A 190,618-nucleotide genomic window follows, 5' to 3' on the forward strand; every position below is an offset into this window, starting at 1 on the left:
TCTTTTTGTTTTTGAAGAAACCGCTCATGCGCAGTCTATCGGAGGCAAAAGCAGGCTTGATTTCCTACAGTTGCCGACGCAGGCGAAGAGTACCGCATTAGGTACCAACCATCTTACAATTGGCGGTAATGACCCTGCGATTTTTCTGCAAAATCCTGGCCTCCTTGATTCCACCAAATCCAATAATGTATCACTCAATCTGATGCCCTATCTGGCTGATACCAAATTCCTGAACCTGGCTTATGCCAAACGTTTACAGAAATCGTCGGGGACCTGGGCCGTGGGACTTCAGTATCTGAACTATGGCACTATGGTTGAAACCGACGACATTGGCAATGTTATCGGGGAATTCAGGGCGGCAGATTATGGGCTGTCGGCAGGATACGGGCATACGCTCGGTGCATTTACGCTCGGCGGTACAATAAAGGTGGTAGGGGCTTCTGTGGAAGCCTATAACACCTGGGGCCTTGCGCTGGATTGGGGCGGGGTTTTCAAACATCCCCGTGAGGATATGACGATCGGTTTTGTAGTTAAAAACATAGGGTTTTTAAAACAGAACTATACCGGCGCCACCACGCCGCAGCTTCCGCTCGACATACGCGCAGGGATTACTTTCAAGCCGGAATATATGCCTGTCCGGGTTTCGGTGACAGCGCACCATTTGAATAAATTCGATATGGTTTATAATGACCCCGCCTTGTTTTTTACCTATGATATCAATGGGAACAGGATCCCCAAAAAAACCGGGCTGGCAGAAAAACTGACCAGGCATCTTGCATTAGGCGCCGAAGTATTGATCCATCCCAGTTTCAGGATTTTGCTCGGTTATGACCATCTCAGAAGGCAGGAGCTAAGGTTAACCGACAGGGGTGCTCTTGCTGGATTTTCGTTCGGAGCGTGGCTGCGCATCAAAAGATTTGAAGTAGGGTATGGCCGGGCACAATATGTCCCCGGCTTTGGAAGCAGTTCATTGTCCATCGTTATGAACCTGAAAAACGGATTTGTCCGAGAACCGATCACAGTTTCTCGCCCGATAAAATGATTGCTAATCCATCACTTTTCCTTTGGACAGGCGCAATGTTTTTGTGACGCAGCCGGGGATTTCCTCCGGGTAATGGGATACATAAATCAAAGTTCTTTCCGGCGTGTCACAAATGGCATCGACTACCGATTTAAAGTACTCGATAGCCTCGGTGTCCAATCCCTGGCAAGGTTCGTCGAGGATCAGCAGCGGTGGATTTTTCACAAGTGCCCTGGCCAGGAGTACCATTCTTTGCTGGCCTTTTGAGAGTTGGGAGAAATCTTTTTCAATGAGGTCGTGGACGTGTAAAAGCTCGGCAACTTCATGCACCCGTTCAATTTGGGTATCACTGAGTTTCTTGAAAAATACACCGGTAGCATCAAAAAAACCGGAAGCGATTGTTTTGAAGACCGTTGTATTACGGGGGAAATAGAGATGCAACTCCGGTGATACGTGCCCGATCTTCTGTTTGATATCCCATATTGAAGCGCCGACGCCGCCTCTTTTTCGATCAAATAAATCAAAATCGTTCGCGAAGCGCTGCGGATTGTCCGCGGTGATGATGCTCAGTAATGTGGATTTTCCCGAACCGTTAGCTCCCGACAATGCCCATTTCTCCCCCTTCGCAATTTTCCAGTTTATATGATCCAGAATCAGCTGGTCGTGATAGATAACTTTCGTATTGCGGAGATCGATGGCGTATTGAAATGCAGTGAATTCCGGCTGGCCGAAATGCGATAATTTTTCCGGGTCGGGCTTTGGATAGGCTTTTTCATGGGTGATTTTGTGTTGAAAATCGGCCACCGCATATTTTGCCTCAATCCTTCCCGATTTCATTTCTAAAACATGGGTAATACAGGGGGGGATTTCTGTGGCTGTTGTAGCCATGATAATCATTACACCGGATTCGGACAATTGTGTAAGTGCCCCCCGCAATACCGCTCTGGAATGTACATCCAGCCCGCTGAATGCATTGTCCAGCATCAGAACTTTCGGGTTTTTCAATAGTGATTTTGCTAAAAGCATCCGCCGGGTTTCTCCGTTGGAAAGTGTCACAAACGGGTGATCCAGCAAATGTGTGATGGAGAGTAGCTCGCTTACTTGTGCAAGATTTTCGTCAGATACTTTCGACGGAGCCAGCTTAACAGAATTATCATTGACGGTTCCCACAGGTTTAAGCTGATCGGTCAGGATGGCCTTTACCGTCGGTGCTCTTTCCGCTTCATAGGCATGAAACCGCTGCTGGTAATACTCTGCGCCGCCGCTGACGATCCGGTTGAAGGAGTAGTCGTTGGACACAAGTTCAATGGTATCGCGGAGAGGCCCGTTAAATGAATAGCTGATTTTGCCCTTCCATACCGGCCATTTCCCTGCAATGATATCAAGCAAGATAGTTTTTCCTGCGCCATTAGGGCCCACGACGGCCCAGTTTTGAATGGGTTCAATTTCCCAGTTTATATCGGATAATACGGTTGTATCATATTTGCGGACGGAAATATTGTCGAGGGATATTGAGGACATGGTAAGCAATGATCAGTGGAAAGGCAAATATTGAAAGTTTCGGTTAAAAGAGAAAAAATGAAACCGGCTTTCAACTTAAAACTGACCAGACTACGGATTATGATGTGTAAGTCGAAGATATTTGCCCGGCATGGAGAAGGTGTTTCAAGTAATGGCCGGGTCAAAAAAAGGGTTTACGGACGCTATGTATCCGTAAACCCGAAGCGTTTATTGATGAATTTCGAGGTTAAATTCCTTAACCATTGTAGTAGTGAATGCAGAAAGATCATCTGTTGTTCTGCTGGTTACCAGTCCGTTGTTGGTTACCACGTCCTGGTCAATCCAGATAGCACCTGCATTTTCAAGGTCGTGTTTTATTGCGACGTAGGAAGTCAGAGTGCGGCCCAGAACCACATCGGCATCTATTAAAATCTGCGGTCCATGACAAATTGCGGCCACTGGTTTGTGGGCCATAAAAAACGACTTTACGAATTCAATGGCTTTATGACTGATCCTCAATGCATCCATTCCAAGTACTCCTCCGGGGAGCAGCAGTGCATCGTAATACTCGGCGCGAGCGAGATCCAATGGAACGTCCACCTTATGCTTTTCGCCCCAGTCCAGATGATTCCATCCTCTGACAGAATCTTTATTAGGAGAGATTACATGAGTGGTAGCTCCATTCTGATTTAGGACTTTTCTGGGGCAAGTCATTTCAACCTGCTCAAATCCATCGGCAACTAATATTGCAACTTTGAATGAATTTAGTGATTGTTCCACGTTATGATTTGTACAGGTATAGGTTAGATTATTTGATTAAATAATTGTACAAAAAATATGCCAAAAGAAAGAAACCCCTAAACGGCTCTTTTTCAATACCAATCGTAGCAGAGCATCCACAGGTTGGGATTCGTGATTTTCGGGTACTTCTCACCAACAAAAAAAACAGGAGCGATCTATGAGATGCTCCTGTTTTATAACTATTTCCGGATTCTTATATTTCTACTCCTCCTACATTCTCAAATATCAGATCACCTTGGGAATTAAGTTCCATCATGATCACAGAGTCTTTGGCAACCTGTCCGCTGAGGATTCCTTTGGAGAGCTCATTAAGGATTTTCCGTTGTAAAACCCTTTTCAGAGGTCGCGCTCCAAAAGCAGGATCAAAACCATCTTCGCCCAGCTTGGTCAGCGCTTCGTCGGTAGCATCAAGCGTAATACCTTGTTCTTTCAGCATTTTCTGAATTCCTTTGAACTGGATATCCACGATCTTGCGGATGTTGCTCATTGTTAAAGGCTCAAAAAGAACAATTTCATCAATACGGTTTAGGAATTCCGGCCTTACCGACGCTTTGAGGAGGTCGAGCACCGCTTGTTTGGCTTCTTCAACGATCAAAGTATGGTTCCAGCCTTCGTCCTCCGCGAATTTCTCCTGGATGATATGGCTGCCTATATTGGACGTCATGATAATGATCGTGTTCTTGAAGTTGGCTACCCTGCCTTTGTTATCAGTCAGCCTTCCCTCATCCAATACCTGTAAAAGTATGTTCCAGACGTCAGGGTGCCCTTTTTCTATCTCATCAAGCAGGATCACACTATATGGTTTCCGGCGCACGGCTTCTGTAAGCTGGCCGCCTTCATCATATCCGACATACCCCGGAGGCGCTCCCACCAGCCTGCTTACGGCATGACGTTCCTGGTATTCGCTCATATCGATCCTGACCATGGCATTTTCGTCATTGAACAAATATTCGGCAAGTGTTTTTGCCAATTCAGTCTTGCCCACCCCGGTTGGTCCAAGGAACAAGAAGCTTCCTATCGGACGTTTCGCATCCTGCAAACCTGCACGGCTACGGCGTACGGCATCGGAAACTACCTCTATCGCTTCATTCTGGCCTGCTACGCGCTGATGCAAATGAGCTTCAAGTTGCAGCAGTTTCTCACGGTCACTCTGAAGCATTTTGCTTACAGGTATTCCCGTCCATTTGGCTACAACCTCAGCAATGTCCTCGGGCGTGATTTCTTCCTTCATGAGGCTTTGCGGATCTTCTGATTTCTGAAGTTCCTCCAGCTTGCTTTGTACCTCCGGGATCCGTCCGTAGCGTATCTCTGCTACCTTGCCAAAATCACCGGAACGCTCGGCCTGCTCTGCCTCGAGGCGCAGTTGTTCAGTCTGTTCTTTTAAAGTCCTTACCTCGTTTACCTTGCCTTTTTCATTTTCCCACTGGGCCTGAAGCGCGTTTCTTTCATCGTTCAGATCGGCAATTTCTTTGTTAAGAACAGTTTCTTTATCCTTGTTGTTTTCCCGGCGTATCGCCTCCCGCTCAATTTCGAGCTGCATGATCTTACGGTTCAGCTCATCCAGTTCCTCAGGCACGCTGTCCATTTCAAGGCGTAATTTTGAAGCGGCTTCATCCATCAGGTCAATGGCTTTATCCGGCAGGAAACGGTCGCTGATATACCTGTTGGAAAGCTCGACCGCGGCAATTACGGCGTCATCCTGAATGCGGACACCATGGTGAAGTTCATATTTCTCCTTGATACCACGTAAGATGCTGATAGCGTCAGGAATATCCGGTTCATTGACCATAACAGCCTGGAAGCGACGTTCTAAAGCTTTGTCTTTTTCCATGTACTTCTGATATTCCTTCAACGTGGTAGCGCCGATTGCGTGCAGTTCACCACGTGCAAGCGCAGGTTTCAACAAGTTTGCGGCATCCATGGCGCTTTCGCCCCCACCGCCTGCACCGATCAGGGTATGGATTTCATCAATAAAGAGTACGATCTCGCCTTCGGAGTCCGTCACTTCTTTGATTACCGCCTTAAGACGTTCTTCAAACTCACCCTTATATTTGGCACCCGCGATCAGCAACCCCATATCCAGGGAAGCAATGATCTTGGACTTCAGGTTTTCGGGTACGTCGCCTTGAACGATTCTCTGCGCAAGGCCTTCTACAATTGCTGTTTTACCTACTCCAGGTTCACCCAGGAGAATAGGATTGTTTTTGGTCCGGCGGCTCAATATCTGAAGTACCCGCCTGATTTCTTCGTCCCTGCCAATCACCGGGTCGATTTTCCCTGCTTTGGCAAGTTCATTTAAATTTTTGCTGTATCGTTCCAATGAACGGTATTTCGCTTCTGCGTTTTGATCTTTCACGGGGTTGTTTTTTCCTCTAAGTTCTTTGATTGCGTTAATCAGTTCCTTGTCTTTAAATCCTAACTCTTTCATGAGAGAAGCTGTGGAGTCTTTTCCGCCAAGAATCCCCAATAAAAGCAACTCTATGCTAATGAATTCGTCACCGAACTCTTTGAGATAGTTTTGTGCTTTGCCCGTTGCCGCAGCCATATCATTACCCAGATAAGGCTGGCCTCCGCTTACTCTCGGATAACCGTCAAGTATTTTTTGCAAGCGGGTATTTAAAATTTCAGGGCTTATATTCAGTTTGTTGAGAAGAAATAACGAAGTATTCGGATCCTCTTCCAGAATTGATTTGAAAACATGTCCTGTTTCGATGGCCTGTTGCTGGTTACCCTGGGCCATTTGCGCAGCGTGCTGTATAATTTCCTGCGCCTTGATTGTATATTGGTTAAAATTCATGGCGTTAATTGCTAAGTTGGTTCGTATAAGTTTTACAAAAACTACGTACCGGAAGATTAAACCGGAAATTTTGACGGGTTTTTACTGATTTTGCAAACTGAAGTGTCATTTCGTCAGGAAGGGCTATTGGTTATGTACCTTCATGAAGGGCCAAGTATAGTGCTGCCGGATGTGCAAGTACGTAACAACAAAAAGCCGCAAAGAATCTCTTCATGCGGCCTTTTGTTAACATTAAATTGACTTTTTACAGGTCAGTTTGCGTTTTCAATAAGTCTTCCATTGTTTCACGTCTTCTAACCATTCTTGCCTTCCCATTATCAATCAAAACCTCTGCGGGCCGGAAGCGTGTGTTGTAGTTTGAGCTCATGGTAAGGCCGTAGGCACCTGCATTGGCAAAAGCCAGAATATCTCCCTGCTTTACTTCCGGCAGCTGACGGTCGGAAGCGAAGGTATCCGTTTCGCAAATGTAACCTACCACATTATAGGGTTTCAATTCTCCCGAGGGATTCGAAACATTCAGGATATGGTGGTAAGAGCCGTACATCATAGGCCTGATGAGGTGGTTCAGCCCGGAATCTACGTGAACGAAATTCCTTGCGGGATCTTCCTTCACGACAGTAACTGTTACAAAAAGATGGCCGGATTCACTCACCAGAAACTTGCCCGGTTCAAACCAGAGTTGCAGGTCTCTGCCATACTCTTTACAAAATGTATTGAAGCGTTCAGAGATTTTATTTCCCAATAACTCCATATCCGTAACAGCATCGCCGGGCAGATAAGAAACTTTAAATCCACCTCCCAGGTCAATGATTTCCAGATCGGGGAAATGTTTTGCGGTTTCAAAAAGAATATCGGCAACTTTCAAAAACGGCTCCGCGTCTTTGATATCCGAGCCGGTATGCTGATGTAATCCGATGATCCGGATGCTGTATTTTTTTACTACTTCCAGGATTTGGTCCAGCAACAATACTGAAATGCCAAACTTGGAATCGGCATGCGCCGTCATGATTTTGGCGTTTCCGCCGGCTGCAACATTGGGCTTGATCCTTATGAGACAAGGTTTTGTGTTTCCGTACGTCTGCCCGAACCATTCAAGAAGCGGGATGCTGTCCACATTCACAATAGCTCCTGCTTCCACGGCAGCTCTTACTTCTTCGAAAGGCACGCCACTGGGCGTAAATGTGATCTGGTTACCTTCGTACCCGGCCAGTTTGCCCATTTCAAATTCACCGGGAGAAACCACGTCCAGTTCCACCCCGATTTCCCGCATCAGGCGTAAAACGGCAAGATTGGTATTGGCTTTACAGGCATATTTGATCTTCATGTTGATCCCCGCAAAAGCATGCATAAGTTCCGCTGCTTTTCTCCGTATCGTGGCCCCGTCGTAAACGTAAAGCGGGCTGCCGTACTGTTCGGTCAATTGAACAGGGTCGATCCCCTGAATTGTATAAGTATTTTGATCTGTCAGTTGCATTTTGAAATGGTAATGGAAAACGGATAGTTAAGTTGGGATATCAGCGGCAGTATTTATCAAGATAAATTTCCATTTCCTTTTGTAAGCTTTGCGCCTCTGCCTTTGCCTTTTCTGCAAAATCCCGCCCGTTTCCGGCATAAATAATACTCCTGGACGCATTCACCAGCAATCCGCATCTGTCGTTCATTCCGTATTTGGAAACTTCTTCGAGGCTTCCGCCCTGAGCGCCCACACCAGGTACCAGTAAGAAATGCTGTGGTATGATTGTCCTGATTTTTTCAAATTCAGAAGCCTGGGTTGCGCCCACTACATACATCATCCGTTCGTGACCGGCCCAGGTTTGGGAAGTTTTCAAAACCTGTTCGTATAAAGGCATTCCGCCGGTTTCCAGTCGCTGAAAATCACCACTTCCCGGATTGGATGTTAAGGCAAGAAGGATAACCCATTTGTCTTTGAATTCGAGGAAAGGAGTAACGGAATCGCTTCCCATGTAAGGAGCTACCGTCACCGCATCAAAGTCGAGGCCGGACGAATCAGGTTCAAAAAACGTCCTGGCATATAATCCGGATGTATTTCCGATGTCCCCGCGTTTCGCGTCGGCAATCGTAAAGTGGGTTTTCGGGATGTACTCGATGGTTTTCTGCAGGCTCTCCCAACCCTTTAAGCCTGATGCTTCGTAAAAAGCGATATTGGGTTTGTAGGAAACGCAATAGTCTGCCGTAGCATCTATGATCTGCTTGTTAAACTCAAAAACGGGATCTTTTTCAGACAGTAAATGAGCAGGTATTTTTCTTAAATCTGTATCCAGACCGACACATAAATATGATTTCTTTTGTGATATCTGGTCGAAGAGTGCTTCGTATGTCATGATTTTGCAAATAATGCGCCGAAATTACAACCTCTATCAATAGATTCATAAATTTGCGTCAAGATTAAGCTTAGCTTATACCAACCAGAGAAAAAATAATTTTATGCAGATTCGAAAAAGTGCTATTGCCGGTTTAGTAGAAATTTTTCCTCGTGTTTTTGAAGATGAGCGCGGAATGTTTTTTGAATCTTATAATGAACAGCTTTTTAAAACACTCGGCTTACCGACTAATTTTGTTCAGGACAATCAGTCATTTTCCAAAAAAGGAGTTGTTCGCGGGCTGCATTTTCAGAAAGCCCCTTTCGCACAGGGTAAGCTGGTGCGCGTCATTACGGGAAGGGTTTTGGATGTAGCAGTCGATGTCCGTCCTGATTCGCCAACTTTCGGTCAGCATGAAATCTTCGAACTTCGCAGCGATACTAACAATATCGCATATATCCCGGAAGGTTTTGCGCATGGTTTTGTAGCGCTGGAAGACACTGTATTCAGTTACAAGTGCACCAATGTTTATAATAAAGAATCGGAATCCGGTATACTTTGGAATGATCCTGATCTTGGAATTAACTGGGGAGTTGAAAATCCTATCGTTTCGGAAAAGGATGTGATATTACCGACCTTCAGGTCGCTTTTTGATGGTTTGAAAGTCAAAATCTGAGGAGTTCGGAAAGGGAGAAAGAAGCGATTTTTTTCTCCCTTTTTGTGAATGTTTCATTTTTCAAACAGTTCTTCTACTGCCTTGGATGCCACTTTTCTTGCGGATCCGGGGTTTTGGCCGGTAATCAGGCGTTCATCCATTTCAATAAATTCGATAAAGGGGATCATTGATTTCGTAAAATGCGCCCCCCGTTCTTTCAATTTGTCTTCCAGATAAAAAGGTACCTCGCTGACAAAACTCATTAACGTTTCTTCTACGTTGGAAAAACCCGTCAGGTATTTATCCTGGATCAGCCAGGATCCGTCTGACAGCTGCACATTCAGCAATCCGCATACACCGTGGCATACGGCGGTTACCAAACCGTTTCGCTCGTAAATATTCTTTGTAATCTCTTGTAATTCAGTATTTTCAGTGAGGTCCCACATGGCCCCGTGCCCACCTGCAAAGTAGATAAGCCGGTAATCAGCAGTATGGATTTCTGAAGGTTTTAACGAATTTTTCAGCTTCTCCCGGAAAACACTGTCTTCCCAATATGTCGCATTGTATTCATCTTTCAAGTCAAAGCTTCGCTCATCGATCGGGATTTCTCCGCCAAGAGGACTCACGATATCAATCATGATTCGCCTTTTTATCATTACATCATAAAAATGGGTTAATTCACTTAACCATAAACCCGTTTTGGCTGTCTTGGTCGGGTAGGTACTATGATTGGTGCAGACGATAAGGATTTTCATAGCATTGTGCCGGAATATAAGTCTGGAAAGATACTGGAAATGATGTAAATGTAGGCAGACAAATCCCGGTTGAAAGCTATAATAATTGATTTTTGTAGGCAAAAGCTACTGCGGCGGCGGTGGTTTTTGTACCTGTTTTTTCCAGGACACGCAGACGGTGCCCCTCGACAGTACGAATGCTGATAAAAAGTTTTTCGCTGATTTCGGCTGTTGAAAAGCCGTCACATATCAGTTGCAGCACCTCTTTTTCTCTGGCAGATAAGGCTACATTGCATGCATTCGGGAAGAAAGGATGCTTATTGGGCTGGCGGTTCACCATTTTTCGGTGCATTGCCTTGGATACGAAGTCATTGTAGTAAAATCCGTCTTCGGCTACCCGGCGTATTGCCTTTTCAACTTCGTCGGGACTGGTATCTTTTAGCAGATAACCCTGAACACCTTTTTCCAGCATGTGAATAACAAAACGGTCTTCGTTATACATGGAGACGACGATCACCTTAATATTCGGGAAACGTTCGAATGCTGCCTCGGTTGCCTGAATTCCGTCCATAACGGGCATCTGGAGGTCCATAAAAACAATATCCGGCGTGTTAGTCGGCAGGCGGTCAAGGAGTTCCTGGCCGTTTGCAGCTTCCAGAATAAACTCAAAGTCAGGGATTCCGCTCAGCATCGAGATGAATCCTTTTCTGAACAATTCGTGATCGTCCGCAATTCCTAATTTGAGGGTTGTCATAATTGGTTAAATATTCACCCGTTCCCTACGAAAAGGATGCAAAGGTTCTGGTTTACTATCTGATACAGGCATCACGGGAATCTGCACGAAAGCTCTGGATCCTCCTTTTTCAGGCTTTTCGTATTGAACGGTTCCGTTTACGATGGCAAGCCTGCTTTCAATTCCGAGCAATCCCAGGCCTGCAAGGTTGCTTTCTTTAATTTTATCGGGATCAAACCCTACACCGTTGTCTATCACACGGAGATCAATAAGCACATCATTAATTTCCAGGTTGATATCGATTCTCGAGCAACTGGCATGTTTGATGGCGTTGTTGACAAGCTCCTGTATAATGCGGTAGATAGTCAGTTCCAGTTTCTGTCCCTGGCGCGGAAATTCCTCGGGGCTGGCATGGAACGAGATAGCCAGTTTGTTGCCTTCTTCAAGTTTATGAACAAATTCTCCCACCGCCTCCAGAAGTCCGAACCTTTCCAGTGTCGTGGGCACGAGGTCTCTTGTGATACGGCGGACATGCAGGATCGTTTCTTCAACCAGGGACTGTGACTTTCGCATGATCTGGTCGTCTTTTTCATTCCCGTAATTTTCTACCATTTTGCTGAGCTGGTTAAGACTGAGCTTTGTGAGAGAAAGCATGGTGCCGATATCATCGTGCAAATCCTGTGCAATGCGGCGTCTTTCAGTTTCTTCTGAGTTCAGGGCAGTGTCGAGGAGAAGGCGATTGTAGTTTTTTTCAATTTCGTTGATTCTTTTTTCTTCTTCAAATCTCCTTTTCTGATAATACATTACAAAGGAAATCATGCAAAACGCCATCATAAGCATTGCCATGGAAGCAATGAGTAGTGCCCATTTTAATTCTTCACTGTTTTGCATAATCATCTGCGGAAAAGTGATAAACACCAACACTAAAAAACAAAGCGCATATAATTTCAAAAATGTAGGGAACGGTCCGGGCTATTCCCAAATCCTGAATGTTCTTCCAGCTGGCCGCATAATGTAAAATGGGTGCAATAAATATAAAGCTAGAATAATACAATAGCAAGCCGGAACATACCCAGAAAAACGGAAAAGTTAAAAGGTCGGGGATGACCAGGGAATTGATAATTTCGTAGAAATACATAAGGATCAAAACAATGATCAACACACCTTCAACTGTTTTGGCAAATAACACTGCCCTGTGATTTTGAAAGTCGGTTATTTCCAGATTAGAATTTGAAATATCCCAGATGGCGAAAACCAGAAAACCTCCTATTGAATACAGTATGCCTTTTTTATAAATACTCGAACTGAATTTGAAATAGAACATTCCGGCCAGTAAGCTGTAAAAAACCGGAATGCTGATGTTGAAATATACGATGCTGTTTTGTTGCCGGACTGCTGAGTCAAAGATCAGAAGGTCAGTGATAAGTTTGGACAGTGAATAAAACAGGAGAAGTTTAAATGTCGGATCCAGGTAAGCTTTTCTGGTAATAATTAAAACTATTGGTAACAGCGTAATAAAAGTGGAAAAACATGGAATAGGTTTTCTTAAACTATATGCAAAATATGTTTCGAACATAATTTGATATCCATAAGATTGAAGCGAATAAATAAGATATTTTAATATGTAAATGTAGCCAGTCACCTTTTTATCACCAAACTGCGAACCGGATTCTGAAAAGGTATTTAAGTATAAATTACTGATAATCAGTACTTTGATTTTGGATCGATCGGCAAAACACGTAATTTTACCTATCAGAACACGGGTAATTACGACGGGTTGTCAAGATTGTTACCTGATTATTAAAACAGGGATTTTAACGCTAAAAACCAGGGCCAGGCAACGCTACATTTGTATAGGATAAAGAAGACTTTGTAGAGGTTTCTTCATTGAGATTAAAGGGTTAGGTTAGTATGGGAAAGCCGCGATACATTTTGCATCGCGGCTTTTTTGATTTTCGGCAGTATTTGGTCAATTTTAGGTATTCAGATTATAAACAATACCAGATGAAACCCACCATAACAATAGAATATTGCCCCAAATGCGGGTGGCTATTGCGCGCTGCATGGATTGCGCAGGAACTGCTCACTACATTTACAGAGGAGGTTTTCGCTGTTCAGCTGATACCTTCCGAAGTTGGGGGCAGATATACGATCAAAGTGAATGATACATTGATATGGGACAGAAAGCGTGAGGGGCATTTTCCCGAGCCGAAAGAAATCAAACAAAAAGTGAGGGATGAGATAGCTCCCGACCGGAACCTGGGACACAGTGACCGTTAAATTACCGGATTCAGGACAAATTGTCGCGTGTTGGGGAAGGAGGCTGTAAATTTGTCGCTATATTCTCCCTTATCTTTATTTTTCTTAAAAATGTGATCTTTGGCACGTAGTTTTTCGTTTATTAGGAAAAGTTGTGAACCTAAATATGCGATAGCCATGGAAAGCAAACTAAGAATACCCCAGGAGATGTTGATGAATATCGATTTTATCAACACGGTCAATGGTGGAACGAGTGAGCCCGCTATTAAGCTTGAAAGAGGATCGAAAGGTTTAGAAGTAGTTGTGAAAATTCCAGGCATCGAAGTAGAAGATCTGCAATTGGAGGTGGTAAAGGGAAAAAGCAAATCCAGTAATCTTAAATTGTTTCACTTGTTGCCCATATTTTCACAGGAACATCTTTCAGAAGAAGAACAGTGGAGAACAGTACGTTTCATTAATACTTTTGTAATCCCCGACGGTGTGGATATTGAAAATATTTCAGCGAAATATGACGATACACTTCGCCACTTGGTCCTTTTCTTACCCTTTGGAAATGAGAAGGGCGATTACCACAGGAAAGTAGATATAGAGAGATGGTAATATCTTGAATTTGTAGTTTTGTTCATGTAGCCCGGTGGTAACAACCATCGGGCTTTTCTTGTAATAATCCCATTTTAAGGTTCAAAATTTTAATTGCTTTTTAATCTTTTTATGTAGTACAATGATATTTCTATTGTAGATGTAATTTTAAATTGTACCCTTCTAATAGTTTATATTAAGATATAGTAAACCTTTTATTTTTCTCTCTAAATAGCGTTACATATCAGTATATTAGCATTACTAAAAAGATAAATGCCTCCATAAAACATGAAAAAATCTAACATCTTCGCCTACATCGAACTGACAAAGTTGGTAGAAGAACTCAAGACTTCTGCCTCTGAAAAACTGAAGCAAAAACTGAGGTCGCAGTCCGCTTACTTTAACATTATTGAGCCGAGGTATTTTTCCGAGGATCTCATTAATGAGTGGGAGAACATTCTCACAATCCTCAAACAAAAGGGCGCAAAAGTAAATGAAGACGGGAAAGTGATTTCCAATGCCATCAGCAACACAATCGATAACCTGACTGACAAGGAATGCCAGGCTGTGGTGGAACGTGTTTATACGTTATACGATAAAGTGAAAGTGGAATTTAAAATGTAGTATTTCGAAACGACCTGTTTTCAGGCAGGTCGTTCAAAACGGTATTTTTCTAGTTTACTGTCCCTCCATCCCAGATTTCTTTGCCCGGCTGCACAAAAGACAAGCTTCCGTCCCGGTCCTCGGCCATCAGTATCATTCCGTGACTCTCCATCCCCATCATTTTCCGTGGCGCCAGATTGGCCAGGTACAGTACTTTTTTTCCAATTATCTCTTCTGCTTTAAAATGCTCGGATATTCCGCTGAGTACAGTCCGTTGTTCAAGTCCGATATCAACCAGTAGTTTCAGAAGCTTTTTACTCTTCGGTACATTTTCCGCAGCCACGATCGTAGCGATCCGGATGTCCATTTTGGCAAAATCGTCGTATTGGATCTCAGGCTTTACCGGCGTTACTGTTTTGCCTTCTAGTTCATTTATTTTTTTTGAATCCTGCAATTTCTGGATTTGTTTTTCAATGACGTGATCCTCTATCTTTTCAAACAGTAGTTTTCCTTCGGAAATGGATTGTCCGGCAGGTAACAGATCAGCTTTTCCCGCATTTTGCCAGGTTTGGCCCGAAAGTCCAAGCTGTTCCTGAATTTTAGCCGCAGTGAAGGGCAAGACAGGCTCAGAAACAATAGATAGGGTAGCCGAAATCTGAAGGGCAATGTTTAAAATCGTATTTACCCGTGCCGGGTCAGTTTTAATTACGTGCCAGGGCTGCGTTTCTGCCAGATATTTGTTGCCGGTTCTCGCAAGATCCATAATCAACGTCAGTGCTTCCCGGAAACGGTAGTTTTCAATAGCGTCACCGATCCTCTGCGGAAAAGCTGTTAATTCCTGTAAAGCACTCTGATCCAGTTCGGACAATTCTCCGGCAGCAGGTACTTTTCCCTCGCAGAACTTGTGCGTGAGTACCACCGCCCGGTTGATAAAATTTCCGTAAATCCCGACCAGCTCACTATTGTTGCGGGTTTGAAAATCTTTCCAGGTAAACTCGCTGTCCTTTGTTTCCGGTGCATTCGCGGTCAATACGTAACGGAGAACATCCTGTTTTTCGGGGAGTTCCTGCAGGTATTCATGCAGCCACACTGCCCAGTTCCTTGAAGTGGATATTTTGTCTCCTTCCAGGTTCATGAATTCATTTGCGGGAACGTTGTCCGGCAGTATATAATTTCCCTCGGCCATTAATACAGCCGGGAAAATAATGCAATGGAAAACGATGTTGTCTTTTCCTATAAAATGAACGAGTTTCGTTTCTCCATCGGCCTCTTCTTTTGCAGGTTGCCACCATTTTTTCCAGCCTTCATCGGAGCCGCTTTTTTGTATAAGCCAATCTTTCGTAGCAGATATATATCCTATTGGGGCCTCAAACCATACATATAGTACTTTGCCTTCGGTATCTTCCACCGGCACACTGATCCCCCAGTCCAGATCGCGGGTCATAGCACGTGGTTTCAATCCGTCTTTCAGCCACGACTGACATTGTCCGGCCACATTTGTTTTCCACTCAGGGTGCTTGGAAATGTATTTTTCAATATCGGGTTGCATGGTGTCCAGCGGCAGATACCAATTTTTGGTCGCTTTCATGACAGGCTTTGCGCCGGAAAGCATAGACCGCGGATCTTTTAATTCCATCGGGCTCAGCGTCGAACCGCATCTTTCGCACTGGTCTCCGTACGCATTGGGATTGGCACACACAGGACAGGTACCTACAATGTAACGGTCGGCAAGAAACTGCTGGGCTGTTTCGTCGAAATACTGTTCCGTGGTTTCTTCTACAAAAACACCTTTGTCATACAAATCCCTGAAAATCTCACGGGAAGTTTCGTGATGAACCGGCTTGCTGGTTCGGGAATATATATCAAATGAAATGCCTAATGCTTTAAATGAATCGTCGATCTGGGTATAGTATTTGTCCACAACCTGCTGAGGCGTAAGACCCTCTTTTTTAGCACGGATTGTGATCGGGACACCGTGCTCGTCGGTACCACTGATAAACGCGACTTCTTTTCCGCTGGCGCGCAGGTAGCGGACGTATATATCAGCCGGTACGTAGCAGCCGGCCAGGTGACCAATATGGATCGGGCCGTTTGCGTAGATCAGGGCAGCGGTAACAGTATACCTTTTTGGATTGGTAATGGGCATTTGATATGTGGTAATGTAAGTAAAAACCGAAAAAGTCTGAGAGGGGCCAAATTTGCGGCGTTTTTCCCAGAAAGTAAAATTAGTAAAATCGCCAGCAGATCGCTGGTTTTCGTGAAATTTCCTGATAGATGAAATTTTTGGCCTAAAAGAAAATTTTGAATAAAATTGTAAAAATAATTCCCACCACATGCTCAGCATTCCATTGATTACCAGATAAGTTCATGGGCAAGTAGTTAATGAATCCACCTATATAATCTGTATCAATGAAAACAAGTCAAATCACGCACGTTGTGCTCGCCTCCGCTGTACTTTATACTGTTGCAGGATGTACGGAGAAGCAGGAAGAACCTCAAAAAACAAACAAGGTTTTTCACTTCCAAAAAGCAGTAAATGATGAGAGTGAACAATTTCCGACATATTCCGTCGGTCGGAACGGAGTGGTTTCCGAAGAGATTCTCCGGGCTGAGTCTGATACGAAGAATAGGTTAGCTAAACTGGCTTTGATCCCGCAACCTTCACCTAATACCCGTTTAACTGGTAGTGAAAAAGATCAGCTTCTTAAAACGTACAAAACGTCTTTGAAGAAATACGAACAGGATTCTTTGCTGGTCAGGCACTTCCGTAACAGATATGCAAAATTGATACTAAAAGATTACAACCTTCTTGAATCCAAAGATTACAGCCAGATCGTGTTTTTGACGGAAGAGTTGATTGCTTCAAAATGCGGCAGATACGGCCTGATCCTGGAAAGTCTGGGCAAAATAAAAGGTCATGTAGAAGTGTCTAAATTTCAGGCAATGGCGGCTTCAGCCGAAAAACAGATGAAACACAGTCTTACATTACATCAAAAAGCAAGGGAAGCGATGCCCGGCTTGCAAAAGAAAATAAAAGACGATCCAGGCATGGTCAACGGTGGGCTTAAAGCCGAATTTGTTGCGTCACTGAATGAAATAGATGATCTCTCACCAAGAATCGAAAGCCTTGAACGATACCTTCGCGATATAAAAAGTTTGTAAGATTTCTTACCTATTATTAAAGCCCTTATCAAATTTTAAACATTTGATAAGGGCTCTTTTTTAATAAAAATCCACTTTTTCCAACCAACTTTGGGCCTGACATTTTTTTCAGCTATGAAAGTCCTTATTACCGGTGCCACGGGTTTGGTGGGAAGTGCAGTTGCAAGGCAGCTCTTGTCCGAAGGTCATGAAGTCTCAGCTCTTTACCGTAAAAATTCCGACAGAAACCTACTATCGGACATTGTTTCACGGATTCAGTGGATCGAAGGAGACATTCTTGATATCAGTTCTCTTGAGATCGCTACGGAGGGAATTGATTTTATGGTGCATACAGCTGCAGTGGTTTCTTTTGTGCCCCGCGACCGTAAAATGATGTACAAAGTCAATATCGAAGGTACCGCTAATGTGGTCAATATCTGTTTGAAGTCGGGCGTAAGAAAACTTTGTCACGTCAGTAGCATAGCTGCCATCGGACGTCCGGATTCCCGCAAGATCATTCCCGGGCTGGATATTACCCTGGATGAAAATCAGCGTTGGGAAGACTCGCCGGAAAATTCGGAATATGCCAAGACGAAACATCTTGCCGAACTGGAAGTATGGCGCGGAATTGCAGAAGGCCTTAATGCCGTGATCGTAAATCCGACGCTCATATTAGGAGAAGGCGATTGGTCCAAAAGCAGCACCCAGATTTTCCGATATGTATATAAAGAAAAACCTTTTTATACCGAAGGACTTGCCAACTACGTGGATGTGCTCGATGTCGCTAAAATCATCAGCTTACTCCTGAGCTCGGAAATATCAGGCGAAAGATTTTTGCTCAATGCGGGGAGCATTTCCTATCAGAATTTGTTCAATACTATTGCGGACGCTATGCGCAAGAAACGTCCTTCGTTTCGTGTAGGTCCGGGACTGGCTGGATTTATATGGCGTATAGAAGCAGTACGCACTTGGTTGCTGGGAACAAAGCCTTTAATTACCAGAGAAACAGCACAGTCGGCCGCTCGGAAAACAAAATATAATAATGAGAAAATCAAGAATGCATTAGGTTTTAAGTTTCAGTCTATTGAAGAAACGATTGCCCGGGTTAGTGAAAGTTTGCTGGGCAGGATTTGAATAACGGGGAATTATTTTATAACTTTCTTTCATAATTATTTGGTGCGTTAGCCCTCAAAATCTAACCTGACGGTTCGTATGATGGAGAAAAATTTCGGGGAAAGAAAGGACTATATGAAGGAAACATTGCTCAGGTTTGAAAGAATGCTGAAAACCAGCGAGCCGGTTTTTTTTGATTTGGATACGTACGAAAAGGTTACGGTTCATTACATTGAAAAAGGAGATTGGGAGAAAGCCTACAAGGCTTGTGAGCTGGGACTATCCGATTACCCCTATTCGCTTGACCTGCTTTTGAGCATGGTGCAGCTCCACGCCAATCGCGGAGAACATGATCTGGCACAGGAAATACTCGAAAGAGCATCTCTTTTCCATCCAGGCGACATTGAAATTTCCTTCATGCAGGTTGCCATTTCCAATATGATGGGCGAATATGAAGAGGCCATAGAAGTTTTGGAAAACCTCCTGCAGAGGGTGGAGGACCAGGATGAAATTTACTTTCAGATCGGTCAGACTTACCAGAACTGGGGTAAATACGAAGAGGCGATCCGGTATTATAAAAAATCCCTTCATAACAACCTGAATAATGAAAGCGCACTGTACGAACTGGCACATTGCCTGGATTTGGTAGGTCAGCTGGAAAGTCATCTGGACTATTATAACGAGCTTGTCGACAGGGATCCTTTTTCTCACCATGCCTGGTATAATCTCGGGATTGCCTTCAGCAAGCTGGAAAGGTACGAGGATGCCGTGAGAGCCTACGAATATGCGACTTTAGTCAAAGATGATTTTGCTTCCGCGTTTTTTCAGCTCGGTAATTCGTACATGAACCTTGAGAAATTCGAGGATGCCAAAGAACAATATCTGAAGGCCATTGAACTGGAAGGGGAACAACCTGAAACTTGCTGCTGCCTTGGCACTTGTTATGAAAAACTGGGCGAATTCGAAACTGCAATTAAGTATTACCGTCAGACCGTGAAGCTGGATAACCAGTGGGATGATGGCTGGTATGGGCTGGGGATTTGTTTCAGTGAGCTTGGGCGTTGGTATGAAGCGGTAGGATTTTTAAGAAAGGCGATCCAGATCACCGAGCTTAATCCCGATTACTGGCTGGCCCTGGCTGAAACGGAGTTCAAGGTAGGGAATGTGGTTTCGGCTTTTGAAGCTTTTGAAAAAGCTGCTGAAATTGAACCCTCCAATCCCGATATTTGGATGAAATGGTCGCACGTTCTTTTTGAGCAGGGAAATTACGCCCGTGCCTGCGACTTGCTTCAGGCTGCTATGGATGATATGCCGGAAGAGGCAGATTTATATTACCGTATGGCGATTTATCAGATCCATGCGGGTGAGTACCGTGAAGCTTTACTACATCTGGAAACTGGTCTTACGCTTGATTACGATGCGCACATTCAGCTTTTTGATTTCTTTCCTGATCTGGAAAAGCAGAAAGCTTTGTACCGAATAATAGAGCAGTACCGCGAGAAATAGATCGTTAATTAGCGATTTCTTTATATAAGCCGACAAGCTGCCCTGCAATGTGCGCTCCGGTAAACTGGCTGATATGACGCTTTCCGGCTTCAACCAATGATTTTCGCAAGTTGACATCAGTTATTAACTTTTCAAGTTGATGGCTGATGTCTTCTGTTTTATATGGGTCGGCATATAATCCGCCCGGGCCGCCTGCTTCTTCCAGGCACGAACCTTTAGCGGAAAGTACCGGTGTGCCGCTATGCAATGCTTCTAAAATCGGAATCCCAAATCCTTCGTAAATGGACACATAAGCAAATATTTCGGCTGCCTGATACAGTGCCGGCAAATGTAGGGTAGGCACATTTTGCAAAATGAGCACGCGGTTCTGTAGATTGTTTGTTGTAATAAAATCAGTAATCCTGGCGGTATAAGCAGTTGCTTTTCCAATTAAGACTAACTGAAAGTCACTTTGTCCCAACTGATTGAAAGCCTCGACCAGCCTCAATTGGTTTTTCCTCTCTTCCAGCGTGCCGACACAGAGAATATATGGTTTTTGAATGCCATATAAATTCAGGATTTCGCTCCTTTTCTGTTCATCGGCTTTCTCTTTAAAAACAGGATTGCAATCCTGATATACCACCCTGATCTTATCTTCCCGTACCCTGTATAAGTCTATGATATCCCTTTTAGTCTGCTCGCTGATCGCGATCACCACATCGGATCTTTCGCAGGCAGATTTGAATTTATGACGATAGATAAGGCGATCAATTGGCTTGAAATGGGAGGGAAGCTTCTCGAAAATAAGATCGTGGATCGTGACGACGGACCGGATATTTTTCGCTGACAAACCTTGCGGGATTTCATTGCTCAGCCCATGAAAAATGCGGATACCATCATTTTTGAGCTGGCTGGAAATGGTCGAGTAGCGCCAGAAGGCAGACAGTTTTTTGTCCAAAAAAGATTTTGGCTGCTGGATCAGGTTTTCCGGAAATCCGGGAAAAAGATCCTGGTTGTTTTTGGGTGTGTAAGCAAAATATTCATGCTCTTTTTCGTGGGTCAGCAGCGCATTCAGAATAAAGCGGCTGTAATTTCCGAGACCGGTCTTGTTGGCGAAGGCTCTTTTGGCATCAAATCCAATACGCATAAGTGGTGTTTTGCAAGGGTTTCCAAGCAAAAGTCTGTAATTTTGTGGATACCACCGAAAATTATTGGTGTGTATTTCGTGTTAAAAAGGAATGAAGAGAAATAACGTTCGTAAGCGGGGAAACCCAAAATCAACCTCACTATCACTTACAGAAGAATACCAGTTACATACGCTTGCCAACGGAATACGCATTGCCCATAAACAGGTTCCGTATACCCAGATTGCGCACTGCGGCATTATGCTGGATATCGGGAGCCGCGATGAACTTCCGGATCAGCAGGGCCTTGCCCACTTTTGGGAACACATGGCTTTCAAAGGCACCGAGAAACGCAGTTCCTACCACATTATCAACAGGCTTGAAAACGTCGGCGGCGAACTGAATGCTTATACGACCAAAGAAAAAATATGTTTTCACGCATCTGTGCTTGACGACCATTTCGATAAAGCGATGGATCTGCTGGCCGACATTACTTTTCACTCAATTTTCCCGGAAAAGCAGATTGAAAGAGAACGAAATGTGATCCTGGAAGAAATGTCCATGTACGTTGATTCGCCTGAGGATGCGATCCAGGACGATTTTGATCAGCTTGTTTTTGTCAATCATGCTTTGGGAAACAACATCCTCGGTACAGCCGAAACAGTAAACTCTTTTGGGCGGGAGCAGCTTTTTAAGTTTATTAATGACAATATCGACACCGAGCGCATTGTCGTTTCTTCGGTGAGCCGTTTGCCATTTTCAAAAGTTGTAAAAACGGCTGAAAAATACCTGGGCGACGTGCCTGCCAGAAAAACATCACGCGTAAGGATTGCGCCGGAGCTGTATACACCTGTGCATCAGCAGAAAGAACGCTCCATTTCGCAGGCGCAAGTTGCTATGGGACAGCCAGCTTACGGTTTGCTGGATGACCGCCGGCTGTCGTTTTTTATGTTGGTCAATCTGCTTGGCGGACCTGGTATGAACTCCCGTTTTAATCTTTCCCTCCGTGAAAAGTACGGATTTGTGTATTCGATCGAAGGAAATTACACACCTTATCTGGACACAGGTTTTATGGGTATTTTCTTTGGAACAGAAAAGAAACAGCTGGCAAAAAGTATTTCATTGATCAACAAGGAATTAAAAAAGATCAGAGAGGTTCCCTTGTCCGTTTTGCAGCTGCACCAGACAAAAGTACAGCTGATGGGGCAACTGGCGATGTCGGAGGAGAGTAATATGAGCTTTATGCTGATGATGGCGAAAAGCCTGCTCGATACAGGCAGGGTAGATTCGCTGCCGGAAATTTTCGCGGAAATTGAGCTGATCACTTCGGCGCAGTTACAGGAAATTTCGCAGGAAATGTTTGATGAAAGAAATTTCAGTTACCTCACTTTCCTTCCTGAAGAATAGTAAAAATTAAAAAAAACGGGCCGTTGCAGTAAGCAGCGGCTTTTTTGATGCCCGGTCAGTGGTCTTTTTGACTTGTTGAATAGTAATTTATAACAACACCAGACATTCAGCCTTAAACCCATATTTAATATGAAAATCCAACCTTTGATTACGATTGTTTTGCTGGCACTCTTGTTCGGTTGCGGAAAGAAAGAAGCAGCAGAGGGAGAAACGCATGAGTTTCCAAAAGAGCTGGTCGATTTCAAACCATATACAGGTAATCCGGTTTTTAAAGGCACCGGCGATTCTACCAAATGGGATGAGAAGATCAGGGAGCGGGGTTTCATTATCCGGGAGGACAGCACTTTCTATATGTGGTATACAGGTTATACTAAAAAAACCGGCGACGACATAAAATACCTTGGTCTGGCTACCTCCCCGAATGGCATTGACTGGACAAGATATCCAGAAAACCCAATCCACAAGTCGATATGGGTAGAGGATATGTTTGTGCTCAAATCCGACAGTACGTATTATATGTTTGCCGAAAGCCGGGGCGATACTGCTCATTTGCTTACTTCCACGGACCGCGTAAACTGGGAGGACAGAGGAGCTTTGGATGTCCGTCAGAAAAATGGCAGTCCAATTGAAAAAGGTCCTTTCGGAACTCCTACCGTCTGGAAAGAAGGTGATACATGGTATTTATTTTACGAAAGAAACGATGCCGGTGTCTGGCTGGCAACGTCTACGGATATGAAAGTATGGACCAATGTTCAGGATGAAGCTATTCTGAAAACCGGCCCTGAAAAATATGATGCTTTTGCCGTGGCTATGAATTATATCGTGAAACAAGACGGTCTTTATTATGCTTATTATCACGCATCTGCGTATAAGGATTGGCGTGAATGGAGCATGAATGTTGCGGTTTCAAAAGATCTTGTTCACTGGAAGAAGTATAGCGGAAATCCGATAGTCGGAGGTGATAGATCCAGTGGTATCATGGTCAATGACGGTGAAAAATACAGGCTGTATACCATGCACCCTGAGGTCAATTTGTATATACCTGAGAAGTAGCTGTTTTGGGGCAATGTCACACAAGGGGCTCAGTCGAAGTGTGACATTGTAATTGATTGTATTTAACTGACCAGTATAAAGTAAACGCTAGCCACTTTGTGGGGCAGCCACATTATTTCTGTTCCGCGATATAGTAAAGTGTTGATGCGTTTTCGGGACGCAGGATATTTTTGGCGGCTTCGTTGATATCCCGGGTTGTCAGGTTCCTGATGATTTCGGCATCACTGTTTGCCCAATCCACATTACCGGCATTCGCTGCGAAGGCCAGGTTCATACCTCTGTTCAGCAACTCTACCTCGGAAAAAGCCAGAGAGGCCTCGGACTGGTTTTTTACTTTCATCACCTCCTCATCGGAAGCACCTTTCGAAATAATTTCCGCAAGCAACTCTTCCACAGCCTTATCCGCTTCTTCCAGTGAAATACCGGGATTAATATTCCCTTTTACCAATAGCAGCCCGGGATCGAGCGAAGACGTTACACTGGCGCTGACGCTGTTGAAAACGGCCCGTTCTTTCAGTAATTGCTGGTAAAGGCGGGAGGATTTGCCCCGGCCCAGGATATCGCTCAGCAGGTCGCCCGCATAAAAACCTTCCTGATACCTGCCAGGCATGTGAAAAACTTTGATCAGGGAATTCAGAGGTACCGAAGCCGTGGTTTCAAGGTGCCGTGCTGCTGTCTGCACGGGCTCAGCAGGAATGTTCCTGATGTAGGCTGGGCCGGGAGGGATGTTTCCAAACCATTTCTTCGATAATTCCAGGATCTGCTCATATTTTACTGCGCCGGCTACTACCATCACAGCATTATTCGGACGGTAAAATTTGAAAAAGAAGTTCTGGACATCTTCCATGGTCGCGCGTTCAATATGCTCGATATCCTTACCGATCGTCGCCCACCGGTAGGGATGCTCCTGGTATGCGAGTGGCCTTAATTTAAGCCACATATCTCCGTATGGCTGGTTCAGGTAGCGTTGTTTAAATTCCTCGATGACCACTTTTCGCTGCACTTCCAGCACATTCGGATCAAAAGAAAGGCTTAACATCCTGTCCGACTCAAGCCAGAAAGCGGTTTCCACATTGTCCGCAGGCAGGGTTATATAGTAATTGGTAATGTCGGGAGAGGTAAAAGCATTGTTTTCGCCGCCCACGGTTTGAACCGGAATATCGTAATTAGGAATATTTTTAGAACCTCCAAACATCAGGTGCTCAAACAAATGGGCAAATCCTGTCCGCTCTTCGTCTTCATCACGGGAACCCACATTATAAAGTATATTAACCGCAGCCATCGGTGTTGAAAAATCCTCATGAACAAAAACTTTCAGGCCATTATCCAATGTAAACTGCTTGTAACGAATCATAATGAAGGTCGGTAAAAGATTATTAATATAAATCGGCCAAAATAAACGTCGGCTTTAGAAACCCGGTACCCTGTTTTAGGGTTATAAACAAAGCTAATGTTCAGTTGGGATACCACCAAACCATTTTGATTTTATAGCCAAAGCCATGCGAAATAAGGTTGTGTTGATTTGTTTTTTTCTGTTATCCATTATATCCTCTCTTCCTGCCGGTGCCCAGATACTGAATGATCCTGCGGCTCTGAAAAATATTCAGACGAGCATGGACAAGATTTACAATTACGAGTTCGATGAGGCGGAAGTGGCTATCAATCAGATAGAAAAGAGGTACCCTAATCACCCGGTTACACATATCCTGGATTCTTTTATCCTGTTCTGGAAATACCTGCCTATTAAAGACCATCCGGCGAAATCAAAAGAATATATTCAGAAATTGGATCGGTGCCTGGAAGCTGTCAATAAAAAGTACGGTAAAAACAGCCTGGACCCGGAAGCGGTTTTTTATACCATCGTGGCCAGAAGCTATATGGCAATGGTCTATAATTACCGTGGCGAAATGCTGAATGCAGCCGGAGAAGGTAAAAAAGCCTATAATGCTTTTGTGGAGGGATTTAAATTAATCAATAAAAACCCTGAATTCTATTTTACGTCCGGGATGTACAACTATTATGTGGAAGTATATCCGGAAGAACATTCGATTGTAAAGCCTCTGCTGGTATTTTTTAAGAGTGGGGACAAAGCGCTGGGTTTAAAGCAGATTGACAATGCTACCAAAGTCGGAACGATTACCCGGGCCGAGGCGTGCTATTATCTTTCGCATATTTACCTGAAGTATGAGTCACAGCCAGAGAAAGCGGCTTTTTATACCGGAAAGCTGGTCAACTGGTACCCCAAAAATTCTCTTTACCTGATGACCAACATTGAGGCTTTGCTGCTTTCGGAAAAATACGATCTTGCTGTAAAAGAGCTGGGCTTGTTAAAGAAAATCAATACCGGTTTTTTCCCTCTTGCAACACATACTTTCCAGGGTATTCTTGAAGAAAAAGATGCCAAAAATGATGCAAACGCCCAGCGACACTATCTTGCCGCACTAAAAGTTCCGCATGATGACCAATACACCAAAGAGTATCACGCGATGTCCTATGCAGGTCTTGCAAGGATAGCTGCGCGGTCGGGGAACAAAGCGAAGGCTAAGCAGTATTACAAAAAATGCCTGGAAAAAGCCGAGTACCGGTCAATCGTCAAAGAGGCAAAGGCATTTAAATGAAGCAGGGCTACTTAGGAAAAAGGCTTTTATCCAGACCAGGAATAATTTTCAGAGCGTTTTTGTAATAAAGCTTTTTCAATACCTCGTCAGACAAGCCCATACCGTACATCCGCCAGAAAGCATGGTATTTTTTATGGTATGGAAAGTATTCATCTTCGGTTTCCAGTACCCGGAAATAGGTTGCATATTCAGCAGGCACCCAGCTGTCTTTCCCGAAAAGAACACGGTCCTGGTATTTGTCAAAAAACTTTTTAGCCGCTCTCGGCTGCCTGCCCAGTTCTGCTATCACCGCACCGATTTCGACATACATATTAGGAAAAACGGTCATCAGCGAATCAAGCTTTTTCAGGTTGTTGGGGTACCAGCCCATATGCGCATTGATAAAGGTGGTTTTGGGATTGTTCCTGAAAATGGCATGCTGTTCGGCGATCAGTGAATCAAAAGGGACGGGATCGTTTTTTCCCCGACGGCGGCCGGGGTGCGTTTTAAGTTCGAGCCAGCGTTCGTTGTAGCGATCCATCGGGTCCCAGAATGAAGGTACGTCGGCAGTATGGATCAGCACCGGAATACCGAGTTCACCACATTTTTTCCAGACAGGCTGCAGGCGGCTGTCGCTCACGGCCACACGGTTGCCTTTATCATCTTTAATACCGCTGAAACCCAGGCTTTTGTAAATTTTCAATCCTTTTGCGCCCATTTTTACATCCGCTTCGAGCTGGCTTACTGCTTTGGCAGTCCAATCGCTTTCACCGAAACCTTTGAACTGAAGGTTGGTGAAGACTGCAATTCTTTTAGGTTCGTTTTTCGCTACATTTTCCAATGAGCCTTTCAGGGTAGCAGTACCTTCACGCCATTCCTGGGACCATCCGCGTCCGCTCAGATTTACCATAATACCCATATTCAGGCTGTCCATTTGCGCCGTCAGCGCTTTCAGGTTCTGGGTTGGCATCTGGTACTGATGGTTGTGGACATCGATGAAAGGGAATTTTGCCCGTCGGGTGATATGTTCTTCCACTTTCAATGTTGATACGGGATCGTACTCTTCGAAACCAAGTGGCTGGGTGATCTGGGAAGGCTCCTGGGCACAGGAAACGTAAGCAAAGCCCATGACGAGCGAGAGACTGAGTACGACTATCTTCATTTATATTGCAAATTATCTTGATTGTAAATCAATGCCACACAATGGGCGGCTATTCCTTCTTCCCGACCCACAAAACCCAAATGTTCCGACGTGGTCGCTTTGATTGAGATTTCAGTTTCCGGGACTTGCATGACCTCCGAGAGACAAGCTTTCATGTCGGGTATATGCGGGTTCAGCTTTGGGTTTTGCAATACAACAGTGACGTCCACATTCCCTACTTCAAACCCTTTTTCACGGATCATTTCCAACACCTTCGCCAACAGTATTTTACTGTCCACTCCTTTCCACTGGGGATCTTTATCAGAAAAGTGGTAACCTATATTGCGCAAATTGGCGGCACCAAGCAGTGCATCGCAAAGTACATGACAAACAACATCTGCGTCGGAATGACCTTTTGCACCATGGGTGTGCGGGATCAGAATACCGCCCAGCCAAAATGGCCTGCCTTCAACCAATTGATGTACATCGTAGCCTTGTCCGATCCGGAACGGAAACATTTGTTAGAATTTAAATCTGCAGTGCAGTATTGGTAATTGCTTAATAGGGGAGTTCCCTGTGAAGATAAAGTGTGTTCAAAGCAAATATAGTAAACTTTCAACAAGCGCTGACGGATTCCCGCAGGAAGAAATGGTAAAGACGGCTATGATCAGAAACATTTTTAAACATGAGATTTTCTAAGAATAAATGCGGCTTTTCGTAATCTTTTTCAGCAAAAGATTGGTTTAATGAATAGACTGAACAGTTCAATTTCTAATATGTTAACCCTTTTGCATTCATTATGAAAACAAACATTGGGATTTCCGATAGTAACACGCAGGCAGTTGCATTTCAACTCAATAAATTGCTGGCCAATGAATTTGTACTTTATACCAAAACCCGTAATTATCACTGGAATATAGCCGGGATGCATTTTTTTGAGCTGCATAAACTGTTTGAAGGCCAGTATGAACAATTGCAGGAGATCATGGATGAGATTGCGGAGCGTATCCGTGCCATCGGGCATTACTCTGAGGCCCGTCTGGTTGATATCCTGAAACTTACCGACCTTCTGGAACCAGAGTACACCAACGAAGAAAAAGAACAGCTGAGCAATCTCTTAAATGACCATGAAACCATTATCCGGATTCTGCGCACGCTTATCAGCGAATTTGCCGACACTTATAAAGATCTGGGATCAAGCGACTACGTCACCGGGCTGCTGCGTCAGCACGAAAAAATGGCCTGGATGCTGAGGGCGTTTCTAAAATAATTGCGTTAAAAACCGTAAAAGCCGGAATTCATCATTGAATTCCGGCTTTTACGGTTTATCAGCGATACGTGTCTTATCTTACCTGCTCTGACTGCGTTCTCAGTTTTGCATTTTCATTTTCCAGGCTTGCAGACTTGAAAAAATAATACAGGCCGGCGATGAGGAATATTTTGGATAGAATAAAAACAGTGATAAAGGCCGGGCGCCAGTACTTATGAACTTTGATATGGGTATCGTTAACTTCGATATCATGGTAAACACCGGATTGCCTGTTCTGAGAATCTGCAGCTTTACCGAATACATGCTTTTCTTTCCGCGTTTCACTTTTCAATGTGCGCAGTTGTAAAACTTCCCTGAGCTGGGACGGCGGGTTTACGGATTTTTGGTCAAAATACTCCCGGATATTGTTTTCCAGGACCTCAATATACTCCCTGAGGGTATGATCAGCCAGCACAATTTGTTTCGTCTGTTCCTGCTCATGGTCCTTTCCCAATCCCAAAAGGTATGATTCAAGTATCCCGCTTTCGATAATATCCCGGTTATTCAAAGCTTTGCGGCGTTAGTGATGGCGTAAGATTTGAAGAATTCATGAAAAGCGCGTAAAACCTCCGACTTAGACATCTGAAGCTTTTCTGCTACTTCTTCCGGGGTATATCCCTGGCAAAAAGCAAGATCAAAGACCAGCCCTGGTGAACGTTCGCCTTCGTAAATACCAAGATCGCGCTTTTCCGGAGCGATACCCAGCAACTTCCCTTTGGTTTCCATGGCCTTCATACGGGCCAGCTTGATGATGCACACAGCAAACGTAAAAGGGTAGCTGTTACACAACTGTAGCTGGGGTGAAGAAAAAACGTTGACCAGTATTTCCTGTGCCAGGTGAGGCTGGGGCACGATCTGTAATATGATCCCGTAAGCCATTGCACCATATTTATCGTACACCTCAATCGACGTCAGTTTTTCGGTACTTTTTAGTGAAGGGTTTTGATCAACCGTTTTGTTGATTCGTTCCAGTTCGTTCATAGAGTGTATCCTTTAAATGCCTTTCCAGCAAAAAATAATTGCGTGATTGAGGAAGGCAGGGATGAAATATTGGTTTGCACAGTCAATAATTGTATAAATTTAATTGAATCAATAGATAAACCACTAAATCTTCGTAGAATTCTGAATTGAAGGCTCATGTTTTTGTAGAAAAATTAGTTGTGTGCATGAAAGTTATTTCGCGTTGCGTTGGTTACTGATCATAAAATTTCTAGCAAAAAAGGCAGAGGTCTGACATATGAAAGTCTGTAACTCCGGTTATTTGCCAAAAGGGCGTAATGACTATCTTTGTGAAATGAGAAGAAATATTGCAGTAATTTTTGATATGGACGGGGTAATCTGCCACACGAATCCCTATCACTCCAGAGCTTTCCGGGAGTTTTTTTCAAAGCGCAACCTGGCTCCAACGGATGAAGATTTTGCCAAACACATGTATGGGAAGAGCAACAGTTACATCCTCAGCCATTTTTTGGAAAGGGTTATTGAAGGCGAGGAGCTTCTGGCTCTGGAAAATGAGAAAGAAAGTCTTTTTCGGGAGATTTACGAGCCTTACATTGAGCCGATTGAGGGAATTGTAGCGTTTATCAGCGATCTCAGCAACCATGGGGTGCAGCTCGGAGTGGCCACTTCCGCACCCCGAGCCAATCTGGAACTGATATTAAGTAAAGTGCCTATCCGCGAAAGCCTGGGTTCAATTCTGGCCAGCGAAAACGTAAAAAAACATAAGCCGGATCCTGAGGTCTACCTTACTTCCGCTGCGAATCTGGGCGTTGACCCGGCAGATTGCGTCGTTTTTGAAGATTCTTTTTCGGGCGTATCGGCTGCATTAAATGCCGGGATGCGTGTAGTGGGCGTTCTCAGTTCACACACCAAAGAGGAGCTGCCACCTTGTAATCTTTATGTAGAAAATTACAACGAACTGTCTTTTAGTGCAATAGTACAGCTGTTTGACGGGATTTGACTCAGTAAGGGTTACAAAGCAGTAGCATCATTTACCCTGACATCGAATACGCCCGTCAAAACCTGCTCATTCCGTTTAACCTGTAAAAAGATCCGGTACCGGCCTTCTTTCGGGAATGAATAGGGGAAAGAGATCTGGTTGGTATGTTCCATGCCCATCATACCGTCCGTTTTCAGTTCATACATGCCCATTTCGGTCATGAGTTGCTCCTCCCGTTGCGCGACAGACATAGACTTCAGGCTGGCGAGGTATGAATCTACACTATCTCTGAAAATCTGAGGAGACGGTCTTCTGGCAACTTTGGCGGTATCGGATATCCGGGTTTTGAAAGTCTGCTCAGCGGCCATTGAAAACGTACCGGATGGATGTAAATGAATATAAACAGAGCCATCTGAACGGACTACTGCTACATGTCCCGTCATACCCAGATAGGGTTCCGGTAAGCAGGGCGTTCCATCCGGGTTGAATATTTCGAAATTCAGCAGATAAGGTTTGCCTGCTTCCAGAGGTTTATCCGGTTTGCCCTCCCAGATCGCGTAAGACCCGTCTTTGAAAACAGTTTTTGTTCCGGGCTTTCCGCATATCACCACATTTGCATCCAGTGGCACGCGCCCCGGAGCGTCGATGGGGTCGGTAATTACATACGTATCCTCACTGGAAATTTCCGTCTCGGAATTGTTTGTTTTTTCGGGGATTTCAAGGGTATCAACGATTGTTTCTGCAAATCCTGAGTATTGGACGATGTCCGCGTAAACGAGATATTTCCCGGCCGGAAGATTGGGAAGGTCGGCTGTAAAAGTTGCACTGTCTTTTCGTTCCGGATGTATGTGCGCAAAAGCATCGAGCCCCGGGGTTCGTATCAGAAAGGCATGCATGAGCTTACCGTGATCAGGCACTAACATGCTCAGCATACTGCCCTTACGCTGAGATTTCCATTCGGTCGTATCAATTTTTAGCTCAAAAACCCTTTGATCCTTTTCAACGAGTACAGCTGTATTCCCTTTTGTGGGTTTGTAGATCCATTGCTGATAATCCGCGGCCCAGCTGTCCCACCAGCTGCTTCCGCCATAAAGTATGACTGAGCATACCACCGTAGCGATGCCCATATTGATCCATCTTCTGCGTTTTTGAACCTTGGACAATACTTCCCCCGGTTTTAAAATACCATCACTCACACTGGCACCGATCGTGGTGATCATGAGTAAGAAGAGCAATACGCCTAGAATGCTCAGGCCGATACCCAATTGCTTTGGCATATCCCGCTGCGCAGTAGATACGGCGATAATCGGTACGATGATTTCACCCTTGCCTTTATCCCCTTCAATCTGGATCTGGGCGCTGGAAGAGCCCCATTCCATAAGCCATACTACCCCCGTGAACTGAGCTGATTGATTGGGCGCCTTTGTCAGTTCATCCGCGGAAGGGGCACCTTTATCACCCGAATAAAAATAGATGGGCCTTGCGGTAACTTTCTGTGCCTCGCCGTTTTCAACAAAAACAGTGATCTGCGCGGTGCCGGGGATCACATCAGGCGGCTGAATGCTCACCAGTAATTTATAAGGTCCGGCTTGTCCCTGCATTTGGACGTCTGAGCTGCCTACGTGGGCATTGGCAATGGATGTTACTGCCAGGAATAATATGAACAGAAGATTTTTCATCGTTGAATTTTATGCATCCAGTTACCCCAGGCCAGTCCGACACGGGTAGAAATAAGACTTGCTATCACGGCAACACCCAGTCCTTTGAGTAGTTCAGGAGTGCTTTCAAGCATCCAAGGCCCGAATTTGTAACGGTACTGCCAGTCGGGGCTATTGCCGAAATACCAGTAGTGGCTACCGAAAAACCAGTTTCTTGCATAAGGCGATTCCATTAAAAATCCGCCGAAATTCCACTGCACAACAAAGAATGCGATCAAAAATGCGATAGCCAGGATTGGCGTCAATTTCCAGTCATTGAGGTATGCATACCGGTTGCGCAACAGGTCGGTGATAACGGCCGGGATGATCAACAGGAGTGGAAACTGAAAGCCCTGGTAATGATCAATGTGATTGAGTATCGGGCCAAGTTTGGGTTCAGCCGGAAACAATGGGATGATCCATAGCGTAGCGAGCATGAGTAAGGTATAAACGCCTGCTACTGCCGTAGTTGCCCATCTGTGTTTCACGGATTTGCCGACAGCCATTAATAAAATTGGAAATCCGGCCGATGCGAACACATAGTAGCTGGACCTATGTGACTGCATACGTCCAAGCTCTTCAGAAATAAGTGTGTACCAGATCGTCAGAAGAAAGCCCGCAGACAGTGCGAAAAGCCAGAACAAAATCTGGTCCCGTTTTTTGTTTTGGCCGGTATTCGTGCCAACCAGGTATGCCGCCTGGTTTTTAATAGCAATTACACTGATCATAGCACCAAACTGGATACCGATAATGCCAAGGATCAGCACTGTATGAGGAGGGGAAAGAATGGTGACGTCGAGGCCGTAAGTGTTGTGCCACCAGTCGTCGAATGGAGCGGAGGTAAGCATGGACAATGCTCCCCATACGCAGAAAAGCGAGCCCAGTGAACTGTAAAAAAAGCCCCATATTTTCACACTGAATGATTTTTCAATGTTATTTCCCCAGAATGTTTTTCTTAAAATTTCATAACCCGAGAAAAGGCCGGATACTAGTGCCCCGAGATAAATGACCAGGTGAGGAGGGGACAAAAGTCCGTCGCGACCAATGCTCAAGTGCCAGCAGATATCCCATATCAAACCGGTAATGACACAAAATGAAGCAAAAACGGTAGCATAAATGTATACCGGAATGCCGGGGCTGCCCGATGTAGCTGTGACCCGTGCGTTACCAACGGGTGGAGGGGCAATGGTTGTTTGCATGTATTGCGAAAGGATTTAGCGTTTCAATATAAAGCATATTTATTGTAACTGACAATCCAACAGGCTCGTACCCCTATTTTATGTAAATCAGATTTTTTAGAAAGGCCGCATTGCTTTTACAAACCTCCCTTTGAAATAGGTAGAAAACAGATTGTCCTCTCGGACGCCCCGGGAGGTAGAAGCATGGATGAAGAAAATTTCCTGCTGGCCTCTCACATCCGTTACTATTCCCGCATGTGATACATAACCTTCTTTTCCGGCTTCCGGTACAAAAAACACCCAATCGCCTGCTTTGATGTCGCTGATACTCGCTATTTCCTGCCCGTATTCGGATTGCTGCCAGGAAATCCTGGGGACTTTGATGCCGATTTCTGAGTATACGGAACATATCAAACCTGAACAGTCAATGCCGCTTTTATCATTTCCTCCCGAGCGATATGGCGTACCGGAATATGTCCGTGCTACCTGCACAACCTGTGGGATGTCCGATTTGCTGCCTGAACGGGGATAGGTTGGCCGGGAAGTAGCAGCTGGTTTTCGTGCCGGTGCCTTTGCGGGCGGCCTCCTGTAAACGGAAGAATTTTTTTTCCGGGATGCGGCTGGCTTGGCCGGGCTTTTGCGAAGGGTGTCGCAAGCGTATATGAAAAATGTAAAAGCGAAAATCGAGACAAGAAAGGGGAAAGGAATCTTTTTCTTCATGCGTAAGCTTGTATGTTAACGTCCGGATCGTGCCTGAGAAGCCGCCCGATTTTTAAAAATAACGATACTTCCCTCAAATTAGTGAAAAATCAATGAAAAAGTACCTGAACGGATTGAATGGGATAATCCTGAAACGGATGAAACAGCGATATTTTCAGGTGAAAAATTGCCATAAATATTATGTGACTGGCTGCTTTGTAAGTAGTTTTGTCAGAGACCGGAACTGTTTGAAGACAAGTTCTTATTTACATTCATATTGGATTAAACTTTATTGATTTCTGATGAAAATTATTTGTGTAGGCCGGAATTACACTGAGCATATCGCTGAGCTGAACAATGAGAAACCTGATGCACCTGTAATATTTTTAAAACCGGAAACTGCACAGGTCCGTCCTGGCGAACCGTTTTTCTATCCGGATTTTTCCAAAGACGTTCATCATGAAGTTGAGCTGGTCGTGAAGATTAACAGAGTGGGTAAAAACATTGAAGAAAGGTTTGCACATAAATATTATGATGAAATAGGTATTGGGATAGATTTCACGGCCCGCGACCTTCAGTCGGAATTGAAAAGCAAAGGATTGCCCTGGGAGCTGGCGAAGGCCTTCAATGGATCTGCACCGGTTTCGGAATTTGTCCCCGTTTCAGATTATGACGATATCCAGAATATCAATTTCAGTCTGGACATCAATGGTGAAACGCGGCAGAGCGGGAATTCTTCTATGATGCTTTACAGGATCAATTACCTGATCTCTTTTGTCTCCCGGTATTTTATGTTAAAAAAAGGGGATCTGATTTTCACAGGAACACCCAAAGGCGTTTCGGCAGTGCAGATAGGGGATAAGCTTACTGCATCCATAGAGGGCAAGAAGATGCTGGAGTTGTTCGTTAGATAAAACCTGTCCTACATTTTGCCGGTCCCTGCACCGCTCATTTCATACCTTCCTGTTCATGCGATATTCTGTCCGGACGTCAGTCCGCTTTGGCCTACTTTTATATGTTTTTTGGAGTGTTTTGATGCCGGTACAGGCTCAGAAGCAATCATACCCCAGAGGTTATTACCAGTTTCCGATCCGCCCCGGATTACCCAATTCGCTGGCGGGAGGCCTCGGCGACTTGCGGACAAACCATTTTCATGCTGGCATTGACATACGCACCGAGCAGCGGGAAGGGTTGCCGGTGTATGCTGCTGCCGAGGGGTATGTTTATAAGGTGGCGGTTCAGAGAAGTGGTTATGGGAATGTGATTTTTTTGCGCCACCCCAATGGACAAACAACTGTTTACGGGCATTTACTTAGATTCAGTAGCGAGCTAGCCGCTTACGTCCGTGAAGAGCAATATAAAAAGCAGACTTTTGAAATAGAGCTTTTTCCGGAGCCGGGGAAATATGCTTTTACGAAAGGTGAGATCATTGCACTTTCCGGAAATACCGGAGGTTCCGCGGGGCCGCACCTTCACTTCGAGATCCGAGATTCGAAGGACAATTATCTCAATCCGCTGTATTTTGGGTTCAAGGAGATCAGGGATGTTACGCCTCCGAAATTCGTGAATCTGGCGATCCGCCCGCTGGATATCAATGGCCGCGTGAATGGGCAGTTTGACAGAAAAGTGTATGCCCCGGTGCGGCTTAAAGATGGGTCTTACAGGCTTGCTGATCCGATTTTGGCTACGGGAACTATCGGTATAGACCTGGTGGCCTACGACCAGATGACCGGAACGGGGTTTCGGTATGGTCTTCAGTGCATAGAGATAAAAGTGGACGGCAGTGAAATTTTTTCGTATAACATGGAAATATTCCCCAATGCCGCGACCCGCGACTATAACAACCTGATCGATTATGAAACGGAGCAGGAAACCGGACAGCGTTATCTGAAATGCTATGTGCCCGACGGAAATAACTTTGATCTGTACAAAACGGATGCTTACAACGGCAAACTCAATATCAACGATACACTTAGGCATGAAGTAAGGATCAGGATTTCGGATTCGTACGAGAACCACTCAGAACTGGTCTTTTTTATAAAAGGAGAGCCGCAGCACCCGCCGTTGCCGGTTTTTAATGTGGAAGTGAACCCGGAAATCATTCTTACCGATGTACAGGAGAATACACTTGTGGTAAAGGCAAAATATTACCGGAGTTCCATTCCTTTCGCGACTTATTATGCGGCAGGCAGGGAGGTCAAAAAGGAGCCGGACTTCTATAGCAATGAATATGCTGTTTTTTTGAATGACTTGAGAGAATATATGCCGGATTCTGTCAGGATCGGCAATTCAACGGTGAGAACTTACCTGAGAAACCAGACTTTGCCCGGTATCGCTTCGGAATTCAAATCTGAGAAATGGTCGGTTAAATTTGAGCCGACGAGTTTGTTTGATACCTTGTTTTTAACCGGTCAGCGTAATTTTAATGCATTGACGATTAACAACCGGGGCACACCGTTAAAGGATAAAGTTTCGGTTTCCTTCACGCCGGGAAATGTGCCGACGGATAAAAAACACTGGAGAGTTTACCGGTATCTCGACGGCGACTATCGCTTCCTGGGCGGGGAGTGGTCGGGAGACAATATCGGGTTCGACACCAAAGAGCTGGGCACTTTTGTAATACAACAGGATACCATTCCTCCAAAAGTGCGGCTTGTGGAACGAAGCAAAAAAAGTATACGAGCCTATGTATCGGACAATACTTCAGGTATTGATCATTATAAGGCACTTGTAAACGGAGAATGGGTACTGATGAATTTTGATTCGAAGACAGGATATATCTGGTCCGAAAAACGGGACGAAAATCACCTTTTTGAAGGGGGACTGACTTTAGAAGTTACGGATAGGGCGGGAAATAGTACTATCTTGCAGACTGATTTAACTGAGGCTGCTGCTACATCGGCGGCGGCAAAAAAACAAAAAAAATAATATATGGCGCTTCAGGTTGGTGATTCCGCACCGGTATTTTCGGCAAAGGACCAGGAAGTAAAACAAGTAAAACTTTCAGATTTTAAAGGCGAAAAAGTCATCCTTTACTTTTACCCAAAAGATGATACCCCAGGCTGTACAGCACAGGCCTGCAATTTGCGTGATAATTATGATACGCTTCTGAGCCGTGGTTATAAAGTATTGGGCGTCAGCGTGGATGATGAAAAATCGCATGTAAAATTTATCAAAAAATACAATCTGCCATTCCCGCTTCTTGCCGATACGGACCATGCGATCGTGGAAGCTTACGGCGTCTGGGGTGAGAAAAAAATGTTTGGCAAGGAATATATGGGGATTATACGCACAACTTTCGTCATAGATGAAAACGGTGTGATTGAGGAGATTATCCAGAAAGTGGATACCGAAAACCATACTGATCAAATTCTCGGTAAAAATGACTAATAACTAGTCATTTTCTAAGTAAGAATTGTATGAAATTTACAGCCTGAAATAATATACTCAGCGTAAAGAAGGATTTAAGACAACCCAATAGAAAATAGACAGAAATGGAAATTGAACAATTAGAAAAAGTAGCTTCACAAGTTCGCAGGGACATAGTACGTATGGTACATGGTTGCCAGTCGGGGCATCCTGGCGGTTCTTTGGGTTGCACTGAATTACTGGTAGCGTTGTATTTTGAACGCATGAAGCTCAACGAAAAGGATGGAAAGCCTGTGTTCGATATGAACGGAACGGGTGAAGACCTTTTCTTCCTTTCAAACGGCCACATTTCGCCGGTATGGTATAGCACGCTGGCACGTCGCGGATATTTTCCTGTTTCTGAACTGGCTACATTCCGTAAACTGGATTCGCGCCTGCAGGGTCACCCGACCACGCACGAACATCTTGAAGGGATCAGGATTGCGTCCGGTTCCTTGGGACAGGGACTGTCGGTAGCATTAGGTGCGGCGACTGCCAAAAAATTAAACAATGACAAAGGAATTGTTTACGTACTGATGGGCGATGGAGAGCAGCAGGAAGGACAGGTTTGGGAAGCAGCGACTTTTGCGCCGCACCACGAAGTTGATAACCTGATCGCCTTTATTGACCTTAATGGTCAGCAAATCGATGGACCCACGGTGAAAGTAATGAACAACCGCGATCTTGGTAAAAAATATGAAGCCTTCGGATGGGAAGTGATTTCTATTGAAGAAGGAAACGATATGGCGGCAGTACACAAAGGTCTTTACGAAGCAAAAAGCAGACTGGGACACGGCAGGCCGATCATGGTTTTGCTGCATACCGGAATGGGCTTCGGGGTTGACTTTATGATGGGAAGCCACAAATGGCACGGTGTTGCGCCTAATGACGAACAACTGGCGGCTGCGCTTGCCCAGTTGGACGAAACTTTGGGGGATTATTGATTGGCTGCCGGCTATTAGATATTTGTTTACTAAGAAATTGATCTGACAAAATGAAAAAATACACTTTCACAGAGAAGAAAGATACCCGTTCCGGTTTTGGTGCCGGAATGCATGTTCTGGGACAGCAAAACCCTGATGTCGTTGCACTTTGCGCGGACCTTGTCGGTTCACTGAAACTGGAACCGTTTATCAAAGAAAACCCTGAACGTTTTATACAGTGCGGTATTTCCGAAGCTAACATGATCGGACTTTCGGCAGGATTGACAATCGGCGGTAAAATTCCTTTTGCTACTACTTTTGCCAACTTTGCTACGGGCCGGGTATATGACCAGATCCGTCAGAGTGTTGCATATTCCAATAAAAACGTAAAAATCTGTGCTTCACATGCCGGTCTGACGCTGGGAGAAGACGGCGCAACGCACCAGATCCTTGAAGACATTGGTATGATGAAAATGTTGCCAGGCATGACGGTGATCAATCCTTGCGATTATAATCAGACCAAAGCAGCTACAATTGCCATTGCAGAACATGACGGTCCGGTTTATCTCCGTTTTGGCCGTCCGGTGATCCCTATTTTCACAGATCCCGATCAGAAGTTTGAAATTGGCAAGGCATGGATGGTCAATGAAGGTACTGACGTCAGTATTTTCGCAACCGGTCACATGGTTTGGGAAGCGATACAGGCCGGAGAACTGCTGGAAGCGGAAGGCATCAACGCCGAAATTATCAACATCCATACTATCAAGCCACTTGACGAGGAAGCAGTTTTGAAATCTGTTGAAAAAACAGGTTGCGCTGTTTCCGCGGAAGAGCATAACAGGATCGGCGGACTTGGTGACAGTATCGCCCAGGTTCTGATTAAAAATAAACTGGTTCCACAAGAGTATGTTGCTGTGAATGACAGTTTCGGAGAAAGCGGAACGCCTGCTCAGTTGATGGAGAAATATGGTTTGACGGCCAAAGACATCGTTGCAGCGGCAAAGCGTGCGATAGCAAGAAAATAAGGTTCCAAAACCATTCATTTGGGTGCCAAGTCAGGCATGTAGGTATTTGAGTCTTGTAAAAAGCGGAGTGTTAGCCGCTTTTTGCAAGACTCAAATTTTTATTTGTCCTGCATGGAAAAATAAACTATTATTGACTTGTGTTGAGAGTTCCTGTAATTGACCCGGAACTTATGGGATAGTTCACCGGATTGTATCCTGACCAACCATCGGTTAGTATTTATTAAATGTCTGACGAAGAATTATTAGCTCTTTTTGCAAATCCTGAAACGCGTAGAAACGCTTTCAATCAGCTGGTGCGGAAGCATCAGCAAAAGGTATATTGGCTGGTGCGTAAAATGGTTGTGGATCACGACGACGCGAATGATATCACGCAGGATGTGTTTATAAAAGCGTGGACTGCACTGGAAAATTTCCGTGGGGACTCTAAGTTTTATACGTGGTTGTACCGAATAGCCAGCAATGAGGCCATTAATTTTCTCAACAAAAAAAGGAAGAGGTTTTTCCTTCCTATTCATGATATTGAAAATGAGCTGAGTGAAAAACTGGAGGCGGACCCCCTTGTGAGTGGAGATGCAATTCAGCTCAAATTGCAGAAGGCGTTGTTAAAATTACCGGAAAAGCAGAGACTTGTTTTCAATTTGAAGTACTTTGAAGAACTTCCGTACGAAGAGATTTCGGAGATAACCGGAACCTCAGTAGGAGCATTAAAGGCCTCTTACCATTGGGCTACAAAAAAAATTGAGGATTTTTTAAACGAAACCGATTAAACTTTATTGAAGTTGACTGGTCAAAGATTCAGAAGTTTGAAATTTAAATAATCATGGATAAGGAACGCATAAGGCTGGATGATCTGAAAAAGGAAATACCTTTTTCAACACCTGATGGCTATTTTGATAAATTGCCACAAATCATACAGTCCAGAATCACGTCTGAGCCAGCTCGCAGACCTGTAATTGGCTGGTCATGGCAGCGGTCGGCGACCCTAGTGTCTGCTATGGCACTGATCCTGGTTTTGGTATGGATTACTGTTCCTGAAAGGCAGGGTTCGCTGGGACAGGAACCGCTCAGCAACATTAGCAATGCATCAATTATTGATTATCTGGAGGACGAGAATATTAGTTATTATGATCTGAGTGAACACCAGGTTGTACAGAAGGCATTTGACACGGATTCTACAGTTTTGTATTATCTGGACGGTCTTGATGATGATGTTCTTCGCCAGCAATTACTCGAATCTGTCTCCGGTTCGGACAAGATCTGACCCTAACAAAATATGAAAATGGACTTGAAATTTATTGCCAAGCTGCATCTTAAGTTTTACGCGACGCTGTTAATTGTATTTGTTGCATTTTCGTCGGCCCAGGCGCAGCGCCGGTCGGAGGAAGAAATAAAGAGAATTCAGGATGCTAAGGTTGCCATCATTACCAACCGCCTTAATCTGACGCCTGAGCAGTCGACCGGATTCTGGCCTGTTTACAATGAGTATTCCCATAAGCGTAAGGATATTCACAGGGCGCAGCGGAAGCTGATCAACGATAAAAAGGCGGAAGGAACGACGGACGAACAAGTATTGGATAACCTTAAGGAGGTCCAGGAGTTGCGTCAAAAAGAACTGGATCTTGAAAAGGAGTACCAAAACAGGTTTCTCAAAGTCATTACTGCGAGCCAGGTTATTGAGTTGTATAAGGCTGAACGGACGTTCAATGATATGTTGATCCAGCGGCTCAAACAGCGATAAGAGATTAAAGAAAATAGTAAACCTGCTATCGGCTTATTACCAAAAGCAAATCCCACAAATTGAATATTTTCAATTGTGGGATTTTTGCTTTATGCTGGTATCTGGCGCGATCAGTTAATGTCCGCCAACAGTTTCTACACTATTAATTCCCTTGGTTTCAACCGTTATATTTCTCAGCGGCGCGGAGTGTTTTCTGAAATCCTGGATGATTTCCAGAACATCATAGTCAATATTTATAGACTTGGTTCCGTCTATAACCACAGTTGAATTATCCGGAAGGTTATCCAGGGTCGCACCAATGCTGCCTTTGTTAAGAAAAGTTACTTCTTCTGACAAAATCAAAGTAATAATGTCGCCATCCTTGTGGGTTTCTTTCACATAGTGGTAAGAGTGCTTGTAGTTCTTTCTAAGGATAAAATATATCGCCACGACCATTCCGACTGCAATACCTTTTAAAAGATCGGTACTGAGGATGGCAATGATGGTAACGATAAAAGGAATGAACTGCTCTTTGCCGAGGTTGTACATACCTTTATACAATGAGAACTTGGACAGCTTGTAACCAACTGTGAGCAATATGCAGGCCAACGAGGCTAGTGGTATGAAATTCAGATATTTCGGGATGAAAATCGCAGAAAAAACGAAGATAACACCATGGAAAATAGTGCTCATCTGAGATCTTGCACCCGAATCGATGTTCGCGGAACTCCTGACAATTACCTGGGTTACAGGTAGCCCGCCAATAAGTCCGGATGTAATGTTGCCAAACCCCTGCGCAATCAGTTCCCGATTGGTTGGCGTATTGCGTTTGAAAGGATCCAGCTTATCCGTCGCTTCTACTGATAAGAGCGTTTCCAGACTCGCTACAACAGCCAATGTGATCGCTACTGTGAAAACCTCAATTTTGTTAATCGCCGAAAAATCCGGTGTTTTGAAGAAGCCGAAGAATTCGGAAGCGTTAGTTGCTACAGGTAGCTGCACAAGATGCTCGCCTGATAATTTCCATTCAGGATTGATTCCCGGGAGAATAGAATTCAGCAAGATCCCGATCAGTACGACAAAAAGTGCACCAGGAAGGAACCTGAACAGCTGAATTTTTTTCATAAAAGGTTTGTCAAATAGAATGAGCAAACCCAGTGAAACTATCGATATGATGATGGCGCCGGTGCTGCTGTATTTAACGGCATTAAACAACTCGGTAATGGTATTGTTGCCGTCTTTTTGGGCAAATGCCTCATCTCCCATGAAATCAGCATCGTATCCGAAGGCGTGAGGGATCTCTTTTAAAATCAGCGTTATACCTATTGCTGCCAGCATTCCCTTGATAACCGAGGACGGGAAATAATACCCGATGATCCCGGCTTTCATAATACCGGCAATAACCTGCAATATGCCGGCAATAACCACTGCCAGCAGAAACGCCTCAAAGCTTCCCAATGTCTCAAGTGCATTGAACACGATCACAACAAGACCTGCGGCCGCTCCAGCTACGCCCAATGAAGATCCACTAATCGAGCCGACAACTATCCCTCCTACAATTCCCGAAATAATACCCGAGAAAAGCAAGTCCGATCGTCCGGTAGACGCCAGTGCCACACCCAGGGAAAGGGGCAACGCCACCAGATATACGACAAGACCTGATGGTAAGTCATACTTGAGGTTAGAAAACAAATTTCTCTTATTTTTTGACATACGAATGTTCAAATGTATCGTTACTGGATTTACTACTATCGGAGGGTTTTGGGTTAGACATGAACCGGACCTTCAAGACGGTACACATCTTCGACGTCTTCGTTGTCTTCGACAGTAACGTTGAGATCTTTCAGAATTCCGTTTTTGACATCATAAACCAGTCCATGCACCTGAATGGCTTTTCCATTGGCCCAGGCATTCTGGACAATCGATGTTTTAGCCAAATCCCGAACCTGCTCCTGAACATTCAGCTCTACGAGACGGTCGCTCCTTTTAGCAGGATCCTTGATTGCACTTAATTCCTCGCTGTGGAAACGATAAACATCTTTAATATGCCGAAGCCAGTTATCGATCAGCCCGACCTGCTTGTTGCCCAAAGCCGCATTGATACCCCCGCAGCCGTAGTGGCCACAAACAATAATATGTTTCACTTCCAGCACGTTAACGGAATAATCCAAAACGCTTAGCATGCTTATGTCGGTGTGGATCACCATGTTGGCGATGTTCCTGTGCACAAAAATGTCGCCAGGCTGCGTACCTGTGATCTCGTTGGCGGGTACCCGGCTGTCGGAGCAGCCTATCCACAAGAATTTCGGGCTCTGGCCGTTCGCCAGATTACTGAAAAACTCAGGGTTTTCCTGGTTTGTTTGAGCTACCCATTTCTTGTTATTGTCAAAAAGTTCTTGATATGACTTAATCATGATTCAAATTATAGATTACAGAATAGAATAATGGAGGATCGCGTACCTGAGGACAGATTAATCCACGGGTATCAATACTCGTAATTTTGTATAACTAGAAAATAAATCAGATTAACTCTGGAGGAGGGGAGGCGAGATTACGGAAAATCTCATTTTGAAAGCTGACAGCATAGGAGAAGAGCGCTTTCAAAGGGATTGATAAACAGAATTTATCAAAATGTAGTATATGGGAACTCAATAGCTGGTCGTCATTGACCTTTTCAACTTCTTTACTTTCATTGTCGCAAGTACCCGTATCGCAAACAATGGAGCACTGCTCTTTTGCACACAACAGACTGATCAAATCTGTTGTTTTACAGATTAGAAAGGTTGTGAGCAATATGAGACAAAGCTTTCTTAACAAGGTTTTTTGGGATTTTGGCGACGAAATCAGAACATCGGACTCCCCTTAAACGTTCGGAGTGACCTGAATTATTATCGCCTGATTACATATTTTTCAACAATTCGGATACATTACCAAGGTCTTCCAATAGAAAAGGGTTGTGATAATACAACCCTTTTCTATTTAACTTTCCATCCTTTTTCATGGTTCTCCAGCCAGCGCCCGACAACAAAAGCCGAACCAAGAAGAACTATATAAAAAACGATCATAATGATTGTCATTCCCATAAAAATATTCAATTAATTCCTGACTGATATTGAACAAAAATAAGTAAAAAATGCAAACGGGGTATCCTTTGTCGAAAATAATTAAAGCACACCTTTTGTAGATGGCATAAAATCAAGCGCTTTCAAATCTCTCCGAACAGCCATTTTTATCGCTTTGGCAAATGCTTTAAAGATCGATTCGATCTTATGGTGCTCGTTATCACCTTCTACCTTGATATTCAGGTTGGACAGAGATGTATCGGAGAAAGACTTGAAGAAGTGAAAAAACATTTCCGTCGGCATTTCTCCGATTTTCTCTCTTTTGAACTCGGCATCCCAGACGATCCAGGGGCGACCGGAAAAATCGATCGCAACTTGTGCCAGTGCCTCGTCCATCGGCAATAAAAAACCGTATCTGCTGATACCACGCTTATCGCCCAGAGCTTGCCGGTAAGCCTCCCCAAGCGCGAGGGCAGTATCTTCAATTGTATGGTGTTCGTCGATATGCAGATCTCCGTCCACATGAATTTTAAGGTCGGCCCCTGAATGTCTGGCAAGCTGGTCAAGCATGTGGTCGAAGAAGCCAAGGCCGGTATGGATTTCTGAGCGGCCGCTGCCGTCGAGGTTCAGGTCAATTTTAATCTGCGTTTCTTTGGTATCGCGGCTTACCGACGCGGTTCTCGAAGGAAGTTTGAGATGTTCGTAAATTGCATCCCAATCGTTCGAAATAAAGGAAATCGTGGAATTCATCTGATCAGAAATACCTTCTTTAACAGGCTCAGCTGCAATTAAAATCGCTTTCGCGCCAAGATTTACAGCCAGTTGCACATCCGTAAGACGATCGCCAATCACATAGCTATTAGGAAGGTCATAATCTGCCGAAAAATAGGATGTCAGCAGACCAGTTCCCGGTTTGCGGGTCGGAAGGTTATCTTCAGGAAAACTACGGTCAACATGAATGGCTGAGAAGTGGATATTTTCTCCAGCCAAAGTGTTAAGCATCTTGTTCTGGGCCGGCCAGAAAGTGGTCTCGGGAAAAGAATCCGTACCCAGGCCATCCTGGTTAGTAACCATCACCAGTTCGAAATCGGTTTCTTCTGCGATCTTGCGTAGGTTAGAAATAGCCCGGGGCAAAAATTCAAGCTTTTCGAGAGAATCTACCTGAAAATCTATGGGAGGTTCTACGATAATTGTTCCGTCACGATCAATAAACAAGAGTTTTTTCATTAACTGATAATTGGTTGCATTTAATTTGACTTAAAACCGGGTGTTTTGTGTTAATGGTGCAAAGTTCGCAATCTATGCGTAATTGAAAAGTGGTAATGGGCAGTTATGGCATATTTGTTGAACTGAAGAGTAGCGAAGAAATTGTAACTTTGTTTTTTGAATAATCGATATCATTAATGTTTACAGGAGTAGTAGAAGCCATCGGTGAAGTAGTAAATGTACATAAGCAAGGAACAAACCGGACGTTTACGCTTAAATCTTCCATAGCAAATGAATTTAAAATAGACCAGAGCATCAGTCACAATGGCGTTTGTCTCACTGTAACGGCGGTTGATGGAGAGGAGTACACGGTTACCGCCATTGAAGAAACGCTGAACAAGACGAATTTGGGGGGCCTGGAATTAAATAGTAAGGTAAACCTGGAGCGTTGTATGCCTGCGAACGGTCGGTTTGACGGACATATCGTTCAGGGGCATATTGATCAGACCGGGATTTGTACGAGGATTGAGGAAAGGGACGGAAGTTGGTTGTTTGATTTTGAGTATGATACTTCAGCAGGCAATATCACAGTAGAAAAAGGGTCAATCTGTATTAATGGGGTGAGTCTGACTGTTTTCAATTCATTGGAGAACTCATTCAGAGTGGCGATTATTCCATATACTTATTCTTTTACCAATTTCCATTCACTTAATGAAGGAGATACTGTGAACCTGGAATTCGATATTCTTGGGAAGTACATAAAAAGAATTCTGGGTTCATATACAGTCTAGTATATTGGGTTCTTGGAATATTACGTTTATTTTTACCCGTATATATCTATTTCGCGCATTAAATACTTTCATGGCCAAAATAAGTACGCAATCCAGAACTGATCTTTTCATACACATAGGGATAATAGTTTCACTACTTTTGGTCCTTTTCCTGGGGTTCTTTTTTGTCTATCTACCCTTTACAACTAATCACGGAGAAGCCATTACGGTACCCGACCTCAAAAAGATGAGTGTTGAAGGACTGGAGGATTTCCTCGATAGCAAGGACCTTCGTTATGAGGTGGACTGTACTTTTGTTGCCAATGTACCTCCGCTTACCATTATCTCGCAGTATCCGCTGCCTGGTGCAAAAGTGAAAGAAGGCCGTAAAATCTATGTTACTGTTGCGTCGCTGACGGCCCCGCTTATCAAAATGCCTAAGCTCACGGATATGACGCACCGCAGCGCACAAATGTTTCTTAAAAGTGTCGGTCTGGAAGAGGGAAATATCTCATATGTGCCAGATATGGCTCAAAATGCGGTGTTAAGGCAGATGTATAATGGCAAGGAAATTTTGCCGGGACAGCCTATCGCCAAGGGATCGAAAATTGATCTCGAACTTGGAGAGGGATTGGGTACGGCTCAGTTTGAGGCGCCTTCAGTGTTAGGAATGCCTTTGGATGAGGCTAAAATAGCAATTATTGGCGCGGGGCTGAAAGTCGGCCAGCAGATGGAGGTAGCGGCTGAGGAAGGTCAGGCTCCCGGTTCGGTTGTGCGGCAAAATCCGGATGCGGGCAATAATGTTAGAATTGGTGACGTAATAGATTTATGGATCACACCACCGGGCGATGAATCAACAGAGAATGAAGCAAATCAACCAGAGCAATAGGAATTCTTTCATCAGCCATAAAAGTTTTTACGTGACATTGATTCTGGCGCTCTGCCAGTTTCATATTTACGCCCAGCTTAGAATTGTTCCGATTGGCGGCTCACATGCCGGCCAACAATCCGTCCAGGTAAATGGGAAGGTTTTACGTACCCAAGCTTCCTTAATTTTGCCTTTTTTTGATGATTTCTCCACTGCTAAATCCGGATTTCCGGACAGCAGATACTGGTTGCCCGGAAGTGGTACATATGTGAATAACTCACTAGTTACCACTCATCCTTCGCTGAATGTCGCGACTTTCGACGGTTTGAATGCAGGCGGGATTCCTTATAACCTGGCTAATCCCTTAAACCAAGGTTTCACGGATACCTTGACCTCTCAGCCAATGAATCTTGCTGGTAAAACTTCGGCGGATTCGGTTTACATGAGTTTCTATTGGCTTGGAAAAGGTCTTGGAGAGTTACCCGATTCGAGCGATTTTTTCAGTCTTGAATTTTTAAACAGAACGAACGAGTGGGTTCCCGTGTGGAATCAGGTCGGTTACGAGCTGGATACTGTTTTTCAGCGGGAATTTATAGCGATCAAAGATGCGGCTTATTTTCACGAAAATTTTCAATTCCGTTTCCGCTCTTATGGGAGGAATTCCGGGCCGTACGATACCTGGCATCTCGATTATGTATATCTTAATTCTGGCCGTTCAATAAGGCAGCCGTATATTTTCGACGTTGCTATGCGAACGCCTGTTTCTCCGTTCCTGAAAAAATATACGGCCATGCCGCTCCGGCAGTATAATGCAAGTCCGGCAGCTGCCATTGCAGATTCTGTTAGTACCGATATTGTTAATAATTTCAACAATTTCAATATTCTTACAAGCACTTTTACGATCACGAACAAAGCTACTGGAACGGAGTATTTCAGGAATGTTCAAAGATCGATCTATGTGGAGTCGCTGAAATCTAAATCAATAGGAGTAAAGCCGTCAATTGTTACCGCGGGAAATGCAAAGGATAGTCTCGAGCTGATTTTGAAATATTATGTGACGACAACGGATACGATCCCCAACGTAAATCTGAAACATAATGATACTATTTCGTCTAGGGTTGTTTTGGGGGACTATTTTGCGTTTGATGACGGAAGCGCAGAGTACGGAATTCAGGTTAATCAGAAACTGGGACGTGCGGCAGTGCAGTTTGTGCTGTCTAAACCAGATACAATTGGTGGTGTCAGGATGGCGATGATCCCTTTTAATAAAGACGTTTCGGGACAGGGGTTCAGCATCCAGATTTTGAGTAATAAAAATAATAAACCTGATCAGGTCATAGCGCAGCGGCCTGTGTCAGCAAGATATCCTTCATCCCGTAATGGCTTTATTGATTATGCCTTTAGCTTTCCAGTGGCGGTGCCGGATACTTTCTATGTGGGGTGGATTCAGATCAATGAACAACCTCTCACGGTTGGTTTTGACCGGAATTCGAAGTTAGGTGCGAGGTATATTTATTATAATCTGGGTACAGAGTGGGTCAAGGAAAGCAGTCTTGGCGGAAGTATTATGATTCGTCCTTATCTCGGAAAGCAGGCCAGGGAAGTCATAACTGGAAGTGAGCCCGTAAACGCACGGAAATATTCTTTTTTCCCTAATCCCAATAGAGGTATGATAAAATGGGAGAATACTTCTTTGAACAATATTGAAATTTATTCATTAACCGGCGTGCTGGTTCAAACGCTCAGGCCAGGGAAAAATGACAGGTTTGCTGATGTGAATTTTCTGCAGGACGGTTTTTATATTATTCGGGCTTATGATGGTAAAAGGTCATTTGTTCAGAAAATGTTAATTTTGAAATAACTTATTTAGTCACAAAAATTTATTTATTATGGATATTACGGTGGAGGAATTGAAGGAGCGGTTGGATAATGGTGAGGATTTGCATTTTTACGATGTGCGTGAGGAGCACGAATATGAGGAAGATAATCTCGGTGCCGTGCTAATACCACTTGGCGAGCTGCCGGACCACCTGGCAGAACTTGAACCGTTGAAAAACGAGGAGATCATTATACATTGCCGCTCAGGGGCAAGGAGTGGCAAAGCAGCCAAATTTCTTGAAACTCAGGGCTTTTCTAACGTCAGAAATGTATTGGGTGGAATTCTTGCCTACCGGGAGCTGGAAGATTGAAAAAACTAACAGTTCATAGCTACGTTATTCGGCTATGAACTGTCCTGAGTTACTTGCCCGTTACATCCTTAATATAAGCTATAATGTCGCTGACATTTTCTGGATTAAACCAGGTGAAATCTCCCTGATGTTTAAACCAGGTAATCTGTCGTTTCGCATATCTCCTTGAATTCTGCTTCAGCAATCGTATCATTTCCTCTTCATCGTACAGGCCGTCCAGGTGGCCGAATACTTCTTTGTAACCAACTGTTTGAAGAGCATGATGAGAGCGATATTCTTTCAGGCTTGCTACCTCTTCAACCAGCCCATTTTTCAACATATTTTCCATACGTAAGTTAATCCTCTCGTATAGTTCTTCCCTATCCCTGTCCAGCGCCACCATTATTTGCTGGAAAGGACGCTTCTGCGTCTTCTTTTTATGATATTGGCTGAATGGTATACCTGAAGTATGAAATACTTCCAGCGCGCGCAAAACGCGCTGGGAATTTGAAATTTCTTTGGAGGCTGCGAATTCAGGGTCTATTTTGTGAAGTTCAGTCTGTAATTGCGCCAACCCTTCATTGGTTAGCCTTGCTGTGAGGGATTCGCGAAGCCCGGGCAGTGGAGCAGGCAGGTCATCCAGGCCTTCGGAGACTGCCTTGACATAGAGTCCCGACCCGCCGGTCATTACAACATGATCATGCCTGGTAAAAAGCTTATCAAGCAACGTTAACACATCCCGTTCAAAATCTCCTGCACTGTATGATTCTGTAATAGAGTGGGAATTTATAAAATGATGTTTTACCTCATTCAATTCCAAGGAATCGGGTTTTGCAGTTCCGACGTTAAGTTCTCGGAAGAATTGACGGGAGTCTGCTGAAATTATCTCTGTGTGAAAAACTTTGGCAATTTTGATTGATAGGGCTGTTTTTCCTACCGCTGTGGGGCCTGCTACGATAATAAGGTATTTGTTGCGGCTGTTTGACATTGTGCAGATTTTATCTGAATTTTATTAACTGCGAAATTACAATCATGAGCTTCATCAGCCTATTTTTTACCACAACAGTTTCTGGCTAGCCCAATATTCTTAATCTCACTGATGGAGTCGGTTTAGATTCTTGGTTTGTCAACAAGGAAAAATAAGTTTTTTTACATAATTTATGGCCAGGTCTGCCGGGGTTCATCATTTTGTGCTTTTTGTGCGTACTAATTTTAAAATCTCACTATTTAAGTTCACTTTCTAAACGTTAACTATTATGTTCAAAAAATTATTACTTGTTGCCTGGGTAGGTCTGATGGTTTTTCTAGTTAGTTGCGAAGGCCCCAAGGGAGATGTTGGCCCCGCCGGAGCAGATGGAGCGGCCGGACCTGCCGGACCCGCAGGACCTGCTGGGCCTGCCGGAGAAGATGGGACGGGGAGCGGATCTTCGGGTGCTATAATTGCTTTTATGGGGGAATTACAGACTGACACGGCTGGAAATGCTATTGTGGGTGATACAGCCTTTTTTGACGAATTTACAGAAGAAGAAATTGCAAGTGTTGAAAAAGGGTCATTCCAAGTTTTCATCAAAGATGACGGTGCATATTTTCCGCTTCCTGGATTCGTTCTATTTGAAGATGAAGCTATCAGCTATGGTTACTATTATCTAGTAGATGGTTTAGGGTTATATTTCCCTATTTTCAGGACTTCTGCGGCTACTGTAAGACAACGCACCTTTGAAGAAATCAGAGTTCTTGTTATTCCGGCCATTAATGCTAGCAGGAATAATTCTAATGTAAACTGGCAAAATTATGAAGAAGCTGTTGCAGCTCTTGGATTAACAGAGGCGGATGTGAAGACAATAAAAAAGACAAGAAACTTCTCAGGTGTTAAAAGTCTTGCTAATATCAAACGACCATAAAGTTGATGGACTCAAAAGAAAAGAGGGATGATCACTGATCATCCCTCTTTTCTTTTACTAGCTTTTTAATATTCCCATAAGCCGTGTTCCAGTTCCATGAGTTCCTGTTCGTAATTTAAAGACTTGATAAGAGCTTCTTTTTCTCCGTTGTAGATGTCCAAAAATGCTCTGTCATTTGCATTGGAGAACTTTGTAATCCTCCCGTAGAACAATCGAAGATCGAAGGCGTCCGCAAGATTTTTATTCTGAGCGGTGTTGTGAGAATTGTACCAGATATATTTCTTAGGATCGCTACGGAACAATCTTTCAACATCTTTATAACGGAATGAAGCAACTGGCAATTCCAGCCCAGTAGCCGTTTGATCAGATGGCAATATTATTGTAAGCGTTTGAATATCATTGTATAATCGCGATCTTTTCTTGTCGAAAGTCCAGTCTTCTTTTACCTCCAGAATGGTTAGCTGCTCAGGGAAATATTCCTCTTCAGATGCAGCAACCTGAGTTTCGAAGGTATCTACTTTAGGCGGCTCAACAACAGGTGGTTCTTCTTTAACCACTTCATTTTTAGTACCTTTTTTAGCTGTTTTCTTTTTTGGAGGACCCCAGCCATCGTCTTCAACCACTTCCTCTTTTTTTACCTCTTTCTTAGGTGTGTTGTTCCAGCCATCTTCGGCAGCGGCGGTTTTGGAAGGATCTGTTTTCTTAGTGCCCCAGCCATCATCAGCTTTGGCAGGTTCACCGAAACCAGCTGCAATCTCTTCTGCCGACAAACCCGCAGTTTGATTAGGAATAACTATGCGCTTGTGAAGCTCATCCGGCGTGATTTTAGTCATACAGGAGTCATTAGAATAGGCATCTATGAGACCTGCTTTGGCAGCATCCAGAAGATAACGGGTAATCTCGTTGTTTTTAGAGAACATTGAGACGTTTTGTTTTTCTTTGAGGTCAACTCTCCTCCAGAGAGTTCTCTTCATCATTATGTCTCCATCTGCTATGGGACGGGAGGAGAATTGATTAGTAGTGGAATCTTCTTTCTCCTGGGCAAAGGCTGCACCTGTTCCCAAAGACAAGGAAATTAAGGACCAGGCAATCGTTTTTCCGTTCATTCTTCTCATATCATACATAAGTTGTATTGTCCAATCAACGACTAAAACTGAAGATTAATATAGCGTAACTTGTCTGTACTGGTTACCCATTTCAACTTCATTTACTACACCTTTAAAGTTCTGACGTTCTACTTTTAAAATCGTAATTACATAACGGTCACCCGGTTGTGCTTGTTGTGCAAGAGAGGAAATAGATCCCCCTCCTCCGCTCAGCGTAATACCATTAATACGGCGATTTCCGCGGGCAAGAGACACTTCGATCTGTGAAACTCTGAACTTCGCGTCCTCGGGAGAAAAGTTCTTAAAGCTCTCGTCAGGAATCGCCACTACCTGAATGCTTCTGGTACCAGAGGCAGGAGCTCCTTTACGTTCATCAAAAGTGCTTCCGTTAACACGAACTTCAAGTGAAGGTTTTGGGACTTTGTTGACCCGGAAAGGCTCGGAACCTAAAACGTTCCCCGCATTGCTAACCGTGATATTTAGCTGGGCTTTGCTGGGTACGATAGTAAATTTCCCTTTTTGTCCGCTCTGAATAATCTCGCCACCGTCTGTGGAAAAACTTGGAGCCCAAAGAGGACCTAAAGCCGGGCTCTGAATGCTCAACTTATTGGCACAACCCAAATACAAAGGGGGTAAAGTACCTGTTTCAATCTGATAGGAAGGTTTAACCACAAAATACTCCTGGTTCATAGTGTAGGTAGTATCCTTACCTGATGGCGTAGGGATTGTAATTTTACCCTGAAGTTCGCGGCGTGCAAGACCTTCTGCATTGTAATTTCCGCCCTGAGCGGTGAATTCAATTATACCAACGCCATTCTCTACCTTCACAGGTGCGCCATTCAAACTCATTCTTGGAGTAATCCCTGACGCAGATGCAGCAATAAACATTTGACCTTTAAACTTGGTACCGGCTACTACTGTTTTTGCATCAGCACTTACCATAGCCAGTACGCGGTCAAATTTAATATCTGCGGCGCCTACTTTGCTGGCGAGGTAATTGAGCACTTCACCTTCCATTCGGCGAATATCTGTCTGTTTCTGGCTAAGTACAGCCAATGCAGCTGCAACCGGCGTCGATTCAAAGTTCAATTCAGCAAAGTCTTTGTTTCTCTGTTCCTTGTTCCCTTTCACCACAGGGTCTTCCCGGCCGTCAAGTGCCAGCAACTGGAATTTCGTGGGAGATATTTGATTGAGCTGTGCTGTGTAACTGTTCAAGGTTTGCTTCAATTTATATGCTTCACCTTTTTTTGCTACACCAATCATCATCTCGGCTACTTTCGCTTCTTCCTGAGGGTTTTTTATACCACCCTCTTCATTAAATCCGCCGCCTGCCTTATTAATAATTTCCTGCTTCAGCGTGTTGATCTCGTTGGTAATGGCTGCTGAAAATTTTCGAACCTCTTCGGCTTGCTTGATCACAGCAACGTCAGATGCACGATTACCTGATTTCTCAACTGCTGCCTTGATTTTAAGTACAGTTTCCTGGTTGATTTTATTAGCTGCTCCGGAGGATAGTTCCAAAGAATTGTTCAGAAGAATGAATTTTTCTATAATGGCTGAACTTACCTGCAATGCGAGCATGGCAGTAAGTACCAGATACATCATTCCAATCATCTTTTGACGGGGTGTTTCTTTTCCACCTGCCATATTGTTCAGTAATCAGTTATCAGTGATTAAATAATTTAGTGTAACAAACGATAGTAAATGCATTTTAGATTGTCCTACTATCAATTCGTATAGGTATTATGAATTACCACGCATGGCAGTCAACATATTACCATAAATGCCGTTCAGAGACGAAATATTTGTTGTCAGCTTAGACATTTCAGTTTTGAACAACTGTGATTCTTTGGTTGCATCAGCCATGTTCTCCATTGCGGCAGTCAGGTTACCGTAGAATGCATTCATCGCTTTCAAATGTTTGGTTGTATCCTGCAATTCCAGTTCATAAACCGCATTCAAAGCACCCATGTTTTTGGTAATCTGCTGAAATTGTTCACGATACGACTGCGCATCCTTGGTAGCATCAGCCATGGAAGTCATCGCCCCGATTGCAACACCATACGATTTGTTCATGTCGTTAATTGCATTGGAAGCACTCTTCACATTTCTCGCGTAGTCATTGGTAGCGACGGTCGCATCTGTCAGGTCGGAAATCTTACCAACAGTTTCGGAAAGATTTTTAAAACCTTTTCCCAGGCTATCGAAAATCTCAGGTGAAATTTTAGCATTGTCAAGCATGGTATCCAATTTAGCTGTGACGCCGCTATTAGATGTGGCGCTGCGGGTGATAGCCGGTCCGTTGTAATCATCAGCGAGTTCAGGATATACTCGCGTCCAGTCCGGGTCCTTATCAGTGGATTGGGTTAAAGTCTGCAAAGCATAAAGTAAAAATATAAGTACCTCTGTACCAAGACCTGCGGTAAGCAAAGGGCCTCCAAAATCCCAGTGTTGAATTTTTGCCAACGCTCCCAAAATTACAACGGCAGCACCCGCACTATATATTGTTGGTACCAGTTTATCCCAAAAAAAATTAGGTCCGCTATTCTTAGCCATACGAATTAAAATCAGTTACAGTGAAAAAATGGAAATGAATGAAATGTCAATTTGGATTTTATAAGATCGTAAAAAAGAAGCAGAGTAGGAACGCTGCTTCTTTTGATATAGAAGTAATTTTAGCGGCGACGGGCGCGGGCACCGCCTCTGTCGTTAACATTATCCATCACGCAACGGAAACCTATAAAGGCACGGCGTTCGGTTTCATATTCGAAAGTCCGCGTACCTGTCTGAAGGTAGTAAGCGATGTCTTTCCAGGATCCGCCTTTGACAACTTTTCTTGGTTCATCAGGATTATTATATTGTGGGTTCATATCCCACACGATTGCAGTAGCATTGTCTGTATAAGCATCTGATGTCCATTCTGCAACATTACCAGCCATATTGTACAGGCCAAAATCATTAGGGTTATATGCATTAGCCGGCCCGGTGTAAGGGTAGCCATCTGCATCGTAGTTACCACGTTGTGGCTTGAAATTTGCGAGGAAGCATCCTTTTGCATTCATAGTATAAGGATTTCCCCAAGGGTACTTGGCAACAGCACGTCCCCCTCTTGCTGCCCATTCCCATTCCGCTTCTGTCGGAAGGCGAAATCCTGTCGAGTTAAACTGGCCCTCTTTGTTTTGGAAGTCATGCAGCAAATTTGTCCGCCATTTTGCAAAATATTCGGCTCCCTGCCAGCTTACGCCGACAACAGGATAAGTGTCGAAACCAGGATGTTGATAATAGTATTCTACGAAAGGATCTCCGTTGGAATAAGCAAAGTCTTTTTTCCAGACGGTAGTGTCGGGATAATATTTTGACATGATTTCTTCTTCACCCAGAACGGATACAGAGTCGACCAGCAGCGCATTGACAAACTGACGATACTCGTTGTTTGTGATTTCTGTATCATCCATAAAGAAAGAACTGATCGTTACGCGCCGGTTCATGTTATTCATCGAGGAAGCAATATCTTCATCTGCCTGGCCCATAACAAACGATCCGGAAGGTATTACCACCATTCCCGCAGGTGTAGTTTGTTTGTACCCTTTACGTGCAGTCGCCGTAATTTCTCCATTCGAAATTCCGCTTTCTTCTTTTCCTCCCTTCCCAAACTTACTTTTGATAAACCCGCAGCTTTGCATGAGCATAAGAGCGGCTACCAAAAGCAGGCTTTTGAATCCATCCCGATAGAACACTTTCACATTCATAGTGGTTTTGTAAAATTTTGAATAATAAAATGCTAGCCTAAAAACGTCGACCAATGATATATAGTATAAGTGAAATAAAACAAAACCTCAATCCACAACCTAGGTGAAATGGTACTGAATTGCAAGGTTTTCACAGTTGAAATTTTTGTTTCCAATTAGTTTTTACCGACTTAACGCAGGAATGAAGTAATTGGTATGACACTTAATAACTTTACAAATATAAATTAAAGTTTTGCAAACTGATTCACAACAAGTAGCAACTGGCTTACAAAAAGCAATGATTAAATGGTTAATTTTTGCTTTTTTAATAATTTTTAGATTGATTATCAATATAACTCGACGTATAAATGGTAATTAGTTTAAAATCTGAAACGTGGAGTTCTGATAATGGTTTTCTTCCCGAATTTGGGTGAAGGTAGGGCATATGACAACATTACTTCAAAAGATGAGGGGGCTTTGGCTTTATCTCCGCCAATTACCATATCGTAAGCGCCCGATAACCTGAGTGATTGATCTGGTAGCAGATACAAACCTCCCATTATAATAAAGTAGGTATCCTGTTGACGATAAGTACCGCCGATCCAGTAGCGCTTGTTATACGTAACGGTGGCCCCGCCTTCCGCAGAAATAGTGCTGATATCCGATTTTATCAGAACGATTGGCTGAATATCAAGTAAATAGCCAAGTTCAATGTTTACTCCGGCGTTGAAATAAATGGTCCTGGGCAAAGGATTGGTAGCGTTTTCTGAACCAATCTGATATTTTGGTTTTAGAAGATGGTTTAATGAAGCTCCTGCATAAAATGTCTCGTTTTCGAAACGGACCCCAACAGCGAAATCGGGGTTGATCTGTGAAATGACGCCGGTTTGAATCAAGGGATCATCCGGGTCCCGAGCTCTTAGTTTACCATAGTCGAGGGCCTGTCGGAAAAGTCCGGCACTAGCTCCTATCTGAAAATTGCCGCCAAGGGCAGGGATATGATACGAAGCTGAAAGTTTAAAATCCTGATCGGTCCGGGGGCCGCTTTTGTCGTTGAGCGCATAAAAACCAATCCCAAAATTTTTGAGCGGCATGCTGAATGACAAAAGCTGGGTAGAAAGTGCTCCATCCGCATCATTGGTATTTGTCCCCTGATAACCCACGTATTGTGTTCTGTGTGTTAATTGAAACTTTGTCAGTCCATCCGCTCCGGCGGCTGCGGGGTTCAGATAGAGCTGGTTTAAAGAAAATAAGCTGAACTGTGCATCTTTTTGGGCAATAGCACTTTGAGATATTACAAGCAATAAAGCGAACAGCCGGATATATTTAATACTTCGAATAATAAAGGTCAAAGTCATGCCTGTGGGTTGGATTAGAGAACACGCTGCCAGTTTTCAGATATAATTCATAACGCATATTGATGAAAAAAATTGATAAAATCGAAAAAAAGCCCCGGAAAATTTCCAGGGCTTTTTTTGTACAAAAATGAATTAAATATTATTGGCCTTGCGGATGTAAAGATCCAGCGCGCCGGTCATGGACGGAGCGTTGGGCAGCGGCGCCTGGATATCGAGAAACAATCCGGCGTCTTCCACAGCTTTGGCGGTCGTAGGGCCAAATGCCGCAATGCGGGTGTAATTTTGTTTGAAGTCAGGAAAATTTTCGAAAAGAGATTTTATTCCTGACGGGCTGAAAAAAGCGATAATGTCATAATAAACATCTTCCAGGTCTGACAAATCGGAAGGAACTGTTTGGTACATGGTCGCCTCCGTGAAATGAAATTCCTCTGTATCCGCAAATTCCGGAATATCATTTTTGCGGACATCGGAACAGGGATAGAGGAACTTCTCTTTCTTATGCTTGCGCATCAGCTCGATCAGTTCCGCTGCCGTTTTTGTTCCGGTGAATATTTTTCTTTTCCGGATTACAATGTACTTCTGAAGATAATTTGCCGTCTGTTCCGAGATACAGAAATACTTCATGGTAGCGGGCACCTCAATCCTTCCCTCGTTGCAAATTCTGAAAAAGTGATCAATTGCATTACGGCTCGTAAAAATTACTGCCGTATGGTCCAGAATGTTAATCTTTTGCTTCCGAAAGTCTTTATAAGAAACTCCATCTATCTGTATGAATGGCCGAAAATCTACTTTGATATTATACTTTTTGGCTAATTCATAGTAAGGGGAATTTTCGTCTGCTGGTCTGGACTGGCTAACCAGAAGACTGGTAACTTTTTTAAGCCGTTCCTGATCAAAATTGATGGTATCACTCATGTAAAATCCTCATTAGTTTATTTCCCGACCCACGCTCGCATTATAAAGCAAACTTTACGCTTACAATGAGAGGGATGATTTCAATGACGCAAAGGTAAGAAAATAAATAGAGATTAATCAATGAACCCGGGGGCTTGGTTACAACGTATAGGGCAAGAAAACGTATAAGATAGAAAATCAGAAAAGGCAATAATATATATGGCCGCAAGTCCTCAAACCAGTGGATATTATTGAAACTTAGCATAAAAACAAGGATATACACTACTCCGTAAAAGAGGTAGGAGGATTGTACTATTTTTAGAAAAACAGTGTCAACCAATTTGTCAAGATTAAGCATATTTCCGGCCATGACCATAAAAATATACTTCACGTACGTTAGGAGAAAAAAGATAATGGTAAGAATAGAGAAGTCTCCAAGCAGCTGCAAGGTATTTGATTTTTCTGACAGGATCGTGCTGACTGAAAATAAATTAAGCCTGTTATTTGAAAAGAACACAACAACAAACCCCATCAGCATCGCGATCGTTATGTTGAAAAATACGACACTGTTACTGTAAGGCTTATTATTTTTCGAAAGTTGTTCCCTGGGATCATTGTTAAAAAACTCAATTGGATTAATCAAACGTATGAAAGACATCGGATTCACGTTGAAAATCCATACGTTAACAATCAGTATAAGAATCAGCGATAACACCGCAAAATTCCCGAACGGAGAAAAGCTGATCGGCTTTATATTGATGAAATTAGATCCTGCACCTGCCACAATTCCAATTTCATTGCGCTTTTTTTCATTGCATAGTAGCAGACTTTTTCCTTCAATGCCCGGACTGCCATAAATTGTGAGCAGTAATTCATCCTTTTTGTAAAGTCGGTAAAGACTATCAATATTTAACTCCTGCCAGGAATTTTCGCGGATTTTGTTTTGAAGCGCGCCCTCGAGAAACAGATAGCTTTCATCTTCAGTCTTTAGGAGCAGCGAATATCTTCTGTTTTTTAAAAGGTCAATGTGCAGGCTCACAAAACGTGCGCCTTCGTTCACACCCTGGGAGAACGGAACGTAATTCTTATACTGGTTGCTATACACAAGCCAGTCGTTCTGATAATCGTAGATCGGGAAAAACTGTTCAGGCGGGGTTGCTTTAACCGCGCCCCGGGCATCAGTCCCGAAGAACAGTACTGCCAGAAAAAAAGCCCAAAAAGTAGACCGGGTAATGGACTTCATGGTATAAAAAAGGGCGGGGTTTCCCCAGCCCTAACATAAGTTGTATCTATTCAGATTATTTTTTACCAAGTGCTATCAGCATGGTCTCGCCGATCAACGCAGGTGATTCAGCTACAAAAATTCCCGATTCTTTCATGATCCTGATCTTCGCTTCCGCAGTATCATCAGCTCCACCGATAATTGCACCGGCGTGGCCCATGCGGCGGCCTTTTGGGGCTGTTTGTCCCGCAATAAAACCGACAACAGGTTTTCTGTTTCCTGTTGATTTAATATATTCTGCCGCGTCTGCTTCCATGCTGCCGCCGATTTCACCAATCATGACGATGGCTTCGGTTTCAGGGTCGTTCATCAGAAGTTCAACCGCTTCTTTCGTAGTGGTACCGATTATAGGATCTCCGCCAATACCGATAGCAGTAGTTTGTCCTAATCCGGCGCGTGTCAGCTGATCAACAGCTTCGTAAGTAAGCGTTCCTGATTTTGAAACAAGACCGACAGTTCCTTTTTTGAATATAAATCCAGGCATGATACCCACCTTACATTCTTCTGCGGTAATAACACCCGGGCAGTTAGGGCCGATCAGGCGGCAATTCTTGTTTTTGATATATTCTTTTGCCTGCATCATGTCTTTGGTAGGGATACCTTCTGTGATACAGACGATTACTCCGATTCCTGCATCAGCGGATTCCATTATAGCGTCAGCCGCGAAAGCCGGTGGAACAAATATAATGGATACATCTGCGCCGGTAGCACGTACTGCAAGGTCTACTGTATTGAACACCGGACGCTCCAGATGAGAAAGCCCGCCTTTACCAGGAGTGACACCACCTACAACATTGGTACCGTATTCAATCATTTGCTGGGCATGAAAAGAACCCTCAGAACCCGTAAATCCCTGAACTATAATCTTAGAATTTTTATTAACTAAAACGCTCATGTTGGTAAATCAGTTTTTTTGGTAAAAGTAGAACGAAAAGCACGAAGTAGCAAAATGTAACCATAATTTGTAAATTGCTTTTTTGATATTCTAAGACCTGTTTATGCAGATACTCACCAATCCTCATATATTTTCAAACCTCGTCTTAAGTTTTACAAGTCTGTTTGTTTTTTATAGATACTTTAACCGGGAGCCCGCGATCTCAAGATGGCTCTGGGGCGTATTTTTATTTAGTATTTCACTCGCTGCGTTTACCGATTTGCTCATTAACGCAGGTATTCTCGGACTGTCGATGTTTCACCAGATTATTACCGCCGGAGAAATGACGCTTGGTGCCTTCTGCCTGGTATCGGCATCCTGGTGCCTTATTATGCGCTACCGGGGAGGCAGTTTTTTGCTATGGTCCACGCTGGGTCTGGGAATGCTTCTTTTTTATTGCATCACGTGGTTTCGTGTGGAGTATGTCGGCCTAATCATCAAGTCGTTGTGTATATTGGTGACGCTGTTAATCGCCTGCGTAGGCCTGACCAGTCGCCAAAAGAGCGCGCTTTGGGTGGTATTTTCGATGATGCTTCTCGCGCTGTCTACCAAAGCCGGTAAAATCCCGCTGCCGATGGATCCCGTGGATATCAGTCATTATATGATGGTTCTGTCGGTGATTTGCGTCGGTAGGGCAGCCAGGGATCAATATAAAGTCCTGTTCTGAGGTATTGTTTTCCAAACAATTGTTAATGGATTGTTTTTTTAAAATGCCATGTGCTAAATTGCACCAGTTAATTTTAAACAAACAAGTTTTTTAGACTCAGATATGAAAAGGACCAAGTATGGCGTGTTGCTTCTTGCCTCTGTTATGGCTTTTGGAGCTGCTACAATGAACACTGTTGAAGCTAAGTTAATCCCTGCCAAAACAGTTTCAAACGATGTTAAACAAGCAAAAACCATCGTTATAAAAGGAAGTGATGCGATGCAGTTTGACCTGAAAGAAATCAAAGTAAAGGCAGGACAGAAAGTGAAACTTACATTAACACACTCTGGTAAACTGGCCAAAGCTGCTATGGGGCACAACTGGGTTCTTTTACAGCAAGGAGTTGATGTAGCTGCCTTTGGATCAAAAGCTGCTGCGGCAAGAGAAACTGAGTATATTCCTAAATCTGAAGCAGCCGGCATCATTGCACATACCAAATTGGTTGGTGGCGGAGAAAGCGATACAATTGAGTTTACAGCTCCTAAAAAAGGAACTTACACTTATATCTGCAGCTTCCCAGGTCACTATGCATTGATGAAAGGTAGCTTCATCGTCGAATAGTCAGATAAATGATTTCAAAAAATAAGGGCCGGTTCAAACGAACCCGCCCTTATTTTTTGCCTGGCATCATTAAATTTCAGAAAGATGCTTGTCGATAAGTGCTGTGATCTCGGGCCGGTCCCATTGTGAAGCGCCGATTTCCTGCGTCAGGATTTTACCTTTATAAATGATATAGGTTCTTGGAATTGCGTTTCCGTCCAATGCCGGAGGGTAGGCACCGGCATACTGATAAAAAGGAAGCTGGTAACCTTTTCTGGAGATAAAAGGATTTACTGTTTCAGCGTCTTCATCTGAGATAATATAGAAAGCTACTTTTTCATTGGATTTATACTTGTCATAAAGCTTTTGAATACCCGGCATTTCCATATTACAGGGCCCGCACCACGTAGCCCAGACATTAATAAAAACCAGCTTTTCCTGATCCATTGCAACCGGCTTGCCTTCGAGGTCTGTAAGCGATGACAGATATACAGATGATGTTTCCTCCACGCCGGGAATTGCACTTCCAGCTGTTCCAACTCCCTGACCTGCTGGTTTTAAAAATGCGTAGTAAATAGCCCCAGCGGCCATCAGCACTAAAACTAAGACGAAAATTTTCTTTGAAGCGGCAGTCATATCGGTGTGGGATGAATGAGAAAAATATAAATTCAAAAGGGGGATAATCCTGTAAAACTAAGAATATTCTTTCGAAACTGAATTAATGTGCCATTTTGAAAAATGCGGTTTTCGCTATTTGATGGGGAATAGGAAATTGAATACTTTTATAAATCTATTTTTAAACATAACGATCTGAGGAAACGGTTTACATTCATGAAAGTTCTATTTTTTGGTATTACTTCTCTCATTGCGCTTATAGTACCTTTAGCTGCGTTGGCCCAGCGTTCAGCAGCAGAATATTTTGAAGAAGGAAATACAAAAGCAGGGACCGGAGATTTCAGTGGAGCAGTTCAGGCCTATACAACAGTTATTTCAATGAGCCCCGAACATGCCCCTAGTTACTTCAATCGGGGATTGGCGAAGGCGAATCTGAAAGACCACCGGGGCGCAGTAGCGGACTACGACCGTGCCATAGAACTAAATCCCAGGGAACCGATTTATTATCAGAGCCGCGGAGTGAGCAAGAGCTTTCAGGAAGATTACCGGTCGGCTATTGAGGACTATTCGAAGGCAGTGGAGTTAAATCCGGAAGATCCTAAAGGATATTATAATCGTGGGGTAAGTTATGCGAAGCTCAAAAACCACAGAAGCGCACTTGCAGATCTTGATAAGGCATTGTCTCTGAACCCCGACGAACTCGCGGCCCTTTATGCAAGAGGAAACTGCAAACAGGATTTGCAGGAATATGCAGGTAGCCTTGCAGACTTTACAAGGGTGATCGAGTTAAGCCCCAAACGTACTGGAGCTTATGCTGGCAGAGGATTGGCTAAAATAGAGCTGGGAGACTACCAGGGAGCCGCAGCTGACTTTACAAGGGCCATTGAGCTGACTCCCAATGAAAGCGAATATTATAGTAACCGTGGTTTTGCAAAAAATAAAATAGAAGATTTTCAGGGGGCAATAATGGATTTTGATAAAACGATTCAGATCAACCCTGATAATTATAATGCTTATTACGGACGTGGTTTTGCAAAGGGTAAATTGAATGATGCCCGTGGCGCGGTGACGGATCTGACAAAGGCCATTGAGATAAAAAACACCTACGTCGGAGACCCTGATAAAATCACCTATTCAGGGAAAATAAACCGGGAAATATTGGACGGGCTGCGCGACCAGGTGCAGCAGCATATCAAAATTGATAACCTGACCAATGAACGTGCAGAAGCCTATTATATAAGAGGTATCAATAAATCAAAAATGGGCGATACGAAGGCTGCAATTCAAGATCTTACCACTGCAGTTGAGCTGAACCCTACGTATTCTACTGCCTACTTTTCAAGAGCAATGATCAGATCTGCCAGTGGAGACCAGATGGGCGCAGTATTGGACTTTTCGAGCTCAATCAAATTGAGATCCGACTTTCCGGAGGCGTATTATCTGAGAGGCATTTTGAAAAACAGTCTCGGCCAAATTAACGACGGCTGTCTGGATCTCAGCAAAGCGGGCGAACTTGGCTACACCCAGGCTTACAAGGTAATTAGTAGTTATTGTAATTAGGAGGATGGAGGAAAGGGAGAGTGGAAGAAAGGGAGAGAGGGAGAAAGGGAAACAAAGAAAAGGACTAAGCTCATATGAACAGAGCCCAACGGGCTCAAATACCTGAGCCCCACGGCATTGCCCGGGGCAAAGAAGTGGAATTATATGTCAAGAAAAGGAGAAAGCAAGCAAGAAAAGAATAAATAAATCAATTCCCCCAGAGCCCAACGGGCTCAAATACCTGAGCCCCGCGGCAACGCCCGGGGCAAAGAAGTGGAATTATATGTCAAGAAAAGGAGAAAGCAAGCAAGAAAAAAAATAAATAAATCAATTCCCCCAGAGCCCAACGGGCTCAAATACCTGAGCCCCACGGCATCGCCCGGGGCTCACAAGACGAATTAGAAAAAAGGAGAAAAGGGCGGAAGATATAAATCCCTCCTCCCTTTCCTCTCTAGTCCCTTTTCTCCTTCTAAGCCTTCTTCAAATTCTCAGCCACTTTATCCCAATTAACAACATCCCAGAACGCCTTGATATAATCCGGGCGTTTGTTTTGGTAATGGAGGTAATACGCATGTTCCCATACATCCAGCGCCAAAATAGGAGTGCCTTTAAGATCAGACAGATCCATCAGAGGATTATCCTGGTTCGGGGTAGATCCAACCGAAAGTTTTCCGCCGCTGGCAACCAGCCAGGCCCAGCCAGATCCGAAACGGGTTGTAGCAGCTTTCCCGAATTCTTCTTTCAATTTATCAAAAGACCCGAACTGCGCATTGATTGCGTCGGCTACCGCACCTTTTGGCGCGCCGCCCTTTTTAGGACCCATTACTTCCCAGAAAAAAGTGTGGTTCCAATGCCCCCCACCGTTGTTACGGATGGCAGCAGGAGCTTTACTGATTGACTTGATAATATCTTCCAGAGTTTTTTTCTCGAATTCAGTGCCTTTGACAGCGTCATTCAGGTTTTTCACATAAGTTGCGTGGTGCTTGCCGTAGTGAATTTCCATCGTAAGCTTGTCGATACTAGGCTCAAGTGCCCCGAAATCATAAGGAAGTGGAGCTTGTTTGAATGGGGCAACTTCAATCCGTACTTCTGATACGGACTTTGCTAGAACTTGCTCACTTAATGCGCTCATAGCCAGACTGCTGCCAGCAAGGGTTTTCAAAAAATCAGTTCTATTCATAACTAGGTATTATAAAACGTTAACAATCAATCGTAAGCCACCCGGCTTACAATGCTACGGCCAAGGGTGATTTCATCCGCATATTCAAGGTCTCCTCCTATGGGGATTCCCCTGGCAATAGTACTCATTTTAACTCCTGTTGATTTTAATTTTTTCTGCAGATAAAAAGCAGTAGTGTCTCCCTCCATAGTCGGGCTCAAAGCCAGAATAACTTCTTTAACAGGCTCTGCAATTTCAGGGCCAGAAATCCGGCTGAGAAGAGAATCAATTTGTAAATCGGATGGGCCAATACCTTCAAGCGGAGAAATAATGCCTCCCAGTACATGATAAAGGCCTTTATATTGATTAGTTGATTCAATAGCCAATACATCGCGCGTATCCACCACCACACATATCAATGACTGATCACGTTTGGGGTTACTGCAGATATTACAGAGCCTCTCGTCGGCAATGTTGTGGCATTTGGCGCAGTAAGTGGTTTTAGTCCGCATATTCAAAATAGCATCAGACAGAGAGCGTGTTTGTTCTTCGTCTCTTTTAAGCAAATGTAATGCCAGTCGTAAAGCAGTCTTTTTTCCTATTCCCGGGAGGCGGGAAATTTCACTAACAGCGTCTTCAATAAGACGTGAGGGGTAAATCATGTGAAGCGCTTAATAGTATTGATCTCAGCCCGATAATTGCTAAAACCTGATTTGAACGATAATTGGGGCCGGAACTTTATCCGGATTTCTTATTTTGGCCTTGGCTAATGAATTTCGGCTGATATACCCCTTCTGCAGATTTCATTGCGCATGCCTTTCAATTCTTCGAATGCACCCTCCTTTACGGAGCATTTACCTTTGTAATGTATAATGATAGTACATTGCTCGGCCTGTTCGTTACTGTGCCCGCAAACTTCAATCAGCGTCGCAATAACCCAATCAAAAGTATTTATGTCGTCATTGTAGATCACCAGCTTTTGAATGTCCTGATCTACCGTTTTATCCAGAATTTCTACCTCAGTCTCTGTAAGCGCTTGCATAACAACCAAATTTCTGTTTGATTAGCAAATCTAATTAAAAACGCAGATTATCTGAAGTTTTAAGTACCTTTTAATAAGCTTCCAAATTCTTAAATACCCGCTTTTAATGAACCCATACATATCGCTTGTCATCCTCATTGTTTATTTCGGGATGCTTATCACAGTTTCCATATATACGTCCCGGGGAGCTGATACTAATACATTTTTCACTGCTAACAGGCAGTCTCCATGGTATCTGGTAGCGTTTGGTATGATTGGTACTTCATTGTCCGGGGTTACGTTTGTTTCTGTCCCGGGCGCGGTGGCAAATATCCAGTTTTCCTATTTTCAAGTAGTGATTGGTTACATATTGGGGTATCTGGTGATCGGTACGGTGCTCATGCCGCTTTATTACAGGCTTAACCTGATCTCTATTTATTCCTATCTGGAACAACGTTTCGGTTTCTGGTCTTACAAAACCGGTTCGGGTTTCTTTCTATTGTCAAGGACTATCGGGTCGGCTGTGCGGCTGTATGTAGCGGCTCAAGTATTGCAGCTGGCACTTTTCAAGCCTCTGGGCGTACCGTTCGAAGTAGCGGTTGCGATTACGATTTTTCTGATCTGGATATATACTTTTAAAGGCGGTGTCAAAACTATCATTGTTACCGATACGCTGCAGACATTTTTCCTGATCACCGCAGTGATACTAACTATTGTGCTCGTATCAAAAGAATTGCATATCAATGGTATTGGAGAAATTTGGAATACAGTGCAGGAAAGCAGTTATTCCCGGATATTCTATTGGGACGTCAATGACCCCAAGAACTTCTTCAAACAGTTTTTCGCCGGGGTATTCATTGCCATCGTTATGACAGGCCTCGACCAGGACCTGATGCAAAAAAACCTCACTTGCAAGAATATCGGAGAAGCTCAGAAAAACATGTTCTGGTTTACGGTCGTACTCGTGATCGTGAATTTTCTGTTTCTTTCATTGGGTGCATTGCTTTACGTATATGCAGAAGCGCAGGGAATTCCTACGCCGGCCAAAACGGATGATTTTTATCCGATGCTGGCATTGAACCATCTGGGGCTGCTGGTTGGAGTTACGTTTTTGCTTGGGATTACTGCCGCTACTTATGCCAGTTCAGACTCGGCTCTTACAGCGTTGACAACAGCGTTTTGTATCGATTTTATGAACATTGAGAAAAGACCGGAAGAAACGCGTTCAACAATCAAATTCTGGGTACATATCGGGTTTTCAGTGATCTTCTATCTCGTGATACTTGTTTTTAACCGGTTAAACAGCAAGGAAGTGATCACTGCCGTTTTTGACCTTGCCGGCTACACTTACGGTCCCTTACTTGGGCTGTTCTCTTTTGGTGCATTCCTTAAAAGACCTGTGAAAGACCGGTGGGTGCCGCTGGTATGTATTCTGGCACCTGTACTTACGTATATCATCAATGATCATTCAGCAGAATGGTTTAATGGATACAAATTCGGGTTCGAAAGACTGATTATCAACGGGCTGATCACTTTTATCGGGTTGTGGCTGCTCAAAGACACTACACCAAAACCCCTCAATCCCTATACATCTGCCCGGTGATCAGGAAGTGTAAATTTAATAGCCGGTTTCTTCAATATCGGTTACTAAATTTATGTTTAAATACTTGTATTTATCCAAAAAAATATTAACTTTCTGATAAATTATGACGTAAGATAATTTTCGCTTTTACGCCGTAGATGGATGTTTAAATTAAAAGATTGGTTAAACAAACTAAACTTTTTTAATATGAAAACACTGTCATTCATTTTGCTATGGGCTTTGTTTTGTATGGCATGTACCGACAAAGCCAAAGATGAAGAAGCCACCCGCGAAGCTAATCTTGAAAATGAGAAAAAGGCCATTAACGCAACCATCGAAAATGAGACCAAGTCTTTTTTTGCAAGAGATTATAATGCATGGAAAGCAAATTATGCACAGACAGACTACGCTTTCCAGGCCTGGAGTAATAACGATGGTACATTCGACTCTAACGTCGGATGGGATGATATCAACAAACAGATAGGCAAGTATATAGCCGACAATCCGGAGCCGGTATCCAGCCACCCGATCGTCGAGAGGAAGAACATGAAATACAAGTTTTTTGGTGATGACGTGGCATATCTAACCTGGGACCAGTTCAACAGCGATAAAATGGAAAAGAATTTCCATCACAGCAAAGAGGTAAGGCTGATGGAAAAGATCAATGGAGAATGGAAAATTGTTTGCGTTTCCGCGTTTTGGGACTATAAACACCTGATCCCTGCGGACAGACTACCGATGATCAAGAAAATAGCGAATGAAAGCAGAGGTAAAAACAAAATATAGAACAGATCAATGTGTCTGAAATCGTTCGGTTTCAAATTAAAATGTTCGATAGCGAACATCGTGAATTGACAGAGCGAAGTTTTGAAAAATGTTAAAAATAAATCGTAATACCTTCTGATTCAGTATATTGTGAGGTGGATATGTCAGATAGAGTTTTGAAAAAAATGAATCTGGCATATCCTTTTTTATTTAAAGGTCAACTGTGCAGGTGTACAGTATAACCATTAAATAAAAATAGCCATGAAAATTTCAAGCATCCCAACTTTCCTTTGCGCACTTGCGCTAACCTTGTCCATTTCTTCATTTGCAGGCGACAAGAGAAACAAAAAAGCTGAAAAAGACGCGAAACCAGCCACGTTCAATGCAGCATTGTATCAGTTAAAGAATACCAATAAGGTGAAGCTGGCTGTTGACAAAGGGGATGATTCCAGATTGAGAATTGTCCTGAAAGACAAAGTTGGTAAGATATTTCACAGTGAGGTTGTTAATGACAAAGATCTAAAGTACCGTCGTACTTTTGACCTTGACGAACTGCATGACGGAACGTATTATTTTGAACTGTCTTATCAAAAACAAAAACTTACCAAAGAAGTCCAGATCCGCAGCACCAGTGAAAAGCTGATTTCACTTGAATAGTGCTCACAGGATAAGCCGGTAAAACACAAAGTCGCAGTTAAAAACGAACTGCGACTTTATGTTTTATCAATTAACTCAACTCTTTCTCAGGATCCCAGAAACAATCTTTCCAGTTTTGAATTTTATCATTCTTCACAACGATCCCCTCGCTTTCCAGCCTTTCCTGCATGGTGGTCGGCGTTGGAAACTGCATTTTTGCACTCAATATTCCCTGGCTGTTTACAACACGGTGAGCAGGGATCCCATGTTTTTCATAGCTGCTTCCCATCGCCCAGCCAACAATCCTCGCATTCCTTCTGGAACCCAGATAAGCAGCGATTGCACCATAAGAAGTAGCTCTGCCTTTTGGGATAAGCCTCACCACATCATAAACGTCGTCAAAGAATTCGTTACCTTTTTTCTTCATTGGCCCTGGCCTCTCTTCGTTCAAGTATTTCCTGTGTAAGCTGATCATACCATTTGGTTCCATAGGCTCTGATCAGCGGTTCTTTGAGAAACTTGTAAACTGGTACACCCAGCTCTGCCCCAAAACTACATGCAGGGCTACAGATTTCCCATCTGTCATAATTCAACGCGTGATATTGCTCGTACTTCGTAACGCGGATGGGGTACAAATGGCAGGAAATAGGTTTTTTATAATTGATCTTGCCATCATTATAGGCTTCCTCGATACCGCATTTCAAGATGCCCCGCTTGTCATAGATCGCGTATGCACACTCCCGGCCATTGATAACCGGTGTTACATGATCACCCTCCCAGTCGGTCGTATGTGTCCCTTCTTTGGCAATTACCGCCTTCCCTTCCTCTGAAAGATAGGGCTCAACTGCCGGATAAATTGCATCCAGTATGGCAAGCTCATCTTCGTCCAATGGTGCACCCGAATCTCCTTCCACGCAACACGCTCCTTTACATTTGTCAAGGTTACAAACAAAGAGCTGATCTTCTATATCGTCGCTAATGCACGTATTGTCAATGAGTATCATATGAAGTTTCCTACTGCTGAGGAATTTTTAGTTTCTGCCCTACCATAACACTGTTTCCGGACATATTGTTTAATTTCTTCAAATCTTCGACGCTCGTTTGATAGTTTTGTGCGATTCGAAAAAGCGTTTCGCCCGGAGCGACAGTATGTGTTTGGGTACCCGGGGTCGATGGTTTTTGGGAGTCAGGATCGCTACCAGCCGATTTTTTGATCCGCAGGCGCTGACCGGACTTCAATTTGTCCGAATCGTCCAGATTGTTCATTGCGTACAAATCTTTGATATTGAGACCGTATGCCCTGCAGATACTATAATAAGTCTCTCCCCCCTGAACTACGTGAAATTCCTGTCCTTCATATGCGGAGCTTCGCATTTCCTGTTTGATTTCTTCCGGTGTTTTAAAGGTTGAAGCGGCAGCTGGACGCGTTACAGGTATCGCCTTGGCAGTATTTTCCTCCGAAGCGGATGCAGCAGATTCAGATTTACTTACCAGCAATCGCTGGCCGGAAACAAGGCGGTTGGGGCCGCCGCTTTTGCTATTGAGCGAAATCAGCTCTCTTACGGTGAGATTATACTTATTGGAAATGCTGAAATAGGTTTCTCCCGGTTGAACAGTGTGATAGCTGACCTTCTCCGTGGCGGCAGCTATTTCGGGTTGTTCTGGCTGTTCCGCTGCTTCTTTTGCTGCTCTTTCCTGGGCCGCTAATCTTTGCCGTTGGTATACCGACATTGTCGCAGTCGAACCTCCCGTTGTAGCTGGAGCAGTTGGTTTGGCGGGCTTGGTAGCCGGTTTTTCTTCCTCTGCTGATCTGAATGAATCCGCATTGTCCTGCGTGATAATGACTACCCGATCATTGGTCTCCGCATTATTAGAGGAAGGTTTTGATGTGGTTACTGGTATTTCAGCCTTCGGCACCACGGCCACCGGCGGAGTAACAGTCGGTGTTGCCGTCGGCACAGTTTCTTTGGCAACGCTGCTGTCACTTTTTTCAACGAGCACCGGCGTATATTTTTTTCTGCCCGAAGGCTTGTCTGGAATAGTGTTGGTTTGCGCCGGAACAGTAGCAGTAGCTTGTGGTGTCTGCGGTGCAGATGCAACGGCTGGCTCTGTTGTAGCAGGTGCTGGCTGCGGAGGAGCAATAATTTCAATAGGCTGCTTTCTAGGTCGCTTTTTGTTCAAAAATAAAACCTGCCCGGTCTGAATCGGATAATTCCGACTGGTAGTACGGTTATATTTCAGAAGGCTTACCAGGCGCAATCCGTATTGCTGCGAAACACTGTGCCAAGTATCTCCGGGACGCGCGGTATGGAAAGGAGTTGCAGCCTTTTTATTCTTTTTACTCAAATAATAGATCTTGCCCGGGATAAGTGGCATCTCCGCCAGCATATCATTGTATCGCATGAAAGTAGGTGCTTTGATATCGCCCGCCTTTGCCAGCGTTTTCGGTTTGTCGCCTGCACGTGCCTCTACTCCGGGTAATCCGTTGATCTCATATAAAATGGGTGCATTCACCTCTGACAGCTGCCGCGCGGCTTTTTTTACTACGGGAAAACCTGTATCCTCGAACACCGACGCCACCACGGTCTGGCGTTCGGGTAAAGACAGTTTCTCGCGCACCGATGCTACCTGGTTTACAGGCACAGGAATGGCGATCAGGTACTCACGGTCAGAAGGGATTTTTTCATTGGCATTAATCCACTTGTTATAAGCTTTCAGATCAGCAGAAGCAATGCCCAGCGAACTCGCTATCTCATCAAATGTCAGGCCCTTACCATAATCGGATTCCAGGAGAATAGTCTGATTAGCAGTTTTGTAGCGTTCTATTCCGGCTTCGAGAGCAATTTTGTGTGCAAAAAAACGGAGCATATACCGATCCGTCTTGCCGTTTAAGGTCACCTCACGGGCATAAGCCCAGTTGGCAGGGATTATTTTTTTTACGCCTCCTGCACCCTGATAATAGGAGTAGAGCGTAGTTACCCAGTTGTTGAACTGCTGGTTATTTTTTTTCAGATACCATGCTGCTGCATGTGTGGAAGAGCTGATGTTTTTTCGTTCGTCAATGTCACCATCTACCCGTAAATTCAGTTCCCGCGCTGTTTCAGGTTTGAACTGCCAGTAACCTACAGCATTCGAAGTAGACACAACATCCGGGCGGAAGGAGCTTTCCTGAACAGCCAGGTATTTAAAATCGATGGGTACTTCTTCGTCCATAAATATGCCCTCCACAATCGGGAAATGGAGAACAGCCCGGTCCATTTTTTCTTCCCAGAATTTTTTGTTGGACATCAGGTTTTTAACATCTTCTTCGATCAGGTTTTGGGCGCTTCTGTCAAACTTTACAGTGATTCCGCCAAAAGATACGCTGGAAGGAATTTCAGGATAAGTTTGCGCATCTACGTTGCTCGCTGCCTGTAGCAATAATACCCAGGCTAACAGGATGTATCTGATGTTCTTTAAGAAAGTACTGGCCATAAATTGTAAAGCTTGGCTAAATGACTTGAATTAAATTTTTTGAAGAATCATTAATCCATCGCGGATGGGTAACAGAACATTGAAAACACGGCTGTCCTCGTGAACCATCCGGTTAAAATCTATCAACGCTTGAGTATCCTTATCTATTTTTGCGTCCTTCGGCTGGATGATTTTTCCGCTCCACAGGACGTTGTCAGCAATTAAAAAACCTCCGGGGCGTACCTTTTCAAGGCAGAGGTTAAAATAGGAAGAATAGTTAATTTTGTCAGCATCGATAAATACCAGATCGAATGTATCTCCCAGTAAAGGGATGATCTCCAGAGCGTTGCCGATCCTGTAATCAATGCACTGGTCGAACCCGGAACCGGCGAAGAAATTCCTGGTGAAGGTTTCCAGCTCTTCATTAATATCTATTGTGATAAGTTTTCCATCCGGGCGCAGTCCCTCGCAAAGACATATTGCTGAATAACCGGTGTAAGTCCCGATCTCGAGGATGCGGTCCGGACGTATCATTCTTGAAATCATTGACAAGAACCGGCCTTGAAGATGCCCGGACAACATACGCGGGTTGAGAACTTTGGCATAGGTCTCCCGGTTCAAAGACTTTAGCAAGTCGCTTTCACTTTCCGTATGAGACACGGAATATTCCTCAATTTCCTCTGCCAGAAACTTCATTTCGTTCTTAATCTAAACCCTAATGTACTATGATTAACAAAAATCAAACATTAGCTAATATGCGTTGAAGGTAAGTACCGTAGCCGCTTTTAACCAAAGGCTTAGCAATTTCTCGTAGCTGTTCTCCTGTTATAAAGCCCATTCGGTAGGCGATCTCCTCAATACATCCCACCTTTAAGCCTTGTCTTTCTTCAATGACTTGTACAAACTGTCCTGCCTGCATCAATGACTGGAAAGTGCCGGTGTCAAGCCAGGCGGTGCCACGGTTCAGGACGCCCACTTTTAATTTGCCACGTTCCAGGTAAACACGGTTTACATCGGTGATTTCCAACTCACCTCTGGGAGACGGAGGAATGGTTTTGGCAATTTGTACAACATCATTGTCATAAAAATATAGCCCCGGAACCGCGTAGTTTGATTTTGGTTTCTCCGGTTTTTCTTCGATGGACAAAACATCATTTTTCTTGTCGAATTCAACGACTCCATAACGTTCGGGGTCATGCACCTGATATGCGAAGATGACACCTCCGTCCGGGTCATTATTGGATTGAAGCAATTGCGACAAGCCTGATCCATAAAAAATATTGTCACCCAGGATCAGCGCTACTTTATCATCACCAATGAATTCTTCTCCAATGATAAAAGCCTGAGCAAGTCCGTCGGGACTTGGCTGCACAGCGTAACTGAAGGTGCACCCCAATCTGCTGCCATCGCCCAGTAGTTTTTCAAAATGAGGCAGATCGTGTGGCGTGGATATGATCAATATCTCGCGGATGCCAGCCAGCATCAGGATAGAAAGCGGGTAATAGATCATTGGTTTGTCGTAAACAGGCATTAGCTGTTTACTGACTGCCAGTGTCAACGGGTGCAAACGTGTTCCGGATCCACCGGCCAGAATTATTCCCTTCATAGTTGGATGTCAGTTTGAATGACCTCGAAGAATATTGAGGCCGAAGATTGTGATTTTTTGTTCAGTTAACAGTTACCTGTCCTGATACATATCATCATAGTATTTCTGATATGCGCCGGAAGTAACATTGTTGAGCCACTCCTGATTTGCCAGATACCAGTCAACGGTTCTTTCAAGTCCCTCTGCAAACTGAAGTGAAGGTTTCCATCCCAATTCGTCTGACAATTTGGTCGCATCGATCGCATAACGAAGATCATGACCGGCACGGTCGGTTACGTAGGTGATCAGCTTTTCTGTTTCTCCGGCCTCACGTCCCAGTTTTTTGTCCATGATGCTGCAAAGCAAAAGAACAAGGTCGATATTTTTCCACTCGTTATGGCCGCCGATGTTATAGGTTTCGCCATTGGCACCCTTATGAAAAATTACATCGATCGCTATGGCATGGTCTTCCACAAACAGCCAGTCGCGGATATTTTCTCCCTTACCATATACCGGAAGCGGTTTTTTCTGAATGATATTGTGGATCATCAGCGGGATCAGCTTTTCAGGGAAATGATTGGGGCCGTAGTTATTGGAGCAATTGGAGATCACTACTGGTAACTTGTAAGTATTATTATAAGCCCTCACAAAGTGATCGGAAGATGCTTTCGACGCCGAGTATGGCGAGCGTGGATCGTATTTCGTGGTTTCTACAAAGAATGTTCCCGGATCATGCAGTTCACCATAGACTTCATCAGTAGATACATGATAGAAGCGACGGCCGGTGAAATCATCTTTCCAGGCTGTACGTGCAGCATTAAGTAAATTCACGGTACCGACCACATTTGTCATTACAAAAGACATGGGGTCAGAAATAGATCTGTCCACGTGACTTTCTGCGGCCAAATGAATGATGCCGTGAAAATTGTTCTCGCCGATCAGTTTGTCAATAAAAGCAGCATCAACGATATCGCCTTTTACGAATGTGTAATTTGGAGCATTCTCAATATCCCTGAGGTTTTCCAGGTTACCGGCGTAGGTCAGAGCGTCGAGATTATAGATGTGGTATTCCGGGTGATAGGTAACAAATCGCCTTACAACATGGGATCCGATAAAGCCTGCACCACCTGTGATTAAGATTTTTTTCATTTTTCAGGGGTTATTTTTAATTGCCAGTTCCAGGCGTCGCGAAGCGCATCGGCCATGGATTTTTCAGCATACCATTTCATGACTTGATTTACTTTATCGGATTGGGCGTAAATTTTCTCCACGTCTCCCTCCCTGCGCGGGCCAATGCTGTAATTCAGTTTTACCCCGTTTACTTTTTCAAATGTATTGATCAGGTTCAGTACAGTGTAACCTTCGCCGGTACCTACATTGAAAACATCATAATAATTGGCGTCGGTTTGACCGTCCAGCAGGACCAGGGCTTTCAAGTGAGCCTTTGCCAGATCTACAACATGTATGAAATCACGGACACAAGTACCGTCGGGTGTATCGTAATCGCTCCCGAAAACTGTGAGCGACGGACGAAGCCCTGCGGCGGTCTGCGTGATGAAAGGAACGAGATTACTCGGAACACCGTTCGGCAGCTCACCGATCAGCGAAGATTCGTGTGCCCCGATCGGGTTGAAATAACGCAAGGAAATAGCTTTAAGGCCGGGAGCGGAATGAACGTAGTCCCGGATGATGTCCTCTGCAATGGCTTTGGTATTCCCGTAGGGCGAGGTCGCAGGCTTGCGCGGCGTGCTTTCTGTTACGGGCAACGCGTCGGGTTGGCCGTAAACTGTGCAGGAAGAAGAGAAAACGAATTTGTCGACATTAAACTCCTTCATCACCCGCAGTAGTACAAGCAGGGAAATAAGGTTGTTCTCGTAGTAGTTCAGGGGTTTTTCAACGGATTCGCCGACTGCTTTGTAAGCAGCAAAATGGATCACCCCGTCGAATTTCTCTTTTTTGAACAGTTCCCTTACTTTTTCGATGTCGTTGCAGTCGATCTCGTAAAATGGAAAATCCTTACCGGTTATTTTCTTGATACCTTTCAGGACGTCCAGATTTGAGTTGTAAAGATTGTCGATAATGACTGGTTCGAATCCTGCTTCATGCAATTCAACAACAGTGTGGGAGCCTATAAATCCGGCTCCTCCGGTAACGAGAATTTTCATTCGTTCTGACCTTAATTTGAAAATTAATTGTGGTATAGTAATCGATGGAAAACAGGATCAAAAACACAAAAAAAGCAACTATTTGGAACACTTGTCACTACATTTGATGCCCTTAAAGCGTAATTTTTTTCCGGGCAAAAGTAGAAAATTTGACGTCTATAAAAAAAAAATGTTTTTATTTATCCGTTGGTTGTAAAATGCAGATTTGAGGAAAATGGACCAAAAAGAAATTAAAGCACTGATATCCTTGCTTGATGATGAAGATCATGAGGTAAGTCAGCATGTTGAAGATAAGATATTGTCTTTGGGAGGTAATGTGATACCTTTTCTGGAGACAGAGTGGGAGGGTAATTTCAACCCGATTATTCAGCGTAAAATAGAGGAACTGATCCATGAGCTGCAGCTGAGCATCATGATTGAGCGCCTGCAGGCCTGGAAAAATGGCGGAGGACTGGATTTACTGGAGGGTATGTGGATCATCGCTACTTACCACTACCCGGATTTATCTATAGAAAAACTGAAAACCAATATCGAGCAGCTTTATTACGATATCTGGATACAGTTTCAGGAAGAGATGAATGCAGTGGACCAGATCAAAAGGATCAACAGCATATTCTTCGGCGTGATGAATTTTGCGGCCAATACCAAGAATTTCCATTCTCCGGCGAACTCCATGATTAACATTGTGCTGGATAACAGGAGGGGCAACCCCATCACTTTGTGCGTTATATATCTGTTGATCGCCAGAAAGCTGGATATGCCCGTCTATGGTGTAAACCTGCCTAATCTTTTCGTGTTGACGTATAAAAGTGACAAGACACAGTTTTATATCAATGTTTTTAATCGCGGGATTATTTTTTCGAAAACAGATATCGATCATTACATTGCACAGCTGAACATCAAATCGAAGGATATCTTCTATCAGCCCTGCACCAACCTGGAAATCGTGCAAAGGGTACTGCGTAATTTGATCCTGTCCTATGAAAAAACAAGCGAACAGGACAAAATAAGGGAAATTGAAAAGATTCTGAAATCTACCCTGGACGACATTGACGGACGTTAAAATTACAGGGCTATGGCCAGGCAATGGTCATCAAACCATCTTACATATACATTCGAATTGACGACAAACCCGTTGTCAATCAATGTCCCCGCAAGCAGTAAAGACTCTGTCTCGAAAGGATCGATGAATATGGAGTCCCTGAAACTGACCTTCTTTCTTCCATACTGTTTATAAATAGCTTCTTTGGCGCACCAATACATGCACAATGGTGCAAGCTGATCTGCTGCGTGGGCATGTTCTGTTACGGACAGGTATTTTTTGGAAGTCCTCTGAAGTTTAGCGTCCATTTTTTCCATATCAATACCCACTGCGTCATACGGGTTCATGACCACAGCGACGTATTCAAAGGTGTGGGTGATCGAAATATGGGATTCGTTGTTGATCAAAAAGGCTTTTCCATGTTCATCTTTGTGTGTTCCTTTATAGGTAATGCCAAATTGTTCGGAGAGGGTTTTAACAAGCAAACGGCTAGCTAGCCATTCCCGGATTTTCTGTGGGTGGGTTATCTTGCTGAATTCCTCCGCATTATAGTCGCCGCCCAGGTTTTCGCGGAGTTCTTCCACGGTTTCAGTGAGTTTCCAGAGAAGGAGGGTAGTGGTCTCTTCAATCTTTTCGGAATGAACGAGCGGCATAATAATTCTGTTTAAAAATCTTATCCTGTTTAATGGAATGAAACCGGGCGTGGCCTCAGGCCAAGCATACAAAGGTTCAAACTGATCATTGCTAATCGCAAATTTACCAAATGAACATTCGCAAAGTAGATACTTTTTCCGGTCATAGGGATAGCGTTTACACAATTATTTCTGACAATACTTCTCACGGCTTTTACTCGGCGGGAGGTGACGGTTTTGTAATTCAATGGGATCTCAATAAGCCTGATCTTGGAAATCTGGTCGCCAAAGCGGGGGTTTCCGTTTATGCACTGGCGCTCGATAAAGTGAACCAGTCGCTCTGGATCGGGCAGAATTACGAGGGAATACAAATCCTTGATATCCCCGGCAACAAAATTCATAATACTGCGAAAATAACAACTGCGGCCATATTTGACATACAAATATTCAACGGCAAGGCTTTGCTGGCCCTGGGCGATGGTGTCATCGTAGTTATGGATATCAATTCCTTTGCAGTTCAAAAACATATTAAGGTTTCAACCAAAAGTATCCGCTCCATTTCGGTCAATCCGCTTACGTTCGAATTCGCGGCCGGGGACAGCGACCATAATATCCATATTTTCGACCTGGACGGTTTTAAACTAAAAAGGACAATCCAATCGCATACCAATTCGGTATTTTCCGTTCAGTATTCGCCAGATGGCAGATATCTTTTCACCTCAGGCCGTGACGCACATCTTAAGATCTGGGATGTTGCGGATGATCATCAATTGCTGGCGGATATACCGGCACATTTGTATGCAGTCAATCACATTACGTTTAGCCCGGATGGGAAATTATTTGCTACCTGTAGTATGGATAAATCGGTGAAGGTGTGGGACTCACAGAACTTTAAACTAAAAAAAATAATCGATCGGGCAAGGCATGCGGGGCATGGAACTTCAGTGAATAAACTGCTCTGGACGACCTTTGAAAATCAGCTGATTTCGTGCAGTGATGACCGTATGATTTCGGTTTGGGAGGTCAAATAAGTGCATACTTATAATATGGTATTATTGGTAAATACTTTGAAAAATGCTCCATATATCTTTAACTTACACGATAGTTTTTAACTAGGACCAAAGCACAGATTGCATCATGAAAATTTCCGCAATAGATATTCGTAAGCACACTTTTGAAAAGATTTTCAGAGGTTATGATCCGGACGAGGTAGATGCTTTCCTGAATTCGCTGTCGCAGGAATGGGAACGTTTCACTAGCGAGAACAGCCTGTTGAAGATGCAATTGGAGTATGCAGAAAAAGAACTTGCGAAGCTGAAAGATATAGAATCAACGCTTTTCAGAACCTTAAAGGCTGCAGAAGATACCAGTAAGCTTATTGAAAAAGAGGCGAATGAACTGGCGGAAAAACGAATAGAAGAATCAAAAACTACTGCAAATGAGCTGGTTACAGAGGCGGAAAACAGAACGGCGCAGGTAATCAGGGAGACCGAGGAAAAGCTTCGCCGGTTTAAAGAAGAGTTTGTTGCCGAGGTTAAGATACAGGAGCGTGATTTCAGGGCAATCGAGAATTTCAGGGACAATCTGATCGTACAGCTTTCATCTCTTGCCAACAATACGATCGACACCGTAGACCGGTTTGAAAAGAAATATGATAAGGAATCCGTCCTGAACCGGATGGAAGAAATAAAGCAGCACATTTCTGAAATTGAAATACCTAAAAAGGCGGCTTACAGGCCCGAGGCTGACGAGGAGGAGTTAACCGAGGAGGTGAATGTAGTTTTGCAGGACGATAAGCCTGAGGTGGTTTTTGAAGTTGTCAAACCTGAGGAGGATGCCAAGGAAGCATTCATTCTCCCTGAACCCGAGCATGAACCGGAAGAGGAATTTGTAGCAGAAGCTGAGCCGGAGGCAAAAGAAGAAGAAGTATTCGTACAAGAAGAAGAACCGGTGGCAGAGGAAGTATGGGCGGAAGCAAAAGCACAGAATGCTCAGAGTGCTGCTGATGCCGCAAATGAGGCTCTGGCAGAAATGCATAAGTCGGCAGAGAAAGCGCGCGATACTGCTCCGGGAATCAACAGACCAAGACAGACGGAAAGAGAAAATAGTCAGCCGAAGAAGACGGGCGGCGGCGGATCATTTTTTGACCAAATTTGATTTACATTGGGAACGATCAGTCTTGAAGGCCTCGAATTTTTCGCTTACCACGGTTACTATCCCGAAGAGCAGCGGATCGGTAACAAATATGCGTTGGACATTACCATTACCACAGATTTTATAGTTGCTGCCCAGCATGACAAACTGAGTGAAACAGTCAACTATGAAACCATATATCAGATTGCTTCAAAAGTGATGAAGGAGCCGGCCAAGTTGCTGGAACATATCGGATTCACAGTAATAGAAAAAATCAGGGACCATTACCCGACTGTGGCCAATATCACGGTGAGAGTTTCAAAATTCAATCCGCCGGTAGGAGGTGTCTGTAACCGGGCGGTGATCACAATGGAGGGATAAAAAGAGAGGTTGAACGAACTGTTCAACCTCTCTTTTTATATCAGTATTCGTGGGGAAGTTCGATGTTAACCAGTTCGTTCCAGGGTAAACCATGCTGGTTTAGCAGTTCCATAAACGGATCAGGGTTCAACTCTTCGACGTTGTAAACACCGGGTTTCATCCATTCATCGTTTGTAAGCATCAGCATGGCTCCGATCATGGCTGGTACACCGGTTGTATAACTTACCGCCTGCGCCCTCACTTCACGATAGCATTCCGCATGATCGCAATTGTTCCACACATAATAGGTTTTTTCTTCTCCGTCCTTGATACCCTTGATCTGGCATCCGATGGACGTTTTTCCGGAATAATTTTCGCCCAGTGAATCGGGAGCAGGAAGTACGGCTTTCAGGAATTCAAGCGGCACAATATCCATTCCTTTGAACTTGATCGGATGGATGCTCGTCATGCCGACATTCTCCAGAACATTTAAATGTGTAATATACGCCTGGCCAAAAGTCATCCAAAAACGTGCGCGTTTTAGAGTAGGGAAGTTCTTCACCAGGGACTCCAGTTCTTCGTGGTAAAGTACATAGCTTTCTTTCGGGCCGATTTCAGGGTAATCTATCGGCTTGTGTATTGACATAGCCGGGATTTCAACCCATTCACCATTTTCCCAATATCTTCCGGGTTGCGTGATTTCCCTGATGTTGATCTCGGGATTAAAGTTGGTAGCAAATGCCTTTCCGTGGTCACCTGCATTACAATCGATGATATCCAGATAATGCATTTCATCAAAGTGATGTTTGTTGGCGTAAGCAGTGTAAACCTGCGTAACCCCAGGGTCGAAACCGCATCCCAGGACAGCCATCAAACCAGCCTCTTTGAATCTTTCCTGATAAGCCCATTGCCAGCTGTATTCAAATTTGGCAACGTCCTTAGGTTCGTAATTGGCAGTATCCAGATAATGCACGCCGGTTTCGAGGCAGGCTTCCATAATGGTAAGGTCCTGATAAGGAAGCGCCACATTGATCAGGACTTTCGGCTGGAATCTCTTGATGAGCATTACCGTTTCTGCAACAATGTCGGCATCAACCTGCGCGGTCTGGATAGTGACTCCATGCATTTCCTTGATCTCTGCGGCAATTTTGTCACATTTCGATTTGGTACGGCTGGCCAGTAATATTTCAGTAAAAACCTGGCTGTTCAGTGCGCATTTATGCGCTACAACACTACCTACACCACCTGCACCAATGATAAGAACCTTGGACATTTTATAAATTTTGAATGTTTGCGTATTTATCAAAACCGCGACGGTTCCCAAAAGTCCGGGTATCACAGTTTTCGGCAAAGATAGAATGAGCTGAGGTTTTTAAAAATTAATAAATCATCAATTTAAGCTGCCAGCAAACTTCATCACTTTGCCTTCACTATAATTGAGATAATATACTTCGCCGGCTGCATCGCGGCCAAATGATGAGATTGTACCTTTGTTTTCGAGGAGTAATATATTGTTATTCTTTTTATCAACGTCCATTTCAAGCGCCCAGATGCGGCCGCTTACAAAGTCGCCGTAAATGTATTTTCCTTTCAGGCTTGGGACGGAATCACTGGCGTAGATGTATCCGCCGGTAATGGATTTGTCGCCGTTTTCCTGGCTGTAATCGTGAATGGGCTCGGTGAGTCCGGCGGCATTGCAGTTGGACGAAGGATTATAGCAATCAACCCCTTCCTTAATCCGCCAGCCATAATTTCCGCCTTTGGTGATCAGGTTAATTTCTTCCCTTTCGTTTTGGCCTACATCCGCTGCATACAAATAATCTGTCACGGGATCGAAGCTTATTTTCCACGGATTACGCAGTCCGTAGGCGAAAATTTCTTCTCTGAATTGTTCTGTATTTTTGACGAAAGGATTGTCGGTCGGGATACTATATGCACCTTTTTCTGTACCGTTTACATCAATTCTCAGGATTTTACCCAACAGATTTCCACGATTCTGAGCGTTGTTTTGAGGGTCTCCGCCGCTTCCGCCATCACCGGTAGCAATGTAAAGAAAACCGTCTTTGCCAAATTGGAGTGAACCTCCGTTATGATTGGCATAAGGTTGATCAAATGTTAACACAACGGTTTCACTTGCAGGATCGGCCAGGTTGCCGGAAGGCTGGTTGGCTTTGTAGCGCGCGATGATTGTTTTCAGCGGATTGCCCTGTGTATAATTGACAAAAAAGTAACCATTGTTTTCGTAGTCAGGATGAAAAGCGAGCCCGAGCAGGCCACGTTCGCCGCCGGAAGTTACTTTGCTTTTTATATCAAGAAAAACGGCACTGGTACTTACGGAGCTGGAATTTTCAAAAACCTTGATAACCCCTTGCTGCTCCACAACGAACAGCCGGTTACTGCCGTCGCCGGCGTGTTGCATATCTACGGGTGAAGTAAAAGTCAGAGCTGGAAATGCTTCCCGGGAGCTGATGGAATTGTTTCCGGCCTCGATGATTTCATTGCCTTTGGAAGTGCATCCGGGCACGGAAATGGCAAGTATGTAGAGAAAAATGAGCTGTAGTGGGGATGTTTTCATGACGTTGATGTTTTTTTAACAACGCCATAAACATGTATTTGTTTTGAAATTGGCTTTAATTCAAGTGATTCCAGATTACATCGTACACTTCAGGTGCCTCCATCTCTGATTTTCCAAGAGGAGAATCGGTGATGCAGATCGGGTAAAATTCCTTTGGCACATTCGGGCTTCCGTGTGAACCTTTTACAAGCGTTGCATCCAGCGGGATCACATCCATGAGATACCGGAAACCCAGCAGCTTCCGGGCAAGTTTATAACCCGCTCTGAGTTTGATCAGCGGATTTTTCGGGTCCATAAACATCTCTACCGGATCATAGCCCGGCTTGCGGTGAATGTCTACCAGATGTGCGTAATCAGGAGCCTTGGCATCGTCGAGCCAGTAGTAATAGGTAAACCAGCTATCTGGTTTGGCCACAACCACAATGTCGCCGGAGCGCTCATGATCGATATGATATGCTTTTTGAGCGTCCTTATCCAGGATCAGGTCAATTCCCGGTGTGCTTTTCAGAACACGGATAACCTGCTCTTTTACAGTAGGATCGTTCAAATAAATGTGGGCGATCTGATGATCGGATGAAGCAAACGCTTTGGAGGCACCTGCGTCGAGCAACTCGTACCAGCGTTCGGTCCTTACCGAAATAAGTCCTTCATTTCTTAAGATACGATTGATATGGATCGGATTGCTTACCGGATTGATCCCATACTCCGAGAGCAGGACTATTTTTGCATTTTTGGCCTCATAAAACTTCACCAGTTCTTCCACAACCTGATCGATCTCATTTAATTCTTTGCTGATCTTCGAAAAGTCAGGGCCGAATTTCTGGAGACAATAATCCAGGTGCGGCAAGTAAATGAGCGTCAGCGTAGGGTTGTGCTTGTCGTCTACCCACATGGAAGAGTCTGCTATCCATTTGGTGGATTTGATATTGGCATTAGGTCCCCAGAAATTAAACAGTGGAAACTGGCCAAGATCCTTTTGCAGCTCGTCCCGCAGCTCTGGCGGATATGCGTAGCAATCAGGTGCTTTTACACCATCGGCATGATATTGAGGTCGGGGCGTTACCGAAAAATCGGCGGTCGAGTACATATTGTACCACCAGAACATTTTGGCACAAGTAAACTTGGGATCAAGTTTTTTTGCAGCCTCCCAGATTTTTTCTCCTTTTACCAGTTTGTTGGATTGTTTCCAGAACTTGATCTCGGAATCTTCCCTGTCGTACCAGCCATTACCGACGATACCGTTTTCAGCAGGCCATTTCCCGGTTATATAGGTGCTTTGTGAAGTGGTGGTCACAGCGGGGAGGACTGGTTTGATCGGTGTTATGTGGCGGTCTTTCACATAATTCAACAGGAAAGGAGTATGCTCGCCGATCAGGTTTGCGCTCAGTGCGACAATATCAATGACAACAGTCTTATTCATCAGTAATTAAGTATTTTTTTCACCCACTCGAGTTCCCTCACAATGGATTCTCCGATTGGCTTTTGCATGTCTTGCGGCAATACGCCCCAGGTATATGTTTCCACTTCCAAAAATGAGGAAAACGGTGTTTGCCGGTGAATAGCCAATGTTTTGACAATATCTCCCTGAGTTGAATCCAGTACGCCATAGGAATTGACAAACAACGGAACGTGGAAATGAACCCGCCACTCTTCATGTTCCGGGTTCCAGTCAGCGAGCGCTTCGGTAAGATCGGGATAGTGTTTATTGTTTTCACCGGATACTCTTGCCACAACCTGATGCAGATAAACGGGCTCATTGAAAGTTTCAATTGCTTTTCGTTTGATCTCTTTTTCGGTTGAAAAATTAACTTTCAGCGCAGAGCTCACCTGTATCCGGCCCACTTGTATGCCAACCTCTTTCAGCGAACCCAGGATTTGTATTGGATCCTCATAACCTACCGCAGCGTGACAAATATCGTAGCAAAGCTGAATATGTTTGAGAATGATTTGTTTTGCTTCTGATTCATCAAAGGCATATTTTGAAATCAGATATTGGATTCCTTCGGGCAGGAGTATGTCTTTGTACCAGCTTACGAAATCCGCGGTATTGTCAAGAATTCCGTCCGGTTCCGGTTCAATGTCGAGATGCAGCAATTTTCCCGTTTCTTTTTCGATCCGGATCAATTCATCCAGTAGTTCCAGGATGTGTTTGGTCGCAGCAGCAGTGGCTTCTTGTTTTTCAGTTTCTGTTTTCCACCATAACCTGTAGGAAAGGGGAGGAGTGGAAACACCGCCATGCATATCGGCCGGAAGGAGTTTTGCCAGGACATTAAAGAGCCGGATGGTATAGTCTCTCCGGTCCGTGGTGGTCCAGTCAGGGGTGTGCACATCGTCTTTCACCACGGTATTATGAAAACCTCCGTAGGGAAATCCGTTGATCACGAACACGTAAACATTCTGCTGTCGCAGCCATTCTTTGAATTCCGCGATAACTTCCGGCTTGCTCAGTTCTATGGAAGCTTCATTGGCAACCCGCAGGCCGAGGCCGAATGGCTCACCGGGAGCGAGCTGCTCACGGATAAATGGAATATTTTCCTGCAAAGTCCTGAAATGGTCCGCCCATTTTTCACCAGGATGAATGTTGCTGCAATACGTTAAGTGACCGTGAGGGGTATTCATAAATGTACTTTTAAATCTTCACATCGATGGTAGCAGGCTGGGCAGAAAATGCTTCCAGGTAATCCACCGATTTTGCAATAATATCCGCATCCAGCTCATGAACTTCTACGCCATGCCCAATTTTTTCCAGAAGCATGATCGTAAGCCTGCCGCCTAAATGTTCCCTGAATTCCTGCAGACCATTGCGAAGATTTATTTTATCATTTTCGGCCAGTTTGCTATGATAAAGCTCAAAACCGAGTTTTGTTAATACGTCCAGAATCCGGTTCAGGTCTGCTTGCGGCAGCTTGCCGATCTTCGTGGCGTATACACAGTCCAGTGCAATTCCGATCGCAACTGCTTCACCGTGACGAACTTCGAAATTCGTCAGATATTCAAGCTTATGAGCTGCCCAGTGCCCAAAGTCCAAAGGACGGGAAGAGCCAAATTCAAATGGGTCTCCGCCGGCAATATGCGCTGTGTGCATTTCGGCACATTTATGGATCAGATAAGCCATCGCGTCCTCGTCGCGATGAGCAAGTGACACGGCACGTTCTTCGAGCCATTCAAAAAATGTTACGTCTTTGATCAATGCCACTTTGAGGGCTTCCGCAATACCCGAGCGCCAGTCGCGGTCGTCAAGACTTCTCAAAAAGGTAAGGTCATTGAACACAGCAACCGGAGGCGCAAATGTTCCCAGGAAATTCTTCTTGCCGTGAAAGTTGATACTGTTTTTTACACCAACTCCCGAATCGTTCTGGGCAAGTACCGTTGTAGGAATGCGGATGAGTTTGATACCTCGGTGCGAAACTGCCGCGGCATAACCGACCATGTCGAGAACGGCCCCGCCGCCAATGCCTATTACGAAAGAATGTCTGTCAATTCCATAGATATCGACCGCCGCAGCGATCCTCTCAAAATGAGCCGGATCGTTTTTCGACGCCTCTCCACCGGGGACTTCGATAATCTCCGGGGCTAACTGTATATGTGAAACGGAGCTTGCAAAATATGCTCGTACCTGGTCGCGGAGTTCCGGATAATTGGCCAGAAATCCTTCGTCAGCCACGATGAGGGCTTTACGCTGAAATCCCTGTTCCTGATAATTATTAAAAAAATCTCTGAGCAGGGGATTGTTTTGGTCAAATAATCGATGAGTGAAGAATACAGCGTAATTGTATTCAATCTGAAATTTTTGTTGTATGGTTTGCATTGAAATCGGCATCAGGCACAGGTAAATATACTCACTAACTTTTTTAGAACGCTGAAAAGAGAATTCACCTCATTAATTTAAATTATAATTAAATTAAAATTGATGAGGCTGACAGAAGGATCAGGGCCGTTTATTTTCTTTTCCTGATAAAGACTTTTTTTTAACAAAAAACCATTACATCAGTCTACACTAAATCCAATTACCTGGCTCAAAGTTCCTGTAGCATTCTCACATTTCCTTTCGGCTGCACCTAAGTGACTGCAAAGATCTTCGCCAGAAGTATAGAGAGAGGTAGTAATGCCAATACAGCCAGAGCAAGCGGCCACAGCCCGAAGGCTACGCACCAGGACGCGTTCATCACGATCAGCGATATTACCCCGGACTTCACCGCCTTTCCGATCATCGGGCCAACCGGATTCTGGATAGCGTTCCAGAGCGGCCTGCCGATAAGCGATGCATGAAGAAGTACAAAAGGCAGTGCAAAAAGAATGTTGCCTTGCTGCTGAGCTACCGTAAGCTGCGCGGTCAGCACCATGAGATAAAGTGCGGCTGCTATGTAGAGCGTCCGTTTTTTACCCCCATGCACTTCATCCTGACTGATCAAAGTGATGGCACCTATGTAGGCAATCGGCAAAAGTGCTATGAATCCCCATTTCTGAATCGATTCGGGTAATACGCTCATGCCTAGAATGAGATTCCCGCCACGGCAGAGACCCATCGTCAGCGGACCAAAAAACACATGATGCTTTGCTATACGGTTGTATAATATGGTTAGCATCGCCACCACAATCGCGATCATACCGCTGGTAACACTGTACATAGCGGCCATGAATATACCAAAAAACAAAAGGGAAATGCCGAGCAAAACAGCCGATTTAAGAGGCACTTTTCCACTGGGAATAGGCCGTTCGGGGCGTTCTATGCTGTCAAGCTGTGCATCAAAAACATCGTTCATGACCACACCACCTCCATACAGACCCAAGGTCGACAGCACCAAGTATACGGGAGAAAAACTCGAAAATGTAAATTGTGCAATTGCCATCCCGGCCAGGATATCGGCCACAGCGGTAACCAGGTTCGCAGGCCGCGTTAACTGCAGGTAGGGTTTTAAGCTGCTCACTATTATTGGATTACTAATGAATCTTTTGTCGGCGCAGGCTGCTGGCCGCCTCTTAAAATACTGTTGCCCTGGAATTTTTCTGTCTGGTCAATTGAAAAACCGGATTCGAAATCACTGACATCGATCTGGCCGCTTTTCCCAAAAGCATCGATCGCATTCTGATAAGTGACTAGCCGGATTGTTTCGTCTGAGATCCCGCGCATTTTCATCAGGGCGGCGGTTTTAGGAATAGCCAGCGGGTCGGATATGCCCCAGTCGGCTGCTGAGTTCACCATAATCCTTTCCGGGCCATATTGTTCCACCACTTTCACCATCCGCTCATTTCCCATTTTTGTAAAAGGGTAAATAGTAAAAGCAGCCCAAAATCCCTGGTCCAGGACACTTTTAACCGTTTCCTCATTATTATGGTCTACGATCACCCAGGACGGGTCAATGCCGTGTTCAAGGGCAATGGCCATACTTCTTTCCGTACCTTTCTTTTTGTCGCGGTGCGGCGTATGGATCTGAACCGGCAGTTTTGCGTCTTTGGCAAGTTCCAGTTGCAGGCGGTAATATTTTTCTTCTGCGGGCGTCTGATCATCAAAACCGATCTCGCCTACCCCGACAACGCCTTCTTTATACACATACAAAGGAAGGATCTCCATCACCTGTTCAGCCAACGGCTCATTATTGGCTTCCCGGGAATTAAGTCCCATCGTGCAGTAATGTTTGATCCCGAACTGGGCCGAGCGGAACCTTTCCCAGCCGACCAGGCTGCTATAATAATCTTTAAAACTGGATAAGCCCGTCCGCGGCTGCCCGACCCAGAATGCGGGTTCGATCAAAGCGACTATTCCGGCCTGGTGCATCGCCTGATAATCGTCCGTGGTGCGGGAAACCATGTGGATATGCGGATCGAAAAACCGCATTCCTTTGATCAGGTCCTTGTAGTCCTTCCACTCAATATCGCGGTGCGCGGGAGTTGTATTTACTTCTTCGCTATCTTCAAAATGCGAAGGGTTGGGTGAGGTATCGTTATGGTTGAGGCACATAATATGGTATGGTCAAGGTTCCAGGCTGGCCCAGGTTATTTCACCGGATCTCACAGATTTTTCGAGGTCTGTGTATTTAGCCAAAAGATAATTTGCAGATGCAAGGTTAGCTTCTTTGCAAGCGAGCGCAGCAGCTTTGCGGTCATTTTCATTTGCTGACTGAAAAAGATGCTGCATATCAGCCAGTAAAGCATTATTCATGAATTTGCCAACCAGCCGCCAAACTTGCGCGGGAACCGTACGCCCGGCAGCCCAGCGTTCATGGGCAAAATCCGAAAGAGTGACAGCGAGCTTTTCGTTCGACCTGTTGTCAAGGCCCTCAATAAAATGGATAGGCTTGTCATTAAAAATCGTTTTCAGCACGAGCTGGTTCCAGGCCAGTTCACTGAAATATTGTTCGGGATAGGGATTATGCAAGGCGATCGCGTCAAAAACAAAACCCATATTGGACCTTACCGCATCAGTAGCCTTGAAAAGCCATTGGTCAGGGTAAGACAGAACCGGCAGGGCGGAGTAAAGTGCTACGAGTTCGTTCATTTCGGCCGTATCGAAAAGCGTTTCTATATTTTTTACATATTCGTTCCGGTCAGAAGAATCCAGTTGTGTCAGCAGCCAAACCCTCCCTAACCTTACCAGTGACCAGCCTTCAACAGAAAAGCCGGCGATCTCTGAACTTAGTCCAAACCGCTCTTCTTCTGATGTATGGATTATTTTTTTTGCGAGAAACCTCGGTGCCGCCACGAACGCGGTCATAAGTTCAAGCGGGCTTGATGTGCTTTTCTGAAGCAACCATTCAGCCTCCGTACCAGAGCTGTTCCGGGTGATGATGCCCCAAAGCTTTTGTTTTAAAATGTCGGACATAACGAATTAAAAATAAATCCGATTTATCGGGGGTGTTACTTTGAAAATCATGCTAAACGGGTAATTATTAATAAATACAGTTTATAGGTATAAGTTTCTTTCGCGCTCTTGGTAACACTTTATTTATGTGAAAAGCTCGATCTTACCTTTGATAGAGGCATTTTTAATGAAAATCTAATCGGTTCGCATCCTGAATCCTAAAAATCAAACTCCAGGACTTCGGGGTCATTGAGAAGCTGTGCGGTCAGCTGATCGTGTTTGATCTGCGGACCTTGAAGCGTCCAGCTCCCCGTGATATGATTCTGTGACCGGTTTTGCTCGCCCCTCAGGATTTTCAGTTCATATTGCTTAAAAAGGTCTTCATAGGTTTTCAGGGTTTTCATCTGGTACACACACATCAGCCTGTAATTTCGGATCTGGCTTCTCTTGCGGATAAACCTTTGGACCGGTGTAAGCACGACAAGCGAAAGTCCGGAAATGACGAATGAAGCAATGGAAACCTCATAAAAACCCGCACCGATCCCCATTCCCAAAGCAGCGGTTACCCACACGATCGCAGCAGTGGTAATCCCGACGACCCGGTTGTTTTCCCGGAAAATAATCCCTGCACCTATGAATCCGATACCCGTAACGATATTAGCTGCGATCCGACCGGCATCCGAGCTTATTTTAATGGATAATATCGTAAAAAGCGTTGACCCTACTGCGATCAGGATCATTGTTCTCAGTCCGGCAGACTTGCTGCGGTACTCCCGTTCGGTACCGATAATAGAGCCAATAACGAAAGAGAGCAGCAGTTTGAAAATATCTTCCGGTAATAATTCCATATCGTTAACTATGTTTTATCATAATTAAGAGCCGGAAAGGTATCTAATCTCCCGGCTCTTAAAAATGATTCTGATCATTTGTATTCTACATTGTGAAAACACACCGTCAGATGTTCTTAATAAGTTCTTCGAGCTCTTTTGACTCTATATTGTCTTTTTCTGATTTATCATAAATAGAAAGTAGTACAACTGTTTTTTTCATTGAAAAAATGCAGCTTATAACCCTGGCTCCTCCACTTTTACCTTTTCCTTTACTCTTTATGGAAAGTCTGATTTTGAAACAATCTTTTCCAAGCGGAGTACCTTGAAACGGATTCTTAAATAAACTCTCGGCAAGTTGGAGCATATCTTCCTTAATTGACGGATACTTTTTTGATAACCGTTTTAGACCTTTGGCGAAGTTTTCAGAGGCACTTATTTCAAAGTTCATTCAGGATATCCTTAATAGGACGGGTGTTTAAAGTGCCGCTTTGCAGGGCAACAAAGTCCTCTTTGAAATCTTCAAAAATTTTAGATTTGGAAGGCTCTTGATCATCATAAGTTGTTTCCTGTAATACTGAGACCAACTTTTCCCGTTCCGCCCTTGGTAATTGCCGGACAAGCTCAGCAAGCTGCTTGAAAGTCAGGTGCAGGTTAAAATTTAATGTTGTTTCCATTCGGATGATTGTTTTCCCAAATTTACAAAATGCCCGGCGACATTAGCTATTCATCAGATCTTCGATCTCTTCCGCCTCAATCGGAATGTGTGCCATCAGGTCGGTATTGCCATTTTCAGTGATCAGGATGTCGTTTTCCAGACGGATCCCCAATCCTTCTTCCCGGATGTAGATCCCAGGCTCACAGGTAAAAACCATCCCTGGCTCGAAGCGACGGTATTTATTTCCCACATCATGAATATCCAGTCCAAGAAAATGGGATGTACCGTGCGGGAAGTACTTTTTATAGGCAGGCCATTCGGGGTCCTGTTTTTCGATCATTTCCTTGGTCAGCAGGCCCAGTCTGATCAGTTCGCTTTCCATCACCTTGCCAACTTCCACATGGTATTCGTCCCAGATATTGCCCGTTACCAGCATGCTCCTCGACGCTTTGAAAACACGTAACACCGCGTCGTAAACTTCCCTTTGACGCTTGGTGAAACGACCGTTTACAGGAATACTGCGTGTAAGATCGGCTCCGTAATTAGCATATTCCGCGGCTACATCCAGAAGTAAAATGTCACCATCCTTACAAGGCTGGTCATTTTGTATATAATGTAAAACGCAGGCATTGGCGCCGGAAGCGATAATCGGCTGGTAGGAAAAACCTCTGGAACGGTTTCTGACAAACTCATGCAAAAGCTCGGCCTCCACCTCAAATTCCTGCACACCCGGTTTTACAAATTTTAAAAGTCTTTCAAACCCAAGCTTTGTAATGTCGCATGCTTTTTGAAGCAGTTCAACTTCAACAGATTGTTTTATGGCACGCAGCTGATGCATCAAAGGCGCAAGTCTGACCAGATTATGGATCGGGTATTTTTCTTTAAAATCAACAATATACCTTGCTTCCCGGGTTTGCACAGCAGAATCGTTGCGGGTATGTTCATTGGTATTGAGGTATACATTTTCAGCTTCAAATACAATTCCTTTGAAAACCGTTTCAAATTGATGTGTCCAGAAAATCGTTTGGATTCCTGATACTTGTCTTGCCTGTTCTTTAGTGAGTTTTTCTCCTTCCCATACAGCGATCAGTTCGTTCGTTTCGCGAACAAAAAGCACTTCACGAAACTTGGGATCGGGATGGTTGGGAGAGATAAGCAGGACCGTTTCTTCCTGGTCCACCCCGGTCAGGTAAAACAAATCGGGGTTCTGTTTGAAACCCATCGACCCATCGGCGCTGGTTGGCATGATGTCATTGGCATTCAGGATTACCAAAGATTTGGGTTTCAGTATTTCCGCAAGCCGGCGGCGGTTTTCTATAAACAGGGATTTGTCAATCGGGGAGTAACGCATAAAGGGTAAATTTTGTAACTGGTAATATAATTTGCAAAATTACGTTTATCTTGTTCAAGAATTGCATTGAAAAGAACCGAAAAATTGCCTGTAGCCAAATATTAATTGGTTAAATTAGGGAGTCGATATTTTCAAAACACACCCCAAAATACCTAACAATACTGCTATTTAATGAAAAGAATTTTTTCTCTGGCGCTCGTATTATTGCCTTGCCTGTTGTCGGCAAGCCCAAAGTACTGGATTTATCTGAAAAGCAAAGACCTTAATGCAACCCCCGCGGTATCTTCTCTGACATTAGAGAACCGCCAGAAATTGGGGCTGATTACTTCGGACGAGCTGGATCTACCAATTAAAAGAGAATACGAACTGGCACTCTGCGATCAGTCTGTAAAAATAATCAACCGCTCCAAATGGTTAAATGCAGTTTCGGCGGTACTGACCAGTGAGCAGGCCACGAAAATTAGGGATCTTGATTTTGTTCAGGAAGTAGTGCCCATTGACCCTGGTTTTTACATTGCCCGGACGAAGGCTATTGAGAAAGCACAGATGGCTCCTGTGATGTCGCAGGTTCAGGCCAGTGCGTTTCTGAAAGAAGGCATTACAGCCAAAGATGTAACGATAGGTGTAATCGATGCAGGTTTCTATGGTGCGGATTCTTCTCTGTCCTTAACCCAGATTTTTTCCAACAAACGTGTTCTCGGTATCCGTGACTATGTAAAGCCTGGTAGGGCAGGAGACCTGCTGTTCAGTACTGCAGAATCTTTCTCGGATATGCATGGTACAGAAGTACTGGCAGCGATTGCAGGAATTGATGACCAGGATCAGGTCCAGTATGGCATGGCGACCAATGCAAAATTCTATCTGGCAAGGACAGACTATTCGCTGCGAGAGTACAGGGGTGAAGAAGATAACTGGATTGCTGCTATGGAATGGATGGACAGCCTTGGAGTTCGTCTGATCAATACTTCTCTGGGCTATGCCAAAGGATTTTCCGACCCGAGAGAAAATTACATTCCGTCTCAGATGGATGGAAAAACCAGTGCCATCACACGTGCTGCGCAAATTGCTTCTGATAAAAAAGGTATTATGCTGATCGTTTCGGCAGGGAATGAGGGTGATGATAAAAGTTGGGGAATAGTATCTGCGCCAGCGGATGCCAAAGGCGTTTTGTCTGTAGGTGCCACAAACGGGAAACTATGGAACCGGATCGGTTACAGCAGTACCGGCCCCGAATTTTTGTCTTATGTAAAGCCGAATGTTTCCTGCTTTTCATTATACGGGACATCTTTATCCGCTCCGGTGATCACTGGTTTTGCGGCGTGTATCCTACAAGCCAATCCGAAATTATCCAATAAGGAATTAATTGACCTCATAGAAAAATCAGCCCATTTATATCCTTACGGCAATAATTTTGTCGGTTATGGTGTTCCACTCGCTTCCCGTGCATTGGCATTGGCGAAAGCGCCGTACTTACCCAGTAACTCCCGTTTCGTGACCGCAAAGGGTAAAAACTTCGAAATTGATGTGGTCAGCCAGGATTCACTGGTAGCGATTTATCGTAAAAAGAATAACAAAGATGTTCTTTCACAGCAGGTGGCCAAAGTTCAAAACGGCAAAGTATCCCTTAAACGCCAGAACGGCGAACGCTTCACCACGATCGACCTGAGGGATTCGGTGGTTGAAGTAGAATGGGATTAAACTCAATCTTTCGGCGCAGCTATTACTTTCTGAATTTCATCACCGGGATTTTTAGAGCATTTGTGTTTCTACAAAATGCTTTGAAAATCTTACACCCTCCTGGTCAGCGTTTACAAAGCACGCGGCAAAATCATTCTGGTGTTTGAAAATAGATGGGCTATCGGCTATGTTTCATTTCTTATTGCTATTCTATTTTTTAATACAATCATCCATAATACAATCGCTTTTTTATCGATTTGAAAATAATTTAATAATGTCCTTACGGACAAATTGAGCGCTTTAAGTGACGGTGTGGACGAGCACGCAAAATGATTTTTTGATTTTATTGACTGAACTATTGTCGGAATTATATATCTTTATTGCTTCGAAAACTTTAAAACAATTCTGTTTTATACTGTGAGATCTAACATTAATTCTGCAATTCTATCACCTAATCCCTATTAAAATGAATGCTTCTCGAAGAGACGTGTTGAAAATGGCGGGCGTAGCTCTGGCGGGCAGCGCTTTACCAACAGTGGCTATTTTGAATCCCAATCGTGCTTTTGCCGGGGTAAACAGTGAAACGTTGAAAGTAGGACTTATCGGTTGCGGCGGACGTGGTTCGGGTGCTGCCAATCAGGCGCTTAAAGCGGATCCCAACGTAGTTCTTCACGCTATGGGCGATATCTTTAAAGATAAACTGGATTCTTCGCTGGAAAACCTCACCAAAGTTCACGGTGCAAAAGTGAAGGTGGATGAAGGCCACAAGTTCGTAGGGTTTGATGCATTCAAAAAAGTATTGGATTCAGGGGTTGACGTAGTTATTCTTGCTACTCCTCCGCATTTCCGTCCGGAACATTTGACAGCTGCTATCAATGCAGGAAAACACGTTTTTTGTGAAAAACCTGTGGCGGTGGATGCACCTGGCGTACGTAAGGTACTGGATGCGGCTAAGTTGGCTAAGCAAAAAAATGTTTCTTTGATGTCCGGCTTTTGCTGGAGATACCATGAGCCAAAACGTGCAAGTTTTGGCAGGATCCTTGACGGCGCGGTTGGGGATATCTCTGCTATTTACAATACTTATGACACAGGAACGCTTTGGTCTTTCCCACGCGTAGCTGGCTGGACAGACGCTGAATATGTACTTCGCAACTGGACTTACTATACCTGGCTGGCTGGTGACCATATCGTCGAACAAGCTGTTCACAGTATCGATATGATGTCGTGGGCGATGGGAGGTAAATTGCCTTTATCGGCAGTCGGAACGGGTGGAAGACAAGTACGTACGGATTCATTGTTCGGTAACATCTTTGATCACTTCGCGGTAACCTACGAATATGCCAACGGTGTAAAAGGTTTCCACCATTCAAGACAACAGGCAAACTGCGAAAACAGTTACCTGGTTGAAACGATCGGTACAAAAGGACGTGCTATGGTAAACTGCGCGCGTAACGTACACGAAATCTACGGCCAGAACCCCTGGAAATACGAAGGTGCCCAGAATGATATGTACCAGACCGAGCATAACGAATTGTTTGCATCGATAAGAAGCGGCAAACATGTCAATGACGGTGAATTTATGGCGCAAAGCACACTGCTGGCTATCATGGGCAGAATGGCTGCGTATACAGGGAAGAGAGTTACCTGGGAAGAAGCAATGAACTCGACTGAAAAATTAGGTCCGGATACATATAGTTTTGATATGAAGCCGCCTGTTGTTGAAGTTGCTAAACCTGGTATAACTGCTTTTTCATAAAATGATGCAAAGAAGAGATTTTCTGAAAAACGGTGCTCTTGCAGCTACTGCCGCAACCGTAGGGACTTCAGTGATAACTTCTGCCGTAGCCTCTGGCATTACTGTTCCGCAAGCGAATCTCAACAATCCGCTTGCCCGGCCGATGGTAAAGAAAAGCCTTAAGTGGGGTATGGTGAAGGAGGATCTGTCTATTATGGACAAATTTAAATTGCTGAAAGACCTTGGCTACGACGGTGTTGAACTGGATTCTCCAGACAAGCTGGATATGAAGGAAGTGCTTGCAGCGAGAGACAAAACAGGGCTGGAACTACCTGGTACTGTGAACTCTATGCACTGGAAATTGCCACTTTCTGACCCTGATCCGAAGAAACGGGAAGAGTGCGTGAAATCGATTGAGAAAGCATTGCGTGATACCAAGCAGTATGGCGGTACTACGGTACTGGTTGTGCCGGGCGTGGTGAATGCCAATGTAACTTATGCAGAAGCATACGAACGCTCACAGGCAGAAATTCGCAAATTACTTCCGGTAGCAGAAGAAACGGGTGTAAAAATTGCTTTTGAAAATGTCTGGAACCAGTTTTTGCTGAGCCCGTTAGAAGCAGCGCGTTATGTGGATGAATTTAAACATCCGATGGTCGGCTGGTATTTTGATGTAGGTAATGTGTTGCGTTACAGTTGGCCTGTTTCCTGGATAGAAGCATTGGACAAGCGTATTCTAAAACTTGATTTAAAAGAATTCAGTTTTAAAAAGCAAAACGACCTGGGTCTCTGGAAGGGTTTCGATGTTGAATTCATGGAAGGCGACTGCAACTGGGCAGAAGTTAACAAAGCATTGCAAAAAATAGGATATTCGGGTTGGGCCTCAGCAGAGGTATCCGGCGGGGACAGAAAGCGTTTGCTGACGATCCGCGAGAAAATGGATCTTGTATTCAACGCATAATTCTTACCTGATTTGTATAGTGGAATAGCCCGGTCATGCCGGGCTATTTTGCGTTATAAGCCGAAATTTTGTTATTCTTGCATACCCAAATTCAACACACTATCAGTTCATGCCCAAAGAATTTCTCTCCTTCCTCGCGGAGGTAGCGCCTCTCAATGAAACCATCCAAACGGATTTTCTGCACAAATTAAAGCTTATACGTGTACCTCAGGGAAAGATCCTGCTTTCTGAAGGCGAAATCTGCGATAAACTTTGGTTCATCAAAGCAGGGCTTGCGCGCGGATGTTATCACATTGATCGCGGAGCGGGCAGGACCGACGAAGTTACCGAGTGGTTCGCCAGGGAAAACGATTTTTTTCACGCATTCGAAAGCTTCGTTAACGAGGTTCCGTCACGGGAATTTATTGAAACCCTGGAAGCATCTACGCTGATTTACATTACCCGTGCAGACCTGTACTATCTCTACGCAAAATATCCGGAAGTCTGCAATCTGGGCAGGATTATCGCTGAGCGTCACTGGCTGCTTCATAAAGAAAAACTTCGCGAAATGAGACTTCATTCAGCAGGAGAAAGGCTGGATATTTTCCACCGACAATCCAGAGACCTTTTTCTCCGCGTCCCCCAAAAATACATCGCATCCTATTTAGGGATCTCCGAAAACTACGTGAGCAAGCTCAAAGCCAGGTTCTGATTTTCTGGGTTTTTGTAGGTTCGAAGCTGGGTTTTTGGTTTAGGGGTGTAATAATTCGTGGTTTTATTTGTGTGTATCAAATGAAACCATGAAAAGGATCATCAGAACATTTATTCTACTATTAGCTGGAAGCCTCTGGTTGAGTTACGATGTCCAGGGCCAGGATCAGAAAAAGCCTCCTGAAACAGCAAAATCAAGTAAAGTTCCCATTGATTACAAGTGGGACGCGAGCGTGGATATGTATCATATATTCTGGGGTTATGGCATTATTATGCTGCGCTACGCTCCAAATAAAAATGGCGCATACCGATTTGTAATTAACAATATCAACATTGGAAAACGAAAGGATCAGCAGTACAGCGACTCACTGGGTAATCTGAACAATGAACCGCTGACCATTTATAAGAGGAAAAGTTATGATTTGAGTGTACAGGCTGGCTACGAATTCCATAGAACATCAGTCCGCCATCAGATATTCTATGGTTTAGACATGGACTTCTATGGGAATTTTTTCGATGAAGACCCCGCCAGCATTGTACAGTCCAGAATATACAATTTCGGAATAATACCATTCGCTGGTCTGAAATACCGGATTATTGACCGTCTTTCAGTGTCGGCAGAACTCAGTTGCTCATTACGCTACAATTTGGTTACGGGCTTCAATGAGCATAAAATCAAAGTACACAAGGGTCAGTCATGGGATTTCTCATTCAATTCTCTTCGCGTTATCAACCTTTCATATCACTTTTAATACTATGTCAGATGAAAAAGATTTTCACATCATGCAGCGTAATCTTGGTTTTTGTTTTATCAGCGATAATGGCAAGAGGTCAGGTGGTATCCATTACCTGCGGTGCTCCTGATTTCGGTTGTGTTGCATATCCAAATCAAACTTTGCACACTTTTATTGCGGCTATATCAAATTTCGGGCCTTGCTCCAATGGAAATAGTTGCCGATTTAAATGGGAAGTAACAAACGGAGTAATCGTCACCAACAATTCCACAACTTATGAAGCAGACGCTGCTAATATAATTACTGTTAAATGGAATAATGTTAATGGTATTGGTTCCGTCAAGGTGACAACCGCTAAAAGGGTGAGCAGTGTAGTTGGTTGCGAGAACTGTCCGGTAGGCTTAACCGCCACCAAAAATATCCCCATCAAATACCTTGGCACGCCCGGCAACATTAAGATCAACGGAAATGAATATGCAGGGAGCTACCAATTGAACTGCGGGTCTTCTCCGATTACAGTCTCAGTTGCACCCGTAACGAATGCTACGAGTTATGTCTGGTCGTATCCCGCGGGGTGGAGTCACAGTGGAAGCGGCAACACCATTGTGATAACACCGCACGCTAGTTCAAGCGGCACTATTAAAGTTACCGCATCCCGTAGTGATGTGGCGGGCCTGACAACCAGTTCGCAGCTTAATATTACCCGCCCGCTCCCTACAATTCCCGTCATCAATTCCGGAGCTATTTTGCTTTGTGCCCCGAAAGATATCACAGCCACAGCAAGCAATGCTACTTCCTATAATTGGGTTTCCACCGGAGGTATCACCGCAAGTTCTCCGGCAAAAACAAACACTGCTCATCTGACCGGTGTAAGTGATGGCACTGTTAAAGTTTCGGCTACTTCGGCTGTTTGTGGAGTTACTACTGCTTTTAGCATGCCGGTCCAGGTGAAAAGAAGTGCCCCGCTGGCTGCGGCGTTGATTGTTACTGAAAATGGCGGAGGTTCTCCGGACTTTATGTGTAACGGTTCAGGTGTTTCACTCAATGCTTATACAAGTGAACCTGAAACGAAATTCAGCGAGTGGACCGTCACTGACCCTGCCAATGCATTCCTGAACTACAGCGGCGGATCCGCCTATTTCAATTCTTACGTCAATAATTGCTATGGGATCGATGTGATAGTCAGCAATTGTTTTGGCTCTGTTCAAAAAGGAATTACGATTTGTGTCGATAATTGTTTCACGGACAAACCTGTTTATAAAGTATATCCCAACCCGGCCAATGACATTATCAATGTCACTTTTGATGCGGTTGCCGACATTCAGAGCCTGCCCGAAACCATCAGGGTTTTTAGTGAAGCTACGTCCAAAGAAGTCCGGAATATTGATCTTAAAGACGCTTATTCAGTTAGTACTTTTCCATCTGACCGAACCGTTTCGATTCCCGCCAACGACTTGCCGAAAGGAACTTACTACCTGCATTTCGAGCGCTCCAAATTGATTTTTGACAAGGTTCGGATCATACTTAAGTGACCGGATATTTATGTCTCAAATAAAATCACTCAATATGATCAGAGCATTTCACCTACTGCCAATCGGTATCTTTTGGCTCATGAATACTGTCTGTGCCCAGGATCAGCAAAAACCTCCGGAAAAAGTGAAATTGATAAAGAGTATTAACGACTACAAATGGGACGTCAGCCTTGATATGTACAGTTTATTCCGGGGCTATAGAAATGTGCTGTTGAAATATGCTCCCGAAGAAAAAGGAGCATATCGTCTTTCGGTCGACCATCATTTTATGGGCTATGCCGATGAGGCTTCTTATCGCGACTCGACGACAGGAGTTATCACTAATAAATCGCAAGTGGTTTACAAAGTCTGGAACTATTATGTGATAGCCCAATTGGGATACGAATTTCGAAAAAACTTGGGGCGGCATCAGCTATTTTACGGCGCCGATATTGGCGCCGATTTCCATTATTTAAAAGCCGAAGCTCCATATTCATATACATCAAGAAGATTGGATTGCGGAATTTCTCCGTTCGCCGGATTGAAATACAGGATCACAGATCGTTTGTCAATATCTGCGGAGACGGGCATTTCTGTAAACTATCATCGTGCGAGGGATGATGAACGACATCCTCATCCGATTATCACAAGTCGGAGATTCAGTAGCTATTTTGACCCGCTGAGTGCGATAAATATTAGTTATCATTTTTGACCTACTTCACCTTATACCGCGTCCGCGCATAATGCCTGAGCGTTGATATTTTTAGCTGATTATTTTTAATCTGAACCAGTTTATAATCCTTGGATTCTCCCTGCTTGTCGAGGAATCCTATGATACAGGATTCCTTTTCAGTACCTTTTCTGATTTCAACTTTTGGCATTATCCCAAAATTCGGAACGTTCAAAGTATCTTCGGCTTCCAGCTCCTTATACTGCATCTTGATCAAAAAATCGAAAGTCGCTTTGGTTTCATATACTTCAACGGCAAATTTCCAGTCGTTGAGCGGATCTTCCACTTTCTCGATAAAACTGGCGACAGGGCCGGTTCCTACTTCATCCCTTACAAGTGAAATAGTGTCATTAATGACAGTGACGGACCCGCTTTTTGCAGTATCAGAATTGTTTTGTTGATTACATGAAAAAATGACGAAAAGAATGAAAAGCCAGCAGTATTTCATCGGATAGTTTGTTTGGTTCGACGGTGTGGCAAGATATGCTACTTCAGGTGACTAATAAAACATTCTGCTCTTTGCATTGCAAATAAAGCTGGTCTGTTAATTTCGCGGACGACAAATCCTACTCTGATTTCTATCATGGCATTAAACTACATCTTCGTTGCTTTTTTCGTAATTGCTTTCTTGATTGCCTTGCTGAAATTTGTGCTGACAGGTGATGTGCAAACTTTCAAAGCAATTACAGAAGGCATGCTTGAAATGGCAAAGGTGGCCGTGATGGATATTGCCTTGCCGCTGACAGGCGTAATGACATTTTTCCTGGGAATACTGAATGTGGGTGAAAAAGCGGGCATCATTAATGTGCTGGCCCGGTTTATCGGCCCGTTTTTTAACAAGCTTTTTCCCGAAGTTCCCAAAGACCATCCTGCGAACGGTCAGATGATCATGAATTTTTCGGCTAATTTTCTGGGACTGGACAATGCCGCGACGCCTTTTGGCCTAAAAGCCATGCAAAGCCTGCAGGAATTAAATCCAAGCAAGGATACAGCTTCTAATGCCCAGATTATGTTTCTGGTGTTACATACTTCCGGTTTACAGATCATTCCTCTGTCGATCATTGCGCAAAGGGCTATTCTCGGCGCGGCGAGTCCTTCGGATATTTTTATCCCGTGTGTGGTAGGGACGTATGTGACCACGGTTGTAGGTATGATCATTACCGCCGCCTGGCAGCGGATTAACCTTTTTAACAGGACGGTCATGTTTGGGCTGGGAAGTGTAACGGCGGTTTTGGGGCTGGCACTGTGGTATATGGCGAATCTCCCGAAAGAGCAGATCGAAGCGATCTCTGTCTTTGTCGGCAACTCGGTACTGCTGGCAGTAGTCGCCGGGTTCCTTTTTTGGGGGATGTATAAAAAGGTGAATGTTTTCGAATCATTTATAGAAGGTGCAAAAGGAGGGTTCACCACTTCGGTGACTATCATCCCATATCTGGTCGGGCTGCTGGTTGCGATCAGCGCTTTCAGAAGCTGCGGGGCGATGGATTATGTGATCGACGGATTAAAATGGATGTTTTCTTTCTCAGGATTTAATACTGATTTTACTGACGCCCTTCCGGTTGCATTGATGAAGCCGCTGAGCGGCAGCGGTGCGCGTGCTTTGATGATTGATGCGATGAAGGAATTTGGCCCTGATTCTTTCGTCGGCAGGCTTGTATGCATTTTTCAGGGATCAGCTGATACAACCCTTTACATTGTCGCACTTTATTTCGGGTCTGTGGGTATTAAAAACACGAGATACGCAATTGTGGCCGGTTTGATAGCAGATCTGGTCGGAGTTTTGGCCGGAATCTGGCTTGGCTACCTCTTCTTTCATTAATTTTTATAGTCGGAACAAATCACCCTTTTACCCGGAAATGCAACCGTCCGTATAAAATGGATGGTTGTTTTTTATGGTATACACTAATATTGATTATCTAACTCAGAACAGCTTATGTTTAACTCGTTACTCAAATCCGCATTGGTGTTACTCATTATTTGCGGGGGTGCATTTTTGAATTCTGCGAATGCCCAAGCCAATGTTGAGCAGCCAGCCAATACTTACTCTCTTGAAGACTGTATCCGGATCGCGCTGGAGACCAATCCTCAGGTGAAGTTATCGGAATTACAAGTGCAAACGAATGAAAATATTTATGCGCAATCCAAGTGGCAGCGCTGGCCGAGTATCAGTTTCAGTGCAGGGCAGGGTTTCAGCTCCGGTAGAAATATTGACCCGTTTACCAACCAGTTTGTTCAGCAGAATATCAATTCAAATAATTACCAGCTGGGCGGGAGTATTACGCTTTTCAATGGTTTTCAGATAAAAAACAACATCAAACTAAATGATACCAATCTCAAAGCCAGTTCCAAAGATCTCGATGCAACCCGAAATGACATCATGCTCAATGTAGCACTGTCTTACCTTCAGGTAGTGACCAACGAGGAATTGATCGAGGTAGCAAAAAGACAGGTGGAAGCATCTGAACTTCAGGTTGCGAGAACAGCCAAACTGGTCGAGGCAGGCACCCTGGCCGAAGCGAACCTTCTGGACCTGAAAGCACAGCTTGCAAATGATGAACTAACGCTTGTCAATGCAGAGAATAATCTGGAAACAGCGAAACTGGGACTGAAACAATTGATGAATATGCCGGGTAGTGAGCAGATCAATGTAGTGAAAATACCTGTTGCCGATCCTGCACTCAGAGCTTACGATGCGTCGATCCAGGAAATATTTGATACCGCGCTCGGAAACCTGCCGCAAATGAAGGCGGCAAACCTGAGAATTGATGCCGCCAAAACAAACATTGACCTGGCGCGGGGAGCCGGAATGCCTTCCCTTACATTAAATGGAGGCGTTTATACAGCTTATTCCAGTGCCGCGCCAAAGGAGCGGTTTGTCTCGGACGGAACAGGAAACAAGGAAATAGAAGTCACCTCGCCTACGGACTACATTGTTTACAATAACGAACAGCTCCCGATTGTCCAGAAAGTGACAACCCCAAATGGCTCCCTGCGTTATTTCGGATATTTTGACCAGCTCAATTTCAACCGGAACTCAGCCATTAACCTAAACCTTACCATTCCGATTTTTACCAATTTCAGGGTAAAGTATAATGTGGCAAATGCCAGGATCCAGCAGAAAAACGCTGAATATCAGGCGCAACAGGTGCAACTGACCATCCGCAAAAATGTGGAGCAGGCCTATATTGATATGAACAATGCAGCCAAAAGATACTCCGCTACCGCCAATCAGGTGCAGGCACTACAGGAAACTTTCCGTGTATCGCAGGTCAGGTTCGACGTTGGGGCTATCAACTCGGTGGAGTATAATATCGCGAAAGCTAATCTCGACAAAGCAAACGGAAATTTGGTGCAAGCCAAATACGACTATGTGTTCCGGACGAAAATCCTTGATTTCTACATGAACAGGCCACTATCAGACTTTTAAGCAGAAAGGCTCACTCGGATTTTCCATACATCGCGTCCTCACTGCCCCATGAAAGCGCAATTCAGCACTAAAAACAATCCTTTACAATAAATAATATGGCACGTAAATCTTCGAAACGAATCTGGTGGATTACAGGAGGCCTGGTATTGGTTCTGGTCGCAGGCTTACTGGCGGCCAAACAGGCAGGGTACATTGGCAAGCCCAAAACCACAGAGGTAGAATATACTGCTGTGAAGCGCACGGACATTATTGAGCGCGTAACTGCTTCGGGAAAAGTACAGCCGGAAGTGGAAGTGAAACTGAGCCCCGATGTGTCCGGAGAAATTATAAGTCTGAATGTCGCAGAAGGAGATTCTGTTGTAAAAGGACAATTGTTATTGAAGATCCGTCCCGACAACTACGAGTCACTGATGGCGCGTGCACAGGCAGCCGTTAATTCAAGCAAAGCGAATTATGAGCAGACCAAAGCGATGGTTGCCCAGGCGGAGGCGCGGCTGGTGCAGGCGAAAGCGAATTTTGAACGTAACAAAAAGCTGTATAGCGACAAGGTGATCTCTTCCGCGGACTTTGAACAGTTCTCGTCTAACTATGGAGTTGCACAGCAGGATCTGGAATCTGCGAAAGCGAATGTATCTGCCGCGTTGTATAACATCAAAAGCGCCGAGGCGAGTATGCGTGACGCTGCCGAGAACCTTCGCAAAACAAGCATTTTCGCGCCGGTCAGCGGTATCGTTTCATTGCTGAATGTAGAAGCCGGTGAGCGTGTGGTAGGTACTTCCCAGATGGCCGGGACCGAAATGATGCGTATCGCTAACCTGAATAACATGGAAGTTCGCGTCAATGTCAATGAAAATGACATTGTCAGGGTTTCGATTGGTGATACAGCCGAAATCGATGTAGATGCATATAGCTCGTCGGGAAGGAAATTCAGGGGAATCGTGAAGGAAATTGCCAATACTGCTGCCGGTCTGGCGTCCTCAACTTCCACAACTGCCGCATCAAGTGCCTCCTCGGATGCTGTCACAGAGTTTGAGGTGAAAGTAAAGATACTGAATGAGTCGTTTGCCGATCTGCTCGTTTCAAAATCAAAGAAATCCTATCCCTTCAAGCCGGGTATGACAGCCTCTGTTGAAATTATCACGGAACGTAAAAACGGAGTTGTTTCTGTACCGATTGCAGCAGTAACCACCAGAAGCAATAAGCCGGCCGGAGCCCCGGGGGAGGGTCAGCCAAACAATGATGCTTCCGCCGAGGACGAGAAAAAACCAAAAAAAGAAGAGGTGATCAAAGAAGTGGTGTTTGTTGACGTGAACGGAAAAGCGGAGATGAAAGAAGTAAAAACAGGCATCAGCGATTTTGAAAATATTGAAGTTTTATCCGGACTGAAACCAGGCGATATGATCATTTCAGGGCCCTATATCGCTGTGTCCAAAAATCTGAACAATGGTGACCTCGTCGAAAAAAAGAAAGAAGAAGTGAAAAAAGACGGACAGAAATCAAATGAAAACTAGAACTGGTACGTTGTAAGTACGTAATAAGTTCGATTTAGTTTAGGTTAAAAAGGAAAATCCTTGCGGCTTTGCTGCAAGGATTTTTTATTTGAACGCCTGTGCAAAGTTTAAAATTGGCTGATATTCAATTGTTTGTGAGCCGGTTGCTCTATCAGTAAATAGTTTCGAACAGTGTAGAATACCGACCGTCAAAATACTTTCTTCAACTCTCGTTTTTTGTCAATTTTTTGACGTTTCCCTGCGGATTTCCGAATCTCGAATATTTTGGTCCAAAAAATAACGGTCGTTTTAGCGAATTCTATAAAAACTTCTCATTTTTGAAAGACATCCTGGCTCCCGCGGCGTCACTTCCTGGCGCAAATTGTGTGAGCAGGTGAAACAGAAATAATGAGTTTTTTAAATAATACTAAAATTGCGGTGATTGGAGGCGGAAGCTGGGCAACTGCACTGATCAAGATATTGTGTGAACAACCCAACGTGCAAATCCGCTGGTGGCTTCGCAATCATGATGACATCGAGCATATCCGGAAGTTCCATCACAACCCCAGCTATCTTAGCGACGTGGCGCTTTCGCCCAAAAAAATAAAAGTTTTTGAAAAGACAACGGAGGCCGTAAAAGGGACAGATTATGTCATTCTTGCCGTGCCTGCTGCTTTTGTCCGTGAGGCATTGCAGGACTTATCCGAAAAACATCTGAAAGGAAAGCGGATTGTTTCTGCGATCAAGGGTATGATCCCCGGCGAGAACATTCTTGTAACAGACTGGATCGCCAGGGAATATCATATTGGGCTTAACGAAACCTGTGTAATCGCCGGACCTTGTCACGCAGAAGAGGTAGCGCTGGAAAAACAATCTTATCTCAGCATTGCGTCTACCGAATGCGCCACGTCTGAGGATTTTGCGAAACTGATGACCTGCCGGTACATTGCTGCCAACCCGCTCGACGATTTGTACGGTGTGGAATACGCAGCGGTGATGAAAAATATCATTGCACTGGCCTGCGGCATTACACATGGATTGGGATATGGAGATAATTTTCAGGCTGTCCTGGTCTCGAATGCGATGGAGGAAATTGGCAATTTCGTGACCGCACTAGATCCCCGTGAGCGTAATATGAGCTCCTCTGCCTACCTGGGGGATTTGCTTGTGACAGCATATTCGCAGTTCAGCCGCAACCGCCTTTTTGGCAACATGATCGGCCGTGGTTATAGCGTGAAGGCTGCGCAGCTGGAAATGAAAATGATCGCCGAAGGTTATTTTGCGACCAAAAGTATCAACGAGCTTAACAAAAAATATCATGTAAACCTGCCGATTACCACGGCCGTGTATCGCATCCTTTATGAAGACCAGGCGCCTGCCCTGGTGATGGACGAGTTGAAGAAATTGTTGAAATAAGTAGTCTCTTTCCTTTTGGTTAATGTACTTTTTATGTACTCAGTCCCAACTTAATTATATGAACTACTCAAAGAACAAGCATTTTTTGCTGGCAAGTATTTGTTTTGGTATCATCGCCATGACTTCCTGCAACTCAAAAAAAACAGAAACGACTGAAAAGGAAGAGCAGGATTCGCTGAAGAGCGCAAAGGATTATGTTTTCGGAGATAAACGGGAATTTGCACAATGTCATGCATCTACGCTGGTAAGGCTGGACGACGGCCAGTTTCTGGTTGCATGGTTTGGAGGTACGGAAGAGAAAAATCCTGATGTGGGTATATGGTTGTCAAAGGGCAGGCCCGGACATTGGAGTGAGCCCAAAGAAGTTGCAAAGATCCGGGAAGATGCCCATTGGAATCCGGTTTTACAAAATGCATCTGACGGAAAGGTTTATTTGTATTTCAAAGTAGGAAAAGAAATCGCTCCCTGGGAAACCTGGGTGAAAACATCTGACGACAATGGTGAAACCTGGTCGGAAGCTTACGAACTTGTAAAGGGAGATAAAGGCGGAAGAGGCCCGGTGAAAAATAAATTGATCGAGCTTTCTGACGGTACCTGGCTTGCCGGAGCTTCCAATGAAATGAAACGCTGGGAGGTTTTTGTAGATCGCAGCAGCGACAAAGGGAAAACCTGGACTGCGTCACCTTATTTCAAAATCGATACACTGGAAATCAAAGGTAAGGGTGCCATTCAGCCTACTTTGTGGGAGTCGAAGCCGGGGAATGTTCACATGCTGGTAAGGACAACCGGTGGTTTGATCGGCCGCAGCGATTCAAAAGATTTTGGGAAAACATGGTCGCCAATTCGAAAAACAGGCTTGCCAAATCCTAACAGCGGAATAGATCTGGCCAAACTGGCCGATGGGACCCTGGCACTTGCCTACAATCCTGACCATGAAAACTGGGGTTCGCGCGCTCCGCTTTCACTGGCTTTGTCTTATGACAACGGCGATAACTGGACGGATGAGATCGATCTGGACACCGGAAAAAAAGAAGACGAATTCTCATATCCTGCGGTGATCAGCTGGGGGGATTCTGTGGCGGTAACTTATACATGGAACCGTCAGAAAATCGCTTTTTGGCTCGGCAGCAAAAAAGATATCGTCGAGCTTTCGGCAAAAGAAAAAAAGTAAGAAATCTCAATAACCTTGTAAATTCAGATCATAGGATTCGTTCATCGTCACGCGCTTGCCCATCTTTTTCTGGATAATCTTAAAGTGATGGACATCCTCGGGACAGATTAATGAAATGGCCTCGCCGGAAGCTTCCGCGCGACCGGTGCGGCCGATCCTGTGAACATAATCCTTCGGAGAGCGTGGAAGCTCAAAATTGATCACATACGGAAGAAATTGTATATCAATTCCCCTTGAGACAAGGTCAGTAGCAACCAGCACCGTCAATTTTCCTGATTTAAATTTGTTCAAAGCCTCGGTCCTCGCGCCCTGGCTTTTTTTGCTGTGCATAGCGGCAGCCTGTATGCCATTTTTATTTAATTTCTCCACCAGATTATCCGCAGTTCTGGTTGCCGATACGAAAACGAGTACCTGTTTCATCTCCTGAGTCTTGATCAGATATCTTAACAACGGCCCTTTCCGCTCGGGATCTACAAAATAGCCGGTCTGGGTGATCTGGTCGATATTTTGTTCCTCTTCGGCTATCTCAATGCGGAGAGGATTTTTCAGCAAATTTTTATTGATGGCGTCAACCGAATCTCCCAGCGTGGCCGAAAACAGAATGCTCTGGCGTTTCTTGGGGAGCAGGAAAAAAATATCCTTCATTTCATCGGCGAAGCCCAGATCCAGCATTTTGTCGGCTTCATCCAGCACGAGTATTTCCGTTTCCGAAATACTCAGCGCTTTGTACGATAGGAGCTCAATAAGCCTTCCTGGCGTGGCCACCAGAATTTCAACACCCTGCAATGCGATCATCTGGGGATTAATGGAAACCCCGCCATATACTGCCAGCGTCTTTACCTTCCTGGGCAGCTTTTCTCCAAATGTCTGAAAAACAACCCCGATCTGAACTGCAAGCTCCCGGGTAGGCACCAGTACCAGCGCCCGGACTGTCCTGTTTTTGGGGGCAGGTTTGTCCTGAAACAATTCAAGAATAGGGAGTACAAAACCCGCTGTCTTACCTGAACCTGTTTTTGCAATCCCCAACACATCACTTCCTTTCAGGATCGCCGGAATAGCCTCCTGTTGAATAGGATAGGGTTGAGTATAATTTTGTTCTGCAATGGTTTTTAGTAAAGGTTCTGATAATCCGAGGGATTTAAAAGACATATATAGTTATTAATGGTTTTGGCAAAAGGAGTACAAATAATTTGCAAAGATACCATTAAGCCTTATACATTCCTGAACCTGGCCGTCGCGTCGCGTTTTGAGCTACCGAAACATATCATTATCATCATTTATATGAGTTCCAACCGCAGAGAATTTTTACAACAACTAGGGTTCGGGGCCTTGCAGCTGGGAGTGCTCAGCACTATTCCTGCATCCGCCTGGTCAGCCACATTCAAGCCAGGGCAGTTACCCAGGAGCACTCCGGAATTACAGGGGATGTCTGCAAAAGGTATCCTGGATTTTGTAAGCAAAGTGGAAGCTGCCAATCTTAATTTACACAGCCTGATGATTCTGAGGCAGGGAAAGGTAGTGGCCGAAGGCTGGTGGGCACCTTATGCACCTCAATTGAAACATACGCTGTACTCATTGAGTAAAAGTTTTACATCTTCGGCAATCGGGCTGGCAGTGGCCGAGGGTAAACTTACGGTAGAGGATAAAATAATTTCATTTTTCCCGAATGAAAAACCTGCAACCGTCAGCGAAAACCTGGCTGCTATGCGCGTAAAAGACCTGCTGACAATGTCTACCGGTCATGATAAAGATACTACTGCCGCCGTGCGCGAATCATCTGATAACAATTGGGTGAAATCTTTTCTGGCACAACCGGTAGAGCATAAACCGGGGACATTTTTTGTCTACAACAGTGGTGCCACGTATATGCTTTCTGCGATTATCCAGAAGTTGAGCGGACAAACCTTACTCGAATATCTTAAACCAAGGCTATTTGCGCCGCTGGGCATTGAAGGTATGGATTGGGAAGTAGACCCTAACGGGATCAATACCGGTGGCTGGGGGCTTCGGGTAAAGACAGAGGATATTGCCAAGTTTGGTCAGCTGTATTTACAAAAGGGCACCTGGAACGGGAAGAAAATACTGCCGGAATCATGGATTGTGGATGCAACCAGCAAGCAGGTGCAGTCCAAAGGCGGGGCGCGTGCTCAGGAGGAAAATGACTGGCAGCAGGGATATGGTTACCAGTTCTGGCGGTGCCGGAACAATGGTTACCGGGGCGACGGGGCTTTTGGTCAGTATTGCATTGTGATGCCGAAAGAGGATATGGTCATAGCGATTACAAGCGAAACCGGCGACATGCAGGCTATTCTGGACCATGTTTGGGGAAATATTCTTCCTGCGGTAAAAGCAGCGGATAGCAACGCTCAAAAACCATTGCAGCAGAAATTGGGTAAGCTGGCTCTTCCTCCCGAAAGTGGCAAGCCTACATCTGAATTGATTTCAAAAATGAGTGGTAAAAGTTACAAGATTGATGATAATGATTTGAAAATTAGTACCGTATCATTGCATTTCGCCAAGGATTCCTGCACTTTTAAAATCAAGGACGCGCAGGGTGATCATACTGTAGTGAGCGGCCTCGGAAGCTGGAAGGAGGGAGTGACGGATATTTCTACTATGCCTCTGAAATTGGTGCTTACGCCGGTCCCCGGGGAAAAAACCAGCAAAATAGCCGCCAGCGGAGCCTGGGTGGACGAAAAAACTTTTGAGATGACCTGGCGTTTTATTGAAACAGCACATTACGAAACAGTCCGCTGCCAGTTCGACGCAGGAAATATAGCAGTCGAGTTTAAAAGGAGCCTGGCTATTCTGGCAAAAACAAAAGATCCGAGACCAGTTTTGTCGGGGAAGGTAATTGCCTAATTATAGGCTTTGATTTTCCTGGCAATCGTTTAGTTTTGTTTAGTTGAAACAAAATCATTTACACACATTAAACAAGAAAATATGCGGATGCATTTTAATTGGGCTAAAAGGAAATTTCCGATTTCTGCAAAATGGAAAGGTATGTGGAGAATGGAGAAGACCGGTAAGCAGGCGGGTGCTTCAAACGATTCAACTGAGTATCTTTTGGGGAATCCTGTGAACCGGGAGAGGCTGCTGCGGGCAGTTTCAGATCTCAAAAACAGCAAACAAAACATCCATGAGCGCAGCCTTATTGAAGAATGAGATTGCTTTTTCATGATGATGCCTGGGATGATTATCTGTATTGGCAGTCTGCGGACAGGAAAATTCTTAAAGGGATCAATGATTTGTTAAAAGATTGCAAGAGGTCCCCTTTTGATGGCACAGGAAAACCTGAGCCATTGAAAGGGGACCTTTTCGGTTGTTGGTCGAGAAGGATTACGGACGAGCACCGTCTGGTATAGGTCGTAGAAGACGGAACTATAATTGTTTTGAAATGCAGATACCATGATAAGAAGTAATGTAGGTGTCAAACCCGCTTTTAACTGTAACATCATATTTCATTTAAATAAAAAAACAAACTTTATGAAAAGGACAATTGTACTGGCTTTCTTGTTGACAATGATTACCCTGGTATCGCAGGCCCAGAAATTCAGGGGACTGGATAAAAGCCCGCGTGACATTGCTTATTTCCCGGATCATTTCGCCCACGATCGTAAGGATGGCGAAAAAGCCCTGGTCAAAGTTTCTTACAGCCGCCCATACCTGAAAGGCAGAGAGGCATTCGGCAAGCTGGAACCTTACGGAAAAGTGTGGCGGTTGGGCGCTGATGAATCGACAGAGGTCAAGTTTTATCAGGACGCTACGGTTCAGGGGAAAAAGATAAAGGCAGGCACTTATTCTATGTTTGCGATTCCGGGTGAAAAGGAGTGGACTGTCATTTTTAGCTCCGACCTGGATTACTGGGGTGCATACAAATACAAAGAGGCAAATGACGTGCTCCGTGTAACTGCGCCGGTGAAGAAAGCCGAAGCACCGATCGAGAACTTTTCCATAGTATTCGAAAAAGTATCCGATAAGTCGGCAAAAATGTTCTTCGGCTGGGATAGCACGATAGTAGAGGTAGCCGTTACATTCTGATCCTGTTCTGCTCCTTTGGCACAATTGTTTCAACATGAATACTCCTTAACCAATGATCACCGAAAAAATGGAAGATGTAAATGATAAGATTGAGAAATTTTTCGAGGAATATGAGAGGAGGTTTGAGGAGGGGCTTGCCGGAAATCCGGTAGCAGAAGAAACAGTCAACTCCTTTGCAGACTTCTTCGTGGAAGCCAGTCCGGTAGGGGTAACAGGAGGTAAAAACGACCATTCTTTTTTGGAGTCGATTCCGAAAGGATATGATTTCTATCGTTCGGTGGGTGTGACAAAAATGGTTATCAATCAGCTGGATATCACCGAACTGAATGAACTGCATTATATGGTTGAAGTATATTGGGAATCATTTTATGAAACGGAAGAGAAATCAGGTTCTATTGAATTCACCGTTCTATACCTTCTTCAGCATTTGAATCAGGAACTCAAAATTTTTGCCTATATAACGGGCGACGAGCAACGTGTACTCAAAGAGCATGGGCTGATACCGGAAGCGTAACATTGGCACCATTATTTTAAAAAGCAGATCAAGGTCTTATAGACCATTGATCTGCTTTTTTATTTCAACAAACTTTAAAAAAATATGAAAAGGAATAATATTGCTTTGGTGTGCCTTCTGGTAATGGGTGTACTGGTGGGCTGCAATAGCAAGGAGGAAAAAAAGGAAGCCGCAGCATCCGGGCCGGACTCGGTAGCAACAGTGACCGACAGTCTTGTTTTGCCTGCACCTTTTGCTACCGAATCCGTGGAGAACCGCCCGAAAGAGGACGGCTGGCCGGAGGGGAAAATGCCCAAAGCTCCGGAAGGCTTTAAGGTTACCAAATATGCAGATAAGTTTGACAGCCCACGCTGGACCTATATCGCGCCAAACGGTGATGTATTTGTCGCAGAATCAAGTACCAAAAAAAGTGCAGACCGGATCACAGTTCTTCGCGATGTGAACAAAGACGGTACCCCTGAAATGAGGGAAATTTTTATTGAAAAGCTCAATAAGCCGTTGGGAATGCTTGTGCTGAACAATTATTTCTATGTGGCCAATACCGACGGACTTTACAGATACCCCTACAAGCCGGGCGAAACCAAAATCACGAGCAAAGGGGAAAAGATCCTGGAACTGCCTGCCGGCGGATATAACAACCATTGGACGCGCAATTTACTGGCGAGTGCAGACGGATCGAAAATATATGTTTCAGTTGGCTCAGCGAGCAATGTAGCGGATCATGGAATGGACGAAGAAAAGCGGCGGGCGAACATTCTGCAGATCAATCCGGATGGTACCGGAGAAAAAATATTTGCTAGCGGACTGAGAAATCCGGTTGGTATGGACTGGGCGCCGGGATCCAATGAATTGTGGACAGCCGTTAATGAAAGGGACAAACTGGGTGACGATCTCGTCCCCGATTATATTACGAGCGTGAAGGAAGGCGGTTTCTACGGCTGGCCTTACGCCTATTTCGGGCCAAATGAAGATCCGAGACGCAAAGGGGAAAATCCGGGACTGGTTGCAAAAACGATTGTCCCCGATGTACCGATGGGTTCGCATACGGCATCGCTCGGCCTGGCATTTTATGATAAAACCAAATTTCCCGCCAAATATCATAATGGTGCTTTCGTAGGACAGCACGGATCCTGGAACCGCTCGACGCTGTCGGGTTACAAAGTATTGTTCGTTCCGTTCAAAGACGGAAAACCTGCTGGTAAGCCGGAGGATTTCCTGACGGGCTTTGTAGAGAGTGGAGAGAAGGTGTATGGACGACCTGTTGGTGTTACGGTCATGGATGATGGTTCACTGCTGGTCAATGACGATTCGGGAAACACAATATGGCGCGTTACCGCCCAGTAAGAAATTAGCTGTGTGAAATAGAATAGGCGGCCTGATGGATGAATCGGGCCGTTTTTTTTTGTCTTAAAAAATAAATCCAGGAATGTTTGCAAAAATATACCAATTGGTATATTTTTGCAATGTTATTCGCTACCAATATGAGCAAAGCAGAAAGGACCAAACAATTTATCGTGGAAAAAACGGCTCCCATATTCAATGTGAAAGGGTATGCAGGGACGTCGGTGAATGATATGATGGCTGCCACCGGCTTGACGAAAGGAAGCATTTACGGTAACTTCAGAAATAAGGATGATGTGGCGCTGGCAGCATTTGACCACAACCGGAAAAAGGTGGATCAGGTAGTGAGGAGGGAAATGGAAAAAGAAAAGTCGGCGAAAGGCAAGCTGATGGTGTATGCAAAAGTGTACGGGAATTTTTATAAGGATGCATTTCCGGAAGGCGGCTGTCCGATCCTTAATACGGCCATCGAAGCTGACGATACTCATGCTGTTCTGCGTGAAAAAGCTGCTGACGCAATTACCGGGTGGAAGAACAACATTGCAGGCATCATTCAAAAAGGGGTCGCTAACAATGAGTTCAGCGCGGATGTTGACCCTGAGCAAATAGCAATAAGCATCGTCGCACTGATAGAAGGGGGTATCATGGTTGCGAAAGTGACGGGCAAGCTCAACTACAGAACTGCTATTATGAAGTCAGTAGAAAAAATGATCAATGATTTAAGCTGATTTTTTTTGGAATAAAATATACCGATTGGTATTATTTCAAATACGTAATAAAACACACGAAGATTTTAACATGCATTCAAACAAATAATAATCAAGATGAAAACAACAGGAAATACGGTTTTAGTAACCGGAGGAAGTGCAGGAATTGGTTTCGAGATCGCTAAGGTATTGTCAGAAGCAGGAAACAAAGTGATCATTACCGGAAGAAATGAAGAAAGGCTCAGGGAGGCGGCGTCAAAACTGGAAAATGTAACAGCGATCGTTTCGGACGTAGCGGACAAGGCAGCAGTAAACGAGCTCGTTGCTACGCTGACCAAAGATTTTCCTCATTAAATGTTGTCATCAATAATGCAGGGAGGGCTTTTGTGCATAGTCTTGCCGGTGACGGGGATACTGTGGATAAAGCCGCCGAGGAAATGAACACCAATTATCTGGCTATTATCAGGTTGAATGAAAAATTGCTCCCACTGCTTTCAAAAGGCGAAGAAGCCGCTATTGTAAATGTATCGAGTATCGTTGCATTTGTGCCCAATCACGTTACTTCTACCTATGGTGCCAGCAAGGCTGCGCTTCACTCGTACACCCAGTCACTGAGGATTGCACTGGCAAAATCGACTTCAATCAAAGTTTTTGAACTGATGCCTCCACTGGTTAACACGGATTTTTCTCAGGAAATCGGCGGTGCGAACGGAATTCCGGCAAAAGCGGTTGCTGACGATCTGATCAATGCATTGGCAAATGATGAATTTGAAATCCATGTGGGCCGCACCGCGCAAATCTTCGAACTATTTCATGCATCCCCCTCCGAAGCTTTGCTGGCGATGAACCCAAATTAATGAAAAGACAGGTTAGAAACCTTCTGAGCCAACTGATTCAAAAAAGTGATTCCAAAATATCTGAGATGAAACAAAAAATAGCATTCGCGATGATCATGGGAATTATTACTACCGGTATAATTTCCTTTACTTTGATTTCTCTAAATATTGGATTTGTTACCAATTTTTTAGTGATTTGGCTGAAATCTTGGAGCATGGCCTATTTCCTAGTGATTCCAGTGATTTTATTGGTTGGGCCAAGAGTCCAGAAACTGGTTGAAACGATATTTAAAGAAGCAGTGGCTCAGGAGTTTGACACATAAGTTATGATGTGGTCGAAACAATTCTAAACTATTTATGAAAAGAGTAGCAGTTACAGGTTTGGGAGTGATTACTCCCCTTGGGAATTCGGTTGAAGAATTCTGGGAAAATATTAAGAATGGTAAGAGTGGCGCGGCTCCGATTACCAAGGTAGATGTTACCAAATTCAAAACACAGTTTGGATGTGAAGTCAGGAACTTCGTAGCCGAAGAGTATATCGATAAAAAAGAACTAAAAAAATACGATCTGTATACCCAGTACGCCATTGCTGCGACGGATCAGGCGATCCGTGACGCAGGCTTGGATTTCGGGTCGATGAGTGAAGAAGAACGTGCAGAGATCGGCGTGATCTGGGCCACCGGAAATGGAGGGATGGGCACGTTTGAAGAACAATTGCGTGAATTCCATTCCGGGGACGGAACCCCGCGTTTCAATCCGTTCTTTATCCCTAAAATGATCGTCGACATCGCTGCCGGCGTCATTTCGATCAGGAATAAATTGCATGGACCGAACTACTGTACGGTGTCTGCCTGTGCATCTTCCAATACCGCTATCATCAACGCGTTCGATACGATCCGTTTGGGTAAAGCGAATGTGATGATTGCCGGAGGTTCGGAGGCAGCGATTATCCACTCCGCGTTGGGCGGTTTTGGTGCGGCCCAGGCATTGTCCAAAAGAAATGACAACCCGGAAAAAGCATCCCGCCCGTTTGATCAGGACAGGGACGGTTTTGTGATGGGTGAAGGCGCAGGGGCTTTGATATTGGAAGACATGGATTATGCGATCCAGAGGGGAGCGACGATTTATGCCGAGATGGTTGGAGGCGGAATGGCAGCCGATGCATATCACCTCACAGGCACTCCGCCGAATGGCCTGGGTGCTGCATTAGGGATGTCCAAAGCGTTGGCTGAAGCGGGTATTACTCCGGATAAAATCGATTACATCAATGCCCACGCCACTTCCACCGGGCTCGGTGATATGAGTGAGCTGAATGGTATAAAACGTGTTTTTGGCGACCACCCCGTGGCAATCAGTGCATCCAAATCGATGACGGGACATTTGCTGGGAGCAGCCGGAGCTGTTGAAAGTGTGATCAGCGTCCTGGCCGCTAAAAACGACGTGATCCCGGGCACGATCAATACTGAAAACCCGGACGAGCATATTCCGGAAGGCCTCAATATTATCTTCGGAAAATCGATTAATCAGAAAGTCGACTACGTGCTTAACAATACGTTTGGGTTTGGGGGGCATACGGCCACTTCGATCTTCAAGAAGTATACGGAGTCTTAATCTGGCTCACAATAAAAAAAGTCTTCCCGGTCGCAACAGCTCAGGAAGACTTTTTTATTGCATGAATAAACACTTAGCCTGCGACTTCGGCAAGAATTTCCACTACCCCGTTTTCATCGTTGCTTTTGGCGATGAATCGGGCAATTTTTTTGATATCAGGATGTGCATTGGCCATCGCGTAGGAATAGTGAGATTTTTCCAGCATTTCAAGATCATTGAGATAATCTCCGAAAGCCATCGTCTGCTCGGCTGAAACATTGAATTTTGTCTGAAGAACCTCCATTGCTTTGCCTTTATTGGCATTTTTATGCGAAATGTCCAGCCAGATAGGACCTGAAACTTTCACTTTCAACTGCTCCTCAAATCTCTTGAAATGCGGATAACTGTTTACCTCCGAGCCCGCCAGGTCACAAACGGTGAATTTGAGAAACTGATCGTTATCCACCAGAAGTAAGTCTTCCACAATTTCATAACGCTCAAAGTAAAGTTTGAGATGGTCCAGGAATGCCGGTTCGGTGCTTTCGACATACGCTTTTTTCTTGCCGCAAATTATCGCGTAGGCATCTGGTATGTTTCTGGCAATGTTGATCAGTTCTTTTACGATACTGCCATCCATGTCCTGAACATGGATTTCCTGATCCCGGAAAACAATGTAGCTTCCGTTCTCAGCTGCGAAAATCACTTCATCCTTGACCTCTTTCAAGACTTTTTCCATATTGAAATACTGACGTCCGCTGGCAGCCACGAAAATGATCCCCTTGTCTTTCAGTTTCCTGAAAACCGGAAAAAACGATTCGTTCAATTCATGTCTGGAGTTTAAAAGCGTACCGTCCATATCAGTCGCAATCAGTTTGATATTCGAAAAAGTCATGCTGTTTTTTTAATGGTTATCTCATTTAGCAAGACAAATAAGCTTACTATGGTTCCATTTAGACATTTGTAGCCAAAATATTTTGATACCCGAACCGTATGAAAAGATTTGCTGTTCCACAATGACACTCACATCGATTGTCAAACATATTGCCAGGTTAATGAAATTTTCTAAATACTATCTTGCCGCGCTGGTCTCTTTCACTATTTGGGGATTTTTCAGTCTGGCGCTCAAACCGCTGCATGATTATGCTTCTTTGGATATTCTTTTCTATCGCGTATTTTTTTGTGCGGTGATCATGTCTGTGATCAGCTTGCTGGGAAGGACAAAAGTGCTGAAAGAAAATATCACGATATTCAAAAATTTCTCTCCGGGCCAAAGACAAAAGATAACTGTGCTGACTTTAAGCGGCGGGTTTCTTCTGACAGCCAACTGGTTTTTCTTCATTTATGTGATGAACCATATCAGTGTGAAAGCGGCTTCTTTCGCCTATCTGGTATGTCCGATCATGACAACCGTCATCGCCTTTTTTGTACTGGACGAAAAGCTCAGCAAATGGCAGTGGACGGCGGTTTTGCTCAGTGTTTTGAGTTGTATGCTGTTGTCTTTTAGTAATATAGCGGATATCGCTTACAGTCTGATCGTCGCGGCCTCTTATGCTTTTTATCTGGTGGGTCAGCGGCAGAATGTTGGTTTGGACAAATTTTTGATCCTCACCGTGCAGATCATCTTCTCGGCTTTGCTCCTGCTGCCATTTTACCCTGTTTATAGTGAGGGGGTTCCCACAGAGCTATCGTTTTACGCATTGATTGTTGTGATTGCAGTTGTTTTTACGATTCTGCCGCTTTTTATGAATCTGTATGCGTTACAAAAAGTGAGGTCTTCAACTATGGGAATACTGCTTTACATCAATCCTCTCATGAATTTTGTGATCGCGCTGTTCTATTTTCATGAACCTATCAATATGGTACAGGTTGCGGCTTATTCGCTGATTCTTCTTTCCATCATCGTTTTTAACGAAAAATATATTTTCGGACGGAGAAGAAATGTGATTGCGGGGTAAGGAAAGGGGAAAGGGAAGGAGTGAGGCGAGAGAGGTACCAGCCCAACGGGCTGAAATACCTGAGCCCCGCGGCACCGCCCGGGGCGGAGGCGGCAAATGTTATCAACAAGGTTTTTCAAAAACAATCGATTCGATGAAATCATGAAAATGTTTGGTTTCGAACAAAGTTTCATACCCCGCCGATTGAAATAATATTCCCATTTCAGGCAGCCTTGTAGCCTCAACGTTACAAAGTACTCGAAAGAACCGGTACATAGTCCCTAAGAGGATTTTTTGCCAGAAATCACCGGTTTTTTTCTTAATAGTAAAATCCGCAAATAGCCATTTTCCTGCCGGGGAAAGTAACGAATCGAGGATCTTGAAAACTTTTTCTGCCCGTTCTTCTTTGAAATTATCGAACAGAAACGATGTCATAATCGCATCGAACCTTCCGGCCGGGACATAACTTTCAATGCCCGTATGCACGAATAAAACCTCATTCTGCTTCCAATCCCTTTTCTGTGCCAGTTTTATCATTTTGGCTGAAATCTCAACATAAGTAATTTTCAGTCCGCCGGGATAGATGTCTGCGATTGCTTCGAGTATCAAGCCGGTTCCGCCACCCACGATCAGCACTTTACTGTCGGGCTTCACAAAAGGCAGCAACACTTGCTGGGCCCGGATCAGTGATTTTCCGAAGACGAGCCGACTCAGCAAATCATAAAATCCCGCTGCGTTATCGTAGTTGTTGACATTCATAAGAGGCCGGAGAGTCGGATTAGGAAAAAAAGCTGCCGATTATCCCGCAAATTGCCTTTACAAGCAGCAATCCGTCGATTACGATAAGATAATACAGTATCGGGCGCGGTTTATGCAGCGAAAAAGCAACCAGCAGCAGGCAAAGAAACGGTATGAGATTCAAGAGTATCGTCAAGATATTGAAACCCCTTGACACCGCAAATATCAAAAGTGAAAGCAACCCGATAGACAAGAGCGGCACCAACACATAGGAGATCGTATTTCTCAATCCCATTCTCACGGCGAACGTTTTCAGCTCGATATTGGCATCGTCTTCGTAGTCTTTCATGTCGAACATGATTGCATTAACTGTGCAGAACATCCAGTTTTTAATAAAAAGCCATAACATAAAAACCGGTTCCGCGACCGATATGCCCCGTTCAATATGCACCACCGCAACCGGGAAAAGGTTTACAGACCCCGCCCATACAAAACCGATCACAAATGCTTTCAGCCAGCCGGTGTTTCTGAGATTGAGGGAGATAATGGATTTGGGTAACAGGCCGTAATACAAAATCGCAGCCAGTGGGATAGCAGACAGCAGCAGCCAGTAAATGAAAGGCAACCGGAGAATTCGTGAAAAATCTTTATTCAATAACCAAATTCCGGCACCCATACTTAACACCAGAAAAACAACCTGGCTTATGCGTATGAACCCATGTTGAAGCCGGTACCATTCAGTGCGCGGATTGGCCGAGGTTATTTCACTCGCCGGAACAGCATACGCTTTGGTGTAATACATGACTGTGGCACTGAAAACCAGCAAGTAATAGGCAGGTGAGTTGAGCGGCAGATTAAGCTGAAATGCGGTTTCAACCGACAGCGCAACAGCCAGCAATCCGACAAAATAATTGGCAAAGAAAATGAAAGCCACCACTCGGTTTCCCATACCAGGATTTTAATCTAGAAAAACTAAAACTACCGCTTCCGGCGCTGCATTCATAGATCCCTGGGAATTTATTATGAAATGCGGGCTGACACTGGCAAATAAAATTATTGAGGTATCAAGTTTAAATTTTTCAATGCCGTACCCAAAGCTTCGCCGGGATTTCCTACATTAGAAAACAGTAAAATCACAAATCCATAGAACATACATGAAAAAAGTCGCTATTCTGATTATACAGATATCGCTGCTGTCGGTTTCTTTTTGTTTTTCACAAAGTAAAGATCCGGTAGTGGAAAGTATTGTAAAAGAAGCCACTGAGCATTCGCAGCTCGAAAAACTGGCCCATGAACTGTTGGATGTTATCGGGCCAAGACTGGTAGGGTCCCCGCAGATGCAGCAGGCGCACGATTGGGCAGTGGCAAAGTATAAAGACTGGAATATTTCGGCCAAAAATGAAAAATGGGGCGAATGGCGGGGATGGGAGCGTGGCGTGTCCCATATTGAAATGGTATCGCCTCGGGTGAAATCGCTGGAAGGGATGCAGCTGGCATGGAGCCCTGGAACCGGTGGCAAAGCGGTTACTGCTGATGTGATCATTGTTCCTGATATGGCGGATTCAACGGCCTTTCAAAAATGGCTTCCGACCGCAAAAGGGAAATTTGTGATGATCAGTATGAACCAGCCCACCGGAAGGCCCGACTACAATTGGCAGGAATTTGCTACGAAAGAGTCTTTTGACAAAATGAAAAAACAACGTGACGCCCAGACCGAGGCCTGGACAAACCGTTTGAGGAAGACAGGTTATACCACACGTACATTGCCGGTTGCATTGGAAAACGCGGGCGCTGCCGGAATAGTCATGTGTTATTGGTCAAAAGGTTTTGGGGCCAACAAGATTTTCGGGGCTTATACCAAAAAAATCCCTACCATCGATATTTCCCTGGAAGATTACGGATTGCTTTACCGGTTAGCCGAGTCGGGGCACACGCCCAGGATCAGCGTGAGAGCGGATGCGAAAGAGACCGGCGTGAGCGGGACTTTCAACACGATCGGGGAAATTAAAGGAACCGAAAAACCCAACGAATATGTGATCCTCTCCGCTCATTTTGACTCCTGGGACGGCGGTACCGGAGCAACTGACAATGGTACCGGTACTATTGTGATGATGGAGGCTATGCGTATTCTGAAGAAAGTGTACCCAAACCCTAAAAGGACGATCTTGGTGGGGCATTGGGGAAGTGAAGAGCAGGGTTTGAACGGTTCAAGGGCATTTGTGGAAGACCACCCGGAAATTGTACAGAATATACAGGCTGTCTTTAATCAGGACAATGGCACCGGACGGGTTATCAACCTTTCAGGGCAGGGTTTCCTGAACGCCTACGACTATCTGGGACGCTGGCTGGTAAAAGTCCCCGAGACCATTAAAGCACCGATCGAATTGAAATTTCCCAGCATCCCGGGCGGAGGTGGCTCTGACTTTGCTTCTTTCGTAGCGGCCGGGGCTCCTGCATTTTCGCTTAGCTCACTGAATTGGTCCTATGGCACCTATACCTGGCATACAAACCGTGATACTTATGATAAGATCGTGTTTGACGATGTACGCAGCAACGCAATTCTGACTGCGATCCTGGCCTATCAGGCGAGTGAGGATCCTGTAAAAACATCACGGGAAAAAAGCGTTTTGCCACTGGGCGCAAAAGGCGAACCGGCCACATGGCCCGAACCGAGAAAACCGACTCGCAGAGGAGGCCTGGATTAACCTGATATTTTGATTTTTGATTTAAATAAAGATCCCGAAAAGTAATGCTGATAACTCAAATTACGGAATCAGAGGAAGGAGTTCTTCTGGTCCGTCCTTTCGAACAGGGTTTCGAGCCTGAAAACCAGGCTATGTTCAAGGCCGAAAAAGGGGAGGTATGGTGGTATTCTTCTCAGGAGGTCTGGCTTGGGCTCGGGAAGGCGCCGAAACTGCCCGCTTTGTTGAAAATCTTCCGCTCGTTTTTTTTCAAGCGGAAAGACCGCTGGCCGGAGCAGATTATTTTAGACGGGAGAGGCCGGGCGGCCGGCTGGCTTGAAGAGGCTATCAACGGAATTATGCTGGGAGGATATAATCTTCAGCTCTATAAAACGGATCCCAAACTGATCAGCGACTTCTTCGGTGAAAACGGTAAACTGTTTGTTTTGATCGACAAAGAATCTTCCACGCTGGAAAAAAGCATACTCGTCGCGAAGCAAACCGCAATGGTGCAAATGCGTATCATGGATTTGATGAACGCACCGGGGAACCATAAAAAGCCCGAAACGCTCGGTTCCTGGGCGCTGGCATCCGGGGAAGAAAACGGATATCAGGTCACTGTTTTTGATAAAAAGAAATTGGAAGAATTGGGTATGCATGCTTTGCTGGCTGTAAGCAAGGGAAGTGAAGCCCCGCCGGTCATGATCATTACAGATTATCAGCCCGAAAAATATGAGAAAACCATTGCGCTGGTAGGGAAGGGCGTAACGTTTGATACCGGGGGAATATCGATTAAAACCTCCGCCAATATGCACCTGATGAAAAGTGATATGGGCGGCGCCGCGGCGGTACTGGGAATCGTGGAACTGGCTGCGCAGCTGAAACTTCCCATACGGATCGTGGGTATAATTCCATCCACCGAAAACAGCGTGGACGGGCTCTCTATAAAGCCAGGAGACGTCATTAATTCCTATGCGGGAAAAACCATTGAAGTAATCGATACCGATGCCGAGGGACGGCTGATCCTGGCCGACGGCCTTAGTTATGCCATCCGGAATTACAAGCCGGATATCCTTATCGATCTCGCTACTCTGACCGGAAGTGTTATCCAAACCCTTGGTTATGAGGCTGCCGGCCTTTTTACGCCTGATGATTCATTGGCAGCGGAGTTGGCCGCCGCTGGCGATAGTACCGGCGAGCGTCTCTGGCGTTTGCCGGTCTGGGATGAATACAAGGAAGAAATTGCCTCCGACATCGCTGATTTGAAAAACTACCACGGGAAGCCGTTGGCCGGTGCAATCGTTGCTGCCAAATTTTTAGAGGCTTTTACAGATGAGCACCCTGCATGGGCACACCTTGATATCGCTGGAATGGCTTTCGGAGATACTGAGTTTGCTCCCGGAAGGGCTGGCACGGCTTACGGAGTGCGTTTACTACGGGCTTATTTGTCTGCTTTGGTTGGTTCAGGGATTGCCTGATTGTAAAATCGCAGACAGAAATCGCAGCAGAAATTTAACTCAGGGTTGCCTTGCAAAACTGGTTCTTTTTGTTAGATTTGAGAAAGTAAGTTTTTCCACCAATTCATCATTTATGGCCCGAGCTCTCACTTTTCTTTGTATCTCAACATACTTTAAGGGGAACGATTTTTTGAAAGCCTGTAAAGATGCAGGCAACAATGTGTATCTCCTGACAGCTAAAAAACTCGAAAATAAGCCATGGGTAAGAGAGTCCGTGGATGAGTTTTTCTACGTTGAAGAGGAAGAAGACGGGACGTATGATATGATGGATATTATCAATGGTCTGGCTTACGTGATGCGAAGCCGCCCCATTGACCGCGTAGTGGCGCTGGATGACTTTGATGTTGAAAAAGCAGCGCATATCAGGGAATATTTTCGCATTCCTGGCATGGGCCAGACCACCGGACGGTATTTCCGTGACAAGCTTGCCATGCGTACCAAGGCAGCGGAGTCGGGTATTCTCGTTCCTGGTTTTTCTGCATTGTTCAATGACGAGGAGATCAATCGTTTCATTGAACATTACCCTGGCCCCTGGATGATCAAACCACGGTCTGAGGCATCTGCGACGGGCATCAAGAAAATGCACAGTGCGGAGGAATTGTGGCAGACTATCCACGAGCTCGGCGATAAGCGTCATTCTTATCTGGTAGAACAGTACAAGCCAGGGGACGTATATCATGTTGATTCGATTTCGTATAATGGGAGGGTGATCTTTTCGTGGAGCAGCAAGTACCTCGCCCCGCCTTTTGACGTTGCACACGGAGGAGGGATATTCCGTTCGGTAACAGTACCTTTTGACTCATCGGAAGAACACGCGCTGGAAACGCTGGCGGTAGATATGCTGAAAGCATTTGGCCTCAAACACAGCGCCTCACATACGGAAGTCATCCGTTGTTATGACGATGGCAAATATTATTTTCTGGAAACTTCGTCCAGAGTAGGAGGGGCCAATTTATCCGAGATGGTAGAGGCGTCGTCGGGGATCAATCTCTGGAAGGAATGGGCAAAGATGGAAACAGCTGAGGCAAAAGGTGAAAATTATAAATTGCCTCCGGTCAAAAAGGATTACTCAGGCATTATTATCTCTCTGGCACGCCACGAATGGCCGGATCTGTCGGTTTTCAATGACCCTGAAATTGTCTGGCGAATGGACGAACCCTATCATGTCGGGCTGGTAGTTCATTCGAAATCGCGGCAAAAAGTGATCGAGCTGCTGGACAAGTATGCCGAAATCATCCAGAAAAAATACCACGCTTCGGCTCCCGTCCCTGAAAGGCCGACTAATTAAGGATTGCACACATTTAAATTATGCTACTTGATGACCAAAGTATTAGAAAAAGGTCAGCTGTTTATTTCAATCAGACAACTTATCGATCAGAGTAAGCATCAAATTGCTTCGTCAGTAAACGCAATGATGAGTATGATGTACTGACAGATCGGGAGGACAATTCATCAGGAAATTTTAAAGAATAAACGCGCAGAATACGGTAAAGAAATTGTCGCTACGCTGTCGCGACAATTGGAGACCGAGTATGGCCCTTCGTTTTCTGAGAAAAGTCTGAGGAGAATGGTGCAGTTTGCGATAGAATTTGACGATGAAAAAAATGTCGCTACGTTGTCGCGAAAATTGAGCTGGTCGCATGTTAAAGAACTGATACCTATTACAGATCCTGTAAAACGGGAATTTTATATCCAGATGTGCATTTTAGAAAAATGGAGCGTCCGTACTTTCAGAGAACGGATCCAATCCATGCTCTACGAACGCACTGCTATCAGCAAGAAGCCGGAAGAGATGATCTTGACTGAGCTGGATTTACTGAAAACCAACAAAATTACGCCCTGATCTGGTTTTCAGAGATCCTTATTTTTTGGATTTCCCGGGATTGTCGGATACCTATTCGGAGAAAGATCTGGAAACTTCGATCATTGTGGAATTGCAGCGGTTCATCACCGAAATGGGCAGTGATTTTGCATTTTTGTCCCGACAAAAACGCATCAGCATCGACAACCGTGATTATTATATCGATCTCCTTTTTTATCACCGGAGACTAAGATGTCTGATAGCGATTGATCTGAAACTTGGGGAATTTGAAGCGGGCTTTAAAGGACAAATGGAATTGTATCTGCGTTACCTGGAAAAATACGAGTTGGCAGAAGGCGAGAATTCACCGATCGGATTGATTCTATGCACCGGCAAAAATGAGGAACATATAGAATTACTCCAGTTGGATAAGACCAATATTCGCGTAGCAGATTATATGACCGCGCTTCCGCCCACTGAACTGTTACAGGAAAAATTGCATAAAGCAGTTGAAATTGCGCAACAAAAACTGAGTCAGAGAGATTCGTTATAGCGTGATCCGATAACCAAAAAAGCACCCGCCAATCATCAAATCAGCGGGTGCTTTTGTTTTAACGAAATACTTTACTTAAAGCAATCTGAAAGCCTGACGGCCCAGCAGCTGCCAGTTTCCTTTTGTTTTTTGCCAAACTGTGAAAACGCCTAATCGAACCTCTCCGGGGTCTTTGCCTTTGTTATGGGTACCGCCCATCAGTTTGTGGCGGACCATAGCTACATCGCCGGAAATGGAGATCGTTTGTTCACTTAATTCAATGCTTGTGAATTTTGAATCTCCGCTGGTCAATGCACGGATAAATTCTTTTTGATCTTCCATTAAACCATTCGAGTGCCCGTAGGTAAGGGAAGGAGAGGTTAGTTTCGTTAAGTCGGCTTCGTTGGCTGCAAGAATCGCAGTACGAAGCTTTTCCACCGCCTCTGCAACTGCTTTTTCGTCCTTGCTTTGTGCAAAAGTCAGTACGCTGGTCAATAGCAGCGCGGCGATCAGGAGTGTTTTTTTCATTTCAAATAATTTAAAAAATAGTTAAAGTTCTCACAAGGACCGCATATCAAAAAAGCCGATGGCCGACAGCTGAAATCCGGCAGCCTAAATCTCAACTTGCTCCATCTTAGGGGCGAAGAAATGCATTACTCCCCAAGCCACCAGATAAGCAAAGCCGCAGATGACAAAAATAATATTGTAACCTGCACCGATATTTCCGGCCGTTTTATAGTTGTCCAGAATTATCCCTACCAAAAGCGGGAAAAGTATACCGCCTACTGATCCGGCCATTCCGCCGATACCTACCACGGAGCTCACGGCCTTTTTGGGGAACATATCCGAGGCAGTAGTGAAAATGTTGGCGCTCCAGGCCTGGTGGGCGGCCGCTGCAAGACTAATCAGCACCACTGCCTGCCAGATGTTCGTGGTATATTGGGCGAGCATGATGGGTGTAACCAGAAATGCAAAAATGAGCATGGAGGTCTTCCTTGCCCGGAAGATAGGCCACCCTTTTTTGATAAAGTAACCGGAAAGATAGCCGCCGCCAATGCTGCCGATCGTGGTCGCAGTGTAAACAATAACCAGTTCCGGGCTTGGTTTGGAGAGGTTCAGCTTAAATGCTTCTGCAAAATAGGAAGGAAGCCAGTACAGGAAAAACCACCATATCGGATCGGTAAGCATTTTGCCGAAAACGAATGCCCAGGTTTGACGGATTTTAAACAATTCGAGCCATTTTACAGGAGCTTCTTTGCTGGTGTCGGCTTCGTTATCACTATGAATGTAGTCGAACTCCGCTTTGTTGATGCGGGGGTGGTTCGCCGGAAGTTCGTAATACTTTATCCAGAAAAACAGCCAGATGAAACCAACTGCGCCGGTGATCAGGAAGGCTTCCTGCCAGCCATAAGCGCCCAGGATCCAGGGAACCATAATCGGTGCGACCACTGCGCCAATGTTCGCTCCCGAGTTGAAAATACCGGTAGCCAGCGCACGTTCCTTTTTTGGAAACCATTCTGCTGTGGCTTTGATAGCGACCGGGAAATTGCCTGCTTCGCCCATGCCCAGCAATGCACGCATGAGACCAAAGCTGAAAGTGCCTGTGGCAACTGCATGCAGCATGGCGGCAATGCTCCACACAACCACAGATATGGTATAGCCAAGCTTTGTCCCGATTTTATCAATGATCGCACCGAAACCAATGAGCGAAACTGCATATGCAGTCTGAAAAGCCATAACGATATGACTGAAATCGGTCTCGCTCCAATTAAAATCTTGTTCTAATGTTGGTTTTAGCAAGCCAAGCACCTGCCGGTCGAGGTAATTGATGGTGGTGGCGCAAAAAAGCAGGGCGACAACCCGCCAGCGATATTTTGTCATTTGGTTTTCCATAAAGGAGGATATTCGGATAAATGTAAGTTAAGGCTAAGCGTATTTTAGCAGACGACATTTTCCCGGATTGCCCTTTAAGTTATTTTACAAAGTCTTCCCGCATGGGCGTGAACAGGTCTATCAAAACACCCGCTTCGATACAAACAGCTCCGTGCATGACATTTGAGGGAATATAATATCCATCTCCTTTTTTTAGGGTTTGTTTTTTATCTGCGATGGTAACCTCAAAAACTCCGCTTTCAACGTAGCTCATCTGGGTATGGACATGCTTGTGTGGTGCTCCGATCCCGCCTTTCTGGAAATCGATTTTTACCATCATCATGGTCTCGTCATAAGACATGATCTTGCGCTTAACCCCGGGTCCGATCTCCTGCCACGGAATATCCGCATCGATTATAAATTGCTTTCCTTTTGCAAGCTGCGCAGGACTTTGAGCAAATAAATGGCTGGAAACCAATAATATGCCGAAAAATAAGACGAGTGTTATGTTGATTTTTTTCATTTTAATTATTTAATGTGTTAAAAAATCCGCCCGCATGGGTGTAAAAATATCAACCAGAATTCCTTCTTCTAAACATAACGCGCCATGTACAACGTCAGGCTGTACGTGATAAGCATCCCCTTTTTTGAGCATCTGTTTTTTGTTTCCGATGGTAATTTCAAAACTCCCGCTTTCGATATAGCTCATCTGGGTATGGAAATGACTGTGCAGGGCACCAATCCCCCCGATCTCAAAAGCTACTTTGACCATCATCAGATTATCGTCGTAAGCCATGATCTTCCTTTTCAGCCCACTCCCGAGATCTTCCCATGGAATGTCGTTATCCTGAATGTATTCTTTACCTTTCAATTGCTCCATTGCTATTAGCGTTTATCTGAGATCATGCATAGCCACAGCGTCCATATCCGTATAATCCTTATTTTCTCCGGCCATACCCCAGATAAACGAGTAATTGGAAGTACCGCAGCCCGAGTGGACAGACCAGGGCGGAGAAATAATCGCCTGGCGGTCAGAAACCCATAGATGCCTGGTTTCAGAAGGCTCGCCCATCAAATGTAAAACCTTTTGGTTATCAGGAATATCAAAATAACAATATGCTTCCATCCGCCTGTCGTGGACGTGGGAGGGCATGGTATTCCAAACGCTTCCTGTCTGCAGAACGGTGAGCCCCATCACGAGCTGGCAGCTTTGGATCCCAGCCAGATGGATGTATTTGTAAATCGTGCGGTGATTGGAAGTTTCCATACTTCCTACGGTGAGCGGGGCGGCGTCTTCTTTTGTGAACAGGGTAGTCGGGCAGGTCTGGTGTGCGGGGGACGACAGGAGATAAAATACCGCCGGACTGGCCGGGTCGCTGCTTGAAAATAGTACTTCTTGCGTCCCTTTGCCCACATAGAGACAGCTCATTTTTTTTAATTCAAAAACTTCCCCGTCCGTACTTATTTTCCCGTCTCCGCCAATGTTTATGATACCGATTTCCCGCCGTTCCAGAAAATAATCTGCTTTTAAAGCATCATAAGTTTCAAGCCGGATCGGGGTATCAGTGGGAATTGCTCCTCCGATCATCACGCGGTCATAATGCGAATAGACAAAATGTATCTTTCCGTTTTCAAATATATTTTCAATTAAAAAATTCTCGCGCAGGACTTCGGTATTCATTTGTGATACTTCCTTGCGGCTGGATTCAAATCTTATTTGCATACGTTTTAGCTATCAGCTGTCGGCTGTCGGCCTTCAGCTATTGGATATTGGTTTTGATTTTTTGTTGCAATTTATCTTCCCATCCAGCCGCCGTCTACGGTAAGGATGGTGCCGTTGACGTAGCTGGAAGCATCTGATGCAAGAAACAATACAGGGCCCTTGAAATCTTCGGGCAAGCCCCACCGTCCGGCGGGTATGCGGTCGAGGATGGATTTGCTCCTGACAGGGTCATTTCTCAGCGCTTCGGTATTGTCGGTATTGATATAGCCAGGAGCAATGGCATTCACATTGACGCCCTTGCCTGCCCACTCATTGGCCAATGCTTTGACGAGACCGCCTATGGCACTTTTGGAAGCCGTGTAGCCCGGTACATTGATGCCTCCCTGGAAAGTCAGGAGCGAAGCGGTAAAAATGATCTTGCCATAACCTCTTGCAATCATTTCCTTACCCAGTTCACGGGACAGGATATAGGGTGCGTCCAGATTGATGTTCAGTACCTGGTCCCAGTATTCGTCGGAATGTTCTGCGGCTGGTTGACGCAAAATGATTCCTGCATTGTTGACAAGAATATCGATTTGCTGGTGGTCTTTTTTTACCTGATTAATAAACTTGTAAAGACTTTCACGGTTTCCAAGATCGGCCCGATACGGATAAAATTGTCGTCCGGTACTTTTAACGGATTTCTGAACTTCACTTTCAGCAGCAGATATGGATGAAGAAACGCCGATAATATCTGCTCCTGCTTCCGCCAGAGCCTGCGCCATAGCTTTTCCTATCCCTCTGTTGCATCCGGTTACGAGCGCTTTTTTGCCAGAGAGATTAAATAAATCGATGGTATTCATGAATGGTTTTGAAATTGGCTTTTACGGGGTAGACGACGAAATTTGCGTCGGTATAACCGGATCAATGGTTTGGTGAGTATAGACCGAATCATTAGAAATATCAAATATTGAATTGTCTTTTTTTGTGCAATCGTTATCGGGAACGTTATCAGGCGCTCGGTTAGGGAGGTAAACCCACCGGTTTTTATATCCTCCTAATTTTTGTACATTCAGCAAGCGCTTAATTCGTTACGCTTCATCTCCTGTTTAATTTGCAATAAACCATTTTTTGCTTGGATACAATTACAATTAAAGATATAGCCAAAGCGCTGCACCTCTCTACGTCGACGGTTTCACGTGCGTTGAGAAACAGTTACGAGATCAATGCGGAAACCAAGCGGCTGGTAATGGAATATGCCGAGAAAATGAATTACCGACCTAATCCGATTGCATTGAGTCTGCGGGACAGCAAAAGCAAATCGATAGGCGTTATCATTCCGGAAATTGCCAATAATTTCTTTTCACAATTGATTAATGGAATAGAGTCGATCGCTTACGATTCGGGCTATCACGTGGTGATTTTCCAGAGCCACGAATCCTATGAGCGGGAAGTAGCGAACACGAATTATCTGGTTTCGCGCAAAGTGGACGGCCTGCTCGTGTCGCTTTCCAGTCTTACAACGAATTTGTGGCATTTTGAGGACCTCATCAACCGGGGCCTGCCGATCGTATTTCTTGATCGTGTCCCCAAAGAGGTTGAGACGCACAAAGTAGTGGCGGATAATTATGCAGGTAGCTATGAGGCTACGGAGCACCTGATCCGTTCGGGCAGGCGGCGGATCGCCCATCTGACAAGCCCGATCTATCTGTCGATCACCAGTGAGCGGCTGGCGGGATATAAACAGGCACTTGAAGACAATGGTATTCAATTTGATGAGGCTTATGTCAAATACTGCGATCACGGCGGAAAAGTGACGAGCGAGAATGAAAAAGCGGTGCGGGAAATGCTGGATCTGCCTGAACCGCCGGATGCTATTTTTACCGCAAGCGACCGGCTTACTACCGGCTGTATGTCGGTTTTACATCAAAGGCATATCCGGATACCGGAAGAGATTGCCATTGTAGGTTTTACCAATATCGGCGTCGCCGATCTTTTAAACCCACCTCTGACTGCAGTGGTACAACCCGCCCTTGAAATGGGGCAGCAGGGTGTAGAGCTGCTGATCCGACTTATCGAACACCCCAATAAAGCCGGTGATTTTGAAACCCGGTCGTTGAAAACTTCTCTGGTCATCCGGGAGTCGAGCGCGGGGAAGATCAGGAGGGAATAATTATCTTGCGGCTCCATTCAATTTTTACATGATATGATCAGCCTTCCGATTGGTGATGCTTTGTTCAATTACAGAGTTGCAGGCGTTGCCATTTTAAACGGGAAAGTACTTTTGCACAAAACACCTTCCGATAAATTCTGGAGCCTGCCGGGCGGCCGGGCCGAGCTTTTTGAATTTTCAAAAAATACATTGATCCGAGAAATGATGGAAGAAACCGGCATGCATGTGACGGTCGGGGAAATGCTTTGGGTCTCCGAGAATTTTTTCGTGTACAATTCGATCAAACACCATGAAATAGGATTTTATTTCATGATGGAGATTCATGAATTGGAAAATCAATCAGACTTTCTGGGCAAAGAAGGATCAGAAGACTTGCTATTCAAATGGTTCGACATTTCTGAGCTGCATAGCATAAAAGTTTATCCCGAATTTATCGCCGGCCAGCTATCCGGTAATGCAGAACCCGCAAGAAACTTTACTGCTGATTTCAGAGATCTCGATGCATTCTGACTATTTGGTCATATAACGCCAGGTAACTTTTCCGACCGTGCCGGGTTTCCCTTTTTCTTCCGCGGAAATGCTTCCTTTCAGCTCGCCGTTTTTCTGACGTTCCACCTTGATTTCCCGCCACGAGAAGATACCTTTTTCATAAGCGAAGGTTTCTCCGTCATCATCATATAGTTTGTAGTTCCCGTTTTTTTCTCCATAATGACGGATTTCCAGGTCTACTTTCTCGTTAGCTTTCGGGGCGTGCAGCATCACAGGCATCATCGGGACAATACCACCATCTTTTACAAAAACGGGTATCTTGTCCAAACCCGGCGTGATCGTTATTACCTCTCCGTTTCCTGCCAGCTTTCCGGTGTAGAAGTCGTACCATTTTCCTTTTGGAAGGATCACTTTGCGGGAAGTTTCTCCTGTAAACAGCGGCGCAACCAGTAAATATTCGCCTGCCATATACTGGTCTTTCACTTCTTTTGTAAGCGCTTCCTCGTAAGGGTTTTCTTCAAGGTTCGTTGCGGTTTTTTCATTTTTCACTCCTGAGCTGAATCTCTCTTCCAGGCTCATTCCACGGAATGGAGGAGTGCCTTTGTAGTGATATTTGGCAAATTCGGAATACCAGTACGGCATCATTTGCATACGGAGTTCCGCGACGGCTTTGATTTGGGGCGCCACCTCCGGAAATGTCCAGGGCTGCATGCTCGTAGACCATGCATTGATCATCGCCATAGGCGAAAAGCAAACGGTTTGAAATCTTCTCAGCCATTCTTCCGCAGTTTTAGAAGCGCGCACTTCGGGCGTCCACAATACCCCGGCGTACCCGCTGTTGATCAGAGCGGTAATGAAATCTTCGTGGCTGTAATTGTCATTGTAGATCACATAAGGGAATGAAGAACCGCCTGCGTTGGAGCCTCTTACAAGGCCATAAGTACGCATGTTGTTGTTCCTGAACATTTCATAAGAATACTTCTGGACAAGCAGGCCGTAAGTCTGGCGCATTTGCTCGGATGAGTGGCCCGAGGGGAAAATGGTCACGTCGGGCCATAAGTAGGAATCAAAACCGTCCACTTCGTCGATTTTATAACCGCTTACACCTATTTTGACATGCTCTTTTTCAAACTGGTCGAAGAGAATTTTGCGCGCTTCGGGCATGGACAGATCGGGTATGGTACCGTTCCAGACTGTATGTGAGGCGGTGTACGGGTCAATTTTTTTGTAAATAGATGCGTCCGGGGACACATAGGGATTGGTCCAAAGGTTGATCTTCACACCGACCGCATCCATTTCTTTCACAAACTTTGCGGGATCGGGGAATCTCGTTTTATCCCATTCAAAAGTACAAGGGTATGATTTGCTTTGCCAGCCGGGTTCCAGTCCGATAAAGTCGAGCGGGTAGCCTCTGTCTTCAAATGCTTTGGCTTCCTGTTTTACCTGCTCAGCATTATACAGCCTGTGCACACGTTGCGTAAAACCCAGGCCCCACCGCGGCGGCAGGCAGCCGCCTCCGCTCAGGAGGTTGAAACGCTGAATGGCATTGATCGGCTTTGGTCCTGCAAAAACATACATCTCGATCCCTTCCGCCGGGACCAGCATCTCAACCGCATCGGAATAGGGATGCGCACTCCAGTTATCGTCCGTGTTCCTGTCCTGTACTTCCGGTGGATTTTTACTGTCTTTCCTGACGCCGTGGCCAGCATAGACGTCAATGTATTTAGCGGAATTTACAAAAACACCATAGCCCAGAGATGATACATAAAACGGGGTAGGAGCGTGGGTTCTTCCATTGTCGGACTTGCCGTAATGGTCAGCATGCAGCTGCATGATCCTTCCCCGCTGATGGATTGTCTGGAAGTTTAAGCCAAATCCAAAAAGCTGCTCATTCCTTTCCAGCGGCAATCTGATATAGGTTTTGCCCAAATGCATTTCAATAGAAATGTCTTCCTTTTTTAATGGAAATGCAGCTTTGTCCAGCGTCTGCAGAGTGGCGGACGGGGTTACATTGGCCGCTTTCAGAAGATCATAGGCATCGGGCTTTCCGGCAGTGCCTTTCCAGACGCCAGGGTAAATTTCCTGCCACTGGATATTTTGAGCAGAAGAACGAGAAGGTGCAAGATAGAAAATCGTGCAAAGCAGCAGCAGAAACGTGAGACGCATGACGTAAGGGCCTGATTAGGATGGTTTAGAATATAAGAAGTGATTATATTTTTATACTAAAAGAATTTTTAGAAAATTATAGTCTATTAAACTTGTAGGATAAATAGATTAATAATATCTTTGCAGCAGACGTACCGAAAATGCACTATCCCTAACAGTTATGTACTACGAGATTGAAGACGAATTAGGTAATGTATCTACTATCCAGCTGAAAGACCGGGAGGCTGAGCACTCGCTGACAGTGTTGAAAAATGGTGACCTTGCGCCACTTTTTTATCTTAAAAATGAAGAAGGAGCTGCAATCACTTCCCTCACCGGCTTTTCGCTTTCCAATGATGCGCGGTCGATCATCGATTTGCTGCAGTTTAAACCTTTGGTGTTGAGTTTCTACTGCAATTGCTGGGGCAGTTACGCACCCAAGCATCTGGCTGTGGTACAGAAGCTGGCACCGCAGGTAGAGGCACTGGGTGGTCAGCTGCTCATATTGACAAATGAATCCCAGAAAGAGATAGAACGGATATCCAGAAAGCTGGAAACCGAATTGCCGATCTATCATGACAAGGATTACCATGTAGCCAGGTCTTATGGTGTTTACTCTGAAACTTCACCGATCTGGGACCGCATAGCCGGGATTTCTGATGAGGTTTTCACGCCTTCCCTGTTTGTGATTGGCAAAGACCGAAGGATTGCCTACAATTTTGTGGACGAAAATTTTGATAATACACCTGATACAAAGGCAATTCTTAAAGAAGTGTACGATTGGAAGTATAAAAAATAGCCTTATTACACAGTAATATCCCGCATCAGCCTTGTTGTCATTATATTTGACGATCCGGCTTCGATGCGGGATTTTTTTATCAATCAAATAACATATCGTCATAAAATGACTTTAACCGCCAGGGCCGGGATCCGGTCCAAGCTGCCCAATGTAGGTACCACTATTTTCACAAGAATGTCGAGGCTTGCCGAGGAGCATCATGCGATAAATCTTGCTCAGGGTTTTCCGGAATTTGACTGTGCACCGGGTTTACAGGCGCTCGTTGACAAATATCTGAAACTTGGCAAAAATCAATATGCACCCATGGCAGGCGTGACCGCCCTTCGGGAAGCGATTGCGAAGAAAGTTTATGAGGCTTCTATGAAAGAATATCATCCCGAAACCGAAATTACGATTACCAGCGGTGCAACCGAGGCGTTGTTTGTGGCATTAAGTACCGTCGTGTTTCCAGGTGACGAAGTAATCGTTTTCGAGCCGGCTTATGACAGCTACGTTCCGGCGATAGAACTGAACGGGGGGATTCCGGTCTTTGTAACCCTTGATCCTCAATACCAGTCGATTGACTGGCAGGAAGTGAGATCAAAAATTACCGACAAAACAAAAGCGATTATCATCAATACCCCGCATAACCCGACGGGAAATGTATGGAAAGCAACGGATATGCAGGAACTGGCACAAGTAGCGGAGCTGCATGATCTGATTGTGATCAGTGATGAGGTTTACGAACATATTATTTTTGACGGACGGGGCCATATTTCGGCTGCCTCAGTTCCCGCACTTAGTGAGCGGACGTTTCTCTGCGGATCATTTGGGAAAACGTTTCATACCACAGGCTGGAAAGTGGGCTATTGCCTGGCCCCTGCCGGATTGACGGCCGAATTCCGGAAGATTCATCAATACCTGGTTTTCAGCGTAGTAACCCCGTTCCAATATGCAATTGCAGAATATCTGAATGAGCCGCAGCACTACCTCGAACTGGCTGCATTTTATGAAAAGAAAAGAAACATTTTCCTGGATGCCATCAAGGATATCGGGTTTATAGCAAAGCCGTCCGAAGGCAGTTTTTTTCAAAACGTATCTTACGAAAAATTATCAGAAGAGCATGACCTCGCCCTCGCGGAGAGGCTTACCAAAGAGGTGGGCGTAGCGTCGATACCCCTTTCTTCCTTTTACGATAAAGCCACAGATTACAAAACATTGCGTTTTTGTTTTGCCAAGAACGATGATACATTGCTCAAAGCCGGAGAATTACTGCAGAAAAAAAAATGGTAGGATGAGATTTTAATCCATGAAAAAAGTCGTATACTTGTGTGACAAAATACGGATTTTATGAAAGCCATCAATTATGAAATGCCTAAGGATAACCCGCTCCTGATGGCAGCCGAGCCCGAAGTAATGTATCTCTCCCAGCAGGATGTAGGTCTTTTTTCAATTGATAAATTTCACGCATTATCCCAAAAGCTTTTATTCACACAGGCAGAATGGGCGGATATCCTGCACATCAGCGACCGGACATTGCAGCGGTACCTCAAAGAAAACAAACCCTTTGAAGGGCTGTATGCCGAGCATCTATATCAATTGGATAATATGGCAGATCTCGGGCTTCTGGTTTTTTCATCTGCCAAAGCGCTGGAAGAATGGCTTCGAACACCCCGCACGGTGCTCGGCAAAAGTCAGGATTTTACAACACTCCGGTCTTTTTGGGGTGTAAAGCAGATCAGTAATGAATTGGGGCGTATTGAGCACGGGGTTTATATATGATCGTTTACCGGCTTGCGGCAAAGGACTATATCCTTGATAGGACCGGAACAGGTGCGAGATTATTCGGTGGCCGCTGGAATCCGGTAGGGCACTCCTGTATTTACACAAGCGAACATGTCTCGCTGGCCCTGCTGGAAAAATATGTACATGCCAATTCCAAAGAGAACATGAAGCGCATCGCTCTGATGCGGATGGAAATTCCTGAAGACAAAAACCTCATTTTCCATATAGATGAAAAGCTGTTGAAAAACTCCTGGACGGAGGACACTTCTTACTCTCAATGGCTTGGAGAACAGATCCTGGATGACCTTTCAGTAGTTGCATTTACTGTTCCCTCGGCCGTAGTTCCTTCCGAAAGGAATATCATTATCAATCCGCAGGCTATTAAGTTCGAAGAGGTAAAGTTTCTGGACCCTGTGGATTTTACAACTGATTATCGCCTGCTGAGCCGTTTGCTTTCTTAATTCGCAGCCGATTATTTTTTGAAAAGTAATGCCTTAATCGGCTGTATTTTTGTGATGATCAATGTAGGGATCAGCAAAATGAGTCCTGATATGATAACTGTTACGACATTGACCAATACAAAAACCGGCCAGTCGAAAACGATGGGGACAGTATCCATATAATAGTTTACGGGGTCGAGCGGGATCAGCTTAAATTGATGTTGCAGCCAGCAAAACAGTAGTCCTCCGGCATTTCCAATAATTAGTCCTTTTCGGACCATGTGCAATCCTACCCGGAAAAAAACCATCCGGATCTGTTTGTTCGGACTTCCCAATGTTTTCAAAAGTCCTATCAGCGGTGTACGTTCCATGATCATCACCAGTAAAATGGAGATCATATTGAAACAGGCTACAAAAAGAATCAGGGACAGAAAAACGGCAGTATTCCTGTCCAGCAATATCAGCCAGTCGAAAATCTGGGGAAAACTGCTGGTAACTTTCTGAATGTAAACTTCCGGCGGCAGCAACGTTCTCAGCCTGTTCGCTACGTCGTCCAGTTTCTCGAAATTTTTGAGATAAATTTCATAGGTACCGACAGAGTCCGGCCCCCAGCCATTGAGTCTTTGGACCAATGCCAGATCTCCGATGATCAGATTGTTATCAAATTCCTCCATTTGCGTATCATATATCCCGGCGACGGTGAGTTTTCGAGGACGCGGCGGATTTTGCAAAGAGTACATAATCACTTCATTGCCAGGCTTTAAAAGTAGCTGGGAAGCAATTCTGCTGCTGATAATGATTTCTGAGGAATAACCGTACTTAATGGAAGAAGAATCTTTTCCAGTGATCAGGTTCCCTTCCACAAGGCTTTTTTTAAAGGTATTCCAGTCATAATCTTTGCCGACCCCTTTAAAAACCACACCCTTGATCTCGTCCGGTGTTTTAAGTATGCCCGATTTGTGCGCAACAGCCTGCCAGTGGGCTATTTCAGGAATTTTCGGGAGCTCGTCAGATACAGGATTCCTGATGGCCAGCGGCCCGTCTTCAAAAGTATTTCCCTGAGCAAATGCGCGAATATTGATGTGTGCGCCAAATAAGAATATTTTTTGCCGGATGGTTTGTTTGAAACCAAGCAGAACAGCAAAAGCAATAATCCCGACTGCAACTCCGATCGCAATACTGGCCACTCCGATACGTGAAACGGTGGCTGAAAATGAGCCTGCTTCGTTGTGACGTATGCGTTTGGCGATGAATGAGGGAAACTGCAAGAGGAATCTGTTGGTTAAAATTTACGTTTGGCAAAAATAGGGAAAAACTTTACCGGTTCTAAAACGCATTTTTTTATTAAGTTGCCTGAGGAACGATTTTTAAGTACCGTAACCCACAATTAATTAAACAGAACACTTTTCTATGCCATTGATCAAAGCAGCCTCAGGGGTAGTAAATCAAACGCCGATGGCGTGGGAATCTAATACCAAAAATATTATCAATGCAATTGAAGAGGCTAAAAAACAGCACGTTAGCTTGCTTTGTTTGCCTGAGCTTTGTATTTCCGGATATGGTTGTGATGATTATTTTTTTGCTCCTGATCTGGCCGCTCAGGCTTTGAACTGCCTGATTGAAATCGTTCATGAAACAAGCGGGATCGTGGTGGCTGTGGGACTGCCTGTGAGGCATAATAACAGTTTGTATAATGCGGCGTGCCTGATCTCAAACAAACAGATCGTGGGTTTTTATTGCAAACAAAATCTTGCCAATAACGGAATCCACTACGAAGCACGCTGGTTTCGCCCGTGGCAGGCAGGATCAGTGGAGAGTATAGAGGTAAATCAGATGATATACCCGATCGGTGATATTATTTTTGATCTGACTAACAGTCCGTTACAGGGGAATTCGCAGGGAGTTAGGATAGGATTTGAGATTTGCGAAGATGCCTGGGTTTCAAACCGTCCGGCGCGAAGACATTACGAACGCGGCATTGATATTATCCTCAACCCGAGCGCCAGCCATTTTGCTTTTCATAAGTTTATCACGAGGGAAAAACTGGTTGTAGATGCATCCCGGTCTTTTTCATGTAGTTATATTTATACCAATTTGCTCGGAAACGAAGCAGGTCGCGCTATCTACGACGGCGATGCTATGATTGCTTCCAACGGCGACTTGCTGGTATCCAGCCAGCGGTTCAGCTATGAAGATTATCTGATCACCTCGGCCGTGATTGATACGGATTATACCAGGCTGAGCCAGGTGCAAAATAAAATTACAACACCTTCGAAGGACAAAACGTGGCGGGTTTCGGGGCGATTTGACTTTCCGGAAATTGAGCCTGTACCTCCTCAGGTACCGGATATTGAGCCTTTCGAAAAGGGTGGTGCGCTCAAAGAAGAGGAGTTTGCACGGGCGGTTTGTCTTGGGTTGTTTGACTATCTCAGAAAAAGCCGTTCGAATGGTTTCACGATATCACTTTCAGGCGGAGCAGATTCCTGCGCCTGTACTGCGCTTTGCGGGCTAATGATCCGGCTGGCAGATGAAAGTATCGGTATGAAGCGTGTGAAACAGAAGTTGTCTTACATTAAAGAAATCCAGTCAGCAAAAACCGAGGAGGATATAGCTCTCGCATTGATCCACAATATTTATCAGGGAACGGAAAACAGCTCGACGGATACACTGGAATCTGCACAATCGCTCGCAGAATCCATTGGTTCTACATTTTATAATATCAATATCAACGGCCTGGTTGAAACTTACAAGGGATTGATAGAAGATCAGATCGGCAGAAAACTGACCTGGCAGCAAGATGATATCGCTTTGCAGAATATCCAGGCAAGGGTACGGGCCCCGGGAGTTTGGCTGCTGACGAATTTGTCCAATCATTTATTGCTGGCGACTTCCAACCGTTCGGAGGTTGCGGTGGGGTATGCAACGATGGACGGAGATACTGCCGGAAGCATCAGCCCGCTGGCGGGCATAGACAAGCATTATTTGCGGCAATGGCTTCAGTGGCTGGAAAAAGCCGGATGTGAAGTGAAGGGGAAGCATATTAAAATCGAGGGGCTTAAAAAAGTGAATAGTTTACAGCCCACAGCTGAACTTCGACCGCTCGAACAGACACAAACCGACGAAGCGGATCTAATGCCTTACGAGTTTTTGAATATATTGGAAAAACTGGCGATCAGGGATAAAAAATCGCCTGTAGAATCGTACCGAAATCTGCATGTACGGTTTAAGGGGCTTTATGCGGATGAGCAAATTCTGGGTTGGACCGAAAGGTTTTTTAAGCTATGGAGCCGGAACCAGTGGAAAAGGGAACGTTATGCACCCTCTTTTCATCTGGACGACCTCAATCTTGATCCCCGTTCATGGTGCCGGTTCCCTATACTTTCCGGCGGGTTTGAAAAAGAGTTGCAGGAATTGCGGGAGTATGTGGCCGGAAGCTTGTCGCAGGGTAGCAGAAAGAGGATAGGATTTTGACTTGTGAATAACTGTAATTGTCTAAGGCAGTATACTGTCAGAATCGAAGATAAAGAACTATTTTTTCTGAAAGTCTTCTCAGCTCCGATAGGATGGAAATCCCAACGGGATGTAATTATTCTAGAAAAGTGATATGTAACTAAGCCGTGAACCCCGTCAGGGGTGACATCGCTGCGGTAATGCCACCCCTGACGGGGTTCTGAAAAATGTAGTAAGCCCGTTTTGTTATTATAATTTCAGCCCTTTAGGCTTTATTCCCGGTCGATTTTGAAAGAAATATAATTTTCAAATCCTGTTACAAAAACGAATCCCCAGCTGGAACCCGACCCAGCCGTAGCTTTTCTTGGAAACGTTTGGCGTTTCGCCAAGCCAGATTGGATCAAACCATTTGGTTTTTTCTGCATTGATGACCCCTGACTGGTTACCAGACAACAGATTCAACGAAGGGCCGGCAAAAACTGCCAGACCTCTCCCCAGTTTCTTTTCTATTCCCAAAGAAAAACGGAACAATCCGTAACCGATATTTTCCAGCGGATCGTCTTTGGGGAATACGACGCTGGCAGTCAGGTCCGCATTTGCCATCCAGCCGCGTCCCAGGTTTTGCCCGGTGCCGAATCCATATCCAAGCGATCCCAAGGGTTTGTCGGGCTGCAGTGCATTAAAGCCTAGTGTAAAAATATTGTAAAATCGGTCGACACCTGTTTTGAAGGAGGTACTGAAATAGTTGAATTCGTCGGTTGAAAACTCATAGCGTCGGTAACCGTTCCTGCGAACAAAACTGAACAGACCAAAAGGAACCGTCGCCGAAGAATCGGCAAAATTGACTGCGGCGATCTGATGCCCGCTCCGTACAGTGTGGGCGTAATTGTATCCTGCTGCAAGCTGGTAACCCTCCAAAACCTCTACAACCACATTTCCTGCCCCGGCGACCTGAAACCCGCGGAAATTCCTGCCAGTATAGTTAATGAGATTTGAGCCCTGGAAACCGTTGAAATTGCCCAATGTCAGGTTAAGGAAGTTGGCATATTGAAACCCATCGACATTATTGCCAACAATATTACTGATACCGGCGAGCTGAAATCCTGTGACATTCCCGCGTACTACGTTGAGTATGCTTCCAACCTCCATTTTCCTGACCCCCAGGGAATACCCCGCAATAAGGTTTACCGAATAATCATTGATAATGTTTCCGCTAAGCTGATGGTTGGTTCCTAAAAATGGTAAAACAGAAGCCTGGAATGGTCTGTGTAAAGTGTCTTCGATATTTCTGGTGTGGATTGCTTGTTTCGCGGAGGCAAATGCATTGATAAACTGGGTTTGAACTTTTTGATAGGTACCCTTCAATTTTTCATAATCTTTGCTGGCGACTGGCGCGGACAAGGCACTGCTTGCTGAAGGCATATTGGAAGCGACAGGATATTGCGGAACTGCTACCTTATGATGCAGTGAATCCACGCGACTTACGTGGCGTGGAGCTATGCCGGAAAGCGGTTTCAGCGTATCCGGGGTAAGCGTTATCTGCAGATATGTATCTTGCCGGCTTGGAATGGCAATACTTTTTGCAATATAATCCTCCTTGCGCACTTCCAGCCGGATATTCTGCTTTGAAGTCGGCAGCCGGATTTTGTAGTATCCATACTGATTGCTGACTGTTGAAGCCAATGTGACCGACTCATAAATACTGGCGTTGGCCAGCTTCAGACCCGTTTTGTTGTCAATGATATAACCATTCAGATTGAAGTTTTCCGGTTTTTCTTCTTCTTGTGTGGCAGTGTTATTTTTTTGTAAAATAATATATTTCCTCCGCTCCTTAAAAGTGACTTTGTCTTTGAATAACTCCGTGAGAATTTCGCGGATGCTCTGATTGTTGGCCTGAACGGAAACCCTGCCTTTGATATCGATCATATCAGGGCTGTACGAAAAACTAAAACCGCCCAGGTCGCCGATTTTTTGCAAAGTTTCATCCAGCGGTTGATTATTGATCCTGATGGTTATGCGTTTTTCAAGCAATTCTTGCGCATGGGCATGCACGCAAATTCCTGCCAAAAGGCAAATCAGTAATATGTACGACTTGAAGTTGAGCATTTTAATATGAGAAAGTTACCGGTTCACTGACAGCCATTTCCGTCGAGCCAATAAACCTTTCCTTCTTTTCTGAGGTTGAGATCCAGGGTTTCCGCGATCACAGAAAGTGTTGCATCCAGCGGCTCTTTTTCAAATCTTATCGTGAGCCGGCAGTCGGCGATCTGTTGATTGGTAAGCCGCACATCTACATGATAGCCATCCCGGATTGAATTGATCACATCGTCGAGATTAGCAGCATTAAAATCATATATCTGCGTACGATATCCGAGCATATTGATATTTGCCTGAATACTGCGGATGGTATCGTCCAGCACTTCTGCGCCCTGGCCCTTCACCAGCTCAATCTTACGTGCGTCTTTGCTGACCCTCACTTTTCCTGTGCTGACATCCACACGAACCGGTTTTTCCTTATAAGCCTTCACATTGAAAGATGTTCCCAGAACGCTGATCTCCGTTCCGTTTGCGTCAATCAGAAAAGGATGCGCAGCATCCGGTTTAACATCGAAAAACGCTTCTCCCTGTAATGAAACCGTCCGCACATCGCCATCGAAAGTTTCGGGGTACGTTAAGGATGAATTGTAATTCAGGAAAACCTTTGTGCCGTCGGGTAATATTTTCTCAATGGTATTATTGGTGGTAGCTATTTGCAGCGGCTCTCTTTTTTGACGGGTTTGCTCAAGGAAAAACCAGCCGAACGAAAGCATCAGCAAAGTAACAGCAGCAGCCACCCAGATTCGGAGCGGGAAATTCCGGCGCTTATTTTTTTGCCCAAAATCAATTTCCAATTCCTTTATCTCAGCATCGACGGGTTTTTGGGACGGACCTTTGTCCATCTTCATTTTCATTTTGTCCCACGCTGCATTGGTATTTACCGGGATCCGGGTCTTATGCATGGAGGATGAATGGTCCCAGAGCAGTCGGTAGGCGGCAAATTCCCGGGTATGCAGCGGTGAGCTGGCCAGCCAGGCATCCACTTCATTTTTTTCCTGTTCGGTCGCTGTATCTGCCAGGTAACGTGCTAACAGCTCTTCCGATATGTTTTCATGAGATGAGTTCATGGTTACGATCCGATTAACTGTTCAAGTAAAAGATAAACTGGCCACAACATCGCAGGCAGGTAATCTGCCAGCTCCAGACGCAGGATTTTCAAAGCTTTGCCAATCTGATTTTCAACCGTTTTGATTGAAATTCCAAGTTGTTCCGCTATTTCATGGTATTTTAATTCTTCAAATCGGCTCAGCCTGAAAGCTCTCTGGCATTGTTCCGGCAAAGTGCTCACTGCTTTCTCGATCCGCTCTTCCAATTCACTGGCGTGTATCACTTCCGTAACCGATTCGTAAGATTGTGGAATATAATTTAAAGTATAATCGCGGTGTGCTTCACGTACTGACGCATGTTTAAAACGGTTCAGACAATGATTATGTACCGCGCGGTACAAGTAGGATTTCAGAGAAAGGGTGATTTCGAGATCGGCCCGCTTTTCCCATATCGTCAGAAAAACGGTCTGAACCACTTCCTCTGATTCTTCTTCATCTTTGAGCAACGTGCACGCATAATTGCAAAGGCGCGGGTAGTACTTGCGAAACGTTTGTTCGAACGCCTGCTCGTCACCTCGTCGTATCGCGCTGACTATTTCTGGGTCGGAAGGATGCACCGATTGAGTTTTTTGATTTTCGGTCAAAAATAAATAATCTCCTTCGATTAATAGTTCCCGATAAAGAAGTGCGGTCGCTGCCACGTTTTAAGTCCCTTTTCTTCATGACAATCTGAAAACGTGTTACCCCTATGCATAAAAAATATTTTTTCCGATAGGGGTTTTGAAATTCTGAAATGTCTGGAATAAAACAGGCGTAAGCAGGTTTTTGTCATTTTTAAAGTTATAGCTCAATTCATCTATTAGCCATGAAACATTTACTTTTTTCTCTTTGCATCGGATTTTCACTTCTTATCGGCCTAGAATCCTGTGTTTATGTAAATTCAGGAAATGACATTCCTCCGCGGGGAGAAAGCACCCGGACTTACGATTTCAGGGGTTTTGATGAAATTGAAATGAGCCATGCTTTCCGTGTGCATGTACAGGCCGGGGCGACATTTTCGGTTTCCGCTACGGGCGAGCTCAATGATCTGGACGATCTAAATATTTTTGTCCAGGACGGGAAGCTGGTGGCGCGTTACAACAATTCGTGGAAGAATAACAGACGGCAAATGGATATCGATATCACCATGCCTGCGTTGGAATCGGTTGATTTTTCAGGTGCGGTGAATGCCTCTGTCGAAGGCTTTGAAAATTTGTCCAGGTTGGACTTCGAATTGTCGGGTGCCTCGCGCTGTGATTTTGACGGCACGGCCCAGTCGCTGGAATTTGATCTGTCGGGAGCTTCGGAGCTGAATCTTTTCGGCCATTCTAGGTACTTGGACGGAGAAATTTCGGGTGCTTCAAAATTAAACGCATTTGATTTGTCGGCAGAAGAATCTGATCTGGATTTGTCCGGCGCGAGCAGTGCGCGGGTCTGGATAACCGGATTTCTGGATGTGGAGGCCAGCGGCGCCAGCAGTATCCGGTTCAAGGGCAGTCCCCGAATCGAGCAAAAATTATCGGGTGGCAGCAGCCTGCGACCGGAGTAAGCTGCTTATTTGATCATGCCGTACCTGGCCCGGGCCTCGCTTTTCGACATTCCGTCAAAATGCCACCATTCTGTGGTGTTGGTTTTAAATCCGGCCTGGTTCATCACTTTTCGCAAAATCTGCCGGTTGGCGATCTGCTTTTGGGAAAGCTTGCCTTTGCTCAGCATTTCTTGTTCCGAGCGTGGGTAGGCGAGTGGGCCGAAGAAATCGAAATTGGTACCCATATCAAGTGGTGTACCTTTTTCATCAGCAATAGTAAGATCAATGGCACAGCCGAAATTATGATTGGAACCGATCCTGGGGTCTGCCACATACTGTGTTTTGCTCCGGGCCGGGATGTTCAAATTGTCCAGGGCATTCCAAAGGTCGTATTGAACGGAATTCGGCCGGGCTGCATCGTATACCAACAAGCTGTAACCAGGATTGGATTTTTTCAAAAGCGCAGATGCGTTGGCCAGCCTTTTGACCATTTCCGGCTGAAGGTATGCGCGGTTCAGGTCTCCGTAAACATCTTTGCCTATAAAATTGTCGGTAATGGAATATTTTAGTTCTACGAGAATTCCGGGAATCGCTTTCTGGATATCAACCAGGCCCTGATCGATCATTTTTTGTTCTATGGCAGGGACAGCGGCGGTTTTCGGTTCTTTTTTTGACTGGGAAAAAGCGCCGGTAATCAGGAGAAAAATGAAGGGAATTAACGTTAAAAGCCTTTTAAACATAAAAAATGAATATCTGTTGCGGGAATTGCGCAAAGATATTCATTTAGGGTTAGTACCGTAGGATCTAGTACCGTTTGATATTTACGCTGGTAAGGCCGCCTTCAAAGTGGATAACTATTTTTTTTGCAGCATTATCGAAACCATCCGAACGATAGTGACCGTTTCCTACTTTGTGTAGATCATCCATGCTTTTAGCGTTCAGCGCGCCGTCCATGAACATTTCGCAGCCCACGGATCTCGGTATTTCCACTGTTACTGAGGCTACGCCCGCTTCAATGTCAATGTCTGCATTGCTCAGCTTGTCACCCATTCGGATGTCCATATCCGCAACGCCAGTGCTTACTTTCAGCTTTTCAACTTTGTAATTACTGAAATCAAAATTACCTTTTCCGGCACCGATTCCCAGGTCGATATTCCAGACAGGTTTTTCGTTCAGCTGAATTTTCGCTTCGTTATTGATTTTTCCATTTTTGATCTTCACGTTGCCCTCTTCCATTTTCAGGTTGACAGTCGCGGAATTATCGAGTTTGTTGATGGAAGTATTTGACAGAAAGCCGACAATCGAGCTTTTGGTACTGGCCTCGAAAAGCTTGTCCGTATTGCCATTCAACGAAAATGACCCTGCACCACCTTCCAGATGAAAGTTGGCTTTCTGGATAAAATCTTCCATTTCATATTTATAAGATCCGTTTATCGGCTTTTTCCATTTGCCGTTTTCTCTTTCATCATCTCCGTCCCGGTCGTCGTCGCGATCACCGTCGTCTTCGTGGCCGTCATAATCATAATCATCATCGTCATGATCGTTCCAGCCAAAGTTCCAGTTGTTTCGGTCAAAAGCCCTGTCGGTACGATTTATAATTCCACCGAAAACGGCCAATATGATCAGCAAACCGACCAGGCCGCCGGAAGCACCGCGTTCCCCGCCCGAAACGAGCAGCAATGCGCCCGCGACTATCAGCAACACCGGCCAGTAAGGCAGGACTTGGTCCCATTGAATGTGGACCAGACCCATATTCCTAAGTAACCAGTACAACCCGATCATTACAAGTAACCCACCCCAGACTATGCCTCGTGTATTTTTCATAATAATTAAATGTTTGAACGGTTAGATGTGTCAGAATTCAGGAAGTGACGCAGCAGCAGAAGCCCTCCGGTGGTGATCATAATGATCGGCCAGAAAAATCTGCCAAAGTCGAATTCGGTCAGTTCTTCGATGAGAAACAGAGACCCGGTAATGATCAGGATTACTCCCCAGAAAATATTTCGAAAGTTCATGGCTAAAATTGTTTAGATAAAGGCTGGTAACTAATTCACTTTGATAATAGCATCGTCTTCGTCATCGGGCTTTTTGTTTTCCGGATCTTCGGGAAAGTGCGTCGCCGGTGAAGTTGATGACGTAAAAGGCGTATAAGGTTGCGGATCGGGTTCCACAGGCGCTGGTGCTACCGGTTCCGTCGGAGGCGGGGTGGTCGGGTAAACTGTCGTATTATGGTTCTCCTGCTCTTTATCACGCTGGCGCAAAATCAGGAATGCTCCGATGGCGATAAGAATGATCGGCCAGAAGTATTTTTTGAACTGGTACCAAACCGGAAAGTCATCTACCAGCATCACAGCTCCAAAGAATATCAGCACACCACCCAATATCATTACCGTCTGATCTGTTCTTTTTTTGTCAAAAATCGGATCACCTGGCGTGGAAGAACCGGTGCCAAACCCTGTTGTAGTAGAGGAATATGGCGCTGCCGGTCCGGTTGGTAATACTGCCCATAAAATGATATACAATATCCCCGTCCAGCCAAAGCTCGGTGGTATCGGAAGCAATAACATGACTACAAACAAAACACGTACAATAACTACATCGATCTGTAAATACTGTGCGATTCCGGAAGCAACTCCTCCAAATACTGCCTGATCGGGTATGCGGTGCAATTTCTTTTCCATAATAGGTTTAACGTTTATTTGTATTCAAAGGTAGTAGGTAATGCAAGATACTGCCATCCAGAAATTTATTATCGGTTAAGACGCGTGTTGAGTGGTTCTTTTTGAGGAGAGTTCGTTATTGTTCTTCCAGGGCTTCCAGAATATCCATCATACTTCCGAAATCTTTGTATCCCGGGCGGATTTCTTCGCTGCCACGCAATGCAATCCCGATGTGCGGGAAAAGCTCGGTAAGTGCAGCCACCGTAAATTCATTGTCCAGTCCAAAACCGACCAGTATCGGGTATTCTTCGGCCAGTGCGCCCAGCACCTGCATCCATTGCTCCGAAAGCTCGGCATCCTGGTCGCTTTCCAGTAAAAAATGGGATACGTCTCCTTCGTAGCGGCTCAAAATAGAGCTGATCTCGTCAGCTTCGTACAAATCCACGCTGATACGAAGGATGAGGGGCAAGTTCAGTTCGGCACGCAGGTAACTCAAAAGGCCCGGTGACTCTACCTGCACAGTATGCACAGGATATTTGCTCAGGGATTCCAGAATGGCCTCAGGATTGGTCTGAGCAGTTTCGGCTACCAGCGTTACGCCAGCCAGCCAGGAGCAGATATCTTCAAACTTTTTAGGGGAGATATAATTAGGGGAGTCTTCGTCTATGGAAAAACCAAGCATTTCTACCCCCATACCTGCACAATAACGGGCATCGGACAGATTGGTAACATTGCTGATTTTTACGGTTCTGGTAAGCATATCTATTTCAGGATTATTCACTGCAAAGATAGGCCTTGATTCTTTATTTCCCCGGAGTGAAGTTGCTCGATCGGGAAAATCAGGTCCCAATCCTTTCCCCATACTATATTTCCACGCTCTATTCTGAAGTTTTTAAAATGTTTCAGATTCTTGTACTTATCGTACTGAGGATGTGGGTTTTTATCCAAAAAATCCTGAAAGTTTATGACTTGTCTGGTACTGTCGGAAAACGTGATCTGGACTTTAAAGTCAGATACATATTCCGCGTCGGTTACCTTTATTGTTGAGATCATAACTTTTTAGTAATCTTTTTACTTTTCACCTTCTTTTTCAAAATAAAGAAATCGGTCCAGCGGTCAGCTATTTCAACAGCGTATATCTCGATTACTTTTTGAGCTTCTTTTACTTGCTTGGCGGGCAGAGGCTCAATTCCCGAAGCTTGCCTGATCTGGACATCTTTTAAATTTCCATTTTAAAAAAACAATTCAAAAATACTCTCGAATTCATTGTATGATACATGAACATGAATCGGAAGGTGCTCATTTGAATAGAAATAGAAGATAATCCCGAAGTATTCTAAAATTTTTGGCATAGTGTGTAATTGAATTATATACTAAAATAATGAAAAAAGACAAGCAATCGGAAGGCCGGGTTGGGACTTCTTCTTTTGCTTGTCTTTTGTGCTGATTTAGATTGTCAGGTTTTTCGGGGGGAATAGAGTTATGCAGCCACCAATTTCATAGTTTCTTCCAATAAAAAACCTCTTAGGCTAAGATCTGCGTCCAGTTCTGGCCAGTGAATGCCGTAGTCGGAAACAGTATATTGTAACAATTCCCAGTCAATAGCCTGTTCTAACACTGGATATGAGGACAATGAACGTTGGATAATACGACGATTGTTCAATACAAAAATAGCCAAGTCCAGCTCTCTGAAACACGTAAAGAACTTTATCCTTAAACGATTATCGCTAATAACCTTGTCTAATTTGTCGCGAACAATGTTCATACTACTTCGCCGAAAACTTATACTTTGTTGTCGTATTATAAGTTTCGCCCGGGTTCAGCACGGTTGATGGGAACCCTGGCTGGTTTGGGGAATCGGGATAATGTTCTGTTTCCAGGCAAAAACCGAACCTTTTGGAGTAGGTCGCATTTTTCCCTTTCAGGCTGCCGTCGAGGAAATTGCCAGTATAAAACTGAACCGCCGGCTCAGTGGTATACACTTCCATAAATCTGCCGCTTTCCGGATCTTTTACGGTTGCAAAAAGTACAAGTCCAGGCTCGGACCTTTTAATTACCCAGCAGTGGTCATATCCTCCTCCGTTTTTGATCTGCTCATCTTCGATCTTGTCAATGCCGGCTTTTACCGCAGTTGGTTTTCTGAGATCAAAAGGTGTTCCTTCCACGGCCCGCAGTTCACCGGTAGGGATCAATGTAGCGTCGACCGGCACAATGCTGTCGGATGCTATCGAAACTTCATGGTCCAGAATATCACGTTTCAAGCCTGTGAGGTTGAAGTAGGAGTGATTGGTCAGGTTCACGACGGTGGGTTTGTCGGTTGTGGCATTGTAGTTGATGGACAATGCATTCTCATTATCCAACGTGTAGGTAACTTTTACAGTAAGGTTACCCGGATAGCCTTCTTCCATATCTTTGCTAACATACTCCAGTTCGAGGCCGACAATTGAGTCCTTATTGATTTCGGTCGCCTTCCATATCACTTTGTCAAAACCTTTTTTTCCTCCGTGCAGCGCATTGGGTCCATTGTTAATGGCCAGCGAATACTCGGTTCCATTGAGCTTGAATTTGCCTTTTCCAATACGATTACCATACCTTCCAACCAACGCACCAAAAAACGGATGTCCCGCCAGGTAGGGAGCAAGCGAATCAAAACCAAGCACAACATCGGCCCATTCGCCTTTTTTGTCAGGCGCTGTGATTTTGGTAACAATACCTCCATAATTTGTGATGTTCACAGTCATACCATTGGCATTGGTAAGGGTATAAAGGTCAGCCTTCTGGCCGTCGGGAAGTTTGCCAAATTCTTCTTTGGAAATAGTACTGATCATGGTTTCTTCTTTATTGTTTTCTGAGCAGCTGAAAATAGACATGCTGATCAGTGTGATTAGAAAAACGGGTAGTTTTTTCATAGTAAAAGGTTAAAAGTTCGCGGCATTATTTTATTTCCCCGGTACCGTCCGTGATTTTCACGCGGTAGCAGGGCAAATCGATGTGATACTGATCCAAATAGGCCTTTTTCATGCTTTCCTCAAAATCGTCAACGGCGCTGTTCTCGACCAGGTTAATCGTACAGCCGCCAAATCCCCCGCCCATCATCCTCGCTCCCAACACAGATCCGTTGCCCCTTGTCTGATCGACCAGAAAATCCAGCTCCGGGCAGCTGACCTCATATTCATGTTGCAGGCCGTCGTGCGTTTCGTACATCTTTTTTCCGAAATCTGCCAGATTTCCATCGACGAGCAGATCGCAGGCGACCTGAACACGCTCTATTTCTTCAGTCATAAATTTGCAGCGGCGATACACCACCTCGCCCAGCTCGTCTTTATGAGCTTCCACAAGTTCCGGAGAAGCGTCCCGCAGGCTTTCGATGGCTGGATTGTACTTTTTCAAAATCGCAGTCCCTTTTTCGCATTCGAGCCGCCGTGTATTGTATTCCGAGCTGGCCAGGGAATGTTTAACACTTGTGTCACAAAGCACAAGCAGGTAATCCTGCATCGGAAAAGGAAAGTACTGGTATTCAAGCGAACGGCAGTCCAGACGGATCACCGATTCCTCCTTTCCAAAAGCAGAGGCAAACTGGTCCATAATCCCGCACTGTACGCCCACGTATTCGTTTTCAGCCTTCTGTGACATTTTTACGATCGAAAAGCGGTCGAGCCCTAGCTCAAAAATTTCATTCAGAGCGAATAATAGGCAGCATTCCAGAGCCGCAGAAGAAGATAATCCCGCGCCTACCGGAACATTCCCTCCGAAGGTGGTCTGAAAACCGCCGATTTTATATCCGTTTTTATGGAGCTGGTCAACGATCCCGATCTGATAATGGGCCCACGATTGAGCAGGTTTTGAAAGATCATCCAATGTAAATGAATAAGTCTCATCTAAGTCCGCCGCGTAAAGAATCACCTGATTATCTTCCCTGGGCGAAACAATAAAATACACCGCTTTGTCGACACTGGCCGGCAGCACAAATCCATTATTGTAATCGGTATGCTCGCCAATCAGGTTTATTCTGCCCGGGGAGCGGAAAATCCGCGCCGTATCCAGGGTTTCCGGTCCGAATTTAGCGGCATATTTATCTTTTATTCCCTCAACTATATTTATTTCAGTAGTCAGCATTTCCGGTTGTGATCTGGTCTTTGTTTGTTAATATCCTCTAATCAGATTTACCTCGTTCACAACGTTTCCGCCATTTTCAATTGCAAAAATGTTGTTGAGAAACAAATCCACCTTCCCCATGTGCTCGTTTTTGTGACCGCCACCGGTATGTTGCGTCAGTACAACATTGGGCATACTCCAGAGAGGACTATCCTGAGGCAAAGGCTCTATTTCTGTTACATCCAGCACCGCACCATCCAGATGTCCGGAATTAAGCGCATCAATCAATGCGTTTTCATCCGTTGTACTTCCACGGCCCACGCTGGCATAAACGCTGTGTTCTTTCATTTTGGAAAAAAACTCCTGATCCGCAAAATGCGTGGCAGTTCCGGGAAGTGTATTGATCACCAGATCGATATTTGGCAGCTCATTGAATAAATCCTCCCGGCTATGGAGGTCAGCGTCGGGAGACGTCCTCGCCATCATGTGTGTATTGCAGCCCAATCCTTTTAAAATCGCGTTTACAGCTTGGCCGATTGTTCCGGCTCCCAGTATCACTACATTTTGTTTGTAAAGTATCCTGAGCTCAGCCCTGAGCTTTGAGCCGATCCATTCTGATTTTTGTTTGAGCAAGGTAAGTGTGTCCAGCCCGCGGTACAAAGCAAGGACGCCGCCAACGATAGATTCAGCGCAAGGACGTGCAAACCAGTCTCCCATATTAGCCACTTTTACATTGCCGTCCAGGGTAATTGATGCGTACTGGTCAAATCCGGCCGAGTCCAGCTGCCAGAATTTCAGGTTTGCAGGTGCGTTCTGAAACCATTCGACCGGCGGATTGCCCAGGATATAGTCCGCAAACGAGAAATCCTCTTTGATCTCCTCGTCGGATGTGCCTTCTGTGCGGAAAAAAACCTTATGTTGGGATAGTGACTCACTCAGCTTATTTCTGAGCGATTCATCCAGGATGGAATGGCAGTAGATAATCATTGAATGTTTTTGTTTAAAGGGATAAAGTAAACCATTTTTACCTTTATCGCCCTGTTTTTGATAGCTTAAAAAATTGCGCGAAGCGCATATTGAACTACATATTCCCTATAATTTTCATACCCCGAGACCTGAACGCAGGCGTTTCGTATTCCATGTTCTCTTCAATAATAATCCGGAGCTCGTTTTTTATGTCGGGATAAATTTTGGAAAGGTTGTGAAGAATAGTCAGTGAAAATGCCTTTACGGCTATCGGTGCTTTCCTGTCCTGGATAAAATTGAAGCAAGTATCCATTACTTCTCCATGAAGCGCCTCAGGCAGATCGGCTTCCTGTAAGACACTTACGCAGCACCGGACCACCGATTCATGAACATCTGTCCTTTTCAGCAGGCCGACCAGCGTTTCATAATAAGGGCAAATCAGGTCTTGCCTCATTTTCCCGGCTTTACTTACACAATAAGCAGCTCTTTGCGCAAGCCTACAATCCTCAGAAACGAAACAATCCATCAACTCCTTAAAAGCAATCTCGGAAGTACATGCGTACTGGGCTATCTCGTCTGCGAGGTGTTTCGACTGTGATTTGGCGGTTAATAATTCTTCCCTGATGTCCATGTGCCACGAGGCGTTTCAATGGTAAAAAGAAGTGCCCCACTTTTTCTGGCAGGGCACTTTCGGTATTGGGCAGTTATATTCCGGCTTATTTATTATCGCCGACCATATCTTCAGGTTTTACCCAGGCATCAAACTCGTCGGGAGTCAGATAACCCAGTGCAACAGCAGTCTCTTTCAAAGTAGAGCCGTTTTTGTGGGCTGTCTGAGCGATTTCAGCAGCTTTATAGTACCCGATTTTGGTATTCAGCGCAGTCACGAGCATCAATGAATTATTGACATGTTTTTTGATATTATCATGCAAAGGCTCGATTCCAATCGCGCAATTGTCATTGAAAGAAACACAAACGTCACCAATTAACCTGGCTGAATGCAGGAAGTTGTAGGCCATCAATGGCTTAAAAACATTCAGTTCGAAATGTCCGTTTGAACCTCCGATCCCGATTGCGACGTCGTTGCCCATCACTTGCGCAGCCACCATTGTCATCGCCTCGCACTGGGTAGGGTTCACTTTGCCGGGCATGATCGAACTGCCTGGTTCGTTGTCAGGAATATGGATTTCCCCGATTCCCGAACGTGGGCCGGAAGAAAGCATACGAATGTCGTTCCCGATTTTCATCAGGCTCACTGCTACTGTTTTCAGCGCTCCGTGCGCTTCTACGATCGCATCGTGGGCAGCCAGTGCTTCGAATTTATTTTCAGCAGTGATAAAGGGCAGGCCCGTCAAAGCAGCAATATGTCTCGCTACATTCTCAGAATAGCCTTCAGGGGTGTTGATACCGGTTCCTACGGCTGTTCCGCCCAAAGCAAGCTCGGAAAGATGGGAAAGTGTATTGTAAATAGCGCGCAGGCCATGGTCCAATTGGGATGCATAGCCAGAAAATTCCTGTCCCAATGTAAGCGGTGTGGCGTCCATAAAGTGGGTACGGCCGATTTTTACCACGTTTCTGAACGCTTCTGATTTTGCTTTCAGGGTATCTCTCAACTTGGTGATGCCGGGAATCGTAACATCCACCAATATCTTATATGCAGCAATGTGCATCGCAGTCGGATAAGTATCATTCGATGACTGCGATTTGTTCACATCATCATTTGGATGAAGGAATTTTGTTTTATCCGACAAATCGCCGCCTTGCAAAACATGGCCGCGGTAAGCGATAACTTCATTACAATTCATATTGGACTGCGTACCTGAACCTGTCTGCCAAACAACCAGCGGGAACTGGTCATCAAGCTGCTCTGTAAGGATCTCGTCACAAACTTCACCGATGAGATCACTTTTCTCTTTTGGCAGAATGCCCGCCTCGTAATTGGTGATCGCTGCGGCTTTTTTCAGATATGCAAAGGCCTTGATGATTTCCTTCGGCATTTTATTGATATCCTGGGCAATCGGAAAATTCTGGATCGAACGTTGGGTTTGGGCACCCCAATACACATGTGCCGGAACTTGCACCTCGCCCATTGTGTCTTTTTCTATACGGTATTCCATTTTTGAATGTAGAATGAATAATGAAAATGAATAATGCAGAACAACTGGTAAAGTTAGGGTCGGACGTTCAGTTTTTGGTATTTTTTAATGGATAAATGTTTCGGGGTGGGAGCGACAGTGGAAATGGCATTTACTGGAACTTCTTTTTACTCGCTTCAAACATTACTTCATTTTGAAAGCGGGTTGGTCATAGCAGTTTATAAAAAATCACTTTTTAGAGGATCAAATTTGCCATCAAAAAGATATTTTATCCCCGGCATTTTCTAATCGCTGGCGGGTTCACTTAAATTGGCCTTCGACTTCCGGGCGGTGGTTTTTCCTTTTTAAATTTGCCCCGTTCTTTGTGAACACCCGTCAATCGGGGTAGTGGTTTTCGCTTTTGGAGCCCTCATCCATATAGGCAGAAATTAAAAAGGAACCGTGTGCAATTCACGGACAGTCGTGCTACTGTAAGTATCCGTCTTGTTTTCTGCAGGACAAATTTTCACCCTCGCGTCCCATTGCAGGATTTTCTGCGAGAAGGGCGGTGAAAATGATACAAGTCAGGAGACTTGCCCCTACGCTCAATGGCTACTCCTTCACGTTTGGGGTTTAGTCAAGAATTGATTTTACCAGATATTATTTTCAGCACTTCGCCTTTTATGGACCGGCTTCGGAAAAGGACGCCGCTTTGTTTGTGGCTTAAAACAGCGTGAAAATGATATTACGTACTGATTGATTTCGTTACATTTTGTCAGGACGGGGGTGTTTTCAAAGGGTTTTTATTAACTCTTTTAACACAATTTTTATGTTATCACAAAACCTGGGCTACCCGCGTGTTGGTAGTCAGAGAGAACTCAAAAAAGCCTGCGAACAATTCTGGGCTGGAAAAATCACACGGGATGAATTACAAAACGTGGCCCGCCAGATCCGTCACCGCAATTGGGAGACTCAAAAGAATGCTGGTATCGACTTGATCCCGTCCAATGATTTTTCTCTTTATGACCATGTTCTCGACAGTTCACTGATGGTGGGTGCAATTCCAGCGAGGTTCCATTCATTGATCGACGGAAAGTCAAACAAAGAACTTGAGCTTTATTTTGCTATGGCAAGAGGTGTGCAGCGCGACGGCCTGGACATCAAGGCCATGGAAATGACCAAATGGTTTGACACCAATTATCATTATATCGTGCCGGAATTTGTAAAGAATCAGAAATTCAGCCGGTATTCGGATAAAGTCGCACTGGAATTTGAAGATGCCAGACAAGCCGGTATCATCACCAAACCTGTGCTTGTAGGGCCGGTAACTTATTTATTGTCGGGTAAGGAAAAAGAGGAAGGGTTTCACAGGATCGAGCTGCTGGACAATCTGTTGCCGGTTTACATTGAAGTACTCAAAGATTTATATGCCCGCGGCGCGCAATGGGTGCAGCTCGACGAGCCCTGCCTTGTGCTGGATTTGACGGATCGGGAGAAACTTGCCTTGCAAAGTGCTTATGCTCAGATCAGGGAGGCAATACCAGGCCTGAAAATCCTGGTAGCAACCTATTTCGGGGCACTTGAAGATAATCTCGAAACGGCCGTGGAAATGTCGATAGATGCGCTCCATATTGACATTACCCGTGGAGTAGAAAGCCTGGCAGCTATTTTGGCGAATCCTGGTTTTGTTTCTTCTAGTAAAAAATTATCAGTTGGCGTCGTCGACGGAAGGAATATATGGAAGAATGACTATAAAAAATCATTGGACTATCTCCGTGAAGCAATAGCGGTTTTGGGCGAGAAAAGAGTGATTGTCGCACCTTCTTCTTCCCTATTGCATAGTCCGCACGACCTGGATCAGGAAAAAAATGAAAATGTATTGACCCCGCAGATCAAAAACTGGATGGCATTTGCAAAGCAGAAGCTGGGCGAGGTATCAACATTGAAGAAGCTTGCGATTACCAACTGGACTGAAGATGCAACTTTTAAAGTCAATCAGGAAGCGATTGAAAGCAGAAGGAGTTCGGAGCTGATCCACAAGCCGCTGGTTAAAAAACGTGTGGAGGGTATCAAAATGTCCGATTTTGAGAGGCAAGCCAGGTTCGCAGAACGTCAGAAGCTGCAATTGGAAAAACTGAAACTTCCGCTTTTCCCTTCGACAACCATTGGTTCATTCCCACAAACGGATGAAGTGCGGCAATTGCGTGCGAACCTCAAAAAAGGAAATCTTTCCGTTGATGAATATGAATCGAGGATCAAAGAAGAGATCGTAAGCTCTTTGCGCTGGCAGGAAGAATTGGGGATCGATGTGCTCGTGCATGGTGAATTTGAAAGAAACGACATGGTTGAATATTTCGGCGAAAGTCTGTCCGGATTTGTCTTCACCCAAAACGGCTGGGTGCAGAGTTATGGCAGCCGCTGTGTAAAACCACCGGTCATATATGGTGATGTGGAACGCCCGGAGGCGATGACCGTGAAGTGGTCCGCATTTGCACAAGCCAATTCCGCAAAGCTGGTGAAAGGCATGTTAACGGGGCCGGTCACGATCTTGCAATGGTCATTCGTAAGAGATGATCAACCGAGGAAAGATACTACTTTTCAAATAGGTCTGGCGATACGCGACGAGGTGATCGATCTTGAAAAAGCCGGTATCAAGGTAATCCAGATTGACGAGCCTGCTATCCGGGAAGGTCTGCCCCTGCGGAAGTCAGCCTGGGCGGATTATCTGAAATGGGCGGTTGACGCATTCAGGCTTAGTGCAGCCGGGGTTGCAGACCAGACCCAGATCCATACGCACATGTGCTATTCCGAATTTAATGATATTATCGGTTCCATAGCCGCAATGGATGCTGATGTGATCACCATTGAAACATCCCGGTCGCAAATGGAACTGCTGGATGCGTTTGCCGACTTCAATTATCCGAATGAAATAGGGCCTGGGGTTTATGATATCCATTCGCCTCGTGTCCCCACGGTGGAAGAGATCAGCCAGTTGCTGGAAAAGGCCCTCAAAGTAATACCAGCCATGAACTTATGGGTGAATCCGGACTGCGGTCTGAAAACCAGAAAATGGCCCGAAACAGAAGCTGCTTTGCGTAACATGATTTCTGCGGCTAAATTGCTGCGTGAAGCAGTGGAGGCCTAGGTTGTATGTTTGGTCATATAGTCATTCGTGGTCATTTATGGTCATTAGGTCATTTATGGTCATGGATTGTCATTTTTTGTTTAGGGTTATTTAACGACAACAAATGACTATCAATGACTATTAATGACTATTAATGACTATTAATGACCATTATTGACCATATATGACCACCCCTGACTTCACAAATTTTTACTTAAAAAGACAAAATCTTGACATTAGACGAAAAAATACTCGCTTCTGAAACTCGTGTTTTTAAAACCGTTTTTCCCAATAATACAAATCACTACGACACGCTTTTTGGCGGTACGGCCTTGTCAATGATGGACGAAGTGGCGTTTATTGCTGCCACAAGGTTTTCGCGTCTGCGATGTGTGACTGTTTCATCCGACCGCATCGACTTTACACATCCCATTCCGGCGGGAACGATTATTGAGCTGGTGGGAAGGGTAGAAACGGTTGGCAATACCAGTATGAAGGTCAGGGTGGACATTTTTGTGGAAAAGATGTATGAAGAAGGCCGGGAAAAAGCTGTTACCGGCATTTTTACCTTTGTTGCTTTGGATGAAGATCACAAGCCGACAAGGATTCTGCATTGATTGCTTACACCATATGATAATTCATGTTTTACCGGAAAAAAGATCAGACCTCAATTCATCAGAAACAGTGATTAAATTCACCGGTATCCTGAAATTAACTTCAGGGTCTGATAAAGTAATTGACCGGCTTATTCGTCAGCGGTCGGAAAAAAGAGGATAGCACGTCCCAGAAATATTGCACAGAATTATTCTGACCACAAAAACTGGTTTTAAGGCAAATACACCTAGTTCTAAGCTAGTTAAGAAATTCCATATCGCATTTTACAGAACAATTGCGAGATAATTTATGGTAAAACATTGATTTTTAGCTTGCTGGAATGTATTTATTATCACACAGGAGTTTTTACAGAATTGTGCAAATAGCCAAAATGCTTAACTTGCAAGCTTTTTGGACGATATAGTGTAAGACTATCCATATAATTATAATTGAATGAAGATCTTAGGTATTTCGGCTTTCTATCATGACTCCGCAGCTGCATTAATTGATAATGGTGAAATTGTGGCAGCGGCTCAGGAAGAGCGTTTTACCCGCAAAAAACATGATCCGGGCTTCCCTTCCAAGGCAATTGCCTTCTGCCTTGAATATAGTGGGTTGACCCTTAACGAATTGGATGCAATCGTGTTTTACGATAAACCACTGCTGAAATTCGAACGCCTTCTTGAAACATATTACGCTTTTGCCCCAAAAGGTCTGAGGTCATTTTTGACTGCGATGCCGGTTTGGATCAAAGAAAAGATGTTTTTGAAGCGCCTTATCAACGAGGAACTTGTAAAACTGGGTTACGATAAAAAGAAAAAAGTAAAGCTTCTTTTTCCGGAGCACCATCTCTCGCACGCTGCGAGCGCATATTATCCCTCTCCTTTTGAAAAATCTGCCATTCTTACCATTGATGGGGTGGGCGAATGGGCTACGGCTTCTATCTGCCTCGGGGAAGGTAAGGACATCAGTATATTAAAGGAGCTGCGGTTTCCTCACTCGCTGGGCCTGCTTTATTCAGCATTCACATATTTTTTGGGGTTTAGGGTCAATTCGGGAGAATATAAGCTGATGGGACTTGCACCATACGGAGACCCGTCTTCACCCGATATCAAACGTTACGAAGAGATCATATTAAAAGAGCTGGTCGACCTGAAGGAAGATGGTTCTGTGTGGCTTGATCAGGAATATTTTGATTATGCTACCGGTCTCAAAATGGTCAATGAGCATAAATGGGAGGCACTTTTTGGCTTTAAAACCAGGAAACCGGAAGATCCGCTGGAAGCAATACATTGTAACCTCGGGCTTGCAATCCAGAACATTACCGAGGAGGCCGTCATAAGGATGGCCAGGGAGGCTAAACGGCTTACCGGTGCGGATTACCTTTGTATGGCTGGCGGTGTTGCACTGAATTGTGTATCAAACGGAAAGCTTCAGAAAGCCAATATTTTTAAGGAAATCTTCATTCAGCCTGCGGCCGGAGATGCCGGAGGGGCATTGGGCGCTGCCCAGGCAGCATATCATATTTATTTCGGGCAGGAAAGGAATATTACATGGAAAGCTGATGCAATGCGGGGCTCTTACCTGGGACCTACATTTTCAGACCTGGATGTGGCGCTTACGGCTAAGAAGTATAAAGCCGTTTACAATTATTTCGAGAATTTCAAAGATCTTTCGACTGAGGCTGCGGCATTGCTCGCAGATGGAAATGTGGTAGGCTGGGTTCAGGGAAGAATGGAGTTTGGCCCCAGAGCATTGGGAGCAAGAAGCATTTTAGGTGACCCGCGGAATGCAGACATGCAAAAGAAGCTGAACCTGAAGATCAAATACCGCGAGTCGTTCCGTCCTTTCGCACCTTCGGTGCTGGCTGAGGATTGTTCCGATTACTTCGATTACGATGGGATCTCGCCATATATGCTTCTGGTACACCCGGTTACGGCCGAAAGGCGCAAAGTTGTACCTGAGAATTATGGTTCGATGGATCTGCGTGAAAAGCTTTATTTCGAAAGATCCGATTTACCTTCGATCACACATATTGATTACTCCGCGCGTATCCAGACGGTTCATAAAGAGACCAATTCGCGTTATTACGAACTGATCTCTTCTTTTAAGGCATTAACGGGCTACGGGGTTGTTGTCAATACAAGTTTTAATGTAAGGGGTGAGCCTATTGTGTGCACTCCCAATGATGCCTACCGCTGTTTTATGCGGACAGAGATGGATTATCTGGTTGTTGGCAATTACATTTTTGACAAAAAGAAACAACCGGAGTGGCTTGAAAAAGATGGCTGGAAAGAAGAGTTTGTTCTGGATTAGCATTTATTAAAATATTCAGATCCGACTACATGGCATCTAAAATGATCACGAGCCTGGTTCGTATTATGTTCCTGGGCATATTTTTTGTTTTTCTTTTTTATCCTGACAAGTTTCAGGTAAAATTTGATTACCCTGGGTTTCCTCAAAGTGACAGCTGGTATATCCGGCTGGCAAAGCTGTCTTTCTGGCTCCTTTTGGTTATTGAAGTCCTTCGTATTTTTTATTATGGGATTGTAAAAAGCAAAGTGAATAAGCTGATTTCGAACATAGCAACGATAGTCGTTCCGATATTTGTCACCCTTGTTTTTCTCGAAATTATATTCATGTACATTCCGCAAAGCCATGAAGGGGTGCTGTCAAAAGCTTCCCAGATTTGGTGGGAAAAGTACTGGAAGCCGGTCAACTCTCTGGGATATCATGACAAGGAAGTGACACAGGAACCTGGAAAGAAGCATGTGTTGGTTGTCGGAGATTCTTTTGCAGCAGGGCATGGTCTGAAAAATGTAGATGACCGGTTCTCCAATATCCTGGAAGCTGAATTGGGGAAAGATAAATATACGGTGTATAATCTCGGGATGTCAGGTGCTGATACCCGCGACGAGGCGAAAAGGCTTTTGGAATTTCCCGTAAAACCTGATATCATAATCCTGGAATATTTCCCGAATGATGTTGATAAAGTAGGGATTGAAAAAGGATTGTCACTTTCGGCATCGGAAACTTATGCTGATATCAAGAGTCCGATTACAACGCTTGTAAGCCGGTTTTACCTGCCAAATTTTATTTATTGGCAGTTGCCTCATACCGGATTCAGCACTTTTGAGAACTTTGTCCAGAAGGCGTACAGCGATACCACTATACTGAACGCCCATCTTCGGGACTTGTCGAAGATTACGAATTACAAGGATAGCACAGGTGCAAAAATGTATGCGGTGTTCGTCCCTTTCCTGTCCCAGATGGAAAAGAGTGCTGGCTACACCAAACCTGTTGAGGATTTTTTGAAATCGAAAGGTGTCACAGTCGTTCCGCTGAATGATGGTATAAATAAAATACCGGTTAAAGAGCGTGTAGTAGGCAAAAATGACGGGCATGCGAGTGCAGCCGTAAACAAGCTCATCGCTGACAGGCTGCTGGAAGCGATGAAGAAGGATTAATGTACTAAATTTGATATTGAATTTAACAACCTTAGATATAAAATGGATTTTTTAACGGATTTATTTGCATTTATGAAGGAGCGGAAGAAGTGGTGGCTTGCTCCGGTGATTATGGTACTTTTATTGATAGGAGTGCTGATCGTTATTGGCGGCGGGTCCGCAGTAGCACCTTTTATCTACACATTATTCTGATTTTTTAGTATTCCTTCAAAGGGATAAATTATAAATAGATACAAGAGAAATTCTTGTACGAAGGGATGTTTTTGACAATTGTACCAAAATATTAGCGTGAAATGAGTGAATCGGAGAAGACCAAGGCCCAGCTGGTCATTGTGACAGGACTGGTTGTTCTTTATTTTGTTTTTAAATCCAGGTACCCATATTTTTTAGTGGCTGCTGCTGCGGTAGGGGTTCTGAGTATAGCTATTCCCGCGGCCGGTGATCTTATTGTAAAAGGGTGGTATAAACTTGCTGAAATAATGGGCGCTATAAACGGCCGGATACTTTTATCAGCTGTTTTTTTTCTGGTACTTTTCCCAGTGGCGCTCGTCGCTAAAATTGGGAAAAAGAACGTCCTTTCTTTGAAGCGGGAGCCCAAAGGTTCTGTCTTTGTAGAACGAAATCACAAGTATTCCGCGAAAGATCTGGAACAGGTCTGGTAGACTATTTTTTCGAAAAATAAGTGAAAAGGCCTGGGTTCAGGCCTTTTTTTTGCGGCATGCGCGCTCATATAAAAGTTGAAGCATCCCGTCCTTCAAACCTACATCCGGTACATGGATGATGCTCGCGCCAGCCCACTTCATCGCTGAAGTATATATGTCTCCGGCAGGCACTATAACGTCCGCTCTGTCAGGGTTTAACTGTAGCTTATTGATCCTGTCCGACAGCGAAAACTGTGCGATATAATCTTTCATTCTGACAATTTCCTCCAGGCTGGTCGAGCTTTCGGAAAGTTTGGAGGAAAGGTCAAAGAGCTTATTAATATTTCCGCCTGTACCTACTGCCTGGATCGGCTGGCTGTAATCAACATTCTGGTTGATCCATTCCTTGATTTTCGGCCATACATTCTTTGACTCTTTTCCTTCCAGCAACCGTACTGAACCGAGTTTGAAAGATTTTGCATTTATTTTCTGACGGTCTTTGTAGATGTTCAGCTCTGTACTTCCACCACCGACATCAATATGGATGTACTGGCCTTCTGCCAGTGATTTGACCACAATATTGTTAACAAGCTCGGCTTCGCGCTGGCCGTCGATGATCTGAATATGGATGCCTGTCCGTTGTTCAATGTGTTCCCGCACTTCCGCACCATTTTCTGCTTCGCGCATGGCAGAGGTGGAGCAGGCCATAAAATCATCGACCTCATGTAATTCCATCAGCAACTGATAGGCAAGCATAAGTTTCATCATCCGGTCTTCACTCTGGGGTGTTATTCTGCCTTGAGTAAAGACGTCGTGACCCAGGCGCAGGGGAAAACGGACGTACTCTATTTTCTTAAAACGGGATATGCCTTCATCATGCAACACCGAAGATATTTGCATACGGGCACCATTGGATCCGATATCTATTGCAGCGAATTTCAAAAGCTATTTATAATAGGGGGAGTAAATAAAAGTCAAAAATATGACTTTAAGGGACAAGTATCTATTAATAATTTGCGAAAGTTAGGCGGCCGACAATTACATCTTGCCACCGATTTGATACATGAGCTTTACTTTTACTCCGGGACCTGTGCGCTGGTTAAGCGGGGTCAGTGCTTTGAAATAGGTATACAAATAACCTTCTGCCTGAAACACAATCGGATACCAGGTTTTTTCCACCCCGGCAGAAAAATTGAGGGAATTGACAACAGGAAGATCAGATTTCCTTTCAAATTCCTGACTGAAGTATTCTCGGTTCGGACCCTTGCAGTTAAAAGAGATCTTTTCTTTGGCAGAAACGGTAATGTTGGTACCAGCACTTGCATAATAGGCCCAGTCGTCTTTCAGGGTGTTCCGAAAAGCAACGGTAAGGGGGATCTGTACTAAGGTTGGATTTATCTTGATATTATATACATCGAATATAGTCGGCACTTCGCCAGGATGCGTTTTTTTAAAGTCCTTTTTGTTTTTGTCGCGGAAAATCTTCTCATTAAAGAACTCCATCGGTTTCACTTTCAGCCAGCTCACGCCGGCGGATATCGAGAATTTCTTCGCAATGAGAACTTCGCTCAGAACAGTTTTGGAAATCCCGTTATCTTCTATCTGAATGCCAGCGCCGAATCGATACGGTACTTTCACATCCAGGCGAGGAATAACATTTTCAGCCTGCGTTGTCTTCTCGGCTTTTTTTGCTGAGGCCGGTGATTTGCTACTCTGAGTGGTATTTGCTGCCAATAAAGTTTGCTGAGCGGGTGTGTTTAACAATAACGTCTTTTGAACCTGGGTCGGGGAAATACGATTCACAAGTTCATACTTCATTTTTCGCGAGAGCGAGCCACCATTATTTACAGAGGTAGAATTCTGAATCGCCAGCGGCTCGAAATCTGTATTAATGATCTTTTGAGGCGAACTATTGGCAACTCCGGATTTCGAGTCAACTGTAATATCCTCATAACCAGTCTCCGGATTAACATTTGGAGCCTCGTTTTCAACATATCTTTCAGCCGTTCTACTTTCTGTTGTTACGTTTTTAAGTGGTTGAACCGGAGTATATTTCTGTTCGGCATCCACAGTCAATTCAGTTTCTGTCGCCTCGGGTACATTTCCTGAATGCCGGCCAGAATTGGCAGAAGCTGTATAGGAAGACCTTCCTGACCTGGATGTTTTTTCTACCAGATAAACTGTGTCACTTTTTATAATTGTTGCAGGCGCTTTCTCAATGACCTCGATTTTATGCCGAAGATTTTTTACGTCAGCAACAAGGTTATTGTTTTGCTTTACCTGGCTGACATACATGAAGGCCATAACGGTGGTTACCGAGGCCGCAGCGGCATATCCGATCCAGGAACTGTACTGTTGCCAGAAAGTCGGGGGCGTGTGGGCTTGCATATAACTCTGCATTTTGGCCCAGTCAGCCTCCTGAAAGTCTGGTTCAATACTTTCTAATTTCCGGCGTATAGTCTCTTCAAATTTACTAGTTTTCATTTCCTCTGAATGTCTTTACAGCCCAATCACTTGGGAAGAGATTTGGGTAATATTGTTTGATCAGATGCTGCAAGCGCGCCCTGGCACGAACGTAATGTGACCGCACCGTGGCTTCGTTTATCTGGAGCAGATCTGCTATTTCTCGATGATTATAGCCATCCACGACATATAGTAAAAATACGTTTTTGTAGACGGGTTTAATCCGTTGTATCAATTCTAAAATTTCGTCGGCGGTAATCTGGCTGATGACGTCCTCTTCAAATTTCGGGTAGGGCGCATCTTCCAGGGAAATTACGTCTTCGCTGTGTTTCTTATGTTTGCGATAGTAGCTAATAGCCGTATTAACCATGATTGTCCTTAACCAGGCTTTGAACGGGTGCGTTGAGTCGTATTTTCCCAGATTATTAAACACTTTCAAAAAACCTTCATTCAAAACTTCTTCCGCTTCTTCGGTAGTAGAGGTATATCTGAGACAAATACTTTTGGAGTATCCGAAAAATTGCTTGTAAAGATGCCTCTGCGCCTGGCTGTTACCAGCAATGCAGGCTGATACGACCGCGTCAAAGTCGTTAGCATCAAAGGATATTTTTTTTCCAAATAGCAAAGTTTGTATATCGGGTTGTCAGGGATTGAATTCTTATTGGTGATACGCTGGCATACCTGCGTATGTTGCAAAAAGGTGAAATTAATTATCGCAGTTAAGTGTTCTGCCGCAGGATTTCTGAAATAAAAAACAAAAAATGTGCATTCTTATGCAACAGCAGGCGATCAAGAGGCGTAACTATTACCGGAATCACAAGAAATTATCGCTTTACAGCGGCTATACATACATCAAAGAATTTTGTTAGGGGTGAGTTGGAATACGGTGCTGGATTTTCCGGGGCCGTATTTATTTTTTACCCACCGTCATTTCCAATACGGAAGAGTTTTTGATCTCACCCATCACAAAAAGGCTATGCGTACTCCCGATATTTTCCAGAGAACCCAGTTTTTGCATCAAAAATTGCTGATACTGAGACATATCGTCCACAATTACTTTCAGTAAAAAGTCGTAGTCACCCGATATGTTGAAGCACTCCATCACCTCCGGCATGGCTATTACGGCTTTGACAAACTTCTCACCCATTATTTTTGAATGCTCTTTGAGTGCGATGTTGCAAAATGCCATGAGTTTTTTGCCTACTTTTTCCCGATCTACAAGCGCAACATATTTCTTGATCACACCTTCTTTTTCCAGCCTCCTTACCCGTTCGTAAACAGGCGTATACGATAAATTTAACTTTTCAGATAATTCCCGTGTTTTTAATGTAGCATCTTCCTGAAGAAAATGAAGGATTTTTGCGTCCGTCTCGTCTGGATTATACATAGATAGAATATCTTTATTCACTTTTTAACTGTTTCGAATATAGATAAATAATTTAGTTTATATAAAAATAGCAGACTATTAGTCTGAATTTTTTGAATTTATTGAACAAAACATCTATTGGGTTAAATTTGCGATTAGATTAAACTCAGTGACAAGGAATATTCAGGTAAATACAAAAGACAAAATAATGGTAGCAACGCAAAACGCAGATATTCGTGAAATTTTGAAGAACCGTATTCTGGTACTTGACGGAGCTATGGGTACCATGATTCAGCGTTACAAACTGGAAGATCACGACTACCGGGGAGAGCGTTTTAGGGACTGGGCGCATGATGTGAAAGGGAATAACGATCTGCTTTCGCTGACTCGCCCCGATATTATTAAGGAAATACATGCGGCTTATTTTGAAGCTGGCGCGGACATAGCGGAAACCAATACATTTTCAGGTACGACCATCGCCATGGCAGATTATGGGATGGAAGAATTTGTCTACGAACTGAACTTTGAATCCGCCCGTCTGGCTAGGGAAGTTGCCGATGCATTTACCGCCCAGAATCCGGACAAGCCGCGTTTTGTGGCCGGGTCTATGGGGCCGACCAACCGTACGGCTTCTCTTTCACCTGATGTGAACAACCCTGGTTTCAGGGCGATCAGTTTCGATCAGCTGGTGGACGCTTATTATGAGCAGATCAAAGGCCTTACCGATGGTGGGTGCGACGTTCTGCTGGTAGAAACGATTTTTGATACACTTAATGCAAAAGCAGCGCTTTTTGCAATAGATAAGTTTTTTGCGGATGCAGGAAATGGCAAAGTAGAGGTGCTGCCCACCTGGAAAGTGGCTGCGGGTTCATCTTTGCCAGTCATGATTTCAGGTACTATTACGGATGCTTCCGGCAGGACGTTGTCCGGCCAGACAACCGAGGCTTTTCTTACTTCTATATCGCATTTGCCACTGCTTTCCGTGGGGTTGAACTGTGCATTAGGTGCGGATCTGATGCGTCCCTATGTGCAGATCCTGGCCAACGAGGCACCATTTTATACCTCGGCGCACCCGAATGCCGGCCTGCCCAACGAAATGGGAGAATATGATGAATCGCCTGAGCAGATGGGCGAGGTGATCGATGGGTTTTTGAAGGACAATCTCATCAACATTATCGGCGGTTGCTGCGGAACGACGCCGGACCATATCCGGGTGATCGCTGACCTTGCTCAGAAACACAGACCGAGACCTTTACCAGTTGCAGAAACGGTGATGAAGCTGTCAGGTCTGGAGCCGGTGAAAATTAATTCCTTGTCCAATTTCGTGAATATCGGTGAACGTTGTAATGTAACCGGGTCCAAGAAATTTGCGAGACTGATCCGCGAGAGCAGGTACGATGAGGCATTAAGTATTGCCAGGGAACAGGTAGAAAGTGGTGCACAGGTGATCGACGTGAACCTGGATGAGGGTATGATCGATGGAGTAGAAGCCATGAAAACATTCATCAATCTCATTGTTTCTGAACCCGATATTTCAAAGGTTCCGCTGATGATCGACTCTTCAAAGTGGGAGGTGATCGAATCAGGATTAAAATGTGTACAGGGAAAATCAATCGTTAACTCGATTTCTCTGAAAGAAGGAGAAGAAAAATTTAAAGAATCGGCCAGAACGGTTTTGCGCTACGGCGCGGCCGCCGTTGTAATGGCGTTTGACGAGCAGGGGCAGGCCGATAATCTGGAACGTAGAATTGAAATATGCTCAAGAGCTTACCGGATTTTGGTAGAGGAAGTTGGTTTTCCGCCCGAGGATATCATTTTTGACCCGAATATCCTTACAGTTGCAACTGGGATGGAGGAGCATAATAACTATGCGGTTGATTTTATCAATGCAGTGCGCTGGATCAAAGAGAATTTACCTCATGCAAAAGTTTCGGGTGGCGTCTCCAATGTTTCTTTCAGTTTCAGGGGCAATGAACCGGTCCGTGAGGCGATACATACTGCTTTTCTGTACCATGCTATCAAAGCAGGAATGGATATGGGAATTGTAAATGCATCCCAAATTGGTATTTATGATGAAATCCCGAAAGATGTACTGGAATTGGTCGAGGATGTGTTGCTAAACCGTCGCCCGGATTCTACGGAACGCCTGGTAACTTATGCCGAAACGGTAAAAGACAAAGGGAAAACCCAGTCTGGTCCGGATTTGACCTGGCGGCAGCTTCCGGTGAAAGAACGCATATCGCACTCTCTGGTGAAGGGTATTTCAGATTATATTGATGAAGATACCGAAGAATGCAGGCATTTGTTCAAAAAGCCACTGGAAGTGATTGAAGGACCGCTGATGGACGGGATGAGTATTGTCGGTGATTTGTTTGGAGAGGGTAAAATGTTCCTGCCGCAGGTCGTGAAATCTGCCCGGGTTATGAAAAAAGCGGTGGCTTACCTGCAACCATACATAGAGGCAGAAAAAAGTGAGGGTTCCAATTCAGCCGGGAAGATATTACTGGCTACCGTTAAAGGCGACGTGCACGATATAGGTAAAAACATTGTCGGCGTGGTTTTGGGCTGTAACAACTATGAAATTATTGATCTGGGCGTGATGGTTTCTACCGACAGGATCCTGGCGGCAGCAGAAGAGCACAATGTTGACATTATAGGGTTATCCGGACTGATCACGCCATCGCTGGATGAGATGGTCGGTGTTGCCAAGGAAATGGAGCGCAGGCAGTTTAAGATGCCGCTTTTGATTGGTGGCGCTACTACTTCACGTATTCATACAGCGGTAAAAATTGACCCTAATTATTCGGGCGCCGTTATTCACGTGCTGGATGCCTCGCGATCTGTACCGGTTGCCGGAAAGTTGATCCAAAGTGAATTGAGCCAGGCCGAAGTGTTGTCGGATATAAAAGCGGAATATGCCAAACTACGGGAAGACCATGCAAAAAGAGGTAGCGAAAAAGCGCATGTATCCATAGCCAAAGCGAGGGAAAACAAGGCAAAAATTGACTGGACTGATTTCAAAGCGGTGAAGCCTCAGTTTTTGGGAACCCGGATTTATGATGACTATGAATTAAATGATATTGTCAAATACATCGACTGGACACCTTTTTTCCAGACGTGGCAGCTTCACGGGAAGTACCCCAAAATATTCGATGATAAAGTAGTTGGCGCGGAAGCGATGAAGCTTTATGAGGATGCGTCTGTTTTATTAGGAGAAATTATCCGGGATAAAAGCCTTAAAGCAAAAGCAGTGATCGGATTCTGGCCTGCCAATTCCATCCAGGATGATATTGTGTTGCATCACTTTGAAGAAACCACCAGGGATGTCTCATGCGAAAGACATGGATCGCACCAGCATATTGAGTACAAAATCAGTCAGCACGGGCAGGATAACCTGAACGCCGGTGAGCTGATTGCGGATACTGCGGCTGTACTGCATCACTTGCGCCAGCAAAGCCAGAAAGCAGCCAATCTCCCGAATTACTGTCTGTCAGATTTTGTAGCCCCGCTTGAAACCGGGCATACCGACTACATCGGCGGATTTGCCGTCACTGCGGGAATTGGAATTGAAGCGCTTCTCGAAAAATACGAAAGAGACCATGACGATTACAATAGTATCATGGTAAAGGCGCTGGCTGACCGGCTGGTTGAGGCCTTAACAGAACTGATGCATGAAAGAGTCCGCAAGGAGCTATGGGGGCATTCGAAAGATGAGCAGTTTACAAATGAGGAGCTGATCAAAGAATCGTATACCGGTATCCGTCCGGCCCCTGGTTATCCGGCCTGCCCCGATCATACGGAGAAACGCATGCTGTTTGATCTGCTAGGGGCCGAGAACCTTGGCATCACACTTACTGAAAGCTACGCCATGTACCCTGCAAGTAGTGTGAGCGGCTGGTACTTTTCCCATCCGGACAGCCGGTATTTCCCGGTAGGAAAGATATTCAAAGATCAGGTGGAGGACTATGCCAGAAGAAAAGACATGCCGCTGGAAGAAATCGAAAAATGGCTTTCGCCTGTTTTAGGATATTAATTTAACAAATCGGGCACAATTGGAGAGCGGGTTTTCCCGTTCTCTTTTTTTATGCATAAAAATATCGGTATTTTACTAAAACCGGGGATAAATTGGGTTGAAATACACATGTTAAACAGGTATTTATACGCTATTTTATTCCGTGTTTGCGTGAAATATTTGTATTGTGATATCCAAAATGGAGTTATTACCATCTATTAGCCATGAAAAGAAATATTTATGTATTCATTTTGTTGATCTTGCTTGCGTCCTCGTTTAAATACAGGACCAAGTCAAGAGAAACGATGAGTGAACCTTTGCCTGCCGAGCAGGCCGATATCGCTCAAAAAACAGCCAACGAAGCCTCATTTGATGCATTTGTAGTGAATATGCATCAGGCAAATGAAGCATTTTCAAAAGGTAATCCAGCACTTATTAAATCACTCTGGTCCCGTAAAAGCGACGTCACGCTTTTCACTGACAGCGGCGTAAAGGGCTGGGATTCTGTGAACACAGTTTTGGATCTTTCCAGCCAGCAAATGCCGGCCGGGAATATTTACAGTTCTGAAAGAATTTCGAGTCAGGTAAATGCAGAAACGGCTTACTTGCTGCAAACAGAACATTATTTACTTCCCAGCGGCAAGACAATCGATTTGCAGGTAACATTAATTCTCTGTAAAGAAGCGGGCTCGTGGAAAATAGCTCACAGGCAGGCCAGCAACATCAAAACGGTGAAGCCCCTGGCACAACCGAATTTCCCGGGGAAGCAGTTAAAACCCGATATTTCCTTCAATTTCTAACTTACCATTGCTTTGTTTGTTATTTTGCACCTTTGAAAAAAGTGACCATATATAACAGATGGAGAGATTTACGGGATTGCTTGGTATTATATTGATTCTTGGTATCGCGTTCGCGATGTCAAACAACAGAAAAGCAATCAATTACCGGACAGTGGGAGTCGGTTTGGCTCTTCAGTTCGGCCTGGCTGTTTTCATTCTTCGAACAGATACAGGACAAAAAATCTTCCAATGGTTGGGAGAGAAAGTCCAGAAGTTACTTTCTTTTTCAGACAGGGGTGCCGATTTTGTCTTTGGTACGCTGGTGCGTCCCGATTTGATGCAGCGTGCATTTGGCCCGGGTAATGATTTTGTATTCTTCTTTAAAGTAGTTCCTACCATTATTTTCGTTGCTGTACTTGTAAATATACTCTACCATCTGGGTATCATGCAGCGAGTGGTATCGGTCATTGCACGGGGCGTCTATTGGTTAATGGGCGTTAGCGGTGCAGAAGCCCTTTCTAATGTAGCGAGCACTTTCGTTGGGCAGGTTGAGGCGCAGATCATGATCAAGCCTTATCTTAAAAATATGACTAATTCCGAGCTAATGGCCTCTATGACAGGTAGTTTTGCTTGTATTGCGGGCGGCGTAATGGCGGTTTACATATCGCTGGGAGTTCCGGCACCATACCTCATTGCGGCAAGCCTTATGGCTGCACCGGGAGCTCTGGTCATTTCAAAAATAGTTTATCCGGAAACAGAGGAGTCGAACACTAAAGGAGCTGTAAAACTAGAAATTCAGAAGACACACGCAAATTTACTGGATGCAATTGCTGCTGGTGCGGGTGAAGGATTGAAGGTAGGTTTTAATGTTATCGCCATGCTGATTGGTTTTATAGCATTGGTTGCCCTGCTCGATTACTTGCTAGGCTATATTGGAGGACTGTTTTCTTTTCCACAATTGAGTTTTAACTTCCTATTAGGTAAGGTGTTTTCCATTTTTGCCTGGGCGATGGGCGTTCCGGGAAAAGATATTGAGGCTGCCGGTTCGCTGATGGGGACCAAAATGGTGATCAATGAATTTGTAGCATACCTGGATATGATCAAGTTAAAAGATACGCTTGATCACAAAACAATCGTTATTACCAGTTTCGCTTTATGCGGATTTGCCAATTTCAGTTCGATAGCAATCCAGGTGGGTGGAATAGGAGAGTTGGCCCCGATGCGCCGTGCCGACCTGGCAAGGCTGGGTTTCAAGGCCTTGATATGCGGTACGCTGGCCTCTTATATGTCGGCAACACTCGCAGGGCTGCTTTTGTAATCTATATCTCAAATATTTTCAGGCGAATCGCTACCAGGACCATCCCTACACGGCTCTTTACGTTCATTTTTTGAAATACGGATTCCCTGTATCCGTCCACGGTTCTCGGGCTGACGCACATTTTATCTGCTATTTCAGCATAAGTAAGGTCGCTGCACGACAGCCTGATAAAATTGGTTTCCCTTTCATTAAGCCCCAGCATGTCCACGGGGTTCTTAAATGTATCCGGGTTTAGACTCTTAATTAGCTGGTTAGTTATGTATTCTGTATAATAATAGCCTTTCTGTACCAGGGAATCCAGGGCCTGTTTGAGCTCGTGCGGCTTACATCCTTTCAGCAGATATCCCCGCGCCCCATTCCGAAGCATCCGTACGATGGATTCTTCCTTATCATTCATTGACAATGCCAGTACTTTTACCTCGGGATAATTGTTTTTTAGCCAGAGCGCAGTGTCATAGCCGTCCATTTCGGGCATATTGATATCCAGCAGCACGATATCAGGGACCATTTTCATTTTGATCATGTAAATGAGCTCATTTCCACCGGGTACTTCATAAAGGACATCATATTCTTCAAACTTCTGCACCAGTCCTGAAAGTGCCTTGGCCATTAATTCGTGATCATCAACAATGGCAATAGTGGTTTTCATGCAAAATGGTTTGTATGTTATGCTTGAGACGAATCTGCTGCTATAATCTGATTAGGTAATTCGATTTCTATTTTTGTGCCTTTGCCCGGAGCGGTTTCTATCCGGCAAGCTCCGCCTATCATTTCTGTTCTGCGTTGAATGTTGCGTACGCCAGAACCGGAGTCGGCAAGCTTTCTTTTTAATACAGCCTCCGGGTCAAATCCCTTTCCGTCATCATGCAAATAAATGGAAAATTTGTCTGATGCGTAAATCATTCTTACGTGTATATTCTTTGCGCCGGAATGTTTGATCGAATTATTAAGAATTTCCTGCGTAATCCGAAAAAGAATAATTTCACGGTCATATCCGATAGAGTAAGCGTCGCCCGTAACCGTTATTTCGGTCTGGAACTTTCTTGTTTTCCGGATACGCTGCAATTCGTGGGAAATACTTTCCTGAAGACCAAATTGCTGCACAATATTACCGTCAAGGCTTTTTGTCAACGAACGCAGATCATTAATGGACTGACCTATAATCTCATTGGCCTGCCTGATATAATGGCCATTTTCTTCCCTTTGCTCGGTTTCCTCCAAAATGTTGAGGTTAATCTTAGCCACGGAAAGCAGCTGACCTATATTGTCGTGAAGCTCCTGCCCGATTTGCTGCAAAGTCGAGTTTTGTACTTCGACCTGAGATTTTAGTATTTCCTCAGCGAACTTGGCCTGTTCCTGAAGATGGGCATATTTTTTCTTTTGATAAAAAAACAGAAAAGCAATAAGGAAAGCACACAAAATCAGTACGACTGAGGAGCCGACTATAATGGTTGCAGCCAGTTGAGCAACATCATTTTGCATTAAAATATTTATTATTTGTGTAGAGTATCTGGTAGAACGGCAAAGCGAGGGTGAAGTAAAAAATCAGATCAATGATCAATGCTTTGGAATACCACGCAGAGGCCAGTTCTCCATCAAATTTCAGCATCACGTTGACCACGCCGTAAAAACAATAATTAGCAACATGGATCAGAACCGAAACGCTTACCCAAAACATGTAGTTTGGGATAAGCGGCTCGTATTCATCTATGTATAGAAGCTGCCTGAAATACAATACAACCCAACTACAAAGTACAAGCCTGGTGGCCAGGTGAGCATAAGAGTTAATGTCTTTGATCGATTGGATGGTAAAAGAAAAACACCAACAGATCAGCATCATTGCTATACTTAGCCCGAGGAGCCACTTGCCTGTTTTGATATCCTTGATATTCAGATAAAAAACATAGCTCAGGATAAGGAAAAGGACCGGTATGAAAAAGTGATATAGAAATTGATTGTTGGTTTTGTGAAGAAGCAGATAATCGCTCCATATTTCAAGGACAGACTGCAGCACAAAATAAATGATTATTAACGTCAGCCCTTTAGTACTCTTCTTCCAAACCGAAACACCGGCCATCGTATTAACCAGAATAGTGCAGAGAACTATCCAGTCAATAATTTCCATTTTATTTTTGGGTTGAAAGTATTATTAGTCTAGCAATGTCGCCCTGCCCTTGCAATAAGACGGTTCTCGCGGTGGGCAGCCGGTTCCACTCAGGCTGAAAAACGACTTGGCCGTTTGTCCCGTAGCATCTTTGCTGTCTCCGGTGATGTCTTCCAGCATGCTGTTGACAGGCATGATCAAAAACAGGTTACTCGGCTGCTTGTTCTCAGGTGTGCGGTCTTTGTTGTCGCAAAGATAAATTCTGATCCCGTGAAAATCATCAATTTGGGAGAGTTTATCCAATACTTGTTTGGAAATTACAATTGCAGACTGAAAATCGTCTTTTTTTTCGGCAACAACAAAGTCGTTTTTGAAATTTTTAATCATTGATCTCAGGTCGTCCGTCGAAGTTGCTTTCTCAGCTTCGACGAGTGGCTCTTTTGACCAGCCTTCAATGGTATCTGATTTACGGGCTTTGGCTTCTTTTCCGACGAGATCGTTTTCAAGATAAATGTTAAATAGTGACATAAAATTAAGAATTTGATTAGGGTGATATATTGTGAAAGGGATATAAAGCAACAAATATTAATGCTTTAATTGCTTTTTTCAACGTGATAAGCAACAAATCGAACCGGGGAAAATACGGTAGGAAGTATAGTGCTATTACGCTTTACATTTTGCTGAGTTTGGCATGAATATTTTTCCCGAGGTGGTTGGGCGATCGTGCACGGGTAAACCATTGAGATATACTATGAAAACCATCAAAAAATACTTTTCTATTCTTAAGCAGAGTTTTAATGAGTTTCTGAATGATAACGGGCTTAAACTGAGCGCAGCGCTCTCCTATTACACTATTTTTTCCCTTGCTCCCATGTTGCTGGTAATTATCTCGGTCTTCAGCATCTTTTTTGGTCGCGATGCGATTCAGGGGGAATTGTTTGGACAGATCAGGGGATTGGTGGGAACCAACGCTGCACTACAATTACAGGAAATACTCAAAAATGCTGAATTGTCAAATAAATCGGGGCTGGCAGCAGGAATCGGCATTGTTACTTTGTTGATCGGTGCTACCGGAGTGTTTGCAGAAATGCAGGATTCCATCAATTATATATGGTCTATCAAGTCAAAACCTAAGAAAGGCTGGCTTCAATACCTGAAAAACCGGCTGATTTCTTTTTCTCTTATCCTGGCGCTGGGCTTCCTGTTGGTAGTTTCGTTGGGGGCAAGCGCGTTTGTGGATGTGCTCAGTAACCGGTTAGAACGTTATTTTTCTGAAGGCTCGGTGATATTGTTTTATGTGGTCAACCTTGCGATGGTACTGACGATTATTACAGCATTGTTTACAGTTATATTCAAAATACTTCCCGACGGGGATCTACGATGGAAGGAGTGCATTGTGGGAGCCGCTTTTACTGCAATTTTATTTCTCATCGGAAAGTTTGTGATCAGTTTTTATCTTGGTAAATCAGATCTGGGTGCAACGTACGGTGCATCAGCATCGATTGTCATTTTACTTACCTGGATCTATTATTCCTCCATTATTCTCTATTTTGGTGCGGAATTCACGAAAGTATATGCCGGCCTCGACGGGGTCAGTATCGCACCTAATAAACATGCAGTAATGGTAGTGAGAAAAGAAATCGACGAATCGACGGGAAAAGTCATTGTATAAGAAACAAAAAAACCACCGGGATTGCCCGGTGGTTTTTTGCTGGAATTTCAGTAGTGTTACCGGATCACCATTTCAAAAGGCATTCTGGTTTGCATACCGCCCATGTTCATTAGTTTTTTATACATTTTGACATAGGGTGCAAGCTCGCCTAAGGTCTTCGCAGTAGCTTTTTCCTCGCTATCGCCCATCACTTTTGCAAGAAGTTCGTCAAGCGGCTTTTTCTTTTCGGGATAGTATCTTACACGATAATCTCCCTCTTTCAGTTTCGCTGCTTTGGCTGCAATTTTGATCGCGTCATCAACGCCTCCGAGTACATCCACCAAACCATTTTCTTTGGCTTCAATACCTGACCAGACCCGGCCTTGTGCCAGACTTCTTAATTTCTCAACCGACATTTTCCTGCCAGCCGCAGCTTTTTTCGTGAAAGTATCATATCCTTCATTCACGCTTTTCTGGATCATGGATTTTTCGAATTCCGTCATTTCACGGGTTGCGGTCGGCCAGTCGGCGTGGGGGCTGGTTCCTACGCCATCGAATGTGACGCCCAGTTTGTTGTTCATGAAATCCGTAACATTGAAAATCAGACCGAAAATCCCGATAGAGCCGGTAATCGTATTCGGCTGTGCCACGATCGTGTCACAGCCCATGGCCATATAGTAACCGCCAGAAGCCGCAACATCAGACATGGAGGCAATAACAGGTTTCTTTTTCGCTGTGATTTGTATTTCTCTCCACATTACGTCCGAGGCCAGGGCACTTCCGCCAGGCGAATTGATGCGGATCACAACAGCCTTTATCTTATCATTGTCACGGATCGATTTCAATTCTTTTACAAATTTTTCAGACCCGATAGATTCATCGCTTCCGTCGCCGCTGGTGATCTCGCCCTCGGCTACAAGCACACCGATCCGGGTATTGAAATCGCCTTCCTTTATTTTACTGCCCGATTTCAGGTATTTATCAACACCTACAAACGAGATATCTTTTTTCTCTTCAACTTTCAACTCTTTTTTCAGAACACCTTCAAATTCATCCCAATAGCCCAGATTAGTCACGAATTTGTGTTCAAGTGCCGACTTAGGGTTATCGATTAAAAGAGAGTCAGCCAGATTCTTAAGTTCTTCCACCGGGATGTTCCGGGAAGCGGAAATGTTTTTGAGAAAATTATTATTGATCGCGCCGATCAGTTCCGAAGATTGTTTTTTGCTGGCCTCGCTCATATCCTGTCTTGAGAACATTTCGATGGCACTTTTAAATTCGCCTACACGGAATACCAACGGTTTCACCTCTAGCTTGTCAAACGTTCCCTTAAAGAAACTGTATTCTGCGGAGAGGCCGTTCCATTCAATGCCACCGGCGGGATTCAGGTAAATTTTGTCTGCAACCGATGCGATGTAATATCCTTTTTCGGAATATGATTCCCCGTATGTTACAATGAATTTCTTAGATTTTTTAAATTCAGTTAGCTGGTTCCTGATTTCTTCCAGCGTCGCCCATCCGGCCTGAGGGCCTTCTGTTTTGAGATAAATACCTTTGATATTAACGTCTGCCTGCGCATTTTTTAACGCTTCCAGAATGTCTTTCAGGCCCACCACATTGTCATTCCCGCTGAATGGCCCGCCAAGATCAGCAAACGGATTTTCCACGCCTACCTCCTGGATCGGATTGTTAAGGTCAAGTTTCAGCACCGACTTGTCGTTGATCACAACCTCATCCTCAGAAGAAAGTGCAGTACCGATGCCTGCCAGGATAAAAAATGATAGAAAAATGAAAATGATAATGCCGACGAACGTAGCCAGGACATATTTAAAGAATTGTAACATGATATTCCGAGTATTGGATTTTATTTCTTTGGTATGTAAGGAACAAAATTAAGGATTAATTGTCTCGCAGTTAGGGATAATTAATGTCAAAAGGTTGTTTCAGTGTATTAAGTGGTAAATTTTTATACCGTTTTTTTCAGGATGCGCTATAATATTTACAGCAGCGGATTCTGTACTTTTGAAAAAAAATCAAGGAATGAAGAAGACACTCATTTTAGTTCGCCACGCGACTGCCGAGGACCAGAGTTTCAGGGTAAAAGACTTTGACAGGGATCTCAATAACAAAGGTCTGTCGGAAGCGGCTTCGATGGGGAAATGGCTTGCGGAATCCAAAGTAAGCCCGGATATTTTCGTTTCCAGCCCGGCTTCGAGGGCGTATAAAACGGCTGAGATCATTGCTGATGAGCTTGGATTCAGTAAATCGTCCATTATCTCCCGCGCCAATGTTTATGATGGTGGTCCCAAAGCATATCTAAGTGCCGTAACGGAAACCCCCGAAACATTTTCGAGACTCATTCTTTTTGGGCACAATCCGGATATTACCTATTTTGCCGAGTACCTCTCAGGCGCCAATATCGGTTCCATGAAAAAAGGATCGGTTGTAATTATTGATTTTGAGGATCAAAAATGGGAGGAAATTTCTGCCAGGACGGGCAATTTAATTACCTATAAAACGCCCAAGCAAACCCGGGATTCTGATTAAAAATGGATAGACCAAACCGAAACCGCAGGATATTCATTATTGTGTTCATTCTTTTTGTGGCCCTGTTCGCGTACATTTCCTATGATATGTCGAGCCGAACTACGGCTCCCTGGAACAAACCCAAACAATTAAACCGCGCCATGCCCGGCGCCACTCCGGATTCCGATTCGCTACTGCTGGACTCTCTCCTTGAAGAAGTGAAGTGAAGTCATATGTAGTCATGATGTCAGGTGTGGTCATTTTTAGTCACTTATAGTCACTTAGTCATTAATTGTCATTTTTAGTCATGTATTGTCATTTATGGATAATTTTAGGAATGACCACACATTACCTGCTTCATAACAATAAATGACTACCAATGACCACTTCATGACAACAAATGACCACACCTGACTACTTCATGACAATAAATGACCACCTAATGACATCCTACTTCTATCCCCTAGGATGAAACTCCGTGATCACCTGCCGCAGATAGTCCCGGTCCAGATGGGTGTAAATTTCGGTGGTAGTGATGGATTCGTGACCGAGCATCTCCTGCACTGCCCGGAGACTTGCCCCGCCTTCGATTAAATGTGTGGCAAAAGAATGCCTGAAGGTGTGCGGGCTTACGTTTTTCTGGATTCCGGCTTTTTCAGCTGTTTCTTTAATGATCAGAAAAACCATCACACGGGAAAGCTGGCCGCCCCTTCGATTCAGAAAAACAATATCCTCACTGTCTTTTTTGGAATGAATGTCGTTTCTGACGTGATCCAGATATATTTGAATGTATTTGATAGCCTCCTTCCCGATCGGTACCAGCCTTACTTTATCCCCTTTTCCCAAAATCCTGAGAAAGCCGATATCAAAATAACAATGTGTCAGCAACAGGCCCGTAAGCTCCGAAACCCGCAGCCCGGAACTATACAAAACCTCAATAATGGCCCGGTTACGTGTTCCTTCCGGCGTAGAATGATCTATTGCCGCAAGCATGGATTCAATTTCGGCCAGGGAAAGTACGTCGGGCAATTTTCTGGGGAGTCGCGGAGACTCCAGCAGTTCCGTTGGGTCCTCAGTAATTTCGTTTTCGAGCAGCATATATTTGTAAAATGCCTTGATACCAGATAACATACGCGCCTGAGAATGCGCAGCCAGGCCCAGTTCGGAAACATACCTCAGAAATCCTGTCAAATGCTCCTCGCTGACTTTATTCGGAGATACCTCTATTTTTGCAAGTTCGATATACTCCGCCAGTTTTTCCACATCCCGGACATACGCGTCTACCGAATTACCCGATAACGAGCGTTCCAGCCGGAGATAATTTTTAAATTGTTTGATGTAGCTTTGCCACATAGTTTGTTAATGAAGTAAGTGAATCAGTCAATCCTTATCCAATGAAAAAAATATTGATTCTTAACGGTCCTAATCTTAACCTTTTGGGCAAACGTGAACCTGGTGTGTATGGAAATCAGTCATTCGAGGACTATTTTCAGACGCTTAAAAGTGCATTCCCGGACACAGAACTTCATTATTTTCAATCCAATCACGAGGGAGCGCTGATCGATAAAATACACGAAACCGGCTTTTCCTTCGACGGTATAGTGATCAACGCCGGGGGCTACACGCACACATCCATAGCGCTGGCTGATGCCCTCTCTGCAGTTACAACTCCCGCAGTGGAAGTCCATATCTCCAATATTCATGCCCGCGAATCTTTCCGTCACCACAGTTATCTTACTTCCCGCTGCAAAGGAATGATCTGTGGTTTGGGTTTAAAAGGGTATGAACTCGCAGTCCGATTTTTTATTTGAAAATCAACTATCCGCTACTTGATTCCTGTGGCATATAAACTGTTGCGGGTGGTTATGAATAATGTCCGGTTATTTTCGCCGCCGATTACAATGGTAGACGGACGTTCCGGCACTTCGATTTCGCCAATCTGTTTGCCAGTTTTATCATAAATGTAAATTTGACCGTCTGCAATATATACATTTCCCTCATCATCCACCGTCGAACTGAATTCTCCTTTTTCAGTAAAAATCTGAGGGTCAGTTAAATATCCTTTTGGCCCGACATTGAATTTCACAGTTCGTTTCAAATATTCGTCCGCACCGTATAACGGCTTTCCAGGAAAGCCTTCAATCAAAGAATTGGATCTCGCCAGATCATAAACGACCGGGATAATCGTCACGCCGTCGGGTGCGATCCAGCATTCTTTAAAATTATTGGTACTAACGTTATTGAAATCACCCGAATCCCTTCTTCTGTTCGAAGGATTGAGCGTTTTATGGATTTTAGCGACTTTTTCGAGCGGTGCTTTTTCCAGCAAATGCATGGTTTCCTCTGGCTGATCCGGGTTCATAGCGTAAACCAAGGTGCCAAAACCACTATTTCCCCAGCCACTGAAAGAAGTACCGGCTGCGTCGGGCGGGTTCGGAAATGTCTCGGGTTGTCCATTGACAACATAGCCGGGCTTGGGTACATATTTAAAAACCACCAGTAAATTATCCTTGGAATCACATCCCAGCGAAAGCGGCTCCCAGGGGAAATCAGCGATCAAACTCAATGTATTCTTACTCTCCGACCACTTGTAAATCCGCCGCTGCCGCGACTCACTGAAATAAATATTCCCTTTACTGTCCCTGCAAATCCCGTCGGCAAACTCAAATCCTTTGGCAAGCTGCGTTACTTTTCCAACCGCAATATCAGTTGCAGCAGATGTTTTTATGTCATTGATCAAAAGCCTGTTGAACTCCCAGGGCCGTACTTCCGCACCGGAATTCACATCTAGCAGTGGAATCGTAGAAGGATATTTGGTCTGGCTGTAATTGTGGACATTCAGAAATTCAATCTGTTTGTTATTCCACGAACGTACCGAATAAGGATAGGGTGTTTTGACCCGGATAACTCGGAACATATACAGATTTGCAAAAACCATATTACTGCAATCTTCCAGTTCAAAAGGCTGACATTCTGAGCTTTCCTTACTTTCTTCTTCCAGTTGCAGCGCATACACTTTCCAGTTGGACACATTTTTAAACCGTACTTCATTGCGGACATGGTGCTCAATCGACATCGCATAGATCCTTCCCGGCGTCGAAGTATTCGAAACGTAGGTTCCGGAAGTCGCATAAGTATTGGCCGACCAGATATTTTTGAAAGTCCCGCCGCCACCATTTGTGATCCATAAACTCCAGTATTGTGTATCCCAAAGCGACTCTGACTGGCCATGAGAATCATTTCCAGCTGTGCCGACCTTTTTGCGGTTGATAGTACCGTGGCCGCCGACAAATTTCACATCGTTCAAATAAGAATTAGCGCCCGCCATCCATTTGCACCCCACGGCGCGGGAATTGCTCGCGCCCGTTGAAATACCAATTCCTGTCAAAATATTTGATCCGCCGACAGACGATTCTACCACTGCTTTGGGCGGGCCAAAGCTGCCGAAAGCTTCCGTATTGTCTTCGATAATAAATTGCGTGGAAATCGGATTCAAGCCTATTAAGGCCGATTTTGGCTTCATTTTGATGGTTTCGGTAACCCGGTACCAACCTTGTGGAACGTACACTACATCATATTTATCGATCGCCGCCTGAATCGCCTTGGTATCATCCGTAACGCCGTCGCCTTTCGCGCCGAAGGTTTTCAGGTTCGCCCACGATTTGATTTCGGGAAATTCTGGAATGTCTTTTTTTGCGGGTTCCGGAAATGATTTCAACATTTCCATTTCATGGATTGTGTTGTGAACAGGCTTTGCAGTTAAGTCTGCCATCTGCAACCCATGAAAAAATTGTTTCACTTTATAAATGGCCCCGGCTCCCGGAATCGTTTTCCCGCTGGCCGGAAAACCTGCGAAAACGGGCACTTTATTGCAATCAATATTTTTCAGGCTGAATTGCGTGTATGCATTGTTTTCATTGCTGATCGTAAGCGCGGGGCCGCTGATATTTTCGAAGCGGCTGTCTTCCATAAACAGTTTTTCATAAAAGCCCGGATTGGTCTCGATCACGGTCGGGACATTTTTGACGGACATCCTGACAATAGTCAAACCGGCTTCCTGGGATTTGATCGCCGCTTTTCGCTGGCCTTCGAAATAGGTATCGACCATCATAAACTGCCATCCCGGGGAAGGTTTGAAAGTATAAATCCCGTATTCCCCTCCAAAAAAGCGTACATCTTCCATTTCATTTCCGACATCAAACATCCCGGCTTTTCCGTTTCCGGTGTGGATATCAACATGTGAAATAAAGCTGTGCTGCGCAAAATGTGTTCTCAACGCCACAGCCGAAGGATTGCCGTTTCCTATTTTCAGATCGACATTGGACATGGCGCTGTAAAAAGTACTGGCGCCGGCGTCAGGAATCGGCGCGCCGGGTTTCGGGATGCCCGACGTAAACCAGAACATGTATTTGGCATTGCCTTTGTCTTGCGGATATTGCTCCTGGAACCCGGGAGAATTGTCGGCCAAAACAAAAACCGGGCGTTTTTTTCCGTAACCTATCACCCGCACGGCTGTCGGGATGTATATCGTTTTGCTGATCCGGTAAGTGCCTTCTGGAATGAAAACGATACCAAAATTGAACTTAATTTTTACCTCATCAATGGCCCTTTGCAATTCGTCGGAGACGTCCGATTTGCCATCATTTCTAATTTTAAATTTCTCGGGAGTGAAATACGCAGCATCCTCATCTTCAAGACGTAACTGGTAAAATGATTTGCTTTGCGGATATGCTGAAGCTGCCTTTTTGTTCTGGCCAAAAATGGATTGCTGGGCAACTAAAATCAGTAAGAGAGAGAAAATTTTATTTGACATGAAGGTTTGATTATTTCTTGACAGCCCAGAAAATAGCGTTTTTGAAAATCGTTTTGTACACATCGCTTTCGAACAAAACAGGGGAGTGGCCCATGAAAATGTAGATGTTTTTTGCCTTGTACTTTTTGTTGGACCAGATTACCGGATGGTCGCCCATTTTGATTTTGGAATCTGGGGAATACGTATTTTCATCCACGCTGGCGATGACGTTCACATTGGGCCGCGGGCTTTTGTCGTAGATGTACCATTCTTCTTTTTTGACCAAAAACGAAGCCGGGACCCCTTTCATCACAGGGTGCTTTTTGTCCTCAACATTCACGGTAGCAGCGGCGAAATCCGCGATGTAGTTTTTGTACCTGATACCGCCCATGAAATCGGAAAACCAAGGCCAGATCTTATATCCGTCAAATTCCCCGAGCAAAGTAGCATGGTGAAACCCGATCCAGCCGCCTTTTCCTTCATTGATATAATTTTCAAAAGCCGCAACTGCCACGGGAGTCCAGGCATAAGGAACGTAATCCAGTTGGATAATCAATTGATATTGAGATAAATATTCATCATTGATCGGATCCGTTTTGGTAAGATAATCGATCGTAAAATTATTGTCTTTTGCAAGCTCGTTAAGCCAGACTCTGGCCGTTTTCGAATATTCAACATGGTGCCCGCTAGCTTCATTCAACGCCAGAACTTTGAATTTTGGTGATTTGATTTGGGCAAAAGCATGGATTTGAAATACAGAAAAAAGAAAGGTAATCCAGAAGAACTTTTTTGAAAGTGAAGTATTCATAAATGCAATGTCGGTTACAAAATAAAGTATGTAAATCGAAAATCTTACTTGGCCATAAAAACTAAAACAGGTTATTTTAGGACCGGTAAAAGTATATGGCTGCTATTTTTTGCATCATGGTAAATCGTAATTTTTGACTTTTGGAAATCCACCTCGTCCGCCTCAAAAATATTCATGAATTTCTGAGGATTTCTGTCAACCAGCGGAAACCAGCTGCTTTGGACCTGAACCATAATCCGGTGCCCTTTTTTGAAAGTGTGGGCAGTTTCATTGAGTTTTACAGTCACTTTTTCAATTTTATCTTTTACAAAAGGCTCCGGTTTGCTGAAACTGTTCCGGAATTTTCCGCGCAAAACCTCCGCTCTTACCATTTGCTGGTAACCGCCCATTTGAACCGGCCGCTGCCCTTCCTGAACTGCCGGCAAAACCGAATTGGCAGGCCACACATCTATTACCTTAACAATGAAATCGGCATCGGATCCTGTCATCGAAACCATCAGGTTAGCGACAATTTCGCCTGTTAACGTCAAATCCTCCGGCAAAGAATCAGTCTGAAAAGTAAGCACATCCGGGCGCCGCGACGCAAACCGCTGATCTTCGGCCATATATTCATTGTTTCTGCTTCCGCGGATCACATTGGTATATGGAACCGGCCGCGCAGGATCGCTTTCGTATGTAGTCGCGCTTTTTGCACTGGTAGGTTTAGCAATTGAAAGTTTACTGTTTGCGTCCAGGTAATAGGCAGTGGGCTGGCTGTTTTTAGGAGGCCAGATGTCATAGTTTTTCCATTGGTTGGAACCGGTTTCAAAAACGGTCACCTCCGGGAGGGAGAAGATACCTTTTCCTTTTAGGTAAAAATTGAAAAATCTGGTCTCGATCTCTTCCTGAAAATACTTGTTGACATCCGCACCAAACTGATAATTGGCGAACGATGTCCACGACGGCGACGCCCAGCCGCCATGCGTCCACGGCCCCATTACCAACCTGGAATTGTTGCCGGGCGACTGCTTTTCAATTGCCGAATAAGTTTTCAAGGCACCGTATAAATCCTCCGCGTCAAACCATCCGCCTACGATCAGAACGGCGGGTTTGATGTTTTTCAAATGATTTTTTATGTTCCGCGACTGCCAGAATTCATCATAAACAGGATGTGCCACAGTCTGCCGCCAGATACTGTTGGGATCGGAAAAATAGGCCTCTGTGTTCGCTTTTTTCAGCGGACCGAAATCCAGGAAATATTGGTATGCATCGTTGTAACTCGCATTGAAAAAAGGCTTGTAACTTTCTCCATTTTCACTTTTTGGCCCGTCGAACCCGCTGTAAAAACCAAAATTATCCATCAGGAAAAACGCCCCGTTGTGATAACAATCATCGCCGATAAACTCATCCGACATAGGAGCCTGTGGCGAAACCGCTACCAGGGCGGGATGTGCATTCGGCAGGGAAGCGGTGGAGTAAAATCCCGGAAACGAAATCCCAGACTGGCCGACCTTTCCATTGTTTTTCGTGTTTTTCAGCAACCATTCAATGGTGTCGTAAGTGTCGCTCGACTCGTCTACATCCTGTTTGCTTTTTTTATCGGCGATCGCTGGTGTCATTTCCCGGAACTTACCTTCACTTTTATAGCGGCCACGTGCATCCTGGTAAACAAAAATGTATTTCTCGCGCATTAGCAAAGCATTCGGGCCCAGCCGCTGGCGATATGCAGCACTACCATAGGGACGCACGGAATAGGGCGTCCGCTGCATCAAAATCGGGTAGGTTTGTGAAGTATCTTTCGGTGTGTAAATGGACGTGAACAGCCGGACGCCGTCACGCATCACAATATATGTTTCTAATTTCTGATAGTTGTTTTTGACCCAGCTAGTATCCGCAGCGGTATTTTGCGACTTGCCGCAAAGCGTGGTTATGATAATTAGAAAAAGACAAACCGTAATATTTTTCTTCATGGTCGCGCCTGCTTTTTTTGATTTTTGTATAAGGCAAAAATACAGAAGAAACCACGTGGATCACGCGTGGCCAAACATATAGTTTTGAATGTAAAAATTTGCATATATATTTACCGACTGATTACTCAATCTAGGAGATGAAACAAAAACTTAAAAAGATATTTATGATATTTTTCATAGTGATGGCGGCCCTGGCGGTGGCTATTTATGTATTCCTGCAACAACCGCAATTCGGGAAATTACCTTCCGGCGAAAGACTTGAAAGAATAAAAAAGTCTCCCAATTACCGCGACGGGCAGTTTCAGAATGAAAGTTTTACGCCGGACTTAGCCGAAGGTTCAAGCTATCTGAAAGTGCTCACGGAGTTTTTTTTTGGAAAAAGCCAATACAACATTCCCGGCGCCGTGATCCCTTCGCGAAAAACCGACCTTTTGCATTTAAACCCGGATGAAGATGTTTTGGTATGGTTTGGGCATTCATCCTACTTCATGCAGATTGACGGCAAGACTTTTCTCGTCGATCCGGTTTTCAGTGGCAGCGCATCCCCGATCAAATTTACCACGCCAAGTTTCAAGGGTACTGATGTTTATTCCGTCGATGATTTCCCGGCTATCGACTATCTTTTGATTTCGCACGATCACTGGGACCATCTTGATTATGAGACTGTTTTGAAACTCAAATCAAAAGTCGGGCGGGTTGTTACCGGCCTGGGCACCGGAGCCCACCTGGAACATTGGGGATTTGATATGTCCAAAGTCAGCGAAAAAGACTGGAATGAGGAAGTGGATTTTGGAAATGGTTTCACAATAAATGTTACTCCCGGCCGGCATTTCGCAGGGCGCACATTCAGCCGGAACAAGGCATTGTGGGTTTCATTTGTTTTGAAAACGCCAACTATGAAAATCTTCATCGGTGGGGATTCCGGTTACGACAATCATTTCAAAAAAATAGGGGAGAAGTTTGGGCCGTTTGACCTCGCGATCCTGGAATGTGGTCAGTATAACGAAGCCTGGAAATACATTCACATGATGCCGGAGGAGACCGTTACCGCCGCCCATGACCTCAAAGCCACGAAATTAATGCCGGTCCACTGGTCCAAATTCTCACTCGCATTGCACGACTGGAACGAACCCATTCAAAGAGCCACCATTGAAGCCCAGAAACAGAATATGCCACTCGTAACCCCGCTCATCGGCCAGAAAGTAGACCTGAAAGGCGAACAGGTTTTTGAACAATGGTGGAGAAATAAGCAGCTGCAACCCGAGTAGGAAAAGCGAATGAAAATTGTCAAATTTGGGTAACTATTGACAATTTTCATTTTTCAATTTAACTATACACATTATGGATCAGGAAACATTGGATAATGTAAGAGCTGTGATTGCAGCGAGGCAAAAAGCTATCATGGAGTCGGAAAATCCGAAACAGGCGGCGATAGATCACCTCAAAGAAATTGGCTTTCTGAACCCTGACGGCACGCTTGCTGAAAGATTTGGCGGGCCTGCAATGGAGCCCACGCTCGAATCAGTCGCCGACAAATCGGAGTAACGTTTAGTGCTTTTTATTTTAGATTTTAATCCCTCCAAATTAAATTATTGAATGGTGCGACCGCTTTTGGCGGCTTCGTGGTCATTCATCACACATTACCATGAACAATTTTTACTATCGAAACACTACAGTTTTCGGTTTTCACGGCTGTCGCAAAGACATCAAAATCGACTTGTTATCTGGAAACAAGAAATTCAATATCAGCCAGAAGCCTTACGATTGGCTTGGCGCTGGGGTATATTTTTGGGAGAATGATGAAATAAGAGCTGGTGATTGGGCGCGGGACAGATTCGGTGCGGACGCTGCTGTAATTGGAGCCAAGATTAACCTCTCAAATTGTTTTGACATATCAAACTCATATTCCAGGCGAGTGCTGATGAATACGCATTCTGACTTATCGGCGATCAGCAGAATTTCAGGAATTCCACTGCCAATGAATAAACCGCACCCCAGATTTATCGGCAATCCTGATGACAGACCTTTGCGTTATTTGGACAGAGCAGTAATCGAATTTGCACTCGACAATGCGGCCAATGGGAGTAACTCCCAAAATTATGCAATTGTCCGCGCTGCCTTCCAAGAGGGATTCGAGCTTTATCCTGGCAGCGCATTCCGCGAACACGACCATATACACCTCTGCGTTCGGAACCCGGATTTGTTGACGGAGCTGTTTGATCCTGATTTTTGAAGGTGATGTACTGGCAAGTTAAGATTTATACCAGCACTACTTCTTTCAATTTCTCGCCAAGCTCATGGATTGCATTTTCCAGCTTTTTAGATTGGCTGGCCGAGGGGAATTTCGTTCCTGCTACATAATGCCTTACCAAAGACGCATTTATGCCGGCTCTCTTCGCAATTGCTCCCACTTTTACATCTTCAAATGTCTCGAAAAACGCGCTAAGATAGTAGGCATGTTCGAAGGTTATATTATTGATTTTTAGGCTTTTCCATTCCTCATTAGCCTGCCCCTCATGTAGGATATAGTCATCCAGAAGATCTTTCAAATTATGCTCTATTTCTTCAACGGTTTTGCCGTTGGTTACCGGCAGATAATCGGGGATATTCTCGATACGTCCCCATAATTCGTCATCGCTTTTTTCAATTATGATTGTCAGTTTCATATTGTTTCTCATTGTGTGTGAGCAAAAGTAAAGGTCGCAAATTTGCGACCTTTTGGCAATTTTCTATAAAAAAATTTCAGGCTATTTCCCTTTCAACTCATCAATCTTCTTCTCCAAAGCAGCCAATCTATCCTCGTTACCCGACAGTGCTTTTCGCTGCAAATCAATGTATTCATCTTTGGTGATTGTGATAGTATTGGATTGATCTATCTGCTTGGAAAAGATTGGCTCATCGCCACCAGTTCCTAAAAGCAGCCAGTTAGGATCGACTTCGAAAATTTTCACAATTTCACTTGCGGCTTCTGCTGTCAGGCTGGCGTTTCCTTTTTCTATTCTGTTATAGGTTGTTTGGGCAACACCAATCTTCTTAGCAAATTGATTTTCACTAAGTTGTAAATACTCCCTTATTGTTTTTACCCTCCGAATATCAAACATTAAGCCTAATGGAATAAATATTTAGTCAATATGGCTTGTAATCATTCCAAATTGAACGTATCTTTGCTAAACACAAACTGTTAAACGCAAATTACACATTATGCAAATGGAAACAAGTACACCACCTCAGGCCGGAATCCCAATAAAACAGCGGCTTTTAGCCCGCTTTACCCGTGCCAAAGCGATCGTCGGCCCGAAATGGAAAGACGCTTTGGCGAAATCCGATCCTTTTTTCGATACCCGGACCGGCGAAGCATATATGCGGTCTGTGGGGCAAGCCTGCTCCGATCCGCGCCGCGGAGATGTTTGAGGTGGCTCCCGAAAGCGGCACACATTTTTGCACAACATGATGCAAAATGGGAGTTCAGAAAGAGAGCAAAACCCGAAAGAGTTATGATGCTGAGTTTAAGCAGGAAGTAACGAGAATGTT

187 protein-coding genes, 1 pseudogene and 1 riboswitch (1 of these 189 only partly in view) are annotated in these 190,618 nt (G+C 44.6%); of the genes and pseudogenes, 89 read left to right on the plus strand and 99 right to left on the minus strand.

Annotation, left to right across the window (positions count from 1 at the left end):
* A protein-coding gene (porQ, locus tag FBF61_RS26445) for a type IX secretion system protein PorQ (protein ID WP_138483067.1) crosses the window boundary here: on the plus strand, positions 1-1,042 show its 3' portion. The gene continues 41 nt to the left of window position 1, outside the view; only the last 1,042 of its 1,083 coding nucleotides appear in the window; its start codon lies off the left edge, out of view; it ends in the stop codon at positions 1,040-1,042.
* Between the two features lie 3 nt (positions 1,043-1,045).
* Here porQ and FBF61_RS26450 read toward each other — a convergent pair whose 3' ends face one another.
* From FBF61_RS26450 to pyrF, 5 genes are all read right to left on the minus strand, one after another.
* The gene (locus FBF61_RS26450) at positions 1,046-2,542 is read right to left on the minus strand and encodes an ATP-binding cassette domain-containing protein (RefSeq protein ID WP_138483069.1); all 1,497 of its coding nucleotides are present in this window, start codon (positions 2,540-2,542) and stop codon (positions 1,046-1,048) included.
* A 207-nt stretch (positions 2,543-2,749) separates the two neighbouring features.
* Positions 2,750-3,301, minus strand: a complete 552-nt coding sequence (locus tag FBF61_RS26455; RefSeq protein ID WP_138483071.1) for a type 1 glutamine amidotransferase domain-containing protein — start codon at positions 3,299-3,301, stop codon at positions 2,750-2,752.
* A 214-nt stretch (positions 3,302-3,515) separates the two neighbouring features.
* A complete protein-coding gene (gene clpB / locus FBF61_RS26460; protein WP_138483073.1) occupies positions 3,516-6,119 on the minus strand; it encodes an ATP-dependent chaperone ClpB in 2,604 nt (867 codons plus the stop codon).
* A gap of 244 nt (positions 6,120-6,363) precedes the next feature.
* Positions 6,364-7,593: a diaminopimelate decarboxylase gene (gene lysA / locus FBF61_RS26465; protein ID WP_138483076.1), complete on the minus strand. Its 1,230-nt coding sequence runs from the start codon at positions 7,591-7,593 to the stop codon at positions 6,364-6,366.
* 40 nt (positions 7,594-7,633) lie between these two features.
* The gene (gene pyrF / locus FBF61_RS26470; RefSeq protein ID WP_138483079.1) at positions 7,634-8,461 is read right to left on the minus strand and encodes an orotidine-5'-phosphate decarboxylase; all 828 of its coding nucleotides are present in this window, start codon (positions 8,459-8,461) and stop codon (positions 7,634-7,636) included.
* 103 nt (positions 8,462-8,564) lie between these two features.
* Between pyrF and rfbC the strand changes: the two genes are divergently transcribed.
* The gene (rfbC, locus tag FBF61_RS26475) at positions 8,565-9,116 is read left to right on the plus strand and encodes a dTDP-4-dehydrorhamnose 3,5-epimerase (protein WP_138483081.1); all 552 of its coding nucleotides are present in this window, start codon (positions 8,565-8,567) and stop codon (positions 9,114-9,116) included.
* 53 nt (positions 9,117-9,169) lie between these two features.
* Here the strand turns inward: rfbC and FBF61_RS26480 are convergent, their stop codons facing one another.
* The 4 genes from FBF61_RS26480 to FBF61_RS26495 form a co-directional block, all read right to left on the minus strand.
* The gene (locus tag FBF61_RS26480) at positions 9,170-9,850 is read right to left on the minus strand and encodes a type 1 glutamine amidotransferase domain-containing protein (protein ID WP_138483083.1); all 681 of its coding nucleotides are present in this window, start codon (positions 9,848-9,850) and stop codon (positions 9,170-9,172) included.
* A gap of 76 nt (positions 9,851-9,926) precedes the next feature.
* Positions 9,927-10,583 (minus strand): response regulator transcription factor, encoded by a 657-nt coding sequence (locus FBF61_RS26485; RefSeq protein ID WP_138483085.1) that lies wholly within the window; start codon positions 10,581-10,583, stop codon positions 9,927-9,929.
* A 6-nt stretch (positions 10,584-10,589) separates the two neighbouring features.
* Positions 10,590-11,453, minus strand: coding sequence for a sensor histidine kinase (locus tag FBF61_RS26490; RefSeq protein WP_138483087.1), 864 nt, complete (start codon positions 11,451-11,453; stop codon positions 10,590-10,592).
* Entirely contained in the window at positions 11,440-12,138 is a 699-nt protein-coding gene (locus FBF61_RS26495; RefSeq protein ID WP_138483089.1) for a hypothetical protein, read from the minus strand. Before FBF61_RS26495 ends, FBF61_RS26490 begins: the two co-directional genes overlap by 14 nt.
* A 428-nt stretch (positions 12,139-12,566) precedes the next feature.
* On the opposite strand from FBF61_RS26495, the gene FBF61_RS26500 reads away from it, so the two are divergent.
* The 3 genes from FBF61_RS26500 (at position 12,567) to FBF61_RS26510 (ending at position 14,024) form a co-directional block, all read left to right on the plus strand.
* Positions 12,567-12,842: an Rdx family protein gene (locus tag FBF61_RS26500; protein WP_138483091.1), complete on the plus strand. Its 276-nt coding sequence runs from the start codon at positions 12,567-12,569 to the stop codon at positions 12,840-12,842.
* 156 nt (positions 12,843-12,998) lie between these two features.
* The gene (locus tag FBF61_RS26505) at positions 12,999-13,421 is read left to right on the plus strand and encodes an Hsp20/alpha crystallin family protein (protein ID WP_138483093.1); all 423 of its coding nucleotides are present in this window, start codon (positions 12,999-13,001) and stop codon (positions 13,419-13,421) included.
* 267 nt (positions 13,422-13,688) lie between these two features.
* Positions 13,689-14,024 (plus strand): hypothetical protein, encoded by a 336-nt coding sequence (locus FBF61_RS26510; RefSeq protein WP_138483095.1) that lies wholly within the window; start codon positions 13,689-13,691, stop codon positions 14,022-14,024.
* Positions 14,025-14,073: 49 nt separating this feature from the next.
* Here the strand turns inward: FBF61_RS26510 and metG are convergent, their stop codons facing one another.
* Complete coding sequence (gene metG / locus FBF61_RS26515) at positions 14,074-16,149, minus strand: methionine--tRNA ligase (RefSeq protein WP_138483097.1); 2,076 nt, start codon at positions 16,147-16,149, stop codon at positions 14,074-14,076.
* A gap of 263 nt (positions 16,150-16,412) precedes the next feature.
* Between metG and FBF61_RS26520 the strand changes: the two genes are divergently transcribed.
* The 3 genes from FBF61_RS26520 to FBF61_RS26530 all read left to right on the plus strand — a co-directional run bounded on the left by FBF61_RS26520 (position 16,413) and on the right by FBF61_RS26530 (position 19,763).
* Positions 16,413-17,165 (plus strand): hypothetical protein, encoded by a 753-nt coding sequence (locus tag FBF61_RS26520; RefSeq protein WP_138483099.1) that lies wholly within the window; start codon positions 16,413-16,415, stop codon positions 17,163-17,165.
* Between the two features lie 114 nt (positions 17,166-17,279).
* On the plus strand, positions 17,280-18,278 hold the full coding sequence (locus tag FBF61_RS26525; protein ID WP_138483101.1) for an NAD-dependent epimerase/dehydratase family protein: 999 nt from the start codon (positions 17,280-17,282) through the stop codon (positions 18,276-18,278).
* A 78-nt stretch (positions 18,279-18,356) separates the two neighbouring features.
* On the plus strand, positions 18,357-19,763 hold the full coding sequence (locus FBF61_RS26530; RefSeq protein ID WP_138483103.1) for a tetratricopeptide repeat protein: 1,407 nt from the start codon (positions 18,357-18,359) through the stop codon (positions 19,761-19,763).
* A gap of 4 nt (positions 19,764-19,767) precedes the next feature.
* Here the strand turns inward: FBF61_RS26530 and FBF61_RS26535 are convergent, their stop codons facing one another.
* Complete coding sequence (locus FBF61_RS26535; protein ID WP_138483105.1) at positions 19,768-20,889, minus strand: glycosyltransferase family 4 protein; 1,122 nt, start codon at positions 20,887-20,889, stop codon at positions 19,768-19,770.
* Positions 20,890-20,980: 91 nt separating this feature from the next.
* Between FBF61_RS26535 and FBF61_RS26540 the strand changes: the two genes are divergently transcribed.
* Positions 20,981-22,273, plus strand: coding sequence for a M16 family metallopeptidase (locus FBF61_RS26540; RefSeq protein WP_138483107.1), 1,293 nt, complete (start codon positions 20,981-20,983; stop codon positions 22,271-22,273).
* 129 nt (positions 22,274-22,402) lie between these two features.
* Positions 22,403-23,326, plus strand: coding sequence for a glycoside hydrolase family protein (locus tag FBF61_RS26545; RefSeq protein WP_138483109.1), 924 nt, complete (start codon positions 22,403-22,405; stop codon positions 23,324-23,326).
* A 112-nt stretch (positions 23,327-23,438) separates the two neighbouring features.
* Here FBF61_RS26545 and FBF61_RS26550 read toward each other — a convergent pair whose 3' ends face one another.
* Positions 23,439-24,680, minus strand: a complete 1,242-nt coding sequence (locus FBF61_RS26550; RefSeq protein ID WP_138483111.1) for a M16 family metallopeptidase — start codon at positions 24,678-24,680, stop codon at positions 23,439-23,441.
* Between the two features lie 145 nt (positions 24,681-24,825).
* Between FBF61_RS26550 and FBF61_RS26555 the strand changes: the two genes are divergently transcribed.
* Positions 24,826-25,944 carry an ABC transporter substrate-binding protein gene (locus FBF61_RS26555; protein ID WP_138483113.1) on the plus strand — a complete coding sequence of 373 codons (1,119 nt, stop codon included), beginning with the start codon at positions 24,826-24,828 and terminating at the stop codon, positions 25,942-25,944.
* Between the two features lie 7 nt (positions 25,945-25,951).
* Here FBF61_RS26555 and FBF61_RS26560 read toward each other — a convergent pair whose 3' ends face one another.
* Both FBF61_RS26560 and ispF read right to left on the minus strand, forming a co-directional pair.
* On the minus strand, positions 25,952-27,085 hold the full coding sequence (locus FBF61_RS26560; RefSeq protein ID WP_138483115.1) for an amidohydrolase family protein: 1,134 nt from the start codon (positions 27,083-27,085) through the stop codon (positions 25,952-25,954).
* Positions 27,082-27,582 carry a 2-C-methyl-D-erythritol 2,4-cyclodiphosphate synthase gene (gene ispF / locus FBF61_RS26565; RefSeq protein WP_138483117.1) on the minus strand — a complete coding sequence of 167 codons (501 nt, stop codon included), beginning with the start codon at positions 27,580-27,582 and terminating at the stop codon, positions 27,082-27,084. Before ispF ends, FBF61_RS26560 begins: the two co-directional genes overlap by 4 nt.
* Positions 27,583-27,863: 281 nt before the next feature.
* On the opposite strand from ispF, the gene FBF61_RS26570 reads away from it, so the two are divergent.
* Positions 27,864-28,334 carry a Dps family protein gene (locus tag FBF61_RS26570; RefSeq protein WP_138483118.1) on the plus strand — a complete coding sequence of 157 codons (471 nt, stop codon included), beginning with the start codon at positions 27,864-27,866 and terminating at the stop codon, positions 28,332-28,334.
* Positions 28,335-28,407: 73 nt separating this feature from the next.
* Here the strand turns inward: FBF61_RS26570 and FBF61_RS26575 are convergent, their stop codons facing one another.
* Complete coding sequence (locus FBF61_RS26575) at positions 28,408-28,881, minus strand: hypothetical protein (protein ID WP_138483120.1); 474 nt, start codon at positions 28,879-28,881, stop codon at positions 28,408-28,410.
* Complete coding sequence (locus tag FBF61_RS26580) at positions 28,878-29,354, minus strand: hypothetical protein (RefSeq protein ID WP_138483122.1); 477 nt, start codon at positions 29,352-29,354, stop codon at positions 28,878-28,880. Before FBF61_RS26580 ends, FBF61_RS26575 begins: the two co-directional genes overlap by 4 nt.
* A 313-nt stretch (positions 29,355-29,667) precedes the next feature.
* Between FBF61_RS26580 and FBF61_RS26585 the strand changes: the two genes are divergently transcribed.
* The gene (locus tag FBF61_RS26585; RefSeq protein ID WP_166444615.1) at positions 29,668-30,333 is read left to right on the plus strand and encodes an HAD family hydrolase; all 666 of its coding nucleotides are present in this window, start codon (positions 29,668-29,670) and stop codon (positions 30,331-30,333) included.
* A gap of 11 nt (positions 30,334-30,344) precedes the next feature.
* Here the strand turns inward: FBF61_RS26585 and FBF61_RS26590 are convergent, their stop codons facing one another.
* From FBF61_RS26590 to FBF61_RS26600, 3 genes are all read right to left on the minus strand, one after another.
* Positions 30,345-31,991: a DUF8832 domain-containing protein gene (locus FBF61_RS26590; RefSeq protein WP_138483124.1), complete on the minus strand. Its 1,647-nt coding sequence runs from the start codon at positions 31,989-31,991 to the stop codon at positions 30,345-30,347.
* A complete protein-coding gene (locus FBF61_RS26595) occupies positions 31,988-33,208 on the minus strand; it encodes a hypothetical protein (protein ID WP_138483126.1) in 1,221 nt (406 codons plus the stop codon). Before FBF61_RS26595 ends, FBF61_RS26590 begins: the two co-directional genes overlap by 4 nt.
* 96 nt (positions 33,209-33,304) lie before the next feature.
* The gene (locus FBF61_RS26600) at positions 33,305-33,907 is read right to left on the minus strand and encodes a C40 family peptidase (protein ID WP_138483127.1); all 603 of its coding nucleotides are present in this window, start codon (positions 33,905-33,907) and stop codon (positions 33,305-33,307) included.
* A gap of 281 nt (positions 33,908-34,188) precedes the next feature.
* On the opposite strand from FBF61_RS26600, the gene FBF61_RS26605 reads away from it, so the two are divergent.
* The 8 genes from FBF61_RS26605 to FBF61_RS26640 all read left to right on the plus strand — a co-directional run bounded on the left by FBF61_RS26605 (position 34,189) and on the right by FBF61_RS26640 (position 40,980).
* On the plus strand, positions 34,189-34,800 hold the full coding sequence (locus FBF61_RS26605; RefSeq protein WP_138483130.1) for a fumarylacetoacetate hydrolase family protein: 612 nt from the start codon (positions 34,189-34,191) through the stop codon (positions 34,798-34,800).
* A gap of 55 nt (positions 34,801-34,855) precedes the next feature.
* Complete coding sequence (locus FBF61_RS26610; RefSeq protein ID WP_138483132.1) at positions 34,856-36,814, plus strand: M23 family metallopeptidase; 1,959 nt, start codon at positions 34,856-34,858, stop codon at positions 36,812-36,814.
* 3 nt (positions 36,815-36,817) lie between these two features.
* On the plus strand, positions 36,818-37,276 hold the full coding sequence (gene bcp, locus FBF61_RS26615) for a thioredoxin-dependent thiol peroxidase (RefSeq protein WP_138483134.1): 459 nt from the start codon (positions 36,818-36,820) through the stop codon (positions 37,274-37,276).
* A 104-nt stretch (positions 37,277-37,380) separates the two neighbouring features.
* Complete coding sequence (locus FBF61_RS26620; RefSeq protein ID WP_138483136.1) at positions 37,381-38,238, plus strand: transketolase; 858 nt, start codon at positions 37,381-37,383, stop codon at positions 38,236-38,238.
* 50 nt (positions 38,239-38,288) lie between these two features.
* A complete protein-coding gene (locus FBF61_RS26625) occupies positions 38,289-39,242 on the plus strand; it encodes a transketolase family protein (RefSeq protein WP_138483138.1) in 954 nt (317 codons plus the stop codon).
* Positions 39,243-39,466: 224 nt separating this feature from the next.
* A complete protein-coding gene (locus tag FBF61_RS26630) occupies positions 39,467-40,009 on the plus strand; it encodes an RNA polymerase sigma factor (protein WP_138483140.1) in 543 nt (180 codons plus the stop codon).
* A gap of 53 nt (positions 40,010-40,062) precedes the next feature.
* A complete protein-coding gene (locus tag FBF61_RS26635; protein ID WP_138483142.1) occupies positions 40,063-40,503 on the plus strand; it encodes a hypothetical protein in 441 nt (146 codons plus the stop codon).
* Positions 40,504-40,521: 18 nt separating this feature from the next.
* Positions 40,522-40,980, plus strand: a complete 459-nt coding sequence (locus FBF61_RS26640) for a hypothetical protein (protein WP_138483144.1) — start codon at positions 40,522-40,524, stop codon at positions 40,978-40,980.
* 114 nt (positions 40,981-41,094) lie between these two features.
* Here FBF61_RS26640 and FBF61_RS26645 read toward each other — a convergent pair whose 3' ends face one another.
* The 3 genes from FBF61_RS26645 to hisB form a co-directional block, all read right to left on the minus strand.
* Positions 41,095-42,672, minus strand: coding sequence for a SulP family inorganic anion transporter (locus FBF61_RS26645; protein WP_138483146.1), 1,578 nt, complete (start codon positions 42,670-42,672; stop codon positions 41,095-41,097).
* Positions 42,673-42,725: 53 nt separating this feature from the next.
* Positions 42,726-43,373, minus strand: coding sequence for a carbonate dehydratase (gene can, locus FBF61_RS26650; protein ID WP_138483148.1), 648 nt, complete (start codon positions 43,371-43,373; stop codon positions 42,726-42,728).
* Positions 43,374-44,123: 750 nt separating this feature from the next.
* Positions 44,124-45,248, minus strand: a complete 1,125-nt coding sequence (gene hisB / locus FBF61_RS26660; RefSeq protein WP_138483152.1) for a bifunctional histidinol-phosphatase/imidazoleglycerol-phosphate dehydratase HisB — start codon at positions 45,246-45,248, stop codon at positions 44,124-44,126.
* Between the two features lie 176 nt (positions 45,249-45,424).
* Here hisB and FBF61_RS26665 point away from each other — a divergent pair, with 176 nt between their 5' ends.
* The 4 genes from FBF61_RS26665 to FBF61_RS26680 all read left to right on the plus strand — a co-directional run bounded on the left by FBF61_RS26665 (position 45,425) and on the right by FBF61_RS26680 (position 49,054).
* Positions 45,425-46,018, plus strand: coding sequence for a riboflavin synthase (locus tag FBF61_RS26665; RefSeq protein WP_138483154.1), 594 nt, complete (start codon positions 45,425-45,427; stop codon positions 46,016-46,018).
* 70 nt (positions 46,019-46,088) lie between these two features.
* Positions 46,089-46,886 (plus strand): PASTA domain-containing protein, encoded by a 798-nt coding sequence (locus FBF61_RS26670; protein ID WP_138483156.1) that lies wholly within the window; start codon positions 46,089-46,091, stop codon positions 46,884-46,886.
* The gene (locus FBF61_RS26675) at positions 46,861-48,726 is read left to right on the plus strand and encodes a T9SS type A sorting domain-containing protein (protein WP_138483158.1); all 1,866 of its coding nucleotides are present in this window, start codon (positions 46,861-46,863) and stop codon (positions 48,724-48,726) included. The genes FBF61_RS26670 and FBF61_RS26675 overlap by 26 nt, the downstream gene beginning before the upstream one ends.
* 28 nt (positions 48,727-48,754) lie before the next feature.
* Positions 48,755-49,054 (plus strand): rhodanese-like domain-containing protein, encoded by a 300-nt coding sequence (locus FBF61_RS26680; RefSeq protein ID WP_138483160.1) that lies wholly within the window; start codon positions 48,755-48,757, stop codon positions 49,052-49,054.
* A 49-nt stretch (positions 49,055-49,103) separates the two neighbouring features.
* On the opposite strand, the gene miaA is transcribed toward FBF61_RS26680, so the two are convergent.
* Positions 49,104-50,021: a tRNA (adenosine(37)-N6)-dimethylallyltransferase MiaA gene (gene miaA, locus FBF61_RS26685; protein ID WP_138483162.1), complete on the minus strand. Its 918-nt coding sequence runs from the start codon at positions 50,019-50,021 to the stop codon at positions 49,104-49,106.
* 268 nt (positions 50,022-50,289) lie between these two features.
* Between miaA and FBF61_RS34720 the strand changes: the two genes are divergently transcribed.
* A complete protein-coding gene (locus FBF61_RS34720; protein ID WP_205748321.1) occupies positions 50,290-50,934 on the plus strand; it encodes a hypothetical protein in 645 nt (214 codons plus the stop codon).
* A gap of 65 nt (positions 50,935-50,999) precedes the next feature.
* On the opposite strand, the gene porN is transcribed toward FBF61_RS34720, so the two are convergent.
* The 8 genes from porN to sucD form a co-directional block, all read right to left on the minus strand.
* The gene (porN, locus tag FBF61_RS26695; RefSeq protein ID WP_205748322.1) at positions 51,000-52,058 is read right to left on the minus strand and encodes a type IX secretion system ring subunit PorN/GldN; all 1,059 of its coding nucleotides are present in this window, start codon (positions 52,056-52,058) and stop codon (positions 51,000-51,002) included.
* Positions 52,059-52,094: 36 nt separating this feature from the next.
* Positions 52,095-53,687 carry a type IX secretion system motor protein PorM/GldM gene (gene porM / locus FBF61_RS26700; RefSeq protein WP_138483164.1) on the minus strand — a complete coding sequence of 531 codons (1,593 nt, stop codon included), beginning with the start codon at positions 53,685-53,687 and terminating at the stop codon, positions 52,095-52,097.
* Positions 53,688-53,783: 96 nt separating this feature from the next.
* On the minus strand, positions 53,784-54,596 hold the full coding sequence (gene porL / locus FBF61_RS26705; RefSeq protein WP_138483166.1) for a type IX secretion system motor protein PorL/GldL: 813 nt from the start codon (positions 54,594-54,596) through the stop codon (positions 53,784-53,786).
* 119 nt (positions 54,597-54,715) lie between these two features.
* Entirely contained in the window at positions 54,716-55,789 is a 1,074-nt protein-coding gene (gene porK / locus FBF61_RS26710; protein WP_138483168.1) for a T9SS ring complex lipoprotein PorK/GldK, read from the minus strand.
* 359 nt (positions 55,790-56,148) lie between these two features.
* Entirely contained in the window at positions 56,149-57,126 is a 978-nt protein-coding gene (locus FBF61_RS26715) for a PorP/SprF family type IX secretion system membrane protein (RefSeq protein WP_138483170.1), read from the minus strand.
* Between the two features lie 132 nt (positions 57,127-57,258).
* A complete protein-coding gene (locus FBF61_RS26720; protein WP_138483172.1) occupies positions 57,259-58,041 on the minus strand; it encodes a uroporphyrinogen-III synthase in 783 nt (260 codons plus the stop codon).
* 40 nt (positions 58,042-58,081) lie between these two features.
* A complete protein-coding gene (locus FBF61_RS26725) occupies positions 58,082-59,263 on the minus strand; it encodes a DUF4271 domain-containing protein (RefSeq protein WP_138483174.1) in 1,182 nt (393 codons plus the stop codon).
* 55 nt (positions 59,264-59,318) lie between these two features.
* Positions 59,319-60,197, minus strand: coding sequence for a succinate--CoA ligase subunit alpha (gene sucD / locus FBF61_RS26730; RefSeq protein WP_138483176.1), 879 nt, complete (start codon positions 60,195-60,197; stop codon positions 59,319-59,321).
* A 103-nt stretch (positions 60,198-60,300) separates the two neighbouring features.
* On the opposite strand from sucD, the gene FBF61_RS26735 reads away from it, so the two are divergent.
* Both FBF61_RS26735 and azu read left to right on the plus strand, forming a co-directional pair.
* The gene (locus tag FBF61_RS26735) at positions 60,301-60,903 is read left to right on the plus strand and encodes a DUF6962 family protein (RefSeq protein ID WP_138483178.1); all 603 of its coding nucleotides are present in this window, start codon (positions 60,301-60,303) and stop codon (positions 60,901-60,903) included.
* A gap of 102 nt (positions 60,904-61,005) precedes the next feature.
* Positions 61,006-61,503 (plus strand): azurin, encoded by a 498-nt coding sequence (gene azu / locus FBF61_RS26740; protein ID WP_138483180.1) that lies wholly within the window; start codon positions 61,006-61,008, stop codon positions 61,501-61,503.
* A gap of 69 nt (positions 61,504-61,572) precedes the next feature.
* Here azu and FBF61_RS26745 read toward each other — a convergent pair whose 3' ends face one another.
* Positions 61,573-62,118: a TlpA family protein disulfide reductase gene (locus tag FBF61_RS26745; RefSeq protein WP_229215236.1), complete on the minus strand. Its 546-nt coding sequence runs from the start codon at positions 62,116-62,118 to the stop codon at positions 61,573-61,575.
* Positions 62,119-62,313: 195 nt separating this feature from the next.
* Here FBF61_RS26745 and FBF61_RS26750 point away from each other — a divergent pair, with 195 nt between their 5' ends.
* Complete coding sequence (locus FBF61_RS26750; protein WP_229215237.1) at positions 62,314-63,657, plus strand: tetratricopeptide repeat protein; 1,344 nt, start codon at positions 62,314-62,316, stop codon at positions 63,655-63,657.
* A 448-nt stretch (positions 63,658-64,105) separates the two neighbouring features.
* On the opposite strand, the gene FBF61_RS26755 is transcribed toward FBF61_RS26750, so the two are convergent.
* The 3 genes from FBF61_RS26755 to FBF61_RS26765 all read right to left on the minus strand — a co-directional run bounded on the left by FBF61_RS26755 (position 64,106) and on the right by FBF61_RS26765 (position 65,837).
* Positions 64,106-64,816 carry a superoxide dismutase gene (locus FBF61_RS26755; protein ID WP_310590288.1) on the minus strand — a complete coding sequence of 237 codons (711 nt, stop codon included), beginning with the start codon at positions 64,814-64,816 and terminating at the stop codon, positions 64,106-64,108.
* A gap of 26 nt (positions 64,817-64,842) precedes the next feature.
* Positions 64,843-65,457 (minus strand): recombination mediator RecR, encoded by a 615-nt coding sequence (recR, locus tag FBF61_RS26760; protein ID WP_138483182.1) that lies wholly within the window; start codon positions 65,455-65,457, stop codon positions 64,843-64,845.
* A gap of 104 nt (positions 65,458-65,561) precedes the next feature.
* On the minus strand, positions 65,562-65,837 hold the full coding sequence (locus FBF61_RS26765; RefSeq protein ID WP_138483184.1) for an ATP-dependent Clp protease adaptor ClpS: 276 nt from the start codon (positions 65,835-65,837) through the stop codon (positions 65,562-65,564).
* A 106-nt stretch (positions 65,838-65,943) separates the two neighbouring features.
* Here FBF61_RS26765 and FBF61_RS26770 point away from each other — a divergent pair, with 106 nt between their 5' ends.
* From FBF61_RS26770 to FBF61_RS26780, 3 genes are all read left to right on the plus strand, one after another.
* Positions 65,944-67,419: a sodium:solute symporter gene (locus FBF61_RS26770; protein ID WP_138483186.1), complete on the plus strand. Its 1,476-nt coding sequence runs from the start codon at positions 65,944-65,946 to the stop codon at positions 67,417-67,419.
* A gap of 186 nt (positions 67,420-67,605) precedes the next feature.
* Positions 67,606-68,184 (plus strand): hypothetical protein, encoded by a 579-nt coding sequence (locus tag FBF61_RS26775; RefSeq protein ID WP_138483189.1) that lies wholly within the window; start codon positions 67,606-67,608, stop codon positions 68,182-68,184.
* Positions 68,185-68,424: 240 nt separating this feature from the next.
* Positions 68,425-68,820, plus strand: a complete 396-nt coding sequence (locus FBF61_RS26780) for a hypothetical protein (RefSeq protein ID WP_229215238.1) — start codon at positions 68,425-68,427, stop codon at positions 68,818-68,820.
* Between the two features lie 70 nt (positions 68,821-68,890).
* Here FBF61_RS26780 and FBF61_RS26785 read toward each other — a convergent pair whose 3' ends face one another.
* From FBF61_RS26785 to galE, 7 genes are all read right to left on the minus strand, one after another.
* A complete protein-coding gene (locus FBF61_RS26785; protein WP_138483191.1) occupies positions 68,891-69,226 on the minus strand; it encodes an MGMT family protein in 336 nt (111 codons plus the stop codon).
* Positions 69,210-69,803, minus strand: coding sequence for a DUF3109 family protein (locus FBF61_RS26790; protein WP_138483193.1), 594 nt, complete (start codon positions 69,801-69,803; stop codon positions 69,210-69,212). The genes FBF61_RS26785 and FBF61_RS26790 overlap by 17 nt, the downstream gene beginning before the upstream one ends.
* A 10-nt stretch (positions 69,804-69,813) precedes the next feature.
* Positions 69,814-72,273, minus strand: a complete 2,460-nt coding sequence (locus tag FBF61_RS26795) for a LysM peptidoglycan-binding domain-containing protein (protein ID WP_138483196.1) — start codon at positions 72,271-72,273, stop codon at positions 69,814-69,816.
* Between the two features lie 30 nt (positions 72,274-72,303).
* The gene (locus tag FBF61_RS26800) at positions 72,304-72,948 is read right to left on the minus strand and encodes an O-methyltransferase (RefSeq protein WP_138483198.1); all 645 of its coding nucleotides are present in this window, start codon (positions 72,946-72,948) and stop codon (positions 72,304-72,306) included.
* Positions 72,949-72,991: 43 nt separating this feature from the next.
* Positions 72,992-73,858, minus strand: a complete 867-nt coding sequence (gene rfbA / locus FBF61_RS26805; protein ID WP_138483200.1) for a glucose-1-phosphate thymidylyltransferase RfbA — start codon at positions 73,856-73,858, stop codon at positions 72,992-72,994.
* A gap of 72 nt (positions 73,859-73,930) precedes the next feature.
* Positions 73,931-74,986: a dTDP-glucose 4,6-dehydratase gene (gene rfbB, locus FBF61_RS26810; protein WP_138483202.1), complete on the minus strand. Its 1,056-nt coding sequence runs from the start codon at positions 74,984-74,986 to the stop codon at positions 73,931-73,933.
* Positions 74,983-76,002, minus strand: a complete 1,020-nt coding sequence (galE, locus tag FBF61_RS26815; RefSeq protein ID WP_138483204.1) for a UDP-glucose 4-epimerase GalE — start codon at positions 76,000-76,002, stop codon at positions 74,983-74,985. The genes rfbB and galE overlap by 4 nt, the downstream gene beginning before the upstream one ends.
* Before the next feature lie 214 nt (positions 76,003-76,216).
* On the opposite strand from galE, the gene FBF61_RS26820 reads away from it, so the two are divergent.
* Positions 76,217-77,065 carry a transglutaminase-like domain-containing protein gene (locus FBF61_RS26820; protein ID WP_138483206.1) on the plus strand — a complete coding sequence of 283 codons (849 nt, stop codon included), beginning with the start codon at positions 76,217-76,219 and terminating at the stop codon, positions 77,063-77,065.
* 2 nt (positions 77,066-77,067) lie between these two features.
* Here FBF61_RS26820 and FBF61_RS26825 read toward each other — a convergent pair whose 3' ends face one another.
* Positions 77,068-77,697, minus strand: a complete 630-nt coding sequence (locus FBF61_RS26825; RefSeq protein WP_138483208.1) for a 4'-phosphopantetheinyl transferase family protein — start codon at positions 77,695-77,697, stop codon at positions 77,068-77,070.
* 110 nt (positions 77,698-77,807) lie between these two features.
* Between FBF61_RS26825 and FBF61_RS26830 the strand changes: the two genes are divergently transcribed.
* From FBF61_RS26830 to folB, 3 genes are all read left to right on the plus strand, one after another.
* The gene (locus tag FBF61_RS26830) at positions 77,808-78,707 is read left to right on the plus strand and encodes a WD40 repeat domain-containing protein (RefSeq protein WP_138483210.1); all 900 of its coding nucleotides are present in this window, start codon (positions 77,808-77,810) and stop codon (positions 78,705-78,707) included.
* Between the two features lie 106 nt (positions 78,708-78,813).
* Positions 78,814-79,833: a DivIVA domain-containing protein gene (locus FBF61_RS26835; protein ID WP_138483212.1), complete on the plus strand. Its 1,020-nt coding sequence runs from the start codon at positions 78,814-78,816 to the stop codon at positions 79,831-79,833.
* Positions 79,834-79,839: 6 nt separating this feature from the next.
* Positions 79,840-80,190, plus strand: coding sequence for a dihydroneopterin aldolase (gene folB, locus FBF61_RS26840; RefSeq protein WP_138483214.1), 351 nt, complete (start codon positions 79,840-79,842; stop codon positions 80,188-80,190).
* A gap of 40 nt (positions 80,191-80,230) precedes the next feature.
* Here the strand turns inward: folB and FBF61_RS26845 are convergent, their stop codons facing one another.
* The 12 genes from FBF61_RS26845 to FBF61_RS26900 form a co-directional block, all read right to left on the minus strand.
* Entirely contained in the window at positions 80,231-81,451 is a 1,221-nt protein-coding gene (locus tag FBF61_RS26845) for a saccharopine dehydrogenase family protein (protein ID WP_262712836.1), read from the minus strand.
* Positions 81,452-81,559: 108 nt separating this feature from the next.
* Positions 81,560-82,744, minus strand: a complete 1,185-nt coding sequence (locus FBF61_RS26850; RefSeq protein WP_138483218.1) for a PQQ-dependent sugar dehydrogenase — start codon at positions 82,742-82,744, stop codon at positions 81,560-81,562.
* 55 nt (positions 82,745-82,799) lie between these two features.
* A complete protein-coding gene (locus tag FBF61_RS26855) occupies positions 82,800-84,164 on the minus strand; it encodes an alkaline phosphatase family protein (protein ID WP_138483220.1) in 1,365 nt (454 codons plus the stop codon).
* Positions 84,164-85,363: a metabolite traffic protein EboE gene (gene eboE / locus FBF61_RS26860; RefSeq protein ID WP_138483222.1), complete on the minus strand. Its 1,200-nt coding sequence runs from the start codon at positions 85,361-85,363 to the stop codon at positions 84,164-84,166. Before eboE ends, FBF61_RS26855 begins: the two co-directional genes overlap by 1 nt.
* 10 nt (positions 85,364-85,373) lie before the next feature.
* Positions 85,374-86,552 (minus strand): 3-dehydroquinate synthase, encoded by a 1,179-nt coding sequence (locus tag FBF61_RS26865; protein WP_138483224.1) that lies wholly within the window; start codon positions 86,550-86,552, stop codon positions 85,374-85,376.
* A gap of 250 nt (positions 86,553-86,802) precedes the next feature.
* Complete coding sequence (gene eboC, locus FBF61_RS26870) at positions 86,803-87,672, minus strand: UbiA-like protein EboC (RefSeq protein ID WP_138483226.1); 870 nt, start codon at positions 87,670-87,672, stop codon at positions 86,803-86,805.
* A gap of 2 nt (positions 87,673-87,674) precedes the next feature.
* Complete coding sequence (locus FBF61_RS26875) at positions 87,675-88,703, minus strand: TatD family hydrolase (RefSeq protein WP_138483228.1); 1,029 nt, start codon at positions 88,701-88,703, stop codon at positions 87,675-87,677.
* Positions 88,704-88,715: 12 nt separating this feature from the next.
* Positions 88,716-89,564: an EboA domain-containing protein gene (locus FBF61_RS26880; protein ID WP_138483230.1), complete on the minus strand. Its 849-nt coding sequence runs from the start codon at positions 89,562-89,564 to the stop codon at positions 88,716-88,718.
* 197 nt (positions 89,565-89,761) lie between these two features.
* Complete coding sequence (locus tag FBF61_RS26885) at positions 89,762-90,391, minus strand: MgtC/SapB family protein (RefSeq protein WP_138483232.1); 630 nt, start codon at positions 90,389-90,391, stop codon at positions 89,762-89,764.
* Positions 90,392-90,497: 106 nt separating this feature from the next.
* A complete protein-coding gene (locus FBF61_RS26890; RefSeq protein WP_138483234.1) occupies positions 90,498-90,821 on the minus strand; it encodes a type II toxin-antitoxin system RelE/ParE family toxin in 324 nt (107 codons plus the stop codon).
* Positions 90,811-91,047: a hypothetical protein gene (locus tag FBF61_RS26895; protein ID WP_138483236.1), complete on the minus strand. Its 237-nt coding sequence runs from the start codon at positions 91,045-91,047 to the stop codon at positions 90,811-90,813. The genes FBF61_RS26890 and FBF61_RS26895 overlap by 11 nt, the downstream gene beginning before the upstream one ends.
* A gap of 42 nt (positions 91,048-91,089) precedes the next feature.
* The gene (locus FBF61_RS26900; RefSeq protein WP_138483238.1) at positions 91,090-92,379 is read right to left on the minus strand and encodes an aminopeptidase P family protein; all 1,290 of its coding nucleotides are present in this window, start codon (positions 92,377-92,379) and stop codon (positions 91,090-91,092) included.
* A gap of 171 nt (positions 92,380-92,550) precedes the next feature.
* On the opposite strand from FBF61_RS26900, the gene FBF61_RS26905 reads away from it, so the two are divergent.
* From FBF61_RS26905 to FBF61_RS26935, 7 genes are all read left to right on the plus strand, one after another.
* Positions 92,551-94,077: a S8 family serine peptidase gene (locus FBF61_RS26905; protein WP_138483240.1), complete on the plus strand. Its 1,527-nt coding sequence runs from the start codon at positions 92,551-92,553 to the stop codon at positions 94,075-94,077.
* A 475-nt stretch (positions 94,078-94,552) separates the two neighbouring features.
* The gene (locus FBF61_RS26910) at positions 94,553-95,812 is read left to right on the plus strand and encodes a Gfo/Idh/MocA family protein (RefSeq protein WP_138483445.1); all 1,260 of its coding nucleotides are present in this window, start codon (positions 94,553-94,555) and stop codon (positions 95,810-95,812) included.
* A 1-nt stretch (position 95,813) separates the two neighbouring features.
* Positions 95,814-96,752, plus strand: coding sequence for a TIM barrel protein (locus FBF61_RS26915; RefSeq protein ID WP_229215239.1), 939 nt, complete (start codon positions 95,814-95,816; stop codon positions 96,750-96,752).
* 109 nt (positions 96,753-96,861) lie between these two features.
* Positions 96,862-97,443 (plus strand): Crp/Fnr family transcriptional regulator, encoded by a 582-nt coding sequence (locus tag FBF61_RS26920; protein ID WP_138483242.1) that lies wholly within the window; start codon positions 96,862-96,864, stop codon positions 97,441-97,443.
* Between the two features lie 88 nt (positions 97,444-97,531).
* The gene (locus FBF61_RS26925) at positions 97,532-98,194 is read left to right on the plus strand and encodes a hypothetical protein (RefSeq protein WP_138483244.1); all 663 of its coding nucleotides are present in this window, start codon (positions 97,532-97,534) and stop codon (positions 98,192-98,194) included.
* Between the two features lie 11 nt (positions 98,195-98,205).
* Complete coding sequence (locus FBF61_RS26930) at positions 98,206-99,708, plus strand: PKD-like domain-containing protein (protein WP_138483246.1); 1,503 nt, start codon at positions 98,206-98,208, stop codon at positions 99,706-99,708.
* 79 nt (positions 99,709-99,787) lie between these two features.
* Positions 99,788-100,399: a hypothetical protein gene (locus tag FBF61_RS26935; protein ID WP_166444617.1), complete on the plus strand. Its 612-nt coding sequence runs from the start codon at positions 99,788-99,790 to the stop codon at positions 100,397-100,399.
* Position 100,400: 1 nt separating this feature from the next.
* Here FBF61_RS26935 and FBF61_RS26940 read toward each other — a convergent pair whose 3' ends face one another.
* Positions 100,401-100,865, minus strand: a complete 465-nt coding sequence (locus tag FBF61_RS26940; RefSeq protein WP_138483250.1) for a hypothetical protein — start codon at positions 100,863-100,865, stop codon at positions 100,401-100,403.
* A gap of 135 nt (positions 100,866-101,000) precedes the next feature.
* Between FBF61_RS26940 and FBF61_RS26945 the strand changes: the two genes are divergently transcribed.
* The 5 genes from FBF61_RS26945 to FBF61_RS26965 all read left to right on the plus strand — a co-directional run bounded on the left by FBF61_RS26945 (position 101,001) and on the right by FBF61_RS26965 (position 107,921).
* Positions 101,001-102,236 carry a spore maturation protein gene (locus tag FBF61_RS26945; protein WP_138483252.1) on the plus strand — a complete coding sequence of 412 codons (1,236 nt, stop codon included), beginning with the start codon at positions 101,001-101,003 and terminating at the stop codon, positions 102,234-102,236.
* Positions 102,237-102,350: 114 nt separating this feature from the next.
* Positions 102,351-103,844 (plus strand): TolC family protein, encoded by a 1,494-nt coding sequence (locus FBF61_RS26950; RefSeq protein ID WP_138483255.1) that lies wholly within the window; start codon positions 102,351-102,353, stop codon positions 103,842-103,844.
* A 95-nt stretch (positions 103,845-103,939) separates the two neighbouring features.
* Positions 103,940-105,355, plus strand: a complete 1,416-nt coding sequence (locus FBF61_RS26955) for an efflux RND transporter periplasmic adaptor subunit (protein ID WP_138483257.1) — start codon at positions 103,940-103,942, stop codon at positions 105,353-105,355.
* A 387-nt stretch (positions 105,356-105,742) separates the two neighbouring features.
* Positions 105,743-106,750, plus strand: coding sequence for an NAD(P)H-dependent glycerol-3-phosphate dehydrogenase (locus FBF61_RS26960; RefSeq protein WP_138483259.1), 1,008 nt, complete (start codon positions 105,743-105,745; stop codon positions 106,748-106,750).
* A 58-nt stretch (positions 106,751-106,808) separates the two neighbouring features.
* Positions 106,809-107,921, plus strand: coding sequence for a sialidase family protein (locus FBF61_RS26965; RefSeq protein WP_229215240.1), 1,113 nt, complete (start codon positions 106,809-106,811; stop codon positions 107,919-107,921).
* Between the two features lie 6 nt (positions 107,922-107,927).
* Here the strand turns inward: FBF61_RS26965 and FBF61_RS26970 are convergent, their stop codons facing one another.
* Positions 107,928-109,070 (minus strand): DEAD/DEAH box helicase, encoded by a 1,143-nt coding sequence (locus FBF61_RS26970; protein WP_138483261.1) that lies wholly within the window; start codon positions 109,068-109,070, stop codon positions 107,928-107,930.
* A 12-nt stretch (positions 109,071-109,082) separates the two neighbouring features.
* On the opposite strand from FBF61_RS26970, the gene FBF61_RS26975 reads away from it, so the two are divergent.
* From FBF61_RS26975 to fabF, 10 genes and pseudogenes are all read left to right on the plus strand, one after another.
* On the plus strand, positions 109,083-110,783 hold the full coding sequence (locus FBF61_RS26975; protein ID WP_374756634.1) for a serine hydrolase domain-containing protein: 1,701 nt from the start codon (positions 109,083-109,085) through the stop codon (positions 110,781-110,783).
* Positions 110,784-110,870: 87 nt separating this feature from the next.
* Positions 110,871-111,086 carry a hypothetical protein gene (locus FBF61_RS26980; protein WP_138483263.1) on the plus strand — a complete coding sequence of 72 codons (216 nt, stop codon included), beginning with the start codon at positions 110,871-110,873 and terminating at the stop codon, positions 111,084-111,086.
* On the plus strand, positions 111,083-111,286 hold the full coding sequence (locus FBF61_RS26985; protein WP_138483265.1) for a Txe/YoeB family addiction module toxin: 204 nt from the start codon (positions 111,083-111,085) through the stop codon (positions 111,284-111,286). The genes FBF61_RS26980 and FBF61_RS26985 overlap by 4 nt, the downstream gene beginning before the upstream one ends.
* Before the next feature lie 121 nt (positions 111,287-111,407).
* Positions 111,408-111,962 (plus strand): DUF2911 domain-containing protein, encoded by a 555-nt coding sequence (locus FBF61_RS26990; protein ID WP_138483267.1) that lies wholly within the window; start codon positions 111,408-111,410, stop codon positions 111,960-111,962.
* 52 nt (positions 111,963-112,014) lie between these two features.
* A complete protein-coding gene (locus FBF61_RS26995; protein WP_229215241.1) occupies positions 112,015-112,476 on the plus strand; it encodes a DUF6841 family protein in 462 nt (153 codons plus the stop codon).
* 84 nt (positions 112,477-112,560) lie between these two features.
* Positions 112,561-113,820: a PQQ-dependent sugar dehydrogenase gene (locus FBF61_RS27000; RefSeq protein ID WP_138483269.1), complete on the plus strand. Its 1,260-nt coding sequence runs from the start codon at positions 112,561-112,563 to the stop codon at positions 113,818-113,820.
* A 137-nt stretch (positions 113,821-113,957) separates the two neighbouring features.
* Positions 113,958-114,545 (plus strand): TetR/AcrR family transcriptional regulator, encoded by a 588-nt coding sequence (locus FBF61_RS27005; RefSeq protein WP_138483271.1) that lies wholly within the window; start codon positions 113,958-113,960, stop codon positions 114,543-114,545.
* Between the two features lie 96 nt (positions 114,546-114,641).
* A pseudogene (locus FBF61_RS27010) lies at positions 114,642-115,381 on the plus strand (SDR family oxidoreductase).
* Entirely contained in the window at positions 115,381-115,683 is a 303-nt protein-coding gene (locus FBF61_RS27015) for a DUF2798 domain-containing protein (protein ID WP_229215242.1), read from the plus strand. The pseudogene FBF61_RS27010 and the gene FBF61_RS27015 overlap by 1 nt, the downstream one beginning before the upstream one ends.
* A gap of 34 nt (positions 115,684-115,717) precedes the next feature.
* The gene (fabF, locus tag FBF61_RS27020; RefSeq protein WP_138483273.1) at positions 115,718-116,971 is read left to right on the plus strand and encodes a beta-ketoacyl-ACP synthase II; all 1,254 of its coding nucleotides are present in this window, start codon (positions 115,718-115,720) and stop codon (positions 116,969-116,971) included.
* A gap of 73 nt (positions 116,972-117,044) precedes the next feature.
* On the opposite strand, the gene FBF61_RS27025 is transcribed toward fabF, so the two are convergent.
* On the minus strand, positions 117,045-117,842 hold the full coding sequence (locus FBF61_RS27025) for an HAD family hydrolase (protein WP_138483275.1): 798 nt from the start codon (positions 117,840-117,842) through the stop codon (positions 117,045-117,047).
* A gap of 160 nt (positions 117,843-118,002) precedes the next feature.
* On the opposite strand from FBF61_RS27025, the gene FBF61_RS27030 reads away from it, so the two are divergent.
* Positions 118,003-118,905, plus strand: a complete 903-nt coding sequence (locus FBF61_RS27030) for an EamA family transporter (RefSeq protein ID WP_138483277.1) — start codon at positions 118,003-118,005, stop codon at positions 118,903-118,905.
* Positions 118,906-119,007: 102 nt separating this feature from the next.
* Here FBF61_RS27030 and FBF61_RS27035 read toward each other — a convergent pair whose 3' ends face one another.
* Both FBF61_RS27035 and FBF61_RS27040 read right to left on the minus strand, forming a co-directional pair.
* The gene (locus tag FBF61_RS27035; RefSeq protein ID WP_138483279.1) at positions 119,008-119,643 is read right to left on the minus strand and encodes a class I SAM-dependent methyltransferase; all 636 of its coding nucleotides are present in this window, start codon (positions 119,641-119,643) and stop codon (positions 119,008-119,010) included.
* Positions 119,644-119,662: 19 nt separating this feature from the next.
* A complete protein-coding gene (locus FBF61_RS27040; RefSeq protein ID WP_138483281.1) occupies positions 119,663-120,571 on the minus strand; it encodes a UbiA family prenyltransferase in 909 nt (302 codons plus the stop codon).
* 205 nt (positions 120,572-120,776) lie between these two features.
* Here FBF61_RS27040 and FBF61_RS27045 point away from each other — a divergent pair, with 205 nt between their 5' ends.
* The 5 genes from FBF61_RS27045 to FBF61_RS35150 all read left to right on the plus strand — a co-directional run bounded on the left by FBF61_RS27045 (position 120,777) and on the right by FBF61_RS35150 (position 126,174).
* Positions 120,777-122,327 (plus strand): M20/M25/M40 family metallo-hydrolase, encoded by a 1,551-nt coding sequence (locus FBF61_RS27045; protein WP_138483284.1) that lies wholly within the window; start codon positions 120,777-120,779, stop codon positions 122,325-122,327.
* A 44-nt stretch (positions 122,328-122,371) separates the two neighbouring features.
* Entirely contained in the window at positions 122,372-123,781 is a 1,410-nt protein-coding gene (locus FBF61_RS27050) for a leucyl aminopeptidase family protein (protein ID WP_138483286.1), read from the plus strand.
* A gap of 112 nt (positions 123,782-123,893) precedes the next feature.
* Positions 123,894-125,108, plus strand: a complete 1,215-nt coding sequence (locus tag FBF61_RS27055) for an ATP-grasp domain-containing protein (RefSeq protein ID WP_138483288.1) — start codon at positions 123,894-123,896, stop codon at positions 125,106-125,108.
* A gap of 171 nt (positions 125,109-125,279) precedes the next feature.
* Positions 125,280-125,663, plus strand: a complete 384-nt coding sequence (locus tag FBF61_RS35145; RefSeq protein ID WP_310590289.1) for a DUF1016 N-terminal domain-containing protein — start codon at positions 125,280-125,282, stop codon at positions 125,661-125,663.
* A gap of 25 nt (positions 125,664-125,688) precedes the next feature.
* Positions 125,689-126,174, plus strand: a complete 486-nt coding sequence (locus FBF61_RS35150) for a PDDEXK nuclease domain-containing protein (RefSeq protein WP_229215243.1) — start codon at positions 125,689-125,691, stop codon at positions 126,172-126,174.
* A gap of 75 nt (positions 126,175-126,249) precedes the next feature.
* On the opposite strand, the gene FBF61_RS27065 is transcribed toward FBF61_RS35150, so the two are convergent.
* The 6 genes from FBF61_RS27065 to kduD all read right to left on the minus strand — a co-directional run bounded on the left by FBF61_RS27065 (position 126,250) and on the right by kduD (position 130,590).
* On the minus strand, positions 126,250-126,681 hold the full coding sequence (locus FBF61_RS27065; RefSeq protein WP_138483290.1) for a nuclear transport factor 2 family protein: 432 nt from the start codon (positions 126,679-126,681) through the stop codon (positions 126,250-126,252).
* 84 nt (positions 126,682-126,765) lie between these two features.
* Entirely contained in the window at positions 126,766-128,034 is a 1,269-nt protein-coding gene (locus tag FBF61_RS27070; protein WP_229215244.1) for an MFS transporter, read from the minus strand.
* Positions 128,035-128,125: 91 nt separating this feature from the next.
* Positions 128,126-128,548, minus strand: coding sequence for a cupin domain-containing protein (locus tag FBF61_RS27075; protein WP_138483294.1), 423 nt, complete (start codon positions 128,546-128,548; stop codon positions 128,126-128,128).
* Between the two features lie 9 nt (positions 128,549-128,557).
* Complete coding sequence (locus FBF61_RS27080; RefSeq protein WP_138483296.1) at positions 128,558-128,905, minus strand: cupin domain-containing protein; 348 nt, start codon at positions 128,903-128,905, stop codon at positions 128,558-128,560.
* 12 nt (positions 128,906-128,917) lie between these two features.
* Complete coding sequence (gene kduI, locus FBF61_RS27085; protein ID WP_138483298.1) at positions 128,918-129,748, minus strand: 5-dehydro-4-deoxy-D-glucuronate isomerase; 831 nt, start codon at positions 129,746-129,748, stop codon at positions 128,918-128,920.
* Between the two features lie 71 nt (positions 129,749-129,819).
* Positions 129,820-130,590, minus strand: a complete 771-nt coding sequence (kduD, locus tag FBF61_RS27090) for a 2-dehydro-3-deoxy-D-gluconate 5-dehydrogenase KduD (protein WP_138483300.1) — start codon at positions 130,588-130,590, stop codon at positions 129,820-129,822.
* Positions 130,591-130,862: 272 nt separating this feature from the next.
* Between kduD and FBF61_RS27095 the strand changes: the two genes are divergently transcribed.
* Both FBF61_RS27095 and FBF61_RS27100 read left to right on the plus strand, forming a co-directional pair.
* Positions 130,863-131,900: a LacI family DNA-binding transcriptional regulator gene (locus FBF61_RS27095; protein ID WP_138483302.1), complete on the plus strand. Its 1,038-nt coding sequence runs from the start codon at positions 130,863-130,865 to the stop codon at positions 131,898-131,900.
* Between the two features lie 33 nt (positions 131,901-131,933).
* Positions 131,934-132,410 carry an NUDIX hydrolase gene (locus tag FBF61_RS27100; RefSeq protein WP_138483304.1) on the plus strand — a complete coding sequence of 159 codons (477 nt, stop codon included), beginning with the start codon at positions 131,934-131,936 and terminating at the stop codon, positions 132,408-132,410.
* Here the strand turns inward: FBF61_RS27100 and FBF61_RS27105 are convergent, their stop codons facing one another.
* Complete coding sequence (locus FBF61_RS27105) at positions 132,411-134,555, minus strand: glycoside hydrolase family 31 protein (RefSeq protein WP_138483306.1); 2,145 nt, start codon at positions 134,553-134,555, stop codon at positions 132,411-132,413. It abuts the gene before it with no gap.
* Positions 134,556-134,715: 160 nt separating this feature from the next.
* Between FBF61_RS27105 and FBF61_RS27110 the strand changes: the two genes are divergently transcribed.
* The 4 genes from FBF61_RS27110 (at position 134,716) to FBF61_RS27125 (ending at position 137,558) form a co-directional block, all read left to right on the plus strand.
* The gene (locus FBF61_RS27110) at positions 134,716-135,333 is read left to right on the plus strand and encodes a redoxin domain-containing protein (protein WP_138483308.1); all 618 of its coding nucleotides are present in this window, start codon (positions 134,716-134,718) and stop codon (positions 135,331-135,333) included.
* A gap of 105 nt (positions 135,334-135,438) precedes the next feature.
* Positions 135,439-136,605 carry a methionine aminotransferase gene (locus FBF61_RS27115; RefSeq protein WP_138483310.1) on the plus strand — a complete coding sequence of 389 codons (1,167 nt, stop codon included), beginning with the start codon at positions 135,439-135,441 and terminating at the stop codon, positions 136,603-136,605.
* A 57-nt stretch (positions 136,606-136,662) separates the two neighbouring features.
* Positions 136,663-137,094: a type II RES/Xre toxin-antitoxin system antitoxin gene (gene parS, locus FBF61_RS27120; protein ID WP_138483313.1), complete on the plus strand. Its 432-nt coding sequence runs from the start codon at positions 136,663-136,665 to the stop codon at positions 137,092-137,094.
* The gene (locus FBF61_RS27125; protein ID WP_138483315.1) at positions 137,091-137,558 is read left to right on the plus strand and encodes an RES family NAD+ phosphorylase; all 468 of its coding nucleotides are present in this window, start codon (positions 137,091-137,093) and stop codon (positions 137,556-137,558) included. The genes parS and FBF61_RS27125 overlap by 4 nt, the downstream gene beginning before the upstream one ends.
* A gap of 11 nt (positions 137,559-137,569) precedes the next feature.
* Here FBF61_RS27125 and FBF61_RS27130 read toward each other — a convergent pair whose 3' ends face one another.
* The gene (locus FBF61_RS27130) at positions 137,570-138,805 is read right to left on the minus strand and encodes an ABC transporter permease (protein ID WP_138483317.1); all 1,236 of its coding nucleotides are present in this window, start codon (positions 138,803-138,805) and stop codon (positions 137,570-137,572) included.
* Between the two features lie 142 nt (positions 138,806-138,947).
* Between FBF61_RS27130 and nadE the strand changes: the two genes are divergently transcribed.
* On the plus strand, positions 138,948-141,008 hold the full coding sequence (nadE, locus tag FBF61_RS27135) for an NAD(+) synthase (protein WP_138483319.1): 2,061 nt from the start codon (positions 138,948-138,950) through the stop codon (positions 141,006-141,008).
* Positions 141,009-141,293: 285 nt separating this feature from the next.
* Here nadE and FBF61_RS27140 read toward each other — a convergent pair whose 3' ends face one another.
* From FBF61_RS27140 to FBF61_RS27150, 3 genes are read right to left on the minus strand one after another with little or no spacing between them, the layout of a single operon-like run.
* Positions 141,294-143,093 (minus strand): STN and carboxypeptidase regulatory-like domain-containing protein, encoded by a 1,800-nt coding sequence (locus FBF61_RS27140; protein ID WP_229215245.1) that lies wholly within the window; start codon positions 143,091-143,093, stop codon positions 141,294-141,296.
* A gap of 23 nt (positions 143,094-143,116) precedes the next feature.
* Positions 143,117-144,151, minus strand: a complete 1,035-nt coding sequence (locus tag FBF61_RS27145; protein ID WP_138483321.1) for a FecR domain-containing protein — start codon at positions 144,149-144,151, stop codon at positions 143,117-143,119.
* Positions 144,152-144,153: 2 nt separating this feature from the next.
* Positions 144,154-144,774 carry an RNA polymerase sigma-70 factor gene (locus tag FBF61_RS27150; RefSeq protein WP_138483459.1) on the minus strand — a complete coding sequence of 207 codons (621 nt, stop codon included), beginning with the start codon at positions 144,772-144,774 and terminating at the stop codon, positions 144,154-144,156.
* A gap of 221 nt (positions 144,775-144,995) precedes the next feature.
* Between FBF61_RS27150 and FBF61_RS27155 the strand changes: the two genes are divergently transcribed.
* Positions 144,996-145,718: a head GIN domain-containing protein gene (locus FBF61_RS27155; RefSeq protein WP_138483323.1), complete on the plus strand. Its 723-nt coding sequence runs from the start codon at positions 144,996-144,998 to the stop codon at positions 145,716-145,718.
* A gap of 5 nt (positions 145,719-145,723) precedes the next feature.
* On the opposite strand, the gene FBF61_RS27160 is transcribed toward FBF61_RS27155, so the two are convergent.
* The 13 genes from FBF61_RS27160 to fumC all read right to left on the minus strand — a co-directional run bounded on the left by FBF61_RS27160 (position 145,724) and on the right by fumC (position 155,535).
* On the minus strand, positions 145,724-146,323 hold the full coding sequence (locus FBF61_RS27160; protein WP_229215246.1) for a M15 family metallopeptidase: 600 nt from the start codon (positions 146,321-146,323) through the stop codon (positions 145,724-145,726).
* A 178-nt stretch (positions 146,324-146,501) separates the two neighbouring features.
* Positions 146,502-147,521, minus strand: a complete 1,020-nt coding sequence (locus FBF61_RS27165) for a toast rack family protein (RefSeq protein WP_138483327.1) — start codon at positions 147,519-147,521, stop codon at positions 146,502-146,504.
* Positions 147,522-147,526: 5 nt separating this feature from the next.
* Positions 147,527-147,712 carry a LiaI-LiaF-like domain-containing protein gene (locus FBF61_RS27170; protein WP_138483329.1) on the minus strand — a complete coding sequence of 62 codons (186 nt, stop codon included), beginning with the start codon at positions 147,710-147,712 and terminating at the stop codon, positions 147,527-147,529.
* Between the two features lie 30 nt (positions 147,713-147,742).
* Positions 147,743-148,378, minus strand: a complete 636-nt coding sequence (locus FBF61_RS27175; RefSeq protein WP_138483331.1) for a PspC domain-containing protein — start codon at positions 148,376-148,378, stop codon at positions 147,743-147,745.
* Positions 148,379-148,493: 115 nt separating this feature from the next.
* Positions 148,494-149,117, minus strand: a complete 624-nt coding sequence (locus tag FBF61_RS27180) for a hypothetical protein (protein ID WP_138483333.1) — start codon at positions 149,115-149,117, stop codon at positions 148,494-148,496.
* A gap of 17 nt (positions 149,118-149,134) precedes the next feature.
* A complete protein-coding gene (locus tag FBF61_RS27185) occupies positions 149,135-149,410 on the minus strand; it encodes a DUF2442 domain-containing protein (protein ID WP_138483335.1) in 276 nt (91 codons plus the stop codon).
* 179 nt (positions 149,411-149,589) lie between these two features.
* Positions 149,590-149,709, minus strand: a complete 120-nt coding sequence (locus FBF61_RS35670) for a DUF4160 domain-containing protein (protein ID WP_138483337.1) — start codon at positions 149,707-149,709, stop codon at positions 149,590-149,592.
* Between the two features lie 128 nt (positions 149,710-149,837).
* Positions 149,838-150,122, minus strand: a complete 285-nt coding sequence (locus tag FBF61_RS27195) for a DUF2442 domain-containing protein (RefSeq protein WP_138483339.1) — start codon at positions 150,120-150,122, stop codon at positions 149,838-149,840.
* A 1-nt stretch (position 150,123) separates the two neighbouring features.
* On the minus strand, positions 150,124-151,266 hold the full coding sequence (locus FBF61_RS27200) for an aldose epimerase family protein (protein WP_138483341.1): 1,143 nt from the start codon (positions 151,264-151,266) through the stop codon (positions 150,124-150,126).
* Positions 151,267-151,291: 25 nt separating this feature from the next.
* Positions 151,292-152,473: a galactokinase gene (gene galK / locus FBF61_RS27205; RefSeq protein ID WP_138483343.1), complete on the minus strand. Its 1,182-nt coding sequence runs from the start codon at positions 152,471-152,473 to the stop codon at positions 151,292-151,294.
* A 27-nt stretch (positions 152,474-152,500) separates the two neighbouring features.
* On the minus strand, positions 152,501-153,439 hold the full coding sequence (locus FBF61_RS27210) for a D-2-hydroxyacid dehydrogenase (RefSeq protein ID WP_138483345.1): 939 nt from the start codon (positions 153,437-153,439) through the stop codon (positions 152,501-152,503).
* Positions 153,440-153,533: 94 nt separating this feature from the next.
* Positions 153,534-154,049 (minus strand): HEAT-like fold family protein, encoded by a 516-nt coding sequence (locus FBF61_RS27215; protein WP_138483347.1) that lies wholly within the window; start codon positions 154,047-154,049, stop codon positions 153,534-153,536.
* A gap of 85 nt (positions 154,050-154,134) precedes the next feature.
* The gene (gene fumC, locus FBF61_RS27220) at positions 154,135-155,535 is read right to left on the minus strand and encodes a class II fumarate hydratase (RefSeq protein ID WP_138483349.1); all 1,401 of its coding nucleotides are present in this window, start codon (positions 155,533-155,535) and stop codon (positions 154,135-154,137) included.
* 350 nt (positions 155,536-155,885) lie between these two features.
* A riboswitch (cobalamin riboswitch) is annotated at positions 155,886-156,108 on the plus strand.
* 214 nt (positions 156,109-156,322) lie between these two features.
* Here fumC and metE point away from each other — a divergent pair.
* The 6 genes from metE (at position 156,323) to FBF61_RS27245 (ending at position 163,340) form a co-directional block, all read left to right on the plus strand.
* Complete coding sequence (gene metE, locus FBF61_RS27225) at positions 156,323-158,638, plus strand: 5-methyltetrahydropteroyltriglutamate--homocysteine S-methyltransferase (protein WP_138483352.1); 2,316 nt, start codon at positions 156,323-156,325, stop codon at positions 158,636-158,638.
* Between the two features lie 209 nt (positions 158,639-158,847).
* Positions 158,848-159,234 carry an acyl-CoA thioesterase gene (locus FBF61_RS27230; protein WP_138483354.1) on the plus strand — a complete coding sequence of 129 codons (387 nt, stop codon included), beginning with the start codon at positions 158,848-158,850 and terminating at the stop codon, positions 159,232-159,234.
* A gap of 430 nt (positions 159,235-159,664) precedes the next feature.
* Positions 159,665-161,527 carry a carbamoyltransferase family protein gene (locus tag FBF61_RS27235; RefSeq protein WP_138483356.1) on the plus strand — a complete coding sequence of 621 codons (1,863 nt, stop codon included), beginning with the start codon at positions 159,665-159,667 and terminating at the stop codon, positions 161,525-161,527.
* 29 nt (positions 161,528-161,556) lie between these two features.
* Positions 161,557-162,678 (plus strand): SGNH/GDSL hydrolase family protein, encoded by a 1,122-nt coding sequence (locus tag FBF61_RS27240; protein ID WP_138483358.1) that lies wholly within the window; start codon positions 161,557-161,559, stop codon positions 162,676-162,678.
* 42 nt (positions 162,679-162,720) lie between these two features.
* Entirely contained in the window at positions 162,721-162,870 is a 150-nt protein-coding gene (locus FBF61_RS34725) for a DUF5989 family protein (protein WP_166444618.1), read from the plus strand.
* Between the two features lie 101 nt (positions 162,871-162,971).
* Positions 162,972-163,340: an SxtJ family membrane protein gene (locus tag FBF61_RS27245; protein ID WP_138483361.1), complete on the plus strand. Its 369-nt coding sequence runs from the start codon at positions 162,972-162,974 to the stop codon at positions 163,338-163,340.
* A 36-nt stretch (positions 163,341-163,376) separates the two neighbouring features.
* Here FBF61_RS27245 and FBF61_RS27250 read toward each other — a convergent pair whose 3' ends face one another.
* The 4 genes from FBF61_RS27250 to FBF61_RS27265 all read right to left on the minus strand — a co-directional run bounded on the left by FBF61_RS27250 (position 163,377) and on the right by FBF61_RS27265 (position 167,169).
* A complete protein-coding gene (locus FBF61_RS27250; RefSeq protein ID WP_138483363.1) occupies positions 163,377-164,261 on the minus strand; it encodes a Ppx/GppA phosphatase family protein in 885 nt (294 codons plus the stop codon).
* A 96-nt stretch (positions 164,262-164,357) separates the two neighbouring features.
* Positions 164,358-165,803, minus strand: a complete 1,446-nt coding sequence (locus FBF61_RS27255) for a hypothetical protein (RefSeq protein WP_229215247.1) — start codon at positions 165,801-165,803, stop codon at positions 164,358-164,360.
* Positions 165,793-166,407, minus strand: a complete 615-nt coding sequence (locus FBF61_RS27260) for an RNA polymerase sigma factor (RefSeq protein ID WP_138483365.1) — start codon at positions 166,405-166,407, stop codon at positions 165,793-165,795. The genes FBF61_RS27255 and FBF61_RS27260 overlap by 11 nt, the downstream gene beginning before the upstream one ends.
* Positions 166,408-166,692: 285 nt before the next feature.
* A complete protein-coding gene (locus tag FBF61_RS27265) occupies positions 166,693-167,169 on the minus strand; it encodes an Lrp/AsnC family transcriptional regulator (protein WP_138483367.1) in 477 nt (158 codons plus the stop codon).
* A gap of 187 nt (positions 167,170-167,356) precedes the next feature.
* Between FBF61_RS27265 and metH the strand changes: the two genes are divergently transcribed.
* From metH to FBF61_RS27280, 3 genes are all read left to right on the plus strand, one after another.
* Positions 167,357-171,181 carry a methionine synthase gene (gene metH / locus FBF61_RS27270; RefSeq protein WP_138483369.1) on the plus strand — a complete coding sequence of 1,275 codons (3,825 nt, stop codon included), beginning with the start codon at positions 167,357-167,359 and terminating at the stop codon, positions 171,179-171,181.
* Positions 171,182-171,384: 203 nt separating this feature from the next.
* Complete coding sequence (locus FBF61_RS27275; RefSeq protein WP_138483371.1) at positions 171,385-171,960, plus strand: nuclear transport factor 2 family protein; 576 nt, start codon at positions 171,385-171,387, stop codon at positions 171,958-171,960.
* A gap of 58 nt (positions 171,961-172,018) precedes the next feature.
* Positions 172,019-173,257, plus strand: coding sequence for a NupC/NupG family nucleoside CNT transporter (locus FBF61_RS27280; protein WP_138483373.1), 1,239 nt, complete (start codon positions 172,019-172,021; stop codon positions 173,255-173,257).
* Position 173,258: 1 nt separating this feature from the next.
* Here FBF61_RS27280 and FBF61_RS27285 read toward each other — a convergent pair whose 3' ends face one another.
* The 4 genes from FBF61_RS27285 to FBF61_RS27300 are packed head-to-tail and all read right to left on the minus strand — an operon-like array spanning position 173,259 to position 175,889.
* Positions 173,259-173,906, minus strand: coding sequence for a response regulator (locus FBF61_RS27285; RefSeq protein WP_138483375.1), 648 nt, complete (start codon positions 173,904-173,906; stop codon positions 173,259-173,261).
* Between the two features lie 17 nt (positions 173,907-173,923).
* Entirely contained in the window at positions 173,924-174,739 is an 816-nt protein-coding gene (locus FBF61_RS27290; protein ID WP_138483377.1) for a sensor histidine kinase, read from the minus strand.
* The gene (locus FBF61_RS27295) at positions 174,729-175,382 is read right to left on the minus strand and encodes a hypothetical protein (protein WP_138483379.1); all 654 of its coding nucleotides are present in this window, start codon (positions 175,380-175,382) and stop codon (positions 174,729-174,731) included. The genes FBF61_RS27290 and FBF61_RS27295 overlap by 11 nt, the downstream gene beginning before the upstream one ends.
* A gap of 24 nt (positions 175,383-175,406) precedes the next feature.
* A complete protein-coding gene (locus tag FBF61_RS27300; protein WP_138483381.1) occupies positions 175,407-175,889 on the minus strand; it encodes a hypothetical protein in 483 nt (160 codons plus the stop codon).
* A gap of 223 nt (positions 175,890-176,112) precedes the next feature.
* Here FBF61_RS27300 and FBF61_RS27305 point away from each other — a divergent pair, with 223 nt between their 5' ends.
* Positions 176,113-177,033 (plus strand): YihY/virulence factor BrkB family protein, encoded by a 921-nt coding sequence (locus FBF61_RS27305; RefSeq protein WP_138483383.1) that lies wholly within the window; start codon positions 176,113-176,115, stop codon positions 177,031-177,033.
* Between the two features lie 56 nt (positions 177,034-177,089).
* Here FBF61_RS27305 and sppA read toward each other — a convergent pair whose 3' ends face one another.
* Positions 177,090-178,856, minus strand: coding sequence for a signal peptide peptidase SppA (gene sppA, locus FBF61_RS27310; RefSeq protein ID WP_138483385.1), 1,767 nt, complete (start codon positions 178,854-178,856; stop codon positions 177,090-177,092).
* A gap of 196 nt (positions 178,857-179,052) precedes the next feature.
* Here sppA and FBF61_RS27315 point away from each other — a divergent pair, with 196 nt between their 5' ends.
* Positions 179,053-179,559, plus strand: a complete 507-nt coding sequence (locus FBF61_RS27315; protein ID WP_138483387.1) for a SixA phosphatase family protein — start codon at positions 179,053-179,055, stop codon at positions 179,557-179,559.
* A 2-nt stretch (positions 179,560-179,561) separates the two neighbouring features.
* Complete coding sequence (locus tag FBF61_RS27320) at positions 179,562-179,765, plus strand: hypothetical protein (protein WP_138483389.1); 204 nt, start codon at positions 179,562-179,564, stop codon at positions 179,763-179,765.
* Positions 179,766-179,994: 229 nt separating this feature from the next.
* Here FBF61_RS27320 and xerD read toward each other — a convergent pair whose 3' ends face one another.
* Positions 179,995-180,891 carry a site-specific tyrosine recombinase XerD gene (gene xerD / locus FBF61_RS27325; protein WP_138483391.1) on the minus strand — a complete coding sequence of 299 codons (897 nt, stop codon included), beginning with the start codon at positions 180,889-180,891 and terminating at the stop codon, positions 179,995-179,997.
* Positions 180,892-180,932: 41 nt separating this feature from the next.
* On the opposite strand from xerD, the gene aroQ reads away from it, so the two are divergent.
* Entirely contained in the window at positions 180,933-181,349 is a 417-nt protein-coding gene (aroQ, locus tag FBF61_RS27330) for a type II 3-dehydroquinate dehydratase (RefSeq protein WP_138483393.1), read from the plus strand.
* Positions 181,350-181,363: 14 nt separating this feature from the next.
* On the opposite strand, the gene FBF61_RS27335 is transcribed toward aroQ, so the two are convergent.
* From FBF61_RS27335 to FBF61_RS27345, 3 genes are all read right to left on the minus strand, one after another.
* Entirely contained in the window at positions 181,364-184,351 is a 2,988-nt protein-coding gene (locus tag FBF61_RS27335) for a glycosyl hydrolase family 28-related protein (RefSeq protein ID WP_138483395.1), read from the minus strand.
* Positions 184,352-184,361: 10 nt separating this feature from the next.
* Positions 184,362-185,138, minus strand: a complete 777-nt coding sequence (locus tag FBF61_RS27340) for a ThuA domain-containing protein (protein ID WP_138483398.1) — start codon at positions 185,136-185,138, stop codon at positions 184,362-184,364.
* 71 nt (positions 185,139-185,209) lie between these two features.
* Entirely contained in the window at positions 185,210-187,087 is a 1,878-nt protein-coding gene (locus tag FBF61_RS27345; RefSeq protein WP_138483400.1) for a CocE/NonD family hydrolase, read from the minus strand.
* 164 nt (positions 187,088-187,251) lie between these two features.
* On the opposite strand from FBF61_RS27345, the gene FBF61_RS27350 reads away from it, so the two are divergent.
* From FBF61_RS27350 to FBF61_RS27360, 3 genes are all read left to right on the plus strand, one after another.
* On the plus strand, positions 187,252-188,355 hold the full coding sequence (locus tag FBF61_RS27350; protein ID WP_138483402.1) for an MBL fold metallo-hydrolase: 1,104 nt from the start codon (positions 187,252-187,254) through the stop codon (positions 188,353-188,355).
* A 73-nt stretch (positions 188,356-188,428) separates the two neighbouring features.
* The gene (locus tag FBF61_RS27355; protein WP_138483404.1) at positions 188,429-188,632 is read left to right on the plus strand and encodes a hypothetical protein; all 204 of its coding nucleotides are present in this window, start codon (positions 188,429-188,431) and stop codon (positions 188,630-188,632) included.
* A gap of 100 nt (positions 188,633-188,732) precedes the next feature.
* Positions 188,733-189,320 carry a hypothetical protein gene (locus FBF61_RS27360; RefSeq protein WP_138483406.1) on the plus strand — a complete coding sequence of 196 codons (588 nt, stop codon included), beginning with the start codon at positions 188,733-188,735 and terminating at the stop codon, positions 189,318-189,320.
* Between the two features lie 25 nt (positions 189,321-189,345).
* Here the strand turns inward: FBF61_RS27360 and FBF61_RS27365 are convergent, their stop codons facing one another.
* Together FBF61_RS27365 and FBF61_RS27370 are read right to left on the minus strand one after the other, a co-directional pair.
* Positions 189,346-189,753 (minus strand): hypothetical protein, encoded by a 408-nt coding sequence (locus FBF61_RS27365; protein WP_138483408.1) that lies wholly within the window; start codon positions 189,751-189,753, stop codon positions 189,346-189,348.
* Positions 189,754-189,834: 81 nt separating this feature from the next.
* Positions 189,835-190,188, minus strand: coding sequence for a helix-turn-helix domain-containing protein (locus tag FBF61_RS27370; RefSeq protein WP_138483409.1), 354 nt, complete (start codon positions 190,186-190,188; stop codon positions 189,835-189,837).
* Between the two features lie 106 nt (positions 190,189-190,294).
* Here FBF61_RS27370 and FBF61_RS27375 point away from each other — a divergent pair, with 106 nt between their 5' ends.
* Positions 190,295-190,498: a hypothetical protein gene (locus FBF61_RS27375; protein ID WP_138483411.1), complete on the plus strand. Its 204-nt coding sequence runs from the start codon at positions 190,295-190,297 to the stop codon at positions 190,496-190,498.
* The last annotated feature ends 120 nt before the right edge of the window (positions 190,499-190,618 follow it).

Source organism: Dyadobacter bucti (genome assembly GCF_005869225.1).
Taxonomy (GTDB): Bacteria; Bacteroidota; Bacteroidia; order Cytophagales; family Spirosomataceae; genus Dyadobacter; species Dyadobacter bucti.

Bases quoted from the DNA above. Each gene is read 5' to 3' on its own strand.
- FBF61_RS26450 (WP_138483069.1), bottom strand. From the start codon at position 2,542: ATGTCCTCAATATCCCTCGACAATATTTCCGTCCGCAAATATGATACA.
- FBF61_RS26485 (WP_138483085.1), bottom strand. From the start codon at position 10,583: ATGACAACCCTCAAATTAGGAATTGCGGACGATCACGAATTGTTCAGA.
- FBF61_RS26720 (WP_138483172.1), bottom strand. From the start codon at position 58,041: ATGAGTGATACCATCAATTTTGATCAGGAACGGCTTAAAAAAGTTACC.
- FBF61_RS27235 (WP_138483356.1), top strand. From the start codon at position 159,665: ATGAAGATCTTAGGTATTTCGGCTTTCTATCATGACTCCGCAGCTGCA.
- FBF61_RS26850 (WP_138483218.1), bottom strand. From the start codon at position 82,744: ATGAAAACATCCCCACTACAGCTCATTTTTCTCTACATACTTGCCATT.
- FBF61_RS26510 (WP_138483095.1), top strand. From the start codon at position 13,689: ATGAAAAAATCTAACATCTTCGCCTACATCGAACTGACAAAGTTGGTA.
- metE (WP_138483352.1), top strand. From the start codon at position 156,323: ATGTTATCACAAAACCTGGGCTACCCGCGTGTTGGTAGTCAGAGAGAA.
- can (WP_138483148.1), bottom strand. From the start codon at position 43,373: ATGATTAAGTCATATCAAGAACTTTTTGACAATAACAAGAAATGGGTA.
- FBF61_RS26935 (WP_166444617.1), top strand. From the start codon at position 99,788: ATGAATACTGTCTGTGCCCAGGATCAGCAAAAACCTCCGGAAAAAGTG.
- ispF (WP_138483117.1), bottom strand. From the start codon at position 27,582: ATGTTTCCGTTCCGGATCGGACAAGGCTACGATGTACATCAATTGGTT.
- FBF61_RS26920 (WP_138483242.1), top strand. From the start codon at position 96,862: ATGCCCAAAGAATTTCTCTCCTTCCTCGCGGAGGTAGCGCCTCTCAAT.
- FBF61_RS26635 (WP_138483142.1), top strand. From the start codon at position 40,063: ATGGATAAGGAACGCATAAGGCTGGATGATCTGAAAAAGGAAATACCT.
- porM (WP_138483164.1), bottom strand. From the start codon at position 53,687: ATGGCAGGTGGAAAAGAAACACCCCGTCAAAAGATGATTGGAATGATG.
- FBF61_RS27075 (WP_138483294.1), bottom strand. From the start codon at position 128,548: ATGAAAAAAATCAACATAACACTCGTCTTATTTTTCGGCATATTATTG.
- FBF61_RS26895 (WP_138483236.1), bottom strand. From the start codon at position 91,047: ATGGAAACAACATTAAATTTTAACCTGCACCTGACTTTCAAGCAGCTT.
- FBF61_RS26950 (WP_138483255.1), top strand. From the start codon at position 102,351: ATGTTTAACTCGTTACTCAAATCCGCATTGGTGTTACTCATTATTTGC.
- FBF61_RS26560 (WP_138483115.1), bottom strand. From the start codon at position 27,085: ATGAAGATAGTCGTACTCAGTCTCTCGCTCGTCATGGGCTTTGCTTAC.
- FBF61_RS26890 (WP_138483234.1), bottom strand. From the start codon at position 90,821: ATGAACTTTGAAATAAGTGCCTCTGAAAACTTCGCCAAAGGTCTAAAA.
- recR (WP_138483182.1), bottom strand. From the start codon at position 65,457: ATGATTTACCCCTCACGTCTTATTGAAGACGCTGTTAGTGAAATTTCC.
- FBF61_RS27065 (WP_138483290.1), bottom strand. From the start codon at position 126,681: ATGAAAAAAACACTCCTGATCGCCGCGCTGCTATTGACCAGCGTACTG.
- eboE (WP_138483222.1), bottom strand. From the start codon at position 85,363: ATGAATACCCCTCACGGTCACTTAACGTATTGCAGCAACATTCATCCT.
- FBF61_RS26945 (WP_138483252.1), top strand. From the start codon at position 101,001: ATGGCATTAAACTACATCTTCGTTGCTTTTTTCGTAATTGCTTTCTTG.
- hisB (WP_138483152.1), bottom strand. From the start codon at position 45,248: ATGAAAAAACTCTTGTTTATTGATCGTGACGGAACAATTATCGTAGAA.
- FBF61_RS27265 (WP_138483367.1), bottom strand. From the start codon at position 167,169: ATGTATAATCCAGACGAGACGGACGCAAAAATCCTTCATTTTCTTCAG.
- FBF61_RS27240 (WP_138483358.1), top strand. From the start codon at position 161,557: ATGGCATCTAAAATGATCACGAGCCTGGTTCGTATTATGTTCCTGGGC.
- lysA (WP_138483076.1), bottom strand. From the start codon at position 7,593: ATGCAACTGACAGATCAAAATACTTATACAATTCAGGGGATCGACCCT.
- FBF61_RS26790 (WP_138483193.1), bottom strand. From the start codon at position 69,803: ATGATACTCATTGACAATACGTGCATTAGCGACGATATAGAAGATCAG.
- FBF61_RS26715 (WP_138483170.1), bottom strand. From the start codon at position 57,126: ATGACTTTGACCTTTATTATTCGAAGTATTAAATATATCCGGCTGTTC.
- FBF61_RS27210 (WP_138483345.1), bottom strand. From the start codon at position 153,439: ATGATTATCTACTGCCATTCCATCCTGGATGAATCGCTCAGAAATAAG.
- FBF61_RS26995 (WP_229215241.1), top strand. From the start codon at position 112,015: ATGATCACCGAAAAAATGGAAGATGTAAATGATAAGATTGAGAAATTT.
- FBF61_RS27170 (WP_138483329.1), bottom strand. From the start codon at position 147,712: ATGAACTTTCGAAATATTTTCTGGGGAGTAATCCTGATCATTACCGGG.
- FBF61_RS26725 (WP_138483174.1), bottom strand. From the start codon at position 59,263: ATGAAGTCCATTACCCGGTCTACTTTTTGGGCTTTTTTTCTGGCAGTA.
- FBF61_RS27245 (WP_138483361.1), top strand. From the start codon at position 162,972: ATGAGTGAATCGGAGAAGACCAAGGCCCAGCTGGTCATTGTGACAGGA.
- FBF61_RS26585 (WP_166444615.1), top strand. From the start codon at position 29,668: ATGAGAAGAAATATTGCAGTAATTTTTGATATGGACGGGGTAATCTGC.
- FBF61_RS27345 (WP_138483400.1), bottom strand. From the start codon at position 187,087: ATGAAGAAAAATATTACGGTTTGTCTTTTTCTAATTATCATAACCACG.
- FBF61_RS26830 (WP_138483210.1), top strand. From the start codon at position 77,808: ATGAACATTCGCAAAGTAGATACTTTTTCCGGTCATAGGGATAGCGTT.
- FBF61_RS26625 (WP_138483138.1), top strand. From the start codon at position 38,289: ATGAAAAAATACACTTTCACAGAGAAGAAAGATACCCGTTCCGGTTTT.
- FBF61_RS26915 (WP_229215239.1), top strand. From the start codon at position 95,814: ATGATGCAAAGAAGAGATTTTCTGAAAAACGGTGCTCTTGCAGCTACT.
- bcp (WP_138483134.1), top strand. From the start codon at position 36,818: ATGGCGCTTCAGGTTGGTGATTCCGCACCGGTATTTTCGGCAAAGGAC.
- FBF61_RS27315 (WP_138483387.1), top strand. From the start codon at position 179,053: ATGAAGAAGACACTCATTTTAGTTCGCCACGCGACTGCCGAGGACCAG.
- FBF61_RS26490 (WP_138483087.1), bottom strand. From the start codon at position 11,453: ATGCAAAACAGTGAAGAATTAAAATGGGCACTACTCATTGCTTCCATG.
- FBF61_RS27055 (WP_138483288.1), top strand. From the start codon at position 123,894: ATGGCCCGAGCTCTCACTTTTCTTTGTATCTCAACATACTTTAAGGGG.
- FBF61_RS26680 (WP_138483160.1), top strand. From the start codon at position 48,755: ATGGATATTACGGTGGAGGAATTGAAGGAGCGGTTGGATAATGGTGAG.
- FBF61_RS26525 (WP_138483101.1), top strand. From the start codon at position 17,280: ATGAAAGTCCTTATTACCGGTGCCACGGGTTTGGTGGGAAGTGCAGTT.
- FBF61_RS27320 (WP_138483389.1), top strand. From the start codon at position 179,562: ATGGATAGACCAAACCGAAACCGCAGGATATTCATTATTGTGTTCATT.
- FBF61_RS27005 (WP_138483271.1), top strand. From the start codon at position 113,958: ATGAGCAAAGCAGAAAGGACCAAACAATTTATCGTGGAAAAAACGGCT.
- FBF61_RS35670 (WP_138483337.1), bottom strand. From the start codon at position 149,709: ATGCCAAAAATTTTAGAATACTTCGGGATTATCTTCTATTTCTATTCA.
- FBF61_RS26500 (WP_138483091.1), top strand. From the start codon at position 12,567: ATGAAACCCACCATAACAATAGAATATTGCCCCAAATGCGGGTGGCTA.
- FBF61_RS26795 (WP_138483196.1), bottom strand. From the start codon at position 72,273: ATGGCCAGTACTTTCTTAAAGAACATCAGATACATCCTGTTAGCCTGG.
- FBF61_RS26580 (WP_138483122.1), bottom strand. From the start codon at position 29,354: ATGAACGAACTGGAACGAATCAACAAAACGGTTGATCAAAACCCTTCA.
- FBF61_RS27200 (WP_138483341.1), bottom strand. From the start codon at position 151,266: ATGAAAAAACTACCCGTTTTTCTAATCACACTGATCAGCATGTCTATT.
- FBF61_RS27175 (WP_138483331.1), bottom strand. From the start codon at position 148,378: ATGGAAAAGAAATTGCACCGCATACCCGATCAGGCAGTATTTGGAGGA.
- FBF61_RS27335 (WP_138483395.1), bottom strand. From the start codon at position 184,351: ATGTCAAATAAAATTTTCTCTCTCTTACTGATTTTAGTTGCCCAGCAA.
- FBF61_RS27350 (WP_138483402.1), top strand. From the start codon at position 187,252: ATGATATTTTTCATAGTGATGGCGGCCCTGGCGGTGGCTATTTATGTA.
- FBF61_RS26940 (WP_138483250.1), bottom strand. From the start codon at position 100,865: ATGAAATACTGCTGGCTTTTCATTCTTTTCGTCATTTTTTCATGTAAT.
- FBF61_RS27340 (WP_138483398.1), bottom strand. From the start codon at position 185,138: ATGAATACTTCACTTTCAAAAAAGTTCTTCTGGATTACCTTTCTTTTT.
- FBF61_RS27305 (WP_138483383.1), top strand. From the start codon at position 176,113: ATGAAAACCATCAAAAAATACTTTTCTATTCTTAAGCAGAGTTTTAAT.
- FBF61_RS27015 (WP_229215242.1), top strand. From the start codon at position 115,381: ATGAAAAGACAGGTTAGAAACCTTCTGAGCCAACTGATTCAAAAAAGT.
- FBF61_RS27025 (WP_138483275.1), bottom strand. From the start codon at position 117,842: ATGACTTTTTCGAATATCAAACTGATTGCGACTGATATGGACGGTACG.
- FBF61_RS26765 (WP_138483184.1), bottom strand. From the start codon at position 65,837: ATGCAAGCGCTTACAGAGACTGAGGTAGAAATTCTGGATAAAACGGTA.
- FBF61_RS27255 (WP_229215247.1), bottom strand. From the start codon at position 165,803: ATGAAAACTAGTAAATTTGAAGAGACTATACGCCGGAAATTAGAAAGT.
- FBF61_RS26670 (WP_138483156.1), top strand. From the start codon at position 46,089: ATGGCCAAAATAAGTACGCAATCCAGAACTGATCTTTTCATACACATA.
- FBF61_RS27000 (WP_138483269.1), top strand. From the start codon at position 112,561: ATGAAAAGGAATAATATTGCTTTGGTGTGCCTTCTGGTAATGGGTGTA.
- FBF61_RS34725 (WP_166444618.1), top strand. From the start codon at position 162,721: ATGGATTTTTTAACGGATTTATTTGCATTTATGAAGGAGCGGAAGAAG.
- FBF61_RS26540 (WP_138483107.1), top strand. From the start codon at position 20,981: ATGAAGAGAAATAACGTTCGTAAGCGGGGAAACCCAAAATCAACCTCA.
- FBF61_RS27050 (WP_138483286.1), top strand. From the start codon at position 122,372: ATGCTGATAACTCAAATTACGGAATCAGAGGAAGGAGTTCTTCTGGTC.
- FBF61_RS27285 (WP_138483375.1), bottom strand. From the start codon at position 173,906: ATGAAAACCACTATTGCCATTGTTGATGATCACGAATTAATGGCCAAG.
- FBF61_RS26770 (WP_138483186.1), top strand. From the start codon at position 65,944: ATGAACCCATACATATCGCTTGTCATCCTCATTGTTTATTTCGGGATG.
- FBF61_RS26750 (WP_229215237.1), top strand. From the start codon at position 62,314: ATGAAAGTTCTATTTTTTGGTATTACTTCTCTCATTGCGCTTATAGTA.
- clpB (WP_138483073.1), bottom strand. From the start codon at position 6,119: ATGAATTTTAACCAATATACAATCAAGGCGCAGGAAATTATACAGCAC.
- fabF (WP_138483273.1), top strand. From the start codon at position 115,718: ATGAAAAGAGTAGCAGTTACAGGTTTGGGAGTGATTACTCCCCTTGGG.
- porK (WP_138483168.1), bottom strand. From the start codon at position 55,789: ATGAATGTGAAAGTGTTCTATCGGGATGGATTCAAAAGCCTGCTTTTG.
- FBF61_RS26885 (WP_138483232.1), bottom strand. From the start codon at position 90,391: ATGGAATTATTACCGGAAGATATTTTCAAACTGCTGCTCTCTTTCGTT.
- fumC (WP_138483349.1), bottom strand. From the start codon at position 155,535: ATGGAATACCGTATAGAAAAAGACACAATGGGCGAGGTGCAAGTTCCG.
- FBF61_RS26835 (WP_138483212.1), top strand. From the start codon at position 78,814: ATGAAAATTTCCGCAATAGATATTCGTAAGCACACTTTTGAAAAGATT.
- FBF61_RS27300 (WP_138483381.1), bottom strand. From the start codon at position 175,889: ATGTCACTATTTAACATTTATCTTGAAAACGATCTCGTCGGAAAAGAA.
- FBF61_RS27195 (WP_138483339.1), bottom strand. From the start codon at position 150,122: ATGAACATTGTTCGCGACAAATTAGACAAGGTTATTAGCGATAATCGT.
- FBF61_RS34720 (WP_205748321.1), top strand. From the start codon at position 50,290: ATGTTCAAAAAATTATTACTTGTTGCCTGGGTAGGTCTGATGGTTTTT.
- FBF61_RS27100 (WP_138483304.1), top strand. From the start codon at position 131,934: ATGATCAGCCTTCCGATTGGTGATGCTTTGTTCAATTACAGAGTTGCA.
- FBF61_RS26955 (WP_138483257.1), top strand. From the start codon at position 103,940: ATGGCACGTAAATCTTCGAAACGAATCTGGTGGATTACAGGAGGCCTG.
- FBF61_RS26605 (WP_138483130.1), top strand. From the start codon at position 34,189: ATGAAAATTATTTGTGTAGGCCGGAATTACACTGAGCATATCGCTGAG.
- FBF61_RS26735 (WP_138483178.1), top strand. From the start codon at position 60,301: ATGCAGATACTCACCAATCCTCATATATTTTCAAACCTCGTCTTAAGT.
- FBF61_RS27295 (WP_138483379.1), bottom strand. From the start codon at position 175,382: ATGGAAATTATTGACTGGATAGTTCTCTGCACTATTCTGGTTAATACG.
- rfbA (WP_138483200.1), bottom strand. From the start codon at position 73,858: ATGAAGGGAATAATTCTGGCCGGTGGATCCGGAACACGTTTGCACCCG.
- FBF61_RS26520 (WP_138483099.1), top strand. From the start codon at position 16,413: ATGAAAACAAGTCAAATCACGCACGTTGTGCTCGCCTCCGCTGTACTT.
- FBF61_RS26800 (WP_138483198.1), bottom strand. From the start codon at position 72,948: ATGAAGTTTCTGGCAGAGGAAATTGAGGAATATTCCGTGTCTCATACG.
- FBF61_RS26930 (WP_138483246.1), top strand. From the start codon at position 98,206: ATGAAAAAGATTTTCACATCATGCAGCGTAATCTTGGTTTTTGTTTTA.
- kduI (WP_138483298.1), bottom strand. From the start codon at position 129,748: ATGCAAATAAGATTTGAATCCAGCCGCAAGGAAGTATCACAAATGAAT.
- FBF61_RS26570 (WP_138483118.1), top strand. From the start codon at position 27,864: ATGAAAACAAACATTGGGATTTCCGATAGTAACACGCAGGCAGTTGCA.
- FBF61_RS27145 (WP_138483321.1), bottom strand. From the start codon at position 144,151: ATGAACTCATCTCATGAAAACATATCGGAAGAGCTGTTAGCACGTTAC.
- galK (WP_138483343.1), bottom strand. From the start codon at position 152,473: ATGCTGACTACTGAAATAAATATAGTTGAGGGAATAAAAGATAAATAT.
- FBF61_RS27165 (WP_138483327.1), bottom strand. From the start codon at position 147,521: ATGAAAAATACACGAGGCATAGTCTGGGGTGGGTTACTTGTAATGATC.
- miaA (WP_138483162.1), bottom strand. From the start codon at position 50,021: ATGTCAAACAGCCGCAACAAATACCTTATTATCGTAGCAGGCCCCACA.
- FBF61_RS27045 (WP_138483284.1), top strand. From the start codon at position 120,777: ATGAAAAAAGTCGCTATTCTGATTATACAGATATCGCTGCTGTCGGTT.
- FBF61_RS26590 (WP_138483124.1), bottom strand. From the start codon at position 31,991: ATGAAAAATCTTCTGTTCATATTATTCCTGGCAGTAACATCCATTGCC.
- FBF61_RS26990 (WP_138483267.1), top strand. From the start codon at position 111,408: ATGAAAAGGACAATTGTACTGGCTTTCTTGTTGACAATGATTACCCTG.
- FBF61_RS26965 (WP_229215240.1), top strand. From the start codon at position 106,809: ATGAACTACTCAAAGAACAAGCATTTTTTGCTGGCAAGTATTTGTTTT.
- FBF61_RS26925 (WP_138483244.1), top strand. From the start codon at position 97,532: ATGAAAAGGATCATCAGAACATTTATTCTACTATTAGCTGGAAGCCTC.
- FBF61_RS27160 (WP_229215246.1), bottom strand. From the start codon at position 146,323: ATGATCGATCAGGGCCTGGTTGATATCCAGAAAGCGATTCCCGGAATT.
- FBF61_RS27040 (WP_138483281.1), bottom strand. From the start codon at position 120,571: ATGGGAAACCGAGTGGTGGCTTTCATTTTCTTTGCCAATTATTTTGTC.
- FBF61_RS27275 (WP_138483371.1), top strand. From the start codon at position 171,385: ATGAAAAGAAATATTTATGTATTCATTTTGTTGATCTTGCTTGCGTCC.
- FBF61_RS27215 (WP_138483347.1), bottom strand. From the start codon at position 154,049: ATGGACATCAGGGAAGAATTATTAACCGCCAAATCACAGTCGAAACAC.
- FBF61_RS27365 (WP_138483408.1), bottom strand. From the start codon at position 189,753: ATGAAACTGACAATCATAATTGAAAAAAGCGATGACGAATTATGGGGA.
- porL (WP_138483166.1), bottom strand. From the start codon at position 54,596: ATGGCTAAGAATAGCGGACCTAATTTTTTTTGGGATAAACTGGTACCA.
- porN (WP_205748322.1), bottom strand. From the start codon at position 52,058: ATGTATGATATGAGAAGAATGAACGGAAAAACGATTGCCTGGTCCTTA.
- metG (WP_138483097.1), bottom strand. From the start codon at position 16,149: ATGCCCATTACCAATCCAAAAAGGTATACTGTTACCGCTGCCCTGATC.
- FBF61_RS27035 (WP_138483279.1), bottom strand. From the start codon at position 119,643: ATGAATGTCAACAACTACGATAACGCAGCGGGATTTTATGATTTGCTG.
- FBF61_RS26825 (WP_138483208.1), bottom strand. From the start codon at position 77,697: ATGCCGCTCGTTCATTCCGAAAAGATTGAAGAGACCACTACCCTCCTT.
- FBF61_RS26855 (WP_138483220.1), bottom strand. From the start codon at position 84,164: ATGAATAAGACTGTTGTCATTGATATTGTCGCACTGAGCGCAAACCTG.
- FBF61_RS26910 (WP_138483445.1), top strand. From the start codon at position 94,553: ATGGCGGGCGTAGCTCTGGCGGGCAGCGCTTTACCAACAGTGGCTATT.
- FBF61_RS27155 (WP_138483323.1), top strand. From the start codon at position 144,996: ATGAAACATTTACTTTTTTCTCTTTGCATCGGATTTTCACTTCTTATC.
- FBF61_RS27110 (WP_138483308.1), top strand. From the start codon at position 134,716: ATGTACTACGAGATTGAAGACGAATTAGGTAATGTATCTACTATCCAG.
- FBF61_RS26865 (WP_138483224.1), bottom strand. From the start codon at position 86,552: ATGCAAACCATACAACAAAAATTTCAGATTGAATACAATTACGCTGTA.
- FBF61_RS26480 (WP_138483083.1), bottom strand. From the start codon at position 9,850: ATGAAAATCCTTATCGTCTGCACCAATCATAGTACCTACCCGACCAAG.
- FBF61_RS26975 (WP_374756634.1), top strand. From the start codon at position 109,083: ATGGTTTTGGCAAAAGGAGTACAAATAATTTGCAAAGATACCATTAAG.
- FBF61_RS26640 (WP_138483144.1), top strand. From the start codon at position 40,522: ATGGACTTGAAATTTATTGCCAAGCTGCATCTTAAGTTTTACGCGACG.
- rfbC (WP_138483081.1), top strand. From the start codon at position 8,565: ATGCAGATTCGAAAAAGTGCTATTGCCGGTTTAGTAGAAATTTTTCCT.
- FBF61_RS26745 (WP_229215236.1), bottom strand. From the start codon at position 62,118: ATGACTGCCGCTTCAAAGAAAATTTTCGTCTTAGTTTTAGTGCTGATG.
- sppA (WP_138483385.1), bottom strand. From the start codon at position 178,856: ATGTTACAATTCTTTAAATATGTCCTGGCTACGTTCGTCGGCATTATC.
- FBF61_RS27070 (WP_229215244.1), bottom strand. From the start codon at position 128,034: ATGACAAAATATCGCTGGCGGGTTGTCGCCCTGCTTTTTTGCGCCACC.
- FBF61_RS26905 (WP_138483240.1), top strand. From the start codon at position 92,551: ATGAAAAGAATTTTTTCTCTGGCGCTCGTATTATTGCCTTGCCTGTTG.
- FBF61_RS26505 (WP_138483093.1), top strand. From the start codon at position 12,999: ATGGAAAGCAAACTAAGAATACCCCAGGAGATGTTGATGAATATCGAT.
- FBF61_RS26535 (WP_138483105.1), bottom strand. From the start codon at position 20,889: ATGCGTATTGGATTTGATGCCAAAAGAGCCTTCGCCAACAAGACCGGT.
- FBF61_RS26630 (WP_138483140.1), top strand. From the start codon at position 39,467: ATGTCTGACGAAGAATTATTAGCTCTTTTTGCAAATCCTGAAACGCGT.
- FBF61_RS26980 (WP_138483263.1), top strand. From the start codon at position 110,871: ATGCATTTTAATTGGGCTAAAAGGAAATTTCCGATTTCTGCAAAATGG.
- FBF61_RS26545 (WP_138483109.1), top strand. From the start codon at position 22,403: ATGAAAATCCAACCTTTGATTACGATTGTTTTGCTGGCACTCTTGTTC.
- FBF61_RS26970 (WP_138483261.1), bottom strand. From the start codon at position 109,070: ATGTCTTTTAAATCCCTCGGATTATCAGAACCTTTACTAAAAACCATT.
- FBF61_RS27080 (WP_138483296.1), bottom strand. From the start codon at position 128,905: ATGGAGCAATTGAAAGGTAAAGAATACATTCAGGATAACGACATTCCA.
- FBF61_RS27180 (WP_138483333.1), bottom strand. From the start codon at position 149,117: ATGCTTACCAGAACCGTAAAAATCAGCAATGTTACCAATCTGTCCGAT.
- FBF61_RS26495 (WP_138483089.1), bottom strand. From the start codon at position 12,138: ATGTTCGAAACATATTTTGCATATAGTTTAAGAAAACCTATTCCATGT.
- FBF61_RS27280 (WP_138483373.1), top strand. From the start codon at position 172,019: ATGGAGAGATTTACGGGATTGCTTGGTATTATATTGATTCTTGGTATC.
- pyrF (WP_138483079.1), bottom strand. From the start codon at position 8,461: ATGACATACGAAGCACTCTTCGACCAGATATCACAAAAGAAATCATAT.
- metH (WP_138483369.1), top strand. From the start codon at position 167,357: ATGGTAGCAACGCAAAACGCAGATATTCGTGAAATTTTGAAGAACCGT.
- FBF61_RS27140 (WP_229215245.1), bottom strand. From the start codon at position 143,093: ATGCTCAACTTCAAGTCGTACATATTACTGATTTGCCTTTTGGCAGGA.
- rfbB (WP_138483202.1), bottom strand. From the start codon at position 74,986: ATGAAAAAAATCTTAATCACAGGTGGTGCAGGCTTTATCGGATCCCAT.
- FBF61_RS27355 (WP_138483404.1), top strand. From the start codon at position 188,429: ATGGATCAGGAAACATTGGATAATGTAAGAGCTGTGATTGCAGCGAGG.
- FBF61_RS26530 (WP_138483103.1), top strand. From the start codon at position 18,357: ATGATGGAGAAAAATTTCGGGGAAAGAAAGGACTATATGAAGGAAACA.
- FBF61_RS27030 (WP_138483277.1), top strand. From the start codon at position 118,003: ATGAAATTTTCTAAATACTATCTTGCCGCGCTGGTCTCTTTCACTATT.
- kduD (WP_138483300.1), bottom strand. From the start codon at position 130,590: ATGAATACCATCGATTTATTTAATCTCTCTGGCAAAAAAGCGCTCGTA.
- FBF61_RS26555 (WP_138483113.1), top strand. From the start codon at position 24,826: ATGCGAAATAAGGTTGTGTTGATTTGTTTTTTTCTGTTATCCATTATA.
- sucD (WP_138483176.1), bottom strand. From the start codon at position 60,197: ATGAGCGTTTTAGTTAATAAAAATTCTAAGATTATAGTTCAGGGATTT.
- xerD (WP_138483391.1), bottom strand. From the start codon at position 180,891: ATGTGGCAAAGCTACATCAAACAATTTAAAAATTATCTCCGGCTGGAA.
- FBF61_RS26875 (WP_138483228.1), bottom strand. From the start codon at position 88,703: ATGTGCCTCAACCATAACGATACCTCACCCAACCCTTCGCATTTTGAA.
- FBF61_RS27125 (WP_138483315.1), top strand. From the start codon at position 137,091: ATGATCGTTTACCGGCTTGCGGCAAAGGACTATATCCTTGATAGGACC.
- FBF61_RS27360 (WP_138483406.1), top strand. From the start codon at position 188,733: ATGAACAATTTTTACTATCGAAACACTACAGTTTTCGGTTTTCACGGC.
- FBF61_RS26785 (WP_138483191.1), bottom strand. From the start codon at position 69,226: ATGAAGAAAAAAGGTAACGAATTCTTTGACGACGTTTATGATGTGGTG.
- FBF61_RS26645 (WP_138483146.1), bottom strand. From the start codon at position 42,672: ATGTCAAAAAATAAGAGAAATTTGTTTTCTAACCTCAAGTATGACTTA.
- FBF61_RS27370 (WP_138483409.1), bottom strand. From the start codon at position 190,188: ATGTTTGATATTCGGAGGGTAAAAACAATAAGGGAGTATTTACAACTT.
- FBF61_RS26550 (WP_138483111.1), bottom strand. From the start codon at position 24,680: ATGATTCGTTACAAGCAGTTTACATTGGATAATGGCCTGAAAGTTTTT.
- FBF61_RS27105 (WP_138483306.1), bottom strand. From the start codon at position 134,555: ATGCGTCTCACGTTTCTGCTGCTGCTTTGCACGATTTTCTATCTTGCA.
- FBF61_RS26665 (WP_138483154.1), top strand. From the start codon at position 45,425: ATGTTTACAGGAGTAGTAGAAGCCATCGGTGAAGTAGTAAATGTACAT.
- aroQ (WP_138483393.1), top strand. From the start codon at position 180,933: ATGAAAAAAATATTGATTCTTAACGGTCCTAATCTTAACCTTTTGGGC.
- FBF61_RS26620 (WP_138483136.1), top strand. From the start codon at position 37,381: ATGGAAATTGAACAATTAGAAAAAGTAGCTTCACAAGTTCGCAGGGAC.
- FBF61_RS26780 (WP_229215238.1), top strand. From the start codon at position 68,425: ATGAAAATTTCAAGCATCCCAACTTTCCTTTGCGCACTTGCGCTAACC.
- azu (WP_138483180.1), top strand. From the start codon at position 61,006: ATGAAAAGGACCAAGTATGGCGTGTTGCTTCTTGCCTCTGTTATGGCT.
- parS (WP_138483313.1), top strand. From the start codon at position 136,663: ATGAAAGCCATCAATTATGAAATGCCTAAGGATAACCCGCTCCTGATG.
- FBF61_RS27290 (WP_138483377.1), bottom strand. From the start codon at position 174,739: ATGCAAAATGATGTTGCTCAACTGGCTGCAACCATTATAGTCGGCTCC.
- FBF61_RS26820 (WP_138483206.1), top strand. From the start codon at position 76,217: ATGGACCAAAAAGAAATTAAAGCACTGATATCCTTGCTTGATGATGAA.
- FBF61_RS26985 (WP_138483265.1), top strand. From the start codon at position 111,083: ATGAGATTGCTTTTTCATGATGATGCCTGGGATGATTATCTGTATTGG.
- nadE (WP_138483319.1), top strand. From the start codon at position 138,948: ATGCCATTGATCAAAGCAGCCTCAGGGGTAGTAAATCAAACGCCGATG.
- FBF61_RS26880 (WP_138483230.1), bottom strand. From the start codon at position 89,564: ATGTCCGACATTTTAAAACAAAAGCTTTGGGGCATCATCACCCGGAAC.
- FBF61_RS27185 (WP_138483335.1), bottom strand. From the start codon at position 149,410: ATGATCTCAACAATAAAGGTAACCGACGCGGAATATGTATCTGACTTT.
- galE (WP_138483204.1), bottom strand. From the start codon at position 76,002: ATGAAAATTCTCGTTACCGGAGGAGCCGGATTTATAGGCTCCCACACT.
- FBF61_RS26600 (WP_138483127.1), bottom strand. From the start codon at position 33,907: ATGAAGAAAAAGATTCCTTTCCCCTTTCTTGTCTCGATTTTCGCTTTT.
- FBF61_RS26775 (WP_138483189.1), top strand. From the start codon at position 67,606: ATGAAAACACTGTCATTCATTTTGCTATGGGCTTTGTTTTGTATGGCA.
- FBF61_RS26755 (WP_310590288.1), bottom strand. From the start codon at position 64,816: ATGAATAGAACTGATTTTTTGAAAACCCTTGCTGGCAGCAGTCTGGCT.
- FBF61_RS26900 (WP_138483238.1), bottom strand. From the start codon at position 92,379: ATGCGTTACTCCCCGATTGACAAATCCCTGTTTATAGAAAACCGCCGC.
- FBF61_RS26675 (WP_138483158.1), top strand. From the start codon at position 46,861: ATGAAGCAAATCAACCAGAGCAATAGGAATTCTTTCATCAGCCATAAA.
- FBF61_RS27115 (WP_138483310.1), top strand. From the start codon at position 135,439: ATGACTTTAACCGCCAGGGCCGGGATCCGGTCCAAGCTGCCCAATGTA.
- FBF61_RS26960 (WP_138483259.1), top strand. From the start codon at position 105,743: ATGAGTTTTTTAAATAATACTAAAATTGCGGTGATTGGAGGCGGAAGC.
- FBF61_RS26610 (WP_138483132.1), top strand. From the start codon at position 34,856: ATGCGATATTCTGTCCGGACGTCAGTCCGCTTTGGCCTACTTTTATAT.
- FBF61_RS27375 (WP_138483411.1), top strand. From the start codon at position 190,295: ATGGAAACAAGTACACCACCTCAGGCCGGAATCCCAATAAAACAGCGG.
- FBF61_RS26595 (WP_138483126.1), bottom strand. From the start codon at position 33,208: ATGCAAACAACCATTGCCCCTCCACCCGTTGGTAACGCACGGGTCACA.